Raw genomic sequence first — 227123 nt, 5'->3', positions numbered from 1 at the left:
GTCCAGACGTTCGGGTGCGTGCTCGAGGTGAAGAACAGCAGGATGCCGAGCACGACGAGCACGAGCGCGCCGAGGGCCCGGACGACGAGGGCGGAGGACCCCGCGGCGCGGACGTTCCGGAGGGCGTCGAGTTGCCGCCACGCGAGTGCCGCTCCGGTGGCGACGACGATCGCCGGCACGATGAACGCGAGCGGGACGTCGGCGCCGAGCCGTGAGGCGACCATCGCGCCGCCCGCCGCCAGCAGGGCGATGCCGAGCAGGATCTCCACGACCGGCGCCCGGCGCGCGGGCTCGTCCGGCGCGGCCTCGGCGTCCGCTGCGGGACGGGTCAGCACCGCTCGCAGGGACGTCGGCGTCGCCGGACCCTGGCTCGGCGTCGTCGCCCAGAGCCAGGCGTAGAGCAGGACACCGGCCCCGCCGCACACCGCCAGCACCGCGGTCGCGAGCCGCACCGCGCCGACGGGCAGCCCGGTGTGGGCAGCGAACCCGCCGCACACGCCACCGACGACCCGGAGGGCCGGGCGGGACATCGTGGCGGTCGGCATGGGCCAATCCTGGCACCCCGGGTCCGCCGATCGCGGGCTCCGGGGCGGGGATCAGGGGACGATCAGGGTGAACCCCGATGGTGCCGACCGTCGACGGCCACGATGCTGGTGGCCATGACACAACAGGACACCGGCGGCCCCGCGTCGGCGACACGGTTCTTCGACTGGATCCGGGGCATCCACGTCACCCGGTCTGACGACCGCTGGCTCGCCGGCGTGTGCGGCGCCGTCGCCGAGCGCACCGGGCTCGACCCGCTCGTGGTGCGGGGCGTCGCGATCGTCGTGGCGCTCCTCGGCGGCCCCGTGTTCCTCGCCTACGCAGCGGGGTGGGCGCTGCTGCCGGACTCGTCCGGACGCATCCACGTCGAGCGGATGGTCCGCGGGGTGCTCGACCCGGCGCTCATCGCCATCGGCGTCCTCGTGGTGCTGACCTTCGTCCCCGCCGTCCAGGGCATCTGGTGGCAGGGTGTCCCGGTGGCGTGGGGGATGCCCGGCTGGCTCTCGGCCACGCTCGGGACCGCGTGGACGATCGCCCTCGTGGGGTGCGCCGTGTGGCTCGTGGTGGTCCTGGCGCGCCGGGGCTCGCAGTCGGCAGCCGGCGTCCAGGCGGCGGCCGGTGAGCCGGCGGCGCACGGCGAGCCGGCGGAGCCGGGCACGCGGCGCGACTTCTGGACGAGTGCCGACGACCCCGCGCCGACGCCGTGGGCGGCGACGGGCGCGACGACGGCGGGTGGACCCGACCACGTCGCTCCCGGTGGGTCCGCGGCGGGGGCGAGCAGCGCCTCCTGGCAGTGGGACACGACCTCCGCGGCGGACCGACACCGTCAGCACACCGAGCGGATGCGCGCGGAACGGCAGCGTCAGGCGGAACGGCGTGCGGAGCGAGCCGAACGGCTCCCCGGTGCCGGGTACGTCGCCGTGAGTCTGGGCCTCGCCCTCGTCGTCGGAGCCGGCGTCGCGGTGTGGGCGCAGCAGACCGACCTGCCCGTGCCGGTGCTCGGGATCGCCGCCGCGGTCGCCGTGCTCGCCGTGGCGACCGTCGTGGCCGGCGTACGCGGACGGGAGAGCGGTGGCCTCGGGCTGTTCTCGACCATCGGGGTCGTCGCGCTCGTCGTGACGGGGGTGCTGCCCACCGGCACGCAGGTCACGGTCGTCGGCGGGACCACCTGGCGGGTGGACGACGTCCGGCCGGGTACCGAGCGGAACTACGCGATGGTGGTCGGTGGGCCGACGCTGGACCTCCGCGGGCTCGACGAGGCCGACGGCGGCGGGACGGTGAACCTCTGGCTCGGAGCCGGGGGAGCCGAGGTCCAGCTGCCGACCGACGCACCCGTCCGGGTCCGGGTGAGCGGCGTCGGGTACGGCGTCGAGCTCCGTCCGGACGACGACGCGGACGACAGCCTCGGTGGCGCGCTCGGCACGACGACCGTCGAGAACCGGGCAGCGCGATCGGCGGACGCCGCCGAGACCACGACCGTGCACGTGTGGGTCATCGGCGGCGGCGTCGACGTGCCGCGTGCCGTGACCGTCGACCAGTGAGGAACGAGACGATGACGAACGACGAGACCACCCCGGACGACCGGACCACCCCGGACGACCGGACCACCCCGGACGACCGGACCACCCCGGTCGACCCGACCACCCCGTACGACCGGACCACCCCGTACGACCGGGCCACCCCGACCACCCCGTTCGACGGGGCCCCGGCACCCGCTCGCCGCCCGCGCCGCGCACCCCGCTTCGGCACGGTCTTCTCCGGGGTCGTCCTCCTCGTGTTCGCCGCCGCGATGGCCGTGAGCGCCCTGCCGTGGTTCACCGTCGACCCGATGACGCTCCTGCTCGGGGCCTGCCTGACCGCCGGGGTCCTGCTCGTGGTGGCCGGTGTCGCGGCGGTGATCGCGAGACCACGGCGCTAGGACGGCCTACGATCGTGTCCGTGACCGCGACAGACGCCGAGCGGGCCGCGGAACGCGACGCGACCGAGCCTCCCCTCGACCGAAGCACCCGTGTGCGTCGCTGGATGCTGCACGGGGCCGACCAGGGCGCCTCGCACCAGGGCCCGCACCAGGTCGAGGTGGAGAAGACCCACTCGTGGTGGCGCGTCATGTGCCTCACGGGCGTCGACTACTTCTCGACGCTCGGGTACCAGCCCGCGATCGCCGCGCTCGCCGCAGGGCTCCTGTCGCCGATCGCGACGATCGTGCTCGTGCTCGTCACGCTGTTCGGCGCCCTGCCGGTGTACCGCCGGGTCGCGCAGGACAGCTTCCGGGGCGCCGGCTCGATCATGATGCTCGAGAAGCTCCTGCCCTGGTGGGCCGGCAAGCTCTTCGTGCTCGTGCTGCTCGGGTTCGCGGTGACGGACTTCATGATCACGATGACGCTGTCCGCGGCGGACGCGACGGCGCACATCGCCGAGAACCCGTTCACGCCGCACTGGTTCACCGAGATCCCGGTGCCGCTCACGCTCGCACTGCTGCTCCTGCTCGGGGTGGTGTTCCTCCGCGGCTTCAAGGAGGCGATCGGCATCGCGGTCGCCCTCGTCGCGGTGTACCTGCTGCTCAACGCGGTCGTCGTCGGGGTGTCCCTGTGGCACGTGTTCGAGCACCCGATGGTCGCGAGCGACTGGTGGAGCGGCCTCACGGCGCAGCACAGCAACCCGCTCGTGATGATCGGCATCGCCCTCGTCGTCTTCCCGAAGCTCGCGCTGGGCCTGTCCGGCTTCGAGACCGGCGTCGCGGTGATGCCGCAGGTGCGCGGTGACGCGTCCGACGACACGAGCGCCCGACCCGAGGGCCGGATCCGCGGGACGAAGCGCCTGCTCACCGTCGCCGCGGTCATCATGAGCTCGTTCCTCATCACCTCGTCGATCGTCACGACGTTCCTCATCCCGCAGCATGAGTTCCAGCCGGGCGGCGGTGCGAACGGCCGGGCGCTGGCGTACCTGGCGCACGAGTACCTCGGTGGCGTGTTCGGTTCCGTGTACGACTTCTCGACGGTCGCGATCCTGTGGTTCGCCGGTGCGAGTGCGATGGCGGGTCTGCTCAACCTCGTGCCCCGGTTCCTGCCCCGCTACGGCATGGCACCGCAGTGGGCGCGGGCGACCCGGCCGCTCGTGATCATCTTCACGCTCATCGCTTTCGTGATCACGATCATCTTCCAGGCGAACGTCGACGCGCAGGGCGGTGCCTACGCCACCGGCGTGCTCGTCCTCATCACGAGCGCCGCGGTCGCGGTGACGCTGTCGGCCCGACGGAAGCAGCAGAAGAAGCGCACGATCGGGTTCGGCATCATCGCCGTGGTATTCGTGTACACGACCGTCGCGAACGTCATCGAGCGACCGGACGGCGTCCGGATCGCCGCGATCTTCATCATCGCGATCGTCGTGGTCTCGCTGGTCTCCCGGGTCCGCCGGTCGTTCGAGCTCCGTGCGTCGTCGATCGAGCTCGACGCCACCGCCCGGCAGTTCATCGAGGCCGACGCCGACCAGTTCAGCTCGGTCTGCATCATCGCGAACGAACCGGGCGCCGGCACGGCCGAGGCGTACCGGTCGAAGGGGCGCGAGGAACGCCGCGACTCCGGCATCCCCGCCCGCGTGCCGACGATGTTCCTCGAGGTCCTGCCCGCCGACTCCTCCGACTTCGAGGAGGACCTCGTCGTCGAGGGCCACGTCATCCACGGGCACCGCGTGCTCAAGGTCCGGTCGGGCAACGTGCCGAACACGATCGCGTCGACGCTCCTCGCCATCCGGGACATCGCCGGCGTCGTCCCGAGCATCTACTTCGAGTGGAACGAGGGCAGCCCGATCCGCAACGCCATCCGCTTCGTGTTCACCGGCGTCGGTGACGTCGCGCCCGTGACGCGCGAGGTGCTGCGCGAGGCGGAGCCCGACGTGAACCGCCGACCGAGCGTCCACGTGTCGTGACGGGCGGGGCGGACGCGAGCCGCGCCTCCAGGCCCGTCGGTGGACTCGCGGCGGTCCTCGTCGCCGCGGCCGTGTGGGGGACCACCGGCACCGCGACGCACTTCGCGCCCGGGGTCCCCGCGTTCGTGTTCGGGGCCGTGACGTTCGGCCTCGGCGGGATCGTCCTCGCCCTCGGCGCCGGTCGCGGCACGCTCCGCACGGTCGCCGACCCGGCGAGTCGTCGTTGGGCGCTGCTCGGTGCGGCGTCGCTCGTCGTCTACGCGGTCGCGTTCTACGCGGCCCTCGCCGACGCGGGCGTCGCGCTGGGCACGACGGTGGCCATCGGGTCGTCGCCCGTGTTCGCGGGGCTCGTCGAGTGGGTGGCGGACGGGAGGCGCGTCACGCGCAGGTGGGTCGTCGCCACCCTGGTGAGCGTGGTCGGGATGGTCGTCGTGACGCTCGCGCGGTCCTCCGCGCACGCGGGCGCGGGCGCGGGTGCGTCGGACGGTGCCGATCGGGACGGGTCGCTCGTGCTCGGCCTGGGGAGTGCGCTGCTCGCCGGTCTGACGTACGCGCTGTACTCGTGGGCGGTCGCGCGGGGCATGCGTGCGGTGTCCGTTCCCGTCGCGCTGCCCGGTGGTGTGTCCGTGGCGGACCGTGCTTCCTTGCTGACTCGCGCGGCCCTGCCGGCTCGCGCGTCCCTGCCGGGTGAGCGTGGCTTCCTCGGTGCGGTGTTCGGGCTCGCGGCGGTCCCGCTCGTGGTGCTCGCCGTCGTGGGCGGGCAGGCGTCGCTCGGGGTCGCGGCGAACTGGCCGGTGTTCCTGTACCTGGCGCTCGTGCCGACGGTGCTCGGGCACTCGCTGTACGCCGTCGGGCTGCGGTCCGTGAGCGCCTCGGTCGCGACGCTGCTGTCGCTGTTCGAGCCCGTCGTGGCCGCGGTGCTCGCCGTGCTCGTGGTGGGGGAGCACCTCGGTGCCGGAGGCTGGGTCGGCATCGGGCTGGTGGTCGTCGGGCTGGCGTTCCTGGCCGTGCCGGAGCGCACGCGCGCCTAGCGGTGCGGGCGCGCCGCCAGGGGTGCGCCGCCGGGGCTTCGGGCGCGCCGCCGCGGGTGCGCCGCTACTCGCCGAGGATCTGGTCGCGCACCTTCCGCCGCAGCACCTTGCCGATCATCGAGCGCGGCAGGTCCTCGACCACGACCACCCGGCGGGGCACCTTGTACGCGGCGAGGTGCTCGCGCGACCACGCCCGCAGGGCATCGGCGTCGAACGTCGCGGGGTCCTTCGGCACGACGGCCGCGACGACCTGCTCGTTGCCGGCCTGGGTGATCCCGACGACCGCGACCTCGCGCACGCTCGGGTGCTTGAGCAGGGCGTCCTCGACCTCGGTCGGGGAGACGTTGAACCCGCCGGTGATGATGAGCTCCTTGAGGCGGTCGACGATCCGGACGTACCCGTCGGCGTCGATCGCCACGATGTCACCGGTCCGGAACCAGCCGTCCGGCGTGAAGACCTCGTCGGTGGCCTCGGCCTTGCCCCAGTACCCACGGAAGACCTGGGGCCCGCGGACCTGGAGCTCGCCCGGCTCGTCGGTCCCGAGGACCTTCGTCGGGTCGTCCGGGTCGGCCACCCGCGCCTCGGTCGAGGACAGCGGCAGGCCGATCGACCCGAGGCGCCGGGCCGGGGACACCGGGTTCGCGAGCAGGACGGGGGAGCACTCGGACAGTCCGTAGCCCTCGACGAGGTAGCCGCCGGTACGGGCCTCCCACGGCTCGACGACCTCCTTCGAGAGCGCCATCGCCCCGGAGATGCCGATCTCGATCCCCTCGAGCGAGACCTTCGCGGAGTCCGCCGCGTGCTGCAGCCGCGCGTAGATCGGGGGCACCGCCGGAAGGAACGTCGGCGGGTGCTTCTTCATCGCGGCGAGCACGAGTGCCGGGTCGAACGTCGGGAACAGCACGAGCCGCGACGCCATGCTCATCGCGAAGGTCAGGCAGAGCGTCAGGCCGTAGGCGTGGAACATCGGCAGGACCGCGTAGACCACGCTGCCGTCACCGGGCTGGATCTGCGGGACCCACGCCCGGGCCTGTGCGGCGTTCGCGATGAGGTTGCCGTGCGACAGCACCGCACCCTTCGGCACGCCCGTCGTGCCGGACGTGTACTGGATGAGGGCGACGTCGTCGGTGGCGGGTCGGGGGTGGCGCTTCGACAGCTTCCGGTTCGACACGAGGTCGTCCCACGGCGTCGTGCCGCGCACCTTGGTGGTCAGCTTCGCCCGGGACTCGCGGGCCTTCGCGACCGGGAGCGACAGCGCGATCCGGGTCCCGCGCGGCATCGCGCGGGTGAGGTCGACCGAGACGATCGCGTCGAGCTTCACGTCCGAGGGGAAATCCTGCAGCGTCGCCACCGACTTGTCCCACGCGATCGCGACCTTCGCGCCGTGGTCCTCGAACTGGTGGCGGAGCTCGCGCGGCGTGTACAGCGGGTTGTGCTCGACGACCACGGCCCCGAGGCGGAGCACGGCGTAGAAGGCCACGATGTGCTGCGGGCAGTTCGGCAGCACGATCGCCACCCGGTCGCCGGCGGTCACCCCGAGCTTGCGGAGGCCGTTCGCCGCCCGGAGGATCTGCTCCTCGAGCTCGGCGTACGTCGTCGTCCGCTTGAAGAACTCGAGTGCGACCTTCTTCGGGAAGCGCCTGGCGGACCCCTCCACGATGTCGTACAGGGAGCCGGTCGGCTCGTCGATGTCGTGCGGGACCCCCGGGGCGTACGAGGCAAGCCAGGGACGAGGCGTGTCGATGCTCACGCCGACCAACCTAGCGGGCCACCCGAGCGCGTTGTCAGGGGCACGACGGACGATGGCGTCATGCCCTTTGTCGCCGATGCCTTCCGATCCCGTCTCAACGACACGTTCACCGGTGGTGCGACGGAGCGCCCGGCCTGGATCGACGAGCTCGAACAGGGCACCGACGCCGGGTTCTTCGGGCCCGGCTCCGCCACCTGGTCGGTGCACGGTGGGAAGCAGACGATCCTCGCGGGTGTCCGTGCCCTGCTCGTCCAGGCGCTCCACCCCGGGGCGCTCGCCGGCGTCGCCGACCACTCCCGCTACCGCGAGGACCCGTTCGGCCGCCTCGCCGGCACCATCCGCTGGATCTACACGGTCTCGCACGGCGACACCACGGCGGCCCGGTCCGCGAGCGCCTGGGTCCGGAAGCTCCACGAGCGCGTCCGTGGCGAGTACGTCGACGGCCACGGGGTCACGAAGCCGTACGCCGCGAACGACCCGGACCTCGCCCGGTGGGTGCACCTCGCGTTCACCGACGCCTTCCTCCGCAGTGCGCAGCTGTGGGGCGACCCCATCCCCGGCGGTGCCGACGCCTACGTGCGCGAGTGGGCGATCGCCGGCCGGCTGATGGGCGTCGAGGACGCCCCCGAGTCCGACGCCGAGCTCCGTGCCCAGATGAACGGGTACCTCGACCGCGGGGAACTCGTCGCGACCGCACGGACGCTCGACGTCGTCCGGTTCATCAAGGACCCGCCGCTCGCGCGCCTGCTGCGCCCCGGGTACCGGGCGCTCTTCGACGGCGCGGTCGTCTCCCTCGATCCGCGGCACCGCTCGATGCTCGGGTTGCGGACGCCTGCGGTCGGGCCGGTGGAGTTCCCGGTCCGGCGGACGGCGGGCGTGGTGCTCGACGGCATCGGTGCCGTGCTCGGGCACCAGCCGGGGACGGAGCGCGCGGCGCTCGTGCGGATCGCGCGGCTGGGCGGCGAGCGGCGGATTCCGGACGCGTCCGTCAGGTGGGTACGTCAGAAACCGGACGGCACCCGGGGTGTGTACGCGGATTCGAGACGGGTGACCTCGTCGTCCGTGAGCTCGATCGTCGTCGCAGCGACCGCGTCGTCGATGTGGTGCTCCTTCGTCGCGCCGACGATCGGGGCGGAGACCGCGGGCTGCCGCATGACCCACGCGAGGGCGATCTGGGCCATGCTCGCGTCGTGCGCCTCGGCCACCTGCTGCACCGCGTCGACGATCGCGCGATTGGCGTCCTCGTCCTGCTTGTAGAGCGTCTTGCCGAACTCGTCGGTGTCGGCCCTGCTGCCGGAGCCCTGCGCGTCCCAGGGACGGGTGAGCTTGCCGCGGGCGAGCGGGCTCCACGGGATCACGCCGACGCCGGTGTGGGCGCAGAAGGGGTGCATCTCGCGCTCCTCCTCGCGTTCGAGGAGGTTGTACTGGTCCTGCATGCTGACGAACCGCGTCCACCCGTGCAGGTCGGCGACGTGCTGCATCTCGGCGAACTGCCACGCCCACATGCTGCTCGCGCCGATGTAGCGCGCCTTGCCGGCCTTCACGACGTCGTGGAGGGCCTCCATCGTCTCCTCGACCGGGGTGTGCGGGTCGAAACGGTGGATCTGGTACAGGTCGACGTAGTCCGTGCCGAGGCGGGTCAGCGAGGCGTCGATCTCGTGCATGATCGCCGCCCGCGAGAGTCCGGCGCCGTTGGGGCCCGGGCGCATGCGGTTGAAGACCTTGGTGAAGACCTGGACCTCCTCGCGCGGGGCGAGTTCCTTGAGGAGGGTGCCGGTGATCTCCTCGGAGCTGCCCGCGGAGTAGACGTTCGCGGTGTCGAACGTGGTGATGCCCTGGTCGTAGGCGCGGCGGACGAAGGGGCGGGCCTCGTCGATGCCGACGCTCCACTCGTGGGCGCCCTTGTCGGGGTCGCCGTAGGACATCATGCCGAGGATGACGGAGCTGATCTGGAGGCCGGAGGCGCCGAGGCGGGTGGTCGGGGGTGCCGGGCTTGTCGAGCGGGCGGTTTCGGTCATGCCGCCACCCTGGCATCGCGCCCTGTGACCGCGAGGAGGCGGACCTGCAGCGGCGCGTCCTCGCCGACGTCGACCGGTGCGGCGTAGAGGCCCGTCGCGGCGAGGTCCTCGATCTGCGGCTCGAAGTGCTCCCACACGGCCTGCACGAGTTCGTCCGGCAGGGTCTCGTCGCTGCCGGTCGCCCGCGCGAGGTCCCACGTGTGGATCGTGATGTCGCTCGTCTGCTCGGTGAGGTACTGCCCGGCCGGGACGACGTCCGTGGCGAGGTGCACCGGCGTGTCAGCGGGCGTTCTCTGCCACGCCTCGATGGCTTCGGCCGCGAACTTCGCCCACTCGGCCGCGAGGTCGGAGCCGACCGCTTCGAGATCCGCTTCGGCCTGGGCGTAGTCGCACCCAGTCAGGAGCTTCGGGATCCACCGCTGCTCCTCGACGACGTGTCGGACGAGGTCTCGGGTGGTCCATTCGGAGTCGGGGGTCGACGCGTCCCAGTCCGTGACGGCGGCGACGCGGCGGCCGAACTCGGCTGCCGCGAGTGCCTGCAGCGCGATCCAGTCGGTGGCCATGGTGGTGCTCCTGTTCGTGGGTCCTGCGGGTGCGGGGTGCGGGGTGCTGCGTTTTGGTGGGTGTTCGACGACCGGCCCGGAGGCGGGTTCCCGTGTGCTCCCCTGCAACCTTCCAGCTCGGGTTCCGATTCCCCGCGGCGGTCGCCCGGTGCCGGTCGGCGGACGCTGCGGTCTCACGCTACTGCGCGCGGTCGCCGGGCGAGCGGGCGAAATGTGCGGGGGTGCGACGTCCATCGGCGCCGAATCCGCCCGATCGGCGTGTGTGGCGCGCGCGACCAGGGACGCCGGCGCGCGCGACCAGGGACGCCGTCGCTCGCGACGGAGCCGATCACGTGGAACGCGTGGCGGTCGTGGCGAGCGGGCGGAAGACGGCGGGCGCTTGCCGCGAACCGCGCGTACTCCGCCCGCTCGACGGTGGGACGCGCGAGCGATCACGCCCAGCTCACGCCCAGCACCGCGCGACCCGCCGCCCGCCGCCCGCCGCCCGCGGCCCCACCCCGCAACGACGAACGGCCCGACTCCGTGGGGGAGGAGCCGGGCCGTTCGCTTCGGGTACTGCAGTGTCCTGCGGTTCGATGTCCCTCAGGTCACGCGCAACGCGAAGACCTTCGGGTCAGGAGGGACGAGGTGTCAGGCCGCCTGGAGGACGAACTGCACGTCGAGGTTGATCGTCACGTCGTTGCCGAGCGTGAAGCCACCGGCCTCGAGCGCAGCGTTCCAGTTCACGCCGAACTCGGTGCGGTCGATCTTGGTCGTGGCCTCGGCGCCGAACTTGACCTGGCCGTAGCCGTCGGTCGTGAAGCCGCCGAGCTCGGCCTTGAGGACGACCGGCTTGGTGACGCCACGCAGGGTCAGGTCGCCGGCGATGTGCAGGTCGTCGCCCTTGGCCTCGATGCTCGTCGAGCGGAAGGTGAGCTGCGGGTGCTCCTCGGTGAGGAAGAAGTCGCTCGTCTTGAGGTGCTGGTCGCGCTGCTCCTGGCCGGTGTTGATCGACGCGACATCGATGTTCGCCTCGACAGTCGACTCGAGCGGGTTCTCGGCGGTGACGACGGTGGCGTCGAAGGTCTCGAACTTGCCCTTGACCTTGCTGATCGCGAGGTGGCGGACCGAGAACGTGACCTCGGAGTGGGTGGGGTCGATCTTCCAGGTACCGGTCTGGTAGCCGGGGATGGTCGAGGCGGTGAGCGTCATGGTGACTCCTTCGAAGCGTGTGGACTGCGTTCCCGAGCAGGCGTCGGGCGGAACCGCGATTCCATGCGCCTGCATCGAAGTTGATGCTAGCCCATTCTGCACGTGTTTGGTTGAAGCGTCAACCAATGTTCATCTCGATGACGCTGGACGGCGTGTCGGACGTGGGTCGTGCCTCCCGGTCGCAACGCCGTCGAGGAGGCGACGGACGCGCGCCACGAGCGCCTCGATCGCCGGTCCCACGTCGTCCGCCGTGGCGCGCAGCAGCCACCAGCCGGCGTCCTTCAGGTGTTCACCCCGCGTGATGTCCTTGCGGAACGTGCGATCGTCGGTGCGGTGGAGGTCGCTCTCGTACTCGATCGCGACACGGGCGTCCGGGTAGGCGAGATCGACGCACGCGATCCACCGACCGTCCACCACCACGTCGTGGTTCAGGGCGGGTTGCGGCAGACCGCGCCGGGTGAGGGCGAGTCGGAGCCGGGTCTCGCCGGGCGAACGTGACCCTGGGCGCATCTCGGCGAGGGCTGCTCGGACGCGACGGATGCCCCTCGCCCCGCGGTAGCGACGAGCTGCGGCGACCAGTTCGGCGTGGTCGCACCAGCCGAGCCAGCCGATGATCGCGTCGCCGACCACGACGAGTTCGTCGCGGCTCAGGAGGGTCGCGAGCGCGACGAACGTGTCGGCCGGGTGGGTCAGTGCTGCGGTGCCCGAGTGGACCACCCGGAGTCTGCCGCGGCGAGCGCGGTGCCCGATCGTCCCACGGACGCGGAGCGCCTGGTCCGTCCCGATCGTCGTCACGTGGACGCGAGGATCGCGCTCGAGCCGGCGCGGGAGCGGGAAGCCGAGGATCGCTGCGGCGGTCGTGTGGCTGAACGCCTGGTCCGGGCGCAGGCGCGGCTGCACCGCTCGTGCGCGCTCGTCGTGCGTCTGCGGACCGGTCCAGGCGTGGATGCCGTGGAACGGGCGGAGGAACGCTCGTGATCGGAGTCGGCCGACGCTGACGCCGCGGTGCAGGGCTTCGCGCACGCGGAACGGCCGGCCGCGGAGGGCCATCGGGAAGGTCGCGTCGACGTGCATGCGGCCAGCGTGGCCGCCGGCGGCACCGTGCAAGTGGCGCCCGCCCTGATCTGTGGACGGCTGGTGCAAGCGACCGCCTGTGGACGGATGGCCGGCTCGAGGCGGCTCGGGAGGAGCGGCGCGAGCGGGCGGAACCGGCGCGGTCCCAGCGTGGTCCCGTGGGTATTCCGCCCGCTCGCGCATCCCCGCCGCCCGCGCATCCCCTCCCGCTCGCGCACCCCCTCCCGCTCGCGCGCCCCCGCCCCGCGCGCGCCGCGCGCCGCAGCGCGCCCCCGCACCCAGGTACTCGCACGGCCCCTCACGGCGCGGGGAAGCCCGCTAGCGTCGGGAGCATGGAATTCAGGTACCTGGGCAACTCCGGACTCAAGATCTCCGAGATCACCTACGGCAACTGGCTGACGCACGGCTCGCAGGTCGAGAACGACGTCGCCACCCAGTGCGTGCGGGCAGCGCTCGACGCCGGCATCACCACGTTCGACACCGCGGACACGTACGCCAACACCGCCGCCGAGACCGTCCTCGGCGAGGCACTGCAGGCCGAGCGCCGCCAGTCGCTGGAGATCTTCACGAAGGTCTACTGGCCGACCGGGCCGAAGGGGCACAACGACGTCGGCCTCAGCCGCAAGCACATCATGGAGTCGATCGACGGGTCGCTCGAGCGGCTGCAGACCGACTACGTCGACCTCTACCAGGCGCACCGGTACGACCACGAGACCCCCCTCGAGGAGACGATGCAGGCCTTCGCCGACGTCGTCCGCCAGGGCAAGGCGCTGTACATCGGCGTCAGCGAGTGGAACGCCGAGCAGATCCGCGCCGGTGCCGCGCTCGCGAAGGAGCTCGGCTTCCAGCTCATCTCGAACCAGCCGCAGTACTCGATGCTGTGGCGCGTCATCGAGGGCGAGGTCGTCCCCGCGTCGAAGCAGCTCGGCCTCAGCCAGATCGTCTGGTCGCCGATCGCCCAGGGCGTGCTCACCGGCAAGTACAAGCCCGGTCAGCCCCTCCCCGAGGGCTCCCGCGCCACCGACGAGAAGGGCGGCGCCGACATGATCAAGCGGTTCATGCGCGACGAGGTCCTCGAGGCCGTCCAGCGCCTCCAGCCCGTGGCCGACCAGGCCGGCCTGACCCTCGCGCAGCTCGCCATCGCGTGGACGCTCCAGAACGAGAACGTCGCGAGTGCGATCGTCGGCGCGTCCCGTCCGGAGCAGGTCACCGACAACGTCAAGGCCGCGGGCGTGCGCCTGGACGCCGACGCCCTCGCGGCGCTCGACGCAGCCCTGGGGGACATCCCGGAGCGCGACGCGTCGAAGACCGTCAGCCCGGAGTCGCGCCCCGCGTAGACGCGACCAGCCCCGACCTGGAGGCGCGGTGCCAGCTGGCACCGCGCCTCCAGTCCGTCGTGGAGGCGCGTCCACCGCGACCCGCATGTGAACAGCGGGTGTCGCGAAACTGGCAGAACCATCCGTAAGTCTGTACCCCACCCAAACCGCCTCGAGAAGCCCCCCGAATCGGGGGCATGACCCGAACCGATACCCCCGTTGTGGTGCCATCCGCAACCGGCGCGGTACCCGTCCCTCCGCGCGCGGCCGTCGCGCGCCTGGTGGTGCTCGCGCGGCAACTCGTCTCCTTCGGCAGCATCGGCGCCGTCTGCTTCGTCATCGACCTCGGCGTCTACAACCTCCTCCGCGCGACCGTGATGCCCGACCGGCCGATCGCCGCGAAGATCGTCTCCGCCGTCGTCTCCACGGCCGTGGCCTGGATCGGCAACCGGTTCATCACGTTCCGGGCCGAGCGGCAGACCGGCCGCCGCGAGACCCTCCGCGAGGGGCTCCTGTTCGCGGTCACGAACCTCATCGGGCTCGGCATCGCCGCAGCGTGCCTGTTCGTCTCGCACTACGTCCTCGGTTTCACCTCCACCCTCGCCGACAACGTCGCCGGCAACGGGGTGGGTCTCGTGCTCGGCACCGCGTTCCGGTTCGCCGCGTACAAGGCCCTCGTCTTCCGTTCCACCGACGCTCACGCGAAGGAGCTCGCCGAATGACCATCTCCGCCACGCTGTGGACGGCCGCAGGGCCGCTGCTCCAGCCGAACGAGGGGACGGCTCCGTCGAGCGTCCCGAACCGCGGCACGACCGACGTCCCGACAGGAGGCTCGGGTCAGCTCCCGCAGGCCGCCTGGTCGGTCGGCGAGTGGGTCGGGTACTCGGCCCTCATCGCGATCTCCGTGCTGCTCACGATCATCGCGCTCACCACGCTGTGGTGGATGCTGCACGCCTGGCGCTCGCGCGACGCGCTCAAGTCCACGAGCTTCAGCCAGACGCCGCGCCCGGCGGCGCACCGGTTCACGCTGCTGGTCCCCGGCCGCCACGAGCAGGACGTCATGGGGGAGACGCTCGACATGCTCGCGAAGCAGGACCACCCGGACTTCGAGATCATCGCGATCGTCGGCGAGGACGACCCCGAGACGGACGCCGTCGTGCGTGCCGCCGCGGCCCGGCACCCCGAACTCATCAAGGTGGTCGTCGACGACACCGCGCCGAAGAACAAGCCGAAGGCGATGAACCTCGCGCTCCAGTACGCGACGGGCGACATCGTCGGCGTGTTCGACGCGGAGGACGAGGTCTACCCGCGGCTGCTCTCCCTGGTCGACTCGCGCTTCCAGGAGACCGACGCCGACGTCGTGCAGGGCGGCGTGCAGCTGATGAACTTCAAGTCGAGCTGGTGGTCGCTCCGGAACGTGCTCGAGTACTACTTCTGGTTCCGCTCGCGCCTGCACTTCCACGCCGGGTCGAAGTTCATCCCGCTCGGCGGCAACACCGTCTTCGTGACGAAGGAACGCCTGGACTGGTCGAACGGCTGGGACGCGCACTGCCTCGCCGAGGACTGCGAGCTCGGCGTCCGACTGTCCGCCGACGGCGCCAAGGTCGTCGTCGCCTACAGCCCCGAGGCCGTCACCCGCGAGGAGACCCCGCCCACCTTCGCCTCCCTGCTCAAGCAGCGGACCCGGTGGAACCAGGGCTTCCTGCAGGTGCTCGGCAAGGGGGAGTGGAAGAAGCTCCCGTCGTTCCGCCAGCGGTTCTTCGCCCGCTACATGCTGACGATGCCGTTCATCCAGGCGGCCACGGGGCTGCTCATCCCGCTCAGCGTCCTGATGATCCTGTTCGTCAAGGTGCCGACGGCGATCGCCCTCGTGTCGTTCGTGCCCGTCGCCCCGACGCTCATGCTGCTCGCCGTCGAGGTCGTCGGCCTCAACGAGTTCGGTCGGCTCTACAAGGAGAAGGTCCGGATCCGCGACTACGTGAAGCTCGTGCTCGGCCTCGTGCCGTACCAGATCTTCCTCGCCGCGGCGGCGGTCCGGGCCGTGGTCCGGCACGCCAAGGGGCAGAACGGGTGGGAGAAGACCGAGCACACCGGGCAGCACCGAACGGCCGGGCAGTCGGCCGAGGTCGTCGGCTTCGCGAACGCCGTGACCACCGACCGGGCGGACGACCGCTCGGACGACCGTGAACTCGTCGCGTCGACCACCGGAGGGACCCGATGACCGCCAGCATCACCGACACCACCGGCATCCCGATCCGAGGAGCCGTCGCCCGCCAGCGCTCCGGCGTCGGCGCCTGGTTCCGCCGGCACGCCGCGAGCCTCGGCTGGCTCCTCCCCGTCCTCGCCGTGACCGTCGTCGTGCAGTCGTGGAACATGTCCGGCACGCCGCAGCGGATCGACGACGAGGGAACGTACACCGCGCAGGCGTGGGCGATCACGCACCTCGGCGAGATCACCCACTACACGTACTGGTACGACCACCCGCCGCTGGGCTGGATCCAGATCGCCGGGTACACCTCGCTGACCGGGGCGTTCGCGCGCTACCCGTTCGCCGTCGAGGCCGGGCGCGAGGCGATGGTGTTCTTCGCCGCCGTGTCGAGCATCCTGCTGTTCGTCCTCGCCCGTCGACTCGGTGCCGGCCGTGCCACCGCGGCGGTCGCCGGCCTCGTGTTCGCGCTGTCGCCCCTGGCCCTGCAGTACCACCGCACGGTCTACATCGACAACGTCGCGACGCCGTGGCTCCTCGCCGCGTTCGTCCTGGTGCTCAGCCGTCGCCAGCAGCTCGCCGGCTTCGCGGGTGCCGCTGCGTGCCTCGGCATCGCGGTGCTCTCGAAGGAGACGTACCTGCTCGCCCTGCCGTTCCTCATCTGGATCGCGGTGCGCCGGGCCGACCGGAGCACCCGCCGGTACACGCTCAGCGTCGCCGGGGCCGTGCTCGCCGTGATCGGTGGCGGGTACCTGCTGCTCGCCGCGGTGAAGGGCGAGCTCCTGCCCGGCACCGGTCGGGTCAGCCTCTTCGAGGGCATCACCTACCAGCTCGGTTCCCGGGCGGCCAGCGGATCGGTCTTCGACGCGGGGAGCCTCGCGAACGAAGCCGCCGCGCAGTGGTGGGCGCTCGACCCGGTGTTCATCGTGCTCGGCTCGGCCGCAGCGTTCGTCGGGCTGTTCCTCCGCCGGGTACGCCCGATCGCGGCGATGCTCGTGTTCCTGCTGCTCATGATGTTCCGCCCGAACGGGTACCTGCCCGTGCCGTACGTGATCATGCTCATCCCGTTCGCCGCGCTCCTCGTCGCCTACACCGCCGAACGTGCCGTCCTCGCCGTGCTCGGCCGCTTGCGCGGGACCTCGGGGACCGATGCGCGGGCCGTCGTCCGCCGGGGCCTCGGCACCACGTGGGCGGTCGTGACGTCCGCGGCACTCCTCGTCGCACTCCCGCTCTGGGGGACGCAGCTGCGCGGGTTCGTGCTCGGCAACCTCGACCTGCCGATGCAGCAGGCCGAGCAGTGGGTCGGTGACAACGTCCCGAAGTCCTCGCGGCTGCTCGTGGACGACGCCATGTGGGTCGACCTCGTGCAGGACGGCTTCGCCCGGAACAACGTCATCTGGTACTACAAGCTCGACACCGACGCTGCGGTCGAACGCCAGTCGCCGAACGGCTGGAAGGACTCGGACTACGTCGTCACGACGGACTCCATGCGCACCGGCGGCAACTCGTCGTCGGACATCCGCCAGGCGATCGAGAACTCGACGACCGTCGCCGCGTTCGGCACCGGGAACCAGCGGGTCGACGTCCGACGCATCCACGCCGAGGGGTCGACGGCCGCCGAGGCCGCCATCACCCGCGCGACCGACCTCCGGAAGACGATGGGGACCGAGCTCGCCTCGAACCCGGCGCTCTTCGCCGACGAGGGCACGAAGTCGCAGTTCCGCGCCGGGCAGGTGGACTCGCGGGCGATGATCGCGCTCGGGCAGGTCCTCGCCGACGGGTTCGTCCAGGTCGACCGGTTCACGCCGGTGTCCGGCGAGGCCGGGCAGCCCTTCCGCCGGGTCGTCCTGCACGCCCCGGGGAACGCCGAGGCGTCCCGCGTCGAGGCCACCCTCGACGCCATGGCCAGCGGGTTCCGACCCGACTCGGTCGAGCGGGACGGGTCGCGCCTGACCGTCGTCTACGCCCCCGCCGACCCGACCACGACCGCGACGAGCGCCTCGTGACCGCCGCCGCACCCACCCACCAGACCCGAACCACGACCAGAAGGAGCACCACCATGCCCGCACCTCGTCGCACCCTCCTCGTCGGCGCCCTCGCCACGAGCCTCGTCGCCGCAGCCGTCGGCCTCGCGCCGCAAACAGCGACCGCCGCCACACCCGCCGCCACCTCGAGCGACCAGGGCTGGCTCCGCGTCGGCCACCTCTCCCCGGACACGAAGGGCGTCGACGTCGAGCTGTCGAGCCTGGCCGGCGGCAAGACGGTCTTCGAGCTCGACGACGTCACCTACGGCCAGGTCAGCCCGTACCAGGAGCTCCCGGTCGGCACCTACGTCCTGTCGATGCGCGCCGCCGACGCCCCCGACTCGACCCCGGTGATCTCCACCGACGTCACGGTCGACAAGGGCGACGCGAGCACCGTCGTCGCCTACGGCAAGAACTCGCAGCTCAAGACGACCGCGTTCACCGACGACCTCCAGCAGCCCGGCGACGGCAAGGCGAAGCTCCGGCTCGTGCAGGCCGCGACCACCGCGAAGTCGGTCGACGTGAGCACCTCCGAGGGGACCGCCGTCGCCGAGGACGCCGCCTTCGGCACCGCCACGAAGTACGCCACCGTCGACGCCGGCAAGTGGACGCTCGACGTCTCGGGCAGCGGGCAGCGGGGCACGGCGAAGGTCGACCTCGCGGGCAACACCGTCTCGACGCTGTTCGTGCTCGACGACAGCAAGGGCGACCTCACGGTCGTGCCCGTCACGGACGCGGCAGCCACGGCGTCCACGCCGTCCGGCGGGGTGCAGACCGGTGGTGGCGGCGCGGCCGCCGACCCGGTCGAGCAGGCCACCCACGAGCTGATCGCGACGCTCCGCTCGCTGTTCCGCTGACGCCTGAACGGAGGCGCGGATCACCCCAGCGGATCCGCCCGCGTGGTCCGCGCCTCTCCCCACCGGCACGGCCGGTCCGCCGCTGGCGCGTCGGACCGGAACCGGCGGCGTGGGCCCAGTCCCACACCGCACCCAGTCAGGAAGGCAGGCCGCATGACCCGCAGGACCTGGATCCCCGTGACCGCCGCAGCCGCGGTGCTCGTCGCGCTCGGCATCGCGCTCGTCGCGGTGCGCCCGTGGGGCGCCCCGCAGCCGGAGGCCGGAGGTGCGTCGACCCCGACGTCCTCGGCGGCGCCGGACGCAGCGCGCTCGCCGGAGCAGCTGCGGACGGACTTCCTCGACCGGTACGTGCAGGACGGCCGCGTCGTCCGCACCGACCAGGGCGGCGACACCGTCAGCGAGGGGCAGGCCTACGGGCTCCTGATCGCCTACGCGAACGGCGACCGTGATCGCTTCGGCGAGATCTGGACGTGGACGAAGCGGCACCTGCTCACCGACGACCACCTGCTCGCGTGGCGGTGGACGCCCGACGACGGCATCGCCGACGGGCAGTCCGCGAGCGACGCCGACCTCGACGCCGCCAGGGCACTCGTGCTCGCCGGGTCCTCGTGGGACGAGTCCCGGTACACCACGGCGGGGAAGACCATGGCGTCCGCGATCCTCGAGCACGAGACCGCCACGACCGAGCTCGGCACGATCCTGCTGCCCGGGCCGTGGGCCGACTCCGAGCCGTACCGGTACGACGCCTCGTACGCGTCGCCGGCGGCGTACGACGTGCTGGCGAAGGCGACCGGCGACGACCGGTGGGAGGCGCTCGGCTCCGGGTCGCGAGCGGTCACGCGGGCCGTGCTCGCCGGGTCCGACCTGCCGAGTGACTGGTCCCAGGTGCACGCCGACGGCACGGTCGACCCGATGCCTGCGACGGGCGGGGACGACCGGGTGCTGTACGGGTACGACGCCATGCGGCTGCCGCTCCGGTACGCCGAGGCCTGCGCCGCGCAGGACCGGTCCCTGGCCGGGTCGATCGCGCCGACGCTCCGGCGGCAGACGCAGTTGGCGGCACAGCTCGACCTCGGCGGGACGGCCGTGACGGGGGACACGAACGCGCTGGCGTACGTGGCGCGGGCTGCGGCGGAGCAGGCCTCCGGGCAGTCGGCAGCGGCGGCGACGGACCTGCGCCGTGCGGACCGGACGGCTGCGACGACGCCGACGTACTACGGGGACGCGTGGGCGGCGCTCGGCGCGACGATGCTCACGTCCGACGTGCTCGGCGGGTGCGCGACCCGTGCAGGGGGTGCCTCGTGAGCGGGCGGCGGCGGGCCGGTGCGCGCGGGGACGCGCCCGAGACTCGGCGGGGCGGACGAGTTCGCGCTGCCGGAGGCTGCGGTGTGTCCGGCGAGCCGAGACTCGGCGGTGGCGGACCGCGGCGGCGCGGCGTGCTCGTCGGGGCCGTCGTGGCCGGGGTGCTCGTGGTGGGCGGGGTCACCGGCGTCGCGGTCGCGGCCACCAACGGGACCGGAGGACCGACGGTGGCCGGGTCGGCCTCGCCGACCGCCGGATCGTCGGGCACTGCGGCACCCGCGGCCGGCAGCGCGACCGACGGCTTCCAGGACCCGGCAGCCCCCGCCGCCCGGTCCGACGCCACCCCGGTCCGCGTGACCATCCCCGCCATCGGGGTGTCCTCGTCGCTCGAGGACCTCCACCGCGGCGCCGCCGGCGAGCTCGACCCGCCGAAGGACTGGGACAGCGCCGGGTGGTTCAGCGACGGCATCGTCCCGGGTGAGGTCGGCCCCGCCGTCATCGCCGGGCACGTCGACAGCCCCACCGCCGCAGCCGTCTTCTTCCGGCTCGACGAACTGGTCCCCGGTGACGAGGTCCACGTCGCCATGTCCGACGGCTCCACCCGCACCTTCACGGTGGACCGGTCCGAACGGGCGGCGAAGTCGGCGTTCCCCACGAGCGACGTCTACGGCACCGCCCCCACACCCCAGCTGCGCCTCATCACGTGTGACGGCACGTTCGACACGGCCACAGGTCATTACACGGACAATCTGATCGTGTTCGCAGACCTCTCGTCGGACTGACGCAGCGACCGGCCGATATCTTCGATGTCAAGCGCAAGGAGCACCATGAGCACGACACTGGTCATCATCCCGACCTACGACGAGGCGGAGAACGTCCGCCCCATCGTCGAGCGCACCCTGGCGGCCACCGACGCCGACGTGCACGTGCTCGTCGTGGACGACAACTCCCCGGACGGCACCGGCGACATCGCCGACCAGATCGCGCGTGAGACCGACCGGGTGCACGTGATGCACCGCACCGTGAAGGACGGCCTCGGCGGTGCGTACCTCGCCGGGTTCGCCTGGGGCCTCGAGCACGGGTACGACAAGCTCGTCGAGATGGACGCGGACGGCTCCCACCACCCCGAGTACCTGCCCTGGATGATCGAGCTCGCCGACACGAACGACCTCGTCCTCGGGTCGCGCTGGATCAAGGGCGGCGCCGTGGAGAACTGGCCCTGGTACCGCGAGCTCCTCTCCCGCGGCGGCAACCTCTACACGCGCCTCGCCCTCGGCATCGCGGTGCGTGACGCGACCGGCGGGTTCCGGGTGTTCACCTCGCGGGCGTTCGAGCGCATCGACCTCGCCGGCGTCGCCTCGAAGGGCTACTGCTTCCAGGTCGACCTCTGCTGGCGCGCGCTCGAGGCCGGTCTGCGCGTCGTGGAGACCCCGATCACGTTCACCGAGCGGGAGTTCGGTGTCTCGAAGATGAGCGGCAACATCGTCCGGGAGAGCCTCACGCTCGTCACGAAGTGGGGCATCGACCGGCGCATCCGTGAGGCCCGGTCCCTCGTCAAGGACCACCGCCGACTCCCGTCGGTGCGGGCGAACGCGCACGCGGTCGCCGACCACGCGGCATGACGGGCTGCTGACGGGCTTCCTGGAGGAGCGGTGCCGGCTGGCACCGCGCCTCCGGTCCGTCCGTGGTCGCGGCGCGTCCGTGGTCGCGGGGCGTCCGCGTGGCGCGAAAGCGACTCCGTGCGGATCCGTCCGCCGTCCGTGGCGGCACAGCGACAGGTTCCCGGACGACGACGGCGGGTGTCTGTCGCTTTCGCGGAGGCGCCCGTCGAGGGGCGAGGCAGGCCCGGCGAGGAGTGCGGGCGGGCAGACGAACGGCCCGCGGCGGGGTCGCCACGGGCCGTTCGGTTCGCGCTGGTCGGCTCCGGGCTGACCAGCTTCGCGCTGGTCAGCGCAGGACGACGACTCCATGCCCGGTGAAGCGGACGCAGTCCGTCGCGACGTCGGCCTCGCCGAAGCGGTAGAGCTCCTCGCCGGTGGCGCCGGGGACGGGCACCTCGGCTGCGTCGTCGAGGAAGTTCACCACGACGTGCACCGGCCGGGCGTCCGGGCCGAGCAACCCGCGCGTGAGCACGAGCCAGCGCCGGTCCTCGCTGCAGCGCACGGCGTTCGCCTCGTACCGCTGGTCGACGAAGGCCTGGTCGGTCCGCCGCAGGGCGACGAGCACGCGGTAGGCCCGGAGGATCGCCGCACCCCGCTCGGAATCGACGTCCGACCAGTCGAGCTTCGAGTTCGTGAACGTCGTGGGGTCCTGCGGGTCCGGCACGGCCGACTCGTCCCAGCCGTGCTCGGCGAACTCCTTGATGCGACCCTCGGCCGTGGCCTTGCCGAGCTCCGGCTCGGGGTGCGACGTGAAGAACTGCCACGGGGTCGAGGCGGCGAACTCCTCGCCCATGAAGAGCATCGGCGTGAACGGGCCGAGCAGCGTCAGGGCCGCCGCGATCACGAGACCCTCGTCACTCACGGTCGCCGCGAGACGGTCGCCCGCGGCACGGTTGCCGATCTGGTCGTGGTTCTGGTTCGCGACGACGAGGGCTGTCGTCGGCGAGGTCCCGCGGTCGATCGGTCTCCCGTGCCGCTTCCCCCGGAACGACGACCACGTGCCGTCGTGGAAGAACCCGTGCTCGAGGACCTTCGCCAGCGCGGAGAGCGGTGCGAAGTCGGCGTAGTAACCGTTCGTCTCACCCGTCAGCGCGACGTGGACCGCGTGGTGGAAGTCGTCCGACCACTGCCCGGCGAGACCGTAGCCCGAGGCCTCCTGCGGGCGGAACATGATCGGGTCGTTGAGGTCGGACTCCGCGATGAGCGAGAGCGGCCGCCCGACGAAGGCGGAGTACGCGTCCGTCTCGGAGGCCATCGCCTGCAGCACGTGCGGGCGGGTGGTGTCCCGCAGGGCGTGCACGGCGTCGAGCCGAAGCCCGTCGACGTGGTGATCGCGGAACCACATCCGGACGTTGTCGAGCACGTACCGACGGACCTCGGGGTGCTCGACGTTCACCGAGTCGCCCCAGGTGTTGCCGAGCCCCTGCAGCAGGTACGGCCCGTACAGCGGCAGGTAGTTGCCGCTCGGCCCGAGGTGGTTGTACACGACGTCCTGGATCACCCCGAGGCCGAGTGCGTGCGCACGGTCGACGAATCGGTCGTACGCGTCCGGGCCGCCGTAGGGAGCGTGCACCGCGAACCAGCCGACGCCGTCGTAGCCCCAGTTCCACTCGCCGTTCACCGCGTTGACGGGCAGGAGCTCGACGAACTCCACGCCGAGCTCGACGAGGTGCTCGAGCTTCGCGGCCGCCGCGTCGAGCGTGCCCTCGGGCGTGTAGGTGCCGACGTGCATCTCGTAGATCACGCCGCCGCGTGCCGGACGCCCGGTCCACGCGTCGTCCGTCCACGAGAACCGTGCGGGGTCGACGACCTCGGACGGGCCGTGCACCCCCTCGGGCTGGAAGCGGCTGCGCGGATCGGGCCGCACCGCGTCGTCGTCGCCGATGCGGAAGCCGTAGCGGGCTCCGACGACGGGGACGATCGCGTCGGTCGTCCACCAGTCGTCGGTGCCGCGGGTCAGCGGGTACTCGGTGCCGTCGACCACGAGGCGCACGCGCTCCGGTGTCGGCGCCCAGACGGCGTAGCGGTCGGGTGCGGTCATGCGTGACCCTCCAGGATGTCGATCTCGGCCTGCGCGTCGGACTCACCGGCAGAGCCGGAGCCGCTGTCGGCGGTCGCCCCGCTGTCGGCGTGGGTCTCCGTGCCGTGGTCCGTCGCCTCGGCCACGTGCGCCGGCACGAGCAGTGCGACGGGGTAGTCGGTGAGCAGTTCGGCGAGGGCGATGCCCCGGCCGGCCGGCACGCTGCGGCCGGTGAGCAGGTCGACGCGGTCCTGGGGCACGGCGTGCACGAGGGTGTCGCCCCATCCGCCGACCCGGTCGAGCCCGATCGGCAGTCGCGTCGCGATCGTGACCGCGCCCCCACGGTCGAACGCGATCACGTGGTCCGCCGCGCTGCCGGTCGCCTCGAGCGCGAGGTACCGCGTGAAGAGCTCCGGGTGGTCGCGCCGCACACGGAGCGCACGACTCGTCACCAGGAGCTTCGCCGCACCGTCGAGCCCGACGGCGGGGAGCTGTTCCGGGCCGTCGTCGTCCGGGCCGTCGAGTTCGGCCAGGACGTGCCGACGCTCGGTGTAGTCCACCGGCCGACGGTTGTCCGGGTCGACGAGCGAGCGGTCCCAGAACTCGGTGCCCTGGTAGACGTCCGGCACTCCGGGCGCGGTGAGCTGCACGAGCTTCTGTCCGAGCCCGTTCGACCACCCGGCGGCGTCGATCCGTTCGTCGAGCGCATCGAGCACGGCGACCACGGCCGGGTCGTCGAACGCGGCGTCGACGAGCGCGTGCATACGGCGTTCGAAGTCCTCGTCCGGAGCCGTCCACGTGGTGCTGTCGCCGGCTTCGCGGGAGGCCTTCTCGGCGTAGGCGTGCAGGCGTTCCCGGCTGGCCGGACGCGCGCCGACGATCGCCTGCCAGAGCAGGTCGGCCAGGACGGCGTCCTCGAGCGGGGCGAGGGACTGCAGGCGTTCGAGCGTCGACGCCCACTCGTGCCCGAGCTCGGCGAGCACGGCGATGCGCGCGCGGGTGTCCTCACTGCGCTTGGTGTCGTGCGTCGTGAGGGTCGTCATCGTGTGCGGCCAGCTGCCGAGCCGGTCGCGCTGCGCCTGGTGGAAGGCACGGACCGACACCGAGAACACGCTCGGGTCGCCGCCGACCTCGCTCAGGGACGTCAGGCGGGAGGTCCGGTAGAACGCGGTGTCCTCGACACCCTTCGCCATCACCATGCCGCTCGTCTGCTGGAGGCGGATCGCCGCGGCGTCCGCGGGGTCGACCAGCGCCGGGGCGATCCGGTCGATGACGTCGTCGAGGTCCGGCCGCGCCGAGGCCGCACGTTCGAGGGCGTCGATGAGGTGGTGCGCGCCCTCGGGCAGGTACGTCCGGTAGACGTCGAACGAGGCGACGATCTCGGCGACCGCGTCGACGATCCGCTCGTGGGGGAGCGGTGCGGACGCAGCACTGCCGGTGCCGGGTCCGAGCAGCCGCGCGAGCCGCTCGACCTCGCTGCCGAGGATGCCGTCCGCGATGCCGCGACGGGTGTCGTGCGTCAGCTGCTGCCAGTCGGTCGGCTCGGCCCCGGACGCCGCGGTCAGCGAGTCCTCGCCGGCGGGGTCGACGAACACCCGGTCGAGCACCCCGAGGGCGTCGTAGCCGGTGGTGCCGTCGACCGGCCAGCTCGCGGGGAGTTCCTCGCCCGGCTCGAGGATCTTCTCGACGAGCGTGTACGCGCCGTCGGTGAGCGCCGCGAGGTCCTGCAGGTAGCCGGCGGGGTCGTACAGCCCGTCGGGGTGGTCGATGCGGAGTCCGTCGACGAGGCCGTCGCGGAACCACGCGCCGATCGTGCCGTGGGAGGCCGCGAAGACCTCGGGTTCCTCGACCCGGATCGCCGCGAGCGTGTTCACCGCGAAGAACCGCCGGTAGTTCAGCTCGTGGTCGGCCCGCTTCCAGTGCACGAACTCGTAGTGCTGCCGGGCGTGGACGTCGGCCACCGAGTCGCCGTCGTGCACCGTGCCCGGGGCGGTCGGGTAGGCCGTGTCGCCCAGGTACAGCCGGCCGTCACGAAGGTCGACCGCGTCGAGCAGCCGGTCGTCGAGCACCGGGACGCGGAGCTTGCCGTCCCCGGCGTCCCAGTCGACGTCGAAGGCCCAGGCGACGGGGGACCCCTGGCCGTGCTCGAGCAGGGACCACCACCACGGGTTCACCTCGGGCGTGGCCACACCGACGTGGTTCGGCACGACGTCCACCAGGACACCGAGGCCGACGGCGTGGGCGGCGTCGGCGAGCGCACGGAGCGCCTCGTCACCGCCGCGCTCGGTGTCGACGTGGCCGTGGTCGACGACGTCGTAGCCGTGCTGGGACCCGGGCTCGGCCTGCAGCACCGGGGAGAGGTAGAGCCAGTCCGCGCCGAGGTCGCGTACGTAGTCGACGACGTCGCGTGCGGCCGACAGGTCGAAGTCCGGCGTGACCTGCAGCCGGTACGTCGAGGTCGGGACGCGCCGGGCGGTCACTGCTGGCCGCCGCTCGTGGCAGAGGGAGCCGTGGCGCCGGCGGGGTTCACCGGTGTGACGGCGTCCTGCGGTGCCGCCGTGGCCGGTCGTGACGAGTCGGTGTCGACCGGGGTCACCGTGACCTCGTGGTCGGGCTCGGCCCGCAGCACGATCATCGAGCGCGCCGGGACGTCGAGCGGCGTGCCGGCGTCGAGGACCTCGTCACGCGCACCCGGTTCCGCGGTGTCGATCCGCACCGTCCAGCCCGGCGAGTACTCCTCGGGGGGCAGCGTGAACGTCACGGTGTCGTCGTGCGCGTTGAAGTACGTGATGAAGGCGACGTCGGTGACACGCTCGCCGCGGGAGTCGCGCCCGCGGATCCCGTTGCCGTTCAGGTACATGCCGACGCTCTTGCCGAAGCCGGAGTCCCAGTCCTCGGGTTCCATGGCGTCGCCGGAGGGCGTGAGCCACACGACGTCCGGCAGCGGCTCGTCCTGCCCGCGGCGGACCGGACGCCCGTTGAAGTACCGCGTGCGGCGGAACGTCGGGTGGTCGTGCCGGAGCTTCACGACGTCGGCCGTGAACTGGATGAGGTCGTCGTCGGCAGCGTCCCAGTCGATCCAGCTCAGCGCGGAGTCCTGGGCGTACACGTTGTTGTTGCCGGACTGCGTGCGCCCGAGCTCGTCACCGTGGGCGATCATCGGGACACCCTGGCTGAGCAGCAGCGTCGCGAGGAAGTTCCGTCGGCGCTGCAGCCGCAGGGCGTTGATCGACTCGTCGTCGGTCGGGCCCTCGGCACCGGAGTTCCACGACCGGTTGTGGCTCTCGCCGTCGTTGTTGTCCTCGCCGTTGGCCTCGTTGTGCTTCTCGTTGTAGGCGACGAGGTCGTACAGCGTGAAGCCGTCGTGCGCCGTGATGAAGTTGATGCTCGCCTTGGGCGTGCGGCCGTCGTGCTCGTAGAGGTCGGCCGAGCCGGAGATCCGCGATGCGAACTCACCGAGGGTGGAGGGCTCTCCCCGCCAGAAGTCGCGGACGGTGTCGCGGTACTTGCCGTTCCACTCGGACCACTGCGGCGGGAAGTTGCCGACCTGGTAGCCACCGGGGCCGACGTCCCACGGCTCGGCGATGAGCTTCACCTGGGACACGATCGGGTCCTGTTGGACCAGTTCGAAGAACGCCGCCAGCCGGTCCACCTCGTAGAACTCACGCGCCAGGGCGGCCGCGAGGTCGAAGCGGAAGCCGTCGACGTGCATCTCGGTGACCCAGTACCGCAGCGAGTCCATGATGAGCTGCAGCGAGTGCGGGTGCCCGACGTTGAGCGAGTTCCCCGTGCCCGTGGTGTCCATGTAGTACCGCTTGTCGTCCTCGACGAGGCGGTAGTAGGCGGCGTTGTCGATCCCGCGGAAGGACAGCGTCGGTCCGAGGTGGTTGCCCTCGGCCGTGTGGTTGTACACCACGTCGAGGACGACCTCGATGCCGGCACGGTGCAGTTCGCGGACCATCGCCTTGAACTCCTGCACCTGCTGTCCGTGGTCGCCCGAGGACGAGTAGTGCGAGTGCGGCGCGAAGAACCCGATCGTGTTGTAGCCCCAGTAGTTCGACAGCCCCTTGTCCTGCAGGGTCGAGTCGTTGACGAACTGGTGCACGGGCATGAGTTCGAGCGTGGTGACGCCGAGTCGCTGCAGGTGCGCGATCACGGCCGGGTGCGCGACACCCGCGTACGTCCCGCGCTGTTCCTCGGGCACGTCGGGGTGCGTCTCGGTGAGGCCCTTGACGTGCGCCTCGTAGATCACCGTCTCGCCGTAGGGGATCCGAGGAGCCCGGTCGCCCTGCCAGTCGAAGAACGGGTTGATGACGACGCCCTTCATCATGTGGGGCGCCGAGTCCTGGTCGTCGGTCGAGTCCGGGTCGCCGAACGTGTACGAGAAGAGCGCCTGGTCCCAGTCGATGTCCCCGCTGGTCGCCTTGGCGTACGGGTCGAGGAGCAGCTTGTTCGCGTTGGCGCGGAGCCCCTTCTCGGGGGCGTACTCGCCGTGCACCCGGAAGCCGTACTGCTGGCCGGGGCCGACGTTCGGAAGGTAGGCGTGCCAGACGTACGCATCGACCTCGACGAGGTCGATGCACTGTTCGTTCCCGTCGTCGTCGAAGAGACAGAGTTCCACGCGTTCGGCGACCTCGCTGAAGAGGGCGAAGTTCGTGCCGCTCCCGTCGTAGGTCGCCCCGAGCGGGTACGGGTTGCCGGGCCAGGTGTGCAAACGGTCCTCCAGGTGTGGGTCCCGCCAACATATCGGCGGGAGCCGACCGCGTCCGCAGACAAGCTCCGGCCGTGGACGGATGCGCGGGCAGCTCGGCCTGTGGAGGAACGGGCGAGTAGCGTCGCGCGCATGGCCAACATCGTCACGCAGATCGCAGAGAAGGTACGCCCCGTCGGCGTGTCCACGAACTACGGGGAGCCGGTCGAGGTCGGCGACCAGACCCTCATCCCGGTGTCCCTCGGCTGGTTCGGCTTCGGTGGGGGCGGGGACGGCGACGACAACGGTGGCGGAGGCGGCGGTGCCGTCTCCATCCCGATCGGCGCCTACGTCCGACGCCCCGGCAAGGACCTCGAGTTCGAGCCGAACCTGATCTCCCTCCTCGCGGTGAGCGTCCCGGTCATCTGGGTGACCGGCACCGTGCTGCGCAAGCTGGTCCGCGTCCTGAAGAAGTGACCCACTGACGGACCTGGAGGCGCGGTGCGGGCCCGCCTCGAGCCTCCAGGACGTCCCGTGGTCGCGATCCGTCACCGGGTCGCGACCACGTCTACAATGGCGGGACACACACGGGAGTCCGGGATCGCCGGGCTGAGAGGGAGCGAGTGGCGCTCCGACCGTCGAACCTGATCCGGATCATGCCGGCGCAGGGAGGAGTCCAGGGCCATGTCCACGAGCACGCACACTGCTGTTCCGTCCACCCCCGTCAGGCGCTCGCTGCGCTGGCGGGTCGTCGACATCGTCGTCGCGAGCGTGCTCGCCGTCGCGATCGGTGTCGTCTTCAAGCTCTGGGAGTTCGGCTACGAGCCGATCAGCGCCGTCGCCGCGCTCGTGCTCCCCGGCACGCAGGCGCTCTTCGGCGGGGTGTGGCTGCTCGCCGGGCCCGTCGTCGCGATCATCGTCCGGAAGCCCGGAGCGGCCCTCTACGCCGAGATGGTGGCTGCCTCGGTCGAGGCGCTCCTCGGCACGCAGTGGGGCTGGCTGACGCTCGAGGCCGGCCTCGTGCAGGGCCTTGGTGCCGAGCTGGTGCTCGCACTCTTCCTGTACCGCGTCTACCGCCTGCCGGTGATCGTGCTCGCCGGTGCCGCGGCCGGGCTGGCGCTCGGGCTGAACGACACGGTGCTGTGGTACCCCGGACTCGACCTGGCGTTCAAGGTCGTCTACGTCGTCTCGGCGATCGTCTCCGGTGCGTTGATCGCGGGCGTCGGCTCGTGGTTCCTCGTCCGAGCGCTCGCCGCGACCGGCGTCCTGTCGTCGTTCGCGGCGGGCCGTGAGCACTCCAGACGCGGTCCTCGCACCGTCGCGTGACCGTGGCAGCCGCGCGGATCACCTTCTCCGACTGGGGCTGGCGGTACGCGGAACGTGACGCCTGGGCTGTCCGGGGCGTCGACCTGACCGTCGAGCCGGGGGAGCGGGTCGCGATCGTCGGTCCCTCGGGCGCCGGCAAGTCGACGCTGCTGCGGGCGGTCGCGGGCGTGCTCCCGGACGAGCCGGACGCCACCGACGACACCGCGGCCTCCGTCCAGGGGTCGGTCCTCGTCGACGGTGCCGAACCGCGCGCGGTCCGCGGGCGCGTCGGCCTCGTCATGCAGGACCCCGAGGCGCACACGGTGATGTCCCGCGTCGGCGACGACGTGGCGTTCGGCTGCGAGAACGCCGGCGTCCCGCGGGACGAGATCTGGCAGCGCGTCCGGTCGGCCCTCGACGTCGTCGGGCTCGACCTGCCGCTCGACCGGTCCACCACGATGCTCTCCGGCGGGCAGCGGCAGCGGTTGGCGCTCGCGGGCGTGCTCGCCATGCGCCCGGGTGTCCTCGTGCTCGACGAGCCCTGCGCGAACCTCGACCCCTCCGGCGTGGTGCAGGTGCACGACGCCGTGCGGGCGCTGCTCGACGAGACCGGGTGCTCGCTGCTCGTCGTCGAGCACCGCATCGGGACCTGGCTGGACCTGGTCGACCGACTCGTGCTGCTGGAGCCGGCCGGGGGTGTCGTCGCGGACGGTGCGCCTGCGGACGTGCTCGCCGAGTACGGTCCGGCGTTGACCGCGGCGGGCGTGTGGGTGCCCGGCTCCGAGCCCGAGCGGGGTTCGGCGCGCCGGGGTACCCGCACGTCGCCGCTAGCGGGCGGGATGCACGGGGCCGACCACGGGGGACCGGACGGAATCCGCCCGCTCGGCGCCGCGGGACCGCGAGCGGGCGAAATGCACGGCACGGTCCGCGGGGGACCGGACGGAATCCGCCCGCTCGGCGATCGGGACCCGGTGCTGCTCGCGGCGCGGGGGCTCGGGACCGCCCGGGGCAGGCGGCAGCCGGTCGGGAGCGGGATCGACCTCGACGTCCGAGCCGGACGGGTCCTCGCGGTCACGGGGCCGAACGGCATCGGCAAGTCGACGCTCGGCCTCACGCTCGCAGGGCTCCTGCGCCCCGCAGCGGGGTCCCTCCGCGCGGGCACGGCACTCGCCGACGGCATCGGTGACGCCCCCGCCGCGTGGACGAGCAGGCAGCTGGCCGGTCGGATCGGCACGGTCTTCCAGGACCCCGAGCACCAGTTCGTCGCCCGCACCGTGCGTGAGGAGCTGGCCGTCGGCCCCCGGGCCCTCGGAGCGGCGGACGTCGATGCCCGGGTCGACGAGCTCCTCGACGCGTTCGGCCTCGCGCACCTCGCCGACGCCAACCCCTTCACGCTGTCCGGCGGCGAGCAGCGGCGGTTGGCGATCGGGACGGTCATCGCCTCCCGGCCGCCCGTCGTCGTGCTCGACGAGCCGACCTCCGGTCAGGACCGGGCGACCTGGCAGGCCGTGGTGGACCGGCTCGGCGAACTCGCCGACTCCGGCACCGCGATCGTCGCCGTGACGCATGACCGTGACCTCGTCCGCGCGCTCGACGCGGACGAGATCGTGCTCGGGGCGACAGGGGCGACGGGGGCGACAGGGGCGACGGGGGCGACAGGGGCGACGGGGGCGAGCACCCTCGGGCCGGTCGCCGACCTGCGCGACCCGGCCACGGAGGTGCAACCGTGACCGCGCACCAGGCCGCGGCCGGTCTGCCCGGACGAGCCGCGCCTCCTGGACCACCCGACGGCACCACGCGTGCACGCGGCGTCCGCGGCGTCCAGCCGGTGGCCTCGCTGCTGGGCGTCCTCGCGCTCGGCGTGTGCCTGGTGCTCAGCCTCGACGTCGTGTCCGCGGCGGTCGCGCTCGGTCTCGAACTCCTGCTCCTGCCGCTCCTGCGGATCCCGCCCCGCACCCTGCTGCTGCGGACCTCGCCGGTCCTGGTCGCGGTGCCGCTGACCGCGCTGAGCATCGCGTTGTACGGGCGGCCGTCCGGTCGGTCCTGGTTCGACCTCGGGTTCGCGCACGTCACCGACGGGTCGCTCGCACTCGCGCTCGCGACGGCGCTCCGTGTCCTGGCGATCGGGCTGCCGGCGGTGGCGTTGTTCGTGCGGGTGGACCCGACCGACCTCGCGGACGGGCTCGCGCAGCTCCTGCGGCTGCCGGCACGGTTCGTGCTCGGGGCGCTCGCGGCGATTCGGATGATGACGCTCCTCGGGGACGACTGGCGACAGCTCGGCATGGCTCGCCGGGCCCGCGGCGTCGCGGACACCGGACGGCTGCGGCGCGGCGCGTCGATGGCGTTCGCGCTGCTCGTGCTGGCGCTGCGGCGGGCGACGACGTTGGCGGTGGCGATGGAGTCGCGGGGGTTCGGCGCTCCCGGGCGGCGGACGTGGGCGCGGAGTGTGCGGTTCGCGGGGCCGGAGTGGGCGATGGTCGGCGTGCTCGTCGGGATCGGTGTCGTGTCGATCGCGGTGGCCGTGGGTGCGGGGACGTGGCGTGCCTGAGGTGGAACGTGACGTGGGTGGCGCGCGCGGCGCGAGTGGTGCGTCGGGGCGGCCCGTCGGCCGGCTTCCGGGCCCCGGGGACTCGCTCGTCGAGGGACTCGCCGCCGCGGCCGCCGGGGTCGCGACCGCCTCCGGCACGCGCCTCGTCGTGCTCGTCGACGGCAGGTCGGGCACGGGCAAGACGACGCTCGGCGACTCCCTGGCGGAGCGGCTCGGCGCGCAGGTCGTCCACCTCGACGACGTCTACCCGGGATGGGACGGGTTGCGGGCCGCCGCGGAGGCCGTGGTGACCGACGTCCTCGGGGAACGCTCCGGCTACCGACGGTGGGACTGGGCGACCTCGGGCCCGGCGGAGTGGGCCGCCGTCGACCCCGGGCGGCCGATCGTGGTCGAGGGGTGCGGTGCGCTGTCCCGGAGCTCGGCGCCGCTCGCGTCGTTGCGGGTGTGGCTCGAGGCCGACGACGACACCCGGTGGGAGCGGGCGATCGGGCGTGACGGCGAGTCCTTCGCGCGGGAGTGGGACCGGTGGGCGGCGCAGGAGGCGGCGTTCATCGCTGCCGAGCGGCCGGCGGAGCTGGCGGACGTGGTGCTGCGGACGTAGGGCGCTCCGCGTGCGGGCGCTGCCCCCGCCGGGCCGCCGCCACCGGGTCCACCGCGAACACTGCGGCGACGATCGAGAGCACCGCGTACACCCCGAGGTACCCGCACAGGATCCACGGCGAGCCCCCACCGAGCTCGACGAACACGGCCGCGAGCAACGGCGTGAGCCCCACCGAGAAGATCGACCCGATCTGGTACCCGAGCGACATCCCCGAGTAGCGCCGACCGGTCGGGAACTGCTCCGCGAACCACGCCGCCTGGGGCCCGTAGATGCTGTCGTGGAACACGCACATCCCGATCAGCGCCACGAGCGGCATCAACACGAGCGGCCCCGCGTCGAGGAACGCGAAGAACGGCCAGATGAGCACCGCGATCCCCACCGCCGACCAGATCGTCAGCACCCGTCGGCCGACCCGGTCGGACAGCCAGCCCCAGAACGGCGTCGACACGAGCGACACCGCGGAGATGACGAGCACGGCCTGGAGCCCGGCCGAAGCGCCGGAAGGGCCCCGCACCGACCCGAGGTACGTCAGTGAGTACGTCGTCAGGATCGAGTACAGCGCCGGCTGCACGAGCCGCAGCCCCGCGGTGACGAGGATCGCCCGCGGGTGCCGCCGGATCGCCTGCCACACCGGGAACCGCTCGATGTCCCCGGAGGCGCGCAGCTCCTGGAAGACCGGCGCGTCCTGCACGCCGAGCCGGATGACGAGCCCGACGGCCACGATCACCGCCGAGAACAGGAACGGCAGCCGCCAGCCCCACGCCAGGAACGCCTCGGTGCCGAGCAGCCCCCGGACGAGCGTGAAGACACCGGTCGCGAGGAGCATCCCGCCCGCGGAGCCCATCTGCGTGAACGCCCCGAACAGTCCGCGGTGCCGCTCGGGTGCGTGCTCGACGGACAGCAGCGCCGACCCACCCCACTCGGCGCCGGCCGCGACACCCTGCAGCAGCCGCAGGACCACGAGCGCGACGACGGCACCGACGCCGATCGTCGCGGCCGAGGGGATCACCCCGATCAGCGTCGACGCGATCCCCATCAGCACGAGCGACGCGACGAGCAGCTTCTTCCGCCCGATCCGGTCGCCGAGGTGGCCGGCGATGATCCCGCCGAGCGGGCGGGCGACGAACCCGACACCGTAGGTCGCGAACGACGCGATGACGCCGACCGCGGGGGTCACGGAGGGGAAGAACGTGGGCGCGAACACGAGCGCGGACGCGGTCGCGTACAGGTAGAAGTCGTAGTACTCCACGGTCGTCCCGACGAAGGACGCCAGGGCGACGCGACGGCGTGTCGCGGTGGTCGACGGTGCGGTGGAACGGACTGGAGGCGCGGCTGCGGTGGTCGAGTTCGGCACCCTCAGGAGCATGGTCGCGTCGCGCACCTCGGGGAACACCCCGCGTAACGCGAGGTCACGTCACGCCCTCCCGCGACACCACGGCGGGGAACATGGACCGCATGAGCGATGCACCGAACCGCCCGCTGCGCTTCGCGGCCTTCGTCATGAACACGACGTCGCACATCCAGCACGGCCTCTGGCGGCACCCGGACGCCCGCCAGGCCGACTTCGACGACGTCACGCTGTGGACCGACCTCGCGAAGACCCTCGAGCGCGGGAAGTTCGACGCGATGTTCTTCGCGGACGTCGTCGGGACGTACGGCCCCGGACGCGGCGACTACTCGACGAACCTGCGCGAGGGGCTGCAGATCCCCTCGAACGACCCGTCCGTCCTGCTCTCGGCGCTCGCCGTGTCGACGGAGCACCTCGGGCTCGCGTTCACGTCGAGCGTCATCCAGTCGCACCCGTTCGACTTCGCCCGCAAGGTCTCCACTCTCGACCACATCACCCGGGGCCGGATCGGCTGGAACGTCGTCACGAGCGCCCTCGACAGCGCCGCGCGGAACTTCGGCGCCGACCGGCTCGAGGAGCACGACGAGCGCTACGTGTGGGCCGAGGAGTACCTCGAGGTCTGCGCGAAGCTCTGGGAGGGGTCGTGGGAGGACGGCGCCGTGCTCAAGGACCCGGTGCGCGGCTACGCCGACCCCGACAAGGTGCACCACATCGACCACCACGGGAAGCGCTACGACGTGCAGGGCCCGCACCTGTCGGCACCGTCGCCGCAGCGGACGCCCGTGCTCTTCCAGGCGGGGTCCTCGCCGGCCGGCCGTGCCTTCGCCGCGCGGAACGCCGAGGCCCAGTTCATCCTGACGTCGAACCGCGACGCAACCGAGCAGCTCATCCGCGAGACCCGTGACCTCGCTTCGGCAGCGGGGCGGCAGCGGGACGACATCGCCTTCTTCCTCGGGCTGACGTTCGTCACCGGGGCCACCGAGGCCGAGGCGAAGGCGAAGGAAGCGGAGATCGACGAGTACCTCGCGGCCGACGGCTTCCTCGTGCACTCGAACCTCGGGTTCGATCCCGACACCGGCGAGGCGCTCGACCCCGAGACGCCGCTGTCGGAGGTCCGCACGCACGCCGGCCAGTCCCACCTGCAGTGGCTCCGGGAGGCCGCCGGCGACCGCGAGCCGACGATCGCCGACCTCGCCCGACTCTCCGCGAAGCTCCGTGCCCGCGTGGTCGGGACGCCCGAGCAGATCGCCGACGAACTCGCCGACTGGCAGCGCGCCGGGGTCGACGGGGTGAACGTCATCAACTGGACGCTGCCCGGCTCCTACGAGGAGTTCGTGGACCACATCGCCCCGACCCTGCAGGAGCGCGGACTGATGCAGTCCGAGTACCGCGACGGGACGTTGCGCGAGAAGCTCTTCGGCCACCCGCAGCTGCCCGACAGCCACCCCGCACGGCGGTGGCGTGGAGCGTTCACGGGCGGAGCTGCCGGAACCGGCGCGGACGCCGCGCGCGACGCCGTGGAGGTGACCGCATGACCGACGCGACGACGACCACCGGGGGCGAGCCGTCCCTCCAGGGCGGCACCGGGACCAGCCGCCTGACGGAGCTGCGCGCTCGGTTCCAGCCGCTGTTCGACCGCATCCGCGAGGGGGCCGTCGATCGCGAGCTGGCGTCCGGGACGCCGGGGGACCGGCCGCTGCCGCACGACGAGGTCCGTGCGCTCGCCGACGCGGGGTTCGGACGGCTCCGCGTGCCGGAGGACCGTGGCGGGTTCGGCGTGACGCTCGTCGAACTCGTGCACCTCGTCGCCGACCTCGCCGCTGCCGACTCGAACATCGCGCACCTGTGGCGCGGGCACTTCGGGTACACCGAACTCGTGCTCCTCCGGCCGTCGTCGACCGGGCGGGACGAGTGGCTGCAGCGGATCGTCGACGGGGCGATCATCGGGAACGCGACGTCGGAGCGGACCGGGACGACGCTCGCCGACATCTCCACCACGGTGCGCGTCGCCGAGGACGGTTCCGTCCGTCTCGACGGCCGGAAGTTCTACTCGACCGGGACGCTCTACTCGGACTGGATCTACCTCGCGGCGGACCGGGACGGCGACCGGGTCACGTTCGCGGTCCCGACCGATGCGGTCGGCGTGACCTCGGTCGACGACTGGGACGGGTTCGGGCAGCGGTTGACCGCGTCCGGCACCACGGTGTTCGACGGGGTGTCGGTGGACCCCTCCGTGGTCTCGGCGTACAAGGACGCCCCGCTCTCGCACATCCAGGCCTTCTACCAGCTGTACCTGCTGGCGGTCCTCGCCGGGATCGGGCAGGCGGTGTCCGACGACGCCGTCGCGTTCGTGCGACCGCGGACCCGGACGTACATCCACGCGAACGCCGCGCGGCCCGGAGACGACCCGCAGGTCCTGGCCGTGCTCGGTCGGTTGTCGGCCGGGGCGTTCACGGCCCGGTCGCTCGTCGTCGCCGCGGCGGGGCTGCTCGACGGGGTGGTGGGCACGAACGAGCCCGGGGCCGGCGTCGACCGTGCCCTGCTGGACGCCGCCGAGAACGCGGTCTACCAGGCGCAGATCGAGGTCGGACCGCGGGTGCTCCGGGCGGCGTCGGAGCTGTTCGAGGTCGGCGGGGCGTCGGCGGCCGATCGCACGCGGGCGTTGGACCGGCACTGGCGGAACGCCCGGGTCGTGGCGTCGCACAACCCGGCGGTCTACAAGGAGCGGCTCGTGGGGGAGTACGCGTTGCACGGGCGGGGGCCGGTGGACGCGTGGGAGAAGTACCACGAGGTGGGGCCGACGCGGTTCTGAGGTGCTGGGGCGGGCGGGCGGGCGGGTGGCGAGACTCGGCCCGGCGGACAGTTTCGCGCCCGCACCGCCACGAAAGTGTCCGCCCAGCCGAGACTCGGGCGGCGTGGGCGGCGGCTACGCCCAGCCGAGCTCGTGGAGGCGCTCGTCGTCGATGCCGTAGAAGTGCCCGATCTCGTGCACGAGCGTGGTGTGGACCTCGTCCTTGAGCTCCTCGAGCGTGTCGCACTCGGCGAGGTGCTGCTTCCGGAACAGCACGATGCGGTCCGGGAGCTCGCCGAAGCCGTACTGCCCGCGCTCGGTCGCCGCGATGCCGTCGTACACGCCGAAGAGCTCTTCGCCGTTCTCCGGTTCGTCCTCGACGACGAACACCACGTTGTCGAGGCCGTCGACCATCTCGTCCGGCAGCAGGTCGAGTTCGTCGGTCACGAGCTGTTCGAACGCGTCGGCGGACATCTCTATCACGTCGCCGATCGTTGCAGGACAACCTGATCGAACGACGAAGGCCCCGGTCCGAGGGACCGGGGCCTTCCGCTGATCTGCATCAGCACTGGGGTGAATAACGGGTCTCGAACCCGCGACCTCCTAGACCACAACCAGGCGCTCTACCAACTGAGCTATATCCACCATGTGCACACCGGGCGACCGGCGCGACCACTCAATAGTAGTACATGCCGGAGGCGGGTCGGAACACGAGGGGCGAGCCGCGCCTCCTGGACGCGCCGCAGGCGGTGTGTCCTACTGCGCGAGCCGCGGCTCCCACTTGGCGACGACCTCGCTCGCGACGGCCTTGACGTCGTCCGAGGTGGGGCCGGGCTCGGCCACGAAGCCCGCACGGCGGTAGTACTCGAGCTCGCGGATGGACTCGAGGATGTCCGCGAGGGCACGGTGACCACCGTGCTTCTCCGGCGCGTTGAAGTACACGCGCGGGAACCAGCGGCGGCAGAGCTCCTTGATGCTCGACACATCGACGCTGCGGTAGTGCAGGTGTCCGTCGACGCGGGGCATGTACTTCGACAGGAACGACCGGTCGGTGCCGATGGTGTTGCCCGCGAGGGGAGCAGAGCCCTCGGCGGGGACGTGCTCGAGGATGTACTCGAGCACCTGGTACTCGGCGTCCGCGAGGCTCACACCGTTCGGGATCTCCTCGAGCAGCCCCGAGGTGGTGTGCATGTTCGTGACGAACTCGTTCATGTTGTCGAGCGCCGACTGATCGGGCTTGATCACGATGTCGAAGCCGGGGTGCACGGGGACGAGGTCGAAGTCGGTGACGACCACGGCCACCTCGACGAGTTCGTCGACCTCGAGGTCGAGGCCCGTCATCTCGCAGTCGATCCAGACGAGGCGGTCGTTCGCAGTTGCCATGGTGTCGATCCTATTCCGCGGCGGGGCGGGGTCGCTTTCCGCCCGCTCTGCGCTGGGGGTCCGTGTGCCGCGGGCTTCGCGGCGGGGCGGTGTCCGCGAGCGGGCGGTATGCGCGCGCTGCGGGCCGCGGCTGGGACGTTTTCCGCCCGCTCGTGGTGCGGGGGGGAGCGCGAGCGGGCGGTATGTGCGGGCTGCGGGCCGCGGTCCGGACGTTCTTCGCCCGCTCGCGGCGCGGGGTGTGGGCAAGCGTCCGGACAGGCGGCGCCGGTCTCGGGGGCCGACCCGCGCCTCCAGGCGGCGCCCGTGCCATCTGCGCGCGCGGGCGGAATGCGCGGGGTGCGGGGCGTGGGCCGCGCAGCATTCGCCCGCTCGCGGGTGCGGCGCGGCGAGCGGGCGGTAGGTGACGGCTGTGGGGCGCGAGCGAGCCCGATTTCGCCCGCTCGCGGGTGCGGCGCGGCGAGCAAGCGGTATGTGACGGCTGCGGGGCGCGACCGAGCCCGATTTCGTCCGCTCGCGGGGTGGGCGCGAGTGCCTGGAGGCGCGGCGCCGGTCTCGGGGGTCGACCCGCGCCTCCAGGCGGTCACCCCGGAATCCGCGAGCGGGCGGAATGCGCGGGGTGCGGAGTGCAACCGGGACGGAGAACGGCCGCGCGCGCGGGTGAGCGCGCGAGCGGGCGGAAGGTGCTGGGTGCGGCGGGTGAGCAGGACGTACTTCGCCCGCTCGCGGAGCGCGGAGCGCGGCCGGCCGCGGGCGACGCCCGCAGCCGCCTGGCTACGCCATCTCGCCGGCGGTGATGGCCTCGGCCTCGACGGGCTCGGGCTCGGCGCCGTCGTCGACCCGGCGCAGCACGCGCGTGGTGCACACCACGACGACGAACGCGACGGCGACGGACAGCCCGGCGAACACGTACGCGGCAGACGGGGCGAACTGGTCGGCGAGCAGGGTGGCCACGGGCGGGGCGATCGCACCGCCGATGAAGCGCACCGCGGAGTACGCGCTCGAGGCGACGGAGCGGGGGAGGTCGGTGGCCTCCATGACGCACTCGGTGAGGACGGTGTTGAGGACACCGAGCACGAGGCCGCCGATGATGACGCAGATGATCAGGCCCACCTGCGACTGCACGACCACGGCGGCGGCGAACAGGTCGAGCGCGAGCAGCGGGAGCGCGATCTTCAGCACGGTGGTGCGGCGGAGCCGTGCGGTGAGCATCGGGGCGACCCACACCGAGGTGATCGCGAGGCCGACGCCCCAGCCGAAGAAGGTGAAGCCGATGCCGAGTGCGCCGAAGCCGAGCGGGAAGGGCGTGTAGGCGAGCAGGACGAAGAAACCGATGTTGTAGAAGAGCGCGGTGACGGCGAGGGCGGCGAGTGCCGGGCGACCGAGCGCACGGAACGGTGCGGAGAGCTTGGTCGGCGAGGGCTTCTCGAGGTTCTTCGTCTTGAGGAGCGTGACGATGGCGATGAACGCGATGGCCATGAGCGTCGTGACGCCGAAGAACGGGCCGCGCCAGCTGACGGAGCCGAGCAGGCCGCCGACGAGCGGGCCGACGGCGATGCCGAGGCCGAGCGCCGCCTCGTACAGGATGATCGCGGACGCGGTGCCACCGGAGGCTGCCCCGACGATCGTCGCGAGTGCGGTGGAGATGAAGAGTGCGTTGCCGAGACCCCAGCCCGCGCGGAAGTCGATGATCGTCCACACGCTGTTCGACGTCGCGGCGAGCACCGAGAAGAGCACGATGAGGGCGAGGCCGATGAGCAGGGTGTTCTTCGCGCCGATGCGGCTGGACACCCAGCTGGTGAAGAACATCGCGACACCGGTGACGGCGAGGTAGCTCGTGAAGAGGAGCTCGGTCTGCGCCGCGGTGGCCTTGAGGGACGAGGCGATCGCGGGGAGGATCGGGTCGACGAGGCCGATGCCCATGAAGGCGACGACGCAGGCGAAGGCGATCGCCCAGACCGCCGATGACTGCTTGAGGATGCTGCCGGACTGTGCGGCGGGTGCGTGGGCGTTCACGCGTGGGTCTCCGTTCTGGTGGCGGTGGAGGTTCGGGCGGCGATGACCTCGACGGCGTCGTGCAGGGTGTCCCACTCGTCGTCGGACAGGTCGGCGAAGAGCGGGCCGACCGTCCGGGTGAGGGTGACCCGCCAGGACGTCAGGCGTTCACGGCCGGCGTCGGTGAGCTCGATGAGCTGCCCGCGCGAGTCGTCGGGGTCGACGCTGCGGGAGACGAGCCCGTCGGCGAGCATGCCCGCGACGAGTCGGGTCATCGTGGGCTGCGCGACGCGGGAGGCGGCAGCGAGCTCGCCGAGGCGGAGCGGCTGGTCGGTCTCGAGGATGCCGAGCGTGCGCCAGACAGCGGAGGACGTGGTGTTCCCCGTCGCCTGTGCTGCGGTGCGGATCAGGCGGTTGACGGAGACGAGGAGCGTCTCGATCGTCTGTTCACGCGGTGATTCCATAGCAAAACTATATAGCGAGGCTATGAATGTGTCAACAGGCGGTCCCTGGTAAAAGGAATGCATGAGCGACATCACCATCCACGAAGGCGACGAGTACACCGCGATCTTCCACGGCGGACCCTTCGACGGCACGACCGACACCCGCACGGCCACGAGCGACGCGCTGGACGACGAGGTCACGGTGTTCGCCGACGTCGAGGGACTCCAGACCGCGTTCACCTACCGACTGACGAAGTCCCGCCAGGTGCTCGACCAGACCTCGGCCGAGTTCGAGTACGTGCCGGGGGAGTCCGACCCGGTGGACGACCTCGCGGACCGCGGGGACCGCAGCGGCGAGTTCGACCGCGAGTAAGCAACAGCGGCGCACCGCGCCACCCCGCACCGCACCACACGCACCGGGAGTAGATCCGGCCGCGCCCGCGTTGCAGGACCACATGCAGCTCGACCTCTGGACGTCCTCGTTCTGCGCCCCGTGCGCCGCCGCCCGCCGGGTGTCGGTCGAGGCGTCCGAGCTCGTCCCCGGGTTGCACGTGACCGAGCGCGACGTGGCGAACCACCCCGACCAGGCGGAGGACCTCGGCATCCGGTCGACCCCCACGATCATCGTGCGGCGGGACGACGGTGCCGAGGTCTTCCGGTCACCCGGCGTCCCGACCCGGGACCAACTGCTCCTCGCGATCGCCAAGGCGGTCTGACGGGCCGCCACCGGACGCGGCCCCTCCGGATGCGGCCCCTCCGGACGCGGCCCTACCCGACCCGGACGCAGCACGCTGACTCGTCGGCGCGAGCAACACCGGCACCTCCGCCGGTCGCACCACCCGCCGTACCCGCCGGATAACCCGCTTCAGCGCCCGCACCGGCGCCCCGATCACCAGCGCGACGGCCCCGAGGACACTCCGATCGTCCGGCCCGAGGGCGTTCTTCCGCTCCCAGGCCCGACGGAGCACGCCACCGCGACTCCGGCGTACCGCCGGTCGGTCGCGTAGGACCCCGGCGTCGCGGGACTCCATGAGCCGTTCGGTTCGTTCGGCCCAGTCGTCCTTGGACTCCGGGTGGAAGTGGTTGTCGTGCATCCACTCGTCCCGGACCGTCCCGAACCGGCCGTCCACCAGGTCGACGGCGTCGCCCTCGAGCCCGCTGCCCACGAACACCTCGTTGATGAGGTGTCGCCCGATGCCGAAATCGGTCAGGGTGAGCGCGGGGATGCCCCTGGCCGCCGCTTCGAGCACGGCCGTCGAGCTGATCGTGACGAGGGCGACCGCCCGGTCGAGGTGCGCGGACATCGGCCCGCTCTCGACCACGAGGTTCGTCGGCGCGTCCGTCGGCACGAGGTCCGGGTACGGGTCTTGTTCGCGGTGCGTCTGGTGCTCCCCGGCGGCGGCACGGACCTTGATCACCACGCGCCACTCCGGGTGCCGACGGGCGGTCTCGGCGAGCCACCCGACGACGCGCTCCCGCTCGGCACGTTCCGCGGGGACGCTCGGCTGTGCGGCGAAGACGACGGAGTCGCGGATGATCGCAGCGCCGTCACGGCTCGCAGCGGCTCCGGACGGCCGCGCGAACGGCAGGGTCGCGAGCGCGAAGTGCGGCTCGACGCCGCCCTCGGTCGCGAGCTCCTCGTAGGCGCGGACCTCGCGGCGGCTGTGCAGCACGAACAGGTCGGCGCGCGCCCGGAAGAACACGCCCTTCCACTTCGCCGGGTAGGAGATCCCGGGCAGCCCCGTCACGAGGACGGGTCGCCGCGGCACACGACGGTGGACCTCCTCGATGACGAGCTCCGCCACCGGTCCGATCAGGGACACCAGCACGGCGTCCGGCGGGTCCTGCCGGAGTTGTTCGACGATGGCGTCGACCTCGAGCGCTTCCGGCGGCGCCGCGGCCAGGTGCGCCAGCCGGTCGTCGAGCCCCCGGAACGCCGACCGCAGCTGCGCGCGGCTCGCGGATCGCGGCGTCGCCACCGTGAGCAGTTCGAGGTCCCAGTGCGCGGGTGCCGTGGCGAGCAGGTGGGCGCCCCACTTCGCGAACGAGTCGGTGTCGACCAGACCGACCACGCGTCGGACGCGTGGCAGGGCGTCGGACGGGAGGCGCGCCTCCCGTCCTTCACTCGGCTCGCCCCCGCCGCCGGCCGCGTCCAGGTCGCCGCCCGTCACGCTCCGACGCGGCGCAGCTTCGCGAGCGGTGCCCGCTCGCCGGGCATGACCCGCTTCACGCCGTCGCCGAGCGCGGTCTCGATGATCCGGACGTCGCGCGCGAGCGTCTGCAGCCCGTGCGGTTCGAGCGACGCAGCGTGGTCGGAGCCCCACATCGTGCGGTCGAGCGTGATGTGACGCTCGACGGCCGTCGCGCCGAGCGCCACGGCGGCGATGGAGATCTGCAGCCCGGGCTCGTGGCCGGAGTACCCGACCGGGACGCCCGCGTAGCGGTTCGCGAGGGTGTCGATCATCCGCAGGTTCGCCTCCTCGGCGGGGAGCGGGTACGTCGACGTGGCGTGCATGAGCACGAGTCGCTCGGTGCCGAGGGCCTCCACGGCACGGTCGATCTGCTCGAGCGTCGACATCCCCGTCGAGAGGATCACGGGCTTGCCGGTCGCGGCGACCTCGGCCAGGAGCCCGAGGTCCGTCACCGACGCCGAGGCGATCTTGTACGCCACCACGTTGAGGTCCTCGAGGAAGGCGACCGACGGCTCGTCCCACGGCGAGGCGAACCAGTCGAGCCCGCGGAGCGTCGCGTGGTCGCCGATCTCGATGTACTGGTCGCGGTCGAACTCGACGCGGTACCGGTACTCGAGGTAGGTCATCTCGCCCCACGGCGTGCTCCGCGGCGTCTGCTTCATGTGCTCCGGCGTGGAGATCTCCGGCGTCCGCTTCTGGAACTTCACGGCCTGCAGCCCGGCGTCGGCCGCGACGTCGATGAGTCGCTTGGCGATGTCGACGTCGCCGTTGTGGTTCAGGCCGATCTCGCCGATGAGGTACGCGGGGTGGCCCGCGCCGATCGTGGACGTGCCGATGGTGACGGTCATGGTGCTCCGTTCGGTGCGGGGACGTGCGGCTCGGTGGCCGGACGGTGGTCTGGTGTGTGCTCGTCGGACCGGTGCGCGGGAGGGTCGAGCCGTGGTGCGAGGGCGGACGCGAGCGCGAGGTCGGCCGGGTCGTCGACGTCGATCGCTCCGGCACCGTCGACGACGACGAGTTCGACGCGGCCGTGGAACCGGTGGCGGTGCTCGCGGAAGGCGGCGGCCCGGAAGGCGTAGAACGCGCCCGTCTCGCGGAACTCCGGCTCGCGGTCCTGCCGCCGGGGGCGGACGGCCTGGTCGTGGTTCACGGCACGGGCGGAGCCGTCGTCGCCGATCCGCCAGAGGAACGCGTGCGAGGGCGCCGCGGCGAACACCGAGTCGGCGTGGCCGTCGCGGACCCGGGTGACGGCGGCGTCGAGGTCGGTCGGGTCGATGAACGGCGAGGTCGCCTGCAGGAACACGACGACTTCGGGCTCCTCGCCCGCGGCCGCGAGCGTGTCGAGGACGTGCAGCAGCGCGGACTCCGACGAGGCCTCGTCCCCGGCGAGCGCTGCCGGACGCCGGACGACCCGGGCGCCGGCGGACACGGCCTCGGCCGAGATGGCGTCGCCGTCCGTCGAGACCACGACGGTGTCGATCGTCGTCGCTGCTCGGGCGGACTCGACCGCGCGACGGACCAGGGAGCGCCCGGCGACGGGGCGGAGGTTCTTGCCCGGGATGCCCTTCGACCCCGCACGGGCCGGGACGACCGCGACGACGGAACCGGTGGGGCGCATGCTCGGGACGCTACGAAGCCGCGGTGTCGCGGAGGCGAACACCAGGCAGACGCGCGCCGAACCGTTCCGGAACCCGACCCGGCGGACGCACGCCGCGCCTCCCGGCGCTTCCACAGCGCTGCCAACGGATGCCGAAAGCCGACCCGGTGACGCTGGGACCATGCGCATCAGCTCCCGCACACCCGCCGTCCAGCGAGCACGGTGGGAACGTCCTGCCTTCTTCGGCCTGCTGCTCGTGACGGGCGTCCTGTACCTGGTGAACCTCGGGGTGAACGGGTACGCGAACGCGTTCTACTCGGCGGCCGTGCAGGCGGGGAGCCAGAGCTGGGAGGCGTTCTTCTACGGCTCCTCGGACGCGGGCAACTCGATCACGGTCGACAAGCCGCCGGCGTTCCTCTGGGTGATGGAGCTGTCCGTGCGTCTGTTCGGCCTCAACTCGTGGGCGATCCTCGTGCCGGAGGCCCTGATGGGCGTCGGGACCGTGGCACTGCTGTACGTCATCGTCCGGCGGCGGTTCTCCGCCGGGGCCGCGCTCGTCGCGGGCGCCGCACTCGCGACGACCCCGGTCGCGACCCTCATGTTCCGCTTCAACAACCCGGACGCACTGCTCACGCTGCTCATGGTGCTGTCGCTCTGGCTCGTCCTGCGCGGTGTCGAGAGCGGACGTGTGCGATGGGTCGTCCTGGCCGGCGTGGCCGTCGGGATCGCGTTCCTGACGAAGCAGCTGCAGGGGTTCCTCATCCTGCCCGTGCTCGTCGGCGTGTACCTGTCCTGCTCGTCGCTGCCGTTCGTGAAGCGCGTCGTGCACCTGCTGTGGGCGGCCCTCGCCGTGGTCGTCGCCGGCGGGTGGTGGGTCGCCGTGGTGGAACTCGTGCCGTCGTCGTCCCGCCCGTACGTCGGGGGGTCGCAGACGAACTCGTTCCTCGAGCTCACCTTCGGGTACAACGGCCTCGGACGGGTCACCGGCGACGAGACCGGCAGCGTGACCGGGGGCGGCGGAACTGCCGGAGCCGGCTCCTGGGGCGCCACCGGGCTGCTGCGGCTGTTCGGGTCGGAGTTCGCCGGGCAGATCACCTGGCTGCTGCCCACCGCACTGGTCCTCCTCGTGGCGGCGCTCGTCGCGATCGGGTTCCGGCAGCGGACGTCGCTTGCTCGCTCCCGCCTCGCCACGGTCATCGCGCTGGGTGGGTCGCTGCTCGTGACCGGGCTGGTGTTCAGCTTCATGGGCGGGATCTTCCACCCCTACTACACGGTCGCGCTCGCGCCGTACATCGCCGGGCTCGTGGGCATCGGCGCCGGGGTGCTGTGGGAGCGGCGCGCGTCGTGGTGGTGGCGTGGGACGGCGGCGTTCGCGGTGGTCGTCACGGTGGTGTGGCAGTGGCACCTGCTCACGGCGGCGTCGGGGTGGCAGCCGTGGATCCGGTGGGTGGTGCTCGTGGTCGGGGTGGTGACGGCGGCGGCGGTGCTGGTGCCGGTGCACGGCGGCCGGCTCGCGAGGTGGTCCCGTCCGGTCGGCAGCGTCGCGGTCGTCGGCGCGGTCGTCACCGGCTTGCTCGGACCGACGGCGTACTCGATCGACACGGTGACGACCGCCCACACCGGGGCGCTGCCCTCGGCTGGACCGACCGTCGCGGGCGGCGGGTTCGGTGGCGGCGGGTTTGGTGGCGGGGCCCGCGGTGGCGGCGGGTTCGGTGGTGCTGGCGGCGGCCCTGGAGGCGCGGGTGGCGTCGGCGGGACCGGCGGACCGGGTGGGACGGGCGCGGCCGGCGGGACCGGTGGACCGGGTGGGGCGGGCACTGCCGGCGGGACCGGCGGCGGGACCGGGACCGGTGGCGGGACCGGGACGGGGCGTGCTGGTGGCGGCGGGTTCGGCGGGGCCGGTGGGCTGCTCGGCGGGTCCACCGAGGTCTCCTCGACGCTGCGGAAGGCGCTCCTGGAGGACGCCGACGACTACACCTGGGTCGCCGCCACCATCGGTTCGAACAGTGCCGCGACCTACCAGCTCGCCACGGGCGCCTCGGTGATGCCCATCGGCGGCTTCAACGGCTCGGACCCGTCACCCACCCTCGCGGAGTTCCAGGCAGACGTCGCTGCGGGGAAGATCCACTACTTCATCGCCGGTAGCGTCGGGCAGTCGAACGGCGGCAGCGATGCGGCGTCGGAGATCTCCGAGTGGGTCGAGTCGACCTTCACCGCGTCGACGATCGGAGGCGTCACGGTCTACGACCTCACGGCGGGCTAGGGTCGACGAGTGCTCGGAGCCGACGACCCCCTCGACCCGGTGCCCCGTCGCGTCCTCGTCGCCGGGACCACGGGCGTCGGGAAGACCACCACGGCAGGGCGGATCGGCCGGGTCCTCGGGATCCCGCACACCGAGATCGACTCGCTGTACCACGGGCCCGGCTGGGTCCCGCGGGACACCTTCGTCACCGACGTCGAGCGGTACACGAGCGAACCCGCGTGGGTGACGGAGTGGCAGTACACCTCCGTCAGGGCGATGCTCGCGGAGCGGGCGGACACCCTCGTGTGGATCGACCTGCCGACGGCCGTGGCGCTGTGGAGGTTGTTGCGTCGGACCCTGCGACGACGGTTCGGCCGTGTCGAGCTGTGGAACGGCAACGTCGAACCGTCGCTGTGGACGTTCTTCACCGATCGCGGCCACATCCTCCGCTGGGGCATCAGCACCCGGAACGTGACGCGTCGTCGGGTGCCCGAGCTCGTCGAGACCGCGCCGCACCTGCGCATCGTCCACCTCCGGTCGCAGCGGGAGGTCGACCGGTTCGTGCAGCACCTCGGCGAGGGTCGCGGATAGAATCGGGGCCGTCCGCCTCCGTAGCTCAGTGGATAGAGCAGGTGGTTTCTACCCACCGTGCCGCGGGTTCGATTCCTGCCGGGGGCACACACGACGAAGGCCGCCGTCCATCGGGACGGCGGCCTTCGTGTCGTTCGGCGACTGCCTACTCGTCGTCGTCGGCAGCGCGGCGACGGAGCTCGCTCGCGCTGATCGGCTGCGTGTAGGGCGCTTCCGAGGTCTCGTTCGCATCGGCCGGCTCGGCGGGGCCGTCCGCGATGCGGGTCGGGATCGAGCGGGTGTGTGCGGTCGTCGAGGCGTCGACACCGCGGGCGTCGGACTCCGCGGAGCGGTTGACGTGCGCGTCCGCCGAGGTCGGCTTGGCGGCCGGCGGTGCTGCGCTCGCGTCGGGACCGGTCGTGTCCGCCCCACGGGGCCCACTGCTCCGGGGGTCCGTGGTGGGACGGTCGGTGCCGCGAGGGCTGCTCGGCCGGACGTCGTCGACGGCGTCGGCGTTGTCGGTGTCCGTGCCGGACGCTGTCGACTCGGTCGCCGAGCCGCGGGTGCCGGCGGGCGATGCCGGGGAACCCAGGGGCGCCCGGGTCGGGGTGGCGGCGCCGTCGCCGTACGCGCGGGTCGCGCCCTCGCCGTACGCGCGGGTCGCGCCGTCGCCGTACGCGCGCGTGGTGTTCGTGTCGGAGATCGGGGTCGTCCGGTTCGTGCTGGAGGTGTCCGAGATCGGCGTCGTCGCGTTCGGGTCGACCGGTGCGGAGCCGCCGCGGGTGACCGAGAAGCCTGCGCCCGCGGACGGGGCAGCACTGGTGCTTGCCGCGGCGGTGCCGGTGCCGGGGGCTGCGGCGGGCGCGTTCGCCGGGGCGGGCCGGAGGGAGGTCGTCGTCGGCGTCGGGCGCTCGGCGGGGACGGCGGTGGTCGTACCGGTGTCCGTCGGTCGCGCGGGGGCGGCCTGGTCGGCGTTCCAGTCCTGCTGCCGCGTGATGAGCTCGGCGTCGGGGTCGGGCGAATCGAACTTCCAGCGCTCGAGGTCGCTCTTGAAGAGCTTGCGCGCCCGGTTCGGTCGTGCCTGCCATTCGAGGATGCGGTCACGGAACTCGGCGAGTGACTGCTCCGCCTGGAAGCTGAAGGTCGAGGAGTTCTTCTTGATGTCCGCGATCTCGTGCTGCGTCCAGTTCGCCGCGAGGGGCGCACCGGCAACGGGGAGCAGACGGAGTCGGATGTCGGCGTCCTCGGCGAGGTGGTCGGCGTACGCGCGCTCGTCGTGCCCGAGGGAACCCCAGGTCGCGGCTTTGCGTGCAGCCGAGACGATGCCCGTGACGGCGGCGTTCCGCGCTTCGCGTTCCTGCATCGCCACGACCCGCTTCGTCGCCCCGCGGCCGATGAGCGCCGCGATGATGCCCGCCACGACGATCGCGACGAACGGGATGAGCGCGCCGGAGATCACGCGCCAGCCGTTGTCGGACGAGATCCAGTCGGTCAGGTCGTTCCACCAGTCCATGCGCGCACCCTACTCACGAAACGGTCAGGCATCGGGGAGGTCGGGCGGCGTTCCGCGCATCCGACCAGACATGATTCCAATGTGGAACATCATGTCGTCCGGTGAGGCCGGGTCAGCCCCAGCGCAGGCAGTCCACGGCGTCGTCGGCCGACCAGACGTTCGGGAGCTCGACGAAGCGTCGCTCGGTCGACACGTACCGACGGGCGCGGTAGGCGGTGCCCCCGGCGACGTCGACGCGGTCCACGTACCCGACGATCTCGCCGTTCGCCCGGGTCACGCGGCTGAGGTCGTCGCGGACGTCGAGGATTCGGAGGTCGCCGCGCGAGCGGGCCACGGGCGCGGTACGGATCCGGAAGACCGGTTCGTTCGTCGTCTGCATCGTGGTGCCTCCTGCTCGTCGGTGTGTCTCCGACGGTACGGCCGACCACCGACACGCCGAGTGCGCTCGGACGATCCGGGGAGCGCTGCCGGGGGAGTGCGCGTTGTGGAGGAGGCGTGCCCCGGTCGCGGCTCGTTCCGAGCGGGGAACGGTAGGTTGCGGCCATGACGACGTTCGTGCTCGCAGGTGGATGTTTCTGGTGTCTCGACGCCGTGTACCGCACGCTCCAGGGCGTGCAGGACGTGGTGTCCGGCTACGTCGGCGGCGAGGTCGAGAACCCCTCGTACGAGTCGGTGTGCACGGGGACGACCGGTCACGCCGAGGCGGTGGCGGTCACCTTCGACGAGACGGTCATCCCGGCCGACGTCGTCCTCGACGTGTTCTTCACGCTGCACGACCCGCGGCAGCTGAACCGGCAGGGCGCCGACGTCGGCACGCAGTACCGCTCGGCGATGTTCCCGGCCGACGACGACCAGAAGGCCCTGTTCGAGCGGGCGATCGCGCGCGCCTCGGACATCTGGGACGGCGGCATCGTGACGATGATCGAACCGCTCGGTACCTTCTACCGTGCAGAGGAGTACCACCAGGACTTCTTCGCGAAGAACCCCGGTCAGGGCTACTGCCTCGCGGTGGCGCTGCCCAAGGTGAACAAGGTCCGCAAGGCCTACAGTCAGTACATCCTGGCGTCCTGAGACTCCGGACGTCGGGGCCACGAGGAGGTGGTCGAACGATGACGAACAACACCGGGACCTGGGTCGCGGTCGGACCAGCGGGAGCGGTCGGCAGCATCCACCGAGCAGACGGCGGGTTCCGCGTCGAGCTCTACGGTCGGAGCGCGGGCGGCGGGACGTACCCGTCGCTCGAGTCGGCGAAGGGCGCCGTGCACGCAGCGCTCGGCCCGTTGGCGGACCGACCCGAGTTCCGCGCGCACTGAACGCGCGGTGCCCACGTCTCGACCAGGAGGCGCGGGGGACTCGTCCTCCACAACGCACCTGATCGGGTCATCCAGTCACAGATCGAGCCCCGGGTCGCTTCCGCGACCCGGGGCTCGATGACGATCGACGCATGAACGACACCATCACCGTCTGCGGGATCATCGCCACCGAGCCACGTCACCTCGTGACCGACACCGGCATCGCCATCACGAGCATGCGCCTCGCCTCACCGTCCCGACGCTGGGACCGGGCGACCTCGACCTGGACCAACGGCGCCACGAACTGGTACACCGTCACGGCCTTCCGATCGCTCGCGGCCAACGTGCACCGTTCCCTGAAGAAGGGCGACCGCATCGTCGTCACCGGGCGCATCCGCATCCGGACGTGGGAGCGGGACGGTCGCGGCGGCACCTCCGTCGAGATCGACGCAGAGGCACTCGGGCACGACCTCGCCTGGGGGATCAGCAACTGGGTGCGCGTCCCGCGGCACACGGGTGAGGCGACCGCGCCTCCGGGGAGCACCCCGGGCGTCCTGCCGCACGTCGACCCGGTCACCGGCGAGGTCGGCGCGGCGGGCACGGACCGCACCCCCGTGCCGGGTGTCGACCCCGACCCGACGGAGCCGGACGTCCGCGAGGAACTGCCCGACGGTGCCGAGGCCGCTCGCCACGCCGCGGCGGCGATCGGTCACGAGTTCGACGTCGTCGTGGGCGTCGACCCGGTGGTGGACGGGGACGAGCGTGCCGCGGCCTGAGCCGGTCCCCGTCCCCGCTCCCGGGCGCCTACCGCCAGTTCTGGGCGATCATCGCGATGCCCGCGACCTCGGTGGTGTCCCAGTTGCCGCCCCGGGGGAGCCCCGAGACCCGTCCGTCGATCGAGAAGCTCGCACCCTGGACCTTCGGGCTGTTCGTCTGCTTCGCCTTGAGCCCGTGGAACGAGAAGCTCGTGTTCCACGTGCCGGCGAGCCCGGTCCGACCGGACGAGTCGCCGACCTTGATCGAGATGTCGTTCACCTGCGAGTGCACGACGTCACCGTTGAGTCGGGCGTTCGCCTCGGCGTTGAAGAAGAGCCGCCCGTCGAGGTTCAGGGCGATCGTGCCGACCGTGCGGTTGTTGAGGATGACCGACGCGACGTCGTTCTTGTACCAGCGCAGCCCGACCGACGTCTTGCTGTGCGAGGCGCCGCCCATGTAGCCGTACGTGAACTTGCCGTTCTGCACCCGCTCCCAGATGAACCGGGGCTGCCCCTTGCTCACGGACGAGGCGGTGTCGGACTGGATCCCCACGGCGAACGCGTTGTTGTGGGCGTCGTGGACGTTGATGTACGACGAGTACCCGGTGCCCGAGCCGCTCTCGATGAGGTGCGCGGTGTACTGGACGTAGGGGTTGCCGCGCGGGACGGGCGACGCTGCCGAGGCAGCCGTCGCCGGGGCGAGCAGCGCGACGGTGAGCGCGGTGGCTCCCGCGAGGGGGAGCGCGAGACGGCGCAGACGCTTGGTGAACATGTCCTGATCCTCTCCGGTGGTCGATCGACCGTGCTCCCGGTGCGGAGCGGGGAAACGGTACGTCGAAGTCGGCGAGCGCAACAGCCCCCGTGCGTGATCCGGCGAACCGGCGACCGGGCAGACGGACGCCCCGCACTGTCAGTACACTTGGCGCGATATGGCTGAGTACATCTACCAGATGGTCCGCGCCCGCAAGGCGGTCGGCGACAAGCTGATCCTCGACGACGTCACGATGTCGTTCCTCCCCGGCGCCAAGATCGGCGTCGTCGGGCCGAACGGTGCGGGCAAGTCGACGATCCTGAAGATCATGGCGGGTCTCGACCAGCCGTCCAACGGCGAGGCGAAGCTCACCCCGGGCTTCACCGTCGGCATCCTCATGCAGGAACCCGAGCTCGACGAGTCGAAGACGGTGCTCGAGAACGTGCAGGAAGGCGTCGGCGAGATCCACGCGAAGATCACGCGCTTCAACGAGATCTCCGCGCAGATGGCCGAGCCGGACGCCGACTTCGACGCGCTCCTCGCCGAGATGGGCACCCTGCAGGAGGACATCGACGCGGCGGACGCGTGGGACCTCGACTCGCAGCTCGAGCAGGCCATGGCCGCGCTCCAGTGCCCCCCGGGGGACGAGCTCGTCACGCACCTGTCCGGTGGTGAGAAGCGTCGTGTGGCGCTCTGCAAGCTGCTGCTCCAGAAGCCGGACCTGCTCCTCCTCGACGAGCCCACCAACCACCTCGACGCCGAGTCCGTCCTCTGGCTCGAGCAGCACCTGCAGCAGTACCACGGTGCCGTCCTGGCCGTGACCCACGACCGGTACTTCCTCGACCACGTCGCGCAGTGGATCGCCGAGGTCGACCGCGGTCGTCTCTACCCGTACGAGGGCAACTACTCGACCTACCTCGAGAAGAAGCGCGCCCGGCTCGAGGTCCAGGGCAAGAAGGACGCCAAGCTCGCGAAGCGCCTCTCCTCGGAGCTCGACTGGGTCCGAAGCAACACGAAGGGCCGCCAGGCGAAGTCCAAGGCCCGTCTCGCCCGCTACGAGGAGATGGTCACCGAGGCCGAGCGCACGCGCAAGCTCGACTTCGAGGAGATCGTCATCCCCGTCGGCCCGCGCCTGGGCTCGCAGGTCATCGACGCCGAGAAGCTGCACAAGCAGTTCGGCGAGCGCATCATCATCGACGACCTGTCCTTCACGCTGCCCCGCAACGGCATCGTCGGCGTGATCGGCCCGAACGGCGTCGGCAAGACCACGCTGTTCAAGACGATCGTCGGCCTCGAACCGCTCGACGGCGGCACACTGAAGATCGGCGAGACGGTCGACATCTCGTACGTCGACCAGAGCCGCGGAGGCATCGACCCGAACAAGAACCTGTGGGAGGTCGTGTCCGACGGACTCGACTACATCCAGGTCGGCAAGACCGAGATCCCGTCGCGTGCGTACGTGTCGCAGTTCGGGTTCAAGGGTCCGGACCAGCAGAAGAAGGCCGGGGTGCTCTCCGGTGGTGAGCGCAACCGTCTGAACCTGGCGCTGACGCTCAAGCAGGGCGGCAACCTGCTGCTCCTCGACGAGCCGACGAACGACCTCGACGTCGAGACCCTCGGCAGCCTCGAGAACGCGCTGCTCGAGTACCCGGGTTGTGCCGTGGTCATCACGCACGACCGGTGGTTCCTCGACCGCATCGCGACGCACATCCTCGCGTGGGAAGGCCTGAACGAGGACGGCACGCCGAACTGGTACTGGTTCGAGGGCAACTTCGAGGCGTACGAGGAGAACAAGATCGAGCGGCTCGGCGCCGACGCGGCCAAGCCGGGTCGGGCGACCTACCGCAAGCTCACCCGCGACTGACCGTGGCGCGGTTGCACGCTCCGGTCCGCATGCGGTGGAGCGACATCGACGCCTACGGTCACGTCAACAACTCCGCGATGCTGCGCCTCCTGGAAGAGGCGCGCATCGTGGGGTTCTGGGGACCCGACCCCGAGGAGCGCGCTCCGGACGGGTCGGTCCCGGAGCCGATCATCGACGGGCGGCCGGGTTCCGGCACCATGACCGTGATCGCGGCGCAGCGCCTCGAGTACCTCGCGTCGATCCCGTACCTGCGGCAGCCGCTCGACATCCAGATGTGGATCGGTCGGCTCGGCGGCGCGAGCATCGACGTCTCGTACGAGGTCTGGTCGCCGGTCGGGCACGAGCCCGCGGTGCTGTACACCAGGGCGACGACCGCGCTCGTGATGGTCGACGCCGTCAGCAACCGTCCGCGTCGGCTGACCGAGGCCGAGCGGGACGCGTGCGCCGCCTACGTCGAAGCCCCGGCGGAGTTCTCGCGCCCGTAGGACGGACCGCAGCACAGTCGGCCGGGTCAGCGCGGGACGCGCATCATCCCCTCCTGCGCGACCGATGCCAGCAGCCGGCCGTCCGGCGAGAACATCCGCCCGAACGCGAGTCCTCGACCGCCCTGCGCGCTCGGGGACTCCTGCGTGTAGAGCACCCACTCGTCGGCCCGGCCGTCACGGTGCCACCACATCGCGTGGTCGAGGCTCGCGCTCTTCACACCGGGGGTGCCCCAGGCCACCCCGTGACGCCGCATGATCGGCTCGAGGATGGACAGGTCGCTCGCGTACGCGAGGACGGCACGGTGCAGCGCCGGGTCGGCGGGGAGCTCGCCGTCGACCCGGAACCACACCGCCTGGTGGGCGATGTGCTCGCCCTGCACGTCGACGAACACCGGGCCCTTGACGTGCCGCAGGTCGATGGAGCGTTCGGCCCACGCCCGAGCGACGGGGTGGTCGATGGCCGACAGGATCGACGCGGCCGACGGTAGGGACTCCGGTTCGGGCACGTCGACGGGGAACGGGTCCTGGTGCTCGACGCCGACGTCCGGGCGCTGGAACGAGGCGATCATCGAGAAGATCGGCACACCGCGCTGGTAGGCCTGCACCCGCCGCGCGGCGAACGACCGCCCGTCGTGGATGCGTTCGACACCGAAGGTGATCGGGACGTCGATGTCGCCGGGGCGGAGGAAGTAGCCGTGCATCGAGTGGATGTCGCGGTCCTCGATGGTGGCCTGCGCGGCGACGATACACTGCGCGAGCACCTGCCCGCCGAACACCCGGCCGCCGGGGGACCAGTGGCTCGCGCCGGTGAGGATGGTCTCGCCGGTGCTCGCGCCGGTGTCCTCGAGTCTGAGGGTCCGCAGGAAGTCCGGTTCGCCGTTCACACCGAGCAGTCTACGAACGCCCCGGCGCCGAGCCGTGCCCGGTAGGCTGCTGGGTGACATGGGCACCTCGTTCACGCTTCCCGACGCAGCCTCCCTCGGGGACCTGCGCACCTACCTCGGACGGGCCGCCCGCATCGAGGACGGCTCCGTCCGACTCATCGCGGACTCCGGCGTCCTCGCGGTCTACACCGCGATCCTCTACCCGCTCGGGCTGCTCGACGAACTGCCGACGGTCCTCGGCCTGCGCACGTTCTCGCTCGCGCAGCCGGCGACCGTCGACGCGGTCGTCCCGCTGGCCTCGCTGCAGGAACGTCTGCGGCTGCTCGCCGAGGCGCACGACGCCGAGCACGCCGACGGCGCCGACCCCACCCGGGCGACCCCGATCGAGGTGGAGCTCCCGCTCGAGGTCCACACCGTCACCTGGGCAGCGATCTCCCCGCCCCGCGGTGGCTGGGTCCCGCTGCCCGACGTCTCGCCGGAGCTCCTCCGCCGTGCCGCACGCGACGGCATCGCCGAGGTCGCCGACGCCGTCCCGACGAACGCAGGCGAGGCCATCGTCCGCAAGGTCCGGTCAGAGGTCTGGGGCCGTCCGGTCGCGGGCATCGAGCACGTCCCCGCCGGCGCGGGCTTCGCGGGGGAGAGCCTCGGCTTCCTCGGCCACGACCCGGTGCGGCTCTTCGAGACCGGCCCGTGGAGCCGCCTGACCACCTCGCGCGGGCACGTGCTCGTCAAGCGTCGCGCCTGGACCCTCAACTCGTAGGCAGCCGGTTCCCGGACCGGTCGTGGTTGGCTGGCTCCATGCACGTCTTCCTCACCGGCGCGTCCGGGTACATCGGTTCCTCGGTCCTCCGCGCACTCGTCGCCCATGAGCACGAGGTCACCGCCCTCGTCCGCACGGACGAGAAGGCACAGGCGGTCCGCGACGCGGGTGGCCGCGCCCTCGTCGGTGACGTCACCGACACCGACGTCGTCCGCCGGCTCGCACACGAGGCGGACGCCGTCGTGCACACGGCCTCGGCCCAGGGCATCGACGCGGACTTCATCGCGACCGTGCTCACGGCGCTCGAGGGCACCCCGAAGCCGTTCGTGCACACCGGCGGGATCTTCACCTTCGGCGACTCGATCGACATCTCCGAGCAGTCGCCGCTGTCGCCGCCGGCACTGACCGCCTGGCGCGTGCCGAACGAGGCGACGGTGCGGGCGAGCAGCGTCCGGACGACGATCATCGCGCCCGGCATCGTCTACGGCCGCGGCGCCGGCATCCCCGCGATGTTCGTCGGTGACGGCGAGCACGAGGTCCGACTCGTCGGTGACGGTTCGCAGCGCTGGACGACGGTGCACACCGACGACCTCGGCGAGCTCTACGTCCTCGCCCTGCACCGCGGTGAGCAGGACGGCTACGTCGTCGCGGCCACCGGGGACAACCCGTCGGTCCGCGAGATCGCGGAGGCGGGAGCGCACGGTTCGCCGATCGTGGCCGAGAGCGTCGACGCCAGCCGCGAGCGCCTCGGCACCGAGTACGCCGACGCGCTGCTGCTCCACCAGGAGGCCTCTGGCGCCCACGCGCGCAGCGCGTTCGGGTGGAACCCGACCCGGCCCTCGCTCGTCGAGGACCTCGCCGACGGCTCCTACGTCCGCTGACGCGACCGGGTGACGGACTGGAGGTGGGCCCCGCCGGCCGGTACCGGCGCACCGCGCCAGCGGGGTGACGGCCGTGCCAGGAGGGACGGTGCCAGCTGGCACCGCGCCTCCAGTCCGTCAGCCGCGCACGTCCGTCAGTCGAACGTGTTCGTCATGGCGTGCGCCGCCCGGTCGAGGTAGGCCCAGAGCTCTGCCTCGTCGAGGGGCGCGAGCTGGAGGGACTCGACCGCGTCGCGCATGTGGTGGAGCCAGCGTTCGCGGGCCTCGGACGTGATCCGGAACGGCATGTGCCGCATCCGCAGGCGGGGGTGGCCGCGTTCCTCGCTGTAGGTCCCCGGGCCGCCCCAGTACTGCTGCAGGAAGGCCGAGAGACGCCAGATCGCCCCCTCGAGGTCGTCCGCCGGGTACATCGGCCAGATGACGTCGTCCTGCTGGACGCCCTCGTAGAAGCGCCGGACGAGCCGGTCGAAGGTGGGTGCGCCGCCGATGCGCTCGTAGAGGGAGCCGGTGGCCGAGGCGCCGTGCTCGCCGACCCGCAGCGTGATCGGCTGTGCGGGCGGGGTGGGGTCGGTCATCGCGGGTCCTTCCCGGCGTCGGGGTCGTCGGTCCGGATCGGCTGACCGAGGACGTTCTTGCGGCCGCGTCGGGGCTTGGTCGGCGCGGGCGTGGGCTGGGTCCGCACGGTGCGCAGACCGTTGATCGAGGTCGCGTTCTCCCACCCGGCGGGCATGATCATCGCCATCGCGGGCAGGGTCACGCCGAGTTCGTCGACGGCGTGCTTCAGCCGGACGCGGAGCTCGCGGCCGACGACGTCGAGCTCGGACGCCCGGGTCTTCACGACGAGCCGGAACACCATGCCGGCGTCCGTGATCGACTGCAGCCCCCAGATCTCCGGCTTCTCGACGATGCGCTGGCGCCACCGGGGTTCCTGCGACATCGTGACCGCGGCCTTGAGGAGGGCGTCCTGCACGGCGTCGATGTCGGTGTCGTACGGGACCGTGATGTCGACGAGGACGCGCGACCAGCCCTGCGAGAGGTTGCCGACACGCAGGATCTGCCCGTTCGGCACGAACCAGAGGATGCCGTTCACGTCGCGGATCTGCATGACCCGCAGCCCGACGTTCTCGACGACGCCGGTGGCCTGGCCGGTGTCGACGACGTCGCCGACGCCGGCCTGGTCCTCGAGGATCATGAACACGCCGGAGAGCAGGTCGCGCACGATGCTCTGTGCGCCGACCGCGAGCCCGGCGGCGACGAGCGAGGCACCGCCGACGATCCCGACGGCCGCGTTCGGGATGACGAGCGGGATGATGACGACGAGTGCGAGCACGACGACGATCACCGTCGCGAGGTTCTCGAGCACGCTGCCGAGCGTGCGGGTGCGCTGCACGACGCGGGCGGTCTGGATCGGCGAGGCGATGAGTGCCTGCGTGTCGGTCGCGCCCTGGCGCTTCTTCACGCCGTTCACGACGCGGTCGACGACGCCCTTGATCGAGTGCCGCAGGATGATCCGCAGGACCAGCGCGGCGAGGATCGTGATGACGATCGTGATCGGGACGTGCCAGGTGTCGACGAAGTCGCCGAACGTCTGCGAGACGGCCTCTGCCGGGCCTGACGGGGTCGGGGAGGGAACTGCAACCAAGGTCATGATCCGGTCGATGCTAGAGGGCGGGGCCCTGGCGTCCCCTGGGGAACGCCAGGACCCCGCCGATCCTCATCCGAGACTCAGGCGTCCGCCGCCTGGACCCGCAGGGCACGCTCGGTCCCCGCCAGGCTCTCGGACACGATGCGACGCAGCGCCGGGGTCTCCGGGTGCGCCTCGAGCCACGCGGCCGCGGCCTCCCGCAGCTCGGCCGACGCGAGCGGCGCCGGGTAGAGCCCCGAGACGATGGTGTCGGCCATGTGGTAGCTGCGCTCGGCCCAGATGCGCGTGAGCACGTCGAAGTACTTCGGGACGAGCCCCTCGAGCACGACCGGGCTGTTCACGTGCTGGTACCCGACCGTCGTCTGGCGCACGATCGCGTTGGGCAGCTCGGACGAGTCCACGAGCGACGAGAACGCCGCGAGCTTGCCCTCGGCCGTCGGGATCGTCGCACGGGCACGCGCGGCGGCCTGCTCACCCGACGCGGTCTTGTCCGCAGCGAGCTCGGCGTCGACCTCGGCACCGGAGGCGGCACCCGCGAGCACGAGGCCCTCGAGCAGCTCCCAGCGCAGGTCGGTGTCGATCTCGAGCCCGTTCAGCGTCACCGAACCGTCGCGCAGGCCGCTCAGGGTGGCCACGTGCTCGGGCGTGGAGGCGATCTGCGCGAAGAACTTCACGAACTGGAACTGCGCGTCGGAACCGGCCTCGGCGCTCGACGCGAGGTTCCAGAGCGTGTCGCCGACGGTGCGCACGGTCTGGTCGACCTTCGCCGGCGCGACGTAGTTGCGCGCGGTCAGGAGCAGCTGCGAGAGCGTCGTGCGGATCGTGGTCGACTCGGTCTCGGTGGCGATGTTGCCGAGCACCAGGCGGACGTAGTCGCTGGCGGGCGACTCGGCGTCACGCGTGGCGTCCCACATCGCGCCCCACACGATCGAGCGGGCGAGCGGGTTCGCGATCGAGGCGAGGTGCTCGATGGCGGTCCGGCGCGAGTGCTCGTCGAGACGGATCTTGGCGTAGGCGAGGTCGTCGTCGTTGAGGAGCACGAGGTCGCCGCGCTGCACGCCGACGAGCTCCGGGACCTCGGTGCGGGCACCGTCGACGTCGATCTCGACGCGGTGCACGCGCTCGAGCTTGCCGCCGGAGGACGCGGTGTCGGCGCCGAACGGTGCGTCCGCGTCCTGCGTGACGGCGTAGACGCCGATCGCCAGACGGTGCGGACGGAGCGTCGGGTAGTCGGCCGGCGCTTCCTGCAGCACGGCGAACGACGTGATCGCGCCGGACTCGTCGACCTCGATCTCGGGGCGGAGCGTGTTCACCCCGGCGGTCTCGAGCCAGGCCTTCGACCACTCGGAGAGGTCACGGCCGCTGGTGGACTCGAGCTCGACGAGCAGGTCGCGCAGCTCGGTGTTCGAGTGGTGGTGCTTCTTGAAGTACGCCGAGACGCCCGCGAAGAACGCGTCGATGCCGACCCACGCCACGAGCTGCTTCAGGACGGAGCCGCCCTTGGCGTACGTGATGCCGTCGAAGTTGACCTGGACGTCCTCGAGGTCGTTGATCGTCGCGACGATCGGGTGCGTCGAGGGGAGCTGGTCCTGGCGGTAGGCCCAGGACTTCTCCATCGCCTGGAACGTGGTCCACGCCTCGGTCCACTCGGTGGCCTCGGCCGTGGCGATCGTCGAGGCCCATTCGGCGAAGGACTCGTTGAGCCACAGGTCGTTCCACCACTTCATGGTGACGAGGTCGCCGAACCACATGTGGGCGAGCTCGTGCAGGATCGTGACGACCCGGCGCTCCTTGATGGCGTCGGTCACCTTCGACCGGAAGACGTAGGTCTCGGTGAAGGTGACGGCCCCGGCGTTCTCCATCGCGCCGGCGTTGAACTCCGGCACGAACAGCTGGTCGTACTTCTCGAACGGGTACGGGACGTCGAACTTCTCCTCGTAGTAGGCGAAGCCCTTCTTCGTGGTCTCGAAGACGTACTCGGGGTCGAGGTACTCGGCGAGCGACTTCCGCGCGAAGACGCCGAGCGGGATCGTCCGGCCGTCGCGGCTCGTCAGCTCGTCTCGCACGACCTCGTACGGGCCGGCGACGAGCGCGGTGATGTAGCTCGAGATCTTCGCCGTCGGGGGGAAGGCCCACGTGGCGATGTCGCCGTCGACGTGCGGCTCGGGCGTGGGGGAGTTCGAGACGACCTGCCACCGGGACGGCGCCGTCACGGTGAAGGTGAACTCGGCCTTGAGGTCGGGCTGCTCGAACACGGCGAACATGCGACGCGAGTCGGGCACCTCGAACTGGGAGTACAGGTACACCTCGTCGTCGACCGGGTCGACGAAGCGGTGCAGGCCCTCGCCCGTGTTCGTGTAGAGCGCGTCGCTGACGACCACGAGCTCGTTCTGCTCCTGCAGGCCGTCGAGCTGGATGCGGACCCCGTCGTTCACGGCGGCGACGTCGAGCGCCGTGCCGTTCAGCGTGATCGAGTGCACCGACTTCGTGATGGCGTCGATGAACGTGGACGCACCGTCGGTGGCGGTGAAGCGCACCCGCGTGGTGCTGCCGAACGTCTCGGCGCCGCGGGTCAGGTCGAGCTCGACGTCGTACGTCTGCACGTCGACGATCGCGGCACGTTCCTGGGCTTCGATTCGGGTGAGGTTCTCTCCGGGCACGGACGCTCCATCTTCGCGGTTGCACACGGACGGTCCTTGTCCGCGTGAGGGGGGTCCCGGCACGGCGTCGTGCACCGGCGGGACGGTCGCCTCCAGCCTAGCGAGCACGCGTACGCTCGCATCCGTGACCGACACGACTGTGGACAAGACGACCGCCGACCGCACCGCTGTGGAGTTCTGGTTCGACCCGAACTGCCCCTGGGCCTGGATGACGAGCCGCTGGGTCGGCGAGGTCGCCCGGCACCGCGACCTCGACGTCACCTGGAACGTGATGAGCCTGTTCGTCCTCAACGAGGACCAGGACGTCCCGGACACCTACCGCGAGCGGCTCGTGGCCGGGCAGGTCTACCCGCGCATCGTGACCGCGGCACGGCTCCGCCTCGGGCAGGAGATCGTCAAGCCGCTCTACGACGCGCTCGGCGAGCACATCCACCACCGCCAGGAGCAGGACCCGGAGCAGGTCGTGCCGGCGGTGCTCGCGGAGCTCGGCCTCGACGCCGACCTGCTCGAGTACGCCTGGACGGACGAGGTCGACCAGGCCGTGCGCGCCAGCCACCAGGACGGCATCGACCGGGTCGGCCAGGACGTCGGCACGCCGGTCATCGCCGTCGAGGGCACCGCCTTCTTCGGCCCGGTCATCTCGCCCGCGCCGAAGGGCCAGGAGGCGCTCGACCTCTGGGACGGCGTCGTCGCGGTCGCCAAGTACCCGGGCTTCTTCGAGCTCAAGCGCTCGCGGACCGTCGGCCCGATCTTCGACACCACCGACTGACGTCGGCCTGACGGCGCAGCCACGCGGCGCGGATGGCCGCCGCACAACCGGAGCGCATCCGAACCACGACAACGTCCGGTTCGGATGCGCTTTCGTTGTGCGCGGGGGCCAGGAGGCGCGGCTCGCGTCCGCCCCGCCGGCCCGGCCCGGCCCGGCTCAGGCGAGCGGGAGCCGCATGAGCGTCAGGTCGAGCCAGCGGTCGAACTTGCGTCCGACCTCGGGCACGACGGCGACCGTGTCGAACCCGAGCTTGGTGTGCAGCGCGATCGACCCGGCGTTCTCGCTGCAGATCCCCGCCATCAGGACGTGCCGCCCCTCCGCCCGTGCCCGTGCGACGAGGGCGTCCATGAGCACGGTCGCGATGCCCCGCCCACGGAACGCCTCGACGACGTACACGCTGTGCTCCACCGTCAGCCGGTACCCCTGGTGCGGCCGCCACTGCGAGTACGTCGCGTAGCCGGCGACCTGCCCATCGACCTCGGCGACGAGGACCGGCCAGCCGTCGGCGCGACGCTCGGCGAGCCAGCCGTCGAAGTACGAGCGCGGGTGCGGCTCCTCCTGCCAGATGGCGGTGGAGTGCAGGACGGCGTCGACGTGCAGTGCGTGGACGACGTCGAGGTCGCGCGGCTCGCACTCCCGGACGGTGACCGGACCCGACCCGTTCGTCGCATATGCTGTCGTCATGTCTCACATCGTAGACGCACCGGAGTCGGAACCGGAAACGGCGGACGACGCCGACCAACGACGGCTCGGCGAGCGCCTGCAGCGCCTCCGCACGGAGCGGAAGTGGAGTCTCACCGAGCTCGCCGAGGAGTCCGGGGTCTCCCGCGCCATGATCAACCGCGTCGAACGCGGGGTGTCGAGTCCGACGGCGACCATCCTCGGGCGGCTGTCGGGAGCGTTCGGACTCACGGTCTCACAGCTCCTCGACGAGTCCCTCGACCACGAGGTGCCCCGGGCGACCGATCCCGACGACGCGCGGGGCGTCCAGCGCGGCGCGACCGCCGACTCCTGGACCGATCCCGAGACCGGGTACCGGCGTCGACCGATCTCGAGTGCGGCCTTCCCCGCGGACGTCACCGAGGTGCGCCTCCCGTCCGGCCGCGAAGTGGCCTACCCGGCGTCCGCGTACGCGTTCCTGCGCCACTGCATCTGGGTGGTCGACGGAGCGCTCGAACTCGTCGTCGGAGGCGAGCCGACGCGGCTCGCCGCGGGGGACCGCATCGAGCTCGGGGACCCCGCCGACGTCGTCTACCGGAACCCGGGCGAGGAGCCCACGCGGTACGTCGTGGTCGTGGTCCGGGGGCAGTAGTCGCAGGAATAGGATCGATCCCATGCGCATCCACCTCGGAACGGACCACGCCGGCCTCGAGTTCAACAAGACCCTCGCCACCCACCTGACGGAGGCCGGGCACGAGGTGGTGGACCACGGTCCGACCGAGTACGACGCGCTCGACGACTACCCCTCGTTCTGCATCAACGCCGCGCACGCCGTGGTGCTGGACCAGCGTGCGGGCGTCCAGGCGCTCGGTGTCGTGTTCGGGGGGTCCGGCAACGGCGAGCAGATCGCCGCGAACAAGGTCGAGGGCGTCCGTGCCGCGCTCGTGTGGAACGAGTCCACCGCGCTCCTCGCCCGCCAGCACAACGACGCCAACGTCATCTCGATCGGCGCCCGCCAGCACACCGAGGACGAAGCGATCCGGTTCGTCGACCTGTTCATCGCCGAGCCGTTCTCGGGCGAGGAGCGTCACGCCCGCCGCATCGCGCAGCTCGCCGAGTACGAGACCACCGGCCTGATCGCCGGCAAGCAGATCGACCAGTAAGGCCGAGTAGACAAGAGCAATGCCCGAGGGTCACTCCGTCCACCGCATCGCCAACCAGTTCACCCGGCACTTCGTCGGCAAACGCTGCGAGGTGTCGAGTCCGCAGGGACGGTTCGCCGCCGGTGCCGCCCAGCTCGACGGCACGCGCATGGTCGCTGCCCGTGCCGTCGGCAAGCAGATGTTCCTCGAGTTCGAGGGCGACCGGTTCCTCCGCGTCCACCTCGGCCTCTACGGGGCGTGGGACTTCGCGGGGGACCTCTCCACCGCCGGGGCGCTGTCGGACGACGACGGCGAGGAGTCCCTGACGTCGATCGGCGCTCCCCGTCTCGCCCGCTACCGGATGGCCGAGCAGGAGAAGGTCGAGGACCCGATCGAGGCGTTCCCGCCGGACCCCGTCGGGCAGGTGCGCGTGCGGCTGCTCACCGAGGACACGGTCGCCGACCTCCGCGGCCCGACGGCGTGCGTCGTCGAGGACCCGGCCGGCGTGCAGAAGGCACTCGACAAGCTCGGCCCGGACCCGATCAACGACGACGGCCCCGAGGCCGAGAAGACCTTCGTCGACAACGTCCGGAAGCGGAACGTCGCGATCGGGCAGCTGCTCATGGACCAGGCCGTCGTGAGCGGCATCGGCAACATCTACCGCGCCGAGCTGCTGTTCCGGCAGCGCATCGACCCCTACAAGCCGGGCAAGCAGCTCACCGTCAAGCAGGCGAAGGCGCTCTGGCACGACTGGTCGAAGCTCCTGCACGAGGGCGTCCGCGACGGCCTCATGCTGACCATGGACGGCCTGTCGAAGAGCGAGCACGCGAAGGCCGTCCGGTCCCGGAAGGACCGGCACTGGGTCTACCACCGCGAGGGCGAACCCTGCCGGGTGTGCGGCACCGAGATCCGGATGGCCGACATGGCCGGCCGCAAGCTCTACTGGTGCCCGAAGGACCAGAAGTAGCGCCGGTCAGACGTCCCGGTACGTGAACCGTCCGGCGATCGCGGTCCCGAGGACCCGCGCCCGGCGGAGCGGTTCCGAACCGCTCGCCGTGAGCGGGTCCGCCTCGAGCAGCACGAGGTCCGCGACGTCGCCGACGGCCACCCCGACCCGACCGCCCTCGGTCGACCCGCGCCAGGCCGTCAGCGCGCCGAGGCGTTCGGCCGGGTGCCACGGCTCGCGGCCGTCCCGGTCGCGTCCGACGGCCGCGGCCATCGACACCCACGGGTCGAGCGGCGCGACCGGCGCGTCCGAGCCGAGCAGCAGCCGGGCACCGGCACGGTCGAGGGACGCGAACGGGAACGCTCGCTCGGTCATCCCGGCCCAGTAGCGGTCGGCGATGTCGCGGTCGTCCATCGCGTGCTCGGGCTGCACCGACGCGGCCACCCCGAGCCGTGCGAACCGCTCCAGGTCGGTGTCCGCCAGCAACTGCGCGTGCTCGATCGTGCCGCGTGCGCCGACGGCCTCGAAGACGTCGAGCGCGAGGGTGTTCGCCCGGTCGCCGATCGCGTGCACTGCGGGGACGAGCCCGGCGTCGACCGCCCGACGGACCATCGCCACGAGGTCCTCGAACGACCACACGAGCACGCCGTCGCCGGAGGCCGTCGCCGCCGTCCGGGTGCCGAGCGAGCCGTCGGTGATCACCTTGAACGGGCCCGTCCGGACGAGCCCGCGAGTGCCCTCGACGACGTCGCCGGTGCGGAGTCCCCGTCGGATCGCAGCGTCGAGGTCGGCCGGGTAGACCCCCGAGTCGACGCGGAGGCCGTCCGTGCCGGCCTGCACACGGCGGGTCCAGCGGTCGAGTCCGAAGGTCATCTCGAGGTCGGTCACCCGGGTCACGCCGCGGGCGGCGGCCGCCTCGACGGCGTCGGCGACGAAGCCGTCGAGCACCTCGTCCGGCACGCGGGAGAGCGCGCCGGTCACGTCGAACGCGTCCTGCTCGCGGAGTACCCCGTCGTCGCCGGCGACGAGCGGGCGGCCGACGACGCCGGAGAAGTGCTCCAGCGCCGCGGCGTTGCACCAGACGGCGTGCAGGTCACCGCTGATGACGACGATCGGGAGGCGCGGCTCGATCCGGTCGAGCAGCGCACGTCGTGCGGGGCGGGGCCACATCCCGTCGCGGTAGCCGTGTCCGATCAGGACGCGGTCCGCCACACCGGTGCGCGCCACCTCCGCCAGCAGGTCGGCGGTCGCCTCCGCCGAGTCGCAGGCCGACACGTCGACGCGACGGCGGACGAGGGCCCACTGGTCGAAGTGCACGTGGTGGTCGACGAGCCCGGGACCGAGCCAGGCGCCGGCCGTCTCGACGACGTCGGTGTCGGCGTCCGTGGGGTCGAGCGTGCCGGCCGGCGCGATCGCGGTGACCAGCCCGTCGACGATCCGGACGTCGGACGGGGCGCCGGACGTGCCCACCCGCCGGACGGTGCGGAGCAGGATCTCCTTCACCGCGCCTCCAAGCCGTGTGCACGCTCCATCTCGTCGGCGAGTGCCGGCGAGGCGTACGGACCGTCGCCGCGCAGCCCCGCGACGATCCGGTCCACCACCTCCGGTGCCTTGTTCTGCGAGAGCTTCGCGCGGGCGTCGAACCGGGTGACGCGGATGCGGATCCCGACGGTGCCCTTCGCCATCCGGCGTGCCGTCTCCTCGTCGACCTCGAGGGAGACCGGCTCGGGCATCACGCGCTCGAAGTGGTCGACGAGTTCACCGAGGACGCGGAAGTTCTCCTCGTCGGACAGGATCTCCGGCGTGCCCCAGCAGTGCGCCGTCACGTGGTTCCAGGTCGGCACGAACTGCTCCGGCGGGTACCAGGCGGGCGAGACGTAGCCGTGCGGGCCCTGGAACACGACGAGCACCTCGTGTCGACCGAGTTCGTGGGCCACCTCGTCCGGGCGGCCGACGTGCGACACCAGGACGAGCTCGTCGGGGTCGGCAGCGTCGCCCGCTGTGGGCGTCTCGAGCAGGAACGGGTAGTGCGACGCGACCAGCCCGGCCTCGGTGTGCGAGACGATCGTCGCCCACGGGTTGCCCCCGATGAGGCGTCGCACCTCGTCGACGTCGGTCATCAGGAAGTGCGGTGTGTGTCGCATGTCCGCCAGCGTGGCACACGCGGTGACCACGGCGCGAGGGCCGCCGTTTCCGGTGTGTTTCAGAACGGTAAAGCTTTCAGAGATCACTGAAAGAAGTCTTGTGTTCGGGTTTCCGCCGGGCCTAGCTTCTCGGTCAACGACGACCGGGCCGGACCCGGGAGCGGGACTCGAGGAGCACACATGCGACGCAGGACGATCGCCGCGCTGGCTGCAGCAGCCACGCTGGCGCTGGTGGCCACGGGCTGTTCGGCCACCGGGAACGCGGACGACCAGGCCGGCTCCGGCGGGAGCCTCGTCTACGCCACCGGCGAGCCCGACCACCTCACACCGGGTCGCCAGACGGTGGCCTTCACCCAGGTGCTCAGCCTGTTCGCGCCGCTCACCGAGACCGACTCGAAGGGGAAGCTCCACGACGTCGCCGCGAAGAGCGTGGAGTCGACCGACAACACCACGTGGACGATCACCCTCCGCGACGGGTGGACGTTCCAGAACGGCGAGGAGGTCACGCCGGAGAGCTACGTCAAGGCGTGGAACCACACCGCCTACGGCCCGAACGCGTGGGAGAACAGCGGGGAGCTCGCCGCGATCGTCGGCTACGAGGACCTCAACCCGGCGTCCGGTACGCCGAAGACGAAGGAGATGTCGGGGCTCAAGGTGACCGGGAAGGACACCTTCACCGTGACGCTCGACCACGCGGACAGCCAGTTCCCGCTCCAGCTCAGCCAGGCGCAGACCGCGTTCTACCCGATGCCCGAGGCCGCGTACGAGGACCTCAAGGCCTACGACGCGAAGCCGATCGGCAACGGCCCCTACGAGATGACCGAGGCGTGGAAGGCGAACCAGCCGTTCACCGTCACCGCGTGGAAGGGCTACGAGGGCACGAAGGCGAAGACGAAGGACGTCACCTTCAAGAGCTACTCGGACATGAACACCGCGTACACCGACGTGCTCGCGGGCAACGCCGACGTCCTCTTCCTGCCGGCGGACAAGATGACCAGCGCCGGAGCGGACTTCGGGGACCGCCTGCACTCGTTCGACGCACCCGGCATCGACTACCTCGGCTTCCCGCTCTGGGACGAGCGCTACTCGGACCCCGACGTGCGCCGGGCCATCTCGATGTCGATCAACCGCAAGCAGGTCAACACGGCGATCTACGGCGGGCTGTACGAACCCGCCACCGCGCTGACCCCGCCGAACATGTCCGGGACCGAGGAGGGCATCTGCGGCGAGGCGTGCGAGTTCTCCCCGTCGAAGGCCAAGGCGCTGCTCGCGAAGGCCGGTGGCTTCGACGGCACGATCACCCTCGTCTACCCGGGCGGCAACGGCCTCGACTCGCTCTACCAGGCGTACGCGAACCAGATCCGGCAGAACCTCGGCGTCGACACCGTCGCGAAGGCCACCACCGACTGGGCCTCGTACTACTCCGAGCTCACCGACAAGAAGATCGAGGGGCCGCACTTCGGGCACTGGGGCGCGCTCTACGCCAGCCAGCAGAACACCCTCCGCGCACTGTTCACCTCGGCCGGTGGATGCGCCCCCTGCACCGGCTACTACCAGTCGGACGAGGTCGACCAGCTCCTCGCGAAGGCGGACTCCGCCGGCTCGCAGGACGAGGCGAACGACTACTACGCCCAGACGCAGAAGGCCGTGCTCGAGGACTTCCCGATCGTCCCGACGTTCTTCGACAAGTACTCGTACGTGGTGAGCGACAAGATCGCCTCGCTGCCCGCGGTCGACGGCAGCCCGGTCGTCCCCGCGATCACCGTCAAGTAGGGACCGGCACCACCGCATGGACCAGCGCACCATCCTCCGCCTCGTCGCCGAGGTCCCCGAGCACGAGGGCTTCCCGCTCGTCGACGACCTGCACGCCCGGTTCGACGCGCTCGCCGCGGCCCACCCCGAGCAGGTCACGGTCACCCGGATCGGCACCAGTCGGCTCGGCGAGCCGCTCCACAGCTACCGCATCGGTTCCGGGTCGCACGCCGCCGTCGTCGTCGGCGGCGTGCACCCGAACGAACCGATCGGCTCGTGGACGGCCCTGCACCTCGCCGAGACGATGGTCGGCGACGAGGCGACGGCCCGGGCACTGGACACGACGTGGCACATCGTCCCGACGATCGACCCGGACGGCATGCGGTTGAACGAGGCGTGGTTCCGCGACCCGTTCGACCGGGCCTGGTACGCGCGGCACTTCTACCGTCCGGCACCGGACAGCCAGGTGGAGTGGACGTTCCCGAACAGCTACCGGTCGGTGTACTTCGACCAGGTGCTGCCGGAGACCCTGGCGTTCATGCGGCTCATCGACGACACCCGGCCGGACCTGCTCGTGTCGCTGCACAACGGCGAGATGGGCGGGGTCTACTACTACCTGTCCGAGGACCTACCGGACGTGATCGACACCCTGCACGCGGTGCCTGCTTCGCTGGGGCTCCCGCTGGACACGGGTGAGCCGGAGTCGCCGTACCTGCGCGAGCTCGCCCCGGCGGTGTTCGCGATGGACGGCATCGAGACGGCGTACGACTACCTCGAGGGCCTCGGCGTCGACCCCGGCGAGCACATCCACGGGGCGTCCAGCGCCGCGTGGGCGATGCGCCACGGAGCGCTGTGCATGGTCGCCGAGCTGCCGTACTGGAGCCACCCGGACGCCGACGACCAGACCCCGACGGCGGAGTCCTACGCGGATCTGCTCCGCCGCTGCGCAGACGACCTCGGTACCTCGGGCGCGGAACTGCAGGAGATCCTCGACGACGCCTCGCCGATGCTCACGATCGAGTCACCGTTCCTCGAGGGGTCCCGCGCGTTCATCCCGATGATCGCCGGGATGACCGACACCGACCGGGCCCGCGCCGACCGTGAGCCCGCGGACCGGACGGCCACCGTCGCCGAGCGGTTCGGCTGCGAGGACCTGGTGCGCTGCTTCCGCCTGCGGTACGGCGGGATGCTGCTCCGGGCACTCGAGGCCGAGACGACCGCGGGGACCGCGCCCGCGCCGCTGCGGCGGCTCCGCGACCGCCTCGCCCAGCGGTACGCGACCTGGCAGGCCGACGAGGCGACCGGCGCGGAGCCGATCCCGATCAGCAAGCTGGTGGGGGTGCAGTTCGGCGCGATCCTCGCCTGCGCGAGTCACGTGGCGGGGCCGACCCGCGCCTCCCGTCCGTCCCTCGCGACGGCCGTGCCAGGAGGCGCGTGATGCGCCCGGCGCTCGCCGTCGGTCGCCGGGTCGGCGGCCTGGTCGTCGTCTTCCTCGGGGTGACCTTCCTCATCTACGCGATGACGTTCGCGCTGCCGGGAGACCCCATCAAGGCGCTCGGCGGCGACCGGCCGCTCAGCGACGCCGTCGTCCGGGCGCTGCGCGCCGAGTACCACCTCGACCAGCCGCTGTGGCTGCAGTACGTGCAGTACCTCGCGGGGCTGTTCCGCGGCGACTTCGGCACGGACTTCAGCGGCCAGTCCGTCGGCGAGCAGATGGCGTCGCGCTGGCCGGTCACCATCACGCTCGCGCTGACGGCCTGGGCGATCGAGATCCTGCTCGGCATCGGGCTCGGCGTGGTCTCGGCCCTCCGCCGCGGGACCGTCCTCGACAAGACGGTCCTGGTCGGGACGATCGTCGTCGGTGCCGTCCCCGTCTTCGTGCTCGGCGTCGCGCTGCAGCTCGTGTTCTCGGTCCGGCTCCACTGGTTCCCGGTCGCGGGCGCCACGGCGGGGTGGCCGACGGCCTACGTGCTGCCCGCGTTCGTGATCGCGCTGTTCGGTCTCGCGGCGGTGTCCCGGCTGACACGGACGTCGATGATCGAGACGCTCGACGCGGACTTCGTGCGGACCGCCCGGGCGAAAGGACTCGCGCCGGGACGGATCGTCGGCGTGCACGTGATGCGCAACTCGCTCATCCCGACGGCGACCTACCTCGCCACGGACCTGGGCTACCTGATGGGCGGGACCGTGATCATCGAGGGCATCTTCAACCTCCCCGGTGTCGGGAACCTGCTGTTCCAGGGCATCCGGTCGCACGAAGGGGCCGTCGTCGTCGGCATCTCGACGGCACTCATCCTGGTGTTCCTCGTCACGAGCGTGCTCGTCGACCTGCTGCACGCCGCCCTCGACCCGCGCGTCCGGACAGGAGCCTCCGCATGACCACCTCCGCCATCGGCGCGACCGTCCCGTCCTCCGTCGTCACGAAGCGGCGTCCCCTGCGCGCCGCCGTCCGTCGTCCGGGGTTCTGGCTGCCGGCCGGGGTCCTCGCCGTCGTCGTGCTCGTCGCCGTTTTCCCGGGGTTCTTCGCCGGCTTCTTCGGCCACGGCGACCCGCGGGTGTGCGACCTCGGTCGCAGTGGCGCCGCGCCGATCGGTGGCCATCCGTTCGGCTTCGACCTGCAGGGCTGCGACGTCTACGCCAACGTCGTCTACGGCACGCGGTCGTCGATCGCCGTCGCCGTGCTCACCACGGTCCTCGCCGGGGTCGTCGCCGTCGTCGTCGGCACCGTCGCGGGCATGGTCGGCGGCTGGGTCGACGCGGTGCTCGCGCGGCTCACCAACGTGTTCCTCGGCTTCCCGTTCCTGCTCGGCGCCGTCGTCGTCCTGAACAGCGCGGGGGAGCGCTCGGTGCTGACGGTCTCGCTCGTGCTCGCGCTGTTCGGCTGGCCGACGATGGCCCGGCTCGTGCGGTCGAGCGTGCGGAGCGTCCGGAACGCCGAGTTCGTGCTCGCCGCGCGGACGATGGGGCTCTCCACGTGGCGGATCACGACGCGGTACGTCCTGCCGTCGTCGATCTCACCCCTGCTCGTGCTCGCGACGATCACCGTCGGCGGCGTCATCGTGTCGGAGTCGTCCCTGACGTACCTCGGCATCGGGCTCGAGAGTCCGGCGATCTCGTGGGGACTGCAGCTCTCCGCCGCGACGAGTCAGTTCCTCCGAGCGCCGCACATGCTCGTCGCACCCGCGGTGTTCCTCGCCGTGACGGTGCTCTGCGTCATCGCGCTCGGGGACACGCTGCGCGCCGCGCTCGACCCCCGACGGCGCTGATCCGTCAGACTCGACCCACCGCCCCTCGAAAGGACCACCGTGACAGACACCCTCGCCGCCTACCGGAAGACCCTGCCCTACATCCACGAGTGGGTGTCGTACAAGGTGTGGCAGCTCCGCGTCCCCGGCGTGCAGGTCGCGATCGGGTACGGCAACGAGGTCCTCTTCGACGAGGCCTGGGGCTACGCGGACGTCGAGGCCGGGCGCCGCCTCACCACCACCGACCTGTTCCGCATCGCCTCGCACTCGAAGACCTTCACCGCCACCGCGCTCCTGCAGCTCGCCGAGCGCGGGTCGCTGCGGCTCGACGACACGGTGGGCACGTACGTCCCGGCGCTCGTCGACGGCGGCTCGCCCCTCGCCGACGCCACGATCCGGGAGCTCATGGAGATGGGGGCCGGCGTGATCCGGGACGGTCACGACGGCGACTACTGGTCGCTGCTCCGGCCCTTCCCGGACGAACAGGAACTCCTCGCGCTCGTCCTCGACCGCGGGCAGAAGGTGCCCACCGGATCGTCGTTCAACTACTCGAACCTCGGGTACTCCCTGCTCGGGCTCGTCATCGCCGCGGTGTCCGGTCGGTCGTACAACGACTTCGTCCGCGAGTCGATCACCGAACCGCTCGGCCTGCGGAACACCGGGCCCGACTGGGACCCCGCGCGCGCCGACGACTTCGTGGTCGGGTACACCGGGTTCCACGTCGCTCGGCAGCGTCGGCGGATCGACCACGTCGACACCCGCGCGATGGCAGCGGCGACGGGCTTCCACGGCACCGCCTCCGACCTCGTCCGGTACTTCTCGCAGCACGTCATCGGGCAGGGCACCCTGCTCGACGACCACTCGAAGCGGCTCGCGCAGCGTAAGGCGTGGAGCGCGACGGACGACCCCGCGGCGCGCGGCTACGGCGCCGGGTTCATCGTCGACCGGATCGGCGGTCGCGAGATCCGCGGCCACTCCGGCGGCTTCCCCGGGCACATCACGCAGTCGATGTTCGACCCGGCCTCCGGTCTCGTCGTCTCGGTGCTCACCAGCGCCGCGGCCGGCCCGGCGACGCTCATCGCCACCGCGATCATCCGGATCCTCGACGCCGCGGCGGACGACGACGCCCCCGGGACGCCGGTACCCGACGACGTCGACACCGACACGTTCACGGGCCGCTTCGCGAACCCGTGGGGCGTCACCGACATCGCCCGGATCGGGGACCGACTCGTCGAGGTCGACCCGTCGGGCCCCGAGCCGCTCGACACCCCGACCCGGCTCGAGGTCGTCGACGCCGACACGCTCCGGATGACCCACGGCAACCGCTTCGGGTCGATCGACGAGGACATCACCTACGCGCGCGACGCCGACGGCACGGTCCGCTCGATCCGCGGAGGCGGCGGCATGAGCCAGGAGCCCTGGACGATCCCGTCCGAGCGGCCCGAGGTCGCGGCGGGACTCGAGCCGTGAGCGACGACGCCCGCAGCGGCGCGACCGGCGTCCACAGCGACGAGGCCACCGTCGACGACGTCGTCCTCGAACCGGAGCGGCAGACCTTCGTCGAGGAGTTCGCCCTCATGCTCAACGACGCCGCGGGCATGCCCCTCACCGACGCCCGGGTGCTCGGGTACCTCATGATGACGCGCGCCCCGCACTCGTCGTCCGCCGACCTGCAGGCCGCCCTCGGCGCCAGCTCGGGCTCGGTGTCGATGGCGACCAGGCGGCTCGTCGACTCCGGCTTCGTGAAGCGACACACCGTCCCCGGCGAGCGCAGCCACTACTTCCGCGCCGAAGCCGACGTGTGGGGGTCCTGGCTCGCGAGCGAGCGGAAGTACCTCGACCGCCAGCGCGACATCATCGGCCACGGTCTCGCCGTCGTCGAGGCGGCGGGCCGGACCGGTTCCGGCGACGTCGACGCCGAGGTCCGCGAGCGCCTGCTCAACGGCCGCGACTACATGCAGTGGCTGCAGGGCTACCACCGCAAGATGCTCGAGGAGTGGGAGGCGTTCAAGGACGCCCGCGACCACCCCGACCGATCGGAGACTCCATGAGCGACGTCCTCACCGTCGAGCACCTCAGCGTCACGTTCGACGTCGACGGCACCGTGGTCCGAGCGGTCGACGACGCCTCGTTCACCGTCGGTCGTGGCGAGGTGGTCGCCGTCGTCGGCGAGTCCGGCTCCGGCAAGAGCATGACCGCGATGACGGCGATGGGCATCGCCCCGGACGGCGCACGTGCCACCGGCAGCATCCGCCTCGGTGACCTCGAGGTCCTCGGCGCCGACGAGCGCACCCTCCGAGCCGCACGCGGCCGCCGGGTCTCGATGATCTTCCAGGATCCGTCCGCCGCACTGAACCCGGTCTTCACGGTCGGGTTCCAGCTCGCCGAGGCCGTCCGTCGCGCCGATGACGGCCTCGACCGTGCCGCGGTGCGGGAACGGTCGCTCGACCTCCTCCGCGCCGTCGAGGTCCCGGAGCCCGAACGCCGACTCGGCCAGTACCCGCACGAACTCTCCGGCGGCCAGTGCCAGCGCGTCATGATCGCGATGGCGCTCGCGGCCGACCCGGACCTCCTCATCGCGGACGAGCCGACGACCGCGCTCGACGTGACCGTGCAGGCCGAGGTCCTCGACGTCCTCCGCCGGCTGCGCGAACGCACCGGGACCGCGATCCTCCTCATCACGCACGACATGGGCGTCGTGGCGGACATCGCCGACCGCGTGGTGGTCATGCGCCGCGGAAGCGTCGTCGAGACCGGCTCGGCGCGCGCGGTCTTCGCCGCACCCGCCGCCGACTACACGCGCGAACTCCTCGCCGCCGTCCCGCGGATGGGCACCGGTGCGGTCCAGGAGGCGCGGGTCGGCCCCGCCGCGGAGGTCGCCACACCCGTCCTGGACGTCCGGCACCTCGTGGTCGAGTACGGCGGAGCACTCCGTGGGCGCTTCCGTGCGGTCGACGACGTGTCGTTCACCGTCGGCCGGGGAGAGATCGTCGGCCTGGTCGGGGAGTCCGGCAGCGGCAAGACCACCATCGGCCGAGCCGCCGTCGGACTCGCACCGATCACCGCGGGCGCCGTCCTCGTCGAGGGGACGGACGTGGCGGGCGCGCACCGTGCCTCCCGGCGTGCCATGCGCCGTCGCGTCGGCGTCGTCTTCCAGAACCCGCTGCGTTCCCTGAACCCGCGGTACACGGTCGGGCAGACGGTCGCCGAACCGCTCCGGCAGATCCTCGGACTGCCCGCGGACGAGGTCCGGGAGCGGGTGGAGCGCCTGCTCGCGGACGTCGGGCTCGACGGCGGCTTCCGCGAGCGCTTCCCGCACGAGCTCTCCGGCGGCCAGCGGCAGCGCGTCGCGATCGCCCGTGCCGTCGCGTTGGACCCCGCGCTGCTCATCGCGGACGAGCCCACCAGCGCGCTCGACGTCTCCGTGCAGGCACGGGTGCTCGACGTCTTCCGGGAGCTCCAGGAACGACTCGGGTTCGCCTGCCTCTTCGTCACGCACGACCTGGCCGTGGTGGACACGCTCTGCGACCGGGTCGTGGTGCTGCACGGCGGACGGGTCGCCGAGCAGGGGAGCCGCGACGCGATCCTGCGCGCGCCGCGGGACCCGTACACGCGGCGGCTCATCCAGGCGGCACCCGTGCCGGACCCGGTCGAGCAGGCCGCGCGTCGCTCCGAACGGCTGGCGTCGCTCGGCGCGTGAGCCCCGGACGACCGGGTCAGCGGACCTCGGCGGAAGACCAGAGCGACGAGACGCCGGTGCCGACCGGGCGGAGCAGGGGCACGGCGACGAGGACCGCCGCCGCGAGGAACGCGATCGCCTGCAGCAGGCTCGGGATCGCGTACACGACGACGAGCACCGCTTGTGCGGTGGACGGCGGCGGGACCGTCTGCGTGAGCAGTGCCGCGATGAACCACAGGGCAGCGGCGATCGTCACGATCCAGCCGAGCGCGCGCTGCGGTCCGCGCAGACCACGGACGGTCAGCACGCCGAACGCCACGAGCGCCGCCCGGGCGATCCAGTAGAGCGCGGCTGCGATCGGCCCGGAGACAGCCCAGGCGAGGGCGAACGCGAGCACGGCGACCCCGAACGCGAGGGCGCGGCGGTCCCGGGAACGCAGGGCGGCGACGAGCACGACCGCTCCGCAGACACCGGCGACGACCGTTCCGGCGAGCCGCAACGCCGCCGGGCCGAAGGCGAGGACCCCCCACGCGTCGCCGAGCCCCTCGGCACCGAAGACGAGCGCTGCGACAATGGCGGCCGCCGACGCGACCCGGACCCCCGTGGTGTTCCCCATGGCCCACACGGTACGCCGGTGCGGGGGATAACCCCACCTCCGGTTCGGGAGGGGGCAGGATGGGGGATCGAGCCGGTGATCGCGAGGCTTGGTGTCATGACCGACACCGCCCGCCTCGACCAGGCCGAGACCGTCCCGCTGCACGACTCCGTCCCGCCAGGAGCCACCGAACCGATGCCCGCACAGCCGAACCAGACGCCCCCGACGTGGTCGTCGACGCCGCCCGCGAGCGCCGGATCCGGGTCGGGCACGGGCATGACCGCCGGTGCGTTCTACCGCGAGGCGTGGAAGCGCCTGCCGCGCGACTTCGGCTACATGGCCCTCACGGCGGTGCTGCTCTGCACGCTCTACGCGGCGTTCCCCGCTGCGGTCTTCGGCGGCGGCTTCCGCGACCTCTTCAACCCGTTCGTCCTGCTGATGTTCTTCATCGCGCTGTTCGTCGCGCGGTGGCTCGGCCAGTTCGAGAAGCTCCGCATCGGGTGGGCGGACAGCCGACCGATCCGACCGGTCGACTGGACACCCCGGTGGCAGCAGAACTGGTGGACGCGCACGGGCTCGGCCGTCGCCAACCCGCACTACTGGCTGTACCTGCTGCACGCGGCGGTCGTGTACCCGATCGCGGCGCTGTGCACGGTGGGGGCCGGCGCACTCCTCTTCGCCGGCTTCCTCTGGCCGATCGGCCTCGCCGGGGTCGCGTTCGTGAACGGCATGAGCGCGCAGTACTTCGGGTGGGACATGACGTCCGTCGTGGGCTTCGGGTTCCTCGGACTCCTGTCGATGGCCGCCTCGGTGGTGCTCTTCCCGCTGTGGGCCCGCGGTTCCGTGATCGCGCACTTCTGGATCGACTTCGGTCTGCTCGGCGGGTTCCGTGCGGAGCAGCTCGAGCGTCGGGTCGCCGGGCTCCAGGCCTCCCGTGCCGGTGCCGTCACCGCCGAGGGGCAGGCCCTGCGGCAGATCGAGCGGGACCTGCACGACGGGCCGCAGCAGCGACTCGTCCGCCTGCGCATGGACCTGTCCGCGGCCGAGCGCGCCTTCGACAAGGACCCGGCGAAGGCGAAGCAGCTCATCGGCGAAGCGTCGACGCACGCTCAGGACGCCCTCGACGAACTGCGGGCCCTGTCCCGCGGGTTCGCACCGCCCATCCTGCTCGACCGGGGACTCGTCGCCGCGCTCGAGGCCCTCGTCGCCCGGACCCCCATCCCCGTCGGGCTCGACGTCCGCCTGCCCGACGGGCTCGAACTCGCGACCGAGATCCAGCGCAACGTGTACTTCACGGTGAGCGAGCTGCTGACGAACACCACGAAGCACGCCGGTGCCTCGACCGCCGGGGTGTACCTCGGACTCGTGGTCGACGCCTCCGGACTCTGGTACCTCACGGTCAGCGTCACCGACGACGGCCGCGGTGGTGCCCGCCCGCAGGAGGGGCACGGCATCGAGGGGCTGATGGGTCGGATGCGCGCCCTCGACGGCGAGCTGACGGTCTCGAGCCCCGAGGGCGGTCCGACCGAGGCGACGGCACGGATCCCGCTCGGCGCTCTGAACGGCGTGCCCACGACGCGCTCGTGAGCCCCCGGGAGCGTCCGCGCTCCCACTAGGCTGGTCGGCATGAGCGACGGCCCGGATGCAGCACGCATCCGGGCCGTCGTCGTCGACGACGCCGTGCTCCTGCGCGAAGGACTCTCGCGCGTGCTCGACGAAGCGGGCATCGACGTCATCGGGCAGTACGCCGACGCCGACTCCTTCCTCGCCACGCTCCCCGACGGTGCTCCCGACGTCGTGGTGATGGACGTGCGGATGCCGCCGACCTTCACCGACGAGGGCGTCCGCGCCGCCGTCGAGACCCGGCGCCGGGCTCCGCGCACCGGGGTGCTCCTGCTGTCCCAGTACGTCGAGGCCACCTACGCCGAGGACGTCCTCGCGGCGGGTGCGACCGGCATCGGCTACCTGCTCAAGGACCGCGTCACCCGGCTCGAGGAGATCGACGACGCCGTCCGCCGCATCGCCGCCGGCGGCACCGTGCTCGACCCCGAGGTCGTCACCCAGCTCATGAGCCGCCGCCGTGACCCGCTCGCAGCGCTCACGCCGCGCGAGCGCGACGTCCTCGGGCTGATGGCCGAGGGGCGCACCAACGCCGCGATCGCCCGCGCGCTCGTGATCGGCACCGGCGCGGTCGAGAAGCACGTCTCGAGCATCTTCGGCAAGCTCGCGCTCGAGGACACGGGCGAGGACCACCGCCGAGTCCTCGCCGTGCTCGCCTACCTCGGGTGACGGTGCACCGGTGAACCGCGTCCCGGCGCCGCTCCTCGCCCTCGCGGCGATGGTGTCCGTGCAGCTCGGCGCCGCGATCGCGAAGACCCGGTTCGACGACGTCGGCTCGGTCGGCGCCGCCACACTGCGGCTCGTCATCGGGGCCGTCGTCCTCGCGCTCGTGGTCCGGCCGCGCGTCCGGCACTGGACCCGGCAGCAGTGGCTCGGTGCGATCGGCCTCGGACTGGCGCTCGGCGGGATGAACGTCTTCATCTACGTGGCGTTCGCGAGCATCCCGATCGGGGTCGCGGTGACGATCGAGTTCCTCGGCCCGCTCGCCCTCTCCCTCGTGCACACCCGGCGGTGGCGCGACGTGCTCTGGGCGGTGCTGGCGCTCGCCGGGGTCGTCCTGCTCGGGGTCGGTCCGGCGGCGGTGACCGCGGTCGGCGGTGTCGTGTTCGCCGTCCTCGCCGCGGTGTGCTGGGCGGGCTACATCGTCATGAACCGGCACGTGGGCGCCGCGATCCCCGGTGTGGACGGGCTCGCCGTGTCGATGCTCGTCGCGATGCTCGTGTCGCTGCCGTTCGGGCTCCGGTCGGCGGTCGACGGGGTCGTCCGTGAACCGGTGCTCCTCCTCGTGTTCGGCGGTGTCGCCGTGCTCTCGAGCGTCCTGCCCTACGCGCTCGAGATGCTCGCGCTCCGGCGGATGCCGACCCGTGTCTTCGGGGTGCTGCAGAGCCTCGGGCCGGCGATCGCGGCCCTCGCGGGCCTGCTGATCCTGCACGAAGGGCTCGCGCTGCTCGAGGTCGTCGCCCTCGCGTGCGTCACCGCCGCGAGCGTGGGCGTGACGCTGTCCGCGCGTCGTGATCGGGGCGGTCGAACGGGAGGCGCGGATCCCGTTCCGTGAGTCCGGAACGTGTACCGCGCCTCCGGGAAGACCGTCTACTCGTCGCGGAGGAAGTCCGCGTACGTGGGTTCCGTGTGTTCACCCGTCAGCAACGCCGGGTCGTTGACCCGTCGTTCGACGTAAGCCGCGATGACCTCGGGTGGGGTGAGCACGTGGGCGACCCAGGACGGCACCTCGCTCTTCTTCATGGTGCCTCCTCCCAGTGTCAGCACTCGGACCGAATGTCTCGATCAGTGAGTTACTTGCTGTACCGGTGTTCCGTAAACGATCCTCGCCATGTCCGGGCAAGTCAATGCGGCGGTGCGTTCTGCGGACTGCGCCGCGTCGCATCCGCGCGCAGGGTGCGGTGCTTCACCGCGGACCGCCACACCCACGCGTTCGCCTGCTGCCCGAACTGCGCCCACTCGACGAGGACGGCGTCGCGGGTCCAGCTCTTCGCGAAGGCCTTCACGCGGACGTGGAACGTGGGGAACTGGATCCACGCCCAGACCGGCACGGGGGTGACGGCGTGGCAGGCGTCCGGACCGCGGGCGTCCTCGGAGAGGGAGTAGGCGCGCGGACGCTCGACCTCCGGGTGTTCCGGGGGCTGCCACCGGTTCTCGCGACGCCGTCCCACGAGAGTATTCGAACGTGTGTTCGAACCGGCGTCAAGTCGGCCGCGCTGCCCGTGCGCACGCGGCGCCCAGGATCGGCGTGTCGACAGGCGTACGAGCAGTGTGCGAGGTTCCGCGCACCGTGCGGCGGTCGCGACGTCGCACGGCGGGCGGAACCTCGCACACTGTCCCGCGGGTCGGAGGGGTCAGGGGTGCGCGCGGCCCGTCGACTCGCGCACGCTGAGCGTCAGCGACGGCCCTGGACGCGACGGCAGCGGCGAGCCGGTGTCGATCTGCTCGCGGAGGAGCGTCGCCGCCCGCTGCCCGAGCTCGACCGTGTCACGCGTGAGCGAGGTGATCGACGGCCGCACGAGCCGGACCATCGCCGAGTCGTCGAACGACACGATCGAGACGTCCCCCGGCACGTTCACCCCCATCTCGCTGGCCACGCCCAGTCCGGCGACCGCGAGCACGTCGTTGTCGTACACGATCGCGGTGGGGCGGACGCCCTGCGAGAGCAGGGACCTGGTCGCGCTCGCCCCGGCCTCGGCGGAGTAGTCGGTCGGGATCGACACGGCGTCCTCGAGCCCCTCGGCCGCGGTGAACTCGCGGAGGCGGTCGATCCGCATCGCCGTGTGCTCGAACTCCGGTCGTCCGGCGACGTGCGCGATCCGCCGGTGCCCGAGCGCGTGCAGGTACCGCAGCACGGTGTCGGTCGCGTCGGAGTCGTCGATCCAGACCGTCGGTGCCGCGGGCTCGGCCGAGGGGTGCGACCCGACGACGACGGTGGGCATCCCGAGCTCGGTGAGCAGCGTGAGCCGGTCGTCGTCGCGGCGGGGGTCGATCACGATCACGCCGTCGACCCGGTGTCCGCGCCACCAGTCCCGGTAGGTCTGGAGCTCCTCGGCGGCGTCCCGCGCGACGAGGAGGTTCATGCCGACGTGACTGCCGGCGAGCCCGAGCTGGATGCCCGAGATGAGGTCGCCGAAGAACGACTCGGTGCCGAGCGTCCGGGCCGGCCGGTTCAGCACGAAGCCGATCGACCCGGCCTTCGCACCGCCCAGGGCGCGTGCGGCGGTGTGCGGCTGCCAGTCGAGTTCGCGGGCGATGGCCTGCACCCGCGCGCGGGTCTCGTCGGACACGCCGGGGCGGTCGTTGAGCGCGAACGAGACGGCGCTGATGGACACGCCGGCTTGTGCGGCGATGTCGGCGATCGTCGTGCGACGGTTCTGGGCCACGGGGTTGACTATAACGCTTTAGTCGGAAATCATCGCTCCATTCACACGGATCGGTGACGGGGACTGAACCGGTTCAGCACGACGCGCACCACGACGAAGGAGTCACGAGCGATGAAGAACACCACACGCAGGACGACGGGACGCGCCCTCGCGGTCCTCGCCGGAGCGGCCGTCACGGCCCTCGCGCTGACCGCCTGCTCGAGCGGCAGCAGCGCCGGCAGCGGCGGCGGGAGCGGCAAGGTCGACGGATCCATCACCCTGCAGACCTGGGCGCTGACCCCGACCTACACGGACTACCTCAACGGCGTGATCAAGGACTTCGAGGCGAAGTACCCGGACGCGAAGGTGAAGCTCGTCGACCAGCCCGGCGACGGCTACGCCGACAAGGTCCTCAGCCAGGCGTCGTCGAACTCCCTGCCCGACGTGATCAACCTGCCGCCGGACATCGCCCTGCCCCTCGCCAAGCGCGGCTTCCTGCAGGACGTCGCGAAGGACGACTCGAAGCTCTCGAGCACGTACGTCAAGGGTGCGCTCGCTGCCTACAACTACAAGGGCGTCGACGGCACCTTCGGCTACCCGTGGTACCTCAACACCGACGTCGACTACTGGAACAAGACGATGTTCGAGCAGTGCGGCCTCGACCCGGCGAACCCGCCGAAGACGACCGACGAGCTGTTCGCGCAGGCCGAGACCATGCACCAGAAGTGCCCGGACGACTACCTGATGAGCCGCAAGCCCGGCCTGTCGGACTTCTCGCTCGCCGGCGTCAAGATCATCAACGACCAGGGCACGAAGTTCACCTTCGCGAACTCGTCGAAGGCGGCCGACCTCATCGCGAAGTACGCGAAGGCCTACAAGGAGGGCCTGATGCCCTCGTCCGTCCTGAACACCGACTACCTCGGCAACTCCACCCTGTTCACGCAGGGCAAGGTCGCCTGGACCACCGGTGGCGCCACCGCGATCAGCGACTTCGAGAAGAACAACCCGTCGCTCAAGGGCAACATCGTCGTGTCGTCGGCCCTCGACAACCCGCCGCTGTACGTGCAGGGCCTCAGCGTCAGCGCCAAGAGCAAGCACATCGCCACGGCCGAGGCGCTCGCCGCGTTCATGACGAACGCGAAGAACCAGGAGGCCTTCGCGCACCTGGTCAACATCTTCCCGTCGACCACCTCGTCGCAGTCCGACCCGTACTTCTCGAAGGACGACGGCACCGTCGAGGCCAAGGCCCGCGTGCTCGCCAACGACGCCCTGAAGACGGCGAAGAACCTCAACCCGGTCGAGGCGAACTCGGCGATGACGGACTTCCTCGACCAGCAGATCGCGCTGGCGATGAAGGGCGGCACGACGCCGGAGCAGGCGCTGCAGACCGCCCAGACCAAGATGAACAGCCTGCTGGCGAACAGCTGATGCGCGCCAACCGCTGGTTCACGCCCTGGCTGCTCGTCCTGCCGGCGCTCGTCTGGTTGCTCGCGTTCAGTCTCTGGCCGTCGATCAACACCGTCCGGCTGTCGTTCACCAACGCCAGCCCGCTCGGGGGCGTGAGCCAGTGGGTGGGCCTCGAGAACTTCGAGACGCTGCTCGCCGACCCGCAGGTGTGGGAGGCGCTCCTCAACAGCGTCATCTACATGGCGGTGTGCCTGCCGCTGCTGACGGTGCTCCCGCTGCTCATGGCGGTGCTCGTCGAGCGGAAGCTCCCCGGCATCGCGTTCTTCCGGACCGCGTACTACACGCCGGTGATCGCCAGCGCCGTCGTCGTCGGGCTCATCTGGAACTGGATCCTCGACGACCGCGGGGTCATCAACGAGATGGCGCAGTCCCTCGGGATCGTGCAGAGCTCCATCCCGTTCCTCACCGACCGGTGGCTGCTCGTCTTCAGCGCGATCAGCCTGACGGTCTGGAAGGGCCTCGGGTACTACATGATCATCTTCCTGGCGGCCCTCGGGAACGTCGGCAAGGACCTGCACGAAGCCGCGGCCCTCGACGGCGCCGGCTCCGTCCGCCGGTTCTGGTCCGTGACCATGCCCGGTGTCCGGGGGACCATGACCCTCGTCGGCATCCTCGTGTGCGTGAGCGCGCTCCGGGTGTTCAGCGAGCTCTACATCCTCACCAACGGCACCGGCGGACCGGGCGGGCAGGACAACTCGCTCGTCATGCTCATCCAGCAGTACGCCCGCGGCTTCACCGGCAACCTCGGCTACGCGTCCGCCCTGAGCCTCCTGCTCTTCGTCGTGACGCTCATCCCGATGCTCGCCCTCGCCCGGATGAACAGCAAGGCGGACAAGTGACCAACACGACCTCGACCACCGAACCCGTCCTCGGGGGCGCCGCCGGCGCGGCCGCACCCACGCCGGACGTGACCGGCGCGACCGACGGGAGCCGCGCCTCCCGGCCGAACGGACGCAACGGGCGCGACGGACGCGACGGACGCAAGCGGCGCCGCGCCGCGTGGGGCGTCATGTCCACCCGCGAGAAGGTGCTCCGCTACGTCCTGCTCGTCGTGGTCCTCTTCGTCACGATCGGGCCGTTCCTCTGGCAGCTGTCGACCTCGCTCAAGGGCACGGGGGAGGACATCTACACGGCGAACCCGTCCTTCATCCCGACGCAGCCGACCTTCGGCAACTACCTGCGGGTGGGCGAGGCGATCCCCGTGTTCGGGTACATCGGCAACTCCCTCGTCGTCGCCGCGATCGACGTGCTCGGCAACATCGTGTTCGCGACCCTCGCGGGCTTCGCGCTCGCCCGGCTGCAGTGGCGCTTCCGAAAGGCCGTGCTCGGGCTCTTCCTGGCCACCCTGGTGCTCCCGGGCGAGGCGACGATCATCTCCCAGTTCGTCACCGTGAAGGACCTCGGCCTCGCCGACTCCCTCGTCGGCGTCGCCCTGCCCGGCATGATCGCGGCGCTCAACGTCCTGCTCATGTTCAACGCGTTCCGGCAGATCCCCGAGGAGATCGACCAGGCAGCCGTGATGGACGGCGCGAACGCCCTGCAGCGGCTCCGGTACATCTCGCTGCCCGCCGTGCAGGGGACCATCGCCGTCATCGCGATCTTCTCGTTCATCGGCGCGTGGGACGACTTCCTCTGGCCGCTCATCGTGCTGCAGTCGCCGGACAAGCTGACGCTGACCGTCGGGCTGCAGTACCTGCAGGGCACCTTCGCGACCGACCAGCGCATGATCGCGGCCGGCACGATGATCGCGTTCATCCCGATCGCGGTGATCTTCGCGATCCTGCAGCGGTTCTTCTTCAAGGGCGTCGAAGAGGGCGGGGTGAAGGGCTGATGCGCTTCGGCGTCAACCACACCCCCTCGGTGGGCTGGTTCCACTCGTGGCTCGACTTCTCGCCGTCGGACACGGCGCGGGACATGGAGCAGATCGCGTCGCTCGGCGCGGACCACGTGCGGATCTTCCCGCTCTGGCCGGTCGTGCAGCCGAACCGGACGCTCATCCGGCGGTCGGCGCTCCGGGACGTCGCGACGGTCGTCGACATCGCGGGCTCGTTCGGGCTCGACGTCAACGTCGACGCGCTGCAGGGGCACCTGTCGAGCTTCGACTTCGTGCCCTCGTGGCTCGAGAGCTGGCACCGCCGGAACATGTTCACCGACCCGGACGTGGTCGCGTCGACGGCGGCCTACGTCGAGGCGCTCGCCGCGTCCGTCGCCGACAAGCCGAACCTGCTCGGGATCACCATCGGCAACGAGGTGAACCAGTTCGCGCACGCGCCGCACCCGACACCGCACGACATCACGGCGGAGCAGGGGCACGCGTGGGCGGCCGCGATGGTCGCGGCAGCGCGGGCCGGGCTGTCGAGTCCGGTCGGCCTGGAGGCGCGGCTCGGCTCGGAGCCGTCCGCCCGCCCCGGCACCGGGTCGCGTCCACGGCCCCTGGTCACCGTCGCGCAGTACGACGCGGCCTGGTACGACGACGCCCAGCCGTTCGGCCCCGAACACGCGGCCGACCACGGCGACGCGACCGTCACGCACTCGTGGGTGTTCAACGGCTCGGCGACCCTGCACGGCGCACTCGGGGCCGGCTCGGTCCGCCACGGCGAGTACCTGCTGCAGCTCGCGAGCGCGTGGAACCGCGAACCGGAGCGCCCGAACTGGCTGCAGGAGGTGGGCGCCCCGACGAACGTGGTCGACCCCGCCGACGCCGCCGCGTTCACCGAGCAGACGATCCGGCACGTGCTCGACGCGCAGCACGTGCTCGGCGTCACGTGGTGGTGCTCGCACGACGTCTCGCGGTCGCTCGCGGACTTCCCGGAGCTCGAGTACGACCTCGGCCTCTTCACGAACGACGGTCGGCTGAAGCGGGCGGGGGAGGCCTTCGCCGCCCTCGCCCGCGAGCACGGCACCCGCGGCCGGGCCGACACGACCGGTGCCGTGTCCGGGCCGCCGGCCACCGCCCTCGTGCTGGACGACGTGCTCGCGGACGGCACCGCACGCGGCGGGCTCCGGTCCGACTGTGCGCCGGGCGGCCGGTTCGCCGCCGCCTGGCTCGACCTCGCCTCGACGGCCTCGGACGGACGCGGCCCCCAGGTGGTCCTGCGCTCGCGGGTCGACGACCATGCGCTGCTCGCCGCGCGGGGCATCACCCGGTGCGTCGACGTCCCCGAGGACACCGCCACCGAGCTCCTGTCGGTGGCCCACCCGGCCACGATGGCCTGAGCCGCACACCCCACACGCCCCGCACACCCCGCATGTCCAGCACCACCGCACGACAGGAAGGTCTCCATGCACGACGACATCCCCCTCAGCACCGGCCGGGCTCGACGCGTCCTCGATGAACGCATCCTGCCGGCGGTGCACGCCACCGCGACGCCGCTCGAGACCGCGTGGCACGAGCTGCCGGGGGAGCCGATCCCGCCCGCGGCCGGGCTCGCGCTCGAGTTCACGCCGTACGAGGTGGGCACGACGTGGGGTGCCGCGTGGGGGACGACCTGGTTCCGGCTGCGGGGGACCGTGCCGGACGAGTGGGCCGGCAGGCGCGTGGAGGCCGTCGTCGACCTCGGCTTCGACAAGAACATGCCCGGGTTCCAGTGCGAGGGACTCGTCTACCGCGCGGACGGCACGCCCGTGAAGTCGATCAACCCCCGCAACCAGTGGGTGCTCGTCGCGGAGGAGGCCGTCGGCGGCGAGACCGTCGAGCTCTTCGTCGAGGCGGCGTCGAACCCCGTCCTGCTCGACTACCACCCCTTCCTGCCGACGCAGGAGGGCGACGTCCAGACCTCGTCGTCGACGCGCCTCTACACGAGTCGCCGGATGGACCTCGCCGTCTTCGAGTCCGAGGTGCACGAACTCGCGCTCGACATCGACGTCCTGCTCGAACTGCAGGCCGAGCTCCCGGAGGGGCCGCGGCGGATGCGGATCCTGCAGGCCCTCGACGACGCCCTCGACCGGCTCGACCTGCAGCACATCGCCGCGACCGCCCCCGAGGCCCGAGCGGCCCTCGCGGACGTCCTCGCCGCGCCCGCCGAGGCCTCGGCCCACACGATCTCCGCCGTCGGGCACGCGCACATCGACTCCGCCTGGCTCTGGCCGGTCCGCGAGACGATCCGCAAGGTCGCCCGCACCACCTCGACGATGACCGAGCTCATCGACCAGACCGACGACTTCCTGTACGGCATGTCGAGCGCGCAGCAGTACGCGTGGATCAAGGAGCACCGGCCCGAGGTCTACGCCCGGGTCAAGGCCGCCGTGGCGGCCGGACGCTTCCTGCCGATCGGCGGCATGTGGGTCGAGTCCGACACCGTGATGCCGACGGGCGAGAGCATCGTCCGCCAGTTCTCGCAGGGGCAGCGGTTCTTCGAGCGCGAGTTCGGGATCCGGCCGAAGGGCGTCTGGCTGCCGGACAGCTTCGGGTACTCCCCGGCGCTGCCGCAGCTCATGCGTCGCGCGGGCTTCGAGTGGTTCTTCACGCAGAAGATCTCGTGGAACCAGGTGAACAAGTTCCCGCACCACACGTTCCTGTGGGAGGGCATCGACGGGTCGCGGGTGTTCTCGCACTTCCCGTCGATGGACACGTACAACTCGCGGCTGTCCGGCAGCGAGGTCGCGAAGGCCTCCCGGCAGTTCCGCGAGAACCGGCTCGCCTCGGGGTCGATCGCGCCGGTCGGCTGGGGCGACGGCGGCGGCGGTACGACCCGCGAGATGACCGGCACGGCGAAGCGCCTCGCCGACCTCGAGGGGAGCGCGAAGGTCCGCTGGGAGCACCCGGACACGTTCTTCGACCGGGCGAAGTCCGAGCTGACCGACCCGCCGGTGTGGGTGGGGGAGCTCTACCTCGAGCTGCACCGTGCGACCCTGACCAGCCAGCACGGCACGAAGCAGGGCAACCGCCGTTCCGAGCAGCTCCTCATCGAGGCCGAGCTCTGGGCCACGACCGCCGCATCCCGGACCGAGTTCGAGTACCCGTACGACGAGCTCGACGCGCTCTGGCAGCAGGTCCTGCTCCAGCAGTTCCACGACATCCTGCCGGGGACCTCGATCGCGTGGGTGCACCGCGAAGCGGTCGCGAAGTACGCCGAGACGGACCGCGCCCTGACCGCGATCATCGACCAGGCGCTGTCGGCGCTCGCCGGTACCGGGGACGCGGCCGTCGTCGTGAACCCGGCCCCGTTCCTCCAGGCCGGCGCACCCGCGCAGGGCGCGGTCCTGGCGACCGACGTGCCGGAGCCGGCCGCCGTGGCACTGACCGAGGAGGACGGCGGGTACGTGCTCACCAACGACCTCGTCCGGGTCGTGGTCGACGCGCAGGGGCTCGTGACCAGCGCCGTCGACCGGGCGACCGGGCGCGAGGCGATCGCTCCCGGGCAGGCGGCGAACCTGCTGCAGCTGCACCAGGACTTCCCGAACATGTGGGACGCGTGGGACGTCGACCGCTACTACCGGAACCGGGTCGAGGACCTCGTGTCGGTCACCGGGCTGCACGGTTCGGTCGACGCGGACGGCGGCGCGCGCGTCGTCGTCGAGCGGGCGTTCGGCGACTCGACGGTCCGGCAGGAGCTCGTGCTCGCGCCGGACTCCCGCACCCTGGAGTTCGACCAGACGACCGACTGGCACGAGACCGAGAAGTTCCTCAAGGTCGCGTTCCCGCTCGACGTCCGCGCCGAGCACACCGTCGCCGAGACGCAGTTCGGGGCGCAGAAGCGGGTGACGCACACGAACACCTCGTGGGAGGCCGCGAAGTTCGAGACCTCGATGCACCGCTACGTGCTCGTGTCCGAGCCGGGCTTCGGCGTCGCCCTCGTGAACGACTCGATCCACGGGTTCGACACCACGCGCGACGCCGTCGACGGGCACGTGACCACCACCGTGCGGCTCTCGCTGCTGCGGGCACCGCGGTTCCCCGACCCCGAGACCGACCAGGGCGTGCAGACGCACCGGTACGGGATCGTCATCGGCACCGACCAGCTCGGGGCGACGGCGGCCGGCGTGGTCATGAACGCCGCTGCGCGGGTGACCACCGGTGGGCACGGGTTCGACCCGCTCGTGCAGGTCTCCGGGGACGTCGTGCTGTCGAGCGTCAAGCTCGCCGACGACCGGTCCGGCGACCTGGTCGTGCGGGTGTACGAGCCGTCCGGGCGGCGGGGGACCGGCGGGATCGTGGTCGACGGCCCGTTCGGTCCGGGGGCGGAGGTCACCTTGCTCGAGGAGCCACTGGCCTCGGCCGGGACCGTCGACGCGTCCTCGTTCGCCGTCGACGCCTACGAGGTCCGCACCTTCCGCTTCCCACACAACTGAACGACCGACCCATTCAAGGAGGAATGTGATGAAGAAGACGATGAAGTTCGGCATCGTGGCGGCCATCGCCGCGATGGTGGCAGCACCACTCGTGCCGTCCGCGGCTTCGGCTGACCCGCCGCGAGCGACCGTGTCTGCGACCAGCGCGACGAAGTCCGGGCCCACGAGCATCGCGTACGTGGAGGTCAACAACGACCAGCTCGCGAACGTCGGCCGCTACCAGCTGGCGAACGGGGCGAACGCGTTCGACGTGGCGATCATCTTCGCCGCGAACATCAACTGGAACGGCTCGAAGGCCGTCCTGTACAACAACGACAAGGTGCAGGCGACGCTCGACGCCGCGGCGACGCAGATCAAGTCGCTGCAGGCCAAGGGCATCAAGGTCTCGCTGTCGATCCTCGGCAACCACCAGGGCGCCGGGATCGCCAACTTCCCGACCCAGGCCGCAGCCGCGGACTTCGCGTCCCAGGTCACCGCCACGGTCACGAAGTACGGCCTCGACGGGGTCGACCTCGACGACGAGTACTCGGACTACGGCGCGAACGGCACGCCGCAGCCGAACCAGCAGTCGATCGGCTGGCTCATCACCGCGCTCCGTGCCCAGATGCCCGGCAAGCTCATCTCGTTCTACGACATCGGCCCGGCGTCCTCGTCGCTCTCGTCGTCGAGCAGCACGATCGGCTCGAAGCTCGACTACGCCTGGAACCCGTACTACGGCACCTACTCGGCGCCGTCGATCCCGGGCCTCGGGAAGGCGAAGCTGTCCGCCGCCGCGGTCGACATCCAGAACACGGCGCAGTCCACCGCAGTGTCGCTCGCACAGCGCACGAAGGCCGACGGGTACGGCGTCTTCATGACGTACAACCTGCCGGACGGTGACGTCGCGTCGTACGTGTCGTCGATGACGCAGGTGCTCTACGGGCAGGCCGCGACGTACCACTGACGTCGCGTCCGGCGCGGCGGCTCGCGCCCCGCGTCTCCTCGGCACGGTCCAGGAGGCGCGGGGCGCGTCCGTCCCATCCCTCGCCTCCCGTCGCTGGAGCAGGATCTGCACGTGCGCGCTGACCGTTCTGGTTCGCGGAACCCGGGAACCGTGAACCGGAACGGTCACGAACGCGGCCGAACCCGCCCGTCCGCGTGCGGCGCGCCGTACGATCGCGACGTGGAGCTCCAGTTCACCGGCGAGGTCATCGAGTGGCGCGGTCCGGCGCCGTTCTTCTACGCCGTCGTGCCACCGGACGCCGCCGAGGTGATCCACGACCTCGCGCCGATGCTCACCTACGGCTGGGGCGTGATCCCCGCCCGCGTGACGATCGGGTCGGTGACCTGGACGACCTCGCTCTTCCCGAAGGACGGCGGGTACCTCGTGCCGCTCCGGGCGGCGGAACGTCGTCGCGCGGGTGTCGAGCTGGGCGACGAACCGGCGATCACCCTCGAGCTCGCGGGTCCCTGACGCCCGCGCACGGTGGCCGGGCGGGTCACCAGCGGCGTCGGAGTTCGGCCGCGATCAGGTCGGTCCTCGTGCTCGTGCCCGGAGACGCCTGCTCGCCGAGGGCGCGACGGAAGGCGCGTTCGCGGGCCGTGACGGCTCGGAGGGCACGACGTTCGGCGTGCCGGAGGCTCCAGCGGACGAGCGCTGTGCCGAGCCGGTTGGTCAGGACCTCGACCGGCGAGACCGGCGGGACCGGGAGCGTGCGGGGCTGGTAGGTGGTCACGGTGTCGGCTCCTCGTCGATGATCGGGACGCTGCGGACCTGGGCGAACACGCGACGGACGCCCTCGGGCAGATCGGCCGCCTGCCCGCGGATGGCGCGGTACCGCTCGATGACGGCCTCGAACTCCCGCCACATCGCGCCGTACTCGTCGGGAGTGAGCGCGACGTAGGTCGACGACCCCGAGACGCCACGCCAGTCGGCCGGGACGGTGTCGGGGTCGCGGGTGGTCCACTCACGCACCAGGTCGTTCTCGGCGTCCATGACGGCGAGGCTCGCGAGCTGCGTCGCCGTCTGCTGCGCGGGGGAGGCCGGGCCCTCGTCGGGGCTGCCGATGCTGATCCGGCCGGCGGTGCGTTCCCACCAGCGCTCGCGGGCGTTGCCGCGGTCGGGGAGCTCGTGCACGAACCCGTGGCGCTCGAGCTGCCGGAGGTGGTAGCTCGTCGAGCCGCTCGACTCGCCCAGCTTCGCGCCGAGCGACGTCGCGGTCGAGGGGCCGTTCTGGGAGAGCAGGTCGAGCAGGCGCGCCCGGAGCGGGTGCGCCAGCGCCTTGAGGGCGGCGACGTCGAGGATGCGGGTCTCGTCGGTCATCGCTCCACCGTACACCGCAAAGACATGTTTGCAAACAGTCCGTTGCAAACATGTCTTTGCCGATGGCCCATGCCCGGCAGTGTGGACGGGAAGGGGGAATTCCCCCCGGATGGGTCACAAGTGGGCCGTAGTGAGGACAAGTTTGTACCCCATTCGTGGTCTGTCGGCGGAACGGTCCGTGCACTGGGATGGAGGGGCTCGTACGTCTGCTCACCCGAAGGAGCACGCATGACCGTCTCGGTTCCCCGACGCATCGTCGTCTCGACGCCAGCGCGTTCGGTTTCCCGCGCCGCCCTCCGGCCGCTCCCTGCGTCCACGACGCGGTGGCTGCTCCGCGCGGCGTTCGCGCTGCCCTACGTGACGGTGGCACTGCTCACCGTCGGCGCCGCGACGACTCCGCAGCTCGCGGCCACCGGCAACCAGGCCACCCTGGACCGGGCGACCGCCGCGCTCGACGGAGGAGTGGTCCAGGCGATCGGCCAGCTCTACCCACTGCTCTCCGGCGTCCTGCTGCGGTTCCTGCCGTTCGGCGTGCACGGCGCCGCGGTGCTCGGGGGTGTCGCGGCAGGTGTCTTCCTCCAGGTCCTCGCACAGGCGATGCTCCGGCGCGGTGTCCGGATGCGCAAGGTCGTCGTGTTCACCATCGCGCTCGGGGCGAACCCCCTCTACGCGTTCGTGGCACTGAACGACCTGCAGGCCTTCCTCGGCATCGCGCTCTTCGCCGTCGCGCTGACGGACATGGTGCGGTTCTCCTCCTACGGCGACACGCAGGCGGGCTTCCGGGCCGGGCTGTCGCTCATGCTCTCGACGCTGCTCGACCCGATGGGACTCGTCTACGTCGTCGTCGCAGCCGTGACGGTCCCGCTGCTCGAGGTGGCCCGGCAGGGGCAGCACGGGCTCCGGCGCGCGAACACGATGGTCCTCGTCTTCCCGAGCGTCGCGGTCCTCGGCTCCGTGGCCGTCCTCGACCTGCTCGTCCTGCGGGATCCGTTCGCGGCCCTCCGGCGCACCGTGAGCCTCGACCCCCAGCGTCTGGCGGTCCTGGACCACCTCTTCACCTCGTTCGACGGGCTCCTGCTCGGTGCCATGGTGCTGGCCGGGTGCCTGCTCGCCCTCCTCGTGCACCGCCCGGGGGCGATCGCGATCGTGTTCGTCCTGTTCGCCGGGATCCTCGCCGGGTACGCGATCGGCCTGATCCCGGCTGCGACCGCTGGCAACACCTTCGTGACGATGCTCGCGGTCGCGGTGGCGATCCTGCCCCGAGCGACGACCCGGACCACGAGCGTGCTGATCACCGTGCTCGCGGCGCTGCAGATCCCGCTCGCCTGGGCAGCGGCGTTCCAGCGCGAGGTCGTCCTCGAGTGGATGCACGTCCTCGTCGCGGCGGTGGCCTCGTGACCGCGCTCGTGCCGACCGACGCTCCCACGGCGGCCCCGCGTCACCGCGGCGCGGACACCGACTGGCGACCCGTCCACCGGTGCTCGGTCCGTCGGCACGTCGACGAGGGCTGGGTCGCCTCGGCCCGGGTCCGTGACGGCGTGCTCGTGCTCACCAGCGGTCGGTCGGACCCCGACGTGCTGCGGGCGGCGCTGACCGAGGAGTTCGGCGAGCCCGTCGTGCTCCGGACCGTCGACGAGTCCGTCGTCCGCCAGCGCATCATGTGGGAGCTGGACGACGAGCTCGCGGACATCGCCGCGCACGACCTCGCCCGCACGAACCCGGCGATGTCGGCACGCACGGTGCTGTCGCGCGGACAGCAGGTCGGCGGTGCCGCGGCCCTGCTGGTGTTCGTCCTCTGCCTCGTCCTCGCCCCGGGCACCACGGCCGCGATCGCGACGGCGGTCCTCTCGCTCGGCTTCCTCGCCGGGATCGTCTTCAAGTTCTGGGTGTCGATGGTCGGGGCGCGGTTCGACCTCGTCGAGCAGGTGTCGGCCGCGGACATCGAGGCGCTCGACGAATCGACCCTGCCGACGTACACCGTGCTCGTGCCCGTCTTCCGCGAGGCGAACATCGTGCACGACCTGGTGCGCAACCTCGAAGTGCTCGACTGGCCGAAGGACCGGCTCGAGGTCCTCGTGCTCGTGGAGGCCGAGGACCACGAGACCCGCCAGGCCGTCCTCGACGCGAGCCCGCCGCCGTGGATGCGCGTCGTCATCGTCCCGCCGGGCTCGCCGCAGACGAAGCCCCGCGCGTGCAACGTCGGCCTCGCCATTGCGCGCGGCGAGTACGTGGTGATCTACGACGCCGAGGACCGTCCCGACCCGGACCAGCTCAAGAAGGTCTTCGTGTCGTTCGGCCGCGCCGGTGCCGACACCGTGTGCGTGCAGGCCGCCCTGAGCTACTTCAACGCCGACGAGAACGCCCTCACCCGGATGTTCACACTCGAGTACTCGTACTGGTTCGACTACATGCTCGCCGGGCTGGACGCCCGGAACCTCCCGATCCCGCTCGGGGGCACCTCGAACCACTTCCGCACCGAGCTCCTGCGCGAGCTCGGTGGCTGGGACCCCTACAACGTCACCGAGGACGCCGACCTCGGGATCCGTGCGTCCGCCGTGGGCTACCGAGTGTCCGTCGTCAACTCCACGACCATGGAGGAGGCGAACACGTCGATCCCGAACTTCGTGCGGCAGCGGTCGCGGTGGATCAAGGGCTACATGCAGACCGCCCTCGTGCACGCCCGCCGACCCCGCGCGCTCGTCCGGGAGATCGGGGTGCGCCGCGCCGCCGCGTTCACGCTGCTCATCGCGGGGACGCCGCTGACGTTCCTCGGGATGCTGCCCGGGATCGTCGTCACCATCGCGACGTTCGTGCTCCCGAGCTCGTGGACGGCGCCGGTGTTCCCGACGCCCGTGCTCTGGCTCTGCGTGCTCGACTTCCTGCTCGGCAACGCGACGATGATCTACCTGACCATGATGGGGCCGTACAAGCGTGCGCGCTTCGACCTGATGGGGTGGGCGCTGCTCAACCCGTTCTACTGGGTCCTGCACTCGATCGCGGCGTACAAGGGCCTCTGGCAGCTGATCACGCGCCCGCACTACTGGGAGAAGACCGAGCACGGACTCACGAAGACGACCTGAGCCGGACGGGAACCGGAGGGGATGACGGGAATCGAACCCGCGTGGCCAGTTTGGAAGACTGGGGCTCTACCATTGAGCTACATCCCCGCGCCTACGCACCAGGCGCAGCCCGACCATCGTAGCGGACGAACGAGCACCGACATGTCACCACGTACCGTGTCGTCCCGGGTCGCGCTCCCGCCGAGCGACCGGGACGCCCGGCGGATCAAGCGCTCGCGCGTGCTCTCCTACGTGCTGGTGGTCCTCGCCGCGATCGTCCTCTCGTTGCGGCCGGAGCTGTTCGGGGACCCGCAGACCCAGCCCGCGCACGCGCTCCTGCACGCCTGGCGCATCGTCGCCGGCATCCTGCTCGCGGTGGCCGCGCTCGGCGTGCAGGTCGTCGTCGGCGTGCGGTGGCGGACGGGCCTGCGACGACGCGCGCAGGACGACGCCGAAGACGGCTCCGAACCTGCCGGGAACCGCGCGCCCGGGGACCGCTAGACTCATCGGCGTCGCATGCGCCCCACCGGCGTGCGCGGACACCCCTGGCCCAGTCAAACGGGGCGTAGCTCAGCTTGGTAGAGCGCCCGCTTTGGGAGCGGGAGGTCGCAGGTTCAAATCCTGTCGCCCCGACCAGGACCACACGAACGTCAACCAACAGGAGAACATCCCTTGGCCACCAGCACCGTCGACAAGGTGAGCGACACCCGCGTCAAGCTCACCGTGAACGTGACGCCGGAAGATCTCAAGCCGAGCATCGACCACGCGTACAAGCACATCGCCGAGCAGATCAACATCCCCGGCTTCCGCAAGGGCAAGGTCCCGCCGGCGATCGTCGACCAGCGCGTCGGCCGCGGCGAGGTCCTGAACCACGCCGTCGGCGACGCCATCGACAACTTCTACCGCCAGGCGGTGGAGGAGCAGGAGCTGCGCATCCTCGGTCGTGCCGAGGCCGACGTCGCCGAGCTCCCGAACGTCAAGGACTTCACGGGCGACCTCGTCCTCACCTTCGAGGTGGACGTCCGCCCCGAGTTCGACCTGCCGGAGTACGACAAGTACGAGCTCACCGTCGACGCGGTCGAGGTCTCGGACGACGAGATCGAAGAGGAGCTGCAGAACCTGCGCACCCGCTTCGGCACGCTCGTCACGGTCGACCGCCCGGCGACGACGGGTGACTTCGCCCAGATCGACCTCACCGCCACCATCGGCGACGACGAGGTCGACTCGGCCACCGGCGTCTCCTACGAGATCGGCTCCGGCGACCTGCTCGAGGGCATCGACGAGGCGCTCGAGTCCCTCACCGCCGGCGAGTCCACCACCTTCGAGTCGAAGCTCGTCGGTGGCGACCGCGAAGGCGAGATCGCCCAGATCGCCGTGACCGTCACCGCCGTCAAGGAGCGCGAGCTCCCCGAGGCCGACGACGAGTTCGCGCAGATCGCCAGCCAGTTCGACACGATCGACGAGCTCAAGGCGGACCTCAAGGAGCAGATCGCGAAGTCCAAGACCTTCGGTCAGGGCGCCGCGGCTCGCGACAAGCTCGTCGAGAAGCTCATCGAGGACGTCGACATCCCGATCTCGGAGCAGCTCATCGAGGACGAGGTGCACCGCCACCTCGAGCAGGAGAACCGCCTCGAGGACGACGAGCACCGCAAGGAGGTCTCCGAGTCCAGCGAGAAGGCCTTCCGCTCGCAGATCCTCCTCGACTCGATCGCCGAGAAGGAAGCGATCCAGGTCTCGCAGGAGGAGCTCACGCAGTACCTCCTCCAGGCCGCTGCGCAGTACGGCATGGAGCCGGGCGAGTTCATCAAGGTCATCGACCAGAACGGGCAGATCCCGGGCATGGTCGGCGAGGTCGCGCGCTCGAAGGCCGTCGCGACCGTCCTCTCCAAGGTGACCGTCAAGGACACCAACGGTGACGACGTCGACCTCTCCGCCTTCACGGCGGGGGTCGCGCAGACGCCTGCGGAGGACGCCGAGTAACGATCTCGACGCCACCAGCACGACGGACGGGAGGCGCGGTGCCAGCTGGCACCGCGCCTCCCGTCCGTATTTCGGCACCACCGCATTGCCGACAGCGAACAGACGAGAAGTGGTGCGTTGCACCCGATAAGTTCGACAACAAGCGACAACTGAACGGGAGCTTTTCCATGGCCGAAGCGACACTGAACCCCAGTGTTTTTGACCGCCTTCTGAGAGACCGGATCGTGTGGCTCGGCTCCGAGGTCCGCGACGACAACTCGAACGAGATCGCAGCCAAGCTGCTGATGCTCGCCGCCGAGGACCCTGAGAAGGACATCTACCTCTACATCAACTCGCCCGGTGGCTCGATCACCGCCGGTATGGCGATCTACGACACGATGCAGTTCGTGCCGAACGACATCGTCACGGTGGGCATCGGCCTCGCCGCCTCGATGGGGCAGTTCCTGCTCTCGTCGGGCACCCCGGGCAAGCGCTACATCACCCCGAACGCGCGTGTGCTCCTGCACCAGCCGTCGGGTGGGTTCGGTGGTACGGCCGCCGACATCCAGACGCAGGCGAAGGTCATCCTCGACATGAAGCAGCGGATGGCCGAGCTCACGGCGGAGCAGACCGGCAAGTCGATCGAGCAGATCCTCAAGGACAACGACCGCGACAACTGGTTCACGGCGCAGGAAGCCCTCGAGTACGGCTTCGTCGACCACCTCCGTGCATCGTCGACCGAGGTCATCGGCGGTGGTGGCACCGTCGGCGACGGCGAGACCCCCACCGACGCGGCCGAGCCCGACGCCCAGTCCTGACCCCACCCACCGAAGAAAAGGAAACGAGAATGCATCTCCCCATGCTCGGTGGCGCGCAGAACGTCCCGGCCCCCACTGATCGGTACATCCTGCCGAGCTTCGAAGAGCGCACGGCCTACGGCTACAAGCGGCAGGACCCGTACGCGAAGCTGTTCGAGGACCGCATCGTGTTCCTCGGCGTCCAGGTCGACGACGCGTCGGCCGACGACGTCATGGCCCAGCTGCTCGTGCTCGAGTCGATGGACCCGGACCGCGACATCGTGATGTACATCAACTCGCCCGGTGGCTCGTTCACCGCGATGACGGCGATCTACGACACGATGCAGTACATCCGTCCGCAGATCCAGACGGTCTGCCTCGGTCAGGCTGCCTCGGCGGCGTCGGTGCTCCTCGCTGCCGGTACCCCCGGCAAGCGTCTGGCGCTCCCGAACGCCCGCGTGCTCATCCACCAGCCGGCGGTCCAGCAGGGCGGCGGTCAGGCCTCCGACATCGAGATCCAGGCAGCGGAGATCCTCCGCATGCGCACCTGGCTCGAGGAGACCCTGTCGAAGCACTCGAACCGCACGCCGGAGCAGGTCAACAACGACATCGAGCGCGACAAGATCATGTCCGCCGAAGAGGCGCTCGAGTACGGCCTGATCGACCAGGTCCTCACGAGCCGCAAGAACCTGCCGGCGCTCGTCAAGTAGTACCGGCGACCCGCACGACGAAGGCCCCGCACCGATCGGTGCGGGGCCTTCGTCGTGCCGTGGTGCCGTCAGTCGTCGGTGGTGTCGTCGGCCGCGGGGGCGGGGCGACGACGCAGGAGCAGCAGGAGCGCGACGACGAGCCCGACGAGCACGACGCCGCCGGCACCGATCCAGAGGGCGTCGGACGTCGTGGAGTCGGTGTCGCCCGAGGCGGTGCCCGTGGTGTCGGCACTGGCACTCGCCGCGCTGCCGACCGTGGCGCAGACGGGCGGGGTGGACGAGCCCTTCGACGGTGTGAACCCCGCGGGGGCGTCCCACGTGAAGCGGTACTCGTCGGACACGGTGTGCCCGTCGGCGGAGACGATCTGCCACTCGACGGTGTACTTCCCCGAGGCGCCGAGTGCCGCCTTCGTGGTCATCGAGGGGCCGTCCACGTCGAGGCAGCCGTCCTCGTAGTACTTCCCGTCGGGGCCGACGATCCGGTAGGCGAAGCCCGAGTTCGTGTCGTCGATGTCGAGCAGCTTGTCGTTCGTCGTGATCTCGAAGGCCTTCGGCAGCGCGGTCAGCGTGCCGTCGACCTTCGGGGTCGAGGCGATCATGTAGTTGTGCGCGCTGGCGGGGCCGGCCAGGCCGAGGACCGCACCGCTCGCGATGGCGAGGGTGGCGGCGACACCGGCACCGCGCCTCCAGGCCCGCCGGAGGCGCGGTGACCGCTCCGTCGACGTGACGCGCTCCGTCGACGTGTCGCGCCTCGTCGACGTGTCGCGCTCCGTCACTTGGAGGCGCTCCGACGGCGGGTGCCGGCGACGGCGACGACCAGGGCGGCTGCGCCGAGCACCAGGCCGCCGAGGCCGAGGAAGCGTCCGACGAGGTCAGGGTCGGCGGGCGTGGACTCCGCTGCCGCTGCGGCCGTGGGGGTGGCGGCGACCGGGTCACCGTCGTCGTCGGTGGCCCCGGCCGCGGTCAGCGTGATCGAGGGCGCGGGGTGCTCGGGCTCGGCTTCTCCGGCCTTCTGCTCCTGGTTCCACTCGACCGAGCCCTTCTCGCAGGTCTGCAGGGCCGGGAACTCGACGAGGTCGCCGGGCTTGCCGTCCGGGAGCGAGAAGGACAGCGCGAAGGTGTCGCGCTCGTCGGCGGGGAGCGGGGTCTTCGCCGTGTAGGTGACGCTCGTGACGCGTTCGCCCGCGTCCTCGGCGGACTCGTCGTCCGCGGAGGCCGGCGGGCTCGTGTACGGCGCCGTGGCCTTCGTGATCGTCCAGTTCGGGTTGACGGTCGGCGTGACCTCGATGACGGACTCCGGCACCTGGAACTCGATCTTCGTCGTGGGGGAGCCGTCGCAGCCGTGCGGGACGGAGAAGGTGGCGGTCGTGTACGAGTTCGCCGCGGTCGAGGTGGCCGTCGCCGAGACGTGGGCGCTGGCGACACCCGCGGTGCCGAGGACGATCGCAGCGGTGACGCCGAGGGTCGCGGTGCCGACGACGGCGAGGCGCTTGGACATGGGGTTCCTTCCGGGACTGCGGGTTCTCCGACCCGCGACTGCGGTTCTACAACTTGTAGAGAAGTCGTGGACACGGTAGCAGGATCGAACGCCCTGGGCGAACGCGCCGGGCGAAACCGGCTCGGCGTCGCGGTCGGTGTCACCGGTTGCGATTAGGCTCGGTACGAGTCGGGCAGGTCGTCGACCTGCATCGGTCTACCAAGGAGGGCACCGACATGGCACGCATCGGAGAGAGCGCTGACCTGCTCAAGTGCTCCTTCTGCGGCAAGAGCCAGAAGCAGGTCCAGCAGCTGATCGCCGGTCCCGGGGTGTACATCTGCGACGAGTGCGTCGAGTTGTGCAACGAGATCATCGAAGAGCGACTGGCCGAAGCCGGCGAGGACACCGCCAGCGGTGACTTCGAGCTCCCCAAGCCGCGCGAGATCTTCGACTTCCTGCAGGAGTACGTCATCGGGCAGGACCCGGCGAAGCGCTCCCTCGCGGTGGCGGTCTACAACCACTACAAGCGCATCCGTGCGCAGGGGCAGATCACCGCAGCGGAAGACCGTGACGACATCGAGATCGCGAAGTCGAACATCCTGCTCATCGGGCCGACCGGCTGCGGCAAGACCTACCTCGCCCAGACCCTCGCGAAGCGGCTCAACGTGCCCTTCGCCGTCGCGGACGCCACTGCCCTGACCGAGGCCGGGTACGTCGGCGAAGACGTCGAGAACATCCTGCTCAAGCTCATCCAGGCAGCCGACTACGACGTGAAGCGTGCCGAGACCGGCATCATCTACATCGACGAGGTCGACAAGATCGCGCGCAAGGCCGAGAACCCGTCGATCACTCGTGACGTCTCGGGCGAAGGCGTGCAGCAGGCGCTGCTCAAGATCCTCGAGGGCACGGTCGCCTCGGTCCCGCCGCAGGGCGGTCGGAAGCACCCGCACCAGGAGTTCATCCAGATCGACACGACGAACGTGCTGTTCATCGTGGCGGGGGCGTTCGCCGGGCTCGAGGACATCGTCTCGTCGCGCGTCGGCAAGCGGGGGATCGGCTTCGGCGCACCCTTGCACAGCCCGCTCGACCAGCAGGACCTCTACGCCGACGTCCTGCCGGAAGACCTGCACAAGTTCGGGCTCATCCCGGAGTTCATCGGGCGTCTCCCCGTCGTGACCACGGTGTCGCAGCTCGACCAATCGGCGCTCATGCAGATCCTGACCGAGCCGAAGAACGCGCTCGTGAAGCAGTACCAGCGGATGTTCCAGATCGACGGGGTGGAGCTCGAGTTCGATCGGGGTGCGCTCGAGGCGATCGCGGACCTCGCGGTGTTGCGCCAGACGGGTGCTCGTGGGCTCCGGGCGATCCTCGAAGAGGTGCTCGGGCCGGTGATGTTCGACGTGCCGTCGGACGACGATGTCGCACGCGTCGTGATCACCCGCGAGTCGGTGCTCGAGAACGCTGCGCCGACGATCGTTCCGCGGCCGAGGGCGAAGCGCGTCGAGAAGTCCGCGTAGCGCAGGGCGCGCGGCGCGCGCTTGCTGCGCTTCGCTTCGCGCGCTGCGCGCCGCGCGCGAGCTGGCGTCTCGCGCGGCGGCGGGCCGGGCGCACGTTCGAACCACGTTTCCGACGTCGAACCGGCCTTCGGTGGTGGTTCGATGTCGGATTCGTGGTTCGACGCTGCGCGTCGGCGCGCTGCGCACAACGCAAGTCGCCCCGAGCCGCGCATGCGCGCGGTTCGGGGTGACTTTGGTTGTGCGCCGGCAGCTTGCGCCGCAGGGCGGCGCGCAGCGTGCGCGCGCGCAGCGCGCCCCGCCCTACTCCAGCCCGCGGCGCCGCAACAGCGGCCCCACCTCGGCATCGCGCCCGCGGAAGTCCCGGTACGCCTCGAGCGGGTCCTTCGCCCCGCCGACGCCGAGCAACTTCGACGCGAATCGCTCACCCGCTGCGCGCGAGAGCCCACCGTTCGAGCGGAACCACTCCACCGTGTCGGCATCGAGGACCTCGGACCAGATGTACCCGTAGTACCCGGCGTCGTACCCGCCCGAGAACGTGTGCGCGAAGTACGTCGACGAGTACCGCGGCGGGACGGCCTCGACCGCGATGCCTGCGGATTCCAGAGCCGCCCGCTCGAAGTCCTCGACCGAGGTCACGGAAGCCGCCGAGGCGGCGGAGAGCCGGTGCCACGCCTGGTCGAGCAGTGCCGCGGCGAGGTACTCCGTCGTCGCGAACCCCTCGTTGAAGCCGGCGGAGTCACTGAGCCCCAGGACGAGCTCCGGCGGCAGCGGCGCTCCGGTCTCGTGGTGCTTGGCGTAGTTCGCCAGGACGGACGGCCACGACACCCACATCTCGTTCACCTGCGACGGGAACTCGACGAAGTCCCGCTCCACGTTCGTGCCCGAGAAGCGGGGGTAGGTGGTGCGGGCGATGAGGCCGTGCAGCGCGTGCCCGAACTCGTGGAAGAGCGTCTCGACCTCGTCCTGTATGAGGAGCGTCGGCGATCCGGCGGCCGGCTTCGCGACGTTGAGGTTGTTCACGACGACGGGCAGCGTGCCGAGCAGCGCGGACTGCTCCACGACGGGGTTCATCCACGCGCCGCCGCGCTTGCCGTCCCGCGTGTAGAGGTCGAGCAGGTAGAGCCCGACCTCCTCACCGGAGGCGCCGCGCACCTCGAACACCCGCACCTCGTCGTTGTACCCGTGCAGGTCGGGGCGCTCGGTGAACGTCAGGCCGTAGAGCTCGCCGGCAGCGTGGAAGACGCCGTCGTGCAGCACCCGGTCGGCCTCGAAGTAGGGGCGGAGCGCCGAGCTGTCCGCCGCGAACTGCTCACCGCGCAGGAGTTCGGTCGCGTACGCCCAGTCCCACGACTCGACCTCGTGACCGAGCACCCGGGCGCGGACGTCCCGTTCGTCGTCCGCGTTGCGAGCGGCCGCGCCGACGAGCGACGACAGCAGACCGTCGACGGCTTCGGGCGTCCCGGCGGTCTCGTCGGCCGTGACGACCGCGGCGTGGTTCGGGAAGCCGAGCAGTTCGGCGCGCTCGGCCCGGAGCCGGACGATGCGCAGGAGGACGTCGCGGTTGTCGTGTTCGTTGCCTCGACGGCCACGGGAGAGCGACGCCTCCATGATCCGCCGACGCAGCCCGCGGTCGGCCAGCGACGACAGCCACGGATGCCCGGTGTAGAGCGGCAGTGTGATGAGCCAGCCGTCGAGCCCCCGGTCGGCAGCGGCTGCGGCGGCGGCGGACTTGGCGCCGTCGTCGAGGCCCGACAGTTCCGAAGCGTCCGACACGTGCACGGCGAGGTCGTTCGTGTCCTCGAGCAGGTTCCGCTCGAAGGTCGTCGTGAGGGTGGAGAGCTCCTGGTTGATCGCGGTGAGCCGTTCCTTGCCGGCGTCGTCGAGCCCCGCGCCCGCGAGGGTCATCTCGGTGTGCGTCCGCTCGACCAGCCGACGGTCCTCGTCAGTGAGGTCGGCCCGGTCGTCGAGCGAATCGCGGACCGCCGCCACCCGTGCGTACAGACGTCCGTCGAGGGTGATCGCGTCGCGGTGCGCCGCGAGGAGCGGGGAGACCTCGGCCTCGAGGTCGTGCAGCTCCGGCGTCGAGTCCGCCGATGACAGCGTGAAGAACACGTGGCTCACGCGGGCCAGCAGCTGGCCGGTGCGCTCGAGCGCCACGAGGGTGTTCTCGAAGGTGGGTTCGTCGGGGGAGGCGGCGATCGCCTCGACCTCGGTGCGCTGCTCGGCCATGCCGGCGTCGAACGCGGGGCGGTAGTGCTCGAGCCGTACCTCGCGGAACGGCGGGAGGGCGTAGGGGAGTGTGCTCGGTCCATCGAACGGGGTTGCCATCGCTCCACCCTACGGACCGGTGACGCTGTCGGACGGGAGGCGCGGTGCGGACCCGACCCGCGCCTCCTGTCCGAGAGTCGGTCGCGTCTCAGGCGCGCGTCGCCGTGTCAATGAGGGTCTCGGCTGCCCGCCGCGCGTGCCGCGCCGGCGTCGTCGACCCGGCGATCGCGGCCGTGGTCTGCGCCCCCTCGGCGAGGAGGGCGAGCTGGGCGGCGAGTTCCTCGGCGGTGGCGGGGTCGCGGACGACCGAGGCCGCGAGGTCCTGCACGAAGCGCTGGAACGAGTCCTTGTGGGCACGGGCGATCTCGGCGACGGCGGGGGAGGTCGCCCCGAGCTCGCCGAACGCGTTGATGAACCCGCAGCCGCGGAAGGTGTCGTCGCCGAACCACGACTCGAGGAAGTCGTAGACCGCGAGCAGCTTGTCACGCGGGGTGGTGGCGGTGTCGACCGCGCCGTGGACTCCGTGTTCCCAGACGTCGTGGCGTCCGGCGAGGACCGCGGCGATCAGCTGCTCCTTGCCGGGGAACGCGGCGTAGAGCTTCTTGAGCGACACCCCGGCGCCGGTGCGGATCTCGTCCATGCCGACGGACTGGATGCCGCGCGCGTAGAAGAGCTGGTCGGCGACGTCGACGATGTGTGCCCGGACGTCGGGGTCGACGGTCGGGAGCGTGCTGGTTGCCATGGCGTACCCCGTTCGCTGCGTGTTCACCGTTCTCGACTTGCGCCGGGAACGACCGTTCTCTAGTGTAAGCCACACCGACGGAGAACGACCGTTCTCCGCGAGGTTCAGAGAAGGAACGACCATGGGTGCCATCACCGTCGGGACCGAGAACAGCGTCGACATCGAACTCCACTACGAGGACAAGGGAACCGGCCAGCCGATCGTGCTGATCCACGGCTTCCCCCTCGACGGCAACTCGTGGGAGGGTCAGGTCCCGGCCCTGCTCGACGCCGGCTACCGCGTCATCACGTACGACCGCCGTGGCTTCGGGCAGTCCTCGCAGCCGTCGACCGGGTACGACTACGACACCTTCGCCGACGACCTGCACACGGTCCTGACGACCCTCGACCTGCACGACGTGATCCTCGTCGGCTTCTCGATGGGCACCGGCGAGATCGCCCGGTACATCGGCCGCCACGGCGAGGACCGGGTCGCGAAGGTCGCGTTCCTGGCCTCGCTCGAGCCCTTCCTGGCGATCACCGACGACAACCCCGACGGCGCCGGCCCGATGTCGTTCTTCGAGGGCATCGCCGCCGACGTGAAGAAGGACCGGTACGCGTACTTCACGAACTTCTACCAGGACTTCTTCAACCTGTCGGAGAACCTCGGCTCCCGCATCTCGGAGGAGGCCGTCCGGAACGCGTGGAACGTCGCCGCCGGGTCGGGTGCGATCGCGTCCGCCGCGGCACCGTTGACGTGGCCGACCGACTTCCGTCAGGACATCCCGAAGGTCACTGTCCCGGCGCTCATCGTGCACGGCACGGCGGACAACATCCTGCCGATCGACGCCACCGGCCGACGCTTCACCAAGGCCCTGCCCGCGGCGGAGTACGTCGAGATCGAGGGCGCCCCGCACGGCCTGCTCACCACGCACACCGCCGAGGTGAACGAGGTGCTCCTGGGGTGGCTCGCGAAGTAGCGCGCGTGCTCGCATCGTGAGCAGCAATGGTCGGGTTCCCCAGCGGGACCCGACCATTTCTGCTCACCAAGCGATGCGCGGCGCGCCCTCAGTCCTCCTCGGGGGCGTCGTCGGGGTTCGTGACCTGGGCGTGACCGGCGTCGTCGAGGTGGATCGAGGTGCCGTCGTCGAGCGCGACCATCGGCTTGCCCTCGAGGAAGGTCAGGGTCCAGCCCCACCCCGCCGTGTCGACCGACTCCGACGCGAGCTCGTCCTCGACACCCCGCACGGCGACGACCATCGCCTCGGGGAGTTGCCCGGGTGCCTCGGCACCCACGTTCCAGCGTCTGCCCAACTGCATCCGTGCCTCCAGTCCGGTGGTGGACGGGCCGGATCGCACACGCGACCCGGCCCGGACGACCGACGTTACGCCTGCTGTTCCGCCAGCTCGATCTCGGTGACGGCCAGTTCCGCGCCGTCCTCGAACGACAGGTTCTCGATGCGGCCGACGGCCGCCAGGTCGACCGCCGCGCGCTCGATGAGCGCCCGCGTCTCGGCCGGGGCCTGCACGACGGCGCGCGTCACGGGCGTCTTCTGGGACGCCTTGGCGGCCGTCTTCGCCCCGCGGATGCCGATGAGCGCCTGGCCCACCGCCCCGAGGAGCCCCGTCGGCTCGGCCTGCGTGGGCAGCTCGGCCACGGTCGGCCAGGAGGCGCGGTGCACGCTGGTCTCGTGGGTCCAGGCCCACACTTCCTCCGTCGCGAACGGGAGGAACGGTGCCAGCAGGCGCAGCAGCGCGTCGATCGCGGCGCGGAGCGCGAGGACCGCGCTCGCCTGGGTCTCGTGCGTCGCGTCCGAGGCGGTGCCGTACGCGCGCTCCTTGACGAGCTCGAGGTAGTCGTCGCAGAAGGTCCAGAAGAAGCGCTCGATCACCTCGAGGGCACGGGCGTGGTCGAACCCGTCGAACGCCGTGGTGGCCTGGTCGATGACCGACCCGAGCTCGGCGAGCACGTCGACGTCGAGCGGCTCGGTGACGCTCGTGGCGCCCTCGGGCAGCGGGAAGCCGTAGACGAACTTCGCGGCGTTGAGGACCTTGATCGCCAGACGACGACCGACCTTGATCTGCTTCGGGTTCTGCGGGTCGAACGTCGCGTCGGTGCCGAGCTTCGACGAGGCCGCCCAGTAGCGGACCGCGTCGGCGCCGTGCTGTTCGAGGATCGACAGCGGCGTGACGACGTTGCCCTTCGACTTCGACATCTTCTTGCGGTCGGGGTCCACGATGAAGCCGGAGATGCTCGCGTGCTTCCACGGGACGGTGTCCGCTTCGAGCTGGCTGCGGAGCACCGTCGTGAACAGCCACGTGCGGATGATGTCCTGCGCCTGCGGGCGGACGTCGTAGGGGTAGACGAGGTCGTAGAGCGCCGGGTCGGTCTCCCACTTGCCCGCGAGCTGCGGGGTGAGCGACGAGGTGGCCCAGGTGTCCATCACGTCGAGCTCGCCCTGGAACCCGCCGGCGACACCGCGCTGGTCCTCGGTGTAGCCCGGCGCCGGCTCGGACGCCGGGTCGACGGGGAGCTGTGCTTCGGTCGGGACGATCGGCTGGTCGAAGACCGGGTTGCCGTCGGCGTCGAGGGGGTACCAGACCGGCAGCGGCACGCCGAAGAAGCGCTGGCGCGAGATGAGCCAGTCGCCGGAGAGGCCGCCGACCCAGTTGTCGTACCGGACGCGCATGAAGTCCGGGTGGAACGCGATCTCGTCGCCGCGCTGCCGGAGCGTCGCCTTGAGCTGCTCGTCGCGGGCACCGTTCACGATGTACCACTGGCGGGTCGAGACGATCTCGAGCGGCTTGTCGCCCTTCTCGAAGAACTTCACGGGGTGGTTGATCGTCTTCACGTCGCCGATCAGCTCGCCAGACTCGGTCAGGGCGTCCACGACGACCTTCTTCGCCGAGAACACGGTCTTGCCGGCCATCTCGGCGTAGAGCGCCTTGCCGCCGTCGGACTCGATCCAGGCCGGCTCGTCGGAGCGGACGCGACCGTCGAACCCGATGATCGCGCGGTTCGGCAGCTGCAGCTCGCGCCACCACACGACGTCGGTGGTGTCGCCGAAGGTGCAGACCATCGCGATGCCGGCGCCCTTGTCCTGCTGCGCGAGGTGGTGCGCGAGCACCGGGACCTCGACGTCGAACAGGGGGGAGCGGACCGTCGTGCCGAAGAGGTCCTGGAAGCGCTCGTCGTCCGGGTGCGCGACGAGGGCGACGCACGCGGGGAGCAGCTCGGGGCGGGTGGTCTGGATGACGACGTCGTCGCCGCCGTCCGTGCGGTGGAAGGCGATGCCGTGGTAGGCGCCCGGCATCTCCTTGTCCTCGAGCTCGGCCTGGGCCACGGCCGTGCGGAACGTGACGTCCCAGAGCGTCGGGGCGTCGGCCTGGTAGGCCTCACCACGCTCGAGGTTGCGGAGGAAGGCACGCTGGGCGCTCGCCCGCGAGGTGTCGTCGATCGTCCGGTACGACTGCGTCCAGTCCACGGAGAGGCCGAGCGTGCGGAAGAGGTGCTCGAACTGCTGCTCGTCCTGCACGGTCAGGCGCTCGCACAGCTCGATGAAGTTGCGGCGCGACACCGGGATCTGGTCGGCCGCCTTCGACGACTTGTTGTCCCCACCTTCGAACGGCGGCACGAAGGTGGCGTCGTACGGGAGCTGCGGGTCGCAACGGACGCCGTAGTAGTTCTGCACGCGACGCTCGGTGGGGAGACCGTTGTCGTCCCAGCCCATCGGGTAGAAGACGTGCTTGCCGCGCATGCGCTCGTACCGGGCCTTGAGGTCGGTGTGCGTGTACGAGAACACGTGCCCGATGTGGAGCGAACCCGAGGCGGTCGGCGGCGGGGTGTCGATCGAGTAGACGTTGCTGCGGTCGCCGGCGGCGTCGCGGTCGAACCGGTAGGTGCCGTCCTGCTCCCAGACCGGGCCCCAGACGTCTTCGAGTCCGTCCACCGTGGGCTTCTCGGGCATGGGCTTCGACATGGCGGGCCTTCCGTTCGGTGCGGTGCTGCGACCGCTGTGTGCGGCACCGAGTCCGTGATGAGGTGCCTGAGTGTGTGCGCGTGCTGCGCAGTCCCACGATCGTAGCGGCTCGCACCGACCCTCCGGTGGCCAATAGCACACGGATCCGGCAGACACGCCGGGCAGCTGATAGTCTGTCGGAGTTTGTCCGGCGGACGCGGGGTTCGCAGGGACTGCAGCGTCGCCGTCCGCCGGGCGCCCGAAGGCAAGACACAGCACTACCGGAGGAACTCACGTGGCACCGAACGAAGCAGGAAACGCACGGGGCGACCGCCCCCTGCGCACCAAGGGCGCCGCGAAGCGCGCACGCCGCAAGCTGACCGAGGACGACGTCACCGTCGTCGAGGAGTCGCTGCTCAAGCGTGCCGTCGCGGCCGCCGCGCTTGGCAACGCCATGGAGTGGTTCGACTTCGGCATCTTCGCCTACCTCACGGTGACGATCTCGAAGGTCTTCCTCCCCGAGGGCGACCCCGCCGCGAACATCGTCGCGACCTTCGGCTTCTTCGCCGCCGCGTTCATCGTGCGCCCCATCGGCGGTGCGGTCTTCGGCCCGATCGGCGACCGGATCGGCCGGCAGAAGGTCCTCGCCCTCACGATGATCCTGATGGCCGCGGGCACGCTCATGATCGGCCTGATCCCGAGCTACAACTCGATCGGCTTCTGGGCGCCCGTGCTGCTGCTGGTGGCGCGGTTCGTGCAGGGCTTCTCGACCGGTGGTGAGTACGGCGGCGCGGCGACGTTCATCGCCGAGTACTCGCCGGACAAGCGCCGCGGGTTCATGGGCTCGTGGCTCGAGTTCGGCACCCTCGCCGGCTACGTGCTCGGCGCATCGATCGTCACGGGCCTGCAGTTCGGCCTCTCCGAGGAGGCCCTGCTCAGCTGGGGCTGGCGCATCCCGTTCATCATCGCCGGCCCGCTCGGCCTGATCGGTCTCTACCTGCGCCTCAAGCTGGAGGAGACCCCGGCGTTCCAGAAGCAGCAGGAGCAGGCCGCCGAGCGCGAGGGGCAGAAGACCCCGTTCCTCAAGCTCTTCGCCGAGAACTGGCGCTCCCTGATCATCTGCATCGGTCTGGTCCTCGTGTTCAACGTGACCGACTACATGCTCCTGTCGTACATGCCGACGTACCTCGAGCAGAACCTCGGCCAGAACGCCACGTTCGGCCTGATCCTCATCGTGATCGTGATGATCCTCATGATGGTCGTCATCACGTTCGGCGGTCGCCTGTCCGACAAGTTCGGCCGACGTCCCGTGCTCGCCGCGGGCTGCGTCGGGTTCATCCTGCTGTCGTGGCCGGCGCTCAAGCTGGTGCAGACCGGCACCGGCGTGGGGGTCTTCGCGGGACTCCTGATCCTGGGCGTGGTGCTCGTGACGTTCACCTCGACCATGCCGTCGACCCTGCCGGCGCTGTTCCCGACGATTATCCGCTACGGCGCGCTCGCCATCGCGTTCAACGTGTCGGTGTCGCTCTTCGGTGGGACGACCCCGCTCGCCACCTCGGCGCTCATCAACGCCGCGAAGGACGCCGGGTACGGCTGGGCCGAGGACATCCCGGCGTTCTACCTGATGCTGGCTGCCCTGATCGGGCTCGTCGCCGTCTACTTCACCAAGGAGACGGCCGCGACGCCGCTGATGGGGTCCGGCCCCACGGTGGCGCACGAGGACGAGATCGCCGGGGTCATCGAGGACTACAACGACCCGGAGTCCGAGCTGGCGCAGTCCGACTGGGCGAAGGACTTCTCGACGAGCGAGATCCCGATCATCTCGGGCGACGTGCCGTCGTCCGGTGACGGTTCGAAGGAGCCCGCGGGCTCGTAGCCGCTGGCTGCCAGGAGGCACGGTGCGCGTCCGTCTCGGACGTCGCGCCGTGCCTCCGCTCGTCCGGGCGCGGTGCGCGGCGCGGCGGTGCGCGGCGCGGCCCTGCGCCGAGACTCGGCTGGCCGGACGTTCCTCGGGCCTCCGACCCGCGAAAGTGTCCGCCGGGCCGAGTCTCGGCGACCTCAGGCGCGCGGCGCGCGCTACGCGGCGCCGGCCTCGGGCCGCGGGCCCGCGGCGAGCCGCTCGGCGGCCCGCAGCAAGCGCGCGGTCACGGCGTGCGCCGGGCGGTCGAACACCGTCGCGGCGGGGCCCTGCTCGACGACCCGGCCCTCGTGCACGACCAGCACGTCGTCGGCCATCCGCCGGACGGCCCGGAGATCGTGCGACACGAAGACCATCGCCACGCCCGTGCTGTCCCGGAGTCCCTCGAGGAGCGTCAGCACCGCGTCCTGCACCGTGGCGTCGAGTGCCGTGACCGGTTCGTCGAGCACGATGACCTCGGGCGACGTCGCGAGCGCGCGGGCGATCGCGAGGCGCTGTCGTTGCCCTCCGGACAGCGTCAGCGGCGAGCGCCGGCGGAGTGCCGGGTCGAGCCCCACCTGGTCGAGCGCCGCGTCGATGCGGGGACCGAGCGCACCACGGGTCGACCGCTCGGCGCCGCGGGTGAACGCGTCCGCGACGACCCGCTCCACGCTCCACCGCTCGTCGAACGTCGCCCCGGGGTCCTGCACCACCGCGGACACCCGGTGCCGCAGGGGCCGGCGGGTGCGTTCGTCGAGCGGCACCCACGGCGACGAGTCGAGCGTGACCGTGCCCGCGTCGGGGAGTTCGAGGCCGAGGAGCATCCTCGCGAGCGTGGTCTTGCCGGACCCCGACGCACCGATCACCCCGAGGACGCGCCCGCGCTCGAGCCCGAACGACACGTCGCGCACGGCGGGCACGCCGTCGAACGCCCGCGCGAGCCCCTCGGCCGCGAGCACCACGCCCGCACCGTGCGACGCCGGCGGTTCGGTGCCGGGTTGCGCGCTGGGTGCGGCGTCGGAGCCTCGCACGCGGTGGTCCGCCGGGGTCTGGCCGACGAACCCCGCACCGTGCGTGCCGCCACCGCCGGCGAACCGCGCACCGTGCGTGGCCTCCGGCGCCCCGGCACTCTCCGCACCCGTCCCGCGCGCACCCGCCCCGGGCGCACCGGCACCCGCACCCGCGGCCCGCACCAGCGCCCGCGTCGCCTCGTGCTGCGGCGCCGCGAACACCGACGCCACCGGCCCCTGCTCCACCACGCGTCCCTCGTGCACGACGACCACCCGGTCCGCCCACCCCGCGACGAGCCCGAGGTCGTGCGTGATGACGAGCAGCCCGGCGCCGCGCGACTGGGCCGCACGCAGCTGCTCCATCACGGTGACCGCGACCCCGGCGTCGAGCGCGGTCGTCGGTTCGTCGGCGACCACGAGCTCCGGCGACCCGACCGTGGCCGCGGCGATGAGGGCGCGCTGGCGCATCCCGCCGGACAAGGAGCCCGCAAGCCGACCGTCCGTGGCGAGCGCCGGGTCGAGGCCGACCGCGGCGAGTGCGTCCCGCACGGCCCCCACCCGCTGCGCCGCCGTCATGTCCGTGTGCAGCCGGAGGGCGTCCGCGACCTCGCGCCCGACGGGACGCAGCGGGTCCAGGGCGCCCAGGGCCTCCTGGCCGACGTAGCCGACCCGCGAGCCGCGCACGCTCCGCCACCTGCGGTCCGAGAACGCCCGGACATCGAGCCCGGCCACGGTCAGCCGGTCGACCCGGACCGACGAGCCGGGCGCCGACAGGCCGAGCGCCGCCCGTGCGGTGACGGTCTTGCCGGAGCCGGAGGCGCCGACGAGCGCGACGCACTCGCCGGCATCGACGTGCAGCGCGACGTCCTGCACGACCACTGCCCCGCCGATGGTGACGGTCAGCCCCTGCACGTCGAGCACGGTCATCGGATCGCTCCTGTTCGTCGGATCGCCCGGCCGAGCACGGTCACCGCGGTCGCCAGGACCACGATCGCGAGGCCGGGGAAGGTGCTCATCCACGGGGCCGTCTGCAGGTAGGTGCGACCGTCGGCCAGCATCGCGCCCCACTCCGGCGCCGGTGGCGGGGTGCCGACGCCGAGGTAGCTCAGCGCCGAGGCCCACACGATCGCCTGCCCGACGCCGAGCGTCCCGACCGCCACGACCGGCCAGAGCGCCGCGGGGAGCACGTGCCGCACGGTGATCACGGCGGGGGAGCGGCCCATCAGCACGGCTGTCTCGACGACCTGCGAGCGGCGCGCCCGGAGCACGAGCCCGCGGACGATCCGGGCGTACCCGGGCGCCGTGGCGAACCCGACCGCGAGCATCGCCGGGACGGGCCCGGGGCCGGTCACCGCGATGACGACGAGCGCCACGAGGAGCAGGGGGAGCGCGAACGCGACCTCGGTCAGTCGGCCGACGACCCCGTCGACGACGCGCCCGCCGAGTCCCGCGACCACGCCGAGCACGACCCCGACCCCGCCGCCGACGAGCGTCGCGACCACACCGACCACGAGCGACGCCCGCGTCCCGGCGACGACCCGGGCGAGGACGTCCCGCCCGGACTCGTCGGTGCCGAACGGGCTCGACCACGACGGCGCCTGGAGCGCCTGCGCCGGGTGCACGGCGAGCGGGTCGCCACCGCCGAGCAGCGCCGGCCACACCGCCGCGACCACGGCCAGCGCCACGACGGCGGCAGCGGTCCATCCGGCCGGGCCGAGCGTCCCCCCACGGACTCGCTCGGACCGTCCGGCGGACGCGTCACCCTGGGCACCGGCCTGGAGGCGCGGTTCGGCGATCCCGCTCACCGTGCGCCCGCCCCGTGCCGGGTGACGCGCGGGGCGCGACGCCGGGTCGCCCCCGCCCCGGCCGTCCCGCCGGCACGCGGGTCCACCACACGCTCGACGAGGTCCGCGACGGCGAGCACGACCACGTACGCGGCGGCCGACACCAGCGCGATGCCCGCGACGAGCGGCATGTCCCGCTGCGTCACCGCGGTCACGAGTGCACGCCCGATGCCCGGGAGCGCGAACACCGACTCGACGACGACCGCACCGGACACGAGCGAACCGAACGCCCAGGCGGACAGGGCGATCCCCGGGAGTGCGGCATGCCGGAGCAGGTGCCGGCCGAACAGCCCCGCGCGGGTCTCGCCACGGCTGCGGGCCGCGAGTGCGAAGGCCGACCGCTGTGCGTCGACCACGCCGTCCCGGACGGTCTCGGCGAGGTACCCGGCGACCGGCACGGCCACCGTGACGACCGGCAGCACCCAGCCCCGGGCCGAGCCGTCGCTGACCGCCGGCACCCAGCCGAGGGCGCTGGCGAACACCACGATGAGGACGCTGCCGAGCCAGAAGTGCGGGGTGACGCTCGCGGTGACGCTCAGGGCGCTCGTGAGTCCCGCGGCGAACCGACCGCGCTGCGTCGACCACCACGCGGCGACGATGGCGAGCACCCAGGCGACGACGAGTCCGGCCACGGCCAGGGTCAGGGTGACCGGGAGCTGCTGCCCGAGGAGCGTCGACACCGGCGTCCGGAACGCGTACGAGTCACCGAGGTGCCCCGTCGCCAGACGCCCGAGGAACACCGCGTACTGCACGAGCACCGGCCGGTCGAGGCCGTACTCCTGTCGGACCTGCGCGACCGCCTCGGCCGAGGCCTGGGAGCCCGGTCCGCCGAGGATCGCGAGCGCCGGGTCGCCCGGGATGAGCCGGATCGCGACGAACACGATCGTGGCGACCGCCCAGAGCACCCCGATGCAGCCGGCCAGGCGGCGCAGTCCCCACAGGGTCCACGCCGACCACGCGGGGGGCGTGCCTCGACGTCCGCGACGCAATCCGTGCCTCCCGTCCGACGATCGCGAGGTCGCGATCAGCGGTCGATCCAGGCCGTGCCGAACCACGGCGTCGACACCGCGGTGGTCTGCACACCGTGCACGCTCGACCGCAGCAGGAAGTGGTTCTGCTGGTCGTAGAGCGGGAGGACGGTGCCGCTGGACAGGATGATCTCCTGCGCCTGCTCGTAGAGATCGCCGCGCTCGGACGTGTCCGAGGTCTGCGCAGCCCGCTGGAGCAGATCGTCGAGCTTCGGGTCGTCGAGCTGGGCGAGGTTCGCGAAGTACCCGGACGGTGCCGGCGTGATGCTGGCGGAGTCGTACAGGATGCGGAGGACGTCCGCGCCCACCTTCGTGTACGGCGCGCTGACGACGTCGTACTCGTTCGCCGCGAGGGCCGCGTACCAGCTGGAGAGGTCGAGCTCCTGCAGCACGACCCTGAAGCCGACGGCCTTCTCGGAGGCCTGGATCTGCTGGAACAGGCTGCGCTCGGCGGGGACGGACTGGTTCGTCGACACCGGGAACGTGACGGTCAGCTGCTCACCGTCCTTCTCGCGGATGCCGTCGCTGCCCACCTTCCAGCCGGCGTCGTCGAGGAGGCGTTTCGCCTTCGTCGGGGAGTACTGGAACAGGCTCTTGTCGGAGTACCCGTACGGCTCGACGCTGGAGAGCACCGAGTACGAGCGCTTCGCCGTCCCGAGGAAGAGCGACCGGATGCCGGGGTCGATCTCGGCGCCGGCGATGAAGGCCTTGCGGACGGCCTCGTCGCGGAAGACCCCGTGGCCGGAGTTCAGCTCGAGGCGGTTCGACGCACCGGGGCGCGGCGCGTCGAGGTCGCGGATGGACCCCTTCGACGAGGCCGCCTTGAGCTGGTCGGGCTGGGCGTTGTCGATGACGTCGACCTGGCCGGACTGCAGTGCCGCGTACCGCGAGGTCGAGTCGGGCAGGAAGCGCCACGTGATGCCGTCGAGGCGGGGCTCCGTGCTGCCGCGGAGCGGCGTGTAGTCGGCGTTCTTGCGGAGCGTCACCCGGTCGCCGTGCTTCCAGCCGGTGACCTCGAACGGGCCGGTGCCGACCGGCGACTCGCAGTTCACCGCCTGCGAGCGATCCAGCGCCTTCGGGGACTCCATGCCGACCCACGGCTGCGAGAACGACTCGAGCAGCGCGCTGTCCGGCCGGCTCAGCGTCAGGGTGACCGTGTGGTCGTCGGTGGCCGTCGCCTTCGTGATCGACTGCAGCGCGAGGTACCCCGTGCTCGACGCGGTCGCCGGGTCCTGCACGTGCTCGATGTTCGCCACGACCGCGGCGGCGTCGAAGGGCGTGCCGTCGGTGAAGGTCACGTCGTCGCGCAGCGTGAAGGTGAGCGTCCTGCCGTCGTCGCTCGTCGTCCAGGACTTCGCCAGCGCGGGGACGGGCTTGCCGTCGTCGAGCGCGGTGAGCTCCTCGATGTACTGGGTGGACAGGAGCGCCTGCGGGTAGTTGCCGCCGACGTGCGGGTCGAGGCAGGTCGGTTCGGCGTCGCCCGAGGCGTACGTGAGCGTGCCGCCGTCGACCGGTGTGCTGTTCGACGTCGCGGTGCCGCCACCGGTGCAGCCGGCGAGCACGAGGAGCAGTGCGGCGGCGCCGGCGACCACGGCGGTGGTTTTCTGTACTGAGTCCAAGATCATGGCTGGACGAGTCTAGCGGTTTACTGGGGCCCATGGACGAACCGATGCGCCGCGGTGGCCGCCCCCGACGCTCGAGCGCCGAGGTGCTCGCCGACGCCGCGGCCGAGCTGTTCCTCGAGCAGGGCTACGGGCGGACCACGGTCGACCAGATCGCCGCACGGGCCGGGGTCAGCCGTGCGACGTTCTTCAACTACTTCACGGCGAAGTCCGACGTGCTCTGGCTCGACCTCGACGCCGCGGTCGCGACGCTCCCGGCGTGCCTCGCCGCCTCGACCGAGGAGTCTGCGGTGCGGGCCGTCGAGGCCGCGCTGCTCGCCACCGCCCGCGCCCACGACCCCGACCGGGTCCCCTGGGCGATCGCACAGGCCGAGGTGATGGGCATCGGGGCCGAGCTCGTGGCGAGCGTCGCGGCACGGGTGACGGCCCAGCACGCGGCGGTGGCGGCCTTCGTCGCCCGCCGGACGGGGGAGCACCCGGCGGCGCTCTGGCCGCAGACGGTGTCCGGCGCCATGCTCGGGGCGGCCGCAGCGGCGTTCGGCGTCTGGGTCTCGGACGGGGTCGGGCGCCGACCGCTCGTCGAGTACGTCGGGGCGGCGCTCACCCCGGTCGCAGCGGGTCTCGACTCCCACTGAGGTCCGGCCCAATAGGCTCTCTCCCCATGACCCGCGCGCGATGGACACGAACCGCGGTCTTCGCCGTGGTCGCCCTCGCCGGGGTGTTCGTCGCGTACTGGCACATCGGCCGACAGAGCACCTACGTCGACGAGTTCACCTACACGCGGGCCGGGTGGGACTACGTGCACGGGGTGCTCACCTCGAACCTGCAGCACCCGCCGACCGGCAAGTACCTGTTCGGCGTCGCGCAGCTCGTGTTCGGCGAGGGCGTGCTCGGGCCCCGTCTCGTCGCCGCGACGGCCTCGTTCGGAACCGGCATCGTCCTGTTCGCCTGGCTCCGGCGTCCGATCGGGTACTGGGGCGCCGTGCTCGCCGCCGGGCTCTGGTGGCTCACGCCGCGTGCCGACTCGCCGACGTGGGCGGACGTCGCGTCCGGCACGGCCGCACGGATCGACCGGCTCGCCCTCCTCGAACCGCTGATGACCTTCTTCGCCGTGGCGGCGCTCGCCGCGGCCTGGCAGTGGGCGACCCGACCCCGACGCCCCGCCGACCGAAGCACGGCCTGGGACGGCTGGTGGTGGATGGCGCTCGCCGGTGCCCTCCTGGCGCTGTCGGTCACGTCGAAGGTCACCACCACCGTCCTCGTGCTCGCGCTGGTCGCGGTCCCGCTCCTGTTCCGGCGCTGGTCCGGGCTGCTGACCGGGGGCGTCGCGGCCGCCGCGGCGTTCGCCGTGGTGTTCGTCGTCGCGTACGTGCCCGTCGGTGGGGTCCGGGCGATCACCTTCATGATCGAGTTCCAGGGCAAGCACGACACCCGCGGGCACATCATCTCGGTCCTCGGGAAGACGTACATGATCGCGCCGTGGTGGACGAACTTCGTGCGGGTCGTCGAGGGGGTCGGGTGGCCGACGGTCGTCGTGCTCCTGGTCGGGATGGCCGCGGCGTTCGCGATCCGCCCGGACCGGCTCGTCGCGCTCCTCGGGATCGCGCTCGGGATCCTCGTCGTCTTCTACTCGACGGCCAACGTCGCACTGCCGCACTACTACCAGGCGTGGATGCCGTGGATCATCGCGCTCGCCGCCGTCGGGTACACCCGGCTCGCCCGGCTGCGGCCGCCGCGCACGACCGTGGTCGCGCTCCTCGCTGTCGTGGTGACGATCGTCCCCGCGTTCGTCGTGGTGCGGACCGTCGCCGAGACCCGCACCACCGGGTTCGCCCGGCTCGAGGGGGTCCTCGAGGAACGCGGGGTGCCGGACGACGTCCGGGTCCTCGTGTCGGGGTCGGCGCAGCAGTCGTTCGCCGTGTTCATCGGCCGTCGTGGCGCGACCCAGGGGGTGACGCACGGGGACTACGGCGTGCTCGTGGCCGGGATCGACCCGCGGTTCCCGATGGACGACGACCTGCGGACCCTGCTGCGGGAGCACCCGGAGCGGTTCGAGGAGTTCCGGCTCGACGCGCTGCGGGTGTGGGTCGTGCGGGACGGCCTGGTGATCGAGCGGCGCGGGGACACCGCGACCCTGGTGCCCGCCGACCGCGGCTGACCCGACCGCGCGGCAGATGCGTGCGGCTCAGTCGGTCCGGAGCGTGCCGGCCCCGCCCGCGGCGACGTCCTCGGCCGTCCCGTCCCGCACCACCTCCGGCACGTCGTCGCCCGTCGGCACGAGCGACTCGTCGCCGGGGTAGCTCAGGGTGAGCACGGCCTCCTCGATGTACTGGCTCTCCTCGAGGGACTTCTCGACGTCGCGCAACCGCACCGCCACGTGCTCCTCGTTCTCGTTGCCGGTCAGGTCGACCGCGGCGACGAGGTAGACCCGCGAGGGCCCGACGAACTCGAGGTGCAGGTAGGTGACGCGCTCGATCTGCGACCGCCCGAGCAGCTCGACGAGCACCGCGTTCTCGAGTTCCGGGGACGTGCTCTCCCCGAGCAGGAACCGACGGTTGCGGTCGATCAGGACGATCGCGACGACCCCGAGCAGGATCCCGATCGCGATCGAGCCGACGGCGTCGAAGACCGCGAGGCCGGTGACCTGGTGGAGGAACACCCCGAGGAACGCGACCACGAGGCCGATGAGTGCCGCGGCGTCCTCGGCGAAGACGGCACGGAGGGTCGGGTTCGACGACTGCAGGACGTGCCGGAGCACCGGCACCCGCCGCTTCGTCGCCGCGCCGTGCGCCTGCCGGTACGCCTGCAGGAAGCTCGTGCCCTCGAGGCAGAACGACAGCCCGAGGACGATGTAGTTCAGCAGCACGTCCTCGGCCGGCCCGGTGTCCCCGAGCTCGGTGATGCCGTGGTAGATCGAGACGATGGCGCCGGCGGTGAAGAGGCCGAACGCGGCGAACATCGACCAGATGTACGTCTCACGGCCGTAGCCGAGCGGGTGCGCGGTGTCGCGCTTCCTCGAGCCACGCCGTTCGGCGACGAGCAGGAAGATCTCGTTGCCGGTGTCGGCCCAGGAGTGCGCGGCCTCGGCGACCATGGACGCCGACCCCGAGATCAGGGAGGCGATCGTCTTGGCGATCGCGACGAGCAGGTTCGCGCCGAACGCGATGACGACGGTGAGCAGGGAATCAGGACGCTCCTGCTGCGCGGGGGCAGCATCTGACGAGGGCATCGCTCCAGCATGCTCCCGTCCGCTAAACTCGTGCACACAGGCGTCGATCCGGCCATCACCGGGGAGCCTCCGGAAGAACCCGGCCGTCAGCACCATCGACCGCCGGCAGTAGAACCGGGCGGACCGGGCCGCGCACGCCCCGGCAACGAGCGGTCGCCCCGGGTCACCCGGAGCGGCAAGCGAGGTGGTACCGCGGAGCCTGCTCCGTCCTCGTGGTCCTGAGAACCGGCAACCCACAGGAGCCCCGCGGTGCGCTACCCACTTGATTCCGACGCAGACGGCGTCGTCCCGTCGCCGTCCTTCCCCGCCGTCGAGCAGGGGATCCTCGCCTTCTGGAAGGGCGACGGCACGTTCCAGGCGTCGATCGACCAGCGCGAGGGCTGCGACGAGTGGACGTTCTACGACGGCCCGCCGTTCGCCAACGGCCTGCCGCACTACGGCCACCTCCTGACCGGGTACGCGAAGGACGTCTTCCCGCGCTACCAGACCATGCGCGGCAAGCAGGTGCACCGCCGCTTCGGCTGGGACACGCACGGCCTGCCCGCCGAGCTCGAGGCGATGCGCCAGCTCGGCATCACCGAGAAGCACGAGATCGACGAGATGGGCGTCGACGTCTTCAACGCCGCCGCCAAGAAGTCCGTCCTCCAGTACACCGACGAGTGGCAGCAGTACGTCACCCGCCAGGCGCGCTGGGTCGACTTCGAGAACGACTACAAGACCCTCGACGTGACGTTCATGGAGAGCGTGCTGTGGGCGTGGAAGCAGCTCTGGGACAAGGGGCTCGCGTACGAGGGCTTCCGGGTCCTGCCGTACTGCTGGAACGACCAGACGCCGCTGTCGAACCACGAGCTGCGCATGGACGACGACGTCTACAAGATGCGCCAGGACCAGTCGGTCACGGTGTCGTTCCCGCTGCAGGGTGCGCGCGCCGAGTCGCTCGGGTTGGCCGGCGTGCGTGCGCTCGCCTGGACGACGACCCCCTGGACCCTGCCCACGAACGCCGCGCTGGCCGTCGGGCCTGCGGTTTCGTACGTGGTGCTGCCCGCCGGTCCAGGAGGCGCGGCTGACGGTGGCGCCGCCGGCTCCGCCCGGTACATGCTGGCGTCGGACACCGTGGCCGCCCACGCGAAGGACCTCGGCTACGAGACGGCCGAGGACGCCGCTGCCGCGGTCGTCCGCACCCTGACGGGTGCGGAGCTCGACGGCGTCGAGTACGAGCGCCTCTTCGACTTCCTCGCGGAGACCGAGGGCATGGAGAACGCCTGGAAGATCCTCGTCGCCGACTACGTCGAGACGGGCGAGGGCACCGGCATCGTGCACCAGGCCCCGGCCTACGGTGCCGACGACCAGGTGGTCTGCGCCGCTGCGGGCATCCCCGTGGTGCTGTCGCTCGACGAGGGCGGTGTCTTCACGTCGCAGTTCGGCGAGGTCGCCGGCATGCTCTGGTCGGACGCGAACAAGCCCCTCACGAAGGCTGTCCGCGACGCCGGTCGACTGCTCCGCCAGGCGTCCTACGAGCACAGCTACCCGCACTGCTGGCGCTGCCGGAAGCCCCTCATCTACAAGGCCGTGTCGAGCTGGTTCGTCCGCGTGACCGAGTTCCGCGACCGCATGGGCGAGCTCAACCAGGACATCAACTGGGTGCCGGACAACGTCAAGGACGGTCAGTTCGGCAAGTGGGTCGGCAACGCCATCGACTGGTCGGTGTCCCGCAACCGGTACTTCGGCACGCCGATCCCGGTGTGGCAGTCCGACGACCCCGAGCACCCGCGCACCGACGTGTACGGCTCGCTCGAGGAGATCGAGCGTGACTTCGGTCGACTGCCGGTGAACGCCGACGGCGAGGTCGACCTGCACCGCCCGTTCATCGACGACCTGACGCGCGCCAACCCGGACGACCCCACCGGGAAGTCGACGATGCGCCGGATCACCGACGTGTTCGACGTCTGGTTCGACTCCGGGTCGATGCCGTACGCCCAGGTGCACTACCCGTTCGAGAACCGCGAGTGGTTCGAGTCGCACAACCCGGCCGACTTCATCGTCGAGTACATCGGGCAGACCCGCGGCTGGTTCTACGTCATGCACGTGCTGTCCACCGCGCTGTTCGACCGGCCGGCCTACAAGAACGTCATCAGCCACGGCATCGTGCTCGGCTCCGACGGCCAGAAGATGTCGAAGTCGCTCCGGAACTACCCGGACGTCTCCGAGGTGTTCGACCGCGACGGTGCCGACGCGATGCGCTGGTTCCTGATGTCGTCGTCGGTCATCCGCGGCGGGAACCTCGTCGTCACGGAAGAGGGCATCCGCCATGGCGTCCGCGAGTTCCTGCTCCCGCTCTGGTCGACGTACTACTTCTTCACCCTCTACGCGAACGCGTCGGGGGAGTCCGGGTACCAAGCGTCGCGGAGCACGGCGAGCACCGACGTGCTCGACCGCTACCTGCTCGCGAAGACCCGGGTGCTCGTGTCGGACGTGCAGCAGCACCTCGACGCACTCGACACCCCGCTCGCCGCCCAGGCCGTCCGCGACTTCGCCGACGTGCTGACGAACTGGTACGTGCGCCGGTCGCGCGACAAGTTCTGGCTCGGCGCCGAGTCCTCGCCCGAGGCCCGTGCCGCGTTCGACACGCTGTACACCGTGCTCGAGACGCTCACCCGCGTCGCCGCACCCCTCGCCCCGCTCGTGACCGACGCGGTCTGGCGGGGACTGACCGGCGGCCGCAGCGTCCACCTCGAGGACTTCCCGGACGCCGAGGAGTTCCCGGCCGACCAGGCGCTCGTCGACGCCATGGACCGCGTGCGGGACGTCGCCTCGAAGGGGCTCGCGCTCCGCAAGGCCACCGGCAAGCGCGTCCGCCTGCCCCTCGCCACCCTGACGCTCGTGGTGCCCGACCCGGCGGCCGTCGAGCCCTTCGTGGACATCCTCCGCGACGAGCTCAACGTCAAGCAGGTCGTGCTCGAGCAGCAGGAGGAGTCGTCGCTCGGTCGGTACGGCATCGAGCGGAAGCTCACCGTGAACGCCCGTGCCGCCGGACCCCGCATCGGCAAGCAGGTCCAGCAGGTCATCCCGGCCGCCAAGAAGGGCGACTGGACCGCGACCGAGTCCGGCGTGACCGTCGGCGGCGTCGACCTCGTCGAGGGCGAGTACACGCTCGACCTCACCGTCGCCGACGACTCCGTGGCGGTGGCGTTCCTCGACGGCGGCGGCTTCGCGGTGCTCGACACCGTGACGACGCCCGAGCTCGAGGCCGAGGGGCTCGCCCGTGACGTCGTCCGCGCCGTCCAGCAGGCCCGCCGTGACGCCGACCTCGACGTCAGCGACCGCATCGTCCTCACTCTCGGTGCGGACGAGGTCGCCGACGCGGCGGTCCGCACCCACCAGCAGCTCATCGCGGGGGAGACCCTGTCGACGAGCGTCGAGATCGTGCCCCTCGGGGCAGACGCCACCACCACCGACGTCGGTGACGGTGCGAAGGTGACCGTGGAGGTGTCACGCGCATGAGCGAGTACCCCGAAGAACCGTCCGAGGACGGCATCGAGATCCCCGTCGGCCCCGCCGGTGCGACGGATCCCGCCGACGCCGTGCCCTACGGTGCGGACGACGACGAGGTCAAGCGCGTCGAGGCGGCCCTGTACGCCCGGATCGGCGAGCAGTCGCCCGAACACCGGCTGTCCGCGACCCGGCGCGCCGTCGAGCTCCTCGGCGACCCGCACCTGTCGTACCCCGTGATCCACCTGACCGGCACGAACGGCAAGACCTCGACCGCGCGCATGGCCGAGAGCATCGTCCGGGCACACGGCCTCCGGACCGGCCTCATGACGAGCCCGCACCTGGTGTCGATCCGGGAGCGCATCGTCATCGACGGCACCCCGATCGCCGCCGACCGCTTCGTGGAGAACTGGGACGACATCGCCCCGATCCTCGAGATGACCGACCAGGAGCTCACCGACAAGGGCGAGCTCCCGCTGACCTTCTTCGAGGCGCTGACCGTCCTCGCCCTGGCGTGCTTCGCCGAGGCTCCGGTCGACGTCGCCGTGATCGAGGTCGGCATGGGCGGCGAGTGGGACTCCACCAACGTCGTGCAGAGCCAGGTGCAGGTGTTCACGCCGATCGCGATCGACCACGCCAAGCAGCTCGGCAGTACCGTCGCCGAGATCGCCCGCACGAAGTCCGGGATCATCAAGCCGTCGTCGTCGATCGTCTCGAGCGCGCAGACGCCCGAGGCGCTCGCCGAGCTGCAGCGCGCGGCCGAGCTCACCGAGTCGACCCTCGCGGTCGAGGGGGACGGCTTCCGGCTCGTCGACGTGACGCCGGCCGTCGGCGGCCAGCTCATCACCGTGCAGGGCATCGCCGGACGCTACGACGACCTGTTCCTGCCGCTCTTCGGCCGGCACCAGGCGCACAACGCCGCCGTCGCGATCGCCGCCGTCGAGGCCTTCCTCGGCCGCGGTTCGCAGGCCCTCGACGAGGACGTCCTGTCCGAGGGACTCGCCGGGGCGACCAGCCCCGGCCGGCTCCAGCCGATCGCCACGGGTCCGACCGTGGTGGTCGACGCGGCGCACAACCCGCACGGCGCACGCGCGCTCGCCGAGGCGCTCCCCGTGGCGTTCCCGTCCGAGCACGTGGTCGGCGTCGTCGGCATCCTCGGCGACAAGGACGCCCGCGGCTTCGTCCGCGCGCTCAAGGACACCGTCGCGACCTTCGTGGTGACGCAGCCGCCGGGGGAGCGCGCCCTCGACGCGGACGAGTTCGCCCGGGTCGTGGTGGACGAGGTGGGCGAGGACCGGGTCGTCGTCGAGCCGTCGCTCGAGGCCGCCCTCCAGGAGGCCCGTGACCTCGCGGACGACGCCGAGGCGGACGACGCCATGGTGCTCGTCGCGGGCTCGATCGTGATGGTGGGCCGCGTCATGGACCTGGTCCACGCCGAAGGCGGGACGAAGTGACGGACGCGGGCCGCGCCTCCAGGACCCCACGCGCTCCGCGCACCCGTCGGCCGCGACGCGATCGCGGTGCGCGGGAGAGCCTGCTGTCGATCACCCTCGTGCTCGAGGCGATCATGTTCTTCTTCCCGATGCTCGTCGTGTTCGGCAAGGGGACGCTCCCGCCGGCGGTCGCGTTCGGCGGTGGCATCGGCTCGATGATCGTGCTGGCGCTGGCCTCTCGCCTGACCGGCAACCGCGCCGGTGTAGGGTTCGGGTGGCTGCTGCAGGCGGCCATCCTCGCCACCGGGTTCATCGAACCGTTCATGTTCGCCGTGGCCGTGGTGTTCCTGGCGCTGTGGGTCTTCTGCTTCGTCAAGGGCGGTCAGCTCGACCGTCAGAACGCCGCGAGACGCGCGGCCCTCGGCGAGGACTGACCACCCCGTTCGACCACGAAACACCAGGAGTTCCGCGTGTCCGATCTCGAAGAGACCCTCGTCCTCGTCAAGCCCGACGGCGTCGCCCGCCAGCTCACCGGTGAGATCCTCCGCCGGATCGAGGCCAAGGGCTACGAGATCGTCGACCTGAAGATGGTGACGGCGCCCCGTGACCTGCTCGACGCCCACTACGAGGAGCACCAGGGCAAGCCGTTCTTCGAGCCCCTCGTCGAGTTCATGCAGTCCGGCCCGGTCGTCGCCGTGCGCGTCGCCGGCAACGGCGTCATCGCCGGCTTCCGGTCGCTCGCCGGCACCACCGACCCGACCTCGGCCGCGCCGGGGACGATCCGCGGTGACCTCGGCCGCGACTGGGGCCTCAAGGTGCAGCAGAACCTCGTGCACGGCTCCGACAGCCCCGAGTCGTCGGCGCGCGAGCTCGCGCTCTGGTTCGCCTGAGTCCGGAGGATCGACGCGTGACGAACAACGACCGTCCCTCGAAGAACGAGCGTCGCCAGCACGCCCGTGACGTCGCCCGGCAGCGCGCCGAGGCCGAGAAGCGCCGCAAGCGCCGCAACCGCTGGTTCCTGCAGGGCGGCATCGGCCTCGGGATCATCGCCGTCGCCGCGATCGTCGCGATCGTGGTGGTGAACGTGAACAACCAGCCCGCCGTGTCCGCGGCCGGGCCGAAGAACATGGCGACCGGTGCGATCCAGTTCACCGGCAGCGACGGCACGGTCACCCCCGTGACCTCCGGCGCGGTGTCGGCGAAGGCCACCCCGTCCCCGGTGCCCACCGCGGCCGCCGACGGGAAGGTCCAGGTCACCGAGTACGTCGACTGGGCGTGCCCGGTCTGCAAGCAGTTCGAGGCCGCCTACGCCGACCAGATCCTCGACAAGGTGAAGTCCGGCGACGCGACCCTCGCGATCCAGCCCGTGTCGATCCTCGACCGCAGCTACCAGAACTCGCGGTACGCCAGCCGTGCCGCGAACGCCGCGATGTGCGTCGCGAACTACGCGCCGGACAAGTTCCTCGACGTCCAGACGCAGTTCTTCGACAACCAGCCGGAGGAGGGCACGAAGGGCCTGACGAACGCCGAGATCGCGAAGCTCGTCACGGCTGGTGGCGCGACCGGGTCGAACGTCTCCGAGTGCCTGTCGAGCGAGCGCTTCCGCGGGTGGGTGACGAAGTCCACGAACGCCGTGCTGGCCGATCCGGCACTGCAGGGCACGCAGGGCTTCGGCACGCCGACCGTCCTCGTGAACGGCAAGAAGATCGCCACGCTGACCGACGTCATCACCGAGATCGACGCCGCGTCGAAGTAGCACGCCGGACGACGACGGCCCCCGCTTCCGATCGGAAGCGGGGGCCGACGTCGTCCGGAGCGGCCGGGACTACGCCTTCCCGCCGTTCTGCTCCACGAACGCGGCGAAGGCGTCCGTGTCGGTGAGCGACCCGTTGTACTGCTTGCCGTTGACGATCACGGTGGGGGTGCCGGTGACCTTGTCGAGCGACGAGTTCGGGATCGGGTCGTTCAGCACCCGGTTCGTCGCGTCGGCAACCCACCCGGCGAACTCCTGGTCCGTGATGCAGGACGCCACGTTCTCGTTCGTCGCCCCGGCGGCCTTCGCCAGCGATGCGAGCTTGTCGTTCGTGAGGCCGCGCGTGCTCTCGGACGGCTGGTTCTCGTAGAGCGACGTGTTGTACGCCAGGAACGCGTCCGGGTCGTAGTTCGCGACGCAGGCTGCGGCGGCGGCCGAACGGGTCGAGTACTTCGAGCCGAGGGACACGCGGTCGAGCAGGTTGAACGGGTGCAGCTCGAGCGTCGCCGAGCCGTCCTTCACCCACTGCTGGATCTGGGACATCTGGCTCGTCTCGAACTGGTTGCAGTACGGGCACATGTAGTCCGAGTACACGGTGATGTTCGCGACCGAGTCGTCCTGCTTCGTCGGGGTCGGCTTCCCGCCCTCCGGCGTGGCCTTCGTGGTGACGGGGACGATCTGCCCGTTCGACCCCGTCAGGAGCACACCGTCGCTCGCCATGTTCTTCGGCCCGGGGCCGGCGGGTTGCACGGAGTTCGCGACCACCACGACGACGATCGCGGCGACCGCGAGCGCGCCGACGATGATGCCGCTGATCCCCAGGGTCTTGTTGCGGCGTCGACGCGCCTGCTCCTTCGCGCGGGCGAGGCGTGCGCGCTCCCGCGCTGCCTCCCGCCGGGCCTTCTTGCTCTCGTTCTCGCTCATCGCCATCGAGCGTAGGTCGTGCCGGTGGGCCGATCGGCCGATCTGGCTGGGAAGGACCCAGGAATTCGATGACGCGTCATCGGCAACGCTCAGCGGGCGCTCAGAAGGAGGAGAGGACCCGCGGGAACACGATGAGGATCGACACGGCGATGAACAGGTAGTTCGCCAGCGGGAACGCCCAGCAGAAGGGCAGCAGGGTCCGGCCGAGCCGCTGTGCGCCGGCGCCGAAGCGACCCTGCGCGGCGTTCCAGATCGTGAACACCCAGAACATCGGGATCGTCATCGACCAGACGAGCATGCACCACGGGCAGAGCGCGCCGATGAACCAGACGGTCTGGGTGAAGAGCCACGTGACGAAGACCCACGCCAGGAACACGCCCGCGTTGAACGCGATCCAGAACCAGCGCGAACCGTTCCGGAACCCGGCCAGGAGCATGACCGCGACGGCGATCGGGGCGACGAAGCCCATGACGCCGAGCAGCGGGTTCGGGAACCCGAGCAGGTGCCCCTGCCAGCTGGCCATCACGTCGGAGCAGTTGATGAACGGGTTGACGTCGCAGGACAGCACTGCCTGGGGGTGCGCGTACTTCTCGAACTCGTCGATGACCAGTCGGAAGGCCCCGTACAGACCGACGGCACCGGTGATCAGGAGGAAGACGCCCATGGCGATCGGACGGCGGACGGCAGGTGCTGGCGTGCTCACGGCGTCATCATCGCATGCTCGATCCGGTCCTTTCCCGGTGCGGCATGCGATAATCCCTGGAGGTCGTGCGGCCATCCGCACGACGACGAAAGCTTTCCGGGCCCAGCCCGGACGATCAGGTGCGGTGAGAGCGCACCGTGACCGGGACGCGCGCGACGCGACGGTCACAAGACAGCGAACGCGGGGGCGTGGTCGCCACCCGCTACAACTACAGAATTCCCGCCGTCCGGACAGGATGCGAGCGGGGTCAAGGAGTGCACCAGGTCCATGGTGGAGCAGAACAACGACAACACGAACAACGAAGAAGTCGCACCGAAGCGTCGAGGCCGCCTGTTCGGCGGTCGGCGCGCCCGGTCGGCAGGCCAGGAGGCACGGGGTGACGCCGCGCAGACCGGTCCCGTCGAGCAGGTGACCGGGTCTCCGACGGACGGCACGTCCGACGCCGGCGCGGAGACGCTCGCGGTGACGGACGCAGCGCCCGAAGCCGGGGGAGCGCCGGAGGCGCCCACCGTGTCGGTCGCCGTCGAGGCGACCGCCGGCGGCGACGAGCCGCACGACGTGAGCACCCTCACGGGCGACCTGCCGGTCATCACGGCCGGTGACGACACCGAGACCGCAGCCGCACCGGCCGCGACGGTCGAGGCGGACGCGAGCAGCGCCTCCAGTCCGGCGGAGCCCGTCGACGAGCCGTTCGTCCCCAAGGCGACGAGCACGCTCAGCCTGATCTTCCACGCCCCGGTCCTGCCGGACCTGCCCGAGCGCGCGCCCCGTCACGACGAGGACGACGACGACGAGCAGGGCGGCGGACGCCGTCGGTCGCGTCGCCGCGGCACGAGCGCCGACCGCGAAGGCCGTGAGCCCCGCGAACCGCGCGAGCCGCGGGACCACCAGGAGCCCCGCCGCCGCGAGGTCGAGTACATCACCGAGCCGCAGAAGGTGAAGGGCTCGACACGGCTCGAGGCGAAGAAGCAGCGCCGCCGCGACGGGCGCGATGCCGGCCGTCGACGCCAGGTCGTCACCGAGGACGAGTTCCTCGCCCGCCGCGAGAGCGTCGACCGGCAGATGATCGTCCGGTCGAGCGCCTCGAAGATCGAGATCGGCGTGCTCGAGGACGGCGTCCTCGCCGAGCACTACGTGACGAAGTCGCACAACGTGTCGCTCATCGGCAACGTCTACCTCGGCAAGGTGCAGAACGTCCTGCCCTCGATGGAGGCGGCGTTCGTCGACATCGGTCGCGGTCGCAACGCCGTGCTGTACGCGGGCGAGGTCGACTGGAACTCGGTCGACACCGGCAACCACGGGCGTCGGATCGAAGCCGCGCTCAAGCCGGGCGACAAGGTCCTCGTGCAGGTCACGAAGGACCCGGTCGGGCACAAGGGCGCCCGTCTGACGAGCCAGGTCTCGCTGCCGGGTCGCTACCTCGTGTACGTGCCGAACGGCTCGATGAACGGCATCTCGCGCAAGCTGCCGGACACCGAGCGTGCGCGCCTCAAGAAGATCCTCAAGGAGGTCCTCCCGGAGCACGCGGGCGTCATCGTCCGCACCGCCGCCGAGGGCGCGACCGAGGAGCAGCTCACCCGCGACGTGCAGCGCCTCACCAGCCAGTGGGAGGCGATCCAGAAGAAGGTCGCGAACGGCCAGGCGCCGGTCATGCTCCACTCCGAGCCGGACCTGCTCGTGAAGATCGTCCGCGACGTCTTCAACGAGGACTTCACCAAGCTCATCATCGACGGCTCCGCGGCGCGCGAGACGATCGACGAGTACCTCACCGCGGTCGCGCCGGACCTCAAGGACCGCGTCGAGATCTACGACGGCCCGGACTCCTTCGAGGAGTACCGCCTCAACGAGCAGATCGAGAAGGCCCTCGACCGCAAGGTCTGGCTGCCCTCGGGTGGTTCGCTCGTGATCGACCGCACCGAGGCCATGACGGTCGTCGACGTCAACACGGGGAAGTTCGTCGGGTCCGGCGGCAACCTCGAGGAGACCGTCACGAAGAACAACCTCGAAGCGGCCGAGGAGATCGTCCGCCAGCTCCGCCTGCGGGACATCGGCGGCATCATCGTCGTCGACTTCATCGACATGGTGCTCGAGTCGAACCGCGACCTCGTGCTGCGTCGACTCGTCGAGTGTCTCAGCCGTGACCGGACGAAGCACCAGGTCGCCGAGGTCACCTCGCTCGGCCTCGTGCAGATGACCCGCAAGAAGATCGGCGTGGGGCTCCGCGAGTCCCTCGACGAGGTCAACGCCAAGGTCAACGACAACAACGCCGACCCGGGGCCGTCGAAGAGCCGTCGCAAGAGCCGCGGTGGGGCCGGCAACGGCGGGAACGGTTCGAACGGTGGGAGCGGGTCGAACGGCGGGTCCGGCAACGGTTCGTCGTCGAACGGCTCGTCGCACGCGCACCAGATCACGGACGACGTGAAGAGCGCGCTGTCCCGGATCGCCGCATCGACCATCCCACACGAGGAGCACGACGGGGCTGCGACCCCGGCTTCGGCGTCCTCTGCAGTGTCGGCGGGTTCGGCGGCATCGGCGGCATCGGCTCCGGAGGCACCCGCCGCGGAGTCCGGTCCGGACACCGGCGCGTCGCAGTCCGAGCACGGCGAGCAGTCGTCGGGCTCGAAGCGTCGACGTCGTCGTGGCGGCCGCGGTGCCGGTGCGCCCGAGACGACGGCGGACACCGCGTCCGGCTCGTCCTCGACGCCCGATGCACCGCCCGCGCCCGAGCAGGGCACGTCGGCTGACGCCGCTCCGGCTGCGGCGGCTCCGGTCGCTGCTGCCCCCGCCGTCGAGGACGCGCCGGCCAAGGCGCCGACCCGCCGTCGGGTGAGCTCGAGCGCCCCGGTGACCCCGGCCGAGACCTCGGTCGCGATCCTCGACATCCCGATCGCCGCCACGAAGCGCGAGCCGCGCCAGGTCAGCGGGGACGCCGAGTCCCTGCTCGACTCCGTGCTGCAGGCGCTCCCGGAGCCCAAGCAGCCGGGGCAGGGCCGTTCGCGGTCCCGTCGCGTCTCGTCCCCGAGCATCAGCGCACCGGCGACGGCCGAGGGTGACGACACCGACGACGGCGCCGTGATCCTGGGGAACTGACGATGTCGAACCCCGGCGATCCGCAGCGGTCGCAGCACGATCGTGGGTACTACGGCGCGGGCTGGTCCCAGCCCGCGCCGCCCGCCGGTGCCCCGCAGCAGCCGGGCGGAGCGTACGGGGGACCGCAGCAGTACGGTGCCCCGTACGGCGGGCCGCAGCAGTCCGGCGTCCCGTACGGTGCGCCGCAGGGCGGCCCGTACCGCGGGCCGCAGGGCGGCCCGTACCGCGGGCCGCAGTACGGCGGCTCCGCGCCGGCTCCGCGCCCACCGCGGACGCCGGCGGATCCGCGTCGGGCCTTCGCTCCGGGAGCGTCGGTCACGAACACGGCCGGCGCACTCATCGCCGTCGTGTCGATCGTCCTCGTCGAGTTCGTCTCGGGGCTCGTCGGCCTGCTCGGCGCCTCGTTCGTGGTGCACCCGTTCGCGAGCTACGGCGCGGGCAGCAGCCTGGTCGGCGGGTTCGTGTCCGGGGTGTTCGCCACGCCGTTCCCGTTCTACGCCGGGGCCTTCCTCGCGCTGGCGTTCCTCACGCCCGTCGACCGACGGAGCCCGCTGCCGACGGTGCTCCTCCGCGCCGTGCTCGCCGGGGCCGCTGGGACGATCGCCCTGGCGCTCGTCGGGGTCTTCACGGGCACGTTCAGCGCCGTCCGCTCCGGAGGCGCCCAGCTCCTCATCGACGTCGTCACCCGCCCGCTGCAGTCCGGTGTGCCGTTCACACTGATGCTCATCGCGACGTCGACCGCGGCGTGGCTCTGGCTCGGGCGGCCCCGCGGCGGGCGTCGTGCGCCCGGAGCACCCGGCACGCCCGGGACGGTCCGACCGGCCGACGCGGTGCCGCCGGCGACCGTGCAGCCGTCGTCGCAGCAGGGTCAGGCGGGCCAGCCGGGGGCGCAGGGGGCCCAGGTGCCGCCGTACGCGCCGCCGCAGCCCCCGTCGAACCCGTGGGGTGGTCCGGCGCCGCGCTGAGCCGCTGAGCGGCCGCGTGCGGGTTCGTGGCCATGTGCCGTGCTGTGTGCCGGGCGCCGACGTGATGCGACATGGTCGAGGTCGTCCGACATCGACCTTGTCGCAGGGTGCATGCGCCGTCCGTTGCGCCCGCGGCGGTGCGACGTCCCCGACGTCGTCCGACCTCGGCGATGTCGTTCGGGCTCGCCACGCGCGCTGGCGCCGCACCGCCGCGCCACGCCCGGGAGTCGGCCGCGCGCCGAGGGAGGTGCCCGGCGGGGCGGGGGTGCGCCGCGCCTCCTGGACCGCCGCGCGCCACCGCGCCGCGCCGCGTGCCAGGTGCCGGGATGGGTGCGAGGGAACGACCGTCGCACCCAGCACGGGATCTCGCACCGTGCGCGCGCGGCCGCGCGCTCAGAACGTGTGCTTGTCCCGCTGGGCGACCCGCAGCCCGCTGCCGATCAGGCGCAGCACCAGCTCGCGCCCGGTGACCGCCGTAGCCCCCGCAGCGACGAGTTCCTCGTAGCGCGACAGCGGCACGTCGTAGTGGTCGTGGTCGAACGCACGACGTGGGATACCGACGCGTCCAGCGAACTCGTGCAGCTCGTCGTATGATGTGTCACTGACGAGGTGCGACCACAGAGTGTCGTGTGCGGGCCACGTCGGCGGGTCGATCATCACGGTCACACGGCAATCGTACGTGTGTCGCCGTTTGACCGGACCTGGGGGCATCGAGTATTCTCGATCCCTGGTGTCAGCGGGCCGTTCTGCCTGCGTCGCCGATCGGGCCCGGCCCTCCGGGAACCGCTCGTGCAGAAGTGGGCACCCGAGACTTCCCTCAAGCAGAGTTACGTAAGGATTTCCACGTGGTTTACGCAGTAGTGCGCGCCGGCGGCCGTCAGGAGAAGGTCGAGGTCGGCACGATCATCACGATCGACCGTGCCAAGGCCGACGACAAGGGCAACATCGACCTCGCCCCGGTGCTCCTCGTGGACGGTGACAAGATCACGTCGGCGGCTTCCGAGCTCGCCAACGTGACGGTCACCGCCGAGGTGCTCGAGGACCTCCGCGGTCCGAAGGTCGTCATCCAGAAGTTCAAGAACAAGACCGGGTACAAGAAGCGTCAGGGTTTCCGCGCTGAGCTCACCCGCGTCAAGATCACCTCGATCGCGTAAGGCGGGAGTAGAAGATGGCACACAAGAAGGGTGCGAGCTCCACTCGCAACGGTCGTGACTCGAACGCACAGCGCCTCGGCGTGAAGCGCTTCGGTGGCGAGGTCGTCAACGCCGGTGAGATCATCCTCCGCCAGCGCGGTACCCACTTCCACCCGGGCGCCAACGTCGGCCGCGGTGGCGACGACACGCTGTTCGCCCTCTCGGCCGGCGCGGTCGAGTTCGGCACCAAGGGCGGCCGCAAGGTCGTCAACATCGTCAACGCGTAAGCAGTTCGACGATCTGACTCTGCGGGAGGGGCGGGCCACGTGCCCGCCCCTCCCGTTCTTTCGTTGCAACACCAAGGAGTGGACCCATGGCGACCTTCGTCGACCGCGTGACCCTGCACCTCACCGCGGGGAACGGCGGCAACGGCTGCGTGTCGGTCCGCCGTGAGAAGTTCAAGCCGCTGGCCGGCCCGGACGGCGGCAACGGCGGTGACGGTGGCGACATCGTCCTCGTCGCCGACCCCCAGGTGACGACCCTGCTCGGCTACCACCGCTCGCCGCACCGTTCCTCCAAGAACGGGCAGCCCGGCATGGGCGACATGCGGAGCGGCATCAGCGGTGAGACGCTCGAGCTCCCGCTGCCGATCGGCACCGTCGTGTACGACGAGAACGGCGACGTCCTCGCGGACATGACCGAGCCGGGCATGCGCGTCGTCATCGCCCCCGGCGGTCAGGGCGGTCTCGGCAACGCCGCGCTCTCGACCACGAAGCGCAAGGCCCCCGGGTTCGCGCTGCTCGGCACCGAGGGCTGGGCCGGTGACGTCAGCCTCGAGCTGAAGACCATCGCCGACGTCGCCCTCGTCGGGTTCCCGAGCGCCGGCAAGTCCTCGCTCATCGCCGCGATCTCCGCCGCGAAGCCGAAGATCGCCGACTACCCGTTCACGACCCTCACGCCGAACCTCGGCGTCGTCGAGTCCGGGTCCACCCGCTTCACCGTCGCCGACGTCCCCGGTCTGATCGAGGGCGCGTCGGAGGGCAAGGGCCTCGGCCTCGAGTTCCTCCGGCACGTCGAGCGCTGCGAGGCACTCCTGCACGTGATCGACTGCGCCACGCTCGACCCCGGCCGTGACCCGATCAGCGACCTCGACGTCATCCTCGGCGAACTCGAGCGCTACCCGGTCCCCGAGGGGCAGGTGCCGCTGCTCGAGCGCCCGCAGATGATCGCGCTCAACAAGGTCGACGTGCCCGAGGCAGCCGAACTCGCGGAGTTCGTCCGCGAGGAGCTCGAGGGTCGCGGCTACCGCGTCTTCCCGATCTCGACCGCGTCCCGCAAGGGCCTGCGCGAGCTGACGTTCGCGCTGGCCGACGTCGTGGAGCAGGCCCGCGCCTCCCGTGCCGCCGAGCCGGTGGCCGAGCGCATCGTCCTCCGCCCCAAGGCGGTCGACGACAAGCCCTTCACCATCCGCGCCGAAGGCGGCGAGGAGCACCGCTTCTACCGCATCCGCGGTGCGAAGCCGGAGCGCTGGGTGCAGCAGACCGACTTCACCAACGAAGAGGCGATCGGCTACCTCGCCGACCGCCTGGCGAAGCTCGGCGTCGAGGACGGCCTGTTCAAGGCCGGAGCCGTCGCCGGGTCCACCGTCGTCATCGGTGGCGACGGCGGCACGATCTTCGACTGGGAGCCCACGCTCACCTCGACCGCTGAACTCATCACGAGCGCCCGCGGGACCGACGCCCGGATCGGCGCGACCTCGCGTCCGACCCGCAACGAGCGTCGCGAGGAGTACTTCGAGCGCATGGACGCCAAGGCCGCGGCGCGTGCCGAGCTCGAGCAGGAGCGCATCGCCGGGCTGTGGGCGGAGGACGGAGACCTGTCTCCCGCCGAAGCCGACCGGGACGACAGGGACTGACCACGGCATGACCGACACGACCGCACGCACCGACCTCGGACCCGTCACCCGGCGCGAGGACATCCCGCGTGCCAAGCGGATCGTGGTCAAGGTCGGGTCGTCGTCGGTCAGCGGTGACAACACCGGGCAGATCGCCCCGCTCGTGGACGCCATCGCGGCAGCGCACGCCCGGGGGACCGAGGTCGTCCTCGTGTCCTCCGGCGCCATCGCCACCGGGTTCCCGTTCCTCGGGCTCGAGGGCCGCCCCGACGACCTCGCCACCCAGCAGGCCGCCGCCGCGACCGGGCAGAACGTCCTGATGTTCCGGTACCAGAAGGAACTCGACCGGCACGCGGTCGTCGCGGCGCAGATCCTCCTGACCGCGGGGGACCTGCAGAACCCGACGCACCGGGTGAACGCGCAGCGGGCCATCGACCGGTTGCTCGCGCTGCGGGTGCTGCCGATCGTGAACGAGAACGACACCGTGGCGACGCACGAGATCCGCTTCGGGGACAACGACCGGCTCGCGGCGCTCGTGGCCCGGCTGCTCGGGGCCGATGCGCTCGTGCTGCTGTCCGACGTGGAGTCGCTCTACACGCGGCCCCCGGAGCAGCCCGGTGCGGAGCCGATCACGCACGTGCCGTTCGGCGACGAGCTCGCCGGCGTCACGTTCGGGTCGATCGGTGCCGCGGGCGTGGGGACCGGGGGAGCGGGGACGAAGGTGGCTGCCGCCCGGCTCGCGGCGGAGGCCGGCACGGCGGTGCTCGTGACGGCGACGGCGCTCGTGGAGCGGGCGTTGGCGGGGGAGCAGGTCGGGACCTGGTTCGAGGCGGCGGCGCGGGGCTGACGGGGTTCGGGAGGCGCGGGTCGGCTTCGACGCGCCGCTCACGTCCGCCGAGGGGGCATTGTTCGTCACTCTCGGCGCCTCCGAGCGACGGATTCCGCGACCTCGGCGGCACGCCTGCGGCGTGTCGTGCCCGCTCGCGGGGCGCGCGGACCGAGTGGTGCGGGCGCTGCGGGCGTGTGCTGACTCCTCCACAGGAGCCGCGCCTCCAGGGCCCTCCACAGGTCAGCCGGACCGCCGTCATGTGGCGGACCTCCGCGCCTAGAATCGAGCCATGTCGCTGACCGCATCCGCCCCGACCCTGACCGACAAGCTCGTCGCTGCGCGCGACGCGGCGTCGGTCCTCGCCACGGCGACGACCGCGGTGAAGGACGCGGCGCTCCTCGCGATCGCGGCGGGCGTGCGACAGGCGACGGACGAGATCGTCGCGGCCAACCACGAGGACCTCTTGGCGGGCGAGGAGAGCGGGCTCTCGTCCGGGCTCCTCGACCGGCTGCGGCTCGATCCCGTCCGCATCGACGCCCTCGCCGCCGCGGTCGAGCACGTCGTCGGCCTCACCGACCCGGTCGGGCAGCACGTCCGCGGGTCGCGGTTGCCGAACGGGCTGCAGCTCTCCCAGGTGCGGGTGCCGTTCGGGGTCGTCGGCGCGATCTACGAAGCGCGGCCGAACGTCACGGTCGACATCGCCAGCCTCGCGCTGAAGAGCGGCAACGCGGTCGTGCTCCGGGGCGGCTCGGCGGCGCAGCACACCAACGCGGTGCTCGTCGCCCGGATCCAGGACGCCGTCGCCTCGGCGGGGCTGCCGCGCGAACTCGTGCAGACGATCGACGAGTTCGGGCGTGCCGGCGCGACCGACCTGATGCGGGCACGCGGGCTCGTCGACGTGCTCATCCCGCGGGGCAGCGCGTCACTGATCCAGACCGTCGTGACCGAGTCGCAGGTGCCCGTGATCGAGACGGGTGCCGGGGTCGTCCACGTCTTCCTCGACGAGTCGGCACCGCTCGACCGGTCGATCGACATCGTCCTGAACAGCAAGGTGCAGCGGCCCAGCGTGTGCAACGCGCTCGAGACGCTCCTCGTGCACGAGCGGGCGGCCGACCGGCTCCTGCCCGCGCTGGCCGACCGGCTGCGGGCCGCGGGCGTCACGCTCCGCGGTGACGACGCCACACGGGTGCTCGTGCCCGGTGTGCTCCGGGCGACGGACGACGACTGGGCGACCGAGTCGATGGACCTCGACCTGTCCGTCCGGGTGGTGCCCGACGTCGATGCGGCGATGGCGCACATCGCGCGCTGGTCGACGCGCCACACCGAGTCGATCGTCACCAACGACGTCGACACGGCCGAGCGCTTCCTGGCCGAGGTCGACTCCGCGGTCGTGATGGCGAACGCCTCGACGCGGTTCACCGACGGCGGGGAGTTCGGGTTCGGTGCCGAGGTGGGGATCTCCACGCAGAAACTGCACGCTCGTGGGCCGATGGGGCTGCCCGAGCTGACGAGCACCAAGTGGATCGTGCGCGGGCAGGGACAGATCCGCGGCTAGACTGAACGGCGAATTCCCCCGACCGAACGGAGCATCGGATCAATGACCTTCCTCGCAGAAGCCGCTGAGCACGCCTCGGGGGTCCCCGCGTACGTGTTCCCGCTCGTCGGTGCCCTCTTCTTCGCGTTCCTCGGGTTCGTGACCTGGAGCTTCCGTGACGTGGCCTACCGCCACTCGCACAAGTTCGAGGCCACGCGCACCCACGAGACGGGTGTCGACGAGTTCGGTCGCGCCGAGCACTGACCCGCGACTCCATGCTCGAGAGCACGGGGCGGCCTCGCATCGGCGTGATGGGTGGCACGTTCGACCCGATCCACAACGGCCACCTCGTGGCAGCGTCCGAAGTGGCGCGCGCGTTCGACCTCGACGAAGTGGTCTTCGTCCCCACGGGGCAGCCGTACATGAAGTCCGGTGTGACCGACGCCGAGCACCGCTACCTCATGACCGTCGTCGCCACGGCGTCGAACCCGATGTTCACCGTGAGCCGCGTGGACATCGACCGCCCGGGCCCGACCTACACGGTCGACACGCTGAAGGACCTGCACGAGCAGCGACCCGACGCGCAGCTGGTCTTCATCTCCGGCGCAGACGCCGTCCAGCAGATTGTCGACTGGAAGGACCATGATGGCCTCTGGGACCTCGCGCACTTCGTCGCTGTGACACGTCCGGGACACGCCTTGAGCATCACGGGTCTGCCCGAACGAGACGTAAGCTTGCTCGAAGTTCCCGCGCTGGCAATATCGTCGACCGACTGCCGCGACCGGGTGAGACGTGGTTTCCCCGTGTGGTACTTGGTCCCCGACGGTGTCGTCCAGTACATCTCCAAGCACCATCTGTATCGGAGCGTTGCATGAGTTCGTCCGACGCGCAGCCGCCCCTGTCGCGGCGCCAGGCGCGCGAGCGGGAGCGTGCCGCCGCGGGCGGTGCGCAGCCCGTGACGCCGCCCCCGACCGTCGCCGCCCCGGCCGAGCAGCCGGAAGTGCGCCACCGTCCCGGCAGCCACGTCGCTCCCGCCCCCGGCGCACCCGCACAGTCCGCCGTGCCGTCGTCGGCCTCGTCGCCGTCGTCCGCCGGCTCCGGTGTGCCGTCGATGCCCCCGGCCTCGGCGACCGAGATCGTCCCCGGCTCGGGTGGACTCACCCGTCGGCAGATCCGGCAGCTGCGTGCGGCCGAGGGGCAGGCGATCCAGCCCGTCCCGCTGCAGAACCCGACCCCGCAGTCGTCCGACCGCACCGTCGAGGACGTCCTCGGCTCGGTCGACGCCCTGCACGGTGGACCGGAGCGCCCTGGCGCGACGGACGCGACGGGCACGTCGGCCGCGACGGGCACGTCGACCGCGACGGGCACGTCGACCGCCGAGCCAGAGCCGCTCGCGCAGGAGTCCTCCGTCGACCCCGAGCCTTCGGCCGAGACGGTCGTGCTCGACCAGGCGGCCGTGGCACAGGCGACCGAGGCGGACGGATCGCCCGACGCGATCGAGCCCCTCGAAGAAGCCGCCGCCCACAGCGAGGAGCCGCGTCGCCACCGGTCGACCTGGGCTCCACCCGAGGCCACCGAGCCGTCCGACACCGAAGCCGACTCGGACGCGCCGGGCACGCCGGACGCTCCGGACACGCTGGGCACCACGGACGTCCCTGCCACGGCGCAGCGGACCCCGATCCAGTCCTCCACGCCGGCGGTGTTCCCGCTCTCGCTGGACGAGGACGACACGAACGAGGTCCCGGTCCAGAACGCCGCCCAGCCCGCGCGCGCCGCCTCGGCACCCACGTCGAGTGGCGCGCCGTCGTCCGCCGGCGACACCGATGGCGACGCCGAGGCCCCCCGGGTGCCGGCCTCGTTCCAGCGTCCGGCCGAGCCGAAGCCCCTCACGACCGCGTTCGAGCCGCCCGTCGGCCACTGGTCGCAGCAGGCGCACGACTCGAACGACGCCGAGGTCCACGACGAGGAGACCGGCACACGCCGCGTCGCCGTGACCAACACGAACGCGATCATCCTGCCGAACTCGGCCCTCGCCGACCCGACGGGTGCGCTGAACGCCACGGGCGAGGTCATCCTCACCGGCTCGATCGACCTGCCGGCGTCGCTGTCCTCGACCGGGTCGCACCGGCCGATCGACGGTGCCGAGGTCGACCGTCTGCTCGAGCAGCACGACGAACAGCCCGACACGGACGCCAGCCCGGTCCGTGCCAGCCGTGCGGTGTCGAGCCACACCTCGACGCGGCAGGTCGTCCTCGCGGCGGCCAAGCCGAAGGAGTCGCGCACGCCGCTCATCCTCGGCGTGACGGTCGGTGCCGTCGGCGTCGCCGCTGCAGCCGTCATCATCGTGGCCCTCGTCACGACCCACACGTTCTGAGTCCTCCCCACCGCGCACGGCCTGGCCGTGTGTCGGTGGGTGGCTTATGATCGTGACCCATCAAGCGATCCGGCAGCCTGCCAGGTCGATCGACCGGAAGGAATCCGTGACCGCCTCCTCACGCGCAGTGGAACTCGTGCAGATCGCCGCCCAGGCGGCCGACGCCAAGCAGGCCGAGGACCTCGTCGCCCTCGACGTGACCGGGCCGCTGCAGCTCACCGACGTGTTCCTGCTCGCGACCGGCCGGAACGAGCGCAACGTGCTCGCCATCGCGGACGAGATCGAAGAGCGCCTCCTCGAAGCCGGGGCCAAGCCGCTCCGTCGTGAAGGCCGGAGCGAGGGCCGCTGGGTCCTCATCGACTTCGGCGACATCGTCGTGCACGTCTTCCACGAAGAAGACCGTCAGTACTACTCGCTCGAGCGTCTCTGGTCGGACTGCCCGACCATCCCGCTCGAGCTCCCGGTGGACCACACCGCGTAGGTGCGACGCGCCCGGGTGGCGGCGACGATTTCGTCACCCGGCGTTCGCATGGTGTACGCTTCTATGGTGCCTCCGGGGAACGGAGGCACACTGAAGTCGGTGGGAACACCAACACTTCGGGTCTGTGGCGCAGCTGGTAGCGCACCTGCATGGCATGCAGGGGGTCAGGGGTTCGAGTCCCCTCAGATCCACCCTCACCCCCGCGGTTATACCGAACCGCGGGGGTCTTCTCGTTCCGGGGACGCGCGCCCGAGGCGATCCGGCTCCCGCGTCCCCAGTACGCTGAGCGCATGAGCAGCGACGCACCCCTGTCCGGTTCCGCCCTGACGATCACCGCCGGCGGCTACACGGCCGAGATCGCCTCGGTGGGGGCGACACTGCGGACGTTCCGGTACGAGGGACGCGACCTGGTCGTGCCGTTCGACGCCGACGAGGTCCGCCCGGCCTTCCGCGGAGCCGTCCTGGCGCCGTGGCCGAACCGGGTCGTCGACGGGAAGTACACGTTCGGCGGGACCGAGCACGAGCTCGCGCTGACCGAGCCGAAGCGACAGCACGCGCTGCACGGACTGGTCGCCTGGACCGACTTCCGGATCGTCGCGCACGAACCGGACCGCGCGGTCCTCGGCACGACGGTGCCCGCCCAGGACGGGTACCCGTTCCGCGTCGAGGTACTGGTCGAGTACCGCGTCGACGGCGAGGGGTTGCACACGACGATCACCGGCACGAACACCGGTGCCGACGCGGCTCCGTGGGGGACCGGTCCGCACCCGTACCTCGTCGCCGGCGAGGGTCGTGTCGACGACTGGACCCTGACGCTGCCGGCGGCCGAGGTGCTCGAGGTCACCGAGGACCGTCTCGTCCCGACGGGCCTCGCGCCGGTGCACGACGAGTTCGACCTGCGCTCCGCGACGCGCATCGGCGACCGGTTCATCGACCACGCCTTCACCGGGTTCGACCGCGACGCCGACGGCACCGCGACGATCGTCCTCACCGCCGCCGACGGCCGCGGTGTCCGTGCCTCGTTCGGCCCGGAGTGCGGCTGGGCGCAGGTGCACACCGCCGACCACGTCGTGCCGGAGTACCACCGTGCGGGTCTCGCGGTCGAGCCGATGACCTGTGCGCCGGACGCCTTCAACGCCGGGTCCGACGCGGGACTCGTCGTGCTCGAGCCCGGGTCCTCGTCGGCGGCCTCGTGGACGATCGCGGCGGTCTGACGGCAGCACCCGCGTCCGCCCGGATCGAGGTCCGGCGGCTGCCGTCGACTCCCGACCTCGGCGCCCTCGCCGCCGCGTCCGGCGCCGACGTGGTCTGGCTCGACTCCTCGCTGCCGGCCGGTTCGCCCCCGACCGCGCGCGCCCGTGCCCGGTGGTCGGTCCTGGCGCTGACGGACGGCCCGTTCGCAGCGCGGTTCCGGCACGAGACGCGACGGGCGTTCGTCGAGACGACCCCGGCGTCCCGATCGTGGTTCGGGGGCGTCGCGACCGCCGAGGGATCGGACCGACCCGCCTTCGCGGTCCTCACCGAGTTGCTCGCGCGCACCCCGGTGCTGCCGGAACCGGTCGCGGGCTGCGGCTTCGCGCTCGGCTGGGTCGGGTTCCTCGGCTACGAGCTCGGTCGCGAGTCGGGCGGCGTCGACCGGACGGCCGAGGGGCACGCGGACGCGGACCTGCGGTTCGTCGACCGCGCGGTGGTCGTCGACGCCGCCGGTGACGCCTGGGCACTCGCCCTGGCGAGCGATGCGGACCTCGAGGCCAGCGCGCGGAACCGCGCATGGCTGGAGAGGGTGACCGCCCCGGTCACGCGGGTCGACGTCGACGACGTGGCCCCGTTCCTCCCGGGCCCCGCTCCGGCGACCGGGCGCGTCACGCGCGCCGCCTACGAGACGGCGGTGGACGCGTGCCGCGCGGAGATCCGTGCGGGCAACGCGTTCCAGGTGTGCCTCACGACCGCCTTCGCGGTGCCGCCGGTCCAGGAGGCGCGGCGGGCCCCCGCCACGGACCCCCACCTGACCGAGTACCTGCGGCTGCGCGCGGCGGACCCTGTCCCGTTCGGCGCGTACCTGCGGCTCGGCCCGCTGCGCGTGGCGAGCCGTTCTCCTGAGCGGTTCCTGCGGATCGATGCGTCCGGGAGGGTGTCCGCGGAGCCGATCAAGGGGACCCGTCGGCGCTCCGACGACCCTGTGGAGGACGAAGCGGTCCGTGCCGGACTCGCCGTGAGCGCGAAGGACCGAGCCGAGAACGTCATGATCGTCGACCTGCTCCGGAACGACCTGCTCCGGACGGCGGTACCGGGGTCGGTGCACGTCGACCGGCTCTGCGACGTCGAGACGTACGCGAGCGTGCACCAGATGGTGTCGACGATCGGTGCGGTCCTGCCAGAGGGGACGTCGCGGGCAGCCGTGGTGCACGCCGCCTTCCCGCCGGGGTCGATGACCGGCGCGCCGAAGATCAGTGCCATGGGGATCGCGGATCGGCTCGAGGACGGGCCTCGCGGCCTGTACTCGGGTGCGATCGGGTACTTCTCGGCCAGCGGCGCGGTCGACCTGTCGGTGGTGATCCGCACACTGGTGACGGTCATCGACGACCGGGGCACGGTGCGGTCGCGGTCGTTCGGTGCCGGCGGCGCGGTGACGTGGTCGTCGGTCGCCGCGGACGAGGCGGACGAGGTCGAGACGAAGACGCGCTCGGTGCTCGCCGGTGTGGGGGCCGTCGCCCGCTGGTGACGGCGGATCGTCGGGCGGCGGTGCCGGGTCGCTCCTCCACAGAGCACTGATCCACCGCTCACACGGCGTGTCGAACGCGTGTTCGAAGCAACTGTCCACAGGATGTCGGACCCGATTGACATCATCGAACACATGTTCGAATATGAGGGCATGCAGACGGCGGCGGCACTCCGATCGCCCGGGGCTCACGGAGAGCCGACCGGGCGGCCCGGTCCTGCCCGGCCGGTGCGGCGGGTCGACCACCTCGGTGACGCCCGCGCCGCACTCGAACGGATCACCTCGCTGCGGTCGCGTGTGGCCGAGATGGAGTCCACCCGGGTCGACACCGAGGGGCTGCCCACGGCCGAGGCGCTCGCACCGCTCCTGCCGGGTGGTGCGATCCGCGTGGGCGGGTCCTACTCGGTGCACGAGTCGGTGCTCCTCGCGATGACGATGCTGCAGGCAGCCTCGGCCGCCGGTGCATGGTGCGCGGTGGTGGGGGTGCCGTCCTTCGGGGTCGAGGCAGCGGCCGCGGCCGGCATCGACCTCGAACGGCTCGTGCTCGTACCGGACCCGGGTGACCAGTGGCTCACCGTGACGGCCGCGCTGGCGGACGTCGCCCAGATCGTCCTCACCCGTCCGCTCGGTCGGGTGGTTCCCGGCGACGTCTCCCGGCTGTCGGCACGGCTGCGTCAGCGTGGTGGGGCGCTCGTCGCGCTCGGGTCCTGGCCCGGGGCCGACGTCTCGCTGCGGGTGACCCGGTCCGAGTGGAGCGGCATCGGGGACGGGCACGGCTTCCTGACGGAACGACGGGTCACGGTGTCGGCGTCCGGTCGTGCCGGAGCGGGCCGACCGGTGGACGCCGACCTGCTGCTGCCAGCGGCGGACGGCACGGTCCGGGCCGCCGTCCCCACCGCTGCGGCGTCCGGCCCCGGCCGGACGACACCCGTGCTGCGTCCCGTGGCGGTGGCGTCGTGAGCCCCCGGGGCGGCGGCCGGACCCGGACGACCGGGTCCCGGGTCACCGGTGCCCTCGCCGGACGCGGGCCCGGGGCCGGCGCGGGTGCGGCGGGCGTGCCCGATGCACGGTCGATCCGAGCCGACGCACTCGCCCGCGGTGGGGCGCTGCCCGAGCCCCCGCCGACCCGGACGATCGTGCTGTGGTGCCCGGACTGGCCGGTGATCGCGGCCGCTCGCGCTGCTGGGTCGCCGCCGGACCACCCGTTCGCCCTCGTGGTGAAGGGCCAGGTGTACGCCAGTTCCGCCAGTGCTCGGCAGCACGGCGTGGTCCGGGGGCTCCGCGTGCGCGAGGCACAGGCGCGCTGCCCCGAGCTCGTCGTGCAGCCCTACGACGACGCGCTCGACCACCGGGCGTTCGAACCGGTCATCCGCGCGGTCGAGGCGGCGGTCCCCGGTGTCGAGGTCCTCCGCCCGGGCACCCTCGCGCTGCGGTCCCGCGGGCCGGCCCGGTACTACGGCGGCGAGCGAGCGGCCGCGGCGACCCTCGCCGGCATCGCTGCCGACCACGGTGCCCCCGGGGTGCGGGCCGGCGTCGCGGACACCCCGTTCGCCGCCGAACAGGCCGCTCGGGCTCGGCCAGCTCGTCCGGGGGAACGGGTGCGGATCGTGCCCGTCGACGGCTCGGCACCGTTCCTGGCCGGGCTGCCGCTCGGGGTGCTCGGCGACGCCGACCTCGCGATGCTGCTCGGACGCCTCGGCATCCAGACCCTCGGCGAGTTCGCCGCGCTGGCCGACGAGCAGGTGCGCGACCGGTTCGGACTCGCCGGGGCGTTCCTGCACCGGCTCGCCGGCGGCCGTGACCCGCGAGCGGTCGCGGCGCGCGCGGTCCCGCCCGAACTCCGGGTCGAGGCGTCGTTCGAACCCCCGCTCGACCGTGCCGACCAGATCGCGTTCGCGTTCCGTCGCTCCGCCGACGACTTCGCCGCACGCCTGCGGGCAGCCGGACTCGTCGCCACCACGATCCGGGTCGGCATCGTCGACGAGCGGGACATCCTGCTCGAGCGCACGTGGGTGCACCCGCGCTGGTTCGACGCCGCCGACGTGGTGGACCGGGTCCGCTGGCAGCTCGCCGGCGGGGTGGACCCGACCGGGCTCGAGGCGCCGGTCGTCCAGGTGGTGCTCGAGCCCGTCGCGGTCGACGACATGGCGAACCACGAACGCGGGCTCTGGGGGACCGGGCCGGACGAACGCGTGCACCACGGGCTCGCACGCGTGCAGGGACTGGTCGGGCACGACGGGGTGGTCACGCCACGGATCGGCGGCGGGCGCACCCTGGCCGAACGCGTGGTGCTCGTGCCGTGGGGCGACGCTCCCGTCGGCGGCGAGCGTGCGCTGGCGACCGTCCGCGACCGCCCGTGGCCCGGCAAGCTGCCCGGCCCGCCGCCGGCGACCGTGCTCGACCGTCCCCGCCCGGTGGACGTCGTCACCGGCGACGGCGGCACCGTCGACGTCGACGACCGCGGCGTCCTCACCGGGGTCCCGGAACGGTTCCGTGCCGAGGGGGAGCGTGGTGGCCGGTTCGACGCCGTGACCGCGTGGGCCGGACCGTGGCCGCTCGTCGTGCGCTGGTGGGAGGCCGGCGGACGCCGACTCCACCGGTTGCAGCTCGTCGACGCCGACGGACGTGCGTGGTACCTCGTGCTCGCCGACCACCGGTGGTGGGCCGAGGCGGTGGCGACGTGACCGCCCGGACGGGAACGCACTGATGGGGTACAGCAACCCGCCGATCCCGTGGTCCCAGTTCGAACGTGCGCTGTCCGACAAGCGGAGCCCCGGCAGCACGCACGACGGCGACGGCGGGGACAGCCCCGCGTGGTCCCGCAAGCGCGAGCCCTACGCGCCGACGACCCCGCCGGTGGCCGACGACACGAACGTGCCGGTCGTGCCGTACGCCGAGCTGCACGCGCACTCGACGTTCAGCTTCCTCGACGGCGCGAGCGGCCCGGAACAGCTCTTCGAAGAGGCCGCTCGGTTGCACCTGCACGGGCTCGCCCTCACCGACCACGACGGCTTCTACGGTGCCGCGCGCATGGCCGAGGTGGCCGAGGCCTACCCGACCGTCGCCACGGTGTACGGCACCGAGCTGTCCCTCGGGCTGACCGAACCGCAGAACGGCGTACCCGACCCCGAGGGCACGCACCTGCTCCTGCTGGCGGACGGGCAGGACGGGTACCACCGGCTCGCCGGTGCCGTCACCCGGGCGCACCTGGCCGCCGGCGCCGAGAAGGGACGACCCCGGTACGACCTCGACGACCTCGCAGCACGGTCGGACGGGCACTGGCGCGTGCTGACCGGGTGCCGCAAGGGGGCCGTCCGGCAGGCGCTCGAGCGCGGGGGCGAGTCCGCGGCCGAGGACGCCCTGCGCGCCCTGCTCGACCGGTTCGGCACGGCGGGGGTCGTCGTCGAGCTCACCGACCACGGCGACCCGATGGACACCGCGCGGAACGACGCCCTGGCCGCCCTCGCCGCGAAGCACGCGCTGCCCACGGTGGCCACGGGCAACGTGCACTACGCCACCCCGGACCGCTTCCCGGTGGCGACGGCGCTCGCCGCGGTCCGGGCCCGCCGAAGTCTCGACGAGATCGACGGCTGGCTGCCGGCCGCACCGACGGCCCACCTCCGCTCGGGGGCCGAGATGACCCGGCGGTTCGCCCGCTACCCCGGGGCGGTCGAGCACAGCGTCGAACTCGCCGACGAGCTCGGGTTCCGGTTGAAGACGGTCAAGCCCGGGCTGCCCGACATCGACGTCCCCGACGGACACACCACGATGTCCTGGCTGCGGGAGCTCACCTGGCGCGGTGCCCGCCGGTTCTACCCCGGCAGCGCCGACGGCGTCGACCCGCAGAAGCGCGAGCGGATCGAACGCGAGCTCTCGGTGATCGAGGACAAGGACTTCCCCGGCTACTTCCTCATCGTGCGGGACATGGTGCAGTACGCCCGTGAGCGCGGGATCCTCTGCCAGGGCCGCGGTTCGGCCGCGAACTCGGCGGTCTGCTACCTGCTCGAGATCACCGCGGTCGACTCGATCCGCTACGGGCTGCCGTTCGAACGGTTCCTGTCGGCCATGCGCGACGAGGAACCCGACATCGACGTCGACTTCGACTCCGACCGGCGTGAAGAGGTCATCCAGTACGTCTACGAGAAGTACGGCCGGTTCAACGCCGCACAGGTCGCGAACGTCATCACCTACCGGCCGAAGGGCGCCGTGCGGGACATGGCGAAGGCGCTCGGCCACAGCCCAGGGCAGCAGGACGCCTGGTCGAAGCAGGTCGAACGCTGGGGCTCGGTGACCGAGAGCCAAGACCACGACATCCCGGACACCGTGGTCGACATGGCGCAGCAGGTGCTCGGGTTCCCCCGGCACCTCGGCATCCACTCCGGCGGCATGGTCCTCACCGACCGGCCCGTGGGCGAGGTCGTGCCGATCGAGCACGCCCGCATGGACGGCCGGACGGTGCTGCAGTGGGACAAGGACGACTGCGCCTACATGGGGCTCGTGAAGTTCGACATGCTCGGGCTCGGCATGCTCGCCGCGCTGCAGTACTCGTTCGACCTCGCCGACGAGCACTGCGGGGAGCGGTGGGACATGCACTCCATCCCGAAGGAGGAACAGGGCGTCTACGACCAGCTGTGCCGCGCGGACACCATCGGGGTGTTCCAGGTGGAGTCCCGAGCGCAGATGGGGACGCTGCCCCGACTGCTGCCGCGGCGCTTCTACGACCTCGTGATCGAGGTCGCCCTGGTGCGCCCCGGGCCGATCCAGGGCGGCGCGGTCCACCCGTACATCCGGCGGCGCACGGGCGAAGAGCCGATCACGTACATCCACCCGTCGCTCGAACCCGTGCTCGAGCGGACCCTCGGCGTCCCGCTCTTCCAGGAACAACTCATGCAGATGGCGATCGCGGTGGGCGGGTGCTCGGGGGACGACGCCGACCTGCTCCGGCGCGCGATGGGATCGAAGCGCGGGCACGAGAAGATCGACCGGCTGCGCGAGAAGCTCTACGCCGGGATGGCCGCGAACGACATCCACGGCGAGGACGCCGACGCCATCTACGCCAAGATCCAGGTGTTCGCGAACTTCGGCTTCGCGGAGAGCCACTCCATCAGCTTCGCGCTCATCGTCTACGCCAGCGCGTGGATGCGGCTGCACTACCCCGGAGCCTTCCTCGCCGCGCTGCTCCGTGCGCAGCCGATGGGGTTCTACTCACCCCAGACCCTGGTGGCCGACGCCCGACGGCACGGGGTCACCGTCCTGCGACCGGACATCCTGCGGTCCGGCGTGGACGCCACGTTGGAGCCGCTGCACGACGACGCCGCCGACGACGACGCCGACGGTGGTCCAGGAGGCGCGGCGCACGTCCACGCGACGGGTCACGACGACTGCCTGGCCGAGGAACAGCCCCCGGTGCTGCCGTTCGACAAGGCCACGCCAGACGACACGGCGCGGCACCGGCGGGACGGCGCCTTCGCGGTCCGCCTCGGATTGGCCGAGGTCTCCTCGCTCGGCCGGAAGAGCGCCGAGAAGATCGTCGCCGAGCGGGACGCCCACGGTCCCTTCACCGACATGTCCGACCTCGCTCGCCGTGTCGGCCTGACCACGGCGCAGCTCGAGGCGCTCGCCGCCGCCGACGCCTTCGCGTCGATCGGGGTCGACCGGCGCGGTGGGATGTGGTCGGCAGCACAGGCCGCGGCCGAGCGTCCCGACCAGCTGCCCGACACCCAGGTGACGGTGCAGCCGCCACTGTTCGGGCAGATGACCAGCGGTGACGTCCTCATCGCGGACATGTGGTCGACGGGGATGACGACGGACGACCATCCCGTGCGGCACGTCCGTGACAGCCTCGTGGCCCGCGGGGTGCTCAGCGTCCAGGACACCGCGACGGCCGAGACCGGACGGCGGGTCGAGGTCGGGGGGATCGTGACGCACCGGCAGCGTCCGGCGACGGCGTCCGGCATCACGTTCATGAACGTCGAGGACGAGACCGGGCTGGTGAACGTGATCTGCAGCGTCGGCGTGTGGGGGCGGTACCGACGGGTCGCGCGCGAGGCGCCGGCCGTGATCGTGCGGGGGATCCTCGAGCGGTCGCCGGACGGGGTCGTGAACCTGGTGGCCGACCGGATCGAACACCTGTCCCTGTCGGTCCGCACCCGGTCGAGGGACTTCCAGTGACCGACCGGCTACTGCACCTCGGGGATGCGGATCGTGACCTCGAGCCCGCCGGACCGCACGTTCCGGAGCGACGCCGTCCCGCCAGCCCGCTCCGCCACGGCACGCACGATCGCGAGCCCGAGTCCGGAACCACCCGGCAGGGGGATCGTGCCGATCGCGGGGTCGGGGTTCGGGCGGGACTTCCGGGCCTCGTCGGGGCGGGTGAACCGGTCGAAGGCGACGGGGATGAACGACTCCGGCACGCCGGGGCCGTCGTCCGTGATCTGAAGGATCCCCTCGCCGCCGGCACTGCGCCACGAGACGAAGACGCCGCCGCCGCGGGGGAGTGCCGACACCGCGTTGCCGGCGATGTTCGTGACGAGCTGCGCCATGCCACCGGTGTCGAGCCGGTACCGCGGCTCCACGGTGCCGCCGCCGATGCCCGGGCCGGAACCCCCGACGGCGACCGGGGACTCCAGGTCGAAGTCGACGGTGATGTCCTTGGCGGACGCGATGAGCCGGACGCGGTCGACGGCACTCATGACCTCGTCGCCGAGGTCCGACCAGCCCGTGGGCTGCTGTTCGGCGCCGTCCTGTTCGCGGCGCTCGGACTCCTCGATGCGCGACAGCGCGAGCAGGTCGTTCGCCAGGCGGGACAGCCGCGCGACGCTGAGCTTCGCGCGCTCGATGTGGGCGGCGAGGGCGGCCGCGTCGTCCCCGTCGAGGGACGCCAGGTCGAGCTGGGTCGTCAGGATCGCGAGGGGCGTGCGGAGTTCGTGGCTCGCGTCCGAGACCATCTGGCGCTCGCGTTCGGTGGCCTGGCGCGTGCGGGCGAGGAAGGCGTTGAGGGTCGTCGCCAGCGAGGCGAGTTCGTCCTGGGCCGGACCGACCGGCAGCTCGGCGCGCTCGGGGGCGACGGAGAGGCGCTCGGCCTCGCGGCGCATCCGGTTCACCGGGCGCAGGGCGGCGGTCGCGAGCACCCACGAGGCGACGCCGAACGCGACCAGGATCGCGAGCCCGGTGAGCGACAGCGTCGAGGTCAGGTCGTCGACGACGATCGCCTCGGCTTGCGAGTTGCGGGCCGCCACGACCGTCCACCGACCCGCCTGGTTGACGGGGTGCTCGACGACGACGCGGTACTCCGAGCCGGCGACCCGGATGAGGGACGTCCCGGCCTTCGTCTCGGTGAGGCTGCCGAGTGCGCGCTCGACGCGGGGCGGCATGGTCGACAGGGCGATGTCACCGGACGGCGAGACCACGGCCACGAGCTGCGCGTTGCCCGGCGGGGACAGGTCGGGGTCGCTGTCGACCTCGAGCGTGGCCACGTACGGGTCGGCGTCCGCGTCGAGCAGGGTGCGCGTGGCACTCGCGACGACGCTGACCACCTGGAACCGCATGACGAGCACGAGCAGCACGATGACCACCGCCGCGATCGCCGTGGACCCGATGGTGATCCGAGCGCGGAGCGACAGGTTCCGCAGCGGACGGATCAGGCCACGCCCGGAACCGGTCACGCCCCGAGCAGATCGAGCCGGTAGCCGCGGCCGCGCACGGTGGAGATCGCGACCGTCGCCTCGTGCGAGGTCAGCTTCTTGCGGAGGTACGAGATGTACTGCTCGACGACGTTCGGGTCGACGTGCTGCGAGCCGTCCCAGACCTCTTCGAGGATCTTCGGGCGGTCGACCACTGTGCCCACCGACCGTGCGAGCAGCCGGAGGAGCGCGAACTCGGTGGGGCTCACGGCGACCCGCTGGCCCTTGATCAGGATGCGACGGGCCTCGGAGTCGATCGCGACGTCGCCCACCTCGATGGTGCGCGGGGCGCCGGCGGACTCGCGACGGCCGAGGGCGCGGAGACGAGCGGTGAGCTCGGCGAAGGCGAACGGCTTCGTGAGGTAGTCGTCGGCGCCGGCGTCGAGGCCGAACACGCGGTCGTCCACGGCGTCCCGCGCGGTCACGAGGAGGATCCGGACCGGGTCCTCGCGCTCGCGGATGCGTCGGGCGAGCTCGAAGCCGGACATGCCGGGCATCATGACGTCCACGACGGCCAGGTCGAACGCCTGGTCGCCGAGCGCGATCAGCGCCTCGACCCCGTTCTCGACCGCGGTGACGCGGTACCCCTCTGCCGCGAGCCCACGCTCCATGAGCGCGCGCATCTCGTCATCATCCTCGACCACCAACAGGCGCATAGCGACCTCCTCGACCCCATCGTGGCATCGAACCTGTACATGCGGGAGATCCCACGGCTGAACTCGCTGAATCTCGTCACAGTCACGGCGGCCGGACAGGTAGAACGGTCTGTCCCCCGTTCGTGGGACGTGAGGACTGCTTGCTTCGTTGCTATGCTCGCGCACCGGAAGCGGCGTACCCGACGTCACATCCGCAGTGGGGGCACCATGAACGACATGCCGGAACACCCGGCCCTCGTCCGTCTGCGTGCCGAGCTCGACGCCGCTTGGAAGGGCATCGGCGTGCTCGGCGACATGGAGGACGACAGCCGCGACCGTGTGGTCGCCGAGCTCCGGGCGGCGGTCCCGGACATCGCGAGCGTCGCCGCTCGTGCCGCGGGGGCCGATGCCGTCGTGGCCGAGATCAGCCGGTTCGCGAGCGTCGAGGTCGTCTCGAGCGACTCGACCGTGCCGACGGCGACGATCTGGGACGACATCGTGCACTCGGCGGCCGAGGCGGCGTCCGCCGCACGCTGACGCGCCACAAGCGCCCGCGCACGCGCCCGCGCCTGCCCACGGGCAGCGTCAGTCGTCCTCGCCGAGCAGCTCCTCGCGCACGCGCCGGATGTCCTCGAGCAGCGCCCCGATCAGGATCCAGTGCCGCGAGTTCGGCCGGATCACCTCGAGCGGCGCCGTGAGTGCCGGCTCCGCGACGTCCTCGTCGTGCTGCGGCGACGTCGGCACCGACCACCGGGGCCGAGGGGACGCAGCGGTCGACACGGGCACCTCCTTCGCGGCGACCCGGGCACTGAGCGCCCGGACGTCGGCAGCGATCCGGGCGACCTCGGTGGCGATGCTCCCGACGACGGGGTCGGCCCGGAGGTCGGGCGCCGTGTTGTCCTGGATCGCCCGGGTCATGCCGGTGACCCGGGTGACGAGCACACGCAGGTGTTCGGCCACGACGATGTCCTCGTCGAGGACGGTCCGGTGCCGGCCGCCGCGCGGGTTCATCGTGAGGGACTCCCGGGCCGCGGTGAGCGAGGCCTCGGCGCGGGCGTGCTGCTGCCGGAGCGCCCGGGCCTGCAGGAGCGCCTCGTGCCAGCGGTCCTGGTCCCACCCCTCGGTGAGCCCGATCGCGACCCGCTCGAACGCGGCGGCGGTGTCCCGGGCGAGCCGTGCGACCGCGAGGTGCGCCGGACCGAGCAGCACCGGCGGCACGATGAGCGCGTTCACGATGAGGGCGACGATCGCTCCCAGGACGGTCTCGAGGATCCGGTCGGCCGAGTAGTTCGGCGTGACGACGCCCGCGGTCAGCACGAGCATGCCGCTGATGCCGACCTGCGTCGCCGAGGTCGGAGTGAGCCGCAGCGCCCACGCGATGAGGATCGCGAGCACGATGACGAGCAGGACGACCCACACGGTGTCGCCGAGCAGCAGGTGGAACCCGGTGGCGAGCACGACGCCGAGGACGACCCCGGCGCTGCGCTCGAGTCCCTTCACGAACGACTGGTTGATGCTCGGCTGCACCACGAGCAGCGCGGCGATCGCGGCGAAGGTCGGGAACGGGCCGTCGATGAGCACCCGGCACAGCAGCACGGCGGCGACCACCGCGACCGCGGTCTTGACGACCTGCAGGAACGGCGTGCGACTGGAGCTGCGGAGACGCGCGACCGGGTTCACGACGACCACGGTAGCCACGGTGCGCGCGCCGAGCCGTGCACGAACGCGACGAATCCCGCCCCGTCCGGTTGACTGGTCTCGTGTGGCCCAACCATGAGCGCGTCATCCCGCAGGCCTTCGCCGGCTCCGGGACCTCCGTGGTGGCCGCACGCGCGCACTCGGTCGAACCCTCGGGCAACGGCTACCTGTACGGCTACGAGGTCGACACCGTGGACCGCAACGGCCAGCGCGCCACGGTCCTGACCTACGTCGACACCGGCGGGACCCACGACCAGAACAGCGCGATCGTCACCGACCCCGCGACGGGCGAGCCGGTCTCGGTGTGGGCGTACCCGAACGACCCCGGGCTGCCGGTGCTGCCCCAGGTGACCTACCGCGACGCCGTCGCCGAGCTGCTCACGACGCTCGGCATGCCGGTCACCGACCCGACCCTCACGGTCGCGGCGTACCGACCGGGCAAGCGTGCGGTGGTGCGGGTCGACGCCGCCGAGGGGACCCTCTTCCTCAAGGTCGTGCGTCCGCACCGGGTGGCCCCGATCGAGAAGTCGCACGAGCAGTTCGTCGCCGCCGGACTGCCGGTGCCGCGGGTGCTGTCGAGCCGTGGGGACGGTCTGCTCGTCCTCGAACGCATCCGCGGGGTCCCCGCCGGCAGCCGCATCCTCGAGATCGCGGACGACCCGCGCTTCGTGGCCTCCCTCGCCGCGCTCACCGGGCGGATCGCGACGGTCCCGATGACGCAGCAGGCCCGCGCCGACGCGATGGACCACGCCGACTGGCACCGCCGCACCCTCGTCGCCGCGCTGCCGCAGGACGCCGAGGAGATCGACGCGCTCTACGACGCCATCGGACGACGCTCGATCGGCTGGGCGACCGCGACGAAGCAGGTCGTGCACGGCGACCTGCACCTCGAGCAGGTCTTCGTCGACGAGGACGAGCCGTGGCGCATCTCCGGCCTGCTCGACATCGACACGGCGGGCTGGGGCTACCCGGTGCGCGACATCGGTGCCGTGGTGGCGCACCTCGTCGTCACGGGGCTGTGGCACCGGTCGCGCGGCGACGCGGAGCGCGGGGCGGCCGCCGAACGCCTCGCCGACGCCGTCGCGCGGGACTGGATCGCGCGCAACCCCGACCAGTCGGACCGGATCGGTCCGGCGATCGGCGCGCAACTGCTCGCGCACGCCGGCGGCCAGGCCACGACCGGCTCCGCGAACGGGATCCACACGGCGGAGCAGCTGCTGGCAGCGACGCAGGCGGCCCTCGCGGAGGCGACGCCGATCGTCCCGTCCGACGGCCTCCTCCGCCCGCGCTCCGCACCACAGGCCTGACGCGACCACCTGCGCGACGCCGGTCGCGGGACGGGTCCGCACCGCGCCTCCTGGACCGGACAGCAGGCGGATCCCAGGAGGCGCGACTCGCGCGGGCGTCGTCGAGTCGCCTCCGTCGGTGGTCGGGGAGTAAACTGAGCGCGCACGCACCGCGTTCCCGCGTGCCGCGTCGATTCCGGACGCAGCAGTCGGTCACTTGACCGACGTGGGAACCGGGTCCGTGATCGCTCCGAGGGGGCATCACGTGCGTGTGACGGCGCCGGATCCCGGCGCGGACCGTCGCATCCGGCTCCACCCGGTGGCCGCGATGGGAACGGTCCGCAGGACTCCACGTCCCCCGGACGGGGACCGGCGAAGCGGTGGGCCACGGTGGCCCCCGGAACACCGGAGCCGTGCCAGGCGCCGGTTCAGGACTTCCGCCCCGCGGGGCGGCTCGCCCGCACGAACGGGCGGAACAGGAGGAGCGTTGGCTCGATCAGGCACCCGGCGAGCAGCCGGCGGGACGCGGACCGCGTCGCGTCGCACCAGGCCGCTCGACAACGACGGCGTCATCCCCGTGCTCGCCCGCGCCGTGCGCGAGGTCGAGGCGGCGGCGCAGCGTGGACCGCTCAAGGCGTCGAACCGTTCGAAGTTCCAGGCGGTCGCCCTGCTCATGCGCGAGGAACGCGCACGGGTCAAGGCGGACACCGAACTCACCGACTCGCAGCGCGCCGAGCAGCTCAAGCGGCTCGACGGCGTCGCGACGATCCTCGCGAAGACCGCGGCGCGGGACACCAGCGTGATCCAGCTCCTCACGGAAGAGGCGTCGGTCAGTGAGACGACCCGCACCGTGAAGCGCGACATGATGATCGCGGGCGGCATGGAGCTGCAGCCCGAGGAACTCGTCATCGCGGCGGAGCCCTCGCCGACGGTGGAGAGCCCGGTGCGTGCGGTCGTGCCGCAGGCGGTCGTGCAGCGACAGCTCGCGAACCCGTTCCTGCCGCCGGACTTCGCGCTCGCCGACCAGCCCGTCGCACACCCGCGTCGCCTGGCGAACTGGGAGCTGTTCGGCCCGCTCTTCAAGTCGTTCGAGTACGGCGCGGGCGGGGGAGCGGCGACGATGCCGCTGCCCGAGCCCACGACGCTGCACTCGCGGTCGGGCACCACGCTCATGAAGCACCAGGCGGAGCTCATCGCCGCCGCGGCGCAGGGCCACCGCACGTTCCTGCTCGCCGACGAGCCCGGCCTGGGCAAGACCGCGCAGTCGCTCCTCGCCGCCGAGGCCGCGAACGCCTTCCCGCTGCTGGTCGTCGTGCCGAACGTCGTCAAGACGAACTGGAAGCGCGAGGCCGCCCGCTGGGTCCCGAACCGCACCGCCACGGTCATCCACGGCGACGGGGACGACCTCGACGGGTTCGCCGACATCGTCATCGTGAACTACGAGATCCTCGACCGGCACGCCGGCTGGCTCGGGAACTTCGGGTTCAAGGGCATGGTCGTCGACGAGGCGCACTTCATCAAGAACAAGGACTCGCAGCGCTCGAAGTTCGTGTTGCAGCTCGCCGAGGCGATCCGGTCGCGCACCGCGTCGCCGCTGCTCATGGCCCTCACCGGCACGCCGCTGATCAACTCGGTCGAGGACTTCCGCACCATCTGGGAGTACCTCGGCTGGATCGACGACAAGAAGCCGCGCGCCAAGCTCATGAACGAGCTCGAGGAGATCGGCCTGACGCCGGCCGACCCCGGGTTCTTCGTCGAGGCCCGCAAGGCCGTCATCGACCAGGGCATCGTCCGCCGCCGCAAGGTCGACGTCGCCGCGGACATCCCGGCACGTCGGATCGCCGACATCCCCGTCGAACTCGACGACGAGGTCGGCCGCTCGATCCGCGACGCCGAGCGCGAGCTCACCGCGAAGCTCGTCAAGCGGTACCACCAGGCGCTCGACGCCCGCACCGGGCAGGACCCGGTCGTCGGCATCGACCACAAGCTCGTCCGCCAGGTCGCGCGCTGGGAGCTCGAGGACCAGGACGCCTCGCCGACCGGGGAGAACGTGTTCTCGATGGTGCGGCGCATCGGTCGGGCCAAGGCGCAGCTCGCGGCGGACTACGCGGCGCAGCTCGCCTCGAACGTCGGCAAGGTCGTGTTCTTCGCGAAGCACCTCGACGTCATGGACCAGGCGGAAGAGGTGTTCGCACGTCGACACCTCCGCACCGCGACGGTCCGGGGCGACCAGACGCCGGCGCAGCGCACGGCCGAGATCGACTCGTTCGTGAACGACCCCGACGTCGCCGTGATCGTCTGCTCGCTCACCGCGGCGGGCGTCGGCCTCAACCTGCAGGTGTCGTCGAACGTCGTGCTCGCCGAGCTGTCGTGGACGAGCGCCGAGCAGACCCAGGCGATCGACCGCGTGCACCGCATCGGGCAGGAGGAGCCCGTCACGGCGTGGCGCATCATCGCCGCCCAGACGATCGACACCAAGATCGCCGAGCTCATCGACTCGAAGGCGTCCCTGGCCGCCCGCGCGCTCGACGGCTCGGACGAGGAGATCGTCGACTCCGGCGACATCCAGCTCGACGCGATGGCGGCGCTGCTGACCGAGGCGCTGGAGCGCGGCTAGGGCCGGCGCCGTCCGGCGCCCGGCGCGCCCGGCGCGTGGCGCGCATGCCTCTCGCACAACGGAAGTCCGTCCGAACCACGCGATCACGCGGTTCGGACGGACTTCCGTTGTGCGGGGCTCCGCGGCGTCAGATGCGCGACTGGACCTCGGCGAGCGAGGGGTTCGTCGCCGTGCTGCCGTCGGGGAACACCAGCGTCGGCACGGTCTGGTTGCCGCCGTTGACCTCGGCGACGAGTTCGGCCGTGCCGGGCGTCTGCTCGATGTCGACCTCGCGGTAGGGGACCCCGGCCTTCGACATCTGGTTCTTCAGGCGCGCGCAGTAGCCGCACCAGCTGGTCGTGAACATCGTGACGGCGCCGGCCTCCGGCACGAACGCGTCGCGGGTGATCGTCTCGCTCATGTGCTCAGGCTAACCCCGCCGGTTCGGGGAACACGGGGAAGCCCTGGTAGACAGGACCGCGTGAGCGACACGCACCTCGAGATCGAGCGAACCTACGACCTGCCCGAGGGCGGTGCCCTGCCGGACCTCGTCGGCATCGGCGGCATCATCCGCACCGAGCACCAGGAGCCGTTCGACCTCGACGCGACGTACTGGGACACCGAGCGGTACGACCTCGTGGCCGCCCGCGTGACGGTGCGCCGCCGGACCGGTGGCCCCGACGCCGGCTGGCACATCAAGCGCGCATCGTCCGACACCGTCCGGCACGAGCAGCACTTCCCGCTCACCGACGACGCCGACACCGTCCCCGACGAGGTCCTCGCCGCACTCTTCACCGAGCGCCGTGGCCGGGGCCTCCACCCGGTGGTCCGGATCACGACGACCCGCACGGTGACGCGGCTGCTCGACGAGGACGGCGACCAGATCGCCGAGCTCGCCGACGACCAGGTCCGCGCGACGCGGCTCGACGACGACGCCCCCGAGACCCCGCGCACCTGGCGCGAGGTCGAGGTCGAGATCGTCGGCGGCGTCGACCCGCAGGTCGCCCACGAGCTCTTCGCGTCGCTCGACGGGCGCTTCGCCGCCGCCGGCGCCGGCCCCGCCGCCGTCTCGTCCAAGCTGGCACGTGGGCTGGCAGGAGCACCGGCACCGCGCCTCCAGGCCGAGGACAAGCCGGAGAAGGGAACGACCGCACGCGTGCTGGTGAAGCGGCTGCGGAAGCTCCGCGCCGCGCTCCTCGCCCAGGAGGCGCGGCTCCGCTCCGGCGACGCCACCGACCTCCGGCAGGCGGCCGAGACCGCCCTCGAGATCGCCGCGATCCTCGGCGCGTACCGTCCGGCGTTCGCCGCCGGCGACGCCGTCGACCGCGCTGCCGCGGGGGCGGACGGACTCGCCGCCGTCACCGCGCGCGCTGCGTTGGCGGAGTACCTCATCGACCGGCTGCCGCGCGCGTCGACCCCGGCGCAGGACGAGCTCGTCGACGCGATGACGCGCGAGCGGATCCTGGCGGCCACCCGCGAACGTCGCGACCAGTCGGTCCGGGACGTCGTGGCGTTCCTGCACGGCGAGCCGTTCCTCGAGCTCCTCGACGCCCTCGACGACGCGGTCGAGCGCCCCGCACCGACCGCGTGGGCCCTCCGGTCGCCGAAGAAGGTCGCGCAGGACGTCGTCGCCCAGGTGAAGCCGGAGGTCCGCGAACTCGTGCGCGCCGCGGTCGCCGACGACACCTCGGACACCGCCGCTGCGCGTGAGGCCGCCGACCGCGCCACGACCGAGGCTGCCTGGCAGGCGACGATGCGCGCGCGCCTGACGATGGACGTGCTCGGCGACGACGCGTTCCCGCACGCACTGTGGAAGCGGATCGGGACGGCGGCCGACGTCCTCACCGAGCGGGTGCGCTCCCTGCACGCGCTCGACACGCTGCGCACGAACGCGGCGATCGCCGAGCGCGGCGGCGAGGGCACGTTCGGGTACGGGGTGCTCGCGGGCGACCGGGTGCGCCTCGCCGAGGAGTCCTACGACGAGGCGGTGCACGCGCTCAACCGCGTGTGACGCGCCGCGCGGCGGGCGCTCGCGCGCTCGCTTCGTGAGCAGAAATGGTCGGGTGCCGATGGGCAACCCGACCATTCCTGCTCACCAAGTCGTCACGCGGCGGGCGCCTCGTCCGCCAGCCCCAGGACGTCGAGGAGCCAGGCGAGCTCGAACGCCCGCTCCTTCCACGAGGCGTACCGGCCGCTGACGCCGCCGTGCCCCGCTGCCATCTCGGTCTTGAGCAGCACCGGGGCGCCGACCTCACGCAGCTTCGCGGTCCACTTCGCGGGCTCGACGTACAGCACACGGGTGTCGTTGATGGACGTCACGGCGAGGATCTCCGGGTACTGCACGTCGTCGCGGACGTTCTCGTACGGCGAGTACTCGCTCATGTACCGGTAGACCTCGGGGTCGTGCAGCGGGTCGCCCCACTCGTCCCACTCGATGACCGTCAGCGGCAGGTCCGGGTCGAGGATGCTCGTCAACGCGTCGACGAAGGGCACCGCCGCGAGGATCCCGGCGAACCGTTCCGGGGCGAGGTTCGCCACAGCGCCCATCAGGAGCCCACCCGCACTGCCGCCTTCGGCGACGAGCCGGTCGGCGGTGGTGCGTCCGGTGTCGATCAGGTGCGTGGCGACCGCGACGAAGTCGGAGAAGGTGTTCTTCTTCGTGAGGGTCTTGCCGTTCTCGTACCAGTGCCGACCCATCTCGCCGCCACCGCGCACGTGGGCGACGGCGAACACGACGCCGCGGTCGAGCATCGACAGGCGCATGACGCTGAACCCGGGGTCGATCGAGTGCTCGTACGAGCCGTAGCCGTAGAGGTGCAGCGGTGCCGGACGGTCGGTGTCGACCGCGTCACGGCGCCACACGAGGGAGATCGGCACGCGGGTGCCGTCGTCGGCGGTGGCCCAGTCGCGCTCCTGGACGTAGTCGGCCGGGTCGTAGCCGCCGAGCACGGGCTGACGCTTCAGGACCGTGACCTCGCCCGTCGCGAGGTCGAGGTCGCTCACCTCGGACGGGGTGACGAACGACGTGAACCCGATCCGGAGCGTCGGCTGGTCCCACTCCGGGTTGCCACCGAGCCCGGCCGAGAACAGTGCCTCGTCGAAGGGGACCTCGTGCGCGTCGCCGTAGCCGTCGCCCTCGATCGGGATGATCGCGACGCGGGGGAGCGCCTCGGACCGGTACTCGAGCGCGAGGTGTCCGGCGAAGGCGTCCACCGCCTCGATCCGACGCTCGGCGTGGTGCGCGACGACGACCCGCCGGTCACGCTCCGACGTGGGGTCGTCCGCGGGGACGTCGACGAGCTCGAAGTTCTCGGCACCGTCGTTGTGCAGGACGAGGAACCGGTCGCTGCCGCCCACGATCGCGTGCTCGATCTCGTACTCGACGCCCTCGCGCCGGGGCCACACGACCTGGAACTCGCCGGTGGGGTCGGCCGCGTCGAGGACGAGCGCCTCGGAGGTGATCTTCGACCCGAGCTCGATCACGATGTACTGCGATGACCGGGTGACCCCGACGCCGACCCAGTAGCGGTCGTCCGGCTCCTCGAACACGACGACGTCATCGCCCGCCGGGCTGCCCACGGTGTGCCGCCAGATGCGGTCGGGCCGCCAGGAGTCGTCGACGGTCGGGTAGAACACGAAGCGCCCGGACGGGTCGAACGTCGCCCCGGAGCCGGTGTTCGGGATCTCGTCGCCGAGGTCGGTGCCGGTCGTGAGGTCCCGCACGTGCAGGGTGTACCGCTCGTCACCCTCGACGTCGATGCCGTAGACGAGCCGTGTGCCGTCGTCGCTGATGTCGTAGGAACCCAGCGAGAAGAAGTCGTGGCCGTCCGCGAGCGCGTTGCCGTCGAGGACGACCTGCTCGCCGGGGAGCGTCGCCTCGCCCTCGGTCACCGCCGGCGGGGTCCAGTCGTCGGGCCCGCTGATCGGCGCACGGCAGTGCACGCCGTACTGGCTGCCCTCGGCCGTGCGCGTGAAGTACCACCAGTCGCCCATGCGGACGGGCACCGAGAGGTCGGTCTCCTGCACGCGGTTCTTCACCTCGGCGAAGATCCGGTCGCGCAGTCCGTCGAGGTGCGCCGTCGCCTGCTCGGTGTGGCGGTTCTCGGCCTCGAGGTAGGCCAGGGTGTCCGGCGACTCCTTGTCGCGCAGCCACTCGTAGTCGTCGACGAAGTCGATGCCGTGGTGGGTCCGCTTAACGGGCCGCTTGGCGGCGGTGGGCGGGGTGGCCTGGGCGTGCTCGGTGCTCACCACCCCACCCTATTCGCCCGGTGTGTGACGGCGTCGTGGACGCGGTCGGTGAAGGCCGTCACCTCGTCGGCGACGGCCACCGCGAGCCACGCTCGGCGACGGCGCCGCTCGGTCACCGGCCGCAGCACCCCGGCGCGGCAGAGATCGTCGGTCACGGTGTCGATCGAGCGGGCGTCGTCGCCGAGCAGCTGCTCGAGGTGGTCCTCGGTGACGACGGGATCGTCGAGGAGGGTCCGGGTGACCGCGTCGTGCGCCCGTGTCGGGACGGCGGCCTCGTCGAGGAGCAGCGCCGTGACCGTGGCTTCGTCGCACACCGTGCCGATCGCGATCGCGAGGTCACGGACCCACTCGTCGACGACACCGCGCCGGTACCGGTCGAGGTGCCAGAAGTACCAGTCCCGCTCGGCGACCAGGGCAGTCGCGACCGGCACCGTGACGATCCGAGCGAGGCCTCGACGGCGGAGCACGGCGGCGACGAGCGCGCGGCCGATCCGCCCGTTGCCGTCGGTGAACGGGTGGATCGACTCGAACTGCGCGTGCGCGATGGCCGCCTGCGCGATCGGGTGCAGGTCGTCGCGGTGGAGGAACGCGAACAGGTCGTCCATCAGCTCGGGCACGAGCGCGGCCGGCGGCGGGACGTGGCGCGCGAGCCGGGGCGTGGCGCCGCCGCCGATCCAGTTCTGCACGTCCCGCCAGCGTCCGGCGTACCGGCCGTCGGCCGGGTCGTCGCGCAGGAGCCGGTGGTGGGCCGCGAGCAGCGCCCGTTCCGTGATCGTGCCGGACGCCGCGGACGACACGAGCGTCTCGATCGCCCCGCCGGCCCGGACCATCGCCGTCGCGCTGCGGTTCGCCCGGACGCCGACGACGGCCCGCGCGAGGTCGTCGAGCGTGGCGTGCTCGTCCTCGATGCGGGAGGTCGCGACGGCCTCGGTCCGGTCGAGCACGCGACCGAGCACAGCGAGCCGGTCGCCGTGGTGCTCGTCGAGGTGCACGAGCGCGGCGGCGGCGCGGTCGAGCAGCGCTGCGGTGTCGGCGTCCGGGGACCAGGGGAGCCGGGCGATGCGCGGCGGGACCGACGCCACCACCGACGTCGTCTCGCGGTCGTGCCGCGGGCCGCGCACGCTGCTGCGCCAGGGCAGCGTGACGGTGGTGTGGGACGGCCAGGGGTGCTCGGTGCTGGGCATCGGTTCCTCCACGGTGAACGAGACGGGTCGACGGGTCGACGCTAGAGCGGCGCCGGCCACCGCCGCGAGGAATCTGCATGTCGTGTGTGCACGGCCGCGGTGTCCGCCCCCGTCGGTACCGTGGTGGCATGAGCAACTCCTTCGTCGTGACGAACGCACACGTGGTCCCCGTCACCGCCCCCGAGTTCGACGGCGGCGCCGTCGTGGTCGAGGACGGTCGCATCACCGCGATCGGCCCGGACGTCTCGCCCCCGGCCGGGCTGCCGGTCGTCGACGCCGCGGGTGCGTGGCTCGTCCCGGGCTTCGTCGAGTCGCACGGGCACGTCGGCATCCACGAGGAGGCGAACGGCGAGGCGGGCAACGACACGAACGAGATGACCGGCCCGAACATGGCCGGGGTGCGCGCGATCGACGCGATCGACATCGACGACGAGGGCTTCCGCGACGCCCTCGCCGGCGGCATCACCTCGATCGTCGTCAAGCCCGGGTCCGGCAACCCGATCGGCGGCCAGACCGTCGCGATCAAGACCTGGGGCGGCCGCACGATCGACGAGCAGCTCATCTCCGACGCGGTGAGCATCAAGAGCGCGCTGGGCGAGAACCCGAAGCGCGTCTACGGCGGCAAGGGACAGACCCCGTCCACCCGTCTCGGCGTCGCGAAGATCATCCGCGACGCCTTCGTCGAGGCCCAGAACTACCGCGCCGCCCGCGACGCAGCCGCCGCGAAGGGCGACCCGTTCGCCCGCGACCTCACGAAGGAGGCGCTCGTCCGCGTCCTCGACGGCGAGCTCGCGTGGGACCAGCACACGCACCGCCACGACGACATCGCCACCGCGATCCGGCTGGCCGAGGAGTTCGGGTACCGCCTGGTGGTGAACCACGGCACCGAGGCGCACAAGATCGCGCACGTCCTCGCCGGGAAGGACATCCCCGTCATCTACGGCCCGCTCTTCACGAGCCGCTCGAAGGTCGAGCTCCGTGATCGCGGGATCCCGAACCTCGCGGCGATCGCGGCGGCCGGGGTCCGCGTGGCGATCACGACCGATGCCCCGGTCGTCCCGATCGGCATGCTCGTGGACCAGGCCACCGCGGCGGTGAAGGAGGGGCTGCCCCGCCAGACCGCGCTCGAGGCGCTCACGACGAACCCCGCCGACTTCCTCGGGTTCGGGGACCGCGTCGGCCGCCTCGCCGAGGGCTACGACGCCGACCTCGTCCTGTGGGACGGCGACCCGCTCGACGCGACCAGCCGCGCGACGCGCGTCTGGATCGAGGGCGAATCCGTCTTCGAGTGGGCCGACGGCACGGGCGTCACCACGCCGCGCTGGTAGCGACCAGGGTCCGGACTGGAGGCACGGTGCGGACCCGCACCGCGCCTCCAGTCCGCCGCCCGCAGGCGGGTCTCAGACCTCGCGCGCCAGCAGGAAGTCGTTGATGCGCGTCGTGAGTTCCGCGTCGATCGCCCGCGCGACACCGTTCACCGACCGGATCGGCGCCGCCTGGCGCACGCTCGAGACGAGCCAGGCCGCGTCCGCCGTGTGGAAGTCGTCCAGCGTGAGGAGCTCGTAGGCGGTCTCGATGCCCGCTTCCTCGGCGAAGCGGAACACGTCGGCCTGCGTCGTCCCGGCGAGGATCCCGATGTCGGTGCGCGGCGTCACGAGCCGCCCACCGACGGAGAGGATCAGGTTCGCGCGCGTGCCCTCGAGCACGTAGCCGTCCGTCGACACGAACACGGCGTCGTCCGCTCCGCGTCGGCCGGCCTCGCGGAGCGCCGCCATGTTCACCGCGTACGACAGCGTCTTCGCGCCCTGCAGCAGCCACGGAGACGTCCGCTCGACGTCGTGCCGGTAGCCGCGGTCGAGCGTGACGACTGAGATGCCCTCGGTGCGTGCGGCGGTCGAGTCACCGGACGGTGCCGCGTAGACCCACCCCGTCGGGCGGTCCGACCCCTCGACGCCGCGGGTGAGGACGGTCTTGACGAAGGCTTCGCGGACCGGGTCGAGCCGGGCGCACACCGCCTCGATCGCTCGTCGCCAGGCGTCGGTGTCGGGTGCGGGCAGGCCGAGCATCGCGGCGGAGCGGCCGAAGCGGGCCAGGTGCGCCTCGAGCGCCTGCGGGTGCCCGTCGATCACGGTGACGGTCTCGAAGACCCCGTCGCCGCGGATGATGCCGAGGTCCTGCACCTGGACGTGCTCCTCGAGGGGCTTCGCCCACGTGAACGCGTCCGCCGCGGGGTCGTGCGGCGCGCGGTCGCGGGAAGGCTGGTTCAGGACGGCGAGCACGGTTTCGGTCATGGGGCCATCCAACCGCAGCCCGGCCTGGAACGACCTAGCCGGCTTCGGGCAGCGCACCCATGAGCTTCCACACCGCCGGCGTCAGCTCGGGGTGCTGCAGCGCGATGCGGCGGAGCCGGTGGTACTCCTCGCCGAGGCGGGTGCCCTGCCCGGAGGCGGGGTGCATCGACCACTGCGCGCTCCGCTGCCCGATCGCGGCGTCCAGCTCGACGGCGTCGGCGCGGAGGATGAGCACGACCTGCTCGTCCACGGTGGGGAGCGTCGGCATGAACTCCCACGGGTCCTCACCCTGGCGGCTGCGGTGCTCGACGATCATCGAGATCTCCTCGGCCGCCTCGGCACGCAGCACTTCGAGGCTGCGCCCGGTCCTGCCCGGCTCAGCCATGGTGCCCCCGCAGCGTGCCCGCCATGGAAAAAGCCTACGCCAGAACTTCGGCCAGACTGGACGCGTGACCCCACGCGACCCGAGCAAGTCCCAGCACCCCGCCGTGGTCGTCGTCTACCTCGTGCGCGACGGCGAGCAGGGCCCCGAGGTGCTCCTCGGCGAGAAGCGACGCGGCCTCGGGACCGGCCGGCTCGTCGGACCCGGCGGCAAGCGGGAACCGGGGGAGTCCGCCGTCGAGACGGCGGTGCGCGAGGTCGCGGAAGAGGTCGGCCTGCGGATCGACGCGGCGGACCTGGAGGCACGGGGCACGTTGGACTACCGGTTCCCGTACCGCCCGTCCTGGTCCCAGGTCTCGGACGTCTTCGTCTGCCGCCGCTGGCAGGGCAGCCCGTCGGGCAGCGACGAACTCGAACCCCGCTGGATCCCGGTCGACGCCGTGCCGTTCGAGGCGATGTGGGACGACGCGAAGTACTGGTTGCCGGGCGTGCTCGGCGGGGGATCGGTGCGGGCGCGGTTCACGTTCGCCGAGGACGATGCCACGGTGTCGGGCTACACCGGCACCGGGGTGGCAGCGCCGTCGGGACCCTGACCCGTCGCCGTCCCAGCGCGTCGTCCTACCGGGTCGGGGTCTGCGTGCGGGTGCTGCCGGTGCGGGCTTCCTCGGCCGCGGCGATGACCTCGGCGTCACCGCTCCGTCCGCCGAGCGGGCGCACGAAGAAGTCGATGATGCCGAACACGATCGCGCCGATCATCGCGAACATCGCCCAGCCGACGAACAGCCCGGCGACGTTGCGGCCGTCGGCTGGGGCGAGCAGCACACTCGCCGCGTAGAACCCGACCGTCAGCACGAGGAACACGACGACGACGGTGACGAGGACGCGGTGCCAGGCGATGCGCGGGTTCATGCCCCCCAGGATACGCGCCGCTCGGGGCTCAGCGGTCCGCGTGCCGACCGTGCGGGCGCTCGCCGGCGCCGTCGATGGCGCGACCCGCGGCGTCGGCGCGACCCGGTGCCCTGGACCCGTCCGCCCGTGGGACGGGACGGGTCCGGGGGCCGGTCGCCGCGCCTCCTGGACGCTGCACCGGACCGGTGCGGTCCCCGCGGACGACGGGGATGCGACCCGTGGGCGTGGTCTCGGTCTCGAGGCCGTCGCGACCGCCCATGAAGACGTCGCCGCCGACGCGTTCGTCCTCCCAGTCGTCGTCGTGGAGGATGCTCAGCGTGCCGGTCTCGGTCGAGGTGAGCCCGTGGCGCTCGAGCTCGGCGTCGCGCTGCTTGCCGAGGAACTCGCGGTTCGCGGTCTGGGCGTCCTGGAACATCGTCGTGCGGCCGGTGACGATGGCACGGATGCGTCGGCGCTCCCACCACTGCTTGCCGAAGTACATGAGAACGAGTCCGGCGCCGGCGTAGCAGGCCATCGTGATGAGCCCGCGCGAGTACGACGGGCCGACGCCGTAGATCTGGTGCTTGATCATGTCGACCATGCTCGAGCCGACGACGACGTTGTTGAGCCACGCGAACGGCTCCGGCATGAACCACTTCGGGTAGGCGCCGCCGGACGACGGCATCGACAGGAAGACGAAGCAGATCATGGCCGGCGCGGCGATGAACCGGCCGACGAAGTAGCTCAGCCCGTTGACGGCGAGGCCGATCGCGACGATCCAGCCCCAGGCGATGAGGACGAGTTCGATCCAGTGTCCGTGGATGGCGCCGACCACGGGCCCGGCGAGGGTGTTCGTGATGAGCGAGATGACCAGGCCACCGACGACGATGACGGCCATGCGGGTGCGGTGCCGGAGCGGGCCGCCCATGATGCCGATGAACATCGCGACCATGTAGCCGCCGATGCACCAGGCGAGCATGACGTACATGGCGACGGTGCCGTACTCGTCCCAGGCGGGCAGCGGAGCCAGCTCGGTCACGGTGGGGGCTGCCACTCCGATGCCGGTCAGGACGGTGCTCAGCGTCACGGGGACGAGCGAGGCGACCTGGAACTGGTGTGCGGTGGCCTTGAAGACCTCGTTCGTCGAGGGGTCGTACGCCACGGCCATGGTGCCGGCGAGCACGTCGCGCTTCGCCTGCGCGAGGGAGTCGTAGGTGTGGAAGAGGTACTCGCCCGGGAGTGCCTTCTGCATCGCGGCCACGAGTGTGGGGTCGCTGCCGACGAGGGCCACGGGGACGTCGTGCGGGTGCGGGGCGTGGAACGCGAAGACGTAGCAGAGGCAGAAGCCGACGATGAAGAACAGCGGCATCCAGAGCTGCAGGCCGATCAACTGGAGCGACGGGTGCAGCGTCCCGAACCAACGCCGGTAGCCGCTGATGCGCTGCGGCTCCGGCACTGGTGCCTGCCGGACGCGACCGGAACCACCGGAACCGGTGCGGGTCGGCCGGGTGCCGGCGACCGGGGCACCGCGTCGGGGCTTCGAACCACCGCGGGTGGACGGACGTGTCGTGCGCTGCTTGGGAGCGGATGACTGCCGCGGCCCCCCGTCACGATCCGGGAGGTCGTTGTTCCTGGGGACGTCGTTCCGCGGCGTGCTCACTCGGCGATGCGCTCCTGTTCTGGGTCGGGCCGCCAGGATACGCCCGGGATCCTGGTCGCGGTCAGGACCGGCTGCGAGACGCCTGCGCCGAGTCCATCGCGAGTTCCTCGGCGTCGAGGGTCACGAGCACGCGGCGCATGACCTCCTCGTCGAGGTTGCCCTTCTCGCGTTCCTCGAGCACGATCTCGCGGCGGCGGTCGAGCAGTTCCCGCCGGATGTCCTGGATCTGCGCACCCCGCAGGCGGACCGGGGCGTTGCGCTCCTCGTCCTCCTCTTCCTCGGCGTCGCGGCGGAACGTCTCCGCCTGGCGCTCGAGCCGTGCCTTGAGCCGGTTCACGACGGCGTCGACGGCCTCGTCGCCGTACTGCTTCGACCAGTCCGGACGTCGCTTCTCGAGCAGCTCGATCGCGGCCTCGGTCGTGCGCTGGTTGAGGCGCATCTCGCTGCGGACGTCCTCCTCGCCCTCGGCCGGGTCCTGCACCTTGAGCGACCGGATCACGAACGGCAGGGTGAGTCCTTGGAGCAGGAGGGTCCCCACCGTCACGATGAACGCGATGATGAAGATGGTGTCCTGGGCCTTGATGTCGACCGGGTTCGCCACGACCGACACGGCGGCGGCGAGGGTCACCACGCCCCGCATGCCCGTCCACGAGATGACGGTGAGCTCGCGCCAGTTGAGCTTCGGTTCCGCCGAGCCGCGCATCCACCGCAGGGACGGGTGGCCGCGGGACAGCCGGATGCGCAGGGGTCGGAACCACCTGCCGTTGAAGCGGTTGCGCACGTACGACTCGAACACGAAGAGCGGCCGGACGAGGATCACCACCACGAGCACCACGGCCGCGGCGGTCAGGGTCTGCCCGAGGCTGCGCTCGCTCTCGACGAGGTCCTGCACGACGGTGTTGAGCTGGAGCCCGATCAGGGCGAAGACGAACCCCTCGAGGATGACGTCGATGCTCGTCCAGAGCGGGCGCTCCTGCAGGCGGGTCGCGTAGCCCTCCTTCGGCGAGTTGTAGCCGATGTAGAGGCCGGCGGTCACCACCGCGATCACCCCGGAGCCGGAGAGGTCCTCGGCGAGGATGTACGCGACGAACGGCAGCAGGATGCTCATGATCGTCTCGACCACCGGGTCGTTGATCCGCATCCGGATCCAGTGCACCGCGACGCCGAGGACGATGCCGACCGCCAGCCCGACGCCGATCGCGAGGCCGAAGATCCCGAGGTCCTGCCAGATCGTCAGCGAGGTGCCCGCCGCGATCAGGGTGAAGACGCGCACGAGCGTCAGGGATGCGGCGTCGTTGATGAGGCTCTCGCCGGACAGCACCGTCATCACGCGGCGGGGGAGCCCGAGCTTCCGGCCGATCGCGGCGGCCGACACCGCGTCCGGCGGGGCGACGATCGCGCCGAGCAGGATCGCCGCGGGCCAGTCCATGTCGGGGATGATGATGTACGCCGCGAGGCCGACGGCCAGTGCCGTGATGATCACGAGGAAGATGCCGAGTCGACGGATCTGCTTGATCGACTGCCGGAAGCTCTGCCACGACACGTCGAGCGCTGCCGAGTAGAGCAGCGGCGGCAGGATGATCGTCAGGATGACCTCGGAGTCGATCTCGATCGGCGGGAGGCCGGGCAGGAACGACGCGGCCAGGGCGACGGCCGTCACGAGCAGTGGCGCCGGCAGTCCCTTGGCCCGAGCGAACCCCGTCACCGCGAGCGATCCGACCAACAGGATGAGGAGCTCGACGGTGTCCATGCCGTCCATTCTCCCATCGGAATGGTTCCGGATCTGAACGAGTCCGAAGGCGACATGAACAGCAGGTGTCCGACAGGGTTTGCCAGGCGGCGTTCAGCCTGGGACACTTGCCCGCGGTGGACATCACACTCATAGTCGTCCTGGTCATCGCGTTGGCCCTCTTCTTCGACTTCACAAACGGTTTTCACGACACCGCCAACGCGATGGCGACCCCGATCGCCACCGGTGCGATGAAGCCCAAGGTGGCCGTCACGGTCGCCGCGGTGCTCAACCTCGTCGGTGCGTTCCTCAGCACCGCGGTGGCGACGTCGATCTCGCACGGCCTCATCAACGAGGGGCCCGGAGGCGTGGCGATCAGCCCGGAGATGATCTTCGCCGGGCTCATCGGGGCGGTCGTGTGGAACATGATCACGTGGCTGCGCGGCCTGCCGTCGTCGTCCTCGCACGCGCTGTTCGGCGGGCTCATCGGTGCCGCGATCGTCGGTGCGGGGTTCAACGCCGTCAACTACGCGGCCCTGCTGACGGTGGTGATCATCCCCGCGTTCCTCTCGCCGGTGATCGCCGCGCTGGTCTCGTTCCTGTCCACCCGGATCGCGTACCGGATCACCCGGCGCCCGGTCTTCCCGAACGAGCGCGGCGGCTTCCGCATCGGCCAGGTCTTCACGAGCTCGATGGTGTCGCTCGCGCACGGCACGAACGACGCCCAGAAGACGATGGGCGTCATCACGCTGACCCTCATCGCCTCGGGTGCGCAGTCGTCCGAGCAGGGCGTCCAGTTCTGGGTCGTCATCGCCTGCGCCCTGGCGATCGCCCTCGGCACGTACACCGGCGGATGGCGCATCATCCGCACGCTCGGTTCCGGCATCACCGAGATCCGTGCGACGCAGGGCTTCGCGGCCGAGGCCTCGACCGCGGCGACGATCCTCGCCTCGAGCCACCTCGGCTTCGCGCTGTCCACCACGCAGGTGTCCTCCGGCTCGATCATCGGCGCCGGTCTGGGTCGCCGCGGGTCGAAGATCCAGTGGTCCACCGCCGGCAAGATCGTGATCGCCTGGTTCATCACCCTCCCGGCGGCCGCTGCCGTCGGCGCGGTCGCGTCCGGCATCGCCCGCCTCGGCGTCACGGGCCTCGTCATCGACGCGGTCGTCGGCGCCGCAGTGATCCTCGGGCTCTACCTGTGGTCGCTCCGCAAGCCGCACGAGCAGGCCGCCGCGATCGAGGTGGACGTCGCCGCCAACGCGGTGTTCACCCGCAAGGAGCTGCGTGACCTGCAGCGGAAGAAGCGCGCCGAGACCGTCGCCGCGCGTCGAGCCGAGCTGAGCCGCGAGCGCACCCTGCGCCGCATGGCCGGCCGCAAGGGAGGACGACGCTGATGGGGATCGACTGGTTCGCCTTCCTGACGGTCGCGATCGTGTCGCTCGTCGGCGCGTGCTTCGTGGTCACCGTGTACTCGATCGGCCTCCGCTTCTGGAGCGCCGCCGACACCCGCGCCGGCAAGTTCACCGTGAAGGACGACGGCACGATCGGTCCGGCGACGGTCGGGTTCCCGCACCCGTCGAACGTCACGACCGCGGTGCGCTGGTTCCGGACGCTGTCCGTCGCCTGCTTCGTCGTCTCCGGCGCGGCCGTCCTCTACGGCATCTACCTCATCGTCCCGCAGTTCCACTGACGCATCCCGCGCTGACCGGCGTGCGTGCCGTGGGCGCGACCCGCTGACGGCCTGGAGGCACGGTGCCGGCCCGCACCGCGCCTCCAGGCCGTCACCGCGCGCGTCCACCGCGCCACCCGCGACGTCCGCGCACGTCGCGACGCGCCCGCCCGGGCCGGGGCCCGGCCCCGACCGGCCGGACGGGCTACCCTCGTGGGCGTGACCGGCAACGAAGCAGCACAGACCCGTACCGAGACCGACTCCCTGGGGTCGCGTGACGTCCCAGCGGACGCGTACTGGGGCATCAACACCCTCCGCGCCCTCGAGAACTTCCCCATCACCTCGGTGCCGATCGCGGTCTACCCGGACCTCATCGAGGCCCTCGCGACCGTCAAGCAGGCGGCCGCCCGGGCGAACAAGGCGATCGGGGTGCTCGACGCCGAGCGTGCCGACGCCATCGACCGTGCCGCGCAGGAGGTCCGCGACGGCTCGCTCCGGGACCAGTTCGTCGTCGACATCGTGCAGGGCGGTGCCGGTACCTCGACGAACATGAACACGAACGAGGTGCTCGCGAACCGTGCCCTCGAGCTCCTCGGCCGCGAGAAGGGCGACTACGGGTACCTGCACCCGATCGACCACGTCAACCGCAGCCAGTCGACGAACGACACGTACCCGACGAGCATCAAGCTCGCGATGATCCTCGGCGTGCGGCGGCTCGTGTCGCAGCTCGAGGCGCTGTCCGACGCCTTCGCGGAGCGCGGGCACGCCTTCCAGGACGTGCTGAAGATCGGACGCACCCAGCTGCAGGACGCGGTGCCGATGACCCTCGGGCAGGAGTTCACCGGCTTCTCGCACACCATCCAGGAGGACGTCCTCCTGCTCAAGACGGTCATGCCGCTGCTCGCCGAGACGAACCTCGGTGCGACGGCGATCGGCACCGGCATCACGGCCGACCCCCAGTACCGCGACGAGGTCCGTCGCCAGCTGCAGGTCGCGTCCGGGCTCGACATCGTGACGGCACCGGACCTCATCGAGGCGACGAGCGACGCCGGCGCGTTCATGACCCTGTCCGGCACCGTGAAGCGGAGCGCGGCGAAGCTCTCAAAGATCTGCAACGACCTGCGGCTGCTGGCCTCGGGTCCGCAGGCCGGCCTGGGGGAGATCACGCTCCCGGCACGGCAGGCGGGGTCCTCGATCATGCCGGGCAAGGTGAACCCGGTCATCCCCGAGGTCGTGAACCAGATCGCGTTCGCGGTCGTGGGAGCGGACACCACGGTCACGATGGCGGCCGAGGGCGGGCAGCTGCAGCTCAACGCGTTCGAGCCGATCATCGCCCACTCGATCCTGCAGTCGCTGCAGTGGATGGCGAGCGGGTGCGCGACGCTCCGGGTGAACTGCGTGGCCGGGATCGAGGCGAACGAGGCGAAGCTCGCGGCCCAGGTCGACACGAACGTCGGCGTCGTCACTGCGCTCACGCCGTACATCGGGTACGCGGCCGCGGCGTCGATCGCGCACACGGCGTTGACGACCTCGACGCCCATCTCGACGCTCGTGACCGCGGCGGGGCTCATGGAGGAGGACCAGGTCCAGCGCGTCCTGAGCCCGGCGCGGCTGTCGGGCATCGAGCTGGCGACGGGGGCGATCCCGGTCGTCACCGAGGAGATGCTCGACCGGGCGGCGCGCGAGCGCTGACGCGCGGCGCCTACGGCATCGGCGGCTCGCCGACCCGCACCTGCCGGGACAGGTCCCGCAGGTGTTCCGCAGCCTCGGCCTGGGCAGGATCGGCGTCGTCCTCGGCGGCCCGCTGCGCTGCGATCGTCCGGACGTGGTGTGCGGCGGCGATGTCGGCGTCCCGCCACCGGGCGAGCGTGAAGTTCCGCGTGACGTCCCGCAGCGGCAGCCGGATGGACTCGTCGGCCTCGATCCCGGCGAGGAGCTGGCGCATCCGGATCACCTCGGAGTCGAGCTCACCGCCCACCACGAGCACGAAGTTCGAGATGTACAGGTACACGAGCAGCAGGATCGCGCCACCGAGCCACCCGTAGGCCTTGTTGCCGCCGCCGATCGTCTCGACGTAGAGCGAGAACCCGAGCGTCGCCAGTGCCCACGTCACGATGGCGAACCCGGCACCGGCGGACACCCATCGCAGCTGCGGCGTCTTCACGTTCGGCGTCGCGTAGTACAGCACCGCGACCATCACGACGAGGTCGGCGGCGAGGATCGGCCACTTCACCACGTTCCAGAGGTCGTCGATCCACGGCGCCCACCCGAAGGACCGGATGACCGCGGCGGAGATCGTCGGGGTGCCGAGCAGGATCACGATCGCGATCGCACCGCCGGCCATCACGAGCAGCGTGACGAGGAGCATCATGCTGCGGAACTTCCAGATGCGACGCCCCTCCTCGACCTCGTAGGCGGTGTTCATGGCCCGGCCGAACGCCGTCGCGTACCCGGAGAGCGACCACAGCGTCAGCACGACGCCGATCGCGAAGCCGAGCCACGGGTTGTCCAAGGTGAGGAGCTGCCGGAGCGGACCTTCGAGATGCGAGGCCGTCTCGGGGCGGACGATGAAGCCGAGGATCCCGATGATGTCCTCGAGGCTGTCGCCCTGCCGGTCCACGATCGACAGGGCCGACACCACGGTCAGCGTCGTCGGGAACACCGTGAGCAGCGCGAAGAACGTCAGCGACGCCGCCGCGTCGACGACGCGGTGCCGGATGACCGAGTGGTAGGTACGCCGGACCACGGCGCGGGCTCCCGTCCGCTGGAGGTCGCGCGATGCGCTGTCCGGCATGCGTTGTACGGTACCCGACACCTGCGGGCCAGGAGGCGCGGTGGCAGCCCGCACCGCGCCTCCCGTCCGGTCGACGGTCGCGTCCGGCGGCCGCTCCGCTCGTCAGTTCGCGTGTGGGTGCCGTGCGTCGTACCGGCGGAAGGACGGCACCGCGCGGAGGAGCAGCGCGACCAGGCCGATGATCAGCACACCGCCGATGATCGGCGGGTACGCGATGCCAGCGGCGACCACGAGCCCCGCGTAGAGGTCGCCCAGCCGCGGTCCACCGGTGACGACGACGATGAAGATGCCCTGCAGGCGTCCGCGCATGCCGTCCGGGGAGGCGGCCTGCAGGATCGTGTTCCGGAACACCGAGCTGACGTTGTCGGCACCGCCGGCCGCCGCGAGGAAGAGTGCCGCGAGGCCGAGCGCGGGCAGGATGCCGGTGCTGAACGCGTCGCCCTCGCGGCCGCCGAGGGCGTGGGCGCAGGCGATGACCACGCCGAACGCCGCGATCGCGCCACCGTAGGCGGTGATCGCCCAGCCGACCGCCTCGCCCTGGCGGCGGACGTGTCCGAGCGGACCGGAGAACACGCTCGAGAGCAGGGCTCCGATCGCGTACGCCGCGGTGAGGGTGCCGACGGTGATCGACCCGCCGCCGATCACGAGCGCACCGATCGCGGGGAAGAGCACGCGGGGCTGCCCGAACGTCATCGCGACGATGTCGAGCACGAACGTCATGGTGATGTTCCGCGACCGTCGGAGGAACCGCGCCCCTTCGACGAGCGAGCTGAGCCCCGGACGGAGCGCGTCCCGGTCGGCGGCCATCCGCGGCAGGGTGAACACCCCGAGGAACGCGAACGTGAACAGGACCACGTCGATCGTGTACGTCGGGGCGAAGCCGACGGCCGCGATGAGCACGCCCGCGACCGCGGGACCCACCGTGACCTGGAACCCCGAGGCGATGCCGCCGAGGGCGCTCGCCGCCGGCAGCAGGTCCGTGCCCACGAGCCGGGGCACGATCGCGGAGCGGGACGCGTTGCTCACGGTCGCGGCGACGGCGTTGACCGTGGCGAGGACGTAGAGCAGGGCGACGCTGTGCAGTCCGAGCCAGGCGTGCGTGGCGATCAGGGCCACGGCGGCCCAGGCGATCACGGCGGACACGAGTGCGACGGTGCGCCGGTCGAACGCGTCGGCGAGCATGCCGCCGTAGAGGCCGGCGACGATCATCGGCAGGAGCGCGATCACGCCGACGAGGGCGACCGCGAAGGTCGAACCGGTGATGTCGTAGACCTCGAGGCCGACGGCGACGGTGGTCATCTGCGTGCCGATGCCCGCGATGGCGGTGCCGAGCCAGAGCCGGGCGAACGCGGGGGAGCGGCGGAGCGGGGTGAGGTCGGCGAGGAGACGGCGTCGGCGCTCGCCGGTCGGTGTGGATGATGTCACGGTGGAACCATTCTGGGGGCTGCGGCGCCGTCCGTGGACGTGCGGGGCCGTGTCCGCGCTCTCTGGTTGACTGGCGGGCATGACTGACCTGAACAGCAAGCCCGAGTTCGACGCCCCCGAGGGCCCCGCCCCCACCGAGCTCGTCATCACCGACATCGTCGAGGGCTCCGGCGACGTGGCCTCCGCCGGATCGACCGTCAAGGTGCACTACGCCGGCGTCGAGTACGAGACCGGCGAGGAGTTCGACAGCTCGTGGAACCGCGGCGAGCCGATCGACTTCCCGCTCGCCGCCCTGGTGCGCGGCTGGCAGGAGGGCATCCCCGGCATGAAGGTCGGCGGGCGCCGCAAGCTCGTCGTCCCGCCGGAGCTCGCCTACGGCCCCGCCGGCGGTGGCCACTTCCTGTCCGGCAAGACCCTGATCTTCGTCATCGACCTGCTCGGGGTCCGCTGATGCAGGTCGGCGCACCGACCATCGAGCTGAACGACGGACACCGGTTCCCGGAGCTCGGCCTCGGCACCTACGGGCTGAACGGCGACGAGGGCGCGGCGGCCGTCGGGACGGCGATCGCGGGCGGCTACCGGCTGCTCGACACCGCGCTCAACTACGGCAACGAGGACGCCGTCGGCAGGGCCGTGCGCGAGTCGGAGGTGGCGCGCGAGGACCTCGTCGTCACGTCGAAGCTCCCCGGCCGCCACCACGGCTACGACGAGGCGCACCGCTCGATCGACGAGACCCTCGGCAACCTGGGCCTCGACTCGGTCGACCTCTACCTGATCCACTGGCCGAACCCGTCCGTGGACAAGTTCGTCGACACCTGGAAGGCCTTCGTCGACCTCCGCGACAGCGGCAAGGTCCGCTCGATCGGCGTCTCGAACTTCACCCCGGAGCACCTGCGTCGCATCGTGGACGCCACGGGTGTCGCCCCGGCCGTGAACCAGGTCGAGCTGCACCCGTACTTCCCGCAGGGCGAACTGCGGAAGGTGCACCAGGAGCTCGGCATCGTCACCGAGAGCTGGAGCCCCCTCGCGAAGCGGTCGGAACTCCTCACGGAGCAGCCGATCGTCGACGCCGCTGCCGCGCACGGGGTCACCCCCGGGCAGGTCGTGCTCCGCTGGCACGTCCAGATCGGTGCCGTCCCGGTGCCGAAGTCCGGCGACGCGGCCCGGCAGCGCGAGAACCTCGACGTCTTCGGCTTCGAGCTGACCGACGCCGAGGTCGCGGCGATCTCCGGCCTCGAGCGCGGACGCCTCTGGGACGGCGACCCGGACACGCACGAAGAGATGTAGGAAGCCTCACTTCGGGATGGGGGGACTACACTGGGTTCCCCTGTCCCGAAGGGTTGTGTGTGTCAGAACCGACCGAGATCGACCGCGAGCGCGGCTACGTGGACGGCCTGTTCGGCCGTCTCGACGAGCTGACCGCCGAGGCCGAGCAGCGTCTCGCCGAAACCCGCCGTCAAGCGGTCGGCGGGAACCACCAGAGCCGCAGTGAGCGCGATGCGTACGCCCGGCTCTACGAGGACACCATCGCGACGCTCGAGCGCGTCGGCGACCGCCTGGTCTTCGGGCGGCTCGAGGTGTCCGAGCCGGACAGCGACGAGGACTCGTTCCGCTACATCGGTCGCGTGGGCCTGCGGGACCGCGACCACCGACCGCTCCTGCTCGACTGGCGCGTCCCCGGTGCCAACGCCTTCTACCAGGCGACCGCTGCGCACCCGATGGGCATGCGCGCCCGCCGGCACCTGACCCTCGACGGCCGCAGCGTCGTCGGCATCGAGGACGAGGTCTTCGACGCCGCGCTCTACGACGACGAGCGCACGCACCTGCAGGGCGAGGGCGCGCTCCTCGCCGCGGTCACCGCCGAGCGCACCGGCCGGATGACGGACATCGTCGCGACGATCCAGGGCGAGCAGGACCGGATCATCCGCTCCCCGCTCGAGGGCGTGCTCATCGTCCAGGGCGGCCCCGGCACGGGCAAGACCGCCGTGGCCCTGCACCGTGCGGCGTACCTGCTGTACTCGTACCGCGAGCGGCTCCGGGGCTCCGGCGTGCTCATGGTCGGCCCGTCGCCGGCGTTCCTGACCTACATCGAGCAGGTGCTCCCGTCGCTCGGCGAGACCGGCGTGGTGATGGCCTCGCTCGGCTCGCTCTACCCGGGCGTGCACGCGACGAAGCACGACCAGCGCGACGTCGCCGCGGTGAAGGGCTCGGCCGAGATGGCGCAGCTGCTCCGTCGCGCGGTGCGGTCCCGCCAGGTCGTCCCGACCGAGTCGGTCACGCTCGACGTCGAGGGGGAGCGGCTCGTCGTGCCGCCCGAGCTCGTCGCCGACGCCATGAAGCGTGCGCAGGACCGTGGGAAGCCCCACAACGCCGCCCGCGTCACGTTCAACAAGACCGCGCTCGACGCCATGACGCGGTTGCTCGCCGAGCAGCTCCGCCAGCGCGGGACCACCGTCGACGAGGCGGACGAGAAGGTCCTGCGCGAGGACATCCGGTCGTCGTACGACGCCCGCGTGCTCCTCAACACCGCGTGGCTGCCGCTGCCGCCGGAGAAGCTCCTCGAGGACCTGTACGCCCGGCCGAACTGGCTCGCCTCGCTCACCCCCCACTGGACCCCGGAGCGCCGGGCCCTGCTGCTGCGTGCGCGGGGAGCCGCGTTCACGGTCGAGGACGTCCCGCTCCTCGACGAGGCCGCCGAGCTCCTCGGCCCGTTCGACCCCACCGGCGGGGCGGCCAAGCGCGCGGCGAAGGCCAGCCGCAACCGCGACATCGAGAACGCCCGCCAGGCCATCGAGAACATGGGCGTCGAGGGCATCGTCACCGCCGAGCAGGTCGCCGGCTCCTTCGCCGAGGGCGGCGACCCCCGCTCCACCGCCGAGCGCGCCGCCGAGGACCGCGAGTGGACCTACGGCCACATCGTCGTCGACGAGGCGCAGGAGCTCTCCCCGATGCAGTGGCGGGTACTCGCCCGCCGGAACCCACTCCGCTCGTTCACGATCGTGGGCGACATGGCGCAGGGGTCCTCGCCCGGGGCCGCCCGCACGTGGGACGACGTCGTCGGCGCCCTCGCCCGCCGTCGTCGGGGCCGCGCGCCGCAGGTGCCGATCGAGCACCGCGTCGAGGAGCTCACGGTGAACTACCGCACGCCGCGCTCGATCGTCGAGGCCGCCGGGGCCTTCGCGGACGCCGCCGGCCTCGCGGTCACCCGGACCGAGGCCGTGCGCGACGGCGACCCCGTGGTGCGCGTCACGTCCAGCCGGGCCGAGGTGCTCGACACGGTCGCCGCGATCGTCGGCAGCGAGCGGGAGCACATCGGGGCCGGCACGATCGGCGTCATCGTGCCCGAGGCGGACGTGGACGCGGTCCGCGAGCGGTTGGCCCGGACCGAGGTGGACGTCCGGTCGCTCGGGTCACCCCGACCGGGGTCCGTCACGGTGCTCACGGGCGCCGATGCGAAGGGCCTCGAGTTCGACGGCGTGCTGCTGGTCGACCCGGAGCGGGTCGGTGCGGACGCGGCACGTGCGGCTGCCGCCGTGTACGTCGCCATGACGCGCCCGACGCGCCGCCTGACCGTCATCGACGTGGACTGAGGGCACGGGAGGCGCGGGGCGCGTCCGTCAGGTCGGGGTGCCCTCGGCCCGCACACGCGTCACCAGCGCCGCCCACGGGCCGTCGAGGCGGGTGCCGGGGATCGTGACCGTCGTCCGTTCGACGGTGATCGTCCACGTGAAGTCGTCGCGGACACCCGGCGCAGGGGGACCCGGGGCGTCGCGGGGCAGGGCACCGACGAGCGCTGACCACCCGCCCGGGTCGTCGCAGGCATCGGTGTCGACGCGCCAACCCCTGGTGGTGCCGGCGATGCCCCCACTGCGGCGGACGTCGATGTGCATGCCCCCGACGGTACGCCGACAACCCGGCTCAGTCGAGCACGCCGACCGTGCGCCAGGCGTCCTGCACCGCGGTGTGCTGCGCCGACCCGTCCCCGAAGCGCGTGCGGGCGGCGTCGACGGTGACGGTGGCGAACCCGGCGAAGTCGATCGAGGCGGTGACGGCGTCGGACGTGAGGGCGTCCCACCAGACGGCTCCGGCGCCTTCCCACGCGTTGCCGCCGATCGCCGTGGCCGCCAGGTAGAAGGCGTGGTTCGGGATGCCGGAGTTCGTGTGCACGCCGCCGGAGTCCTCGGTGGTGTCGACGTACCCGGCCATCGTCGCGGGCTGCGGGTCCTTCCCGAGCACCGGGTCGTCGTAGGCGGTGCCGGGGGCCTTCATCGACCGCAGTGCGACGCCGTGCACGGCCGGGGTGAAGAGCCCCTCGCCGATGAGCCACGACGCCTGGTCGGCGCTCTGGCGGCGGGCGTACTGGGCGACGAGCGAGCCGAAGACGTCGCTGATCGACTCGTTCAGCGCCCCGGACTGCCCCTCGTACGTGAGGTCGGCGGTGTACTGGGTCACGCCGTGCGCGAGTTCGTGGCCGATGACGTCGACCGCGATCGTGAAGCGGTTGAAGACCTCGCCGTCGCCGTCGCCGAACACCATCCGGCTGCCGTCCCAGTAGGCGTTGTCGTAGTCCTGCCCGTAGTGCACCGTGGCGTCGAGGGGGAGGCCTGCGCCGTCGATCGACACCCGGCCGAACACCTCGAGCCAGAAGGCGTGGGTGTCGCCGAGGCCCGTGTACGCCTCGTCCACCGCGGGGTCGCCGGAGTCCGGGTCGCCCTCGCGCCGGACCGGGGTGCCCGGGAGCGTGGTGCTGCCGTGCGCGTCGGAGGCGGTCCGCTGCGGCGACCGGTCGACCGTGCCGCTCACGCCCTGCGGACGGACCCGGTGCTCGTGCTTCGGACGCTGGACGGTGTCGAGCGACGCCAGCGCCGTCCGTGCCGCCGAGGCCGCGCGTGGGAAGCCCTGGGCGTCGGCGACGGCGCGGAGCAGGTAGGGCGGGACGACGGATCGGATGCGGTCGGTCGGGGTCATGGCGTCATGCAACCACCGGGCACCGACACCGCGGTCAGTCCTGCTTGCGGTTCTCCACGAGCCCGAGGGCGTACGACTCCCACCACTGTCCGGCGGCCGGCCCGCCGTTGCAGGTGCCGTCGCTCAGCCCCGGCGTCTTCACCCACAGCAGCGCGTCCAGCCGGGTGGAGCCGCGGGTGACGTGCGGGGCCTGGCCGAGGCCGGCGCCGTCCGGGTTGCACCAGGTCCCGCGCCAGCCCTGACCGTTGCGCGAGACGTCGATGACGAAGTGCGGGTCGCCGCCGATCGCGTCCGCGAGCTGGTCGGCGTAGGCGCGTTCCTGGTCGACCCGGTAGAAGTTCGAGACGTTCGTGAAGAAGCCCTGCACCCGGTCGACCCCGGCCTCGCGCAGCCACTTCGCCATCGTCGCCGTCGGCACGCGGTTCTCGTTCCCGCCGTCGAGGTACACGGTGAGGCCGTGGCCGCTGAGCTCGTCGACGGCCTTGCGGATCAGGGGCAGGCGGTCCTGCTCGAGGCGCTTGCACACCTGGATCTGGGCGATGGCGTCCGGCTCGACGAGCACGACGGCCCGGGAACCCGCCATGGCCCGCACGGCCGACCGGACCCACGGCAGGTACTCGTCCGCGGCGGTCCCGCCCTTGGAGTAGCTGCCGCAGTCGCGGTCCGGGACGTTGTAGAGGACGAACACGGGCGTCTTCCGCTGCCGCTCGGCGCTGCGGACGACGTCCCGGATGGTCTGACGCGTCTCGGACACCGAGGTGTTCGTCAGCCATGTGGCGATCGGCTCGTCCGCGATGACGGCGATCTTCCGGGCCGTGGTGTCGTCGCCGTCGGCACGGGCCTCGGACTCCCGCTTGCCGGGTTGGTTCTCGGCCTCGGGCTGCTCCGCGAGGCCGCCCGGGAACGCCTCGGACGCCGTCTTCCGCTCGGCGACCTGCCTGCCGGTGGGCTCGGTGCCACGGGGGAGCACGAGCACGAGCGTCACGACGAGCGCGGCGACGACGACCGCGGCGAGCCCGATCCACGTCCACTGACGACGGCCGGGGCTGCGGCGTGCACGGGTTCCCTCGAGACTCGGCATGCGCCCATGCTCGCAGGTGCGACCCCGGCGTGCCCAGGCCCGGCCCGTCCCGCCGGGCGTTCACCCAGCGTCGCCGCCGGTTCTTGCCAGGACCGTGTCCCAGACTGGCCGGATGTTCCGGAAGCTCCTCCTCCTCGCCCTGACCGCGGCGTACGCCTGGGTGATCTGGCGGATGACGCTGACCCCGCAGGTCTTCTCGGCGGCGCAGAACTCCCTCGTCCTGCACGCGATCGCCTGGGTGCAGCAGCTCCCGCACGGCACGTGGTTCAGCTACGACCGCGTGGAGTTCCTCGCCAACATCGCGATGTTCGTGCCCGTGGGGATGCTCGCCGCGCTGTGGCTCCCGCGCCGGTGGTGGATCCTCGGTGCGGTCGTCGCGGTCGTGCTCTCCACCGGTATCGAGTTCGCGCAGGCGACCTACCTGCCGTACCGCGTGGCCGATCCGCGCGACGTCCTGTCGAACGGCCTCGGCGGTCTGCTCGGCGCGACGCTCGTCGGCCTCGTCCGGAGCCTCCTGCCGGCACCGCGTCGGCGTCGGCTGCGCGCCAGGACCGTCTAGCGATCTGGTAGTCTTGCGCGGTTGCCGTCGAACGGCCGCGGACAAAGAGCGCTCGTGCATCAGGCACGGGCACCGCGCAACGGACTGAAAGGGGATCTACGCATGGCACTTGACGCGAAGGTCAAGCAGGAGATCATCGAAGAGTACGCGACCCACCCGGGCGACACCGGTTCCCCCGAGGTCCAGGTCGCCGTTCTGACGCGTCGCATCAACGACCTGAACGAGCACCTCAAGGAGCACAAGCACGACCACCACTCGCGTCGTGGTCTGCTGCTCATGGTCGGTCAGCGTCGCCGTCTCCTCGGTTACCTCTCCGACGTCGACATCGCCCGCTACCGTGCGCTCATCGAGCGTCTCGGCCTGCGTCGCTAGTCGACCGACCCACGGCTTGACCGAACGCCCCGGCCCTCGCACGAGGACCGGGGCGTTCTCCGTTCCCCCGGGAATGGTTGCGGGGGACGTGCGGTTGGGTAGGATGTTCATGCAAACGCATCGAAAGTCGGGACTCACCATGACCACCATCGCCGTCGTCTCCGCCGGGCTCTCCGAGCCCAGCTCCACCCGCCTGCTCGCCGACCGCCTGGGCGAGGCCACGGTCGCGGCGCTCGCCGCACCGAGCCCGTCCGGCCTGCCAGGAGGCGCGGCGCACGTCCTGCACGTCGACCTGCGTCCGCTGGCGCACGAGATCACCGACGCGATGCTCACCGGGTTCGCCGCACCGGCGCTGTCCGCCGCGATGGCGACGGTCGTCGAGGCCGACGCCGTGGTGTTCGTCACGCCGATCTTCACCGCCGGCGTGAGCGGTCTGGCGAAGTCGTTCCTCGACGTGCTCGACAAGGACTCGCTGGCCGACATGCCGGTCCTGCTCGGAGCCACCGGCGGCACCGCACGGCACTCGCTCGCGATCGAGCACGCGCTGCGTCCGGTGTTCGCGTACCTCCGCGCCGCGGTCGTCCCCACCGGTGTGTTCGCCGCCACCGACGACTGGGGGAGCGAGGGCGACTCGGCCGCACTGGACGGTCGCATCCGCCGGGCCGGGGAGGACCTGGCCTGGGCGATCCGCGCCTCCCGTCGGGCCCCGCAGGACGCCGACGCGCTCCCCGAGACGGCGGACTTCGCGTCCCTGCTCGGTGGGCTCGGCCACTCGGCCGTGCGCTCTTAGGCCGGCCACAGGGGTCGCCGGGCGGGGGTGCAGCCTCCGCCCGGCCCGCTCACCGGTGGGCTCGGGAACCTCGTCGTGACGACGGATCGTGACGACGAGGAGGACCGATGGACACCAGGGGCAACGGCCGGCGACCCGGCTGGACGACGAGTGCGCTCGTCAGCGTGGGCGGGCTCGTGGTCGCGGCGCTGACCGGGGCCGGGGTGTGGTTCGGGCACGAGCAGGCCACGACGGGCTCGGCCGAATCGTCGACGAGTGACGCCGGGACCTCGACGGACTCCGGGACCTCGTCCGACACCGGGACCTCGACCGACGCCGGGACCTCGTCCGACACCGGGACCTCGACCGATCAGGGCGTGACCCAGGGCACGACCGGTGGCTCCGGCTCCTCGGACGCGACCACGACGGGATCGTGACCGTGCGTGCCGCAGCCGAGTGGGACCTCTGGACCACCACCGCCCGCGTCGTCCTCGACCACCGTGACCGCCGCCACCTCGCCGCCGCACGGGCGTGCGTCGTCGAGGTCACCGCCGCCGTCGACGCAACGTGCAGCCGCTTCCGCAGCGACTCCGAGCTCGTCGCCCGCGCCGCCGACCTGGTGCGCGGCGCCGAGGTCTCCCCGCTCCTCGCCGCACTCGTGCACCAGGCGCTCGACGCCGCACGTGCCTCCGACGGCGACGTCGACCCGACCCTGGGCGCCCGCATGGCGTCGCTGGGCTACGACGCCGCGTTCGCCGACGCCCCACCCGTGCCGACACCGGAGGCCGTGGCCCGAGCGCTCGACGGCCGCCCGGCGTGGCAGCGGGTCCTGCTGTCCGGCACCTTCCTGCGCGTGCCCGAGGGCGTCACGCTCGACCTCGGTGCCACCGCGAAGGCCGCCGCTGCCGACATGGCCGCGGCGAGCATCACCGCCCGCCTCGGCATCGGCGCGCTCGTCTCGCTCGGCGGGGACGTCGCGACCGCCGGGCCCGACCCGTCCGGCGGCTGGCAGGTCCGGGTGCAGGACCTCGACGACGACCCCGCCGACCACGTGCGGATCACGTCCGGCTGGTCCGTCGCGACCTCGAGCACCCAGAAGCGCCGGTGGGAGCAGGACGGCCACGCCCGGCACCACATCCTCGACCCGCGGTGGGGGCTGCCGGCCGAACCGGTCTGGCGCACGGTGACCGTCGTCGCGCCGTCGTGCGTCACGGCGAACACGATGACGACCGCCGCGGTCGTCCGCGGACAGGGTGCCACCGAGATGCTCCGGCGGAGCGGTCGCGCGGCACGGCTGGTCGCTGCGGACGGCACCGTCGTCCGGATCGGGGGCTGGCCCGCCGACGACGGCTGATCAGTACCAGTGCGGGTTGACGCTCATCTCGTGGTTCCACGCCCCGCACGGCGAGCCGTAGGCGTCGTGGATGTAGGCGAGGCCCCAGTTGATCTGGGTCGCCGCGTTCGTCCGCCAGTCCGCGCCGGCGACGGACATCTTCTCCGCCGGGAGCGACTGGGGGATGCCGTACGCCCCGCTCGAGACGTTCAGGGCGTTCGCACGCCAGCCGGACTCCTGCGTCCACAGGGACACCAGGCACGAGAACTGGTCCGACCCCCACCCGTACGACCCGATGGCGCTGCGGGCGTACGCCTGGGCTCCCGCCGGGTCGACCACGACGCCGCCCGTGCTCGGGTAGGACGAACCGCCGCCGCTCGTCGACGGGACGGCGGGGCTCGGTGCCGCGTCGGCTGCTGCCGCCGCGGCCGCCTCCTCGCGCTTCCGCTGCTGTTCGGCCTTCTGCGCCGCGACCTGCACGCCGAGCTGGTAGCGCTGCTCGGTCTTCGCGGTGGTGTCCTTGAGCGACGCCAGCTGGGCGTAGAGCTCGTCGCTGTGCTGCTGCGTGTCGTCGACCGCGGCGTCCGCGGCGGCCTCGGCGTCCTTCGCCGCGCTCGCCTTCGTCTCGGCGGCGTCGGCCAGGTCGGCGCGTTCGTCCTCGGCACGGGTGGCCTGGTCGTGCAGCGAGGACGCGGTCCTCGCGGCGACCGAGGCGTCGTCCATCACGCCGGCCCACGTCGACGACAGCTGGTCGAGCGCGCCGAGCTGGTACAGCAGCTGGGAGGGGTCCTTCGCCGTCGCGATGCGCGTGGTCATCTGGCTCGAGCTGCCGTCGCGGTAGAGGTTCGCGGCGAGCTGGCCGGCGCGCTGCTGGGCGCGGTCCGCGGTCTTCGCCGCCTGGTCCGCCTGGGTCTGGAGGCTCGTGGCGGCCTGGGTGGCCGACGCCAGTGCCGACTCGGCCGCGTCCGCACGCTGGGACGCCACGAGCGCCGCCTGCGACTTCACGGCTGCGGCCTGCTGGGCGGACTCCAGCGCCGCCTGGACCTTGGCGACCTCGGCCTTCTTGGTCTGCTCGTTGCCCTTCGCGTGCTCGACGTCCTGCCAGCTCGGGTACTCCGTCGCGTTCGCCGGGACAGCGGTGACGACGGGGGCGACGAGCGCGCCGACGACCACTGCGGCCGCGACGAACCAGCCCCTGGAGGGGGTGAGGCGCATGGCAGCAGGCTAGCGAGGACACTCCGGTTCGCCGTGAGCCTCGCCGCCGAATCCCTGAGGACTGGTAAAGTCCATCACGTCCAGGGACCGTTTCCCCGGGCGTTACGACAAACACTGCGCAGGCCGGGCACGGAGCTGGTCATCGGTGGTGGCTCGCGGGCCGGACGGTTTCCCGAGTGCTTCTACTGCTGGCCAGACATGCGTCCCGATCCCTTCGGCGCGCACGCACCATCGGGTGCCGTGGCCCCAGCCTGCCGAACACATCAAGGAGGCACCCTTTTGGAGGGTCCCGAGATCAAGTTCGCCGAGGCCGTTCTCGACAACGGCAAGTACGGCAAGCGCACCGTCCGGTTCGAGACCGGTCGGCTCGCACAGCAGGCGCAGGGCGCGGTCGCCGCGTACCTCGACGAGGACACCATGCTCCTCTCGGCCACCAGCGCCGGCAAGCACCCGCGTGAAGGGTTCGACTTCTTCCCGCTGACCGTCGACGTCGAGGAGCGCTCGTACGCAGCCGGCAAGATCCCCGGTTCGTTCTTCCGTCGTGAAGGCCGTCCCAGCACCGAGGCGATCCTCGTCTGCCGCCTCATCGACCGGCCGCTGCGCCCGTCGTTCGTCGACGGCCTCCGCAACGAGGTCCAGATCGTCATCACCGTCCTGAGCATCGCTCCGGACGAGTTCTACGACGCGCTCGCGATCAACGCGGCGTCCGCGTCGACGCAGATCTCCGGTCTGCCGTTCTCCGGCCCGATCGCCGGTGTGCGCCTCGCGCTCATCGGTGACCAGTGGGTCGCGTTCCCGAAGGCGTCGCAGCTCGCCGAGGCCGTCTTCGACCTCACCGTCGCTGGCCGTGTCGTCACGGACGAGGCCGGCAACGAGGACGTCGCCATCATGATGGTCGAGGCCGAGGCCACCGAGCACAGCTGGGACCTCATCCAGGGCGGCGCCACCAAGCCCGACGAGGCCGTCGTCGCGCAGGGGCTCGAGGCGGCGAAGCCGTTCCTCAAGCAGCTCGTCGAGGCGCAGGCGAAGATGGCCGCCCAGTCGGCCAAGGAGATCCAGGACTACCCGGTCTTCCCGCCGTACGCCCCCGAGGTCTACGACGCGGTCGAGGCCATCGCGCTGTCCGAGCTCGGCGACGTCTACAAGATCGCCGGCAAGCTCGAACGTCAGGACGCCGACGACGCCCTGAAGGCCCGCGTCAAGGAGGCCATCGCCGCCAAGGTGACGGCCGGCGAGCTCCCCGAGAGCGCCAACGGCCAGGTCAGCGGTGCCTACAAGTCGGTCACGAAGAAGGTCGTCCGCGGCCGGATCCTGACCGAGCAGGTCCGCATGGACGGTCGCGGCCTCGCCGACATCCGTCCGCTCGACGCCGAGGTCGCCGTGATCCCGCGCGTCCACGGTTCGGCGATCTTCCAGCGCGGCGAGACCCAGATCCTGGGCGTCACCACGCTGAACATGCTCAAGATGGAGCAGCAGATCGACTCGCTGTCGCCCGTCACGAAGAAGCGCTACCTGCACCACTACAACTTCCCGCCGTACTCGACGGGTGAGACCGGTCGTGTCGGTTCGCCGAAGCGTCGCGAGATCGGGCACGGCTTCCTCGCCGAGCGCGCCCTCGTGCCGGTGCTGCCGTCGCGCGAGGAGTTCCCCTACGCCATCCGTCAGGTGTCCGAGGCCCTCGGCTCCAACGGTTCGACGTCGATGGGTTCCGTCTGCGCCTCGACCCTGTCGCTCCTCAACGCCGGTGTGCCCCTCAAGGCCCCGGTCGCGGGCATCGCGATGGGCCTCGTCTCCGACACCGTCGACGGCCAGACCCGCTACGCGGCGCTGACCGACATCCTCGGTGCCGAAGACGCGCTCGGCGACATGGACTTCAAGGTCGCCGGCACCTCGGACTTCGTCACGGCCATCCAGCTGGACACGAAGCTCGACGGCATCCCCTCGTCCGTCCTCGACGCCGCGCTCAAGCAGGCCAAGGAGGCCCGCTCGGCCATCCTCGGTGTGCTGAGCGAGGCGATCGACGCCCCCGACGAGATGGCGGACACCGCTCCTCGTGTCATCTCGGTGCAGATCCCCGTCGACAAGATCGGCGAGCTGATCGGCCCGAAGGGCAAGACGATCAACGGCATCCAGGACGAGACCGGCGCCGACATCTCGATCGAGGACGACGGCACCGTGTACATCGGCGCCGTCGACGGTCCGTCGGCCGAGGCCGCTCGCGCCCAGGTCAACGCGATCGCGAACCCGACGAACCCGGAGATCGGGGACCAGTTCCTCGGCACGGTCGTCAAGATCGCCACGTTCGGTGCGTTCGTGTCGCTGCTCCCGGGCCGCGACGGTCTGCTCCACGTCTCCGAGGTGCGCAAGCTCGCCGGTGGCAAGCGTGTGGAGAACGTCGAGGACGTCCTCGGCGTCGGCCAGAAGATCCTGGTCGAGGTCACCAAGGTGGACGACCGCGGCAAGCTGTCGCTCGCGCCGGTCGTCGCCGACGAGGTGGACACCGAGGGCGGCAAGGGACACGAGTCCCACGCCGAGGCCCCGGCCGAGGGCTGATCCCTCCCGCGTCCTGACGCACGAACGGCCGCCGTCCCTTCCGGGGCGGCGGCCGTTCGCCGTTGCGGGACTACGCCGCGGGGGTCTCCTGCGTGCCGACGAGCTGCGCGCGGCCGAGCAGGTGCTCACGGAGCACGAAGCCGACCACCGCGGGCGTCGCGTCCGCGGGCGCCTCGAGGACGGGCACGTCGAGCGCGCTCAGCGTGAAGAAGTACCGGTGCGGCCCGTGCCCGGCGGGCGGTGCCGCGCCGAGGAACGTGTCCGTCCCGAACTCGTTGCGGCGGCGCAGCGCCTCGGCGGGGAGCAGCGCGTCGTCGGTCCCGGCACCGGCCGGCAACGAGGTCGCCGACGCCGGGATGTCCGTGAGGCTCCAGTGCCAGAACCCGGACCCCGTCGGGGCATCGGGGTCGTACACCGTGAGCACGAAGCTCTGCGTGCCCTCCGGAGCGCCCGACCACTCGAGCGCGGGGGAGCGGTCCTCGCCGCCGGCGTCGGTGCCGCGGGCAGACGTCGGGAGCACGCCGCCGTCGGTGAAGTCGGGGCTGGTCAGGGTGAAGGACGGGACCTCGGGGAGGTTCCAGTTGGGGTCGTTGGCCATGTCCCCAGCCAACACCCGCGTGCTCGGATGTCGCTCGGTGTCAACCGGCGGACGGGAGGCGCGGTGCGGGGCCGACCCGTGCCTCCAGGCCGACAGGCGGTCGAGTTCGTCGACGCGACGTACGTCGTCAGGCGGCGAGCACGCGCTCGACGACGCGGCCGAGGGCCGCCGTCGCCGCGATCGCGTCACCGGCGTACGCGCCGGACATGGCGCCGTCGCGCGCGAGCATGAGTTCGTCCGCACCGTCGCCCGGCAGGGTGTGGCCGGACTCCTGCAGCAGGTCGGCCAGTCGCTCGGTGTACCAGTCGCGGTGCATCGCGACGACCTCGCGCACGGGGTCGCGCGGGTCGTGGTACTCGGCGGCGGCGTTGAGGAACGCGCAGCCGCGGAACTCGGGGTCGTTGACCTCGTCGGCGAGGGCCGTGACCCAGGCTCGGACGGCCGCCTCGGGCGAACCGGCGTCGGCGATGAGCTGTTCCATCCGCTGCTGCACGCGCTCGTGCTGCGTCCGGATGTAGGCCAGGATCAGGTTGTCCTTCGACCCGTAGTGCTTGTAGAACGTCGCCTTCGTGACGCTCGCCTCGGAGATGAGACGGTCGACGCCGACGCCGTGGATGCCCTCTTCGTAGAAGAGCCGCGTGGCGGTCTCGAGGATCCGGACCTTCGCGCCGCCGGAACGGGGAGCCGGGGGGACGCTCGACCCGTCCGGCGACGCGAGGTTCGTGCTCGGGCCAGGGAGACGCTGGACGGTCGGTTGGGGGGAATCGACCGTCACAGCGTGGCTCTCCTTGGGCTCATCGGCTCCGCGGCGGAGCGGGGGGACTCGTGCCGCGTGAGGACTGATGTCCCGAGCCACCGGATCGGAATATAGGTGGGCTTCCGATCCGGTAGAAGAACAGTATCACAAGGAGGACAGACAGACGAGTCTTTCTATCCTCCTTTTCTGTACCCCACTTCGAGTGACACGGTGCGCGGCTGTGGAAACTGGATGGAGCGCGCTCCGGGGTCAGTAGGCTCGTCTGCGATGAACCACCCAGTGCCGTTGCCGCTCGAGGCCCCGGACACGTCGTTCCTGACGTCCGGGGGCGCCTTCGTCCGCCGAACCGTCCTCCCGTCCGGCGTGCGGGTCCTGACCGAGGCCATGCCCGGAGCGAGTTCGACGAGCCTCGGCTTCTGGGTCGGGGTCGGCTCCCGCGACGAACGCGACGGCCAGTACGGCTCGACGCACTTCCTCGAACACCTGTTGTTCAAGGGGACCCGGACCCGGTCGGCCCTCGACATCGCGATCTCGTTCGACTCCGTCGGTGGCGAGCACAACGCCGCGACCGCCAAGGAGTACACCTGCTACTACGCACGGGTGCGGGACGCCGACGTCCCGATGGCCGTCTCGGTCATCGGGGACATGGTCACCGGCTCCGTCCTCGACGACGCGGCGTTCGACATCGAGCGCGGGGTCATCCTCGAAGAGCTGGCGATGGCGGCGGACGACCCGGCCGACGTCGCCGGCGAGGCGTTCTTCGCCGCGGCCTTCGACGGGCACGCCCTCGGCCGGCCGATCGGCGGCACGCCGGAGAGCATCCGCGCCGTGCAGCGGGACGAGGTCCTCGCCCACTACCGCGAGCACTACGCGCCGAACGGCATCGTCGTCACCGCTGCCGGGGCGATCGACCACGACCGCTTCTGCGAGCTCGTCGAGGCCGTTTTCCAGGGCGCCCCGAACGCTGCTCCGCTGGCACGGCGGACCCCGCAGCCGGTGGCGGACCCGGCGATCCCCAAGCTCTCGGTCGTGCACCGTCCGACCGAACAGGTCTCGATGCTCCGCGGGTCGCAGGGCCTCGACCTCCGCGACGAACGGCGGCCGGTCCTCAGCGTGCTCAACGCCGTGCTCGGCGGTGGCATGAGCTCCCGACTCTTCCAAGAGGTGCGCGAGCGCCGCGGACTCGCCTACGCGGTGAGTTCCTTCGCGCCCGCCTACCTCGACAACGGTGCCTTCGGCGTCTACGCCGGGTGCGCCCCCGACAACGTCGCCGGGGTCGTCGAGATCGTCGACGCGGAGTTCCGCCGGATGGTCGACGACGGCATCACCAGCGACGAGCTCCGTCGCGCGAAGGGGCAGATCGAGGGGGCGCTGACGCTCTCGCTCGAGGACTCCGACGCCCGGATGACCCGACTCGGCCGGTCCGAGCTCGGCACGGGGGAGTTCACCGACCTGGCCACCGCGCTCGAGCGCGTGGACCGGGTCACCACCGACGACGTCCTCGAGCTGGCCCGCGACCTCCTGACCCGGCCCACGATCACCTCGGTGGTCGGGGCGGTGCAGCAGGACGAGCTCGCGGCCGCGATCGGGATCGGCGGTTGAGCACCGACATGTCGCACTACCTCTACCTCGTCCGGCACGGAGAACACCAGGACGCCGAACACGGGCTGCGGGACGGCAAGCTCTCCGAGCGCGGCAAGCGGCAGGCGACGCTCGTCGCGGACCGTCTCGGCGGCGTGCCGTTCGACGGCGTCTACCACTCGCCGCTCGAAGCGCCGAGCGAGACCGCGTCGTTCCTGTCGCAGCGGCTCCCGGCGATCGAGCCCGAGCCGTCGACCCTGCTCTTCGACTGCATCCCGTCGGGTCCGACGCCGGACATGCCGCACGCCTACCAGGGGTGGTACGGCGGCATCACGGAAGAAGAGATCGTCGCCGGGCAGGCCCAGATGGGCGATGCGGTGGCGGAGTGGTTCACCCCTGCCCGCGAGGACCGGCACGACCTCCTCATCACGCACAACGCCGTCATCGGCTGGTTCGTGCGCGAGGCGTTCCAGGCGCCGGAGTGGCGCTGGATGGGGACGAACGTGGCGCACACGGCGTTGACGATCATCCGGATCCGCTCGGCCAAGCCGGCCGAGGTCGTCGCGCTCAACGACCTGGCGCACCTGCCCGTCGAACTCAGGACGGGCCTGCCGGTCGGTCAGCCCGTCTGACGGGCCCTGCGCGCCCGGAGTGCGGCGACCCGCGCTCGGAGCACCCGGTCCAGCCCGAACGGCCCACCGCCGAGTGCGACCAGCACCACCGCGAGGAGTAGGTACAGCACCTCGGGCAGGTAGAGCAGTTCGCTGAACCAGGTCACCGCGTCCGCCGGCTCGAGCTGGTGGACCGCCACGGTCGTGAGCGCGACCATGCTGATCACGCCGAGGACGGCCGCAGCCGCCCGCGTCACGAGGCCGACGGCGAGCAGCAGGCCGAAGACGAGCTCGCAGCCCGCGACCACGGCGGCCGTGACGTCGGGCACCGGCGCGCGGATCGAGCGGATCGTCTCCGCCATCGCCGCGCGACACGGAGCGGTCACGGTCTTGTTCCACCCGGACGCGGCGAAGAACAGCCCGAGCGCGACGCGGACGAGCGAGATCGAGAGGAACGGCAGGCGGGTCGGGGAGTCGAGGGCACGGAGGAGCAGGACCATGCCCTGCCGTTCGGAGCGGAGGCGCGGATCGCCTCAGCGCACCGGCTTGCGGTACCAGGCGGTCGCGTTCGGGTTGTCGTTGAACGCGGGTACCCGCTCGTAGCCCCGACCGCGGTACATCGCACCGGCGGCGACGAGGGAGTCGTTCGTGTCGAGCACGATCGCCGTCGCGCCGAGCTCGACACCGCGTGCCTCGAGCGCGTCCATGACCGCCGTCGCCACACCGCGTCCTCGTCCCTCCGGGGTCACGAAGACGTGCTTCACCTCGAACCGGACGTCGTCGCCGTCGTCGGGGATCCGGCGGAGGCCGCCGCACCCGAACGCGCGACCTCCGTCGTACGCGACGACGAAGGTGCCGACCGGCGGCGTGAACTCGGCCGCCGGGGTGCGCTTCCGCGAGTACGACCCCTGCGCGCTCGGGAACGTGGCCTCGCGCTCGTCGAGGTACGCGTCGAGCAGGGCGTCGACCTCGGGGATGTCTGCCGGCACGGTCCTGACCTCGAGCGTCATGCGTCGATCCTAGGATGGTGGACATGGTCACTCCCGTCGCCGTCGTCGGCGCCACCGGTCGTCTCGGGGGCCTCGTGGCCGCCGTGGTCGAGGAACTGCCCGACTTCGAGCTCGTCGCGAGCCTGTCCTCGAAGGACGGCGCGCACGAGGCCGGTCCCGACGTGTTCGGCGGCGCGGCGATCGTGGTGGACGTGACCGTCCCGGCGCTCAGCCCCGCGATCGTCGACAACGCCCTCGTGAGCGGCGCGAACGTGCTCGTCGGCACGTCCGGATGGTCCGGCGACCGACTCGCGACGCTCCGCGCCGGGCTCGAGTCGCGTCCGGAGCAGGGCGTCTTCGTGGTCCCGAACTTCTCGATCGGGTCCGTGCTCGGCACCCACCTGGCGACGATCGCCGCTCCGTGGTTCCCCTCGGTCGAGATCGTCGAGACGCACCACGCCGGCAAGATCGACTCCCCGTCGGGCACCGCGGTCCGCACGGCCGAGCTCATCGCCGACGCCCGGCGTGAGGTCGGTCCGGTCGACGCCCCCCACGTCGACCAGCGCGCGCGGGGGCAGCAGGTCGCGAGCGTCCCGATCCACTCGCTCCGTCTGCCGGGCGTCAAGGCCGTGCAGGACGTGGTGCTGAGTGGCCCCGGCGAGACGCTGACCATCCGGCACGACACGAACGACGACGTCGCCTACGTGGCCGGCATCCGTGCGGCCCTGTCCGCCGTGGGGTCGATGCGCGGCCTCACGGTCGGCCTCGGCAGCGTCCTCGGCATCGGCTGACCGTCGTGCGCCTGACCCGGTCCCTCCGTTCGCCCTTCTGGGGCGCGGCGCTCATGGCGGTGCTGCTGGCGCTGTACATCGTGCTCGTCGGGCAGCGTGCCGTGGCGTTCATCGCGACGGGCATCCCGATCGGCATCGGCATCGGCGTCGCGCTCTTCGTCGTCGCGGCGATCGGTGCGCTGCTGCTCGTGCTCGAGTTCCGCTTCGGGCTGCGCATCACGCGGCTCGGCGCCCGGCTCGAGCAGGAGGGCGGCGCTCCCGCGGACGTCGTCCCGGTCCGTCCCTCGGGGCGTCCCACGCGCGAGGCCGCCGACGAGCTCTTCCCCGAGTACAAGGCCGCCGTCGAGTCCGACCCGGCCGACTGGCGCGGGTGGTACCGGCTCGGCGTCGTCTACGACGCCGCGGGTGATCGCAAGCGGGCGCGGGCCGCGATGCGCGAAGCGCTCACCAGGGCACGCACGTCCTGACAGGAGGCGCGGTGCGGGCCCGCACCGCGCCTCCGGGCCCACAGCCGGTCGCGTCAGAACGCGGCGTCGACCGCGTCCTCGGCGCGCTGGTACCGGAACGCGTAGCCGGACTCGAGCAGCTTCGTCGGCACCATCTGCTGGCTCGACAGGAGCATCTCGTCGGCCGCCTGCTGCAGGAGCAGCCGGAGCGCGAACTCCGGGATCCGGAAGAGGTAGGGCCGGTGCAGGTCCTCGGCGACGCGCTTGGTGATGCGGTCGGCGACGGCGGCCTCGGGGCCGGCGAGGTTCACCGGCCCGACGACGTCCGAGGCCTCGGGGCTCGTCGCGAGGTGCACGATCGCGCCCACCTCGTCCTCGAGGGCGATCCACGGCCAGTGCTGCCCACCGGTGCCGAGACGGCCGCCGAGCCCGGTCTTCGTGAGCGGGACGAGCGGTGCGAGCGCGCCGCCGCCCTTCCCGACGACGATGCCGGTGCGGAGCGTCACGACGCGGACGCCCTCGGGAGCGGCGTTCGCGGCGGCCTCCCACGCGGTGCAGACCTCGGCGAGGAAGCCGGTGCCGGCGGCCGCGTCGTCCTGCAGGACGTCGGCGGGGCGGTCGCCGTAGACCCCCGAGGCCGAGCCCGAGAGGAACAGCGGCGGCGGGTTCGTCGCGTGGCGCATGGCCTCGACGAGGGTCTCGGTGGCGGACACCCGCGACTGCAGGATCTCCTGCTTGTAGGTCTCGGTCCAGGGGAGCTTGCCGATGTTCGCGCCGGCGAGGTTGATCACGACGTCGGCGCCGTCGAGGATCGCCGGGTCGAGCTTCCGGGTGCCCGGGGACCAGCGGAACTCGCTCGCCGTGCGCGGCTCGCGTCGGACGAGGGTGGTGACGTGGTGCCCGGCCTCGCGCAGGGCGTGGACGAGGGGCGTACCGATGAAGCCGGACGCACCGGCGAGCAGGATCGAGAGCGGCGCTGTCGTCATGTCGCTCACGCTACTCAACTGCCCGTGGATGTCTCCGGCTCGTCGTAGGCTCGTGGTCGTGACCGACAGCGAGACCGTGCAGCCCGACCCCACCGTCGCGACCCCCTACGAGGACCTGCTGCGGCGTGTCCTCACCGAAGGGACTCCGAAGGGCGACCGCACCGGGACGGGGACCCGCAGCCTGTTCGGCGCACAGCTCCGGTACGACCTGTCGAAGGGCTTCCCGCTCGTCACGACGAAGCGGGTGCACTTCAAGTCCGTCGCCTACGAGCTGCTCTGGTTCCTGCGCGGCGACGGCAACGCCCGCTGGCTGCAGGAGCACGGCGTCCGGATCTGGAACGAGTGGGCGGACGAGAACGGCGACCTCGGCCCGGTGTACGGCGTGCAGTGGCGCTCGTGGCCGACGCCGTCGGGGGAGCACGTCGACCAGATCGCCCAGGTCATCGAGCAGATCACGACGAACCCGGACAGCCGCCGCCTGATCGTCTCGGCGTGGAACGTCGCCGACATCCCCGAGATGGCGCTCGCCCCGTGCCACGCGTTCTTCCAGTTCTACGTGAACGACGGCAAGCTCTCGTGCCAGCTCTACCAGCGGAGCGCGGACATGTTCCTCGGCGTCCCGTTCAACATCGCCTCGTACGCGCTGCTCACCCACATGATCGCGGCGCAGACCGGGCTCGCGGTCGGCGAGTTCGTGTGGACCGGCGGCGACTGCCACGTCTACGACAACCACGTCGAGCAGGTGGAGGAGCAGCTGTCCCGGACGGCGTACGCGCTCCCCACGCTCGAGCTCGCGCCGCGGGACTCGATCGACGACTACGAGTACGAGGACTTCACGGTCGTCGGCTACCACCACCACCCGGCGATCACGGCCACGGTCGCCGTCTGATGTCGTCCTCGTGGACCGAACCCGTCCGTGGCGTCGGGATGGTCTGGGCGCGGTCGACGAACGGCGTGATCGGGGCCGACGGCGGGATGCCGTGGCACGTGCCCGAGGACCTCGCGCACTTCCGGCAGGTCACCGGCGACGCGACCGTCCTGATGGGGCGCCGCACGTGGGAGTCGTTGCCGGAGCGCTTCCGGCCGCTGCCCGGGCGGCGGAACGTCGTGCTGACGCGGGACGCCTCGTGGACGGCCGACGGGGCCGAGGTCGTGCGCGACCTGGCGACCGCGCTGGACACCGACGAGCCCGTGTGGATCATGGGCGGCGGGCAGGTGTACGCGGCGGGGGTGCCCTTCGCCGACCGGGTCTCCGAGACGGTGATCGACCTCGAGGTGCCGGGGGACACCGTGGCGCCGACGCTCGCCGGGGTGGCCGGATGGTCGCTCGTCGACGAGGGGCCGTGGCAGGAGTCGCGCGTCGACGGGACGCGCTACCGCTTCCTCGAGTGGCGCCGGCGCGCGTAGCGCCGTGCGCCGCCGCGGGCGCCGGGCGCCGAGGGCGGCGCACAACCAAAGACACGTCGCGCCGCGCCTTTCCGCGGTTCCCCGTGACTTCCGTTGTGCGAACGCGGCGGACGCAGCGGCCGCGCCGCGCCAGCGCCGGACGGCCACGCACCGCGCGGCCGCAGCGCGTGGGGCGGGGTCGAGCCGCGCCTCCTGGGCCGCACCGTCCACGCGGACGGCAGCCCTCGCGCGCATCCCCGGTACGCTGGTGCCCGTGTCCCCGCGTGAGAATCCCTTCGGTCAGGTCCTCGTCGCCCTCGTGACCCCGTTCACGGCCGACGGCGAGGTCGACTGGCCCGGCGTCGAGCAGCACATCGACGACTGCATCACCGCCGGCGCCGACGGCATCGTGGTCACCGGCACGACCGGTGAGACGAGCACGCTGACCGACCCCGAGAAGCTCCGGCTGGTCGAGGTCGGCAAGTCCGTCGCCGCGGGCCGCGCGAAGATCATCACGGGTGGCGGGTCGAACGAGACCGCACACGCGATCCACCTCTACAAGCAGAGCGAGAAGGCCGGCGCCGACGGTGTGATGATCGTCACGCCGTACTACAACAAGCCGACGCAGTCCGGCGTGCTCACCCACTTCCGGATGATCGCCGACGCGACCGACCTGCCGGTGATCCTGTACGACATCCCCGGTCGCACGGGCATCCCGATCACGTACGAGACGATCGTGCGGGCCTCGCACCACCCGAACATCCTCGCGGTGAAGGACGCCAAGGGCGACTTCGCCGAGGTGTCCCGGGTGCTCAACAACACCGACCTCATGTACTTCTCGGGGGACGACACGAACGTGCTCCCGCACCTGTCGATCGGCGCGACGGGGCTCATCGGCGTCACGGCGAACATCACGTCGACGCCGTACCGCACCATCGTCGACGCCGTGAACCGGGGCGATCTGGCCACCGCGACCGCCGAGCACAAGCGCGTCGAACCCCTCGTCCGTGCCGTGATGACGCACGTGCCGGGTACCGTGGCGGCGAAGTACATCCTGCACGGGCTCGGCCGCATCGGCAGCCCGCGCGTCCGGCTGCCGCTCGTCGGCCCCGAGGACTCCGAGGCGTACGCCATCGAGACCTCGCTCGAAGCCGTCCGGGACATCCCGGGCGCCGACTTCTCCAACTTCCGCCCCGACCGCAACGCAGCGGCCGGCGGTGCTCTTCCGAAGGTGCCAGGCACCACCCGCTAGCGAACACGCGGCGCACAGGACGCGCGTCGCCCGAATCCGTAGGACCGAATGCCCACACAGATCTCCGAACCGCAGCCGCTCGAAGCCGGCACCCTCCGCGTCATCCCCGTCGGGGGACTCGGCGAGATCGGTCGCAACATGACCGTGTACGAGTACGAGGGCAAGCTGCTCATCGTCGACGCCGGCGTGCTCTTCCCCGAGGAGCACCAGCCCGGGGTCGACCTGATCCTGCCGGACTTCGCGCCGATCCGGGACCGCCTCAACGATGTCCTCGGCGTCGTGCTCACGCACGGCCACGAGGACCACATCGGCGCCGTCCCGTACCTGCTGAAGCTCCGCGACGACATCCCGCTGATCGGCTCCACGCTGACCCTGGCCCTCGTCGAGGCGAAACTCAAGGAACACCGGATCAAGCCGTACACGCTCGTCGTGGCCGAGGACCAGACCGAGCAGCTCGGCCCGTTCCACCTCGAGTTCGTGGCCGTCAACCACTCCATCCCGGACGCCCTCGCCGTCGCGATCACGACCCCCGCCGGTCGTGTCCTGCACACGGGCGACTTCAAGATGGACCAGCTCCCGCTGGACGACCGCATCACCGACCTCCGTGCCTTCGCACGCCTGGGGGAGCAGGGCGTCGACCTGTTCCTGCCGGACTCGACCAACGCCGACGTGCCGGGCTTCACCGCACCCGAGCGCGACATCGGACCCGTGCTCGAGAACATCATCACGCGCGCCCGCAAGAAGGTCGTCGTGGCGAGCTTCTCGTCGCACGTGCACCGCGTGCAGCAGGTCCTCGACGCCGCTGCCGCCGCGAACCGCAAGGTCGCGTTCATGGGCCGCTCGATGATCCGCAACATGACGATCGCCGCCGACCTCGGCTACCTCCGGGTGCCCGAGAACGTGCTCATCGACACGAAGAAGGCGAAGAACGTCCCCGACGACCAGATCGTCTACATGTCGACCGGGTCGCAGGGCGAGCCGATGGCCGTGCTCGCGCGCATGGCCAACCTCGAGCACCAGATCGAGATCGGCGAGGGCGACACCGTCATCCTCGCCTCGTCGCTGATCCCGGGCAACGAGAACGCCGTGTACCGCGTCATCGACGGGCTCACCAAGCTCGGTGCGAAGGTCGTGCACAAGGGCAACGCCAAGGTGCACGTCTCCGGACACGCGTCGGCTGGCGAACTGCTCTACTGCTACAACATCCTCCGGCCGAAGAACGTGCTGCCCGTGCACGGCGAGCACCGCCACCTGTACGCCAGCGCGGACCTCGCGATCCAGACCGGTGTGCCGCCGCGGAACGTCATCCTCGGCCAGGACGGCATCGTCGTCGACCTGAAGGACGGCGAGGTCCGGGTCGCCGGCCAGCTCGACATTGGGTACGTCTACGTCGACGGGTCGACCGTGGGCGAGATCACCGACGCCGACCTCAAGGACCGCCGGGTCCTCGCGGAAGAGGGCTTCATCTCGATCTTCGCCGCGGTGGACTTCACCACCGGCCAGTGCGTCGTCGGCCCGGAGATCCAGTCGCGCGGCTTCGCCGAGGACGACTCGGTCTTCGACGACGTCCGTCCGCAGATCGCGAAGGCGCTCGCCGAGGCGGCCGCGAACGGCACGCGCGACGGGCACGCCTTCGGGCAGGTCGTCCGCCGGACCGTGGGTCGATGGGTGAACACGAAGCACCGTCGTCGGCCGATGATCGTGCCGGTGGTCATCGAGGCGTAGCGCTCGTCGCGACCACCGCGCAGGGCGCGGTGGTCGCGGTGGCCGTGTCCAGGAGGCGCGGTGCACGTTCCTGACGGACGTGCACCGCGCCTCCTGGCACGTTCCGGCCTGTCGGCTGACCGGCGGGCCGCGCTCGGTTTGTCCTGAGGGGGGATTAGGGTTCTGCCCATGGCCGGAGGCACCAAGTCGACCACGCGCTCGCGCGCGTCCTCGTCGTCCCGTGGAAGCGGGACGCGTGGCTCGTCGCGCACCCAGGCCACGACGAAGAAGCTGCCGCAGGCCGCACCGACCCCGGTCTTCCGCGAACAGAACCCCCTCGTGACGTTCTGGCTCGCGATGGCGCACGGCGTCGGCGCGGTCTTCCGCCTGCTCGGCACGGAGACGCTCGAGAAGGACCAGCGGCGCGACGGGTTCCCGTTCCTGCTCTTCGTGCTGGCCGTCGCCGGCGCGGTGGTCGAGTGGCTCAACCCGTCGAACGCCGTCTCGGTGGCGCTCGACGCGTACACGTTCGGCGGGCTGTTCGGTCGGCTGGCCTTCGCGTTGCCCGTCATCATGGTCGTCTTCGCCGGGTGGCTCTTCCGGCACCCGGCGTCCGTGCACGACAACACCCGGATCGGGATCGGTCTCGGCCTGCTGCTCGTGTCCATCGCGGCGCTCTGCCACGTGTTCGGCGGGCAGCCGAGCGCCTCGGACGGCATGCCCGCGCTGGCGACCGCCGGCGGTGTCATCGGCTGGGTCGTGATCGCCTGGCTCGTCGCGGTCGCCACCGAGTGGGTCGCGGTGCCGGTCGCGGTGCTGCTGCTCGTGCTCTCGCTCTTCATCATCACCAAGACGCCGCCGAACAAGATCGGTCGGCGCCTGCACGAGCTCTACGCGTACCTGTTCGGCGCGCCGGCCCCCGCGACGGAGACGGACGAGCCCGTCGTCGAGGCGCCCGCCGCACGGACCAAGCCGACGAAGAAGCGCGGCGCGAAGGGCGACACCGACTTCCAGCTGTTCGACGACCTCGGCTTCGAGGACGACAAGGCCGCCGAGTCCGACGCCGAGGGCGGGACCATCCCGTGGTGGCGCCGGAACAAGTCCGGTCGCGAAGAGGACCCGGCGTACGACAGCCCCGTGATCAGCGGTGCGACGTCGGCCGTGCCCCCGGCCGCCGCAGCCGCGCCGGCACCCGGCCCGAACGCCGGTGCCGCCGCCGGTCTGGTCGACCACACGCCGGCCGAGCCCGGTTCGGTCAACCTCAACGACTCGGTCGAGCAGGACCTGCAGATCGCCGAACTGGCCCTGCGTGACTTCGGGACCCCGGTGCCGGAACGCCCCGCGCCGGCCGAGGTCGTCCGTCCGGACGCCTCGGTGTCGCCGGTGGTCTCGCCGTCGCTCCCGGCCGAGGACCTCTCCGTCGACGCCGCCGACGACGCGGACGGCCTGCCCCCGGTGGCCGGCCCCGACGAGGACCCGGCCGCGCCTTACCGGCTGCCGGCCGCCACGACGCTGAGCTCCGGCACGCCGTCGGTCGCACGCAGCCAGGCGAACGACGACATCGTCGCCGCGATCACGAGCGTGCTCACCGAGTTCAAGGTGGACGCGAAGGTCACCGGGTTCTCCCGTGGGCCGACGGTGACCCGGTACGAGATCGAGCTCGGCCCCGGCGTGAAGGTCGAGCGCGTCACCGCCCTGTCGAAGAACCTGTCGTACGCGGTCGCCTCGAACGAGGTCCGCATCCTGTCGCCGATCCCGGGCAAGAGCGCGATCGGCGTCGAGATCCCGAACACCGACCGCGAGACCGTCTCCCTGGGCGACGTCCTGCGCTCGAACGCCGCTCGCAAGTCCAAGCACCCGATGACGATCGGCGTCGGCAAGGACGTCGAGGGCGGCTTCGTCGTGGCCAACCTCGCGAAGATGCCGCACCTGCTCGTCGCCGGCTCCACCGGGTCCGGCAAGTCGGTGTTCATCAACTCGATGATCACGTCGCTGCTCATGCGCGCGAAGCCGTCCGAGGTCCGCATGGTCCTCGTCGACCCGAAGCGCGTCGAGCTCTCGATCTACGCCGGCGTCCCGCACCTCATCACGCCCATCATCACGAACCCGAAGAAGGCGGCCGAGGCGCTGCAGTGGGTCGTGAAGGAGATGGACATGCGGTACGACGACCTCGCGTCGTTCGGGTTCCGGCACGTCGACGACTTCAACAAGGCGATCGCGAACAACGAGATCGTCCTGCCGGCCGGCAGCGAGCGGAAGCTCAAGCCGTACCCGTACCTGCTCGTCGTCGTCGACGAGCTCGCCGACCTCATGCTCGTCGCACCGCGTGACGTCGAGGAGTCGATCGTCCGCATCACCCAGCTCGCCCGTGCCGCCGGCATCCACCTGGTGCTCGCGACGCAGCGTCCGTCGGTCGACGTCATCACCGGGCTCATCAAGGCGAACGTGCCCTCGCGCATCGCCTTCGCGGTGACCAGCGTCACGGACTCCCGGGTCATCCTCGACCAGCCGGGCGCCGACAAGCTCATCGGGCAGGGCGACGCGCTCTTCCTGCCGATGGGGTCGTCGAAGTCGCTCCGCGTCCAGGGTGCCTGGGTGCAGGAGAGCGAGGTCGCCGAGGTCGTCCAGCACGTCACCCGCCAGGCCCGTCCGGAGTACCGCCAGGACGTCCAGGCCGTGGTCGAGCGCAAGGAGATCGACGCGGACATCGGCGACGACCTCGAGCTGCTGCTCGCGGCGGTCGAGCAGGTCGTGTCGACGCAGTTCGGGTCGACCTCGATGCTCCAGCGCAAGCTCCGTGTCGGGTTCGCCAAGGCCGGCCGACTGATGGACCTCATGGAGTCCCGCGACATCGTCGGGCCGTCCGAGGGCTCGAAGGCGCGCGACGTCCTCGTGACGACCGACCAGCTGCCGGCCGTGCTCGCGAAGCTCCGGGGCGAGGAGCCACCAGCGGGTGCTGCCCCGGCCGCCCCCGCCGCCGGTCCCACTCCCGTGGCGCCGACGCCGGCGTCGGCCCCGACCGACGACGGCGACCGCTACGGTGCCGACCCGGTGGCGGACATGACGCGCGGGTACGATGAAGCAGACGACGAGCCCGATGAGGACGCGTGGGGACTGACGGGCAGGGAGTGAGTGCGATGACCGCCTCGGACAGCACGGAGACCACGCACGGCGCACGCTTCCCGTGGCGCGGACGACTCCTGCGCAAGGGCCCCGGCCCGGCGTCGACGGGGAACGTCGCGAACATCATCACGGTCGTGCGCATCCTCATGGCGCCGCTGTTCTTCGTGCTGCTCCTGACGGACGCCGGCACCGACGGGCCGCTGCGCATCTGGGCGGCCGTCGTGTTCGTGGTCGCCATCGTCACGGACAGCGCTGACGGCATGATCGCCCGCCGGCAGAACCTCGTCACGGACTTCGGGAAGCTCGTCGACCCGATCGCCGACAAGGTCCTCATCGGCGGCGCCCTCGTCGCGCTGTCGATCCTCGGCGAGCTCCCCTGGTACGTGACCGTGCTGATCATGGTGCGCGAGATCGGCATCACGGTCTTCCGGTTCGCGATGCTCTCGGACCGGGTGATCCCGGCGAGCCGGGGCGGCAAGATCAAGACCGTGCTGCAGGCCGTCGCGTTGACCGCTGCGCTCTTCCCGTGGTGGAACCTCGTGGGGGACTGGGCGCACTGGGTGAACGGCATCCTGATGACCGCGGCCTTCCTGGCGACCATCCTGAGCGGCATCGACTACCTGTACCAGGCGTGGAAGCACAACCGGACCACCGCGTGACGCCGGCCGACGACGCCACCGGCACCGCGCCTCCAGGACACGACACCGGACCCGACGTCGGGACGTCCGCTCGCGACCTCGTCGCGCGCCTGACCGAACGGGGCGACACCGTCGCCGTGGCGGAGTCGCTCACCGGCGGACTCGTCGTCGCGACCCTCGTCGGCGTGCCGGGCGCCAGCGCCGTGGTGCGCGGGGGAGTCGTGGCCTACGCGACGCCCGTGAAGCACACCGTGCTCGGCGTCTCGTCGGCGCTGCTCGCGTCCAACGGTGCGGTCGACCCCGAGGTGGCTCGGCAGATGGCCTCGGGCGTGCGAGCAGCACTCGCGGTCGACGGAGCACCCGCGACCTGGGGCATCAGCACGACCGGTGTCGCCGGACCCGACCCGCAGGACGGCCAGCCGGTGGGGACGGTCTTCGTCGGCATCGCGGACGCCGACGGTGCCCAGGCGTACGAGTTGCACCTCGACGGCGACCGCGATGCAATCCGCTGGGCGACCGTCTCCGAACTCCTGGCACGGATGTCGTCCACGATCCGGGCCCGGGAATAGGTCCCGTTTCCACTGGGTTACATCTCACGCAATCTCCAGCAGTAGAGCAGCCGGCGTGGTTAGCATGCTGCAACCGGCAACGCTACTGTTGCTGAACCCGAACTCGGCCATCAGGACCGAGCGGGCGCGGAGACGACAGAGAGGAGGAGTTCTCATGGTTCTCGTTCGTCAGGAAATCGGCGACGTTCTGCGGGACTTCCGCTTGCAGAAGGGCCGGACCCTCCGTCAGGTCGCGTCCAAGGCCAGCGTGGCTCTCGGGTACCTCAGCGAGGTCGAGCGTGGGCAGAAGGAAGCCAGCTCGGAGATCCTCGCGTCCGTCGCGGACGCGCTGGACACCCCCATCTCGACCATCATGCGTGAGGTCGGCGACCGTCTCGCGGTGGTCGAGGGGCTCACCCCGGTGCCCGACACGCTCCCGGACGACCTCGTCGCCGAGTTCGACAACGACCTCGCGGTGCGCTGACGCCACCGCTTCCCGAACGCCCCCGCTGGTCTGCCAGCGGGGGCGTTCGGCGTTCCGGGGCCGTGCTCTGGCGGCGGGGCGGCGCGGTTACGCTGGGATGATGCGTGTGAGTGAGTTCTGGCGGGCCGTCGACCAGGTGTTCGGCGATGCCTACGGTGCCGTCGTCAGTCGAGACGTGGTGCTCGAGGAACTCGGCGGACGCTCCGCGGCCGAGGCGCTCGACGCGGGCATCGATGCGCGCCGCGTGTGGGAGGCGCTGTGCGAGTCGCAGGACGTCCCGCTCGAGAAGCGGCACGGCAAGGGGCTGGCGGAACCGCGGGACTGACGCGCGGTCTCCGTCCGAAACTCGGTTCGGCGTGTTGCTCGAACGGGTGTTCGATCGATGGTAGCTTCCTCCACAGCGGCGCTGTCCGGAGAGTTCGTCCACAGATCGCGCGGTCGTCGGCAGTGATGTCGGTGGCCCGCCCTAGGTTCGAGTCAACGGGAACAGCCCGAAGCCTTGTCGCTGAAGCACCGGCCCTGCACCACCGGCCGGGTGGACGCGACAGCCTACAGGCGGCCGACACCGAGCACGAAGGAAGCACACCATGCCCTCACCCCAGGACCGCGAGAAGGCCCTCGAGACCGCTCTCGCCCAGATCGACCGTCAGTTCGGCAAGGGCACGGTCATGCGCCTCGGCTCGGACGAGCGCGCCCCCGTCGCCACCATCCCGACCGGTTCGGTCGCCCTCGACGTCGCGCTCGGCATCGGTGGGCTCCCGCGTGGCCGCATCATCGAGATCTACGGCCCGGAGTCGTCGGGTAAGACGACCCTGACGCTGCACGCCATCGCCAACGCCCAGCGCGCCGGCGGCATCGCGGCCTTCATCGACGCGGAACACGCGCTCGACCCCGAGTACGCGAAGAAGCTCGGCGTCGACATCGACGCGCTGCTCGTCTCCCAGCCGGACACCGGTGAGCAGGCGCTCGAGATCGCCGACATGCTCGTCCGTTCCGGCTCCATCGACCTCGTCGTCATCGACTCCGTCGCCGCGCTCGTGCCCCGCGCCGAGATCGAGGGCGAGATGGGTGACTCGCACGTCGGTCTGCAGGCGCGCCTCATGTCGCAGGCACTCCGCAAGCTCGCCGGTGGCCTGAACCAGACGCAGACCACGATGATCTTCATCAACCAGCTGCGCGAGAAGATCGGTGTGTTCTTCGGCAGCCCCGAGACCACCGCTGGCGGTAAGGCGCTCAAGTTCTACGCGTCGGTCCGCCTCGACATCCGTCGCATCGAGACGCTCAAGAGCGGCACCGACGCGGTCGGCAACCGCACCCGCGTCAAGGTCGTCAAGAACAAGATGGCCCCGCCCTTCAAGCAGGCCGAGTTCGACATCCTGTACGGCACGGGCATCTCGCGCGAGGGTTCGTTGCTCGACTTCGGCGTCGACCACGGCATCGTCAAGAAGTCCGGTGCCTGGTACACGTACGACGGCGACCAGCTCGGGCAGGGCAAGGAGAACTCGCGGTCGTTCCTGATCCAGAACCCCGAGATCGCTGCTGAGATCGAGGGCAAGATCCTCGCCAAGCTCGGTGTCGGCGGTGCGTCGGCCGAGGCGGTCGAGGCTCCCGTCGAGTCGATCGCGCCGAAGATCGCGGAGCGCAAGGGCGCGTGACGACCGACCACGACGGCGACGAGGACCTCGCACCGGTCACCGACCTGTTCGGTGCGCGCGGTGCGCGGTCCCGTCGCCGATCCGCGGCTGGGCCGGCGACGGCGGACGACACGGATGCCGTGACGGACCACGGCGGAGCCGACGCCGACGCGCCGGTCCCGCTGCCGATCCAGGGCGCTCGGGCACAGGCGGAGTGGCTCTCGCCCGTCGTCGGTGACGGCAGCGGCCGCAGTGCCCGTGCCGAGCAGGACGGCTACGACGACGACCGGACGGCAGACGCCACGACGGCGTCCGTGTTCGCGATCGACGGCGGTGCCGAACTCGACCCCGCGGACGCCCCACGGCCGATCGACGAGCAGCGGGCCGACGCCGAGCGGCTCAGCATGCGTGCGCTCGGTCGCAAGGGCGTCAGCGAGTCCGAGCTGCGCACGATGCTGACCAAGAACGACCTCGACCCGGACGTCGTCGAGTACGAGATCGAGCGGCTCACCCGCGTCGGACTCGTGGACGACGTGGCGCTCGCGACCGACCTCGTCGACCGCCTCCACGACCGCAAGGGTCTGGGGCGCCAGGGCGTCGTCGCCGAACTGCGGCGCCGCGGCATCGACCAGGTCGCGATCGACGCGGCGCTCGAGGCAGCCGCCGACGACGAGGACGACGAGTTCGTCCGGGCGATCGACCTCGCGCAGAAGCGTGCCGGGCAGCTCCGCGGGCTCGACCGAGCGACGGCGGAACGACGGCTCTCGGGCTTCCTGATGCGCAAGGGCTACAACGGCGGCATCGTGCGGATCGCGGTCGAGCGTGCGCTCGACGGCGGCGGGCGTCCGCCGGCGGGACCTCGCGGCTCCGTCCGCTTCGAGTAGCGTCGCGACGGTTTTACACTGGGACGACCATGGCCACCGTCGCAGCGCGCCCCCGCACCTACCAAGTCCGCACCTACGGGTGCCAGATGAACGTGCATGACTCCGAGCGACTGAGCGGGTCGCTCCAGGCCGCCGGGTACGTCGCCGCCGACGGCGAGCAGGCGGACGTGGTCGTCATCAACACGTGCGCCGTGCGCGAGAACGCCGACAACCGTCTGTACGGCAACCTCGGGCAGCTCGCGGGCATCAAGCGCGAGCACCCCGGCATGCAGATCGCGGTCGGCGGGTGCCTGGCGCAGAAGGACAAGAACGTCATCCTCGAGAAGGCGCCGTGGGTGGACGTCGTCTTCGGGACGCACAACATGGGGTCGCTGCCGACGCTGCTCGAGCGTGCCCGGCACAACGACGAGGCGCAGATCGAGATCCTCGAGTCGCTGAATGTCTTCCCGTCGACCCTCCCGACCAAGCGCGACTCGACGCACAGTGGCTGGGTGTCGATCTCGGTCGGCTGCAACAACACCTGCACGTTCTGCATCGTGCCGTCGCTGCGCGGCAAGGAGAAGGACCGCCGCCCGGGTGACGTGCTCGCCGAGATCCAGGCACTCGTCGACGACGGCGCGATCGAGGTCACCCTGCTCGGGCAGAACGTCAACTCCTACGGCGTCGAGTTCGGGGACCGCCAGGCGTTCGGCAAGCTGCTCCGTGCCGCCGGTCAGATCGAGGGCCTCGAGCGGGTCCGGTTCACCAGCCCGCACCCCGCCGCCTTCACGGACGACGTCATCGACGCGATGGCCGAGACGCCGAACGTGATGCCCCAGCTGCACATGCCGCTCCAGTCCGGGTCGGACCGTGTCCTCAAGGCGATGCGCCGCAGCTACCGGAGCGAACGGTTCCTCGGCATCCTCGACCGCGTCCGGGCGAAGATCCCGCACGCGGCGATCTCGACGGACATCATCGTCGGCTTCCCCGGCGAGACCGACGCGGAATTCGAGGACACCCTGCGCGTCGTGGAGCAGTCGCGGTTCGCCTCGGCGTTCACGTTCCAGTACTCGATCCGGCCGGGGACGCCCGCGGCGACGATGGACGAGCAGCTGCCGAAGCACGTCGTGCAGGAACGGTACGAGCGCCTCGTCGCCCTGCAGGAGCACATCACGGCAGAGGAGAACGCGAAGCAGGTCGGGCGCACGGTCCAGGTCCTCGTCGCCACCGGCGAGGGCAAGAAGGACGACGCCACGCACCGGCTGTCGGGCCGCGCCGAGGACTCCCGGCTCGTGCACTTCTCGGTGCCGGGCGGATCGGAAGTGCCGCGCCCCGGGGACGTCGTCACCGTCGAGGTCACCCGCTCAGCACCGCACTTCCTGATCGCCGACGGGGACGCACCGTTGCGGATCCGGCGCACCCGTGCCGGCGACGCGTGGGACCGTGCCCAGGCGGAGAGCTGTGGCGTCCCGACGCCGGCCCCGGCCGGGGCCGCCGACGGCCCGCGGCCGGTGTCGCTCGGTCTGCCCAGCATCCGTGTCGGCCGCTGACGAGGAGCGCCCCGGCGACGGCGACCTGATCGCGGTCGCCGGGGCGACCGGCACCGGCAAGTCCGACCTCGGGATCGCGATCGCCGAACGCCTCAGCGCCGCAGGTCGCCCCGCCGAGATCGTCAACGCCGACGCCATGCAGCTCTACCGCGGCATGGACATCGGCACCGCGAAGCTCAGCGTCGAGGAGCGCCGGGGCATCCCGCACCACCAGCTCGACGTGCTCGACGTCACTGACGAGGCCAGTGTCGCCGCCTACCAGCGTGATGCGCGGGCGGAGATCGAGGCCATCCACGGCCGCGGGAACATCGCCCTGCTCGTCGGCGGCAGCGGGCTGTACGTCTCGGCCGTGCTCTTCGACCTCGCGTTCCCCGGGACCGACCCCGAACTCCGCGCCCACCTCGAGCGCGAGCACGAGGAACTCGGGCCGGGCATCCTGCTGGAACGACTCCGCGGTCTGGACCCGGCGGCCGCGGCGACCATCGACGCCCGCAACCCGCGGAGGTTGATCCGTGCACTCGAGATCGCGAGCCGATCCGAGGTGGTCACGCCGAGCCTCCCGTCCGCGCCCCGCGCCTGGCGACCCGCTCGGATCCTGCACCTGCACCGCGAACGAGCGCAGCTCGTCGCCGCGCTGCACGAGCGCGCGGCGCGCATGTTCGACGCCGGCCTCGTGGACGAGGTCCGTGGGCTGCGCGAGCAGGGCCTCGAGTCGGGGCGGACCGCGCGGGCGGCGATCGGGTACTCGCAGGCGCTCGAGGTGCTCCGCGGGGACGCGACCGTCGACCAGGCGGTCGAGGCGACGGGCATCGCGACGCGCAAGTACGCCCGCCGGCAGGTGTCGTGGTTCCGGCGGTACGCCGACGCGGAGCTGCTCGACGTCACCGGCGCCGATCGGGCGGCTCTGACAGCGGCTGCCCGTAGGATCGTCCCGTGACCGAGCTGCACTTCACCAAGGGCCAGGGGACCGGCAACGACTTCGTCCTGTTCGCCGACCCCGACGCGTCGGTCGACCTGACCCCCGAGCGGATCCGCGCCATCGCCGACCGCCGGTTCGGTGTCGGCGGCGACGGCGTCATCCGGGCGGTCCGGTCCGATGCGCTGCCGGAAGGGCAGGCGCTCGTCGCCGAGGACCCCGCGGCGACCTGGTTCATGGACTACCACAACGCCGACGGCACGGTCGCCGAGATGTGCGGGAACGGCATCCGCGTGTTCGCGCGCTACCTCACGGAGTCCGGGCTCGTCGACCTCACCCCCGGCGAGACCCTGACGGTCGGCAGCCGCAAGGGCCTCGTCGACATCCAGCGGACGACCAACGGCTTCTCCGCCGACCTCGGGCGCTGGGGGCTCGGGATCGAGGGCGGTGGCGCGGACGACGTGCTCGTGCGGGCGAAGAACCTCGACGGTGCACGCCCCGGGCTCGGCATCGACGTCGGCAACCCCCACGTGGTGGTCGCCGTCGCGACCGAGGACGAGCTCGCCGAGGTCGACCTCACGTACGTGCCGGTGCTCGATCCGGTGCCCGCGGCCGGCGCGAACGTCGAGTTCGTGCTGCCGGGCGACCCGCTCGTGCAGGACGGCGTCGGTCAGATCACGATGCGCGTCCACGAGCGCGGCAGCGGCGAGACCCTGTCGTGCGGCACCGGGGCCGTCGCCGCGGCCCTCGCGACGCGGTACTGGGCAGGCAACGGGGCGCCGGACACGTGGCGCGTGCGCGTGCCGGGTGGGGTCGTCACGGTGCGCATCTTCGCGGCGGAGGACGGCGAGCACGTCGCGTTGTCCGGGCCCGCGGAACTCGTGTTCTCGGGTGACCTGACGGTCTGACCCGGGCGGGGATCCGGCCAGGAGGTGCGGTTCGGCTGGCTGACGCTCGTCACGCGGGTCGCGCCTCCTGGCCACTGCCGCGGTGCGGGCGAGCGGGTCGGCCGCGCGCCCCGACTGCTGCGCGCTGGCCGGTCGCGGCGCGCTGGCCACGCTGGCCGGTCGCGTGACGCTTCGAACCACGTTCCCGACATCGAACTGCGTGCTCGCGCTGGTTCGATGTCGGAATCGTGGTTCCACTCGGACCGCGCGCCTCGCGTAGGCGCCAGCCGTGCGCCCCGCGCGCCGACGGCCGGCGGCACGCCCCGCGCGCCGGCGTCCGGCGGCACTCGCCCCGCGCCCCGCGCGCCGGCGGCACGCGCGCCCGCGGCGCCTACTCGGCCGCGCGGTGCACCCGCAGCACCCGGAACCCCTTGTCCGTCGACGCCCGCGACACGTGGAACCCCGCGTCGAGCGACTCCCGCAACCACCGCTGCAGCGAATCGCCCCCGAGGTCCTTCGACACGACCAACCACGCGTCCCCACCGACCTCGAGCCGGGGCAGCCACGTCAGCAGGATCTGGTGCAGCTCGTCCTTCCCCACCCGGATCGGCGGGTTCGACCAGATCGTCCGGAACCGTAGATCGGCCGGTACCTCGTCCGGCAGTGCGACGGTGACGTTGTCGGCCCCCGCAGCAGCAGCGTTCGCACGGGCGAGACCGAGCACCCGCTCGTTCACGTCGACGCCCCACACCTGGGCGGCCGGGGAGTCGAGGGCCATGGTGATGGCGATCGGACCCCAGCCGCAGCCGACGTCGAGCAGTGCTCCCTCGTGCGCGGGCGGCGGCACCGAGCCGAGCAGCACCCGCGTGCCACGGTCGAGCCCGTCCGGGCTGAAGACCCCCGCGGCGGTGGTCAGCGTGAGCGGGCGACCGGCGAGGGTGACGTGGATCTGGCGTTCGCGGGTGTCCGACGACGGGTTCGCGGAGAAGTAGTGGTCGTTCGCCATGGATGAACCGTACCTGCAACCCCGTGTGTCCCGAGGCCCCGAGCGGTACCCTGTGGAGAAGATGACGGACACCACGAACCGAGACGCAGAGACCACCGACGACAGCGCTGCTGGTGTCGTCGAGCGGGTCCTGCGCAACGCCGACTCCCGCGCGAGCTCTTCGATCTTCGCCCCCGCGCAGGCGATCCAGACCCGATCGGTCGACGACCACGCCTGGACGGGCGACGGCGACCAGTACGACCGCGAAGACCGGGCTGCCCTCCGCCGCGTCGGCGGCCTCTCCACCGAGCTCGAGGACGTCACCGAGGTCGAGTACCGGCAGCTCCGGCTCGAGCAGGTCGTCCTGATCGGTGTGTACCCGCACGGCGACGCCTCGGACGCCGAGAACTCCCTGCGTGAGCTCGCCGCCCTTGCCGAGACCGCGGGTGCCGTGGTGCTCGACGGGCTCCTGCAGCGCCGGCCGAACCCCGACCCCTCCACGTACCTCGGCAAGGGCAAGGCCGAAGAGCTCGCGATGGTCGTCAAGGCCACCGGCGCCGACACGGTCATCGCCGACACCGAACTCGCCCCGTCCCAGCGCCGCGCGCTCGAGGACGTGGTGAAGGTCAAGGTGATCGACCGGACGGCCGTGATCCTCGACATCTTCAGCCAGCACGCCAAGAGCCGCGAGGGCAAGGCGCAGGTCGAACTCGCCCAACTCGAGTACCTCCTGCCGCGACTCCGCGGTTGGGGTGAGTCGATGTCCCGCCAGGCCGGTGGCCAGGTCTCCGGCGGTGCGGGCATGGGTTCGCGTGGTCCCGGTGAGACGAAGATCGAGCTCGACCGTCGTCGCATCCACACCCGGATGTCGAAGCTCCGTCGCCAGATCGCCGGGTTCCGCCCCGCGCGCGAGGCGAAGCGGGCCGACCGACACCGCAACGACGTCCCGAGCGTCGCGATCGCCGGGTACACCAACGCGGGCAAGTCCTCGCTGCTGAACCGGTTGACGAGCGCGGGCGTGCTCGTCCAGAACCAGCTCTTCGCGACGCTGGACGCCACGGTCCGCCGGACCGAGAGCGCGAAGGGCCGCGAGTTCACCTTCGTCGACACCGTCGGCTTCGTGCGCAACCTGCCGCACCAGCTCGTCGAGGCGTTCCGCTCCACCCTCGAAGAGGTCGGCGAGGCCGACGTCATCGTGCACGTGGTCGACGGCTCGCACCCCGACCCGGCCGCCCAGCTGGCGACCGTGCGCGAGGTCATCGGCGACGTCGGCGCCCGCGAGATCCCCGAGATCGTCGCCTTCAACAAGGCCGACCTCATCGACGAGTCGCAGCGGCTCGTCCTGGTCGGCCTCGTTCCGGACGCGGTGTTCGTCTCGGCGCGCACGGGCGAGGGCATCCAGGACCTCCTCGACGTGATCGAGGCCCGCCTCCCCGAACCCGACGTCGAGCTCACCGTGGTGGTCCCGTACGACCGCGGTGACCTGGTGTCGTCGCTGCACGACGCGGGCGCGGTCGAGACCGTCGACTACGTCGAGGACGGCACGCGCCTGCGGGTGCGCGTGTTCCAGCGGCAGGTCGCGGAGCTCGACCCGTTCGTGGTCGCGCCCGTCGCGTCCTGAGGCGCGCCCTGCGCTGACGCGCGGCGCGAGGAGTGCGGTCGCGCGGTCACGCGCGGTGCGGTCGCGCGCGGTGCGGTCCAGGAGGCGCGGCGCACGCCCGCCCCGCACCCACCGCGGCTGCGCGGTTCCGTTCGGCGCCGCACAACGAAAGCCGGTTCGAACCACGTGATCGTGTGGTTCGAACCGGCTTTGGTTGTGCCCGGCGCACAGGCACGCGGCGCCTGTGCCTGCGCCGTCAGATCGAGCGGAGGACCGCCACGACCTTGCCGAGCACGGTCGCCGCGTCGCCGAGGATCGGCTCGAACGCGGTGTTGCGGGGGAGCAGCCACGTGTGGCCGTCCCGCTGGCGGAAGACCTTGACGGTCGCTTCCTCGTCGAGCATGGCGGCGACGATGTCACCGTTCTCGGCCGTCTGCTGCGCCCGGACGACCACCCAGTCGCCGTCGCAGATCGCGGCGTCGATCATCGACTCGCCCACGACTTTGAGCATGAAGAGGTCACCCGTGCCGACGAGCTGCCGGGGGAGCGGCACGATCTCGTCGACGTGCTGCTCGGCCGTGATCGGCACACCGGCGGCGATCCGACCGACGAGCGGGACGAGCGTCGTCGCGTCGACGTCCGGGCCCTCGACGTCGGGGGTCGGCTCGTCGACGAGGACCTCGAGCGCGCGGGGGCGGTTCGGGTCGCGGCGGATCCACCCGCCGAGCTCGAGCTGGCCGAGCTGGTGCGAGACGCTCGACAGCGAGGACAAGCCCGCGGCGTCACCGATCTCGCGCATGCTCGGCGGGTAGCCCCGGCTGGCGATCGACGCACGGATCGCGTCGAGGATCGCCTGCTGCTTCGCCGTCAGCGGCTTCTGGCCCCGCAGTTCGTCCGCCACGTCGTCTCGCCCTTCGTCGGTGCCGGGACCGTGCCCGCGGGAATGTCGGTGGTGCCCGCTTGACTTGTCCCAGTCGATCGAAACAGTATCCGACCGGTCATCGCCGGACAAACACCTGTTCGAGCGTGTCGGCAGAAAACCCCCCAGAAATCTCCGCGCAGGACTTGTGCGGCTCGTCATTCGAAACTATGTTCGGTACAGGACTTCGGTTCACCCGAACGGGAAGGCAAGAACGACATGAGCACCATCGCCATCGCTGACATCCAGCGCACCGCGCCCGCCGTGCGTACACGCCTGCGCCTCACGCGTCGCGGCCGGGTCGTCCTGACGACGCTCGCTGCGATCCCACTGCTGATCGGTGTGGCACTCGCCGTGCTGAACGGCGGACAGGCATCGGCCGGCAACACCGAGTCGCACGCCCACTTCGAGACCGTGACCATCCAGCCGGGCGAGACGCTCTGGCAGCTGGCGGAAGAGACCGCCCCGAACGCCGACCCGCGCGACTTCGTGCAGGACGTCGTCAGCCTAAACGCGCTCGACGGCTCCGGGCTGCAGGCCGGGCAGGAGATCTCGATCCCGGCGCAGTACACCGCCGCGCACTAGCACCGTCCGGACGGCCGGTCACCATGCCGTTCGAGCGGCCTACGATGGATCGGTGGCATTCACGCTCGAAGACCTCCCGATCCGAGACGACTTGCGCGGGCAGAGCCCGTACGGCGCTCCGCAGAAGCACGTGCGAGTGCAGCTCAACGTCAACGAGAACACGCATCCGGTGCCGGCCGACGTCGCCGAGGACATCGTGTCGTCGATCCGCCAGGCGCTGACGACCGTGAACCGCTACCCCGACCGTGAGTTCACCGAGCTGCGGCAGTCCCTCGCGGACTACCTCCAGCGAGACCTCGCGCCGGGGCAGGCGCTCGGGCCGGAGCAGATCTGGGCGGCGAACGGCTCGAACGAGGTGCTCCAGCAGTTGCTCCAGGCCTTCGGTGGGCCGGGCCGCACCGTGCTCGGGTTCCCTCCGACCTACTCGATGCACTCGCTCCTCGCGTCGGGCACCGGCACGACCTGGATCCCGGCGCAGCGCGACGACGAGTTCCGCATCGCGCCCGAGACCGTGGTGGCCGCCATCCGTGAGCACCAGCCGGACATCGTGTTCCTCTGCGGGCCGAACAACCCCACGGGCACGCCGCTCCCGATCGAGACGATCGAGGCCGCCTACGCCGCGACCGACGGCATCGTGATGGTCGACGAGGCGTACGCCGAGTTCATGCCCGCCGACGCCCCGAGCGCCCTCACCCTGCTGCCCGGGCGGGAGCGTCTCATCGTGTCCCGAACGATGAGCAAGGCGTTCGCGTTCGCCGGCGCCCGCGTGGGCTACATGGCCGCCCACCCGGCCGTCATCGACGCGATCCGACTCGTCCGGCTGCCGTACCACCTCTCCGCGCTGACCCAGGCGGCGGCGGTCGCGGCGCTCCGGCACGCCCCCGCGATGCTCGCGATGGTCGACGACATCACGCAGCAGCGTGACCGCATGGTGACCGAACTCCGGGCGATGGGCTACCGCACGTACGAGACGTGGTCCAACTTCGTCCTGTTCGGCGGTGTCGCCGACCCGCACGCCGCGTTCGAAGCGCTGCTCGAGCAGGACGTCATCGTGCGCGACCTCGGCATCCCGAACCACCTGCGGGTGAGCGCCGGCACGGAAGAGGAGACCACCGTGTTCCTCGACGCCATGCGCCGCGTCGCCGCCGATCAGCCGCCGGTTAGGGTTGCAGCATGACCGCGCGCACTGCCACGATCAGCCGGAGCACGAGCGAGTCGAGCATCGAACTCGAACTCGACCTCGACGGCACCGGCACGTCCGACATCTCGACGAGCGTGCCGTTCTTCGACCACATGCTGACGGCGTTCAGCAAGCACTCGCTCATCGACCTCCGCGTGCGGTCGACCGGCGACACCCACATCGACGTCCACCACACCGTCGAGGACACAGGCATCGTGCTCGGCCAGGCGCTCAAGCAGGCCCTCGGTGACCGTGCCGGCATCGGTCGGTACGGGGACGCGCTCGTGCCGCTCGACGAAGCGCTCGCCCAGGCAGTGGTCGACGTCTCCGGCCGGCCGTTCCTCGTGCACTCCGGCGAGCCCGCGGGCTTCGAGTTCCACCGGATCGGCGGCCACTTCACCGGCTCGATGGTCCGCCATGTGTTCGAGGCGATCACCTTCAACGCCGGCATCACGGTGCACGTCCGCGTGCTCGCGGGCCGCGACCCGCACCACATCGCCGAAGCCGAGTTCAAGGCATTCGCCCGGGCGATGCGCACGGCGGTCGAACTCGACCCCCGCGTTGACGGCATCCCGTCCACCAAGGGCACGCTGTGACCGCCGGGGCGAAGCCGAACGTCGTCGTCCTCGACTACGGTTCGGGCAACGTCCACTCCGCCGCCAAGGCCCTCGAACGCGCCGGCGCCGACGTCACCCTGACGTCGGACAAGCAGACGGCGCTCCGGGCCGACGGGCTGCTGGTCCCCGGCGTCGGGGCGTTCGGAGCCGTCGTCGAGCAGCTCGAGGGCGTCCGGGGCGGCGAGATCGTCGACCACCGTCTCGCCGGCGGCCGTCCGGTCCTCGGTATCTGCGTCGGCATGCAGGTGCTCTTCTCGCGCGGCATCGAGCGCGGTGCCGACGTCGAGGGGCTCGGTCAGTGGCCGGGCACGGTCGAGCAGATCCAGGCCGACGTCCTGCCCCACATGGGGTGGAACACGGTCGACGCTCCTGCGGACTCGGTGTTGTTCGAGGGCCTGCACGACGAGCGCTTCTACTTCGTGCACTCGTACGGCGTGACCGACTTCCCGCTCGAGGCGTACGGGCCGTTCCGGGCGCCGCGCCTGACCTGGGCCGAGCACGGGCAGCGCTTCGTCGCCGCGGTCGAGAACGGTCCGCTCACCGCCACCCAGTTCCACCCCGAGAAGTCCGGCGAGCCGGGCATCCGACTGCTCCGCAACTGGGTGCAGTCGCTCTGAGACCCGCGTCGACACGTCGCGAACGACGACGCGCCCGACGACCCCCGCAACGAAGACAGGACCATGACCGAGCTCTCCACCACCACGCCCCTCGTCCTGCTGCCCGCCGTGGACGTCGTCGACGGTCAGGCGGTGCGCCTCACCCAGGGCGAGGCCGGCAGCGAGACCTCCTACGGCGACCCGGTGACGGCGGCCCGGACATGGCGTGACCAGGGTGCCGAGTGGATCCACCTCGTCGACCTCGACGCGGCGTTCGGCCGCGGTGACAACCGCAAGGTCATCGCGCACGCCATCCGCGAGGTCGAGGGCGTCGCCGTCGAGCTCTCCGGCGGCATCCGCGACGACGCCTCGCTCGAGGCAGCCCTCGCGACCGGTGCGGCACGCGTGAACCTCGGCACCGCCGCGCTCGAGGACCCGGAGTGGGCTGCCCGCGTGATCCGGACGTACGGCGAGCAGATCGCCGTCGGGCTCGACGTGCGCGGCACGACCCTCGCCAGCCGGGGTTGGACGGAGGACGCCGGCGACCTGTGGGAGGTCCTCGACCGCCTCGAGGAAGCCGGCTGCGCCCGGTACGTCGTGACCGACGTGACGAAGGACGGCACGCTGCAGGGCCCGAACGTCGACCTCCTCCGCGAGGTCTGCGACCGCACCGACCAGCCCGTCGTGGCCTCCGGCGGGATCTCGACGCTCGACGACCTCCGGGCACTGCGCGAGCTCGTGCCGCACGGGCTCGAGGGCGCGATCATCGGCAAGGCGCTCTACTCGGGGGCGTTCACGCTCCCGGCCGCGCTCGACATCGCCTCGGAGTAGGCGCGTGGCGGGCATCTCGAACGGTCGCGGCACCGGACCCGACGGGCCCGCGGGTGACGGGCGCCCGGACGACGCGCACACCCCTGGTGGGGCGGCGGACTCCGCGGGCTTCGCCTGGGCCGGTCGCACGTTCGACCAGCACGACACGACGTTCGACGACGACGACGGTCTGGCCGACCCGGCCGTCGTCGCCGCGATCACGGCCCTGCCGGACGGTGGGTCGCAGCGGGCGGTCGTCGACGCGCTCCGCACCGCACGGCTGCTCATCCCGCTCATCGCCGAGGCCGGAGACATCGGGCACACCGACGCCGGCAAGCTCGTCGACAAGACGCAGGAGCTCTCCATCGTGACGGTCGCCGGCCCGGACGGTCGCAGCGTCATGCCCGCCTTCACCTCCGTCGAGGCGATGCGCTCCTGGGACGCGGACGCCCGACCGGTGCCGGCCGACTCGCGGCGGGTGGCCATGGCCGCGGCGAGCGAGGAGACCCAGCTCGTCGTCCTCGACCCGACCGCGCCGACCGAGTTCGTGCTCCGTCGCCCCGCGGTGTGGGCGATCGGGCAGGACCTGCCGTGGACACCCTGCTTCGAGGACCCGGAAGTGGCGCGGGCCTTCGCCGACTCCGTCGTGGGGGAGCGTGCGGTGGCGCGGGTCGAGCTGGCCCCGGGGGACCCGCTCGGACGGTTCGCCGGTGCGGAACTGACGGTGGGGCTGGCGCTCCACCCCGGACTCGACCAGACGCAGGTGCAGGAGCTCGTGGGGCGCCTGCAGCAGCGCTGGACGGCGGACGCCGTCATCGCGGAACGCGTGGACAGCATGCGGGTGGCGCTGCGCCCAGCGTGAGTCGCGCCTCCTGGCCCCGACCTGCGGCGGTGCGGCCTGGCCCGGCGGTGCGGCCCGGCCCGGCGGTGCGGCCCGGCCCGGCGGCCGGTCGCCGGTACGATGACGGGGTGAGCACGAACCCGACGACCACCCCCGGAACCGGCGAGACCACCTACGGTCCGACCGGACGGCCCGTCCGGCAGTTCGCGGTGCCCGAGGAGCTCGACGGCCACGGTCCCGCTCGCATCATCGCGCTGTGCAACCAGAAGGGCGGCGTCGGCAAGACCACGACGTCGATCAACCTCGGCGCGGCGCTGGCGGAGTACGGGCGCAAGGTCCTCGCGGTGGACTTCGACCCGCAGGGCGCGCTGTCGGCCGGCCTCGGCGTGCGGACCCACGACATCCCCACCGTCTACGACCTGCTGATGGGGTCGATCAAGGACCCGAACCAGGTCATCCAGCCGACGAACACGCCCTACCTCGACGTGATCCCGGCGAACATCGACCTCTCCGCGGCCGAGGTGCACCTCGTGAACGAGGTCGCGCGCGAGCAGATCCTCGCGAGCGTGCTCCGGAAGGTCGCGAACGACTACGACGTGATCCTCGTCGACTGCCAGCCGTCGCTCGGGCTGCTGACCGTGAACGCCCTGACGGCGGCGCACGGCGTCCTCATCCCGCTCGAGTGCGAGTTCTTCGCCCTGCGTGGAGTGGCGCTGCTCATCGAGACGATCGACAAGGTGCGCGACCGCCTCAACCCGGCGCTGCAGCTCGACGGGATCCTCGCGACGATGTACGACTCGCGCACGCTGCACTCGCGCGAGGTCATGGAGCGTGTCGTGGACACCTTCGACGACCGCGTGCTCGACACCGTCATCGGCCGGACCGTGAAGTTCCCGGACGCCACGGTCTCGGCGCGGCCGATCACGCAGACCGCGCCGGACCACGCGGCCGCACACGCGTACCGGCAGCTCGCCAGGGAGCTCGTCGAGCGTGGCGCCGTCGCCTGACCCCGGACCTGCCGGACCTGCCGGACAGTCGGCACCCGGACCTGCCGGGCAGCCGGCACCCGGACAGCCGGCCCCCGGACCGGCCGGGCAGCCGGCCCCCGCCGGCACGCAGACCGCGGCCGGCTTCCGGGTCCGGCTCCGCAACTTCGACGGCCCGTTCGACCTGCTCCTCTCGCTCATCACGAAGCACGAACTCGACATCACCGAGGTCTCGCTCGGCGCCGTGACGGGCGAGTTCATCGAGTACGTGCGCCAGGCCGAGTCCCAGGACGAACTCGACGAGGCCAGCGAGTTCCTCGTCGTCGCCGCCACGCTGCTCGACCTCAAGATCGCCGGACTCCTGCCGCAGGGTGAGCTCGTCGACGCCGAGGACGTCGCCCTGCTCGAGGCCCGCGACCTCCTGTTCGCCCGACTGCTGCAGTACCGGGCGTTCAAGCAGGCCGCCGACTGGTTCGGCTCCCGCTGGCTGACCGAGTCCCGACGCCACGTGCGGAGCGTCCGGCTCGAGGAGCGGTTCCGCGCCCGGACCCCCGAGCTCGTCTGGACCCTGTCGGTGCAGGACTTCGCCGCGCTGGCGACCCTGGCGTTCGCGCCGCGGGAGCTCCCCACGGTCGGACTCGACCACCTGCACGCCCCGCTCGTCAGCATCCGGGAGCAGGCCGCGATCGTCGTCTCGATCCTCCGCACGCGTGCCGACGAGGACGTCTCGTTCCGCGAACTGGTCGCCGGCGTCTCGGAGACGGGTATCGTGGTGGCTCGCTTCCTCGCGATCCTGGAGCTGTACCGGAACGCATCCATCTCGTTCGAACAGTTCGAACCGCTCGGGGAGCTGACGCTGCGCTGGACCGCCGAGGACTGGTCCGACGAGAGCCTCGCCAACCTGGGAGCCGACTATGACGGATGACGTGCACGACACGTCCAGTGCCGAACCCGGCGGCGCCGACGAGATGGCCGACGCCCGCGCGATCGAGCGCGAGATCCACGAGGCGCACGAGCGTGCGGCCCGGCCGGAGATCCCCGTCGACCGACAGCTCGAGGCGATCCTCATGATCGCCGACGAACCCCAGTCGCTCGTGTCCCTCGGCGCGGCCGTGGGGGCTCCCGTCCCCGTCGTCCGGCAGGCCATCGAGCGTCTCGTGGCGGACTTCGACGGGGTCGACGGCACGATCCGCCGCGGGTTCGAACTCCGCGAGGTCGGCGGCGGCTGGCGTTTCTACGTCCGGCAGGACCTCGACGACGTCGTCGAGCAGTTCGTCGAGGCCGAACGCCCCTCCCGCCTGTCGCAGGCCGCGCTCGAGACCCTCGCGGTCGTCGCGTACAAGCAGCCGATCACCCGGTCGCAGATCGCCTCGATCCGCGCCGTCAACGTCGACGGCGTCGTCCGCACGCTCGTCGCGCGCGGCCTCATCGAGGAGTCGTTCACCGACGCCGAGACCGGCGCCATCAACTACGTCACGTCCGACCTGCTCCTGCAGCAGCTCGGCATCAACTCGCTCGACGAGCTGCCGCTCATCTCGCCCCTCCTGGACGACGGTGCCGGCGGCTTCGAGCAGAACGAAGGGATCCCCGATGGCCGCGTATGAGGAAGAACGACGAGGCGGCTCACGAGGCGGCGCGGGCCGGGACGGCGCGGGTCGCCGGGACGGCGCGGGTGGGCCTGGAGGCGCGTCACGCGACCGCACCGCCGGCTCCGGCCGCGCGGGTGGCCGGGCCGAGGGCGCTGGTCGCGACGAGCGCGGAGGCTACCGCGGGCGTGACGAGCGTCCTGCTTCCGGTGGGTACCGGGGCCGTGACGACCGTCCGTCCTCTGGCGGTGGGTACCGGGGTCGTGACGACCGTGCGGGGTCCGGCCGGCGTGACGACGACCGCGGGGGCTACCGCGGCCGTGACGACCGTCCGTCGACTGGCGGCGGGTACCGCGGCCGTGACGACCGTCCGTCGACTGGCGGCGGGTACCGGGGTCGTGACGACCGCCGTGATGCTCCCCGCCGTGACGATGACCGCGGTGGGTACCGCGGGCGTGACGAGCGTCCGGCGTCCGGTGGCGGGTACCGGGGCCGTGACGACCGTCCGTCGACTGGCGGCGGGTACCGGGGTCGTGACGACCGCCGTGATGCCCCGCGCCGTGACGATGACCGCGGTGGCTACCGCGGGCGTGACGAGCGTCCGTCCTCGGGTGGTGGGTACCGCGGCCGCGACGAGCGTCCGGCGTCCGGCGGCGGGTACCGGGGTCGCGACGACCGCGGGGGAGACCGGGGTCGGTTCGTCGGCCGCGAGGACGACCGCCGCGGCAGCGACCGCGGCGGCTTCAACCGCCGTGACGACGACCGCGGCGGGTACCGGGGTCGTGACGAGCGCCCCGCGTCCGGTGGGTACCGCGGCCGTGACGATCGGCGTGACGACCGTCGTGACGCTCCCCGTCGCGACGACGACCGCCGCCGCGACCCGGCCCGCGAGGACCGCCGTGCCCCGGACGGCCGACCCAGCACGGTGTGGCACAACGGCCGACGCTACGTCGGCGGAACCACCACGGCGCGCAACGGCGACCGGCCCCGGAACACCGGCCCGCGCGGCACCGACCGCCGCACCACCCCGCAGCCCGAGGGGGCCCGCGACCAGCAGGGCCAGCCGCTCGAGGGCACGCCCGAGCGCCCGATCATCCCGGACTGGGACGCGGCGGACGGGACGGCGACCGCCGGGGCCGCGCCGCGCCTCCAGGCAGAGGGGGAGCGCCTGCAGAAGGTGATCGCCGCTGCGGGCGTGGCATCTCGCCGCGTCGCGGAGAACCTGATCGTCGAGGGCCGCGTGACGGTCAACGGCGAGGTCGTCGACGCGCTCGGCCGGCGTGTCGATCCCGAGACCGACCAGATCGCGGTGGACGGCGTCCCGGTGCAGATCGACAGCTCGCGCCGCTACGTGCTGCTCAACAAGCCGACCGGCATGGTCTCGAGCCTGCAGGACGAGCGTGGACGTCGTGACCTGTCCGAGTACGTCGACCGGTACGAGGAGCGCCTGTTCAACGTCGGGCGGCTCGACACCGAGACGTCCGGGCTGCTCGTGCTGACGAACGACGGGGACCTCGCGCACGTCCTGGCGCACCCGTCGTTCGGGGTGACGAAGACGTACATCGCGAAGGTGCGCGGCAACGTGAACCCCGCGACGGTGCAGCGGCTGCTCGACGGTGTGGAGCTCGAGGACGGTCCGATCGCGGCCGACAAGGTCCGCCTGCTCGAGTCGTCGCGGGGGGAGTCGCTCGTCGAGATCACGCTGCACTCCGGTCGCAACCGGATCGTGCGCCGCATGCTCGACGAGGTCGACCACCCCGTCCTCGAACTGGTCCGGCGGTCGTTCGGGCCGCTGCACCTGGGCTCCCTGCCGATCGGCAAGACCCGTGAGCTGTCGACGGTCGAGCTCGGTTCGCTCCTCCGCATCGCCCGTGAGGCGAAGGGTTCCCCCCAGGCCTCGGACGGCGACGAGTCCTCGGACTGACGATCGGTAGGCTTGTGGGGTGACCGACGCCACCACCCCGCTCGCCGAACCGGCCATCGACCGGCGGCTCCGGGGGCCCGTGCGGATCGTCGGCGCGGGCCTGCTCGGTGCGTCCATCGGCCTGGCGCTGCGTGAGAAGGGTGTCGAGGTCGTCCTCGACGACGTCTCGCCCGCAGCCCTGGCGCTCGCCGTCGACTACGGCGCTGGGCGTCGACCGACTCCCGGTGACCGTCCGGAACTCGTCGTGGTGGCCGTCCCGCCGGACGTCGTCGCGACGGTGGTCGAGCGCGAGCTCGCTGCCTTCCCCGGTGCCGTCGTCACCGACGTGGCGAGCGTGAAGTCGGGGCCGCTCGCCTCGCTGCGGGCAGCCGGCGCCGACATCTCGCGCTACATCGGCTCGCACCCCATGGCGGGCCGCGAACGCAGCGGGCCGACCGCCGCGCGCGCCGACCTCTTCCTCGGGCAGCCGTGGGTGATCGCCGGGCACGACGACATCACGTACCAGCGTGCCGCCGTGGTCGAGGACCTGGCGCTCGACGTCGGCGCGACCGTGGTCCCGATGGAACCGGAGTCGCACGACCTCGCGGTGGCGTACGTCTCGCACGCGCCGCAGCTGGTGTCCACGTTGATGGCCTCACGGCTGCGGGACGCCCCCGACGGCTCGCTCGGCCTCGCGGGCGGTGGCGTCCGCGACGTGACCCGCATCGCCGCGAGCGACCCGGGGTTGTGGGTGCAGATCATCGGTGCGAACGCGTCGCGCATCCGGCCGGTGCTCGCGGACCTCCGCGACGACCTCGACCGGGTGCTCGCCGCACTCGACGACCCGACCGCCCCCGGTTCGCCCCGCGCCCTCGCCGAGACCATCGCTGCGGGCAACCGCGGCGTCGAACGGCTGCCGGGCAAGCACGGCACCACGAAGCGCTTCGCCCAGGTGGTCGTCCTCGTCGACGACACCCCGGGCCAGATCGCTGCCCTCCTCACGTTCATCGGGGAGATCGGCATCAACCTCGAGGACATGCGCCTCGAGCACTCACCGGGCGCGCAGATCGGCATCGTCGAGGTGTCGGTCGTGCCCGAGCAGGAACAGCGACTCGTCGACGAACTCGAGGGTCGCGGATGGAGGATCGCAGCAGCATGGGCCTGAACAACGACGACTCCGGCGTGACCGGTGGACCGGACGGACCCGACACGGGGCTGCCCACGCCCGGCGACCAGCCCGGCCCGATCGGCGGTGCCGGCGGTGCGGGTGGCGGTCTCGACGGGCAGGGTGGCGGCGAGCCCGGTTCGACGCGCGACCCCCTGCCGGCCGGACTGCCGGACGGCGCCTTCGTCGCGAAGTTCGTGATCGCGGTCGACGGTCCCGCGGGCAGCGGCAAGTCGAGCGTGTCCCGTGCCGCGGCGCGCGCGCTCGGCTTCGGCTACCAGGACACCGGTGCCGCCTACCGCGCACTCGCCTGGCACGCACTGCAGCAGCAGGTCGACCTCGACGACGCCGCCGCGGTCCTGGCGAGCTGGGACACCTTCGACTACGAGATCGGCACCGACCCGGACGCCTACTTCGTCCAGGTGAACGGCACCGACGTCACCGACGCCATCCGCACGCCCGAGGTCACCGCCGCGGTCGCCCACATCGCGAAGCTGCCCGAGGTCCGCCAGCGGCTCGTGCAGCTCTTCCGGAACGTGATGCGCAAGGCCGAGGGCCGGGGCATCATCACCGAGGGGCGTGACATCACCACGGTCGTCGCGCCCGACGCCGAAGTCCGGATCCTCCTCACGGCCGCCGAGTCCGTTAGAATGGCTCGGCGCTCGGCTGAGGTCACCACCCAGTCGGCCGCCGAGACCTCCGCCGCACTCGCTCGTCGCGACGCGGCGGACGCGAAGGTCGTCGACTTCATGAACGCCGCCGACGGCGTCACGACGCTCGACTCCACCGACCTCGACTTCGACCAGACCGTGCAAGCGGTCGTCGACTTGGCCCGCGCGACCGGGCACTGACCACCAGGGCCACGCGCGGCCACGCACTGACAACACGCGGCCGAAGGGTCGCCGGCAAGGACACCCACATGGCGCAGCTGGACAACCCAGAACACGACGACTTCCCCGAGTACGACGACGCCCTCGGCGAGCGGATCGCCGGGCTCGACGAAGCCGAGGCCGAGCAGCGGGCGAACGCACTCCGCGCCGGGCTCGAGGACTACGAGCTCGACGAAGAGGACGTCGCCCTGCTCGAAGCCGGGCAGCTCGGCGAGGACGGCATCACGTACCTGCCGGCCTACCCGGTGCTCGCGATCGTCGGGCGACCGAACGTCGGCAAGTCGCAGCTGGTGAACCGCATCCTCGGTCGCCGCGAAGCCGTCGTGCAGGACACCCCCGGTGTCACGCGTGACCGCGTCGCCTACAAGGCGGAGTGGAACGACAAGCGCTTCACCCTCGTCGACACCGGCGGGTGGGAGCCTGACGCCAAGGGCATCAACGCCTCCGTCGCCGCCCAGGCCGAGGTCGCGATCGACCTCGCCGACGCGGTGCTCTTCGTCGTGGACGTCACGGTCGGCATCACCGCCACCGACGAGCACGTCGTGAAGATGCTCCGCGGCACCGACCGTCCGGTCATCGTCGTCGCGAACAAGTCGGACGACGACCGGCGCGACCTCGACGCCTACGAGCTCTGGAACCTCGGTCTGGGGCAGCCGTACCCGGTGTCGGCGCTGCACGGCCGTGGCGTCGCCGATCTCCTCGACCTCATCATCAAGACGCTCCCCGACACCTCGGCCGTCGCCAAGCAGGAGGTCGGCGGACCCCGTCGCGTCGCGATCCTCGGCCGTCCGAACGTCGGCAAGAGCTCGCTCCTGAACAAGGCCGCCGGTGAAGAGCGCGTCGTCGTCAACGAGCTGTCGGGGACGACCCGCGACCCGGTGGACGAGCAGATCGAGCTCGGCGGCCGTGTCTGGCGCTTCGTCGACACCGCCGGCATCCGCAAGCGCGTGCACCTGCAGCAGGGGGCCGACTTCTACGCCTCGCTCCGCACGACCGCGGCGCTCGAGAAGGCCGAGGTCGCCGTGGTCGTCCTCGACGTCACCGAGCCGATCTCCGTGCAGGACCTCCGCATCATCGACCTCGTCCTCGAGTCCGGTCGTGCGCTGGTGCTGGCCTACAACAAGTGGGACCTGCTCGACGACGACCGCCGTCGCTACCTCGAGCGCGAGATCGAGCAGGACCTCGCGCACGTGGCGTGGGCGCCGCGCGTGAACATCTCCGCACGCACCGGTCGGCACCTCGAGAAGCTCGTACCCGCACTCGAGACCGCCCTCGACTCGTGGGACACCCGCATCCCGACGGGCAAGGTCAACGCCTTCATCGCCGAGCTCGTGCAGGAGCACCCGCACCCGGTCCGCGGTGGCAAGCAGCCGCGCATCCTGTTCGGGACCCAGGCGTCGAGCCAGCCGCCGACGTTCGTGCTGTTCACGACGGGCTTCCTCGACCCGCAGTACCGACGCTTCATCACGCGTCGACTGCGCGAGGTCTGGGGCTTCTCGGGTACGCCGATCAACGTCAACATGCGGGTGCGCGAGCGCCGCAAGCGCTGAGGTCGACCAGGAGATCCGACATGACGAGGGCGAGTCGACGATGGCTGTTCGCAGCGGTCGCTCTGCTCGCCCTCGTCGCGGTCCTGGTCGCCTGGCGCGCCATCCAGACCGAGCGTGGCCTCGACGCTGCGGAGCCGGTCGCGACGACGACTCCGCTCGCCGAACAGGGTCTGCAGGGCGGCACGCTCGTGTCCCCGTCGAACACGCTCGGCGCCCCGGTCCCCGAGCCCGCCACGGATGATCATGCCGACGGATCGCCCATCGACGCGTGGTGGCGGCGCGTCCCGCCGGTGGCCGGCGACCTCGTCCCGATCGCTCCGATCGACGGGATCGCCTCGGGACACGACCGGTCCGCCTCGGGACACGTCCGGATCGCGCGCGCCGGGGAGCACCTGCTCGTCAGGATCACGGACCTCCGGGTGGCGTCCTCGGACACGGAGCTGCCAGGGGTCCGGGTGGTGCTCTCCGAGGGCACGGTCGTCGGCGCGCGGCCCGGGCTCTGGACGGGGCACGAGGACGACGACAACCTCGGCACGATCCCGTCCGACGTGGGGACGATCACCTTCGACCTCGAGGCACCCCGCGGCATCCCGGACCCGGTCCGCTCGCTCGTCCTGCTGGACCCCGACTCCGGTGCGGTCCTGGGGGGAGCTGCGCTCCTGCCGACCGACTGAGGCGTCGCCGGTCTGGAGGCGCGGTGCCGGTTCGCGCCGCGGGACACGGCAGGGTGGCGCGGTGCCGGTTCGTGCCGCGGGACACGGCAGGGTGGTGCGGTGCCGGATCGCGCCGCCGGATACGGCACCATGGGAGGGTGACGCAGCAGAACGCCGGGCTCGGTGCCCTCGCCGACCGCCTGTGGTGCCGTCTGCACCTCGATCGACTGGCCGGCGGCCGCCAGGCGGACTACGTCATCCGCGAGGACATGCTCGACCACCCCGAGACCGTCCGCTCCTTCCGGTGGATCCGGTGGCTGCTCGTCGCCGAGACCGTCGTCGGCCTGACGGCGATCGTCGTGGCGATCCTCCTGACGAACGCCGGGCAGACGGTCCCCTGGGCGGTGTGGTTCCGTGCGACCGTCGTCTTGCTCATCACGCTGACGCTCTACGTGTTCGCGTGGCGGGCGCAGCTCGGGTACTACTGGGCGTACCAGCGGCTGCGGTTGTTCAGCCGGATCTTCCCGGTCGTGACGCTCGTGATCGCGGCGATCCCGGGGCTCTACCCGTTCTGGATGGTGATCGAGCAGATCGTGTTCTCGCTGCTGATGATCGGCATCGGGGACGTGCTGACGACCGACCACATGCGGGCCGCGTTCCCGAAGCCGGCGCGGCGCTCGGGGCCTGCGGCGGGCTGAGGGGGCGGTGGCGGCGCGCGGTGTTGGCGCTGGGTGGTGCCGAGCCGATGCGACATCGTCGACGTCGTTCGACACCGGTGATGTCGCTCGTTGCGGACGCGCACCGTTGCACGCGCGGGGGAACGACTCAGTCGAGGTCGTACGACGTCGACGATGTCGTTCCGAGTCAGCCCGCCGCCCCGCCCGCGCCGCCCGCCGCTCCGCCCGCAGCCCCCGCGGCCAGGCTCCCGAGCAGCGCCAACGCCCCCGCCGAGGGCGACCCCGGTTCGGCGTGGTGCAGCACGAGCAGCTGCCCGTCCGTCCCGCCGATGCCGAGCTTCTCCCGCCGGAGCTCGAGCTCGCCCACCTCCGGGTGCCACATCCGCACGGTGCCCCCGGCGAGCGGCCGGACGTCGTGTCGCGCCCACAGCCGACGGAAGTCCTCGCTGCCGAGCGACAGCTCGCCGACGAGCGAGGTGATCGCCGGATCGTCCACACGGGTCCCGATGGAGGACCGGAACGCTGCCACCATGCCGCCCATCTGCTGCTCCCAGTCCGGGTAGCGCCCCTGCTCGGTGTGGCCGAGGAACATCGTGCGCAGTCGGTTCTCGCCGGCACGCATCCCCGGCGCCAATGCGGACGCGAGCCGGTTGGCGGCGAGCACGTCGAACGCACGGTTCTCGACGAAGGCGGGCAACCCGACGACATCGAGCAACTGCAGCGTCCCGGTCGGGACCCGGTCACTCCGGCCTCCCCGGGATCCCCTGGCCCGGTCGGGCGCAGCGGCACCCGATCCGGACGCGCTGGCCAGACCCCGCAGGTACGCGGTCGCCGTGGCGTCGAGGCCGAACACCCGTGCGATCGCGTCGAGCACCTGCCCCGACGGGTTCCGGTCACGCCCCTGTTCGAGACGGAGGTAGTAGTCCGCGCTGATCCCGGCGAGCGTCGCCACCTCCTCGCGGCGCAGCCCCGGCGTGCGTCGGACACCGGTGACGCGCAGCCCGGCGTCCTCCGGGCGCACGAGCGCACGCCTCGCCCGGAGGTACTCTCCGAGGGTGTTGTCGCTCACACCTCGATGCTACGGACCCGGCGCGGTCCGATCCTGGTCCCCGTGGTCCCAGGGTCGACGGGGACCTGTCCGTCCCGGCGGACCGGGAGCATCGTGGTGGACATGACCGACACCACACTCCCCGGCGGTTCCTTCCGCCTCGCCGACGACCTCGACCTCACCCGCGTCGGGTACGGCGCTATGCAGCTCGCGGGCCCCGGCGTCTTCGGGCCGCCCACCGACCGCGACGAGGCGATCCGCGTCCTCCGCACCGTCGTCGAGCTCGGGATCACCCACATCGACACAGCTGACTTCTACGGCCCGCACGTCACGAACGAGGTCATCCGTGAGGCCCTCCACCCGTACGCCGACGGCCTGCACATCGTGACGAAGGTCGGCGCCCGGCGCGATGCGGACGGCGGATGGCCGCACGCCCGCGAGCCGCACGAGCTCGTCGAGCAGGTGCACGACAACCTGCGCAACCTCGGACTCGAGCAGCTCGACGTGGTGAACCTCCGCGTCGGCGGGTTCGACGCCCCGGAGCCGGGCAGTCTCGCGCCGCAGTTCGAAGCGCTCGCCGAACTCCGGCAGCAGGGCCTCATCAAGCACCTCGGGCTGTCGACCGTGAACGCCGAGCAGCTCGCCGAGGCGCAGTCGATCGCCCCCGTCGTCTGCGTGCAGAACTTCTACAACGTCGCCCGCCGCG

The 227123-nt window shown here is 71.6% G+C and carries 209 protein-coding genes, 5 tRNA genes, 1 pseudogene and 1 riboswitch (2 of these 216 only partly in view); of the genes and pseudogenes, 140 read left to right on the top strand and 75 right to left on the bottom strand.

The features are described from left to right. Positions 1-545 carry the 5' portion of an ATP-binding protein gene (locus tag ACEN8D_RS06420; RefSeq protein WP_495601204.1) on the bottom strand. 685 nt of this gene lie to the left of the window's left edge, so only the first 545 of its 1230 coding nucleotides appear in the window; the start codon lies at positions 543-545; its stop codon lies off the left edge, out of view. Positions 546-659: 114 nt separating this feature from the next. Between ACEN8D_RS06420 and ACEN8D_RS06415 the strand changes: the two genes are divergently transcribed. The 4 genes from ACEN8D_RS06415 to ACEN8D_RS06400 all read left to right on the top strand — a co-directional run bounded on the left by ACEN8D_RS06415 (position 660) and on the right by ACEN8D_RS06400 (position 5498). Further along, positions 660-2084, top strand: a complete 1425-nt coding sequence (locus tag ACEN8D_RS06415; protein ID WP_495601203.1) for a PspC domain-containing protein — start codon at positions 660-662, stop codon at positions 2082-2084. Between the two features lie 11 nt (positions 2085-2095). Next, positions 2096-2461 carry a hypothetical protein gene (locus tag ACEN8D_RS06410; protein WP_413399857.1) on the top strand — a complete coding sequence of 122 codons (366 nt, stop codon included), beginning with the start codon at positions 2096-2098 and terminating at the stop codon, positions 2459-2461. 104 nt (positions 2462-2565) lie between these two features. Then, on the top strand, positions 2566-4467 hold the full coding sequence (locus tag ACEN8D_RS06405; RefSeq protein ID WP_396127757.1) for an APC family permease: 1902 nt from the start codon (positions 2566-2568) through the stop codon (positions 4465-4467). Beyond that, a complete protein-coding gene (locus ACEN8D_RS06400) occupies positions 4464-5498 on the top strand; it encodes an EamA family transporter (RefSeq protein ID WP_495601202.1) in 1035 nt (344 codons plus the stop codon). The genes ACEN8D_RS06405 and ACEN8D_RS06400 overlap by 4 nt, the downstream gene beginning before the upstream one ends. Before the next feature lie 64 nt (positions 5499-5562). On the opposite strand, the gene ACEN8D_RS06395 is transcribed toward ACEN8D_RS06400, so the two are convergent. Continuing rightward, positions 5563-7248 carry a long-chain-fatty-acid--CoA ligase gene (locus tag ACEN8D_RS06395; protein ID WP_413399626.1) on the bottom strand — a complete coding sequence of 562 codons (1686 nt, stop codon included), beginning with the start codon at positions 7246-7248 and terminating at the stop codon, positions 5563-5565. A 60-nt stretch (positions 7249-7308) separates the two neighbouring features. Between ACEN8D_RS06395 and ACEN8D_RS06390 the strand changes: the two are divergent. Then, positions 7309-8208: pseudogene (locus ACEN8D_RS06390) on the top strand (oxygenase MpaB family protein); the annotation flags it as partial. Between the two features lie 41 nt (positions 8209-8249). Here ACEN8D_RS06390 and ACEN8D_RS06385 read toward each other — a convergent pair. From ACEN8D_RS06385 to ACEN8D_RS06370, 4 genes are all read right to left on the bottom strand, one after another. After that, complete coding sequence (locus tag ACEN8D_RS06385; protein WP_413399625.1) at positions 8250-9266, bottom strand: aldo/keto reductase; 1017 nt, start codon at positions 9264-9266, stop codon at positions 8250-8252. Then, positions 9263-9829, bottom strand: coding sequence for a TIGR03086 family metal-binding protein (locus tag ACEN8D_RS06380; RefSeq protein WP_309778965.1), 567 nt, complete (start codon positions 9827-9829; stop codon positions 9263-9265). Before ACEN8D_RS06380 ends, ACEN8D_RS06385 begins: the two co-directional genes overlap by 4 nt. Before the next feature lie 630 nt (positions 9830-10459). After that, on the bottom strand, positions 10460-11020 hold the full coding sequence (locus tag ACEN8D_RS06375; RefSeq protein ID WP_070416635.1) for a YceI family protein: 561 nt from the start codon (positions 11018-11020) through the stop codon (positions 10460-10462). Between the two features lie 129 nt (positions 11021-11149). Beyond that, entirely contained in the window at positions 11150-12094 is a 945-nt protein-coding gene (locus ACEN8D_RS06370; RefSeq protein WP_413400178.1) for a putative endonuclease domain-containing protein, read from the bottom strand. Between the two features lie 332 nt (positions 12095-12426). Here ACEN8D_RS06370 and ACEN8D_RS06365 point away from each other — a divergent pair, with 332 nt between their 5' ends. The 8 genes from ACEN8D_RS06365 (at position 12427) to ACEN8D_RS06330 (ending at position 21421) form a co-directional block, all read left to right on the top strand. After that, positions 12427-13431, top strand: a complete 1005-nt coding sequence (locus tag ACEN8D_RS06365) for an aldo/keto reductase family protein (protein WP_413461384.1) — start codon at positions 12427-12429, stop codon at positions 13429-13431. A 203-nt stretch (positions 13432-13634) separates the two neighbouring features. Further along, positions 13635-14132: a GtrA family protein gene (locus ACEN8D_RS06360; RefSeq protein WP_413399313.1), complete on the top strand. Its 498-nt coding sequence runs from the start codon at positions 13635-13637 to the stop codon at positions 14130-14132. After that, complete coding sequence (locus ACEN8D_RS06355; RefSeq protein ID WP_071295931.1) at positions 14129-15631, top strand: glycosyltransferase; 1503 nt, start codon at positions 14129-14131, stop codon at positions 15629-15631. Before ACEN8D_RS06360 ends, ACEN8D_RS06355 begins: the two co-directional genes overlap by 4 nt. Continuing rightward, on the top strand, positions 15628-17622 hold the full coding sequence (locus ACEN8D_RS06350; RefSeq protein WP_413399314.1) for an ArnT family glycosyltransferase: 1995 nt from the start codon (positions 15628-15630) through the stop codon (positions 17620-17622). The genes ACEN8D_RS06355 and ACEN8D_RS06350 overlap by 4 nt, the downstream gene beginning before the upstream one ends. Positions 17623-17675: 53 nt before the next feature. Further along, positions 17676-18497: a DUF4397 domain-containing protein gene (locus ACEN8D_RS06345; protein WP_413399315.1), complete on the top strand. Its 822-nt coding sequence runs from the start codon at positions 17676-17678 to the stop codon at positions 18495-18497. A 153-nt stretch (positions 18498-18650) separates the two neighbouring features. Then, positions 18651-19802, top strand: a complete 1152-nt coding sequence (locus ACEN8D_RS06340) for a family 8 glycosyl hydrolase (RefSeq protein WP_071302937.1) — start codon at positions 18651-18653, stop codon at positions 19800-19802. An 83-nt stretch (positions 19803-19885) separates the two neighbouring features. Further along, positions 19886-20581 (top strand): class F sortase, encoded by a 696-nt coding sequence (locus tag ACEN8D_RS06335; protein ID WP_071302936.1) that lies wholly within the window; start codon positions 19886-19888, stop codon positions 20579-20581. 45 nt (positions 20582-20626) lie between these two features. Beyond that, positions 20627-21421, top strand: coding sequence for a polyprenol monophosphomannose synthase (locus ACEN8D_RS06330; RefSeq protein ID WP_071295927.1), 795 nt, complete (start codon positions 20627-20629; stop codon positions 21419-21421). Between the two features lie 325 nt (positions 21422-21746). Here the strand turns inward: ACEN8D_RS06330 and treZ are convergent, their stop codons facing one another. Genes treZ through glgX form a run of 3 tightly spaced genes read right to left on the bottom strand, consistent with a single transcriptional unit; the run spans position 21747 to position 28194 of the window. Further along, positions 21747-23501 (bottom strand): malto-oligosyltrehalose trehalohydrolase, encoded by a 1755-nt coding sequence (gene treZ, locus ACEN8D_RS06325; RefSeq protein ID WP_413399006.1) that lies wholly within the window; start codon positions 23499-23501, stop codon positions 21747-21749. Then, positions 23498-25960, bottom strand: coding sequence for a malto-oligosyltrehalose synthase (gene treY, locus ACEN8D_RS06320; RefSeq protein ID WP_413399005.1), 2463 nt, complete (start codon positions 25958-25960; stop codon positions 23498-23500). Before treY ends, treZ begins: the two co-directional genes overlap by 4 nt. Then, positions 25957-28194: a glycogen debranching protein GlgX gene (gene glgX, locus ACEN8D_RS06315; RefSeq protein WP_070416625.1), complete on the bottom strand. Its 2238-nt coding sequence runs from the start codon at positions 28192-28194 to the stop codon at positions 25957-25959. The genes treY and glgX overlap by 4 nt, the downstream gene beginning before the upstream one ends. Positions 28195-28323: 129 nt before the next feature. On the opposite strand from glgX, the gene ACEN8D_RS06310 reads away from it, so the two are divergent. The 5 genes from ACEN8D_RS06310 to ACEN8D_RS06290 all read left to right on the top strand — a co-directional run bounded on the left by ACEN8D_RS06310 (position 28324) and on the right by ACEN8D_RS06290 (position 32624). Continuing rightward, positions 28324-28647, top strand: a complete 324-nt coding sequence (locus ACEN8D_RS06310; RefSeq protein ID WP_070416624.1) for a hypothetical protein — start codon at positions 28324-28326, stop codon at positions 28645-28647. Between the two features lie 101 nt (positions 28648-28748). After that, positions 28749-28858: riboswitch (TPP riboswitch) on the top strand. Further along, a complete protein-coding gene (locus tag ACEN8D_RS06305; RefSeq protein WP_413399678.1) occupies positions 28855-29496 on the top strand; it encodes an ECF transporter S component in 642 nt (213 codons plus the stop codon). (Overlaps the previous riboswitch by 4 nt.) Beyond that, positions 29493-31205, top strand: coding sequence for an ABC transporter ATP-binding protein (locus tag ACEN8D_RS06300; RefSeq protein ID WP_495601201.1), 1713 nt, complete (start codon positions 29493-29495; stop codon positions 31203-31205). The genes ACEN8D_RS06305 and ACEN8D_RS06300 overlap by 4 nt, the downstream gene beginning before the upstream one ends. Next, positions 31202-32023: an energy-coupling factor transporter transmembrane component T family protein gene (locus tag ACEN8D_RS06295; RefSeq protein ID WP_413400375.1), complete on the top strand. Its 822-nt coding sequence runs from the start codon at positions 31202-31204 to the stop codon at positions 32021-32023. Before ACEN8D_RS06300 ends, ACEN8D_RS06295 begins: the two co-directional genes overlap by 4 nt. 13 nt (positions 32024-32036) lie before the next feature. Continuing rightward, positions 32037-32624: an AAA family ATPase gene (locus tag ACEN8D_RS06290; protein WP_495601200.1), complete on the top strand. Its 588-nt coding sequence runs from the start codon at positions 32037-32039 to the stop codon at positions 32622-32624. Here the strand turns inward: ACEN8D_RS06290 and ACEN8D_RS06285 are convergent. Next, positions 32572-33978 (bottom strand): MFS transporter, encoded by a 1407-nt coding sequence (locus ACEN8D_RS06285; RefSeq protein ID WP_413461377.1) that lies wholly within the window; start codon positions 33976-33978, stop codon positions 32572-32574. The genes ACEN8D_RS06290 and ACEN8D_RS06285 overlap by 53 nt on opposite strands. 101 nt (positions 33979-34079) lie before the next feature. On the opposite strand from ACEN8D_RS06285, the gene ACEN8D_RS06280 reads away from it, so the two are divergent. Together ACEN8D_RS06280 and ACEN8D_RS06275 are read left to right on the top strand one after the other, a co-directional pair. Continuing rightward, complete coding sequence (locus ACEN8D_RS06280) at positions 34080-35507, top strand: LLM class flavin-dependent oxidoreductase (RefSeq protein ID WP_413399705.1); 1428 nt, start codon at positions 34080-34082, stop codon at positions 35505-35507. Continuing rightward, positions 35504-36784, top strand: coding sequence for an acyl-CoA dehydrogenase family protein (locus ACEN8D_RS06275; RefSeq protein ID WP_413399706.1), 1281 nt, complete (start codon positions 35504-35506; stop codon positions 36782-36784). Before ACEN8D_RS06280 ends, ACEN8D_RS06275 begins: the two co-directional genes overlap by 4 nt. A 114-nt stretch (positions 36785-36898) precedes the next feature. On the opposite strand, the gene ACEN8D_RS06270 is transcribed toward ACEN8D_RS06275, so the two are convergent. The 5 genes from ACEN8D_RS06270 to ACEN8D_RS06250 all read right to left on the bottom strand — a co-directional run bounded on the left by ACEN8D_RS06270 (position 36899) and on the right by ACEN8D_RS06250 (position 40602). Continuing rightward, positions 36899-37237, bottom strand: coding sequence for a metallopeptidase family protein (locus tag ACEN8D_RS06270; RefSeq protein WP_413400274.1), 339 nt, complete (start codon positions 37235-37237; stop codon positions 36899-36901). A 95-nt stretch (positions 37238-37332) separates the two neighbouring features. Then, positions 37333-37408 (bottom strand) — tRNA-His (locus tag ACEN8D_RS06265). Between the two features lie 111 nt (positions 37409-37519). Next, a complete protein-coding gene (orn, locus tag ACEN8D_RS06260; protein WP_092384091.1) occupies positions 37520-38146 on the bottom strand; it encodes an oligoribonuclease in 627 nt (208 codons plus the stop codon). 771 nt (positions 38147-38917) lie between these two features. Then, the gene (locus ACEN8D_RS06255) at positions 38918-40159 is read right to left on the bottom strand and encodes an MFS transporter (RefSeq protein WP_413399152.1); all 1242 of its coding nucleotides are present in this window, start codon (positions 40157-40159) and stop codon (positions 38918-38920) included. Beyond that, the gene (locus ACEN8D_RS06250) at positions 40156-40602 is read right to left on the bottom strand and encodes a MarR family winged helix-turn-helix transcriptional regulator (protein WP_309778983.1); all 447 of its coding nucleotides are present in this window, start codon (positions 40600-40602) and stop codon (positions 40156-40158) included. Before ACEN8D_RS06250 ends, ACEN8D_RS06255 begins: the two co-directional genes overlap by 4 nt. A 61-nt stretch (positions 40603-40663) precedes the next feature. Here ACEN8D_RS06250 and ACEN8D_RS06245 point away from each other — a divergent pair, with 61 nt between their 5' ends. Further along, entirely contained in the window at positions 40664-40954 is a 291-nt protein-coding gene (locus ACEN8D_RS06245; RefSeq protein ID WP_070416615.1) for a hypothetical protein, read from the top strand. Positions 40955-41036: 82 nt separating this feature from the next. After that, positions 41037-41297: a thioredoxin family protein gene (locus tag ACEN8D_RS06240; protein WP_413399153.1), complete on the top strand. Its 261-nt coding sequence runs from the start codon at positions 41037-41039 to the stop codon at positions 41295-41297. Here ACEN8D_RS06240 and ACEN8D_RS06235 read toward each other — a convergent pair. From ACEN8D_RS06235 to ACEN8D_RS06225, 3 genes are read right to left on the bottom strand one after another with little or no spacing between them, the layout of a single operon-like run. Continuing rightward, entirely contained in the window at positions 41241-42752 is a 1512-nt protein-coding gene (locus ACEN8D_RS06235) for a DUF6716 putative glycosyltransferase (protein ID WP_413461656.1), read from the bottom strand. The genes ACEN8D_RS06240 and ACEN8D_RS06235 overlap by 57 nt on opposite strands. Further along, complete coding sequence (locus tag ACEN8D_RS06230) at positions 42749-43621, bottom strand: N-acetylneuraminate synthase family protein (protein ID WP_071295915.1); 873 nt, start codon at positions 43619-43621, stop codon at positions 42749-42751. The genes ACEN8D_RS06235 and ACEN8D_RS06230 overlap by 4 nt, the downstream gene beginning before the upstream one ends. Then, a complete protein-coding gene (locus ACEN8D_RS06225) occupies positions 43618-44391 on the bottom strand; it encodes an acylneuraminate cytidylyltransferase family protein (RefSeq protein WP_413399155.1) in 774 nt (257 codons plus the stop codon). The genes ACEN8D_RS06230 and ACEN8D_RS06225 overlap by 4 nt, the downstream gene beginning before the upstream one ends. 160 nt (positions 44392-44551) lie before the next feature. On the opposite strand from ACEN8D_RS06225, the gene ACEN8D_RS06220 reads away from it, so the two are divergent. The 3 genes from ACEN8D_RS06220 to ACEN8D_RS06210 all read left to right on the top strand — a co-directional run bounded on the left by ACEN8D_RS06220 (position 44552) and on the right by ACEN8D_RS06210 (position 47290). Then, complete coding sequence (locus tag ACEN8D_RS06220; RefSeq protein WP_495601199.1) at positions 44552-46633, top strand: ArnT family glycosyltransferase; 2082 nt, start codon at positions 44552-44554, stop codon at positions 46631-46633. A 9-nt stretch (positions 46634-46642) separates the two neighbouring features. After that, complete coding sequence (locus ACEN8D_RS06215; protein WP_309778987.1) at positions 46643-47203, top strand: P-loop NTPase family protein; 561 nt, start codon at positions 46643-46645, stop codon at positions 47201-47203. Positions 47204-47217: 14 nt separating this feature from the next. Next, positions 47218-47290, top strand: a tRNA-Arg gene (locus tag ACEN8D_RS06210). Between the two features lie 58 nt (positions 47291-47348). Here the strand turns inward: ACEN8D_RS06210 and ACEN8D_RS06205 are convergent. Both ACEN8D_RS06205 and ACEN8D_RS06200 read right to left on the bottom strand, forming a co-directional pair. Beyond that, positions 47349-48695: a hypothetical protein gene (locus ACEN8D_RS06205; RefSeq protein WP_495601198.1), complete on the bottom strand. Its 1347-nt coding sequence runs from the start codon at positions 48693-48695 to the stop codon at positions 47349-47351. A gap of 112 nt (positions 48696-48807) precedes the next feature. Continuing rightward, the gene (locus ACEN8D_RS06200; RefSeq protein ID WP_070416608.1) at positions 48808-49074 is read right to left on the bottom strand and encodes a hypothetical protein; all 267 of its coding nucleotides are present in this window, start codon (positions 49072-49074) and stop codon (positions 48808-48810) included. Between the two features lie 164 nt (positions 49075-49238). On the opposite strand from ACEN8D_RS06200, the gene msrA reads away from it, so the two are divergent. The 3 genes from msrA to ACEN8D_RS06185 all read left to right on the top strand — a co-directional run bounded on the left by msrA (position 49239) and on the right by ACEN8D_RS06185 (position 50763). Continuing rightward, positions 49239-49766 carry a peptide-methionine (S)-S-oxide reductase MsrA gene (gene msrA, locus ACEN8D_RS06195; RefSeq protein ID WP_413400115.1) on the top strand — a complete coding sequence of 176 codons (528 nt, stop codon included), beginning with the start codon at positions 49239-49241 and terminating at the stop codon, positions 49764-49766. Positions 49767-49804: 38 nt separating this feature from the next. Beyond that, positions 49805-50008, top strand: a complete 204-nt coding sequence (locus ACEN8D_RS06190) for a hypothetical protein (RefSeq protein ID WP_070416606.1) — start codon at positions 49805-49807, stop codon at positions 50006-50008. Positions 50009-50139: 131 nt separating this feature from the next. Then, on the top strand, positions 50140-50763 hold the full coding sequence (locus ACEN8D_RS06185; protein WP_309778989.1) for a single-stranded DNA-binding protein: 624 nt from the start codon (positions 50140-50142) through the stop codon (positions 50761-50763). A gap of 28 nt (positions 50764-50791) precedes the next feature. Here the strand turns inward: ACEN8D_RS06185 and ACEN8D_RS06180 are convergent, their stop codons facing one another. Further along, positions 50792-51514 (bottom strand): hypothetical protein, encoded by a 723-nt coding sequence (locus ACEN8D_RS06180; protein ID WP_070416604.1) that lies wholly within the window; start codon positions 51512-51514, stop codon positions 50792-50794. A gap of 157 nt (positions 51515-51671) precedes the next feature. Here ACEN8D_RS06180 and ettA point away from each other — a divergent pair, with 157 nt between their 5' ends. Then, positions 51672-53357, top strand: coding sequence for an energy-dependent translational throttle protein EttA (gene ettA, locus ACEN8D_RS06175; protein ID WP_070416603.1), 1686 nt, complete (start codon positions 51672-51674; stop codon positions 53355-53357). A 29-nt stretch (positions 53358-53386) separates the two neighbouring features. Then, entirely contained in the window at positions 53387-53842 is a 456-nt protein-coding gene (locus ACEN8D_RS06170) for an acyl-CoA thioesterase (protein ID WP_413398749.1), read from the top strand. A gap of 26 nt (positions 53843-53868) precedes the next feature. On the opposite strand, the gene ACEN8D_RS06165 is transcribed toward ACEN8D_RS06170, so the two are convergent. Further along, positions 53869-54726, bottom strand: a complete 858-nt coding sequence (locus ACEN8D_RS06165; protein ID WP_413398748.1) for an acyl-CoA thioesterase — start codon at positions 54724-54726, stop codon at positions 53869-53871. 58 nt (positions 54727-54784) lie between these two features. Here ACEN8D_RS06165 and ACEN8D_RS06160 point away from each other — a divergent pair, with 58 nt between their 5' ends. Then, positions 54785-55486, top strand: coding sequence for a DUF8185 domain-containing protein (locus ACEN8D_RS06160; protein ID WP_071301729.1), 702 nt, complete (start codon positions 54785-54787; stop codon positions 55484-55486). Between the two features lie 38 nt (positions 55487-55524). After that, positions 55525-56367: an NAD(P)H-binding protein gene (locus ACEN8D_RS06155; protein ID WP_413398747.1), complete on the top strand. Its 843-nt coding sequence runs from the start codon at positions 55525-55527 to the stop codon at positions 56365-56367. Between the two features lie 134 nt (positions 56368-56501). On the opposite strand, the gene ACEN8D_RS06150 is transcribed toward ACEN8D_RS06155, so the two are convergent. The 3 genes from ACEN8D_RS06150 to pepN all read right to left on the bottom strand — a co-directional run bounded on the left by ACEN8D_RS06150 (position 56502) and on the right by pepN (position 60672). Further along, on the bottom strand, positions 56502-56942 hold the full coding sequence (locus ACEN8D_RS06150; RefSeq protein WP_309778993.1) for a globin: 441 nt from the start codon (positions 56940-56942) through the stop codon (positions 56502-56504). Beyond that, positions 56939-58015: a mechanosensitive ion channel family protein gene (locus ACEN8D_RS06145; protein ID WP_413398746.1), complete on the bottom strand. Its 1077-nt coding sequence runs from the start codon at positions 58013-58015 to the stop codon at positions 56939-56941. Before ACEN8D_RS06145 ends, ACEN8D_RS06150 begins: the two co-directional genes overlap by 4 nt. A gap of 77 nt (positions 58016-58092) precedes the next feature. Continuing rightward, on the bottom strand, positions 58093-60672 hold the full coding sequence (pepN, locus tag ACEN8D_RS06140; protein WP_413398745.1) for an aminopeptidase N: 2580 nt from the start codon (positions 60670-60672) through the stop codon (positions 58093-58095). Positions 60673-60880: 208 nt separating this feature from the next. On the opposite strand from pepN, the gene ACEN8D_RS06135 reads away from it, so the two are divergent. Further along, the gene (locus ACEN8D_RS06135; protein ID WP_217637385.1) at positions 60881-61441 is read left to right on the top strand and encodes a mycothiol-dependent nitroreductase Rv2466c family protein; all 561 of its coding nucleotides are present in this window, start codon (positions 60881-60883) and stop codon (positions 61439-61441) included. 156 nt (positions 61442-61597) lie between these two features. Here ACEN8D_RS06135 and ACEN8D_RS06130 read toward each other — a convergent pair whose 3' ends face one another. Beyond that, entirely contained in the window at positions 61598-62125 is a 528-nt protein-coding gene (locus ACEN8D_RS06130) for a GNAT family N-acetyltransferase (RefSeq protein ID WP_309888660.1), read from the bottom strand. Here ACEN8D_RS06130 and ACEN8D_RS06125 point away from each other — a divergent pair. The 3 genes from ACEN8D_RS06125 to ACEN8D_RS06115 are packed head-to-tail and all read left to right on the top strand — an operon-like array spanning position 62124 to position 64210. Further along, entirely contained in the window at positions 62124-62753 is a 630-nt protein-coding gene (locus tag ACEN8D_RS06125; RefSeq protein ID WP_413399963.1) for a helix-turn-helix domain-containing protein, read from the top strand. The two genes, ACEN8D_RS06130 and ACEN8D_RS06125, sit on opposite strands and share 2 nt — an antisense overlap. 22 nt (positions 62754-62775) lie before the next feature. Beyond that, positions 62776-63264 (top strand): ribose-5-phosphate isomerase, encoded by a 489-nt coding sequence (locus ACEN8D_RS06120; protein ID WP_413399964.1) that lies wholly within the window; start codon positions 62776-62778, stop codon positions 63262-63264. A 19-nt stretch (positions 63265-63283) separates the two neighbouring features. After that, complete coding sequence (locus ACEN8D_RS06115; protein ID WP_309778998.1) at positions 63284-64210, top strand: Fpg/Nei family DNA glycosylase; 927 nt, start codon at positions 63284-63286, stop codon at positions 64208-64210. Positions 64211-64216: 6 nt separating this feature from the next. On the opposite strand, the gene ACEN8D_RS06110 is transcribed toward ACEN8D_RS06115, so the two are convergent. Then, on the bottom strand, positions 64217-65692 hold the full coding sequence (locus tag ACEN8D_RS06110; protein ID WP_413461265.1) for an amidohydrolase: 1476 nt from the start codon (positions 65690-65692) through the stop codon (positions 64217-64219). Further along, positions 65689-66333, bottom strand: a complete 645-nt coding sequence (locus ACEN8D_RS06105) for an FMN-binding negative transcriptional regulator (protein WP_413399659.1) — start codon at positions 66331-66333, stop codon at positions 65689-65691. The genes ACEN8D_RS06110 and ACEN8D_RS06105 overlap by 4 nt, the downstream gene beginning before the upstream one ends. A 180-nt stretch (positions 66334-66513) precedes the next feature. On the opposite strand from ACEN8D_RS06105, the gene ACEN8D_RS06100 reads away from it, so the two are divergent. The 7 genes from ACEN8D_RS06100 to ACEN8D_RS06070 are packed head-to-tail and all read left to right on the top strand — an operon-like array spanning position 66514 to position 75030. Then, a complete protein-coding gene (locus ACEN8D_RS06100) occupies positions 66514-68106 on the top strand; it encodes a peptide ABC transporter substrate-binding protein (RefSeq protein ID WP_309888675.1) in 1593 nt (530 codons plus the stop codon). 16 nt (positions 68107-68122) lie between these two features. After that, positions 68123-69523, top strand: coding sequence for a M14 family zinc carboxypeptidase (locus tag ACEN8D_RS06095; protein WP_413461266.1), 1401 nt, complete (start codon positions 68123-68125; stop codon positions 69521-69523). Beyond that, positions 69523-70464 carry an ABC transporter permease gene (locus ACEN8D_RS06090; protein ID WP_092384060.1) on the top strand — a complete coding sequence of 314 codons (942 nt, stop codon included), beginning with the start codon at positions 69523-69525 and terminating at the stop codon, positions 70462-70464. Before ACEN8D_RS06095 ends, ACEN8D_RS06090 begins: the two co-directional genes overlap by 1 nt. Then, entirely contained in the window at positions 70461-71351 is an 891-nt protein-coding gene (locus ACEN8D_RS06085) for an ABC transporter permease (protein ID WP_413398430.1), read from the top strand. Before ACEN8D_RS06090 ends, ACEN8D_RS06085 begins: the two co-directional genes overlap by 4 nt. Before the next feature lie 39 nt (positions 71352-71390). Then, positions 71391-72800, top strand: a complete 1410-nt coding sequence (locus ACEN8D_RS06080; protein WP_309779005.1) for a serine hydrolase — start codon at positions 71391-71393, stop codon at positions 72798-72800. After that, the gene (locus tag ACEN8D_RS06075) at positions 72797-73381 is read left to right on the top strand and encodes a GbsR/MarR family transcriptional regulator (RefSeq protein ID WP_309779006.1); all 585 of its coding nucleotides are present in this window, start codon (positions 72797-72799) and stop codon (positions 73379-73381) included. Before ACEN8D_RS06080 ends, ACEN8D_RS06075 begins: the two co-directional genes overlap by 4 nt. Beyond that, positions 73378-75030, top strand: a complete 1653-nt coding sequence (locus ACEN8D_RS06070; protein WP_413398431.1) for a dipeptide ABC transporter ATP-binding protein — start codon at positions 73378-73380, stop codon at positions 75028-75030. The genes ACEN8D_RS06075 and ACEN8D_RS06070 overlap by 4 nt, the downstream gene beginning before the upstream one ends. Positions 75031-75046: 16 nt before the next feature. Here the strand turns inward: ACEN8D_RS06070 and ACEN8D_RS06065 are convergent, their stop codons facing one another. Next, positions 75047-75625 (bottom strand): hypothetical protein, encoded by a 579-nt coding sequence (locus ACEN8D_RS06065; RefSeq protein WP_413398432.1) that lies wholly within the window; start codon positions 75623-75625, stop codon positions 75047-75049. 96 nt (positions 75626-75721) lie between these two features. Here ACEN8D_RS06065 and ACEN8D_RS06060 point away from each other — a divergent pair, with 96 nt between their 5' ends. Genes ACEN8D_RS06060 through ACEN8D_RS06050 form a run of 3 tightly spaced genes read left to right on the top strand, consistent with a single transcriptional unit; the run spans position 75722 to position 78779 of the window. Further along, on the top strand, positions 75722-77191 hold the full coding sequence (locus tag ACEN8D_RS06060; protein WP_413398433.1) for a sensor histidine kinase: 1470 nt from the start codon (positions 75722-75724) through the stop codon (positions 77189-77191). A gap of 39 nt (positions 77192-77230) precedes the next feature. Next, positions 77231-77893, top strand: a complete 663-nt coding sequence (locus tag ACEN8D_RS06055) for a response regulator transcription factor (protein ID WP_070416588.1) — start codon at positions 77231-77233, stop codon at positions 77891-77893. 10 nt (positions 77894-77903) lie between these two features. Continuing rightward, positions 77904-78779, top strand: a complete 876-nt coding sequence (locus ACEN8D_RS06050; protein WP_309779010.1) for an EamA family transporter — start codon at positions 77904-77906, stop codon at positions 78777-78779. Between the two features lie 35 nt (positions 78780-78814). On the opposite strand, the gene ACEN8D_RS06045 is transcribed toward ACEN8D_RS06050, so the two are convergent. From ACEN8D_RS06045 to ACEN8D_RS06035, 3 genes are all read right to left on the bottom strand, one after another. After that, positions 78815-78967 carry a hypothetical protein gene (locus ACEN8D_RS06045; RefSeq protein WP_156794738.1) on the bottom strand — a complete coding sequence of 51 codons (153 nt, stop codon included), beginning with the start codon at positions 78965-78967 and terminating at the stop codon, positions 78815-78817. Positions 78968-79068: 101 nt separating this feature from the next. Continuing rightward, positions 79069-79395 (bottom strand): hypothetical protein, encoded by a 327-nt coding sequence (locus ACEN8D_RS06040; protein WP_413398434.1) that lies wholly within the window; start codon positions 79393-79395, stop codon positions 79069-79071. A gap of 183 nt (positions 79396-79578) precedes the next feature. Then, a complete protein-coding gene (locus ACEN8D_RS06035; RefSeq protein ID WP_413398435.1) occupies positions 79579-80610 on the bottom strand; it encodes a LacI family DNA-binding transcriptional regulator in 1032 nt (343 codons plus the stop codon). Positions 80611-80721: 111 nt separating this feature from the next. Here ACEN8D_RS06035 and ACEN8D_RS06030 point away from each other — a divergent pair, with 111 nt between their 5' ends. The 7 genes from ACEN8D_RS06030 (at position 80722) to ACEN8D_RS06000 (ending at position 89800) form a co-directional block, all read left to right on the top strand. After that, positions 80722-82017 (top strand): ABC transporter substrate-binding protein, encoded by a 1296-nt coding sequence (locus ACEN8D_RS06030; protein ID WP_229085072.1) that lies wholly within the window; start codon positions 80722-80724, stop codon positions 82015-82017. After that, complete coding sequence (locus ACEN8D_RS06025) at positions 82017-82895, top strand: carbohydrate ABC transporter permease (protein WP_071295894.1); 879 nt, start codon at positions 82017-82019, stop codon at positions 82893-82895. The genes ACEN8D_RS06030 and ACEN8D_RS06025 overlap by 1 nt, the downstream gene beginning before the upstream one ends. Continuing rightward, complete coding sequence (locus ACEN8D_RS06020) at positions 82892-83887, top strand: carbohydrate ABC transporter permease (protein WP_413398436.1); 996 nt, start codon at positions 82892-82894, stop codon at positions 83885-83887. The genes ACEN8D_RS06025 and ACEN8D_RS06020 overlap by 4 nt, the downstream gene beginning before the upstream one ends. After that, positions 83887-85272, top strand: coding sequence for a glycoside hydrolase 5 family protein (locus tag ACEN8D_RS06015; RefSeq protein WP_413461267.1), 1386 nt, complete (start codon positions 83887-83889; stop codon positions 85270-85272). Before ACEN8D_RS06020 ends, ACEN8D_RS06015 begins: the two co-directional genes overlap by 1 nt. Before the next feature lie 66 nt (positions 85273-85338). Beyond that, a complete protein-coding gene (locus tag ACEN8D_RS06010; RefSeq protein ID WP_413398626.1) occupies positions 85339-88347 on the top strand; it encodes an alpha-mannosidase in 3009 nt (1002 codons plus the stop codon). A gap of 28 nt (positions 88348-88375) precedes the next feature. Further along, entirely contained in the window at positions 88376-89290 is a 915-nt protein-coding gene (locus tag ACEN8D_RS06005; protein ID WP_413398625.1) for an endo-beta-N-acetylglucosaminidase H, read from the top strand. 219 nt (positions 89291-89509) lie between these two features. Continuing rightward, positions 89510-89800 (top strand): DUF1905 domain-containing protein, encoded by a 291-nt coding sequence (locus ACEN8D_RS06000; RefSeq protein WP_070416579.1) that lies wholly within the window; start codon positions 89510-89512, stop codon positions 89798-89800. 25 nt (positions 89801-89825) lie between these two features. On the opposite strand, the gene ACEN8D_RS05995 is transcribed toward ACEN8D_RS06000, so the two are convergent. After that, the gene (locus ACEN8D_RS05995) at positions 89826-90062 is read right to left on the bottom strand and encodes a hypothetical protein (protein ID WP_309888710.1); all 237 of its coding nucleotides are present in this window, start codon (positions 90060-90062) and stop codon (positions 89826-89828) included. Then, entirely contained in the window at positions 90059-90649 is a 591-nt protein-coding gene (locus ACEN8D_RS05990) for an ArsR/SmtB family transcription factor (protein WP_071295888.1), read from the bottom strand. The genes ACEN8D_RS05995 and ACEN8D_RS05990 overlap by 4 nt, the downstream gene beginning before the upstream one ends. A 228-nt stretch (positions 90650-90877) precedes the next feature. On the opposite strand from ACEN8D_RS05990, the gene ACEN8D_RS05985 reads away from it, so the two are divergent. Both ACEN8D_RS05985 and ACEN8D_RS05980 read left to right on the top strand, forming a co-directional pair. After that, positions 90878-92047, top strand: a complete 1170-nt coding sequence (locus tag ACEN8D_RS05985; protein WP_309779021.1) for a hypothetical protein — start codon at positions 90878-90880, stop codon at positions 92045-92047. Further along, positions 92044-93729: a glycosyltransferase gene (locus tag ACEN8D_RS05980; RefSeq protein ID WP_413398624.1), complete on the top strand. Its 1686-nt coding sequence runs from the start codon at positions 92044-92046 to the stop codon at positions 93727-93729. The genes ACEN8D_RS05985 and ACEN8D_RS05980 overlap by 4 nt, the downstream gene beginning before the upstream one ends. Positions 93730-93745: 16 nt before the next feature. Here the strand turns inward: ACEN8D_RS05980 and ACEN8D_RS05975 are convergent. Further along, positions 93746-93816 (bottom strand) — tRNA-Gly (locus ACEN8D_RS05975). Between the two features lie 54 nt (positions 93817-93870). On the opposite strand from ACEN8D_RS05975, the gene ACEN8D_RS05970 reads away from it, so the two are divergent. The 5 genes from ACEN8D_RS05970 (at position 93871) to ACEN8D_RS05950 (ending at position 97174) form a co-directional block, all read left to right on the top strand. After that, complete coding sequence (locus ACEN8D_RS05970; protein WP_413398623.1) at positions 93871-94209, top strand: hypothetical protein; 339 nt, start codon at positions 93871-93873, stop codon at positions 94207-94209. 58 nt (positions 94210-94267) lie between these two features. After that, a tRNA-Pro gene (locus ACEN8D_RS05965) sits at positions 94268-94344 on the top strand. 36 nt (positions 94345-94380) lie between these two features. After that, a complete protein-coding gene (gene tig, locus ACEN8D_RS05960) occupies positions 94381-95688 on the top strand; it encodes a trigger factor (protein WP_413398622.1) in 1308 nt (435 codons plus the stop codon). Positions 95689-95855: 167 nt separating this feature from the next. Beyond that, complete coding sequence (locus ACEN8D_RS05955; RefSeq protein WP_070416573.1) at positions 95856-96485, top strand: ATP-dependent Clp protease proteolytic subunit; 630 nt, start codon at positions 95856-95858, stop codon at positions 96483-96485. 29 nt (positions 96486-96514) lie between these two features. Continuing rightward, positions 96515-97174, top strand: a complete 660-nt coding sequence (locus ACEN8D_RS05950) for an ATP-dependent Clp protease proteolytic subunit (RefSeq protein WP_070416572.1) — start codon at positions 96515-96517, stop codon at positions 97172-97174. A 68-nt stretch (positions 97175-97242) separates the two neighbouring features. Here ACEN8D_RS05950 and ACEN8D_RS05945 read toward each other — a convergent pair whose 3' ends face one another. Both ACEN8D_RS05945 and ACEN8D_RS05940 read right to left on the bottom strand, forming a co-directional pair. After that, positions 97243-97950: a copper resistance CopC family protein gene (locus ACEN8D_RS05945; protein WP_413398621.1), complete on the bottom strand. Its 708-nt coding sequence runs from the start codon at positions 97948-97950 to the stop codon at positions 97243-97245. After that, the gene (locus tag ACEN8D_RS05940; protein WP_413461269.1) at positions 97947-98672 is read right to left on the bottom strand and encodes a YcnI family copper-binding membrane protein; all 726 of its coding nucleotides are present in this window, start codon (positions 98670-98672) and stop codon (positions 97947-97949) included. The genes ACEN8D_RS05945 and ACEN8D_RS05940 overlap by 4 nt, the downstream gene beginning before the upstream one ends. Before the next feature lie 215 nt (positions 98673-98887). Between ACEN8D_RS05940 and clpX the strand changes: the two genes are divergently transcribed. Then, on the top strand, positions 98888-100168 hold the full coding sequence (clpX, locus tag ACEN8D_RS05935) for an ATP-dependent Clp protease ATP-binding subunit ClpX (RefSeq protein WP_022907244.1): 1281 nt from the start codon (positions 98888-98890) through the stop codon (positions 100166-100168). A 300-nt stretch (positions 100169-100468) separates the two neighbouring features. Here clpX and ACEN8D_RS05930 read toward each other — a convergent pair whose 3' ends face one another. Both ACEN8D_RS05930 and ACEN8D_RS05925 read right to left on the bottom strand, forming a co-directional pair. Continuing rightward, a complete protein-coding gene (locus tag ACEN8D_RS05930) occupies positions 100469-102496 on the bottom strand; it encodes a M3 family metallopeptidase (protein WP_092384030.1) in 2028 nt (675 codons plus the stop codon). An 88-nt stretch (positions 102497-102584) separates the two neighbouring features. Continuing rightward, positions 102585-103178 carry a TetR/AcrR family transcriptional regulator gene (locus ACEN8D_RS05925; RefSeq protein WP_413461649.1) on the bottom strand — a complete coding sequence of 198 codons (594 nt, stop codon included), beginning with the start codon at positions 103176-103178 and terminating at the stop codon, positions 102585-102587. A 121-nt stretch (positions 103179-103299) separates the two neighbouring features. On the opposite strand from ACEN8D_RS05925, the gene ACEN8D_RS05920 reads away from it, so the two are divergent. Beyond that, positions 103300-104136, top strand: a complete 837-nt coding sequence (locus ACEN8D_RS05920; RefSeq protein WP_413399308.1) for an alpha/beta fold hydrolase — start codon at positions 103300-103302, stop codon at positions 104134-104136. A gap of 88 nt (positions 104137-104224) precedes the next feature. Here ACEN8D_RS05920 and ACEN8D_RS05915 read toward each other — a convergent pair whose 3' ends face one another. Next, positions 104225-104476, bottom strand: coding sequence for a hypothetical protein (locus tag ACEN8D_RS05915; protein WP_071301756.1), 252 nt, complete (start codon positions 104474-104476; stop codon positions 104225-104227). A 65-nt stretch (positions 104477-104541) separates the two neighbouring features. Further along, the gene (gene valS, locus ACEN8D_RS05910; protein ID WP_413399306.1) at positions 104542-107136 is read right to left on the bottom strand and encodes a valine--tRNA ligase; all 2595 of its coding nucleotides are present in this window, start codon (positions 107134-107136) and stop codon (positions 104542-104544) included. Positions 107137-107410: 274 nt separating this feature from the next. Between valS and proP the strand changes: the two genes are divergently transcribed. Further along, positions 107411-108991 (top strand): glycine betaine/L-proline transporter ProP, encoded by a 1581-nt coding sequence (gene proP, locus ACEN8D_RS05905; RefSeq protein ID WP_309887967.1) that lies wholly within the window; start codon positions 107411-107413, stop codon positions 108989-108991. Between the two features lie 200 nt (positions 108992-109191). Here proP and ACEN8D_RS05900 read toward each other — a convergent pair whose 3' ends face one another. From ACEN8D_RS05900 to ACEN8D_RS05885, 4 genes are all read right to left on the bottom strand, one after another. Continuing rightward, positions 109192-110949 (bottom strand): ATP-binding cassette domain-containing protein, encoded by a 1758-nt coding sequence (locus ACEN8D_RS05900; protein WP_495601197.1) that lies wholly within the window; start codon positions 110947-110949, stop codon positions 109192-109194. Then, positions 110946-111827 carry an ABC transporter permease gene (locus ACEN8D_RS05895; RefSeq protein ID WP_083403305.1) on the bottom strand — a complete coding sequence of 294 codons (882 nt, stop codon included), beginning with the start codon at positions 111825-111827 and terminating at the stop codon, positions 110946-110948. The genes ACEN8D_RS05900 and ACEN8D_RS05895 overlap by 4 nt, the downstream gene beginning before the upstream one ends. Continuing rightward, positions 111824-112771, bottom strand: a complete 948-nt coding sequence (locus ACEN8D_RS05890; RefSeq protein ID WP_495601196.1) for an ABC transporter permease — start codon at positions 112769-112771, stop codon at positions 111824-111826. The genes ACEN8D_RS05895 and ACEN8D_RS05890 overlap by 4 nt, the downstream gene beginning before the upstream one ends. Before the next feature lie 119 nt (positions 112772-112890). Next, positions 112891-114519 (bottom strand): ABC transporter substrate-binding protein, encoded by a 1629-nt coding sequence (locus ACEN8D_RS05885; protein ID WP_413398386.1) that lies wholly within the window; start codon positions 114517-114519, stop codon positions 112891-112893. 32 nt (positions 114520-114551) lie between these two features. Between ACEN8D_RS05885 and ACEN8D_RS05880 the strand changes: the two genes are divergently transcribed. Next, complete coding sequence (locus ACEN8D_RS05880; protein WP_070416563.1) at positions 114552-115151, top strand: TetR/AcrR family transcriptional regulator; 600 nt, start codon at positions 114552-114554, stop codon at positions 115149-115151. Positions 115152-115177: 26 nt separating this feature from the next. After that, on the top strand, positions 115178-116674 hold the full coding sequence (locus tag ACEN8D_RS05875; RefSeq protein ID WP_413398385.1) for a glycosyltransferase family protein: 1497 nt from the start codon (positions 115178-115180) through the stop codon (positions 116672-116674). A gap of 27 nt (positions 116675-116701) precedes the next feature. Here ACEN8D_RS05875 and ACEN8D_RS05870 read toward each other — a convergent pair whose 3' ends face one another. After that, a complete protein-coding gene (locus tag ACEN8D_RS05870; protein WP_071295394.1) occupies positions 116702-117745 on the bottom strand; it encodes a cation diffusion facilitator family transporter in 1044 nt (347 codons plus the stop codon). A 249-nt stretch (positions 117746-117994) separates the two neighbouring features. Here ACEN8D_RS05870 and ileS point away from each other — a divergent pair, with 249 nt between their 5' ends. The 5 genes from ileS to ACEN8D_RS05845 are packed head-to-tail and all read left to right on the top strand — an operon-like array spanning position 117995 to position 124423. After that, positions 117995-121246 carry an isoleucine--tRNA ligase gene (ileS, locus tag ACEN8D_RS05865; RefSeq protein WP_413398384.1) on the top strand — a complete coding sequence of 1084 codons (3252 nt, stop codon included), beginning with the start codon at positions 117995-117997 and terminating at the stop codon, positions 121244-121246. Further along, entirely contained in the window at positions 121243-122688 is a 1446-nt protein-coding gene (locus ACEN8D_RS05860; protein WP_083403306.1) for a bifunctional folylpolyglutamate synthase/dihydrofolate synthase, read from the top strand. Before ileS ends, ACEN8D_RS05860 begins: the two co-directional genes overlap by 4 nt. After that, entirely contained in the window at positions 122685-123101 is a 417-nt protein-coding gene (locus tag ACEN8D_RS05855; protein WP_070416559.1) for a DUF4233 domain-containing protein, read from the top strand. Before ACEN8D_RS05860 ends, ACEN8D_RS05855 begins: the two co-directional genes overlap by 4 nt. Before the next feature lie 36 nt (positions 123102-123137). Further along, a complete protein-coding gene (ndk, locus tag ACEN8D_RS05850) occupies positions 123138-123557 on the top strand; it encodes a nucleoside-diphosphate kinase (RefSeq protein ID WP_070416558.1) in 420 nt (139 codons plus the stop codon). Positions 123558-123574: 17 nt separating this feature from the next. Beyond that, positions 123575-124423, top strand: a complete 849-nt coding sequence (locus ACEN8D_RS05845; RefSeq protein WP_071295396.1) for a DsbA family protein — start codon at positions 123575-123577, stop codon at positions 124421-124423. A gap of 69 nt (positions 124424-124492) precedes the next feature. On the opposite strand, the gene ACEN8D_RS05840 is transcribed toward ACEN8D_RS05845, so the two are convergent. Both ACEN8D_RS05840 and ACEN8D_RS05835 read right to left on the bottom strand, forming a co-directional pair. Beyond that, positions 124493-125344 (bottom strand): DsbA family protein, encoded by an 852-nt coding sequence (locus tag ACEN8D_RS05840; protein ID WP_175473612.1) that lies wholly within the window; start codon positions 125342-125344, stop codon positions 124493-124495. Between the two features lie 100 nt (positions 125345-125444). Beyond that, a complete protein-coding gene (locus ACEN8D_RS05835; RefSeq protein WP_229085097.1) occupies positions 125445-126047 on the bottom strand; it encodes a vitamin K epoxide reductase family protein in 603 nt (200 codons plus the stop codon). 267 nt (positions 126048-126314) lie between these two features. Here ACEN8D_RS05835 and ACEN8D_RS05830 point away from each other — a divergent pair, with 267 nt between their 5' ends. Then, a complete protein-coding gene (locus tag ACEN8D_RS05830; RefSeq protein WP_495601195.1) occupies positions 126315-129137 on the top strand; it encodes an Rne/Rng family ribonuclease in 2823 nt (940 codons plus the stop codon). 2 nt (positions 129138-129139) lie between these two features. Then, positions 129140-130102 carry a hypothetical protein gene (locus ACEN8D_RS05825; protein ID WP_495601194.1) on the top strand — a complete coding sequence of 321 codons (963 nt, stop codon included), beginning with the start codon at positions 129140-129142 and terminating at the stop codon, positions 130100-130102. A 393-nt stretch (positions 130103-130495) separates the two neighbouring features. On the opposite strand, the gene ACEN8D_RS05820 is transcribed toward ACEN8D_RS05825, so the two are convergent. Further along, the gene (locus tag ACEN8D_RS05820; protein WP_229085138.1) at positions 130496-130759 is read right to left on the bottom strand and encodes a DUF4031 domain-containing protein; all 264 of its coding nucleotides are present in this window, start codon (positions 130757-130759) and stop codon (positions 130496-130498) included. A 188-nt stretch (positions 130760-130947) separates the two neighbouring features. Between ACEN8D_RS05820 and rplU the strand changes: the two genes are divergently transcribed. The 15 genes from rplU to ACEN8D_RS05745 all read left to right on the top strand — a co-directional run bounded on the left by rplU (position 130948) and on the right by ACEN8D_RS05745 (position 147237). After that, entirely contained in the window at positions 130948-131256 is a 309-nt protein-coding gene (gene rplU / locus ACEN8D_RS05815) for a 50S ribosomal protein L21 (RefSeq protein WP_022905369.1), read from the top strand. A gap of 14 nt (positions 131257-131270) precedes the next feature. After that, positions 131271-131522 carry a 50S ribosomal protein L27 gene (gene rpmA / locus ACEN8D_RS05810; RefSeq protein ID WP_070416551.1) on the top strand — a complete coding sequence of 84 codons (252 nt, stop codon included), beginning with the start codon at positions 131271-131273 and terminating at the stop codon, positions 131520-131522. Positions 131523-131608: 86 nt separating this feature from the next. After that, positions 131609-133150, top strand: a complete 1542-nt coding sequence (gene obgE, locus ACEN8D_RS05805; protein ID WP_309887998.1) for a GTPase ObgE — start codon at positions 131609-131611, stop codon at positions 133148-133150. A 7-nt stretch (positions 133151-133157) separates the two neighbouring features. Continuing rightward, the gene (gene proB, locus ACEN8D_RS05800; RefSeq protein WP_254789344.1) at positions 133158-133976 is read left to right on the top strand and encodes a glutamate 5-kinase; all 819 of its coding nucleotides are present in this window, start codon (positions 133158-133160) and stop codon (positions 133974-133976) included. 271 nt (positions 133977-134247) lie between these two features. Further along, on the top strand, positions 134248-135513 hold the full coding sequence (locus tag ACEN8D_RS05795) for a glutamate-5-semialdehyde dehydrogenase (RefSeq protein ID WP_413399998.1): 1266 nt from the start codon (positions 134248-134250) through the stop codon (positions 135511-135513). Between the two features lie 42 nt (positions 135514-135555). Continuing rightward, on the top strand, positions 135556-135756 hold the full coding sequence (locus tag ACEN8D_RS05790; RefSeq protein ID WP_070416548.1) for a hypothetical protein: 201 nt from the start codon (positions 135556-135558) through the stop codon (positions 135754-135756). Positions 135757-135767: 11 nt separating this feature from the next. Then, positions 135768-136367 carry a nicotinate-nucleotide adenylyltransferase gene (gene nadD, locus ACEN8D_RS05785; protein WP_022907294.1) on the top strand — a complete coding sequence of 200 codons (600 nt, stop codon included), beginning with the start codon at positions 135768-135770 and terminating at the stop codon, positions 136365-136367. Then, positions 136364-137866, top strand: coding sequence for a hypothetical protein (locus ACEN8D_RS05780; RefSeq protein WP_495601193.1), 1503 nt, complete (start codon positions 136364-136366; stop codon positions 137864-137866). Before nadD ends, ACEN8D_RS05780 begins: the two co-directional genes overlap by 4 nt. A 106-nt stretch (positions 137867-137972) precedes the next feature. Continuing rightward, positions 137973-138347 carry a ribosome silencing factor gene (gene rsfS, locus ACEN8D_RS05775; RefSeq protein ID WP_070416546.1) on the top strand — a complete coding sequence of 125 codons (375 nt, stop codon included), beginning with the start codon at positions 137973-137975 and terminating at the stop codon, positions 138345-138347. 118 nt (positions 138348-138465) lie between these two features. Beyond that, positions 138466-138538, top strand: a tRNA-Ala gene (locus tag ACEN8D_RS05770). A gap of 99 nt (positions 138539-138637) precedes the next feature. Further along, positions 138638-139561: an aldose 1-epimerase family protein gene (locus tag ACEN8D_RS05765; protein WP_413399620.1), complete on the top strand. Its 924-nt coding sequence runs from the start codon at positions 138638-138640 to the stop codon at positions 139559-139561. Then, on the top strand, positions 139540-141069 hold the full coding sequence (locus tag ACEN8D_RS05760) for an anthranilate synthase component I family protein (protein WP_413399619.1): 1530 nt from the start codon (positions 139540-139542) through the stop codon (positions 141067-141069). Before ACEN8D_RS05765 ends, ACEN8D_RS05760 begins: the two co-directional genes overlap by 22 nt. A 132-nt stretch (positions 141070-141201) precedes the next feature. Further along, the gene (imuA', locus tag ACEN8D_RS05755) at positions 141202-142026 is read left to right on the top strand and encodes a DnaE2-dependent mutagenesis accessory factor ImuA' (protein ID WP_181015132.1); all 825 of its coding nucleotides are present in this window, start codon (positions 141202-141204) and stop codon (positions 142024-142026) included. 113 nt (positions 142027-142139) lie between these two features. Beyond that, a complete protein-coding gene (locus ACEN8D_RS05750) occupies positions 142140-143750 on the top strand; it encodes a DNA polymerase Y family protein (RefSeq protein ID WP_495601244.1) in 1611 nt (536 codons plus the stop codon). 22 nt (positions 143751-143772) lie between these two features. Next, entirely contained in the window at positions 143773-147237 is a 3465-nt protein-coding gene (locus tag ACEN8D_RS05745) for an error-prone DNA polymerase (RefSeq protein ID WP_413399329.1), read from the top strand. 8 nt (positions 147238-147245) lie between these two features. Here ACEN8D_RS05745 and ACEN8D_RS05740 read toward each other — a convergent pair whose 3' ends face one another. Both ACEN8D_RS05740 and ACEN8D_RS05735 read right to left on the bottom strand, forming a co-directional pair. Next, the gene (locus tag ACEN8D_RS05740; protein ID WP_413399328.1) at positions 147246-148730 is read right to left on the bottom strand and encodes a sensor histidine kinase; all 1485 of its coding nucleotides are present in this window, start codon (positions 148728-148730) and stop codon (positions 147246-147248) included. Then, positions 148727-149404 carry a response regulator transcription factor gene (locus tag ACEN8D_RS05735; RefSeq protein WP_070416542.1) on the bottom strand — a complete coding sequence of 226 codons (678 nt, stop codon included), beginning with the start codon at positions 149402-149404 and terminating at the stop codon, positions 148727-148729. The genes ACEN8D_RS05740 and ACEN8D_RS05735 overlap by 4 nt, the downstream gene beginning before the upstream one ends. A gap of 216 nt (positions 149405-149620) precedes the next feature. On the opposite strand from ACEN8D_RS05735, the gene ACEN8D_RS05730 reads away from it, so the two are divergent. Continuing rightward, on the top strand, positions 149621-149920 hold the full coding sequence (locus ACEN8D_RS05730; RefSeq protein WP_139199160.1) for a hypothetical protein: 300 nt from the start codon (positions 149621-149623) through the stop codon (positions 149918-149920). Between the two features lie 48 nt (positions 149921-149968). Here the strand turns inward: ACEN8D_RS05730 and ACEN8D_RS05725 are convergent, their stop codons facing one another. Then, positions 149969-151063 carry an FUSC family protein gene (locus ACEN8D_RS05725; RefSeq protein ID WP_092384860.1) on the bottom strand — a complete coding sequence of 365 codons (1095 nt, stop codon included), beginning with the start codon at positions 151061-151063 and terminating at the stop codon, positions 149969-149971. A gap of 80 nt (positions 151064-151143) precedes the next feature. Here ACEN8D_RS05725 and ACEN8D_RS05720 point away from each other — a divergent pair, with 80 nt between their 5' ends. Continuing rightward, positions 151144-152388: an aminoglycoside phosphotransferase family protein gene (locus ACEN8D_RS05720; protein WP_071295406.1), complete on the top strand. Its 1245-nt coding sequence runs from the start codon at positions 151144-151146 to the stop codon at positions 152386-152388. Between the two features lie 466 nt (positions 152389-152854). After that, entirely contained in the window at positions 152855-154984 is a 2130-nt protein-coding gene (locus ACEN8D_RS05715; protein ID WP_070416539.1) for a DEAD/DEAH box helicase, read from the top strand. Positions 154985-155111: 127 nt separating this feature from the next. Here the strand turns inward: ACEN8D_RS05715 and ACEN8D_RS05710 are convergent, their stop codons facing one another. Then, a complete protein-coding gene (locus ACEN8D_RS05710) occupies positions 155112-155384 on the bottom strand; it encodes a mycoredoxin (RefSeq protein ID WP_070416538.1) in 273 nt (90 codons plus the stop codon). 60 nt (positions 155385-155444) lie between these two features. On the opposite strand from ACEN8D_RS05710, the gene ACEN8D_RS05705 reads away from it, so the two are divergent. After that, positions 155445-156974 (top strand): CYTH domain-containing protein, encoded by a 1530-nt coding sequence (locus ACEN8D_RS05705; RefSeq protein ID WP_413461727.1) that lies wholly within the window; start codon positions 155445-155447, stop codon positions 156972-156974. A gap of 92 nt (positions 156975-157066) precedes the next feature. On the opposite strand, the gene ACEN8D_RS05700 is transcribed toward ACEN8D_RS05705, so the two are convergent. Both ACEN8D_RS05700 and ACEN8D_RS05695 read right to left on the bottom strand, forming a co-directional pair. Beyond that, positions 157067-159211, bottom strand: a complete 2145-nt coding sequence (locus tag ACEN8D_RS05700) for a S9 family peptidase (protein ID WP_413399809.1) — start codon at positions 159209-159211, stop codon at positions 157067-157069. Beyond that, positions 159208-160395, bottom strand: coding sequence for a Fic family protein (locus ACEN8D_RS05695; RefSeq protein ID WP_413461728.1), 1188 nt, complete (start codon positions 160393-160395; stop codon positions 159208-159210). The genes ACEN8D_RS05700 and ACEN8D_RS05695 overlap by 4 nt, the downstream gene beginning before the upstream one ends. 128 nt (positions 160396-160523) lie before the next feature. Between ACEN8D_RS05695 and ACEN8D_RS05690 the strand changes: the two genes are divergently transcribed. Next, a complete protein-coding gene (locus ACEN8D_RS05690; RefSeq protein WP_413399690.1) occupies positions 160524-161723 on the top strand; it encodes an amidohydrolase in 1200 nt (399 codons plus the stop codon). Between the two features lie 72 nt (positions 161724-161795). On the opposite strand, the gene ACEN8D_RS05685 is transcribed toward ACEN8D_RS05690, so the two are convergent. After that, positions 161796-162686, bottom strand: a complete 891-nt coding sequence (locus tag ACEN8D_RS05685) for an aminodeoxychorismate lyase (protein ID WP_413399689.1) — start codon at positions 162684-162686, stop codon at positions 161796-161798. 34 nt (positions 162687-162720) lie between these two features. Beyond that, on the bottom strand, positions 162721-163071 hold the full coding sequence (locus tag ACEN8D_RS05680) for a tryptophan synthase subunit alpha (RefSeq protein ID WP_070416534.1): 351 nt from the start codon (positions 163069-163071) through the stop codon (positions 162721-162723). A 64-nt stretch (positions 163072-163135) separates the two neighbouring features. On the opposite strand from ACEN8D_RS05680, the gene ACEN8D_RS05675 reads away from it, so the two are divergent. Beyond that, a complete protein-coding gene (locus ACEN8D_RS05675; RefSeq protein WP_413399688.1) occupies positions 163136-163660 on the top strand; it encodes an 8-oxo-dGTP diphosphatase in 525 nt (174 codons plus the stop codon). 25 nt (positions 163661-163685) lie between these two features. On the opposite strand, the gene ACEN8D_RS05670 is transcribed toward ACEN8D_RS05675, so the two are convergent. From ACEN8D_RS05670 to ACEN8D_RS05660, 3 genes are all read right to left on the bottom strand, one after another. Next, on the bottom strand, positions 163686-163976 hold the full coding sequence (locus ACEN8D_RS05670) for a hypothetical protein (protein WP_071295411.1): 291 nt from the start codon (positions 163974-163976) through the stop codon (positions 163686-163688). Positions 163977-164004: 28 nt separating this feature from the next. Beyond that, entirely contained in the window at positions 164005-165411 is a 1407-nt protein-coding gene (locus tag ACEN8D_RS05665) for an ABC transporter permease (protein WP_495601192.1), read from the bottom strand. Positions 165412-165676: 265 nt separating this feature from the next. Continuing rightward, positions 165677-167365 carry a cation:proton antiporter gene (locus ACEN8D_RS05660; RefSeq protein ID WP_071295413.1) on the bottom strand — a complete coding sequence of 563 codons (1689 nt, stop codon included), beginning with the start codon at positions 167363-167365 and terminating at the stop codon, positions 165677-165679. Positions 167366-167481: 116 nt separating this feature from the next. On the opposite strand from ACEN8D_RS05660, the gene ACEN8D_RS05655 reads away from it, so the two are divergent. The 3 genes from ACEN8D_RS05655 to ACEN8D_RS05645 all read left to right on the top strand — a co-directional run bounded on the left by ACEN8D_RS05655 (position 167482) and on the right by ACEN8D_RS05645 (position 170705). Continuing rightward, positions 167482-168738 (top strand): inorganic phosphate transporter, encoded by a 1257-nt coding sequence (locus ACEN8D_RS05655; RefSeq protein WP_083294992.1) that lies wholly within the window; start codon positions 167482-167484, stop codon positions 168736-168738. Further along, complete coding sequence (locus tag ACEN8D_RS05650; protein WP_309779063.1) at positions 168738-169034, top strand: hypothetical protein; 297 nt, start codon at positions 168738-168740, stop codon at positions 169032-169034. The genes ACEN8D_RS05655 and ACEN8D_RS05650 overlap by 1 nt, the downstream gene beginning before the upstream one ends. 198 nt (positions 169035-169232) lie before the next feature. Next, entirely contained in the window at positions 169233-170705 is a 1473-nt protein-coding gene (locus ACEN8D_RS05645) for an aspartate ammonia-lyase (RefSeq protein WP_070419138.1), read from the top strand. Positions 170706-170715: 10 nt separating this feature from the next. Here the strand turns inward: ACEN8D_RS05645 and ACEN8D_RS05640 are convergent, their stop codons facing one another. Together ACEN8D_RS05640 and ACEN8D_RS05635 are read right to left on the bottom strand one after the other, a co-directional pair. Continuing rightward, complete coding sequence (locus tag ACEN8D_RS05640) at positions 170716-171807, bottom strand: YihY/virulence factor BrkB family protein (RefSeq protein WP_413399189.1); 1092 nt, start codon at positions 171805-171807, stop codon at positions 170716-170718. A 102-nt stretch (positions 171808-171909) separates the two neighbouring features. Further along, a complete protein-coding gene (locus ACEN8D_RS05635) occupies positions 171910-173232 on the bottom strand; it encodes an MFS transporter (protein ID WP_083403314.1) in 1323 nt (440 codons plus the stop codon). A gap of 79 nt (positions 173233-173311) precedes the next feature. On the opposite strand from ACEN8D_RS05635, the gene ACEN8D_RS05630 reads away from it, so the two are divergent. From ACEN8D_RS05630 to ACEN8D_RS05620, 3 genes are read left to right on the top strand one after another with little or no spacing between them, the layout of a single operon-like run. Continuing rightward, positions 173312-173683 (top strand): FKBP-type peptidyl-prolyl cis-trans isomerase, encoded by a 372-nt coding sequence (locus ACEN8D_RS05630; protein WP_092094011.1) that lies wholly within the window; start codon positions 173312-173314, stop codon positions 173681-173683. Further along, positions 173683-174519 carry an aldo/keto reductase gene (locus ACEN8D_RS05625; protein ID WP_309779066.1) on the top strand — a complete coding sequence of 279 codons (837 nt, stop codon included), beginning with the start codon at positions 173683-173685 and terminating at the stop codon, positions 174517-174519. The genes ACEN8D_RS05630 and ACEN8D_RS05625 overlap by 1 nt, the downstream gene beginning before the upstream one ends. Before the next feature lie 59 nt (positions 174520-174578). Continuing rightward, positions 174579-176822, top strand: a complete 2244-nt coding sequence (locus ACEN8D_RS05620; RefSeq protein WP_413461538.1) for a HelD family protein — start codon at positions 174579-174581, stop codon at positions 176820-176822. A 27-nt stretch (positions 176823-176849) separates the two neighbouring features. On the opposite strand, the gene ACEN8D_RS05615 is transcribed toward ACEN8D_RS05620, so the two are convergent. Genes ACEN8D_RS05615 through ACEN8D_RS05605 form a run of 3 tightly spaced genes read right to left on the bottom strand, consistent with a single transcriptional unit; the run spans position 176850 to position 179281 of the window. Beyond that, entirely contained in the window at positions 176850-177122 is a 273-nt protein-coding gene (locus ACEN8D_RS05615) for a protealysin inhibitor emfourin (protein WP_413399279.1), read from the bottom strand. Between the two features lie 28 nt (positions 177123-177150). After that, positions 177151-178200, bottom strand: coding sequence for a M4 family metallopeptidase (locus tag ACEN8D_RS05610; RefSeq protein ID WP_413399280.1), 1050 nt, complete (start codon positions 178198-178200; stop codon positions 177151-177153). Between the two features lie 34 nt (positions 178201-178234). Next, the gene (locus tag ACEN8D_RS05605; protein WP_413399281.1) at positions 178235-179281 is read right to left on the bottom strand and encodes a glycoside hydrolase family 6 protein; all 1047 of its coding nucleotides are present in this window, start codon (positions 179279-179281) and stop codon (positions 178235-178237) included. 112 nt (positions 179282-179393) lie between these two features. On the opposite strand from ACEN8D_RS05605, the gene ACEN8D_RS05600 reads away from it, so the two are divergent. The 5 genes from ACEN8D_RS05600 to ACEN8D_RS05580 all read left to right on the top strand — a co-directional run bounded on the left by ACEN8D_RS05600 (position 179394) and on the right by ACEN8D_RS05580 (position 182335). After that, positions 179394-179840 (top strand): VanZ family protein, encoded by a 447-nt coding sequence (locus ACEN8D_RS05600; protein WP_175473608.1) that lies wholly within the window; start codon positions 179394-179396, stop codon positions 179838-179840. Between the two features lie 102 nt (positions 179841-179942). After that, entirely contained in the window at positions 179943-180212 is a 270-nt protein-coding gene (gene rpsO / locus ACEN8D_RS05595) for a 30S ribosomal protein S15 (RefSeq protein ID WP_070416523.1), read from the top strand. Positions 180213-180351: 139 nt separating this feature from the next. Further along, on the top strand, positions 180352-181002 hold the full coding sequence (locus ACEN8D_RS05590) for a CE1759 family FMN reductase (RefSeq protein WP_413399282.1): 651 nt from the start codon (positions 180352-180354) through the stop codon (positions 181000-181002). A gap of 107 nt (positions 181003-181109) precedes the next feature. Next, positions 181110-181418: a hypothetical protein gene (locus ACEN8D_RS05585; RefSeq protein ID WP_413399283.1), complete on the top strand. Its 309-nt coding sequence runs from the start codon at positions 181110-181112 to the stop codon at positions 181416-181418. Beyond that, a complete protein-coding gene (locus ACEN8D_RS05580) occupies positions 181415-182335 on the top strand; it encodes an FAD:protein FMN transferase (protein ID WP_413399284.1) in 921 nt (306 codons plus the stop codon). Before ACEN8D_RS05585 ends, ACEN8D_RS05580 begins: the two co-directional genes overlap by 4 nt. Here the strand turns inward: ACEN8D_RS05580 and ACEN8D_RS05575 are convergent, their stop codons facing one another. Continuing rightward, positions 182336-183529 (bottom strand): coiled-coil domain-containing protein, encoded by a 1194-nt coding sequence (locus ACEN8D_RS05575; protein ID WP_309888057.1) that lies wholly within the window; start codon positions 183527-183529, stop codon positions 182336-182338. It lies immediately after the preceding gene. Between the two features lie 279 nt (positions 183530-183808). On the opposite strand from ACEN8D_RS05575, the gene ACEN8D_RS05570 reads away from it, so the two are divergent. Then, positions 183809-186082 carry a polyribonucleotide nucleotidyltransferase gene (locus ACEN8D_RS05570; RefSeq protein WP_413398942.1) on the top strand — a complete coding sequence of 758 codons (2274 nt, stop codon included), beginning with the start codon at positions 183809-183811 and terminating at the stop codon, positions 186080-186082. Between the two features lie 70 nt (positions 186083-186152). On the opposite strand, the gene ACEN8D_RS05565 is transcribed toward ACEN8D_RS05570, so the two are convergent. Both ACEN8D_RS05565 and ACEN8D_RS05560 read right to left on the bottom strand, forming a co-directional pair. Further along, positions 186153-186680: a YbhB/YbcL family Raf kinase inhibitor-like protein gene (locus tag ACEN8D_RS05565; protein ID WP_309779075.1), complete on the bottom strand. Its 528-nt coding sequence runs from the start codon at positions 186678-186680 to the stop codon at positions 186153-186155. A gap of 127 nt (positions 186681-186807) precedes the next feature. Continuing rightward, the gene (locus tag ACEN8D_RS05560) at positions 186808-187455 is read right to left on the bottom strand and encodes a TetR/AcrR family transcriptional regulator (RefSeq protein ID WP_071301677.1); all 648 of its coding nucleotides are present in this window, start codon (positions 187453-187455) and stop codon (positions 186808-186810) included. A gap of 249 nt (positions 187456-187704) precedes the next feature. On the opposite strand from ACEN8D_RS05560, the gene ACEN8D_RS05555 reads away from it, so the two are divergent. Further along, on the top strand, positions 187705-189039 hold the full coding sequence (locus ACEN8D_RS05555) for a M16 family metallopeptidase (protein WP_413398941.1): 1335 nt from the start codon (positions 187705-187707) through the stop codon (positions 189037-189039). An 8-nt stretch (positions 189040-189047) separates the two neighbouring features. Continuing rightward, on the top strand, positions 189048-189650 hold the full coding sequence (locus tag ACEN8D_RS05550) for a histidine phosphatase family protein (RefSeq protein WP_413398944.1): 603 nt from the start codon (positions 189048-189050) through the stop codon (positions 189648-189650). Here the strand turns inward: ACEN8D_RS05550 and ACEN8D_RS05545 are convergent. Continuing rightward, the gene (locus tag ACEN8D_RS05545) at positions 189638-190129 is read right to left on the bottom strand and encodes a DoxX family protein (protein ID WP_413398940.1); all 492 of its coding nucleotides are present in this window, start codon (positions 190127-190129) and stop codon (positions 189638-189640) included. The genes ACEN8D_RS05550 and ACEN8D_RS05545 overlap by 13 nt on opposite strands. Before the next feature lie 33 nt (positions 190130-190162). Continuing rightward, entirely contained in the window at positions 190163-190639 is a 477-nt protein-coding gene (locus ACEN8D_RS05540) for a GNAT family N-acetyltransferase (RefSeq protein ID WP_413461661.1), read from the bottom strand. Between the two features lie 23 nt (positions 190640-190662). Between ACEN8D_RS05540 and ACEN8D_RS05535 the strand changes: the two genes are divergently transcribed. Together ACEN8D_RS05535 and ACEN8D_RS05530 are read left to right on the top strand one after the other, a co-directional pair. After that, the gene (locus ACEN8D_RS05535; protein ID WP_071301748.1) at positions 190663-191409 is read left to right on the top strand and encodes a 4-hydroxy-tetrahydrodipicolinate reductase; all 747 of its coding nucleotides are present in this window, start codon (positions 190663-190665) and stop codon (positions 191407-191409) included. A 5-nt stretch (positions 191410-191414) separates the two neighbouring features. Further along, positions 191415-191876, top strand: a complete 462-nt coding sequence (locus tag ACEN8D_RS05530; protein WP_396127728.1) for a tetratricopeptide repeat protein — start codon at positions 191415-191417, stop codon at positions 191874-191876. A gap of 53 nt (positions 191877-191929) precedes the next feature. Here the strand turns inward: ACEN8D_RS05530 and ACEN8D_RS05525 are convergent, their stop codons facing one another. Further along, positions 191930-192841: a TIGR01777 family oxidoreductase gene (locus ACEN8D_RS05525; protein WP_413400062.1), complete on the bottom strand. Its 912-nt coding sequence runs from the start codon at positions 192839-192841 to the stop codon at positions 191930-191932. Positions 192842-192899: 58 nt separating this feature from the next. Here ACEN8D_RS05525 and ACEN8D_RS05520 point away from each other — a divergent pair, with 58 nt between their 5' ends. The 14 genes from ACEN8D_RS05520 to dapF all read left to right on the top strand — a co-directional run bounded on the left by ACEN8D_RS05520 (position 192900) and on the right by dapF (position 207847). Continuing rightward, positions 192900-193730 (top strand): thymidylate synthase, encoded by an 831-nt coding sequence (locus tag ACEN8D_RS05520; protein WP_413400061.1) that lies wholly within the window; start codon positions 192900-192902, stop codon positions 193728-193730. Beyond that, entirely contained in the window at positions 193730-194248 is a 519-nt protein-coding gene (locus ACEN8D_RS05515) for a dihydrofolate reductase (protein WP_413400060.1), read from the top strand. Before ACEN8D_RS05520 ends, ACEN8D_RS05515 begins: the two co-directional genes overlap by 1 nt. 253 nt (positions 194249-194501) lie before the next feature. Next, positions 194502-195479 carry a 4-hydroxy-tetrahydrodipicolinate synthase gene (gene dapA / locus ACEN8D_RS05510; protein WP_071295500.1) on the top strand — a complete coding sequence of 326 codons (978 nt, stop codon included), beginning with the start codon at positions 194502-194504 and terminating at the stop codon, positions 195477-195479. 48 nt (positions 195480-195527) lie between these two features. Next, positions 195528-197204: a ribonuclease J gene (locus tag ACEN8D_RS05505; RefSeq protein ID WP_413399936.1), complete on the top strand. Its 1677-nt coding sequence runs from the start codon at positions 195528-195530 to the stop codon at positions 197202-197204. Between the two features lie 168 nt (positions 197205-197372). After that, the gene (locus ACEN8D_RS05500) at positions 197373-200315 is read left to right on the top strand and encodes an FtsK/SpoIIIE family DNA translocase (protein ID WP_413461569.1); all 2943 of its coding nucleotides are present in this window, start codon (positions 197373-197375) and stop codon (positions 200313-200315) included. Beyond that, positions 200312-200965, top strand: coding sequence for a CDP-diacylglycerol--glycerol-3-phosphate 3-phosphatidyltransferase (gene pgsA / locus ACEN8D_RS05495; RefSeq protein WP_413399108.1), 654 nt, complete (start codon positions 200312-200314; stop codon positions 200963-200965). Before ACEN8D_RS05500 ends, pgsA begins: the two co-directional genes overlap by 4 nt. Then, positions 200938-201513: a CinA family protein gene (locus ACEN8D_RS05490; protein WP_413399109.1), complete on the top strand. Its 576-nt coding sequence runs from the start codon at positions 200938-200940 to the stop codon at positions 201511-201513. Before pgsA ends, ACEN8D_RS05490 begins: the two co-directional genes overlap by 28 nt. A gap of 154 nt (positions 201514-201667) precedes the next feature. Further along, positions 201668-201976 (top strand): helix-turn-helix domain-containing protein, encoded by a 309-nt coding sequence (locus tag ACEN8D_RS05485; RefSeq protein ID WP_058742950.1) that lies wholly within the window; start codon positions 201668-201670, stop codon positions 201974-201976. A gap of 100 nt (positions 201977-202076) precedes the next feature. Further along, on the top strand, positions 202077-202301 hold the full coding sequence (locus ACEN8D_RS05480) for a DUF3046 domain-containing protein (RefSeq protein ID WP_022907383.1): 225 nt from the start codon (positions 202077-202079) through the stop codon (positions 202299-202301). Positions 202302-202563: 262 nt separating this feature from the next. After that, a complete protein-coding gene (recA, locus tag ACEN8D_RS05475) occupies positions 202564-203631 on the top strand; it encodes a recombinase RecA (protein WP_070416506.1) in 1068 nt (355 codons plus the stop codon). Beyond that, complete coding sequence (locus ACEN8D_RS05470) at positions 203628-204494, top strand: regulatory protein RecX (protein ID WP_413399110.1); 867 nt, start codon at positions 203628-203630, stop codon at positions 204492-204494. Before recA ends, ACEN8D_RS05470 begins: the two co-directional genes overlap by 4 nt. 29 nt (positions 204495-204523) lie before the next feature. Beyond that, a complete protein-coding gene (gene miaB, locus ACEN8D_RS05465) occupies positions 204524-206023 on the top strand; it encodes a tRNA (N6-isopentenyl adenosine(37)-C2)-methylthiotransferase MiaB (protein WP_495601191.1) in 1500 nt (499 codons plus the stop codon). Continuing rightward, positions 206010-206960: a tRNA (adenosine(37)-N6)-dimethylallyltransferase MiaA gene (miaA, locus tag ACEN8D_RS05460; protein WP_495601190.1), complete on the top strand. Its 951-nt coding sequence runs from the start codon at positions 206010-206012 to the stop codon at positions 206958-206960. Before miaB ends, miaA begins: the two co-directional genes overlap by 14 nt. Further along, entirely contained in the window at positions 206957-207847 is an 891-nt protein-coding gene (dapF, locus tag ACEN8D_RS05455) for a diaminopimelate epimerase (RefSeq protein WP_336697874.1), read from the top strand. The genes miaA and dapF overlap by 4 nt, the downstream gene beginning before the upstream one ends. A 370-nt stretch (positions 207848-208217) precedes the next feature. Here dapF and ACEN8D_RS05450 read toward each other — a convergent pair whose 3' ends face one another. Then, a complete protein-coding gene (locus tag ACEN8D_RS05450) occupies positions 208218-208832 on the bottom strand; it encodes a class I SAM-dependent methyltransferase (protein WP_071301669.1) in 615 nt (204 codons plus the stop codon). A gap of 61 nt (positions 208833-208893) precedes the next feature. Here ACEN8D_RS05450 and hflX point away from each other — a divergent pair, with 61 nt between their 5' ends. Further along, positions 208894-210432: a GTPase HflX gene (hflX, locus tag ACEN8D_RS05445; RefSeq protein ID WP_070419127.1), complete on the top strand. Its 1539-nt coding sequence runs from the start codon at positions 208894-208896 to the stop codon at positions 210430-210432. A gap of 235 nt (positions 210433-210667) precedes the next feature. Here hflX and lexA read toward each other — a convergent pair whose 3' ends face one another. Then, complete coding sequence (lexA, locus tag ACEN8D_RS05440) at positions 210668-211312, bottom strand: transcriptional repressor LexA (protein WP_413399250.1); 645 nt, start codon at positions 211310-211312, stop codon at positions 210668-210670. A gap of 237 nt (positions 211313-211549) precedes the next feature. Between lexA and ACEN8D_RS05435 the strand changes: the two genes are divergently transcribed. The 9 genes from ACEN8D_RS05435 (at position 211550) to scpB (ending at position 218549) form a co-directional block, all read left to right on the top strand. Further along, positions 211550-211915 (top strand): LysM peptidoglycan-binding domain-containing protein, encoded by a 366-nt coding sequence (locus ACEN8D_RS05435; RefSeq protein ID WP_070416501.1) that lies wholly within the window; start codon positions 211550-211552, stop codon positions 211913-211915. 52 nt (positions 211916-211967) lie between these two features. Beyond that, on the top strand, positions 211968-213092 hold the full coding sequence (locus ACEN8D_RS05430; RefSeq protein WP_413399251.1) for a histidinol-phosphate transaminase: 1125 nt from the start codon (positions 211968-211970) through the stop codon (positions 213090-213092). Continuing rightward, positions 213089-213691 (top strand): imidazoleglycerol-phosphate dehydratase HisB, encoded by a 603-nt coding sequence (gene hisB / locus ACEN8D_RS05425; RefSeq protein WP_309779094.1) that lies wholly within the window; start codon positions 213089-213091, stop codon positions 213689-213691. Before ACEN8D_RS05430 ends, hisB begins: the two co-directional genes overlap by 4 nt. Further along, positions 213688-214329 carry an imidazole glycerol phosphate synthase subunit HisH gene (gene hisH / locus ACEN8D_RS05420; protein WP_413399252.1) on the top strand — a complete coding sequence of 214 codons (642 nt, stop codon included), beginning with the start codon at positions 213688-213690 and terminating at the stop codon, positions 214327-214329. Before hisB ends, hisH begins: the two co-directional genes overlap by 4 nt. Before the next feature lie 63 nt (positions 214330-214392). Beyond that, positions 214393-215139 (top strand): bifunctional 1-(5-phosphoribosyl)-5-((5-phosphoribosylamino)methylideneamino)imidazole-4-carboxamide isomerase/phosphoribosylanthranilate isomerase PriA, encoded by a 747-nt coding sequence (priA, locus tag ACEN8D_RS05415; protein ID WP_071295438.1) that lies wholly within the window; start codon positions 214393-214395, stop codon positions 215137-215139. A gap of 4 nt (positions 215140-215143) precedes the next feature. Then, the gene (locus ACEN8D_RS05410; RefSeq protein WP_413399253.1) at positions 215144-215980 is read left to right on the top strand and encodes an SseB family protein; all 837 of its coding nucleotides are present in this window, start codon (positions 215144-215146) and stop codon (positions 215978-215980) included. Between the two features lie 107 nt (positions 215981-216087). Beyond that, entirely contained in the window at positions 216088-216966 is an 879-nt protein-coding gene (locus ACEN8D_RS05405; protein WP_070416496.1) for a ParA family protein, read from the top strand. Beyond that, positions 216950-217870 carry a segregation and condensation protein A gene (locus ACEN8D_RS05400; RefSeq protein WP_413461597.1) on the top strand — a complete coding sequence of 307 codons (921 nt, stop codon included), beginning with the start codon at positions 216950-216952 and terminating at the stop codon, positions 217868-217870. The genes ACEN8D_RS05405 and ACEN8D_RS05400 overlap by 17 nt, the downstream gene beginning before the upstream one ends. Continuing rightward, a complete protein-coding gene (scpB, locus tag ACEN8D_RS05395; RefSeq protein ID WP_254789341.1) occupies positions 217860-218549 on the top strand; it encodes an SMC-Scp complex subunit ScpB in 690 nt (229 codons plus the stop codon). Before ACEN8D_RS05400 ends, scpB begins: the two co-directional genes overlap by 11 nt. A gap of 85 nt (positions 218550-218634) precedes the next feature. Here scpB and ACEN8D_RS05390 read toward each other — a convergent pair whose 3' ends face one another. After that, complete coding sequence (locus ACEN8D_RS05390) at positions 218635-219465, bottom strand: hypothetical protein (RefSeq protein ID WP_495601189.1); 831 nt, start codon at positions 219463-219465, stop codon at positions 218635-218637. A 234-nt stretch (positions 219466-219699) separates the two neighbouring features. On the opposite strand from ACEN8D_RS05390, the gene ACEN8D_RS05385 reads away from it, so the two are divergent. The 6 genes from ACEN8D_RS05385 (at position 219700) to ACEN8D_RS05360 (ending at position 225390) form a co-directional block, all read left to right on the top strand. Next, positions 219700-220455 (top strand): pseudouridine synthase, encoded by a 756-nt coding sequence (locus tag ACEN8D_RS05385; RefSeq protein WP_413399233.1) that lies wholly within the window; start codon positions 219700-219702, stop codon positions 220453-220455. A 19-nt stretch (positions 220456-220474) separates the two neighbouring features. Next, on the top strand, positions 220475-221599 hold the full coding sequence (locus ACEN8D_RS05380; protein ID WP_413399232.1) for a prephenate dehydrogenase: 1125 nt from the start codon (positions 220475-220477) through the stop codon (positions 221597-221599). 167 nt (positions 221600-221766) lie between these two features. Next, on the top strand, positions 221767-222450 hold the full coding sequence (cmk, locus tag ACEN8D_RS05375; RefSeq protein WP_413399234.1) for a (d)CMP kinase: 684 nt from the start codon (positions 221767-221769) through the stop codon (positions 222448-222450). Between the two features lie 68 nt (positions 222451-222518). Next, positions 222519-224039, top strand: coding sequence for a ribosome biogenesis GTPase Der (gene der, locus ACEN8D_RS05370; protein WP_071295441.1), 1521 nt, complete (start codon positions 222519-222521; stop codon positions 224037-224039). A gap of 20 nt (positions 224040-224059) precedes the next feature. Then, on the top strand, positions 224060-224713 hold the full coding sequence (locus ACEN8D_RS05365) for a hypothetical protein (protein ID WP_309779099.1): 654 nt from the start codon (positions 224060-224062) through the stop codon (positions 224711-224713). A 137-nt stretch (positions 224714-224850) separates the two neighbouring features. After that, positions 224851-225390, top strand: coding sequence for a hypothetical protein (locus tag ACEN8D_RS05360; protein WP_309779100.1), 540 nt, complete (start codon positions 224851-224853; stop codon positions 225388-225390). A 166-nt stretch (positions 225391-225556) separates the two neighbouring features. Here the strand turns inward: ACEN8D_RS05360 and ACEN8D_RS05355 are convergent, their stop codons facing one another. Further along, positions 225557-226438 (bottom strand): helix-turn-helix domain-containing protein, encoded by an 882-nt coding sequence (locus ACEN8D_RS05355; RefSeq protein WP_309779101.1) that lies wholly within the window; start codon positions 226436-226438, stop codon positions 225557-225559. Positions 226439-226540: 102 nt separating this feature from the next. On the opposite strand from ACEN8D_RS05355, the gene ACEN8D_RS05350 reads away from it, so the two are divergent. Continuing rightward, positions 226541-227123: the 5' portion of an oxidoreductase gene (locus tag ACEN8D_RS05350; RefSeq protein ID WP_413400204.1), read on the top strand. The gene runs 287 nt beyond the window's last position; 583 of the gene's 870 nt are visible here — the first part of the coding sequence; its start codon is at positions 226541-226543; the stop codon falls past the right edge of the window.

The organism is Curtobacterium sp. Curtsp22 (genome assembly GCF_059492135.1).
The sequence above is the reverse complement of the archived record's forward strand: the minus strand, read 5'-3'. Positions and strand labels throughout refer to the sequence as shown.

Excerpts from the sequence above, each read along its gene's own strand:
- ACEN8D_RS06415 (WP_495601203.1), top strand. The coding sequence starts at position 660 with ATGACACAACAGGACACCGGCGGCCCCGCGTCGGCGACACGGTTCTTC.
- ACEN8D_RS06410 (WP_413399857.1), top strand. The coding sequence starts at position 2,096 with ATGACGAACGACGAGACCACCCCGGACGACCGGACCACCCCGGACGAC.
- ACEN8D_RS06405 (WP_396127757.1), top strand. The coding sequence starts at position 2,566 with ATGCTGCACGGGGCCGACCAGGGCGCCTCGCACCAGGGCCCGCACCAG.
- ACEN8D_RS06385 (WP_413399625.1), bottom strand. The coding sequence starts at position 9,266 with ATGACCGAAACCGCCCGCTCGACAAGCCCGGCACCCCCGACCACCCGC.
- ACEN8D_RS06380 (WP_309778965.1), bottom strand. The coding sequence starts at position 9,829 with ATGGCCACCGACTGGATCGCGCTGCAGGCACTCGCGGCAGCCGAGTTC.
- ACEN8D_RS06375 (WP_070416635.1), bottom strand. The coding sequence starts at position 11,020 with ATGACGCTCACCGCCTCGACCATCCCCGGCTACCAGACCGGTACCTGG.
- ACEN8D_RS06370 (WP_413400178.1), bottom strand. The coding sequence starts at position 12,094 with ATGCACGTCGACGCGACCTTCCCGATGGCCCTCCGCGGCCGGCCGTTC.
- ACEN8D_RS06365 (WP_413461384.1), top strand. The coding sequence starts at position 12,427 with ATGGAATTCAGGTACCTGGGCAACTCCGGACTCAAGATCTCCGAGATC.
- ACEN8D_RS06355 (WP_071295931.1), top strand. The coding sequence starts at position 14,129 with ATGACCATCTCCGCCACGCTGTGGACGGCCGCAGGGCCGCTGCTCCAG.
- ACEN8D_RS06350 (WP_413399314.1), top strand. The coding sequence starts at position 15,628 with ATGACCGCCAGCATCACCGACACCACCGGCATCCCGATCCGAGGAGCC.
- ACEN8D_RS06345 (WP_413399315.1), top strand. The coding sequence starts at position 17,676 with ATGCCCGCACCTCGTCGCACCCTCCTCGTCGGCGCCCTCGCCACGAGC.
- ACEN8D_RS06340 (WP_071302937.1), top strand. The coding sequence starts at position 18,651 with ATGACCCGCAGGACCTGGATCCCCGTGACCGCCGCAGCCGCGGTGCTC.
- ACEN8D_RS06330 (WP_071295927.1), top strand. The coding sequence starts at position 20,627 with ATGAGCACGACACTGGTCATCATCCCGACCTACGACGAGGCGGAGAAC.
- treZ (WP_413399006.1), bottom strand. The coding sequence starts at position 23,501 with ATGACCGCACCCGACCGCTACGCCGTCTGGGCGCCGACACCGGAGCGC.
- ACEN8D_RS06310 (WP_070416624.1), top strand. The coding sequence starts at position 28,324 with ATGGCCAACATCGTCACGCAGATCGCAGAGAAGGTACGCCCCGTCGGC.
- ACEN8D_RS06305 (WP_413399678.1), top strand. The coding sequence starts at position 28,855 with ATGTCCACGAGCACGCACACTGCTGTTCCGTCCACCCCCGTCAGGCGC.
- ACEN8D_RS06280 (WP_413399705.1), top strand. The coding sequence starts at position 34,080 with ATGAGCGATGCACCGAACCGCCCGCTGCGCTTCGCGGCCTTCGTCATG.
- ACEN8D_RS06275 (WP_413399706.1), top strand. The coding sequence starts at position 35,504 with ATGACCGACGCGACGACGACCACCGGGGGCGAGCCGTCCCTCCAGGGC.
- ACEN8D_RS06270 (WP_413400274.1), bottom strand. The coding sequence starts at position 37,237 with ATGTCCGCCGACGCGTTCGAACAGCTCGTGACCGACGAACTCGACCTG.
- orn (WP_092384091.1), bottom strand. The coding sequence starts at position 38,146 with ATGGCAACTGCGAACGACCGCCTCGTCTGGATCGACTGCGAGATGACG.
- ACEN8D_RS06250 (WP_309778983.1), bottom strand. The coding sequence starts at position 40,602 with ATGGAATCACCGCGTGAACAGACGATCGAGACGCTCCTCGTCTCCGTC.
- ACEN8D_RS06245 (WP_070416615.1), top strand. The coding sequence starts at position 40,664 with ATGAGCGACATCACCATCCACGAAGGCGACGAGTACACCGCGATCTTC.
- ACEN8D_RS06240 (WP_413399153.1), top strand. The coding sequence starts at position 41,037 with ATGCAGCTCGACCTCTGGACGTCCTCGTTCTGCGCCCCGTGCGCCGCC.
- ACEN8D_RS06230 (WP_071295915.1), bottom strand. The coding sequence starts at position 43,621 with ATGACCGTCACCATCGGCACGTCCACGATCGGCGCGGGCCACCCCGCG.
- ACEN8D_RS06225 (WP_413399155.1), bottom strand. The coding sequence starts at position 44,391 with ATGCGCCCCACCGGTTCCGTCGTCGCGGTCGTCCCGGCCCGTGCGGGG.
- ACEN8D_RS06220 (WP_495601199.1), top strand. The coding sequence starts at position 44,552 with ATGCGCATCAGCTCCCGCACACCCGCCGTCCAGCGAGCACGGTGGGAA.
- ACEN8D_RS06205 (WP_495601198.1), bottom strand. The coding sequence starts at position 48,695 with ATGGACTGGTGGAACGACCTGACCGACTGGATCTCGTCCGACAACGGC.
- ACEN8D_RS06200 (WP_070416608.1), bottom strand. The coding sequence starts at position 49,074 with ATGCAGACGACGAACGAACCGGTCTTCCGGATCCGTACCGCGCCCGTG.
- msrA (WP_413400115.1), top strand. The coding sequence starts at position 49,239 with ATGACGACGTTCGTGCTCGCAGGTGGATGTTTCTGGTGTCTCGACGCC.
- ACEN8D_RS06190 (WP_070416606.1), top strand. The coding sequence starts at position 49,805 with ATGACGAACAACACCGGGACCTGGGTCGCGGTCGGACCAGCGGGAGCG.
- ACEN8D_RS06185 (WP_309778989.1), top strand. The coding sequence starts at position 50,140 with ATGAACGACACCATCACCGTCTGCGGGATCATCGCCACCGAGCCACGT.
- ACEN8D_RS06180 (WP_070416604.1), bottom strand. The coding sequence starts at position 51,514 with ATGTTCACCAAGCGTCTGCGCCGTCTCGCGCTCCCCCTCGCGGGAGCC.
- ettA (WP_070416603.1), top strand. The coding sequence starts at position 51,672 with ATGGCTGAGTACATCTACCAGATGGTCCGCGCCCGCAAGGCGGTCGGC.
- ACEN8D_RS06170 (WP_413398749.1), top strand. The coding sequence starts at position 53,387 with ATGCGGTGGAGCGACATCGACGCCTACGGTCACGTCAACAACTCCGCG.
- ACEN8D_RS06160 (WP_071301729.1), top strand. The coding sequence starts at position 54,785 with ATGGGCACCTCGTTCACGCTTCCCGACGCAGCCTCCCTCGGGGACCTG.
- ACEN8D_RS06155 (WP_413398747.1), top strand. The coding sequence starts at position 55,525 with ATGCACGTCTTCCTCACCGGCGCGTCCGGGTACATCGGTTCCTCGGTC.
- ACEN8D_RS06150 (WP_309778993.1), bottom strand. The coding sequence starts at position 56,942 with ATGACCGACCCCACCCCGCCCGCACAGCCGATCACGCTGCGGGTCGGC.
- ACEN8D_RS06145 (WP_413398746.1), bottom strand. The coding sequence starts at position 58,015 with ATGACCTTGGTTGCAGTTCCCTCCCCGACCCCGTCAGGCCCGGCAGAG.
- ACEN8D_RS06135 (WP_217637385.1), top strand. The coding sequence starts at position 60,881 with ATGACGAGCCGCTGGGTCGGCGAGGTCGCCCGGCACCGCGACCTCGAC.
- ACEN8D_RS06125 (WP_413399963.1), top strand. The coding sequence starts at position 62,124 with ATGTCTCACATCGTAGACGCACCGGAGTCGGAACCGGAAACGGCGGAC.
- ACEN8D_RS06130 (WP_309888660.1), bottom strand. The coding sequence starts at position 62,125 with ATGACGACAGCATATGCGACGAACGGGTCGGGTCCGGTCACCGTCCGG.
- ACEN8D_RS06120 (WP_413399964.1), top strand. The coding sequence starts at position 62,776 with ATGCGCATCCACCTCGGAACGGACCACGCCGGCCTCGAGTTCAACAAG.
- ACEN8D_RS06115 (WP_309778998.1), top strand. The coding sequence starts at position 63,284 with ATGCCCGAGGGTCACTCCGTCCACCGCATCGCCAACCAGTTCACCCGG.
- ACEN8D_RS06105 (WP_413399659.1), bottom strand. The coding sequence starts at position 66,333 with ATGCGACACACACCGCACTTCCTGATGACCGACGTCGACGAGGTGCGA.
- ACEN8D_RS06100 (WP_309888675.1), top strand. The coding sequence starts at position 66,514 with ATGCGACGCAGGACGATCGCCGCGCTGGCTGCAGCAGCCACGCTGGCG.
- ACEN8D_RS06095 (WP_413461266.1), top strand. The coding sequence starts at position 68,123 with ATGGACCAGCGCACCATCCTCCGCCTCGTCGCCGAGGTCCCCGAGCAC.
- ACEN8D_RS06090 (WP_092384060.1), top strand. The coding sequence starts at position 69,523 with ATGCGCCCGGCGCTCGCCGTCGGTCGCCGGGTCGGCGGCCTGGTCGTC.
- ACEN8D_RS06085 (WP_413398430.1), top strand. The coding sequence starts at position 70,461 with ATGACCACCTCCGCCATCGGCGCGACCGTCCCGTCCTCCGTCGTCACG.
- ACEN8D_RS06070 (WP_413398431.1), top strand. The coding sequence starts at position 73,378 with ATGAGCGACGTCCTCACCGTCGAGCACCTCAGCGTCACGTTCGACGTC.
- ACEN8D_RS06065 (WP_413398432.1), bottom strand. The coding sequence starts at position 75,625 with ATGGGGAACACCACGGGGGTCCGGGTCGCGTCGGCGGCCGCCATTGTC.
- ACEN8D_RS06060 (WP_413398433.1), top strand. The coding sequence starts at position 75,722 with ATGACCGACACCGCCCGCCTCGACCAGGCCGAGACCGTCCCGCTGCAC.
- ACEN8D_RS06055 (WP_070416588.1), top strand. The coding sequence starts at position 77,231 with ATGAGCGACGGCCCGGATGCAGCACGCATCCGGGCCGTCGTCGTCGAC.
- ACEN8D_RS06045 (WP_156794738.1), bottom strand. The coding sequence starts at position 78,967 with ATGAAGAAGAGCGAGGTGCCGTCCTGGGTCGCCCACGTGCTCACCCCA.
- ACEN8D_RS06030 (WP_229085072.1), top strand. The coding sequence starts at position 80,722 with ATGAAGAACACCACACGCAGGACGACGGGACGCGCCCTCGCGGTCCTC.
- ACEN8D_RS06025 (WP_071295894.1), top strand. The coding sequence starts at position 82,017 with ATGCGCGCCAACCGCTGGTTCACGCCCTGGCTGCTCGTCCTGCCGGCG.
- ACEN8D_RS06015 (WP_413461267.1), top strand. The coding sequence starts at position 83,887 with ATGCGCTTCGGCGTCAACCACACCCCCTCGGTGGGCTGGTTCCACTCG.
- ACEN8D_RS06010 (WP_413398626.1), top strand. The coding sequence starts at position 85,339 with ATGCACGACGACATCCCCCTCAGCACCGGCCGGGCTCGACGCGTCCTC.
- ACEN8D_RS06005 (WP_413398625.1), top strand. The coding sequence starts at position 88,376 with ATGAAGAAGACGATGAAGTTCGGCATCGTGGCGGCCATCGCCGCGATG.
- ACEN8D_RS05990 (WP_071295888.1), bottom strand. The coding sequence starts at position 90,649 with ATGACCGACGAGACCCGCATCCTCGACGTCGCCGCCCTCAAGGCGCTG.
- ACEN8D_RS05985 (WP_309779021.1), top strand. The coding sequence starts at position 90,878 with ATGACCGTCTCGGTTCCCCGACGCATCGTCGTCTCGACGCCAGCGCGT.
- ACEN8D_RS05970 (WP_413398623.1), top strand. The coding sequence starts at position 93,871 with ATGTCACCACGTACCGTGTCGTCCCGGGTCGCGCTCCCGCCGAGCGAC.
- ACEN8D_RS05955 (WP_070416573.1), top strand. The coding sequence starts at position 95,856 with ATGGCCGAAGCGACACTGAACCCCAGTGTTTTTGACCGCCTTCTGAGA.
- ACEN8D_RS05950 (WP_070416572.1), top strand. The coding sequence starts at position 96,515 with ATGCATCTCCCCATGCTCGGTGGCGCGCAGAACGTCCCGGCCCCCACT.
- ACEN8D_RS05940 (WP_413461269.1), bottom strand. The coding sequence starts at position 98,672 with ATGTCCAAGCGCCTCGCCGTCGTCGGCACCGCGACCCTCGGCGTCACC.
- clpX (WP_022907244.1), top strand. The coding sequence starts at position 98,888 with ATGGCACGCATCGGAGAGAGCGCTGACCTGCTCAAGTGCTCCTTCTGC.
- ACEN8D_RS05930 (WP_092384030.1), bottom strand. The coding sequence starts at position 102,496 with ATGGCAACCCCGTTCGATGGACCGAGCACACTCCCCTACGCCCTCCCG.
- ACEN8D_RS05925 (WP_413461649.1), bottom strand. The coding sequence starts at position 103,178 with ATGGCAACCAGCACGCTCCCGACCGTCGACCCCGACGTCCGGGCACAC.
- ACEN8D_RS05920 (WP_413399308.1), top strand. The coding sequence starts at position 103,300 with ATGGGTGCCATCACCGTCGGGACCGAGAACAGCGTCGACATCGAACTC.
- ACEN8D_RS05915 (WP_071301756.1), bottom strand. The coding sequence starts at position 104,476 with ATGCAGTTGGGCAGACGCTGGAACGTGGGTGCCGAGGCACCCGGGCAA.
- valS (WP_413399306.1), bottom strand. The coding sequence starts at position 107,136 with ATGTCGAAGCCCATGCCCGAGAAGCCCACGGTGGACGGACTCGAAGAC.
- ACEN8D_RS05900 (WP_495601197.1), bottom strand. The coding sequence starts at position 110,949 with ATGACCGTGCTCGACGTGCAGGGGCTGACCGTCACCATCGGCGGGGCA.
- ACEN8D_RS05885 (WP_413398386.1), bottom strand. The coding sequence starts at position 114,519 with ATGATCTTGGACTCAGTACAGAAAACCACCGCCGTGGTCGCCGGCGCC.
- ACEN8D_RS05880 (WP_070416563.1), top strand. The coding sequence starts at position 114,552 with ATGGACGAACCGATGCGCCGCGGTGGCCGCCCCCGACGCTCGAGCGCC.
- ACEN8D_RS05875 (WP_413398385.1), top strand. The coding sequence starts at position 115,178 with ATGACCCGCGCGCGATGGACACGAACCGCGGTCTTCGCCGTGGTCGCC.
- ACEN8D_RS05870 (WP_071295394.1), bottom strand. The coding sequence starts at position 117,745 with ATGCCCTCGTCAGATGCTGCCCCCGCGCAGCAGGAGCGTCCTGATTCC.
- ACEN8D_RS05860 (WP_083403306.1), top strand. The coding sequence starts at position 121,243 with ATGAGCGAGTACCCCGAAGAACCGTCCGAGGACGGCATCGAGATCCCC.
- ACEN8D_RS05840 (WP_175473612.1), bottom strand. The coding sequence starts at position 125,344 with ATGAGCGAGAACGAGAGCAAGAAGGCCCGGCGGGAGGCAGCGCGGGAG.
- ACEN8D_RS05830 (WP_495601195.1), top strand. The coding sequence starts at position 126,315 with ATGGTGGAGCAGAACAACGACAACACGAACAACGAAGAAGTCGCACCG.
- ACEN8D_RS05825 (WP_495601194.1), top strand. The coding sequence starts at position 129,140 with ATGTCGAACCCCGGCGATCCGCAGCGGTCGCAGCACGATCGTGGGTAC.
- ACEN8D_RS05820 (WP_229085138.1), bottom strand. The coding sequence starts at position 130,759 with ATGATCGACCCGCCGACGTGGCCCGCACACGACACTCTGTGGTCGCAC.
- rpmA (WP_070416551.1), top strand. The coding sequence starts at position 131,271 with ATGGCACACAAGAAGGGTGCGAGCTCCACTCGCAACGGTCGTGACTCG.
- obgE (WP_309887998.1), top strand. The coding sequence starts at position 131,609 with ATGGCGACCTTCGTCGACCGCGTGACCCTGCACCTCACCGCGGGGAAC.
- proB (WP_254789344.1), top strand. The coding sequence starts at position 133,158 with ATGACCGACACGACCGCACGCACCGACCTCGGACCCGTCACCCGGCGC.
- ACEN8D_RS05795 (WP_413399998.1), top strand. The coding sequence starts at position 134,248 with ATGTCGCTGACCGCATCCGCCCCGACCCTGACCGACAAGCTCGTCGCT.
- ACEN8D_RS05790 (WP_070416548.1), top strand. The coding sequence starts at position 135,556 with ATGACCTTCCTCGCAGAAGCCGCTGAGCACGCCTCGGGGGTCCCCGCG.
- nadD (WP_022907294.1), top strand. The coding sequence starts at position 135,768 with ATGCTCGAGAGCACGGGGCGGCCTCGCATCGGCGTGATGGGTGGCACG.
- ACEN8D_RS05780 (WP_495601193.1), top strand. The coding sequence starts at position 136,364 with ATGAGTTCGTCCGACGCGCAGCCGCCCCTGTCGCGGCGCCAGGCGCGC.
- ACEN8D_RS05765 (WP_413399620.1), top strand. The coding sequence starts at position 138,638 with ATGAGCAGCGACGCACCCCTGTCCGGTTCCGCCCTGACGATCACCGCC.
- imuA' (WP_181015132.1), top strand. The coding sequence starts at position 141,202 with ATGTTCGAATATGAGGGCATGCAGACGGCGGCGGCACTCCGATCGCCC.
- ACEN8D_RS05745 (WP_413399329.1), top strand. The coding sequence starts at position 143,773 with ATGGGGTACAGCAACCCGCCGATCCCGTGGTCCCAGTTCGAACGTGCG.
- ACEN8D_RS05735 (WP_070416542.1), bottom strand. The coding sequence starts at position 149,404 with ATGCGCCTGTTGGTGGTCGAGGATGATGACGAGATGCGCGCGCTCATG.
- ACEN8D_RS05730 (WP_139199160.1), top strand. The coding sequence starts at position 149,621 with ATGCCGGAACACCCGGCCCTCGTCCGTCTGCGTGCCGAGCTCGACGCC.
- ACEN8D_RS05710 (WP_070416538.1), bottom strand. The coding sequence starts at position 155,384 with ATGAGCGAGACGATCACCCGCGACGCGTTCGTGCCGGAGGCCGGCGCC.
- ACEN8D_RS05695 (WP_413461728.1), bottom strand. The coding sequence starts at position 160,395 with ATGCCCAGCACCGAGCACCCCTGGCCGTCCCACACCACCGTCACGCTG.
- ACEN8D_RS05690 (WP_413399690.1), top strand. The coding sequence starts at position 160,524 with ATGAGCAACTCCTTCGTCGTGACGAACGCACACGTGGTCCCCGTCACC.
- ACEN8D_RS05685 (WP_413399689.1), bottom strand. The coding sequence starts at position 162,686 with ATGACCGAAACCGTGCTCGCCGTCCTGAACCAGCCTTCCCGCGACCGC.
- ACEN8D_RS05680 (WP_070416534.1), bottom strand. The coding sequence starts at position 163,071 with ATGGCTGAGCCGGGCAGGACCGGGCGCAGCCTCGAAGTGCTGCGTGCC.
- ACEN8D_RS05670 (WP_071295411.1), bottom strand. The coding sequence starts at position 163,976 with ATGAACCCGCGCATCGCCTGGCACCGCGTCCTCGTCACCGTCGTCGTC.
- ACEN8D_RS05660 (WP_071295413.1), bottom strand. The coding sequence starts at position 167,365 with ATGGACACCGTCGAGCTCCTCATCCTGTTGGTCGGATCGCTCGCGGTG.
- ACEN8D_RS05650 (WP_309779063.1), top strand. The coding sequence starts at position 168,738 with ATGGGGATCGACTGGTTCGCCTTCCTGACGGTCGCGATCGTGTCGCTC.
- ACEN8D_RS05640 (WP_413399189.1), bottom strand. The coding sequence starts at position 171,807 with ATGCCGGACAGCGCATCGCGCGACCTCCAGCGGACGGGAGCCCGCGCC.
- ACEN8D_RS05630 (WP_092094011.1), top strand. The coding sequence starts at position 173,312 with ATGACTGACCTGAACAGCAAGCCCGAGTTCGACGCCCCCGAGGGCCCC.
- ACEN8D_RS05625 (WP_309779066.1), top strand. The coding sequence starts at position 173,683 with ATGCAGGTCGGCGCACCGACCATCGAGCTGAACGACGGACACCGGTTC.
- ACEN8D_RS05615 (WP_413399279.1), bottom strand. The coding sequence starts at position 177,122 with ATGCACATCGACGTCCGCCGCAGTGGGGGCATCGCCGGCACCACCAGG.
- ACEN8D_RS05610 (WP_413399280.1), bottom strand. The coding sequence starts at position 178,200 with ATGACCCCGACCGACCGCATCCGATCCGTCGTCCCGCCCTACCTGCTC.
- ACEN8D_RS05605 (WP_413399281.1), bottom strand. The coding sequence starts at position 179,281 with ATGCCGAGTCTCGAGGGAACCCGTGCACGCCGCAGCCCCGGCCGTCGT.
- ACEN8D_RS05600 (WP_175473608.1), top strand. The coding sequence starts at position 179,394 with ATGTTCCGGAAGCTCCTCCTCCTCGCCCTGACCGCGGCGTACGCCTGG.
- rpsO (WP_070416523.1), top strand. The coding sequence starts at position 179,943 with ATGGCACTTGACGCGAAGGTCAAGCAGGAGATCATCGAAGAGTACGCG.
- ACEN8D_RS05590 (WP_413399282.1), top strand. The coding sequence starts at position 180,352 with ATGACCACCATCGCCGTCGTCTCCGCCGGGCTCTCCGAGCCCAGCTCC.
- ACEN8D_RS05585 (WP_413399283.1), top strand. The coding sequence starts at position 181,110 with ATGGACACCAGGGGCAACGGCCGGCGACCCGGCTGGACGACGAGTGCG.
- ACEN8D_RS05575 (WP_309888057.1), bottom strand. The coding sequence starts at position 183,529 with ATGCGCCTCACCCCCTCCAGGGGCTGGTTCGTCGCGGCCGCAGTGGTC.
- ACEN8D_RS05565 (WP_309779075.1), bottom strand. The coding sequence starts at position 186,680 with ATGGCCAACGACCCCAACTGGAACCTCCCCGAGGTCCCGTCCTTCACC.
- ACEN8D_RS05555 (WP_413398941.1), top strand. The coding sequence starts at position 187,705 with ATGAACCACCCAGTGCCGTTGCCGCTCGAGGCCCCGGACACGTCGTTC.
- ACEN8D_RS05550 (WP_413398944.1), top strand. The coding sequence starts at position 189,048 with ATGTCGCACTACCTCTACCTCGTCCGGCACGGAGAACACCAGGACGCC.
- ACEN8D_RS05545 (WP_413398940.1), bottom strand. The coding sequence starts at position 190,129 with ATGGTCCTGCTCCTCCGTGCCCTCGACTCCCCGACCCGCCTGCCGTTC.
- ACEN8D_RS05540 (WP_413461661.1), bottom strand. The coding sequence starts at position 190,639 with ATGACGCTCGAGGTCAGGACCGTGCCGGCAGACATCCCCGAGGTCGAC.
- ACEN8D_RS05535 (WP_071301748.1), top strand. The coding sequence starts at position 190,663 with ATGGTCACTCCCGTCGCCGTCGTCGGCGCCACCGGTCGTCTCGGGGGC.
- ACEN8D_RS05525 (WP_413400062.1), bottom strand. The coding sequence starts at position 192,841 with ATGACGACAGCGCCGCTCTCGATCCTGCTCGCCGGTGCGTCCGGCTTC.
- ACEN8D_RS05515 (WP_413400060.1), top strand. The coding sequence starts at position 193,730 with ATGTCGTCCTCGTGGACCGAACCCGTCCGTGGCGTCGGGATGGTCTGG.
- ACEN8D_RS05505 (WP_413399936.1), top strand. The coding sequence starts at position 195,528 with ATGCCCACACAGATCTCCGAACCGCAGCCGCTCGAAGCCGGCACCCTC.
- ACEN8D_RS05500 (WP_413461569.1), top strand. The coding sequence starts at position 197,373 with ATGGCCGGAGGCACCAAGTCGACCACGCGCTCGCGCGCGTCCTCGTCG.
- ACEN8D_RS05485 (WP_058742950.1), top strand. The coding sequence starts at position 201,668 with ATGGTTCTCGTTCGTCAGGAAATCGGCGACGTTCTGCGGGACTTCCGC.
- ACEN8D_RS05480 (WP_022907383.1), top strand. The coding sequence starts at position 202,077 with ATGCGTGTGAGTGAGTTCTGGCGGGCCGTCGACCAGGTGTTCGGCGAT.
- recA (WP_070416506.1), top strand. The coding sequence starts at position 202,564 with ATGCCCTCACCCCAGGACCGCGAGAAGGCCCTCGAGACCGCTCTCGCC.
- miaB (WP_495601191.1), top strand. The coding sequence starts at position 204,524 with ATGGCCACCGTCGCAGCGCGCCCCCGCACCTACCAAGTCCGCACCTAC.
- ACEN8D_RS05450 (WP_071301669.1), bottom strand. The coding sequence starts at position 208,832 with ATGGCGAACGACCACTACTTCTCCGCGAACCCGTCGTCGGACACCCGC.
- hflX (WP_070419127.1), top strand. The coding sequence starts at position 208,894 with ATGACGGACACCACGAACCGAGACGCAGAGACCACCGACGACAGCGCT.
- ACEN8D_RS05435 (WP_070416501.1), top strand. The coding sequence starts at position 211,550 with ATGAGCACCATCGCCATCGCTGACATCCAGCGCACCGCGCCCGCCGTG.
- hisB (WP_309779094.1), top strand. The coding sequence starts at position 213,089 with ATGACCGCGCGCACTGCCACGATCAGCCGGAGCACGAGCGAGTCGAGC.
- priA (WP_071295438.1), top strand. The coding sequence starts at position 214,393 with ATGACCGAGCTCTCCACCACCACGCCCCTCGTCCTGCTGCCCGCCGTG.
- scpB (WP_254789341.1), top strand. The coding sequence starts at position 217,860 with ATGACGGATGACGTGCACGACACGTCCAGTGCCGAACCCGGCGGCGCC.
- der (WP_071295441.1), top strand. The coding sequence starts at position 222,519 with ATGGCGCAGCTGGACAACCCAGAACACGACGACTTCCCCGAGTACGAC.
- ACEN8D_RS05365 (WP_309779099.1), top strand. The coding sequence starts at position 224,060 with ATGACGAGGGCGAGTCGACGATGGCTGTTCGCAGCGGTCGCTCTGCTC.